This is a genomic window from Caulobacter ginsengisoli (assembly GCF_030814835.1).
GTDB lineage: Bacteria > Pseudomonadota > Alphaproteobacteria > Caulobacterales > Caulobacteraceae > Caulobacter > Caulobacter ginsengisoli.
The window spans coordinates 315,001-533,547 of sequence record NZ_JAUSVS010000001.1; the positions used below are offsets into that span (position 1 = coordinate 315,001).

Below are 218,547 nucleotides of genomic sequence, written 5' to 3' on the forward strand. Positions count from 1 at the left end.
AAGTTTGGCACCTCGATGTCGGCTCATCACATCCTGGGGCTGGAGCAGGTCCCAAGGGTTCGGCTGTTCGCCGATTAAAGTGGTACGTGAGCTGGGTTCAGAACGTCGTGAGACAGTTTGGTCCCTATCTGCCGTGGGTGTACGAAGCTTGAGAGGATCTGTCCCTAGTACGAGAGGACCGGGATGGACACACCTCTGGTGGACCTGTCGTGGCGCCAGCCGCGCAGCAGGGTAGCTAAGTGTGGAATAGATAACCGCTGAAAGCATCTAAGCGGGAAACTAACCTCAAAACAAGGCTTCGCTGAGAGCCGTGGTAGACCACCACGTTGATAGGCCAGGTGTGGAAGTGCCGCGAGGCATGCAGCTTACTGGTACTAATCGCTCGATAGGCTTGATCGTTCTTAGTTGAACTCATGCACTATGCACTGTGTATTCGCAGTCTATGATGTCTTCTCAAATTTGCATCCGTTCCGCCGACCTGGTGGCTATGTCGGAGGTTCCCCACCCGATCCCATTCCGAACTCGGTCGTTAAGTCCTCCAGAGCCAATGGTACTTCGTCTCAAGGCGCGGGAGAGTAGGTCGCCGCCAGGTCCGCCGAACGGATGCAAACGATACAGTCCAGACTGACCCTTGTTCACGATACTTCCACCGCATTGCCGCGGGATGGAGCAGCCCGGTAGCTCGTCAGGCTCATAACCTGAAGGTCGCAGGTTCAAATCCTGCTCCCGCACCCAAGATCGAAGAGCCCGCCAGGTGAAAACCCGGCGGGCTTTTTCGTGTTTGGCCCCCAGCCCTACCTGGTTCGACCGAGCTCTACTTTGCCGTCACGAAATCCCCCGTCTGCGGCGCCGCGTTGTCGATGCCGACGAACCGCGCCGGGATGGCCGCGCAGTTCAGCGGATCGGGCCCCGCGCAAACCCCGAAATGCAGGTGCGGCTCGGTGGAGTTGCCCGAGGAGCCCAGCTTGGCGATCGGCTGGCCTGCCTTGACCTTCTGGCCCACCTTCACCGCCACGCTGCCCGGCTGCAGGTGGGCGTAGAGGGAAAACTCGCCGTTGCCGTGGTCGATGACCACATAGTTGCCGACGATGCCGGGCATGCCCTTGGCCAGCCGGGCGGCCTGGTCCTGGATCAGGCGCTTCATGTAGGCGTCGGGAGGCTCGCCCGGACGCTGCATGGCGTTCAGGTCCTCCGGCTCGCCATCGAGCGCGGCGACGACAACGCCGTCGGCGGCGGCCAGCACTGGCGCGCCATAGGCGTAGTAGTCGGCAAAGGCCGTCCCGTCGCCGCGATGGGTCAGGCCGCGCGCGTCCATCTGGGCGATGTCATAGGCGAATTCCTCGAACACCGCCCAGCGGTGATGGGAATGCAGCGAGGGGCTGGCGCCGACATACCAGGTCCCGCTCAGCGGAAACCGCAGGGCGGTCCGCGCCGCCCCGGCCCGGATCGGCAGCTCGCCGATAAACTCGGCGGGCGCGCCGGCGCTCAAGCCATAGGCCAACACCCGCACGCGATCGCGCGGCCCGTTCAAGGCGAAAACCTGCTGGGTCAGCACCAGGGCCTGGCCGGGCTGGATGATCGCGCTGTCGGCCGGGGTCAGCTTGCCAAACAGGGCGCCGCCGCAATACTGGCCCGGCAGCACGGCGTTGAGGCCAACGACGCCCGGCGCCTTGGCGGCGATGGCGGCCAGGTCCGGGGCGTTCAGGACGCGGGTCTCCTTGACCACGTCATCGCTCAGCAGCTGAATCTCGACCCCGCGCAGTTCGAACGGCCCGGGCCCCGGATTGACCAGGGCCACGCTCTGCAGCAACAGGCTCTGCACGCCCCGCTGCGGCTCAAGCGGATAGGTCCAGGCCGCCGTGGCGGGACAGAACCGCAGTTGCGGCCCCTCGGCCGGCGTGGGCAGCGCGGCCAGGCCGGCGGCGGCCAGGATCGAAGCCAGCAGTGGCATGGGAACCCTCCTCGTGACGGGCCGATCATAGCGGCGGACCGGCGGGACCCTAGTGAACTCGCCGCAACCTCAGGCGGTCAGGGGGAAGCGCCGCAGCGGCGTCACCGTGCGGCCATCGAACCCGACCAGCTCAAGCGCGGCCAGGCGGCCGGCGATGGCGATGGGGCCGAGGCCGGCGGCGATGGCTTCCGCTGCCTCGAAGCTCTCGGCGGCCGCGACGGTGATGTGCGGGGCGTAGGGGATGTCGGCCCGCAGGTAGGCGGCGAGGGGCCCGCTGTAGAGGGCGACGTGCAGGCGGCGGATCTGAGCGTCTCCCGCATCCGGCGTCAGGAAGACGTGACTGCGCGGCGAGAAACGGTCGCGGACCGCGTGGGCGGCGGTGAGCCGGAAGCCGACAGGTTGCGTGGCGGCGGCGATGGTCTGGGCGTGGCCGGCGGCGCTCGCTTCGTCCAGGCCTTCGAACGGGAAGACCAGGGTGATGTGGGCGGCGACCATCCTGGCCTGCGGGTCATGGAGCGCGCGCGCGGCCTCGATCCAGGTGTGGTCTGCCGGGTCGAGCTCGGGATAGCTGATGATCGCCAGGGCCATGAGGGCAGGGATACGCCGCTTCGACAGCCCTCCCTATACCGCTCATCCCCGCTTTCGCGGGGATGAGCGGAATTGAGATCAGGATCGTTCTTCGCTCAGCAACTCCACCGCCAGGTCCCCGAGCTGATCCAGCCCCGAATTGGTCCCCGCCTCGAACCCCGCCCCGACATGCTCGACATACATCCGCCGGCTGCCGAACACGGTGTGGACGGTGACCGTCGTGCGGCCGTCGACCTCGTCGAAGGTGATGGTCGTGACCATCTTCTCTGCGCCGGCCATCTCGAAGCCGTTGTCGTAAACGATACGGCGGCCAGGGACGATCTCCAGATAGCTGCCGCCGAAAGGTGGGTTCTGGACGCCGCTGTGGCCGGTCATGGCCATGCGGAAGGTCCCGCCGACCCGGAAGTCGACCTCGCACAGCGTCACCGGCCAGCCCTCGGGCCCGAACCAGCGCATCAGCAGATCCCGCTCGGACCAGGCGCGGAACAGCAGCCGGGCCGGGGCGTCGTAGACCCGCACGATGGTCAGGTCGCGGACCTGGTCGTCATCGATACCGCTCATCAGGCGTCTCCTTGTTGCTTCAAGTCTTCCACCACTCTGTCCAGCCGCCCCAGGCGGTCCTCCCAGAGCCGGCGATAGGCGCCCAGCCACCTGTCGGCGCCGGCCAGGGCAGGGGCCTCGATCCGCACCGGACGGAACTGGGCTTCACGGCCGCGCGAGATCAGGCCGGCCCGCTCCAACACCTTGAGATGCTTGGAGATTGTCGGCTGGCTCAGATCGAATCCGGCCACCAGTTCGTTCACCGTCACCTCGCCGCGATAGGCCCGGTCTAGGATGGCCCGGCGGGTGGAATCGGCCAGGGCGCCGAAGATACGGTCGAGCTGGATGGTGGTCTGGGAGGCATTCATGCTTGTATATCGCTATATGGCTATATGCTCATATGGCGATATGTGGCCGGCATGTCAACACCCGGCATGATGACGGCGTTTGTTCGCCGCTATGTTGAGCGCCCGACTTTACACGCTCCGCGACCTGCGGCATGCAAAGGGGGCGAGACGGCCATCTCGGCCGTCTAAAGGGGGACTATCCTTATGAAGACTCTGTTTGCCGCGGCGGCCGCCGCGGCGATGCTTGTTGCTGCGCCCGCCTTCGCCGGCGAAGTCAGCACCTATGGCAACCTGACTTTCAACACGCTGAACACCGGCGGGCTGAACCTGCAGTCGCTGGGCGGCCGCTTCGGCGTGCGCGGCCAGTATCTGGGCGCCGAAGCCGAAGGCAGCTTCGGCATCAGCGAAGAAGACTACGGCGGCGCCCAGGTGAAGCTGAGCAACCAGTACGGCGTCTATGCGGTCGCCTTCCTGCCCAGCGGCGACGATGTCGACTTCTTCGTCCGCGGCGGCTACGGCCACGCCGAGGTTGACGTCAGCGCCGGCGGCGGCAGCGTCACGGCCAGCGACAGCATGTGGTCCGCCGGCGTCGGCGGCCAGTGGTTCTCGCAAGGCGGCAAGAACGGCGTGCGCTTCGACGTCACCCATTCGTGGTGGGACGCCGGCGGCGACTCCGACACCATCTCGATCGCTTACGTGCGCAAGTTCGGCGGCAAGTAGGTTTCAGCCTTCGCGGACACGGGACGGCGCGCCTTCACGGGTGCGCCGTCTTGCATTTTGGTCACTCGCTCCGGACTTCATCGGCCTCGCGATGGGACGGGAAGGTAGGCCCACACCCGGACCGCCCACGAGGTTCGACGGGAGGGGTTCCGACGGCTCAGCCGCCAAGCTATCGTTGGACCCAAGCCGTGGGGGCGTATGAACCAGATCCCGAGACCCGCCGACCTGACGCCCGATCCCGACACCGACTGGTGGGAGCGGCCGAGCCGCCTGTCGGGGGCGTTGTTCCAGGCCAAGGTGGCGGTGTTCCGGCTGCGGCGCGGGGTGATCGACACGACGAGCGGGCTGAAGCGGCTGGCCCAGGGACCGGTCCCGGCCGGCTATCGGCTGCTGGCCGAGGCGCGCAGCGACCTGTGGACCGAGGAACGCTCGCGCGAGCACCGCCACCAGCGCGGCAAGGTCGAGAACCTGCGGCGGGCGACGGCGGCGATCGGCGGCGGGCTGCTGCCGGCGGGGACGGTGTTCAGCTTCTGGAAGCAGGTCGGCAAGGCCACGCGCCGACGGGGTTTCGTCGATGGGCGGATGATCCAGGAGGGTTGCCTGGTGCCCTCGGTCGGCGGGGGGCTGTGTCAACTTTCCAACGCCCTCTATGACGTCGCCCGCCGGGCCGGCTGCGAGATCGTCGAGCGGCATGGCCATTCCAAGGTGGTGCCGGGCTCGGCCTCGACCCACGGCCAGGACGCCACCGTGGCCTGGAACTATGTCGATCTGCGCTGGCGCCATGCCCAGCCGCTGCATATCGAGACCTGGCTGACCGAGACCCAGCTGGTGGTGCGCTTCCACGGCCCTGGGGCTGCGCCGGAAGCGGAGACGCCGGCCGCCGCCGCGCCGGGCCGCATCGCCCGGGCCTGCGACAGCTGCAACGAGACCTCGTGCCATCGCCATAAACCTGGCTCGGATCAGGCCGGGACGGGGCGGCGGGTCTGGCTGGTCGACGACAACTGGCCGGAGTTCCAGGCCTGGCGGGCCGAGACAGCGGGTCCGACCGACCTGCTGGGCCTGCCGCTGGACGGCGGCCGCTGGCGGCTGGCGCGGTATGCCTGGCGGGATGCGCCGGCGGGCCGCACGCGTTCGGCGCCGCTGCAGGCCCTGGCCCGGTCGGCGGCGGTGCGGCGCGTGGCGCATCTGGGCCCGGCCCGGCGACGGGCCGAGCTGGCGGGGGCTGAAGCCATCGCCCGCGCGCTGGAGCGGCTGCTGACTCCCGACGATATCGAGGTGGTGGCAGCCCAGTCGCTGCTACCCTTCCTGTGGCGCGGCGGCCGGCTGGGCGGGCGGCGGTTCAGCGTGCTGATGACTCGCCTGCCGATGGCCCTGCTGCAGAGCCGGCTGGACGAAGCGGCCCGGGCCGGCGGCCCAGATCAGGCCAGCCTGACCGACTTCCGCGCCGACCCCGCCCTGGTGGCGGCCGAGACCGAGGCCCTGGCCCAGGCCCATCAGATCGTCACTCCACATGCTGCCGTCGCCGCCGCCTTCCCTGGCCGGGCCGTGCGGCTGCCCTGGGCGGTTCCCAGCATGACGCCCCGGACGCCCGTCGCCGGCCGCCGCATCGCCTTCCCGGGTCCGACCGCCGCCCGCAAAGGCGCCTGGGTGGTGCGCGAGGCGGCCCAGGCGCTGGGGCTGGAGGTGGCGCTGGCCGGTTCGGCGCTCGAGGGGGCCGGGTTCTGGTCCGGCGTCGAAACGCTGACGGCCGGGCCCGACTGGCTGGACGGGGTCGGCGTGGTCGTCCAGCCGGCCGTGGTCGAGGACAGCCCCCGCCGGCTGCTGGCCGCCCTGGCCGCCGGCGTCCCGGTCATCGCCACCAACGCCTGCGGCCTCGACCCGCAGCCCGGCCTGACTCTCATTCCCCCGCAGGACGCGGCGGCCCTGATAGACGCGCTCAGGGAGCATCTGTCGTGAGCCTGCACCGCGTGAACGGCCTCAATCTGTGGATCGAGCAGGCCGGTTCGGGCCCGCCGCTGCTGGCCATCATGGGTTCGGGCGGCGATCTGCGCCGCAAGCCCAATATCTTCGACGCGCCGCTGACCAAGACCAACACCGTGGCCAGCTACGACCAGCGGGGCCTGGGTCAGAGCGACAAGCCGCCCGGCCCCTACAGCATGGCCCAGTATGCCGACGACGCGGCCGGGGTGCGGGACGCGCTGGGCTGGGACCGGGCAGCCGTGATGGGCATCTCGTTCGGCGGCATGGTGGCGCTCCAGATGGCGGTCCGCCATCCGGGGCGTATCCGGCGGCTGGTGCTGTGCTGCACCTCGCCGGGCGGGGCGGGCGGGGCCAGCTATCCGCTGCACGAGGTCCAGGACCTGCCTCCGGCCGAGCGGACGCGGTTCATGACGCCGATCTCCGACACCCGCCACGACGCCGCCTGGCAGGCGGCGCACCCGCAGGTGATGGAGGGGCTGATCGCCATGGCGCAGAACGATCCCTACGCCGACGACCCCGGCCGGGCGATGGGCGCACGGCTACAGCTGGAGGCGCGGCGGCTGCACGATGTCTGGGACCGACTGGGGGAAATTTCCGCGCCGACCCTGATCTGTGGCGGGCGGTATGACGGGATCGCCTTGCCGGAGACACAGGAGCGGATGGCCGAGCGGATTCCCGGCGCCAGGCTGGAGATGTTTGAGGGCGGGCACCTCTTCATGGTGCAGGATCGGCGGGCGTACCAGGTGATCGGGGAGTTTCTGGCCTAGTCGCTCTTCGGATTCTTCAGGCCCGTCCGCAGCTTGTTGCCGACCTCACGCCGCACCCGCGCGCCCACGATGTTATCCGCCAGGAACGCCTCAACCGGCGCCGCATCCTGCCGGCCCAGCTCCCGCAGCGCCCAGGACACCGCCTTCTCGACCATGTCGTCGCGGTCGCCGGCCAGCCGCGCGCAGATGGCCAGCGTCCGGGGCGCGTCGATGCGGCCGCCCTCGGCGGGGCGGTTGAGGGCGACGGTGCTGACCAGGGCGGCCCGGCGCAGCCAGCGGTCGGGCGAACGGGACCAGGTGTCGATCAGACCGTCGGAGACCTGGCCGCGCGCCCAGGCCGGGCCGACCAGGATGCGCGCGTAGGCGTCGACCGTGTCCCAGCTGTCCAGGCCCTGGGCCAGTTCAGCGGCCAGCGTGTCGTCGAAGGCGGCGAAGGCGGGCCTGTGGAAGCGGATCAGCTCCTCGCCGACCCAGCGGCCGGCGTGGCGGGCGGCCAGGGCGCGGGCGACCTCCAGGATGAAGTCGACCGGCTGCCTGGCCCAGGCCTTGGTGCGGGCCTGGCGCACCGCGCGGATGGAGGCGGTGTCGCGGCGGGGCAGGGCGGCGATCTCGGCGACCAGGGCCGCGGCGGCTTGAAGGGGCGTCATGTCAGTCCGCCGACAAGGTCTGACGCATCGATGGCCGCGCCTTGATCCGCGCCCACCAGGCCTGCAGGCTGGGCAAGGGGGCCATCAGCCCGGCCGCTTCGGGGGTGCGCATGACGAGGTCGAACATCGGGGCGGCGTGCAGGTCGGCGAGGCTCAGGGTGGGTCCGGCCAGCCACGGGTCTTCGCCCAGCCGCTCGGCCAGGGCCCTCAGGCAGGTCGCCGCCTTGGGCAGGGCGGCGGCGATCCGGGCCTCGTCGGTCGGGCGGCCATGGGCGGGGTTGGAGATGCGCTCGACATAGATGTCCCAGACCTGGGTGCGGTAGAAATAGCTGTCCATGATCCCGATAACCTGGACCATCCGCGCCCGGCCGGCGGGGTCGGTCGGCTGCAGGGCCGGGCCGGGGAAGGCCTCGTCGACATAGCGCTCGATGGCGGCGGCCTCGTAGAGCCTGACCGCGCCGTGCTCGAAGGCTGGGATGCGGCCGAACGGGTGGCGGGCCAAGTGCTCGGGCGGCGGGCCGCCCCGGGCGAAGACATCGACCTCCTCCAGACGGTAGGCGACCTCCTTTTCGGCCAGCGCCAGCCGCACGGCGCGGACATAGACGCTGTAGGCGGCGCCGTAGAGGACAGGCTGGTCCGTCAATGCATGGTCCCGGCGACGATCTCCAGCTTGTTGCCGTCGGGGTCCAGGACCACGGCGCCGTAGTAGTCGGGGGCGATGTCGGGGTGGGGACCGGCGGCGCGGAGGGTGGTCGCGCCATTGGCGATGGCCGCGGCGTAGGATGCGTCGACGGCGGCGCGGCTGTCGGCGGTGAAGGCGAAGTGAGTCCCCAGGCCCGCCACCTGTTCGCCGTCGACTGGATAGAGGTAGAACTGCCGACTACCGTTCTGGCCATAGGCCAGCTCGGCCTCCGAGGCGAAGGCGTTGGCGCTGCCCAGTGGAGCGAAGAAGGCGTCGTAGAACCGGCGCGCGGCGGCCAGGTCGCGCACGCCCATGGACAGGTGATCGAACATCTTGGGCCTCCCTTTTGACCTCAGGGATGTGGGGGCTCGTCTGGACGAAGTCGAGGGGCCGTGCGAAAGCCGCTTCATGTCGGATGTCATCATTATCGGGGCCGGTCACAACGGCCTGGTCTGCGCCTTCTACCTCGCCCGGGCGGGGCTGAAGGTCACCGTGCTCGAGAAACGCGATGTGGTCGGCGGCGCGGCGGTAACCGAGGAGTTCTTCCCCGGTTTCCGCAACTCCATGGCCAGCTATACGGTCTCGCTGCTCAATCCCAAGGTCATCGCCGACCTGGAGTTGCCGCGTCACGGGCTGAAGGTGGTCGAGCGCAAAGCGGCCAACTTCCTGCCCATGGAAGGCGACTATCTGCTGACGGGCGAGGGGCGGACCAAGGACGCCGTGGCGCGGTTCTCCAGGAAAGACGCCGAGCGACTGGACGCCTACAACGACCGGCTCGACGCCATCGCCGACGTGCTGCGCGACCTGGTGCTGGAGACGCCGCCCAACATGGTCGAGGGCGGGCTGTTCTCGGCCATCCCGGAACTCATCAAGAGCGCGGTGCTCGGCAACAAGATCTCCAAGCTCGACACCACGGCGCGGCGCGACCTGCTGGCCCTGTTCAGCCAGTCGGCCGGCGACTGGTTGGACGGCTGGTTCGAGAGCGAGCCGATCAAGGCAGTGCTGGGCTTCGACGGCATCGTCGGCAACTTCGCCAGCCCCTACGCGGCCGGTTCAGCCTATGTGCTGCTGCACCACGTGTTCGGCGAGGTGAACGGCAAGAAGGGCGCCTGGGGCCACGCCATCGGCGGCATGGGTGCGATCACCCAGGCCATGGCGGCGGCGGCCCGCGAGAAGGGTGTGGAGATCCGCACCGGCGTCGGGGTTTCCGAGATCCTCAGCCAGAACGGCAAGGCGAACGGCGTGGTCACCGAGGCCGGCGAGCGGCTGGACGCCCGGCTGGTCATCTCCAACCTGCATCCCAAGCTGACCTTCGAAAAGCTGATTGACCCGGCCATCCTGCCGCCCGACTTCGCCGAGCGGATCGCCCGCTACCGCAGCGGCTCGGGGACCTTCCGCATGAACGTGGCGCTGTCGGAACTGCCCAGGTTCACCTGCCTGCCCGAGCCCGGCGACTATCTGACCGCCGGCATCATCATGGCCCCCAGCCTGGCCTATATGGACCGGGCCTTCATCGACGCCCATCGGGACGGCTGGTCCAAACAGCCGATCATCGAGATGCTGATCCCCTCGCTGCTCGACGACAGCCTGGCGCCGGCCGGCCAGCACGTGGCCAGCCTGTTCTGCCAGCATGTGCAGCCGGTGCTGAGCGGTGGCCGGTCCTGGGACGATCATCGCGAGACCGTGGCCGACCTGATGATCGATACGGTCGATAAATGGGCCCCGGGCTTCAAGGCCTCGGTGCTGGGCCGGGTGGCGCTCAGCCCGCTGGACCTGGAGCGCAAGTTCGGCCTGGTCGGCGGCGACATCTTCCACGGGGCGCTCAGCCTGGACCAGCTATTCTCGGCCCGGCCAGTGCTGGGGCATGGCGCCTACCGCGCGCCGCTGAAGGGGCTGTATCTGTGCGGGGCGGGAACTCACCCTGGGGGCGGGGTGACCGGCGCGCCGGGACATAACGCGGCGCGGGAAATCCTCGCCGACGTCCGCAATCGTCGTATCTGAAACGGGCCTTTTAGAAAAAGCCACGAATTGGGCGCGTCAAATCGCCTAACGGCGTTCGCCGCCCATTTTGGGTGAACCCTTTGTTTGCTATGGTGGCCAGGCAAGCGGGGGCGGGGTGCTTTGGGACTGTTCGGCAGGAACTCGAAAAAGGAAGAGTTCGAGCACGACGTGCAGACCGAACTCTCATATCTGCGGGCCTTGCACGGCGAGGCGGCCTACGACGCCGCTGTCGAGCGCGCCCGACGGCCCCGGCTGGGCGGCATCCGGCGCGCGGTGCTGGAAGAGGCGGCCAGGCGGCTGGCGCCGGATCGGCTGGACTAGCAGCCCTTAACGTCGGGTCAGTCTGGCCCCGCCGCGAACCCACGCCTAATCTCATCCCAGGCCCCGTCAGAGGGCCGCGTGGGAGGTGGTGCGATGAAGTTCACCTGGTTCAACCTGATGCCCTGGCCCGACCTGCCGGAGGACTTCCGCGAGAAGCATCGCTCGGTCTGGGTCGATATCGACCAGCGGCTGTTCGACCCCGTCAGGAGCCACGAGGTCTACAACACCTATATGGACCTGCTCGAATACGCCTCGACGGTCGGGTTCGACGGCATCGGGGTCAATGAGCATCACCAGAACGGCTACGGCATCATGCCCAGCCCCAACATCATCGCCGCCGGCCTGGCGCGGCGCACCAGCGAGGCGGCGCTCGTCGTGCTCGGCAACTCCATCGCCCTCTACAACCCGCCGGTGCGGGTGGCGGAAGAGTTCGCCATGCTGGACTGCATCAGCGGCGGGCGGCTGGTGGCGGGGTTCCCGGTCGGGACCTCGATGGACACCAACTACTGCTACGGCCAGATCCCCTCGCTGACCCGCGAGAAATACATGGAGGCCCATGAGCTGATCATCAGGGCCTGGACCGAGCGTGACCCGTTCGCCTTCAACGGCCGCTACAACAAGCTGCGCCACGTCAACATCTGGCCCCGGCCGATCCAGCAGCCCCACCCGCCGGTCCACATCCCCGGCGGCGGCTCGGTGGAGACCTACGACTTCTGCATCGACAACACCTACAGCTACTCCTACCTGAGCTTCTCCGGCTACCTGCGGGCCAAGGCGTTGATGCAGGGCTATTGGGACCGGGTGGCGCAGCGGGATGCGCCCGATACCTCGCCGTACCGGGCCGGGTTCGCCCAGACCATCTGCGTGGCCGAGACCGACGAGGAAGCCGAGCGGCTCTACTGGCCGCACATCAGCTACTTCTATAACCGCTGCCTGCACGTCTATCCGGGCTTCGCCGATGCGCCCGGCTACCGGACCATCAAGACCATCCAGTCCGGCGCCCTGTCGCAGTACGCCCCGCCGCGCGGCGGCTATGCGACGCTCACCTGGAAGGAGTTGGTCGAGCAGGGCCACATCATCGCCGGATCGCCGGAGACGGTGCGCCAGCGGATGGAGGACCTGATCAAGGGGCTCCACGTGGGTAACATCTTCTGCCTGATGCATGTGGGCGACATGCCGGCCGACAAGTGCATGTATTCGACGCGGCTGTTCGCCGAGAAGGTGATGCCCAAGCTGCGGAACATGTTCCCCGAGCATGCTGACGACGACCGGTTCTGGTGCAAGCCGCTGGCGAAACGGGTGACGCCGGGCTCGTTGCCGGCCGCACCGATGACCGCGCCGCAAACGGTGGGGGCGTAGCGATGGAACTCAAGACCGTCGAGACGCCGCATGTGCCGGTCCGCTACCTGACGGGCGGGTCGGGGCCGGCCCTGGTCTATCTGCATGGGGCGGGCGGAGTGACCGCCGCCGATCCGCTGCTGGCGGAACTGGCGAAGTCCTCCACCGTCTACGCGCCCTTCCTGCCCGGCTATGGCGACAGTCAGGAGTGCGCCGAGCTGCGCGACATGCTCGACATCACCCTGCACTACTGGGACGTGGTCGCGGCGCTGGGCCTGAAGGACCCGGTGCTGGTCGGCCATTCCATGGGTGGGATGATCGCCGCCGAGATGGCCGCCGTGGCGCCGGGCGACGTCAGCCGGCTGGGCCTGATCTGCCCGGCGGGGCTGTGGCTGGACGACCACCCCATCGCCGACCTCTTCTCGCTGCTGCCCTACGAGCTGCCCCAGGTGCTGTTCCACGACCCCGAGGCGGGCGCGAAGGCGATGAGCTCGGGGCTGAACATGGAGGACCCGGGCTTTCTGCAGACCTTCCTGGTCCAGAACGCCCGCCAGCTGGGCATGGCCGGGCGGATCCTGTTCCCCATTCCCGACCGGGGACTGTCGGGGCGGATCTATCGCGTAAAGGCGAAAACCGTCCTGGTCTGGGGCGACAGCGATCGCTTGATCCCGCCGGTGTACGCCCAGGCCTGGAAGCGGGCCCTGCCGAACGCCGAACTGGTCTCGGTGCCCGAGGCCGGACACATGATCACCATCGAGAAACCGGCCGACGTGGCCGCCGCCCTGTCGCGGCTTGGTTAGAGGAAGAGTTGATGCGCGCAGTTGTTCGCCGGGCCGGCAAGCTGGTTTGTGATGAGATCGCCGACCTGGAGCCCGGCCCTGGCCAGACCCTGGTCAAGACCCTGGCCTGCGGCATCTGCGGCTCGGACCTGCATGCGCTGCACTATCTCGACCACATGGTGGAGATGACCCGGCGGGCCGGCGGCGGCGACAGGCTCAAGCCCGACCAGGACATCGTCTTTGGCCACGAGTTCTGCGCCGAGGTGCTGGACCACGGCCCCGGCGGCGGGCGGTTCAAGGCCGGGACGCGGGTCTGTTCGATGCCGGTGGCGTTCGGGCCGGCCGGGTTTGAGGCCATTGGCTATTCCAACAGCCTGCCAGGGGGTTACGCCGAGCGGATGATCCTCAGCGAGCCGATGCTGCTGGAGGTGCCCAATGGCCTTTCCACCGAGCACGCGGCCCTGACCGAGCCGATGGCCGTCGGGGCGCACGCCGTCGCGCAGGCCTCGATCGAGAGCGGCAGCGTCTGCCTGGTGCTGGGCTGCGGGCCGGTGGGGCTGGCGGTGATCGCGGCGCTGAAGCTCAAGGGGCACAGCCCGGTCATCGCCGCCGACTTCAGCCCCCGCCGGCGCAAGATGGCGGAGGTGCTGGGCGCAGACCTGGTGGTCAACCCCGCTGACGCCTCGCCCCATACCCGCTGGGCCGATTTCGGGGTGCCGGCGACCCTGATGGAGCACGCGGTGGCCCGGATGACCGGCCAGCTGAAGGGCCGCTCGGTGGTGTTCGAATGCGTTGGCTCGCCGGGGGTGCTGCAGAGCGTCATCGAGGGCTGTCCGCCGGGGGCGCAGATCGTGGTGGCCGGGGTGTGCATGGAGGCGGACAGGATCGAGCCGTCCCTGGCCATCAACAAGCAGCTCGAGCTGAAGTTCGTGCTGGGCTACACGCCCGAGGAGTTCGCCGAGACGCTCATGGACATCGCCGAGGGACGGCTGAACGTGGCGCCGATGATCACCGGCGAGGTGGGTTTGGACGGTGTGGCCGGGGCGTTCGAGGACCTGCGCAATCCGGAAGCGCATGTGAAGGTGCTGGTGCGGCCTTAACCCTGAGCGGCCATCACCACCTCATGCCGCGCCACGATCTTCGGCCACAGGTCCGCCGCTTCCGGCAGGTCCAGCCCGAAGTCCTCGGCCAGCATCGCCACATACTCGTCCGCCGAGCCGATCAGCCGGTCCTGCGTCCCCGTCGGCGTCGCCGTCCGCAGCACCCGGCCCCGCAGCATGAGCAGGCGGTCGGGCCGATGGCGCTGGGCGACGGCGTTCTGGACGAAGCCGGACTCCGGCGAGGTCTGCAGCCAGTCGCAACGGTCGGCCAGCAGGGCTTCATCGGCCGGCGCCGAGCGGAAGTCGAAGGAGGGCGCGCCGCCGGCGGGGTGGTTGTGCAGCCGCCACCAGCCGTCTTCCTGCAGTTCGAGCCGGAAGTCGTAACCGGCGCTGGCGAATGAGGCCGCCTCCAGGGGATAGGGGTCCAGCGGCCCGTCCCCAAAGCCGGCGTCGGCGATCCAGGGGCGGTCGAGATCGACCCGCAGGACCAGGTGATTGCCCACCGCCGCCTCGCCGCGCAGCACCCGCACCGCGCCGCCGGCCATGCGGGTGACGTTGAAGCCGATCTCCCCGAGCGCCCAGCCCAGGAGGCCGTTCATCTCGTAGCACCAGCCGCCCCGTCGGCCCTCGACGATCTTGGCGTAGGCGGCGGCCGGGTCGGTGGTCAGCGGCCGGCCCAACTGGACGTCGAGGTTCTCGTACGGAATGGCCAGCAGGTGGGCGCGGTGGACGGCCCTCAGGGTGGCGAGGTCGGGACGGACAGGACCGGCATGGCCGATGCGGTCGAGGTAGGCGGCAAGTTCCATACGGTGAACTTGGGGAGCGGCGGCGCTTTTGCCAATCCTCTCCGGCCCCTGCTACTCCTTCTTGCCCAGCCCCATGGCTTCCAGGATCTCCGGCCGGATGTTCTCGGTCCCCTTGTCCTGGATGTGGGCGGCGACCCGGGCCCCGACGGCCATCATGGCTTCACCCATGAAGCGCGGGCGGTTGGTCGAGGCCCAGCCCAGGGACTCGTCGCGGTTTTCGTTGAGGCCCTGGAACTTGGGCGCGACGTAGCGGGCCAGCATTTCGTAGGACTTCTTCTTCTTGTCCCATTCGGCCCAGTTGTGGTCCATGCACAGGAAGGCGCCGAAGCCGCCCGACTGGGCCTGCAACCGCTCGACCTGGGCGATGGCGTCGTCGGGGGTGCCGATCACCGCCATGCCCGAGGCGATCAGGGCGTCGACCGGATCGGTGCCGTCGTCGGGGGCCAGCGGCAGGGCGGCGACTTCGCGGAAGTAGTACAGCCATTTGTCGAGGCCGAAGCGCACGTCCGCCCGGGCCTGTTCGCGGGTCTCGGCGATGTGGACCGGGCCGACCAGACGCCAGGCGCCGCGGTCCATGGTCTTGCCGGCTTCCTTGGCCTTATCCTCGGCGATGGCCCAGTTGGACGAGAGGGCATTGAAGCCGCCGGCATTGGTGGCGCCGATCGACAGCAGCCCCGCGCCATGCCGGCCGGCGGCATAGGCGCCGGTGGGCGAGACCTGGCTGGCGACGCAGATCTCGACCGAGGGGCGGCTGTAGGGGGTCATCTGCAGGCGGGCTTCGTTGCAGACGAACCAGTCGGTATGCTTGGTCACGGTCTCGCCGCGCAGCAGGGCGACGATGACGTCCAGCGACTCGTCCATGCGGTCGCGCTGGGCCGAGACGGGGATGCCCATCATGAAGGCGTCGGAGGGCAGGGCGCCCGGGCCGACGCCGAACATCACCCGGCCGCGGGTGATGTGGTCCAGCTGGTTGATACGGTCGGCCAGCATCAGCGGGTGGTGATAGGGCAGGGACGAGACGCCGGTGCCCAGGCGGATATTTTTCGTGCGCTCGGCGACGGTGGCGATGAACAGTTCGGGGCTGGCGATCAGCTCATAGCCGGCCGAGTGATGCTCGCCGATCCAGGCCTCTTCATAGCCGAGCCTGTCCATGTGCTGGATCAGCTCGATGTCCCGCTCCAGCGCCAGGGTGGGGTTGTCGCCCAGCGGATGGAAGGGGGCGATGAAGGCCCCGAAGCGCAGTTTGGTCCCAGCCATGTGGATCGGTCTCCCCGTCTCGTTATGTGATTGGCGATCACTTTAAACGAGCGTTTGGATGGGGGAAGGGGAAAAGCGGCTTTGCGGCCTTGCCTGGACACCACCCGTCTCGCGGCGGCCGAGTCCGCTTTAAATTGGGAAGGAAGAGAAGGGGAAGAAGAAGGGCAAGGACCCGCGCTAAACTGAGATACGCCTCAGGCCATCTTTGAACAGCACCACATTGAAGTTCATCAGGAATCCAAGACGGCGCGACGACAAACGCAGGTAGGTTCGTAGTTGCGCCTCATAGAGGCGCGAGAGCGCCTCGACTGCTTTGATCTCCAGGATCAGTTGGTCGGCGACGAGTAGATCGATACGGTAACCCCCTTCAAGGGTTATGCCTTCGTAGGAAACGGGTGCGCTTACCTGTCGCCCAACCGAGATACCTCTTAGGGTTAGCTCTTGAGCTAGGCATTGTTCATAGACAGATTCAAGAAGCCCCGGCCCCAGAGCCCGGTGAACCTTAAGCCCCGCGTCGATTACCACGCGCGCGAGGTTTTCAAGGTCAGCGCTGATCGCTTGCCCTTCTTCTTCGCCTTCTCTTCCTTTCCAGTTTAATCCCACGCTCAAACCTGCCCCTCACGTTTGACGATCAACCCGCCGCCCGGTTGTTGAGGCTCTGCACCACCCTGATGGCGTAGAAGTCCGGCTCCCGGGTGAAATGGTAGGCCGCCGTGTCCAGGGCCTTGATCGCCGCGTCCAGGATCAGGAAATCGGTTCCGAACGGGCGGTGTTTCTTGCGCATTTCCAAGAGCTTGTGGCGATATTCGCCCAGAGCTTCGAAGTGCGCCTTGGGGTCGCCCAGGCCTACGTAGTTGATCTTGACCATGATATTCTCCGTTCCCTATTTGTTCTCATTCGGGATGGGAGAGTCAAATGGATTCTAAGCCTCCTCCAGCATCCTGATCACCGCCATCTCGAACCGCCGCGTCGCGCGGGTCGGTTTCAGGTCCAGCTTGCCGGCGCTGTAGGCCTCGATCACGGTCGGGTGGACATAGGCGGCGCGGCAGACGGCGGGGGTGTTGCCGAGCAGGCCGGCGACGGCCTTGATACAGGTGGCCACCGTGCGTTTGGCGTCGGCCTCGCTCTGCGGCGGGTCCTGCAGACAGAGGGCGCGGGCGGCCGAGACCGTGCCGGCCCAGGTGCGGAAGTCCTTGGCGCTGAAGTCCTCGCCAATCGCGGCGCGGATGTAGTCGTTGATGTCGCTGGACTCCACGGGCCGCAGCGCGCCGGCCTCGTCGCGGTACTGGAAGAGCCGCTGGCCGCGCAGATCCTGGCAGGCCCGCACTACCCGGGCCAAGCGGGCGTCGCGGAAGCCCGTCCTGTGGACCTTGCCGCTCTTGCCGCGGAACTCGAAGATGGCCCCGGCCCCGACAGCGTCAGGTGACGCTTTCTGAGCGTTGTCAGGCCGAAGCTCTTGTTTGCCTTGGCGTATTCGTCGTTGCCGACCCGGATCAGGGTGATCTCCAGCAGCCGCACCACGGCGGCCAGGACCTTCTCGCGCGGCAGGCCGCGGCGGGCCAGGTCCACCTCGACCTGCCGACGCAGGCGGGGCAGGGCGCGGCCGAAGGCGGTGAGGCGGTCGTACTTGCCGACGTCGCGGACCTCCCGCCATTGCGGATGATAGCGGTACTGTTTGCGGCCTTTCTGGTCGCGACCGGCCGCCTGGATGTGGCCGCAGGCGAGGGGGCAGATCCAGACATCGGTCCAGGCCGGCGGGATGACCAGACCGCGGATGCGGTCCAGTTCGTCCGGATCGCGGAGCGGCCTGCCGTCAGTGTCGAGGTAGCTGAAGCCCTTGCCGTGGCGGAGGCGCCGGTAGCCCGGCTCGCGGTCGTCGCCATAGCAGAGGCCGGCGGCCTCGGCGGCGGCGGGGAACTCAACAGTGTCGCGCGCCATGTCCATCCGGCTCCCTGTGAGCGGGCAACGTGGACAGGGGCGGCGCGGTTCCGGTAAGCGGGCTGGGCATGAACTACCGCCACGCCTTTCACGCCGGCAACTTCGCCGACCTGGTCAAACACGCCGCCCTGACCCTGGTGCTGGCGCGGCTGACGGGCGAGCCCGGGCCCCTGACGGTCATCGACACCCATGCCGGGGCCGGGGGCTATGACCTGACCGGCGAGATGGCCCGCCGCTCGGGCGAGGCGGCGCAGGGCGTCGCCCGGCTGATGGCGGCGGATGACGCGCCGGCGGCATTCGATGGCTTGAAGGCGGCGGTGCGGGCGATGGGCGGGGCGGACCTGTATCCGGGCTCGCCCAGGCTGATCGCGGCGGCGATGCGGCCGGGCGACCGCTACATCGCCTGCGAGCTGCGCGAGGACGACAAGGCGCTGCTGGCCCAGACCCTGGCGCCGACCAAAGGCGCGGAGGCGCGGCAGGCCGACGGCTATGCGACAGCGGCGGCGGAGACGCCGGCGAAAGGGCGCGCCCTGGTGCTGATCGATCCGCCGTTCGAGCGGGGCGACGACTATCGCAATATCGTCGAGACGCTGCGGGCGGTGCTGGCCAGGAATCCCGCCGCGACGGTGGCGGTCTGGCTGCCGCTCAAGGACCTGGAGACCTTCGACGCCCTGCTGCGCGGGGTGGAGGGGACGGGGGCCAAGGCGCTGGTCGCCGAGGCGCGGCTGCGGCCGCTGATCGATCCGCTGAAGATGAACGGCTGTGCGATGCTGCTGGTCGGGGCGCCGGACAACCTGATCGGCCCGCTGGAGGATGTCTGCCGCTGGGTCGTCGAGCGCCTGGGCGACAGGGGTGGGTTGGCTAAGGTCTGGCGGCTGGGCTGACCCTTTCGCATTTGCGAAATGAAAAACCGTGCTATGTTGCATTGCACAACCGGCTCCGCTTCCTCCCCAGCCTCGGGGCCGGCCCGGAGACAGGCCATGGACAAAATCACCCTCCCCACCGCCGATGACGCGGCCAAGGCCCTGCGCCTGCCGCTGGGCGCCGCCTCGCCGCTGTGGTTCGCCTTTGCCGGCGCCGCCGCCGTGGGCGCGGCCTACTGGTGGTCGACCCGCTGGATGCGGCCGGTCAATATCGAGGCGCTGACCGCGCTGCAGGAAACGGTGGTCGAGGCCGCCGTCGAGACGGTCGAAGCCACGGTCGAGGCCGTCGAAGTGGTCGCCGACGCGGTCGTGGAAGCCGCGCCTGAGCCGGTGGCAGAAGCGGTCGCCGCCGTGATCCCCGAGCCCGTCGCGCCTGTGACCCCCGATGACCTGACCCGCCTGGTCGGCGTCGGTCCCAAGCTGGCCGCCTCGCTGGCCGAGCGTGGCGTCACCACCTTCGCCCAGATCGCGGCCTGGACGGCGGATGATCTGGCGGCGGTGGACAAGGATCTGAAGCTGCTGGGCCGCGCCGAGCGCGACGCTTGGGTGGCCCAGGCCAAGCGGTTCCTGGAAGCCTAGAGCCCGAACGCCTTCAGCAGCCGGTCGGCCGCCGCTGAGGCGGGCAGTCGGCCGGCCCGCACCTGACGCTCCAGCTGGGGCGCCAGGTCGGCCACCTCAGGGTGGGCGCGGAGGGCTGCGTCCAGCCGCTCGTGCACCATCGCCCACATCCAGCGGGCGTCCTGCTCCGCCCGGCGGGCCAGGCGTTCGCCGTTGGCGGTCATCACCTCGCGGTGGCGCTCGACGGTGGACCACAGCTTGTCGAGGCCCTGGCCCAACAGTCCGGACGCGGTCAGCACCGGCGGGGTCCAGTCGGGCGAGGCCGGCGTCAGGATGTGCAGGGCCGCGCGGTAGTGGCTGGCCGAGCGCTCGGCCAGTTTCGGATCGCTGTCGGCCTTGTTGATGACGATCAGGTCGGCGATCTCGATCAGCCCCTTCTTGATGCCCTGCAACTCATCGCCGCCGCCGGGAATGAGCAGGACCAGGAATATGTCGACCATCTCGGCGACCACTGTCTCGGACTGGCCGACCCCGACGGTCTCGACGATGATCACGTCGAACCCGGCCGCCTCGCAGAGCAGCATCGCCTCCCGCGTCTTGCGCGCCACCCCGCCCAGCGCGCCGCCGGAGGGGGAGGGGCGGATATAGGCGTTGGGATCGCCGGCCAGCCGCTCCATGCGGGTCTTGTCGCCCAGGATCGAGCCGCCGTGGCGGCCGGAGGAGGGGTCCACTGCCAGAACCGCCACGCGGTGGCCGGCGGCGGTGAGGTTGCAGCCGAGGGATTCGATGGTGGTCGACTTGCCCGCGCCCGGGACGCCGGTGATCCCGACCCGCTGGGCGCGGCCGGTGCGGGGCATGACCTGTTCGAGCAGGGCTTGCGCGGCGGCCTGATGGTCGGGGCGGCGGCTCTCGACCAGGGTGATGGCCCGCGCCAGGGCCGCGCGGTCGCCGGCGATCAGGCGGGGGTGGAGGTTGGCGAGGTCCATGGGGGCGGCCATGGGCGGCTTGTAGCAGGCGGAGGCGTTGTGGCCAGCCCGCCACAGGCAGGGAGAACGCTGTTCGCACGGCTTGCGGGCGCGGTGGAGGTCGTCTAGACGCCCGCCTCCGTGATGGCGGCGAAGGATGCGGTTGCTTCGGGACCTGGTTTGTGACGGGTTCGAGTCCCGTCAGAGGGCGACCTCTTGGCGAAAAGGCAGACGCGCCAGGTTAATGCCCGCCTCCGACAATTCCCCATCACGGACCCATTTTCTTGTTGCATAATGCAACAACACCGCCTATCTCCCCACTCCCGGCCGTCAAACGCCGGGGCGCCGGCGGCGCAGGATGCGGTTACTTCGTCTGAACCACGACCTCTCCCATGGAGGGGACTCCGCACCCGAATATTCCCCGGCAACGGTTTCCCGGACGCAAGTCCGGCCCGGCAGCGGCGTAGGTCACGAATTCATCGGTAATCCACCGGTCGCGGGTTCAAATCCCGCCAGTGAGGGGCGACCCGAACTGTAGCTCAGCTTGGTAGAGCAGTGGGTCCCGCAAGGGACGTCTTCGTGTCCGCCTGTTCCCTGCCGGGACGTCTCTAAAGGCCAGGATGGCGGCGTAGGGCGCGGTTACTTCGCTCATAACGCACGGGTCGCGGGTTCGAATCCCGCCGGACCGGGGCAACCCGGACCGTAGCTCAGATGGTAGAGCAGTGGGGCTTCCCCTCGTGGGAAGGCCAGTCCGCTTCCGCCTGTTCCCCATCCTGGCTTGGACTTCTTCGGCGGCGCAGATCCTCGGATACTTCGTCTCCAACCTGAAAGGCGGCCTGGAGCTCACAAGGCTCCGCGTGGTCCGGACGCTGACACGTTCCGGCGGAAGCGCCTCTCCGGGATCGACTTTTCCCCGAATGAAAAGGGCGGACAGCAATGTCCGCCCTTTTTTGTTGTTGCATTATGCAACAGCCCGGGTCATAAGCCCGCCGTCTCCGGGGCGTTGCCGGGGACTCTTCGACACGAAGGACAAACGCCTGATGACCCCATCCGGGTTCAACATCACCGCCCTGACCTGAGGTCCCGACAGGACCGCCGGCCGGGGTTTTTCCCCAGGGCCGCGGCTCTGCACTCAGAAAGGAGGCGCGCCATGCGTTTCAACATCTTCTCGCGTCGGGCCCCGCCCCTCACCCAGAACCCCGTCACCTATGAAGGGGCGCCCGCCGTCGTGCTGACCGCCGAGCAGGCGTTGCGCCGGTCGGTGCTGTCCTGCCTGCTCTGGGAAACCGAGTTCTATGAGGGCGGCGTGACCATCGCCGACCGCATCGAGTCCCTGGCCGGTGAGGTCGAGGTCCAGGTCCTGGCCGACCTGGCCGTCGAGGCGCGCGAGCGGTTCAAGCTGCGGCACGCCCCGCTGATCCTGCTGGTGGCCCTGTCGCGGCGCAAGGCCGGCGCCCTGACCGCCCAGACCATCGAGCGGGTCATCCAGCGGGCCGACGAACTCAGTGAGTTCCTGGTCCTCTACTGGCGGGGCGGCAAGCGGCCGCTGGCCAAGCAGGTCAAGCTGGGCCTGGGCCGGGCCCTGGCCAAGTTCGACGCCTACCAACTGGCCAAGTACGACCGGGAAGGTCCGGTGCGGCTGCGGGACGTCCTGTTCCTGACGCACCCTAAGCCGAAGGACGAGGCCCAGGCGGCCCTGTGGAAGCAGCTCGCCGAGCGCGGCCTGCCATCGCCGGACACCTGGGAGGTGGCGCTCTCGGGCGGGGCCGACAAGAAGGCCACGTTCGAGCGGCTGCTGGCCGAGAACCGGCTGGGCTACCTGGCCCTGTTGCGGAACCTGCGCAACATGGACCAGGCCGGCGTCGATCCGGAGGCGGTCAAGGCCGCCATCCTGGCCCGGCGCGGGGCCGAGCGGGTGCTGCCGTTCCGCTATGTGGCGGCGGCCCGGGCCGCGCCGCGGTTCGAGCCGTGGCTGGACCAGGCCCTGACCGAGACGGTGCTGGAAAGCCCCGTCCCGGATGGCCGGACCATCGTGCTGGTCGACGTGTCGGGCTCGATGGACTGGCAGCTGTCGCAGCGGTCGGACCTGAAGCGGATCGACGCGGCGGCGGCCCTGGCCTCCATCGTGCCGGGTGACGTGCGGGTCTTCACCTTCTCGAACGGGGTGGTGGAGGTTCCGCCGCGGCGCGGCATGGCCGGGGTCGATGCCGTGATCCGTTCGCAGCCGCATGGCGGGACGGAGCTGGGCAAGGCGGTCGCGCATGTGAACCGCCTGCCGCACGAGCGGCTGATCGTGGTCACCGACGAGCAATCGTCGGATCCCGTCCCCGATCCGGTCGCCGCGCGGGCCTACATGATCAACGTGGCCAGCGCCAAGAACGGCGTCGGCTACGGGCGTTGGACCCATATCGACGGCTTCTCGGAGTCGGTCCTTCGGTTCATCGCCGAGCATGAGGCTCAGGTCTGAGGTGACTGCCGAGGAACTCCGGCGGGCGGCGATCGCCCTCTTCGGCGAGCGGGGCTGGATGTCCCGTCTCGCCGAGGGGCTGGGGGTCGACCGCTCGTCGGTTTCCCGGTGGTTCTCGGGACTGCCCGTGCCAGGTCCGGCCGCTGCGGCGGTCCGGGCCTGGTTGCGGATCTATGAGCTGACGGGGGAGCGGCCGGGGGAGGGCGCGGACTAGATGACGACGGCCGTCCCCGACACCGACACCATCATCATCTGCCCCTGCGGCCCGACGGTGTTGTAGTCCAGGTCCATGCCGACGATGGCGTTGGCGCCGACCTTTTCGGCTTCCTTGATCAGCGACTTGATGGCGTCCTCGCGGGCCCTGGCCAGGACGCGCTCATATGACCGCGAGTGTCCGCCGATGACGTCGCGGATGGCGGCCATCAGGTCCAGGACGATGTTGGCCCCCAGGATGGCCTGGCTGTAGATGGCGCCCTTGTACTCGCGCACCGGCCGGCCCTCGATGAACGGGGTGGTGGTGATCAGCATGGTGGACGCCGGCTTCATGACCCTCGACTATTAGGGCTAATCGCGCCGGACGGCGAGGGTTCTCCTGTGACGGGAATCCTGAATGGTAAAGATGCGGCGCCTGGCGGGAATCGAGGCCCGGCGGCCTTCCGGCTGGGGTAAGGTTGTTGTTTAGTGGGGTCGGACGAGGACATTTGCGTCCCGCCGGGAGACGGTTCGCATGATCTTCGCCAAGTCGCACATCGAACTGAACAACGTCCGCAACAGCATCGAGCGGATCAAGCGGGTCAGCGACGGCCTGGTCAAGATCGGCCCGTTCGGCTTCGGCCTGGACGCGGTCCTGAGCGTCAGCCCCCAGCTGGGCGCGGCCTATAGCGGCCTGGCCGGCCTGGCGCTGCTGTATGAGGCGCTGCGGGCCCGGGCCGCGCCGATGGTGATGGTCGAGATGGCCATGATCCTGATCCTCGACACCCTGGCGCCCTATCTGGGCAAGGGCTTCGGCACCATCGTGGATTCCCTGTTCACCGGCCACAAATGGGCGGCCGACATGCTGACCAAACATATGGACGAGACCATCTATTTCGAGGGCGACCGCGGCCTGGTGATGGGCAGCGCCGAATACCGCGACCTGATGGCCCGCATCCGGGCCGGCAAGGAAAAGCGCCGGGTGGTGTTCCTGGGGGTCTAGACCCCACCCCTCGGCTGAGGGCTAGCCGGAACCGTTAACGGCGATATACGCTCCCTCCCCATGAGCAGAGAAGCGGCCCACCGAGCCTGGCGCTCGGCCGACACGATCAAGCGCCTCTCCGACCGGGTGATCGGCCTTGGGCCGTTCGGCCTGGGGCTGGACGGCATCCTGGCCTGGGTGCCGGGCGCGGGCCTGATCTATGGCGTGGGGGCCGGGCTGATGCTGCTGGGCGAAGGCGTCCGGGCCAAGGCCTCGTCCGGGACCATGACCCGGATGCTGGCCTACATCCTGGCCGACAATTTCAGCGACATGATCCCCATCCCGTTCGCCGGCAGCATCATCGACATGGCCTTCCCGGGGCACCTGATGGCGGCCAATGCGCTGCTCAAGGACATCGAGGACCGGCATGGGGCGCCCGAAGGGGTGTCGCAGAAGCGCTGGGCGCGGAAGAAGCCGAGGAAGCTGGCGGCGATGGCCGCGCGGCACTAGCGGGTGGCTTAGAATTCACGGCTCTCCTCCTCGCTTGCGAGGAGGAGGCGAGGGACACGCCGAAGGCGGCGTCCCCGGGAGGAGGAGCCTTGCGGCGGTTCAGCTTCCGGCCACGGGAGGGTGTTCCCCCGGTAGGCTTCCGCTGACTTGTCTCCTCACCCGCTCTTCGCGCCTTCGCGCTCAGAGTCGACCTCTCCTCGGAGAGGAGAGGAGCCGTGGAAGGTTGGTCAGCCCTGCGTATAGCCCAGCTGCTTGTTCAGCTTGTCGAGCAGGTCGATGGCCGCTTCGGCGATGACCGTGCCGGGCGGGAAGATGGCGGATGCGCCGGCGTCCATCAGGGCCTGGAAGTCCTGCTGCGGGATCACGCCGCCGACCACGATCATGATGTCGTCGCGGCCCTGGCTGGCTAGCTCGCCCTTCAACTCCGGCACCAGGGTCAGGTGGCCGGCCGCCAGCGAACTGGCCCCAACCACGTGGACGTCGTTCTCGACGGCCTGGCGCGCCGCTTCGGCGGGGGTCTGGAACAAGGGCCCGATGTCGACGTCGAAGCCCAGGTCGGCAAAGGCGGTGGCGATGACCTTCTGGCCGCGGTCGTGGCCGTCCTGGCCCATCTTGGCGACCAGGATGCGGGGGCGGCGGCCGTCGGCCTGTTCGAAGGCCTCGACCATGGCTCGCGCCTTCGCCACAGCGCCGTCGGAACCGCTCTCGGCCACATAGACCCCCTGGATCGACCGGATCTCGGCGCGGTGGCGGCCGAAGACCTTCTCAAGTGCAAAGCTGATCTCGCCCACCGTAGCCTTGGCCCGGGCGGCGTCGACGGCCAGGGCCAGCAGGTTGCCCTCGCCCCGCGCGCCGTCTTCCAGCGCGGTGAGGGCGGCTTCCAGGGCGGCTGGATCACGCTCGGCCTTCAGGCGGGCCAGCTTCTCGAGCTGGGCGGTGCGGACGGCGCTGTTGTCGACCTTGAGGACCGGGATGTCGTCGGCCACTTCCGGACGGTAGCGGTTGACCCCGACCACGCTCTGGCGGCCGCTGTCGATGCGGGCCTGGGTGCGGGCGGCGGCCTCCTCGATGCGCAGCTTGGGCAGGCCCTGGTCGATGGCCTTGGCCATGCCGCCCAGCGCCTCGACCTCGTCGATATGGGCCATCGCACGCCTAGCCAAATCGTAGGTCAGCCGCTCGACGTAATAGCTGCCGCCCCAGGGGTCGGCGACCTTGGTGGTGCCGCTCTCCATCTGCAGGAAGAGCTGGGTGTTGCGGCTGATGCGGGCGGAGAAATCTGTCGGCAAAGCCAGGGCTTCGTCGAGACTGTTGGTGTGCAGGCTCTGGGTCTGGCCGTTCACGGCGGCCATGGCCTCGACGCAGGTGCGGGGGACGTTGTTGAAGACGTCCTGGGCGGCCAGGGACCAGCCGCTGGTCTGGCTGTGGGTGCGCAGGGAGAGGGAGCGGGCGTCCTTGGGATCGAACTCGCGCTTCATGAGGCGGGCCCAGAGCAGGCGGGCGGCCCGCATCTTCGCCACTTCCATGAAGTAGTTCATGCCGATCGCCCAGAAGAACGACAGGCGCGGGGCGAACTGGTCCACCGTCATGCCGGCGGCCACGCCCGCGCGGACGTATTCGATGCCGTCGGCCAAGGTGTAGCCCAGCTCCAGGTCGGCGGTCGCGCCGGCCTCCTGCATGTGATAGCCGCTGATCGAGATCGAGTTGAACTTCGGCATTTCGCGCGAAGTGTATGAAAAGATGTCGGAAATGATCCGCATCGAGGGCAGGGGCGGATAGATGTAGGTGTTCCGCACCATGAACTCTTTGAGGATGTCGTTCTGGATCGTGCCGCTGAGCTGGGCCGGCTTCACTCCCTGCTCCTCGGCCGCCACGATATAGAGGGCCAGGATCGGCAGCACCGCGCCGTTCATGGTCATCGAGACGCTCATCTTCTCCAGCGGGATGCCGGAGAACAGGGTGCGCATGTCCAGGATGGAGTCGATGGCCACCCCGGCCATGCCGACATCGCCCTTCACCCGTTCGTGGTCGCTGTCATATCCGCGGTGGGTGGCCAGGTCGAAGGCCACCGACAGCCCCATCTGACCGGCCGCCAGGTTGCGGCGGTAGAAGGCGTTGCTGTCCTCGGCGGTCGAGAAGCCGGCGTACTGGCGGACCGTCCAGGGGTTGGTGACATACATGGTCGGGTAGGGACCGCGCACGAACGGGGCCAGGCCCGGATAGCCGTCGATGAAGTCCAGCCCCTCGATGTCGGCCGCGTCGTAGCCGGCTTTGACGGCGATGCCCTCGGGGGTGTTCCAGGCGACGGTGTCGGGGGCGTCGCCGGCGGGGGTGGTCGCAAAATCGATCGTCGAGAAGTCGGGGAAGCTGGCCATGGGTCAGGCCTCCAGGTCGGCGGAAAGGCGGATGGGGGTCAGCAGCGGGCAGTGGCCGTCGGGGCCGGGGAGGCGGACCGAGGGGGCCTCGACCGGGGCGCCGGGGGTCGTGTCGACCTCGACCGGCTTTTCGTCGGGGTTGCGGAAGACGGTGACGCCCAGGACCTTGCGGCCCGAGGCGAGGATGGCCTCGCGGCTCTCGGCGACCTTGCCGGCGATCAGGCCGGATGAGAGGGCCGCGACGATGCCGCCGGCCGCCTCGATGGCCTGGAACTCGGTCCAGGCGGCTTTCGCGAGCGCCTCGGTGAGTTGGTCGAGATACCAGGCGCCGCCGGCCGGGTCGGCGACCTGGCCCAGGTGCGCTTCTTCCATCAGGACGAGCTGGGTGTTGCGGGCCTGGCGGCGGGCGAACTCGGTGGGCCGGCCGATGGCGTCGGTGAAGGTTCCCAGCACGATGGACTGTGCGCCCCCGACGGCGGCGGCGAAGCCGGCGGCGGTGAGGCGCAGCAGGTTGGTCCAGGGGTCCAGCCTGGTCAGCATCCGCCGCGAGGAACGGGCCTCGATGCGGGCCGGGACGCTGACGCCGCAGGCGGCGGTGATGCGATCCCAGACGGCGCGGGCGGCGCGCAGCTTGGCGACCCCGACGAAGTATTCGCCGTCGACGGCCAGACCGATGACGATGCCCTTGAAGGCGTCTTCCATCGAGAGGCCCGCACGGACCAGGGCCTTGGCGTAGGCCAGCGCGCTGGCGGCCATGACGGCCAGTTCCTGGGCCTCGGAGGCCCCGGCCTCGTGAGCGACCTGGCCGCTGGCGAGGAACAGGCTGGCCTTGGGGTAGGTGGTCGCCAGTCGCGCCGCGACGGTGGCGGCGGAGATGATGTGGCTCTCGACGGGGCCGGGGCTGGCGCCGGTTTCCGCGAAGGCCGACAGCGGGTCGAGGTGGAAGGCCAGCGGGGCGTTCGGCGCTGACTTGGCGGCGGCGCCCAGCCAGTCGGCGGCCTTGGGGCCCAGGAAGCCGGCGTCGAGAGCGACGGGGGCCAGGTCGATGAGAACGCCTTCGAGCAGCCGGGTCAGGGCCTCGGGCGAGCCGATGGCGACGCCAGCCTGGGCGGTGGGGTCGAGGGTGATGAGGACGGAAGCCGCGCCGCCTTCCAGGTCGCGCAGAATGTCGGCATTGGCCTTGGCCAAGTCCGGCTGGACGATGTGGGTGCGCAGGTCCCAGGGGCGGTCGGGGTCGCGCTCGGAGAGGTCGCGGCCGATGGGGGCCGTGCCATCGGCGACATAGAGCGGCTGGATCGGCAGGCCGCCTTGAGTGCGGGTGACCAGAGCGGCGTCGAAGGTCTCGCCCTTCAGCGTCTTCTCGACCAGGGCCATCCAGTCGGCCCGGCTGGGGATTTCGAAGTCCTCGGCCAGGGGCAGCGGCGCGTCCAAAGCTTCACTCTCCGTTGCAGTGCGGGAGACGGTTTGAACCCCTGCCGCTAGGGCGGTCAAGCACAGCCACGCTCTCAAATCAGTTGCGCAATCCCGAACGCCCGTTTAACTTACAACGTATATTCATAACCCCACGGAACCCTGCCCATGGCCCTGCCGCCCGTCCTGCGTGACCGCCTGCATCTGCCCGTCATCGGCTCGCCGCTGTTCATCATCTCCGGGCCAGAACTGGTGATCGCCCAGTGCAAGGCGGGCGTGGTCGGCAGTTTTCCGTCGCTGAACGCCCGGCCGATCTCGATGCTGGACGAGTGGCTGCACCGGATCACCGAGGAGCTGGCGGCCTGGGACAAGGCGCACCCCGACACCCCGTCGGCGCCGTTCGCGGTCAACCAGATCGTCCACAAGACCAACAACCGGCTCGAGGAAGACCTGGAGCTGTGCGTCAAATGGAAGGCCCCCATCGTCATCACCAGCCTGGGGGCCCGCGAGGATCTCAACAACGCCATCCATTCCTACGGCGGCATCACCCTGCATGACGTCATCACCGACCGCTTCGCCCGCAAGGCCATCGAGAAGGGGGCCGATGGCCTGATTCCCGTGGCGGCCGGGGCGGGGGGACACGCCGGCACCCTGTCGCCGTTCGCCCTGATCCAGGAGATCCGCGAATGGTTCGACGGCCCCGTCGCGCTGTCGGGCTCGATCGCCAACGGGGCGGCGATCCTGGGGGCGCAGGCCATGGGGGCGGATCTGGCCTATATCGGCTCGGCCTTCATCGCCACGCAGGAGGCCAATGCCGACCCGCGCTACAAGCAGATGATCATCGACAGCAAGGCCGACGACATCCTCTATTCCAACCTGTTCACCGGGGTGCATGGCAACTATCTGCGCCCCTCGGTCGTGAACGCCGGGCTGGACCCGGAGAACCTGCCGGTCAGCGATCCGTCGAAGATGAATTTCGGGTCCGGGGGCAACACCGAGGCCAAGGCCTGGCGCGATATCTGGGGCTGCGGCCAGGGCATCGGGGCCGTCAAGTCGCTGCCGACGGCCGGCGAGATGGTGGCGCGGCTGTCCGAGGAATATGAGAACGCCAAGGCGGCGCTGGCGGTGAAGACCGGGTTCACCGCCGGGTCGAGGCTGATGGCGGCGGCGGAGTAGGGTTCCCCCGCCCCTACGACGACAGCAATTCCCCCAGCGCGGCGACGCCCAGTCCCGCGACAAGGATAACGGCCGCCCCGAACAGCAGGCGGTAGAGGCGATGGCGTTGACGTTGGCGCCGCTCGAGACGGGCCGCCTTGGAAATTCCCAATATCCTGCTCCCCCGACGAGAGTCACTTTCCCGACATTAGCAAGAAATGCCCATTTCACCAGAAGTGTCTGGAGCAGCCTCTTGGCGCGTCGCCGCGCCGGCCTAGATGGCCTTTCGGGCAACGGAGGGACCTCATCCATGCGACGCTATCTGATCGCTTACGCCGTCGCCGCGGTGGTGTTCCTGGCCCTGGACATGACCTGGCTGGGCGTCATTGCCCATGAGCTCTATCGCGACGAGATCGGGCCGCTGATCCTGGAGACGCCGCGCCTGGGCCCGGCGGCGGCCTTCTATCTGATCTATCTGGCGGGGGTCGTGATCTTCGCCATCCGACCGGCCCTGGCCTCAGGACGGCTGGCCGAAGCGGCGCTGATGGGGACGGTGTTCGGCTTCATCGCCTACGCCACCTATGACCTGACCAACCTGGCGACGCTGAAGGGGTTCTCGCTGACGGTGACGTTCGCCGATCTGGCTTGGGGCGCGTTCGTCAGCGCCGCGGCGGCCGGCGCGGGGTATTTGGCGGCCAAGCGCTGGGGCTAACCTGCCGGGCGATCTGACATTGCCAGCTCGCTAGCTTGCGGTCAGGCTAGTGTGCTGGATCAGAAGTTCGCCAGAGAATGGGTCGACCTGGGGAGCGAACTTCTGATCCAAAAAGCACACTAGAAACATAGACTTGCTAGTGTCCTTATCGATTCCGAAGTTCGTCGGCGCCTGCCACGATCTGATGCGAACTTCGGAATCGGGACACTAGGGGCAGGGGAGATCGCCATGCGCAGACGCCTTTTGATTGCCGCCGCCTTCGCCGCCCTGGCGATAACCGGAACGGCCGACGCCAAGCCCCGGCCCAGGGTCTATTCGGTGATCTTCGAGGTGACCGTCGACGAGGCCGGCAAGGTGGCGACCCTGAAGGTCTCCAAGGTCATCGAGCCGGCGACCGGGTCGCTCGATGCGGTCAAGGTCGACGTGCCGGAGGTGTTCGTCGAGGCGGTGCGGGTCGAGCTGCTCAAGCGCACCTACGAGCCCTCGCCCAAGCCGTTCTTCACCTACATGTTCTACGACCCCCGTTTTCCGGACAAGCCGAACATCACCATCCCTTAGCGCCCCTCGAACTTGGGTGGCCGCTTCTCGCGGAAGGCCTTGAGCCCCTCGCGGACATCCTGGCTGGGGTTGGCGACCATGACGGCGACCTGGGCGTCGGTCATCGACGCTTCCAGCGAGGTCTCGGCGGCCTTGTGCATCATCATCTTGACCAGGCGCACGGCCAGGGGGGCCTTGGCGGCGAGGGCGGACGCGAGGGCCAGGGCGTGGCTCTCCAGGTCCTCATCGGGGACGACCTCGGTGACCAGGCCCAGGCGGGCCGCTTCTTCGGCGGGATAGACTTCCGACAGCAGGGTCATCTTCAGGGCCCGGTCCAGGCCCATGAAGTGGGGGAAGAGCCAGGCGCCGCCCTCGTCCGGCAGCAGGCCGATCTTGCCGGAGGTGTCGCCCAGCCGAGCCGAAGCGCCGGCGATGCGCAGGTCGCAGGCGAGCGCGAGGGCCAAGCCGCCGGCCACCGCATAGCCGTGGATGGCGGCGATGCTGGGTTTGTCGAGGCGCCTGAGGCGCAGGACTACGGCCTGCATGCCCTCGCGCATCTCGCGGCCATGGCCCAGGGGTTGGGCGGCGACCTTGGCCGAGTGCTCGGGATCGTCGCCGGAGATGTCACCGCCGGCGCAGAAGGCGCGGCCGCCGGCCCCGGTGAGGATCAGGGCCCGCTTGCTGTCGTCATCGCGGAAGGCGTCCAGGGCCGCCTGCAGCTCCTGGGTCATGCGGAAGCTGTAGGCGTTGAGGTGGTCGGCGCGGTTGAGGGTGATGCGGGCGACGCCGGGGGCCGGCTCGTCGATGAGCAGGGTGGAGTACATCAGACCACCCCCGTCCAGGGCGCGAACTGGGGCGGGCGGCGTTCGACGAAGGACCTGGCGCCCTCTCTGGAGTCGGGGTGGGACAGGCTCTCGCGGGTGAGGCGGTCGGCCTCGCGCACGGCCGGGCCGACGGGTTCGGAGAGGCCGGCATAGACCTGGCCCTTGATGATGGCCAGCGAGCGGGGGGAGACGTTCGCGGCGATGTCGTCGACATACTGGGCGACGGCGTCGAGCAGCTCGGCGGCCGGGACGACGCGGTCGACCAGGCCGATGCGCAGGGCCTCGTCCGCCCCGACCTTGCGCGAACTCCAGAGCAGGTCGAGCGCGCGGCTGGGGCCGACGATGCGGGGCAGCATCCAGCTGGCCCCGTGCTCGGCGATCAGGCCGCGTTTGCTGAAGGCGGTGACGAAGGCGGCGGTGTCGCTGGCGAAGCGCAGGTCGCACATCATGGCCAGGATGAAGCCCAGGCCCGCCGCCGGGCCGTTGACGGCGGCGATCACCGGCTTGCTCACCTTAAGTAACCCGATGAACTGGGCCGGCAGGTCCTCGTCGACGCCGCGGTCGGCGAGATTGCGTTCGGCGAGGCCCGTCTCGGTGGTCTTGACCAGCTCGGCGCTGTCGAACCCGGCGCAGAACCCCCGACCGGCCCCGGTGATGACGATGGCGGTGACGGCCGGGTCGCGCTCCAGCTCGGCGACGACGTTGTTGAAGGCCCCCATCATGGCGCCGGTCAGGGCGTTGAGCGCGGCCGGGCGGTTGAGGGTGACGATCGCGAGGCGGCCTCGCTTCTCCGTGAGGATGGTGGGCTCGTCGGCCATGGTGTGCGTCTCCCTGTTCTGGTTGGCGCAATTGAACACCCGGGGGAGGGGGAGCGTCGAGGGACATGATCCGAAGGGGCGTGTCCCTCCTGAAGCCGGCCACGCCCGTGGCCAATAGGGGGACACGAACGGCGCGGGGCGCCGATCATGTCCCCATCTGATGCTTTGAAATTAAGAAAATTGATTTGTGACGCTTGAAAGTTCAAAAAAATGAATTCATATTGCTCTCATGAGCAGCCCAGACCAAATTCATGACTGGCAGGCCCTGGTCGATCTGACCGGCGGCGGCCCCCTCATCGTCGAGCGGGTGCGCATGCCGGACAAAGGCATCGCCATCGAGGGCCAGTTCCAGGCGCCGCAGCTGGCCCGGCTGTCGGCCGAGGACCAGGTGTTCGTCGCCGCCTTCGTCAAGAGCCATGGCTCGATCAAGGAGATGGAGCGGGTGTTCGGGGTCAGCTATCCGACCATCAAGGCCCGGCTGAACCGCATCGCCGGCAACCTGGAATTCATCGACATCGATACGCGGCCGCCGGCTGAACCGGCCGGCGACGCCGTGCTTGACCGGCTGGAGCGCGGCGAGATCACCGCCGGCGAGGCCATCCGCCAACTGGAGGGCGAGCGATGAACGCCATCGCCATGCCGATACAGCGCCGCACGGTGCGGCTGTGGTTGCCGGTGCTGCTGCCGGCCGTGCTGGTCCTGCCGCTGCTGCCCATCGCGGCGCTGGCCCTGATCCCCGGGTCGCCCCGGCCGTTCGCCGCCGTCTGGATGGCGTGGCGGGTGCTGCTGGCCTGCGCGGGGACGACCGTTGAGGTCGATGCGCCCCACGCCCGGGTTTCCATTCGTCTGTTCTAAAAGGAGCAACGCCATGAACGCTGATCGCCGCCGAATCCTCGACATGCTGGCCGACGGCCGCATCTCGGCCGAGGAGGCCGACCGCCTGATCGCCGCCCTGGACCGCGACGCCGGTCCGGTTACGGTACTTCCCGCCGCCAAGGCCCGGGCCAAATACCTGCGGGTGGCGGTGGAGACCACCGACCACCGGGGCGTTCCCAGCAACGTCAATGTCCGCGTGCCGATGCAGGTGCTGCGGGCCGGGGTGCGGCTGGCCGGGGTGATCCCGCCCCAGGCCCGGGACAAGGTCAACGCCGCCCTGCGCGAGCGGGGGATGGATTTCGATATCAACCAGCTCAAGCCCGAGAACCTGGACGACCTGGTCGACCAGCTCGAGGAGCTGACGGTCAATGTCGACCAGGAGGCGACGAAGGTGAGGGTTTACTGCGAGTAGGGAGCTCTACGTCTTCCCCGTCTCGTCCCGGTGCTCGACCGTCCCGCGCTCGACCTCCTCGCGGGAGAAGACCTCTTCCTGGCCGGTGTTGAGCAGTTGCTTGCCCGGCGGGTCAGGGTGGTCGGCCAGAGTCTTCTTCAGGAGCGCGGCCTGTTTGGGGTCGAGGTCGGCTTCGGCGGCGCCCAGAACTGAGTCGGGATGTATGGAGTCGGTCATGGGACCGGAACGCGCCGCCGGGCGGCTTGATCCGCTTTCGAAGAGCTCGGCGATCTCGTCGAGGAGGGCGGCGGGGACGCTCGAGCGCGTCGCCGCCTGGCCCAGATAGGCCCAGTAGAGGAAGGCGGCCCGGCCCTGGGCGCGGGCCGGTTCGACGCCGGCGGCGGTGAGCAGGCCGGCGATGTAGGCCACCCGGCTGGTGTCGACAGCATCGACCAGGGCGGCGACCGTCATGTCCTCGGCGGCCCAGGCGCGGATGGCGCGGTCCAGGCGCCGGCGCACCCCGAAGGCCCGGCGCAGCAGGGATTTCAGGCGGTCGGGGCCGGGGGTTTCGGTCTCCAGCTCCTGGATGACCTGGTCGGTGGTTCGCTCGCGCCAACTGCCAAGCAGTTGGGCGCGGAAGTCGCCGATATCCTTGAAATGCCAGTAGAAACTGCCCCGCGATACCTTCAGCCGCTGCGACATCGGCGCGACCTTCAGGGCCCCGGGGCCGTCATTGGCCAGGGTGCGCAGGCCGTGGCGGATCCAGCGGGATTTGGAAAGGCGGTCGCTCATGGGGATCCACCATACACTGGTGTATTGACGGCGGCCATGGCCGGGCGCAAGGTATGAACCATACAGGAGTGTATGGTGATGACCTTGCAGATGATGGCGCTGGTTGGCGCGGGCGTGATCGGGGCCGGGGTGGCGGTGGTCCACGGGGTTCTGGTGCAGCGGTTGATGGTCCGACCCTTCGTCGCCTCGGGCGCGGCGGCCAGACCGGCCGGACGGCTGGTCCCGCCGCTGCTGCAGTTCACAACCTACAACTGGCTGCTGGGCGGGGTGGCGCTGGTGGCGGCGGCGCTGTGGCTGGAGCCGCAGGCGCGGCTGGTGACGGCGGGGCTGGTGGGGAGTTCGTACCTGTTCGGGGCGGTGGGCAATTTCTGGGGGACGCGTGGGCGACATCCGGGATGGGTGCTGTACGCGGTGGCGTTGGGACTGATCGTCTACGCCGTGATCTGAGGTCTGCTTCATTTCACCCGGGTATTATTGACTTCCACGCGAAGCAGCGTAAACGCCTGCAACGCGTTGGAGCCGGTGATGGACGGGACGGAGCAGACCGAAGGAGCGCCATCCTTCCAAAAAGAGGGTGGGCCGGCGGTCGAGGGGCCGCTGTGGCGCGCCTATCTGCGATTCCTGGGGCCGATGGTGCTGGCCAACATTCTTCAGGCCGCGTCCGGGACCATCAACAACATCTTCCTGGGCCAGATGCTGGGGGTCAAAGCCCTGGCGGCGGTGGCCGGGTTCTTTCCGATCCAGTTCTTCTTCATCGCCTTCATCATCGGGCTGGGGGCCGGGGCCTCGGTGCTGGTCGGCCAAGCCTGGGGGGCGCGCGAGCCCGAGCGGATCAAGGCTGTGGCCGGCTCGGCGGGAACCGTAACCTTCCTGGCCGGGCTGATCGTGGCGGTGTTCGGCATCGTCTTCGCGCGCCAGCTCTTGATGTGGCTGGGGACGCCGGCCGACATCCTGGGCGACGCCATCGACTACGCCCATATCGTGCTGATCGCCCTGCCGGCCCTCTTCGTGTTTCTGCTGTGGACCTCGATGCTGCGGGGCGTGGGTGACACGGTCACCCCGCTGATCGCGCTGGGGGTGGCGACGGGGGTGGGGCTGGTGCTGACGCCGCTGCTCATCAAGGGCTGGCTGGGCCTGCCGCCGATGGGGGTGCGCTCGGGGGCCATCGCCAACATCGTCTCGACCCTGGTGACCCTGAGCTGGCTGGCCTGGCGGCTGCGTCGCCGTCATCACCCGCTGGCCCCGGACGGCGAGCTGCTGGCCCATCTGAAGATCGATCCGGGCCTGTTGAAACTGATCCTGCGCATCGGCCTGCCGGGCGGGGTGCAGATGATCGTGGTCTCGCTGTCGGAGGTGGCGGTGCTGTTCCTGGTCAACCGCTTCGGCTCGGCGGCGACGGCGGCCTATGGGGCGGTCAACCAGGTGATGAGCTATGTGCAGTTCCCGGCCATCTCGATCTCGATCACCGCCTCGATCCTGGCGGCCCAGGCCATCGGGGCGGGGCGGACCGAGCGGCTGGGGCCGATCACCCGCACCGGCTATCTGATGAACCTGTGTCTCACCGGCTCGCTGATCACTATCGCCTACCTGCTGAGCCGCCCCTTGATCGGGCTCTTCATCAAGAGCCCGGAGGTCACCGAGATGGCCCTGACCCTGCTGCACATCATCCTGTGGAGCACCATCATCTTCGGCCTGGCGGGGGTGACGGCGGCGGTGATGCGGGCCAGCGGCGAGGTCATGGTCCCGACCGGGATCTCGATCTTTTCGATCGCGGCGATCCAGGTGCCGTTGTCCTGGTGGCTGAGTCTGCGTATGGGGATCAACGGGGTATGGGTAGCCTATCCCATCGCGTTCACGGCGATGTTCGTGATGCAGGCGGCGTACTACCGGCTGGTTTGGATGCGCAAGGAAATCAAGCGGTTGATCTGAGGGGCTCAGCCCTTGAACCGCCCCCACGGCCCGGTGATCGCCAGCGTCACCCCCGGGAAATACACGTTGACGAACATCGTCGTGCCATCCGGTGAGAAGCACACCCCCGCCAGTTCGGAATTGACCCCGACATCGCCGGCGCCGGGCCGGGCGTTACGGCCCAGGGTGTAGATCTTCCCCTTGGGCGTCACCGCCTTGAGATAGTTGACCCCGCCGACCTTGTCCTCGCAGACCACCAGATGGCCCCAGGGCGAGACAGCGATGTTGTCGCACATGTTCATCACCTGCCGATCCCGCGGCTCGACGAAGAGCTGAAGTCGGCCGGGATGATCCTTTTCGCCGCCCTGGCCCTCGTGGGGTGAGGGACGGTAGCGCATGATCTGGCCCAGCCTCTGCGGCCCGCCGCTGGTGCAGGTGAAGAAGATCTCGCCGCCGCCGTGGAAGAGGCCCTCGCCCCGGGCGAACCAGGCGGCGCCGGCGGCGTGGCCGCGCAGGGCCAGATCCTCGTTCGGGTTGTCGGTCCCATCGAGGTCGATCCAGATCGTCTCGCGGCGCTGGCCCTGCGTCCAGGTCGCGCCGCTCCAGTTGCGGCTGTCGCCGCTGGGTTCGTCCTTGAAGCCCAGGGCCTGCAGCCGGCCGCCCTTGGCCAGGTCGCGGCGGTCGTTGGGCAGGAAGCGGTAGAAGAGGCCGTCCGCCTGGTCTTCGGTCAGATAGACCACGCCCGTGCGCGGATCGACGGCGGCGGCCTCGTGCTTGAACCGGCCAAGCCCGGTCAGCGGAACGGGGTCGACCAGGCCCTGGGCGCCGGCCGGAACCTCGAACACCCAGCCATGCGACTTGCCGGTCTTGTCGCCGGCGCCCTGCAGGGTTTCCTCGCAGCTCAGCCACGAGCCCCAGGGCGTCGGTCCCCCGGCGCAGTTGACCATGGTCCCGGCCAGGGCCAGGTGCTGGTCGACGATCCGGCGGGCCTTGAGGTCGTAGGTGACGCGGGTGACGCCGCCGGGGAGCAACAGGCCCTGGGGCGTGCGGTCATAGACCCGGGCGGCGTCGGTCTTGTTGGCCAGGGCCTGGCCGGTCCCGAAGGCGCCCCTGCCCAGGTCGAGATCGGTCAGCTTGAGTTCGTGGTTGCGGGTCAGGATCACCCGGTCGCCGTCCAGGCCGAAACAGGCCATGCCGTCGAACTTGTGCGGGGTGACCAGGCCATCGCTCATGGCGTCGGTCGCCGAGGAGACCACCGTGTAGGAAAAGCCCTCCGGCAGATCGAAGACGCCGGCCGGGTCGGCCTTCAGCGGGCCGTAGGCGGTGACCTCGCTGAGATAGGGGTCGGCCTGGATCTGGGCGGCGTCGAGCTTTGGTGGCGGGGTCTGGGCCTGGGCCAGGCGGGCGAGGCCGGTGAAGGCCAGGCCCACGGCGGAGGCCGAGAGCAGGGAGCGGCGGGAGAGGGACATGCGGCGGACCATGCTCTGGCCATGTGACAGGTTGCTGACGGGTAGGCCAGCCTCCCGGAGTCAGCGCGCCCGCATCCGATTGTTCTTCGGCATGTGCTCCACCTCGGCCAGCCCCAGCCGCTCCAGCACGGGCGGCACATAATGGGCGAAGCGGCCGCGCAGGCCCTTCTTCAGACCGTACCAGCCGCCCACGGGGTTCTCCGCCGAGCGGGCCCAGGCCTCGACCGTGCCCTCGGCGGCCGGCTTCTGTTCGTCGGCGCCGCCGAGCGGCATCCAGTCGCCGTGCGCGTGCAGCATGGCGGTCAGGTCCTCGATGCAGCGGAAGTCGTAGCGCAGCTGGGTCTTGCCGACCTGGACCACCAGCGTGGGCGGGGTGGAGGTCGGATCGTGCCAGGCCTGGTATTCCGACCCGCCGCTGGGGGTGGTCAGGGTCCAGGGGCTGGCTTCGTTACCGAGAGCGGCGGCGGTCATGGGCGTCTCCGTTGTCGTCCAGCTGAGACGACAGTGAACGCCGATTTGGACCGGTCCTGGTGAACTATTTGTGGCCGCTCAGAGCTTGATCACCACCTCCAGCCCGCCGTCGAAGGGCAGGGTCAGACTGCGTAGGCCATTTCCGGGGTCGGCGATGTAGTCGAAGAAGTGGCGATAGGCGTGGCGGAACTGGGCGGTGTTGTCGGCCACGACCAGGGCGCCGGGCCGCAGGTGCGGGGCGATCAGCTCCAGGGCCGGGCGGGCCATCTCGGTCCAGATGTCCATCAGCACGAAGTCGACCGGGCCCTCGATGACCTTCAGAGTTTCGCGCAGGTCGCCTTCGCGCAGGTCGATGAAGGCCTCCAGGCCGGCGGCGGCGAAGTTGGCCCGGGCCTGGGCGGCCTTGGCCGGCTCGTACTCGGTGGCGATCACCGCGCCGCCGCCGTTGGCGCGCACAGCGGCGGCCAGGTAGAGGGTCGAGACGCCGAAACTGGTGCCGACCTCGACCACCCGCCTGGCGCCCAGCGAGCGGCAGAGCAGATGGCAGAACTCGGCTTTCAAGGGTTCGAGCGCCACCAGTTTGTCGGCCATGAAGCGGTTGGCGTCGGCGTCCAGGCCGTCCCAGGAGAGATCGCCTTTCTGGGCCCGCTCGCCGAAATAGCGGAAGGTTTCGGCCTCCTGGGCCTGGCTGGCGGCATGGAGGGCGGCGATCTGGGCCTCAAGGGGCGGGTCGGCGAGGATACTCATCAGCGGTTCTCCGTTTCGACCCGGAGGCTAGGCCTTCGCGAGGCGGCGCACTTGCGCTAGTCTGACGACTTATGTCTCTCACGCGCCACATCTACCGCGACCCTGACGGCTATCCCGTGCGAGGCTTGGCGATGACCTTCCAGGACGGTCACCGGCTGGATCGTCACACCCACCCGTGGGGCCAGCTGGTCTATGCGGCCAGCGGGACGATGCGAGTCTCGACGCCGGACACTGCTTGGCTGGTCCCTCCAACCCGGGCCATCTGGGCGCCGGCGGGCACGCCGCACGAGATCGAGATGCGCGGGACGGTGGCGATGCGGACTCTGTATCTGGCGTCCGATGGCGATGGCTCCCGGCTGTCCGCCTGCCGGGCCATCGAGGTCTCGCCGCTGCTGCGCGAGCTGATCCTGCACATCGTGGCCCTGCAGAGGCTGGACCTGGACGATCCGGCCCACGTCCGGCTGGAGGGGCTGCTGCTGGACCTGCTGGCGGCCAGCCAGACCGCGCCGCTGGAACTGCCCCTGCCGGCCGATTCCCGAGCCCGGGCCTTCGCCGACCGCCTGCTGGCCGAGCCCGGGGCTCGGACCGGGTTCGCGGCCCTGGCGCGGGGCTCGGGGGCGTCGCTGCGCACGCTGCAGCGGCTGTTTTTGGCTGAGACGGGACTGTCGCTGGAGGCCTGGCGGGGCCGGGCCCGGCTGCAGCAGGCGGTCGCAGCGCTCAGCCGCGGCGCCTCGGTCACCGAGACGGCGCTGGAAGCCGGCTACCAGAGCTCCAGCGCCTTCATCGCCGCTTTCAAGCGGACGTTCGGGGAAACGCCGGCGCGGTATCGGGGGTAGGCGCCCCGCCTACTTGTCCGCGTCCGCCCCCGGCACCAGACCCCAGGCCCCCGCCCCGATGATGCAGGTCTTGGTCCCCGGCGGGCACAGGCCGGCCGAGCGCTGGGCATAGATCTGCTGCACCACTTCCGGACTGGAGCGCAGAGCCTCGCCGCGCAGGCGGATGGACTCGGCCTCCCCCTTGGCGGTGGCGATCTGGGCGTCGGCGTTGGCGGTGGCGACGGCCACCTTGGCCTCGGCGGCGACGCGGTCGGCATTGGCCTTGGTGGTGGCCTGGATCGACTGGGTGATCACCTCGGGGTAGCGGATCGGGCCGATCCAGTCGAGCTGGCTGATATGGACGCCCTGCGGCTCCCACTTGGCCTGGATGCGGGTCAGGGCCTTGCGGATCACCTCCTGGCGGCCGCCCTGGTAGAGGAACTGCACCGGCACCTTCTCGGCTTCGGCGGCGATGGCGGTGCGCACGTCGTTGCGGATAGGGGTGTCGAGCAGGTCGTCGAAGCTCAGGCGCCAGCGCTTGTAGAGGGCCGGGGCGGCGCTGGGATTGACCTGCAGCACCAGCTGCACGTCGGCGGTCATGGAGAGGGCGTTGTTGTCGGCGAAGGTGATTTCTTCGTTCTCGGTCCCGCGCGCGTCGGCCTCGCGGGTATAGGTGTAGGTGCGCTCGATGACCGGGTATTCGACGAAGTGCTCGCCCAGCCCCTTGAAGTTCCATCCCGAGGGATAGGGCTTGGGATCGACCCCGGCGGCGGTGCCCAGGGTCTTGATCTTGACCCCCACATCGCCCGGCTGGATCACCGAGCCGACCATGCCGATGCCGCAGGAGCCCAGCAGCAGGAGCAGCAGCAGGACAAGAACACCCCCGCCCCATCGGAAGGCCGATCGCATGGGATTGGAACGGCCGGGGTTTTGAGCGGTCATTGGAAGGTCTTTCGCAGGTCGCGGTAGAAGATGAGGCCAAGCCAGGCCAGCAGCGCCACGCCGGCGGCGCCGGCCAGAGGCGCGGCGATCAGGCCGAGGTCCGAGCGCGAGCCCCACAGGGCCGGCACGGCAAAACGGAAGATGATCACCGCCACGACCAGCCAGCCGATGACATAGGCCACGAACTTGGCGATGCCGATGACGGTGCGTTCGGTGTTGTCGGCCATGAGGGCCCTCGATGAGTGGGGGCCAGTGTCCGGCGATTCTGGCGTCGGCGGGAGCGGCGTTATGACGTTGCGCCGGCCCCGCACACCTCCCGCACACAGCCCCGCAGCCAGCGGTGCGCCGGGTCGGCGTCGAGGCGGGGGTGCCAGAGGAGGGAAAGGGGGATTTCCGGGGTTTCGAAGGGCAGGGGCAGGGTGATGAGGCCCTCGCGGAGGGTGGCGGTGTGGCGGCCCGGGACGGTGGCGATCAAGTCGGCGCCGCGGGCCAGCGCCAGGGCGGCGGCGTAGCCGCTGACGATGACGGCGATGTCGCGGACGGCGGGGGCCAGGGCCTCGTCGATCGGGCCGCCCTCCTGACCACTCAGCGAGACCAGCACATGGCGGCCGGCGGCATAGCGGGCGGGGTCCTGCGCCAGCGGATGGCCGGGGCGGACAGCGGCGACAAAGTGGTCGCGGAACAGCAGCTGGGCGCGGACCTCCGGGCCGGTGGCGGGGCCGACCACGCCGGTCTCCAGATCGACCTCGCCAGTGCGCAGGGGCTCGGTGCTGCGGTCGGGCTTGGCCAGGAAGCGCAGGCGAGCGCCGGGCGCCTCGCGGGCCAGGCGGGCGATGAGGGCGGGGCCGAAGGTCTCCACGAATCCCTCGCGCGCCCGGATGGTGAAGGTGCGGGTCAGGCGGGTCAGATCCAGGGCTTGGACCGGGCCGAGGGCCGCCCGCGCCGCCTCGACAAGCGGCCCGACCTCGGCCCGCAGTTCCAGCGCCCGGGGCGTGGGAACCAGGCCCCGGCCGGCCCGGACCAGTAGAGGATCGCCGGTCGCCTCGCGCAGGCGGGCCAGGGTGCGGCTCATGGCCGAGGGGCTGAGCCGCAGCCGGCGGGCGGCGCCGGCCACGCTGCCGTCGGCCAGCAGCACGTCCAGGGCGGTCAGCAGGTTGAGGTCGGTCATGGGCGCGAGGCTAGCATGGCGGATGGCGTTAGACGCACGAATACAATGCGAATGGTGCGTGTTCCGCCATATCAAGCCCGCGCCTAGCGTCTGCCTGCTCCATCCGGGAGCCGAAGGAATGGGGCCGATGTCGCTACAAGCTGTTGAATATCAGGAAAAATCACCGACCCGGTGGGCGCTGGCGGGGCTGGCGCTGTCGATGCTGACGCCGTCGCTGGACACCAGCATCGCCAATGTGGCGCTGCCCAGCCTGCAGCAGGCGTTCGGGGTGCCGTTCGCGGCGGTGCAGTGGATCGTGCTGGCCTATCTGCTGGCCATCACCAGCCTGATCGTCGGGGCCGGTCGATTGGGCGACCTGGTCGGGCGCAGGCGACTGCTGCTGGGCGGCATCGGCCTGTTCACGGCGGCCTCGCTGGCGTGCGGCCTGGCGCCGGGTTTGGGATGGCTGGTGGCCGCCCGCGCGCTGCAGGGGCTGGGGGCGGCGGTGATGCTGGCCCTGAGCATGGCCATGGCCGGGGAGACGGTTCCCAAGGCCCGGCTGGGCGCGGCCATGGGTTTGCTGGGGACGATGTCGGCGGTCGGCACGACGCTGGGGCCGGCCCTGGGTGGGATGATGATCGCGGGGCTGGGCTGGCGGTCGATCTTCCTGGTCAACCTGCCGCTGGGTTTGCTGAACCTGTGGCTGGCCTGGAAGGCCCTGCCGGCCGACCGTCCCGTGGCTGGCCGGGCGAGGTTCGACACGCTGGGCGCGGCCCTGCTGGCCCTGACCCTGGGCGCCTACGCCCTGGCGATGACCGGCGGCGGCTGGCCGATGTTGGGCGCGGCGGGCGTGGGGGCGGCGCTGTTCGTCCTCTCCCAACGCTGGAGCCGCTCGCCGCTGCTGAACCTGGCCATGCTGGGCGGGAGTGGTTCTGGCCTGATCATGAGCGCCCTGGTCTCGACGGTGATGATGGCCACGCTGGTCGTCGGCCCCTTCCATCTCTCCCAGACCCTGGGCTTGGCCCCGGCCTTGGTGGGCCTGGTGATGTCCGCCGGCCCCCTGGTCGCCGCCCTGACCGGCGCGCCGGCCGGACGCCTGGTCGACCGCTTCGGGTCCGGATGGATGATCCTGGTCGGCCTGGGCGGCATGGCCATCGGCCTGCTGGCCCTGGCCAACCTGCCGGTGGGCCTCGGTCCCGCCGGCTACGTCGCCGCCATCGCCGTGGTCACCGCCAGCTACGCCCTCTTCCAGGCGGCCAACAACGCCAGCGTCATGCGGGACGTGGCGGCGGACTGGCGCGGGGTGGTGTCGGGGATGCTCAGCCTGTCGCGCAACCTTGGCCTGATCACCGGGGCCTCGGCGATGGGGGCGGTGTTCGCGGCGGCGGGGATGGGCGCGGCCTTCACCGTCGCGGCGGGGCTGATCGGGTTGGCGCTGCTGGTGGGGTTCAGCCGTGCGCGCGGGTGAAGTAGACCGGGTCCATGACCAAGCTCTCGCTCCTCGGCGTCCCACACGACGGCAACTCCTCCTTCATGCGCGGCCCGGCGGAGGCGCCGCCGCTGATCCGGGCCGAACTTTTTTCCGACTGCTATGGCGGCTCGAGCGAGACCGGGGTCGACCTGCTGGCGGACGGGGTGATCCTCGACCATGGCGATGTGGCCTTCGACGATGGGGGCGATCCCTGGACGGCCATCGAGTTGGCGGTGGCGGCGGCCCTGGAGCCGGGGCATCCGCTGATCACGCTGGGCGGCGACCATGCGGTGACCTGGCCGATCCTTATGAGCGTGCACCGGCGGCATGGGCCGGTGAGCATCCTGCATATCGACGCCCATCCCGACCTCTACGACGCCTATCAGGACAACCCGCGCAGCCACGCCTCGCCCTTCGCGCGGATCATGGAACAGGGGCTGGCCAGCCGGCTGGTCCAGGTCGGGCTGCGGGCCATCCACCCTGATCACCGGGCCCAGTTCGAGCGCTTCGGGGTCGAGGCTATCGAGGCGCGGCATTGCTCGCCGCTGCCGAAGCTGAGGTTCGACGGCCCGGTCTACATCTCGCTCGACCTCGACGGCCTGGACCCCAGCTGCGCCCCGGGCGTCTCGCACCGCGAGCCGGGCGGGCTGACGACGCGGCAGGTGATCGAGCTGATCCAGAGCATCGATGCCCCGATCGTGGGCGCCGACATCGTCGAGTACAACCCCCGCTGTGACCTCGGCGGCATGACCGCGACGGTGGCGGCCAAGCTGGTCAAGGAGATCGGGGGGATGATGGTGAACGCCCGCCCTGCTTCCGCTGGAAGCTAGGGGGAGAATGGTGCCGCCGGACAGGATTGAACTGTCGACCTCAGCCTTACCAAGGATGCGCTCTACCACTGAGCTACGGCGGCACTGGAAGGCGGGCCTGATAGCCAATGTCGGGGCGGGGGGGAAGGGCTAAATGGAAATAAGTGACGCTTGACCGGGCTGCGCCATCGTCGCACCCCTTGGATATGCAGCCGCCCCGGCCCCGAAAACCGCATCATGTGACCGAGCCGACCCTGGCCGAGAAGGCCAGGCGCGAGGCGGAACTGGCCAAGGCGCTGCGGGCGAATCTGCGGCGGCGGAAGGCGGGGGCGAAGGCGAAGGACGAGGGTGAGGCGTCGTGATTTTCTGTGGGCTGACGCCAATTTGACAGTTCCTCTGGCGCGTCCCTCTTGCGCTGGATAGAAGCCGCGCCTCACATAGGCTTCCGCCGGGACAGGGACAGACCGGCGGATTTCCCCACACGCCCGGACCCAGAGCAAGAAGCCCCTCGAATGGACCGTATCGCCATTGTCGGCGGCGGCCGGCTGAACGGAGAAATCCCGATCAGCGGCGCCAAGAATTCCGCCATCAAGCTGATGGCCGCCAGCCTGCTGACCGACCAGCCGGTCCGTCTGACCAACATGCCGCGCCTGGCCGACACCAGGTTCCTGGGCAAGCTGCTGCAGCGGCTGGGAACCTCGGTCGTCGAAAGCGACGGGCCGGACGGGCCCGAGACCCTGTTGCACACGCCCGAGATCGTCTCGTCGATCGCCCCCTACGACCTGGTCCGCCAGATGCGGGCCAGCTTCAACGTGCTGGGGCCGCTGATCGCCCGGACCGGTCACGCCAAGGTCTCGCTGCCGGGCGGCTGCGCCATCGGCGGGCGGCCGGTCGATCTGCATCTCAAGGCGCTGGAGGCCCTGGGCGCGCGCATCGACATGCATGAGGGCTATGTCTACGCCCAGGCTCCGCGCGGGCTGAAGGGCGCGGAGATCGAGTTTCCGATGGTGTCGGTCGGCGCCACCGAGCACGCCCTGATGGCCGCCGTGCTGGCCAGGGGCGAGACGGTGCTGAAGAACGCCGCCTGCGAGCCCGAGATCGACGACCTGGCCGAGTGCCTGATCAAGATGGGGGCCAGGATCGAGGGGGCGGGAACCCCGACCATCCTCATCCAGGGCGTCAGCCGCCTGGAGGGCGTGACCCACAGCGTCATCCCCGATCGCATCGAGACCGGCACCTTCGCCGTGGCCGCGGCCATGGCCGGCGGCGAGGTCAGGCTGACCCGCACCCGCGCCCACCTGATCGACGCCCTGATCGAGAAACTGGAAGAGGCCGGGGCCGATATCGAGCGAACCAACGACGGCCTGATCGTCCGCCGCAACGGCGCGCGGCTGAAGGCGGTCGACATCGAGACCGCCCCTTATCCCGGCTTCGCCACCGACCTGCAGGCCCAGTTCATGGCGCTGATGTCGCTGGCCGAGGGTGAGAGCGTCTTCAAGGAGACCATCTTCGAGAACCGCTTCATGCACGCCGCCGAGCTGTCCAGGCTGGGAGCCGACATCACCGTCAGCGGTCGCGAGGCGCGGGTGCGCGGGGTCGAGCGGCTGGAGGGGGCGCCGGTCATGGCGACGGACCTGCGGGCCTCGGTCGGGCTGGTGATCGCCGGGCTGGTGGCGCGGGGCGAGACAACGGTCTCCAGGGTCTATCACCTGGACCGCGGCTTCGAGCGGCTGGAGGAGAAGCTCAGCGCCTGCGGCGCCGATATCCGCCGGATCCAGGGGCCGGAAGGCGTCGAAGAGACCGAGTGATGCACAAGCCTGAACCGATCCGGCTGATCGCGCTGGACGAGGACGACCTGAAGCTCATTTCCTCGATGCTGCAGGACGCGGTGACGACGATCGGCGATATCCGCTTCGAGGCGGCGGCGCGGCGGCTGACCGTCACGCTGAACCGCTACCGCTGGGAGGCGCCCGGAGAGCGGGTGCGCTGCGGGTTGCAGCTGGGCGGCGTGATGAGCGTGCAGTCGCGGCGCTTGCGGCGCGAGGCGCGGCGGGCGGTGGTGGAGCTACTCGCGCTGAGCTTTGAACCGGGCGAGGCGCCGGGGGGGACGGTGGTGTTCACCTTCGCTGGCGGCGGGGACCTGCGGGCCAGCGTGGAGTGCGTGGACGCGGTGCTGGCGGATCTGACCGCGCCCTGGCCAACGCCGCGAACGCCGGGGCATGAGGACTGATTGGGCCTCCCGCCTGACCTGGAGATGGGGCTGAACTAATAAAGTTCAAGAATTGCCCCGCCGCGAATTATTCTTAGGTTTCCGAGCCCTCAGCGACAGCCAAGGGAGCGGATATGACGGACGTCTTGATCGTGGGCGCGGGCCCGAGCGGGCTGATGCTGGCGGCCGAACTGGCCCTGGCGGGAGTGGATGTGGGCATCGTCGAGCGGCGGACCAGCCAGGCGCTGGCCGGCTCGCGGGCCGGGGGGCTGCATGCGCGGACGCTGGAGGCGTTGGACCAGCGCGGCGTCGTCGAGCGGTTCCTGGCGGAGGGACAGACGTCCCAGGCCACCGGTTTCGCTCTGATCCACCTGGACATGAGCGACTTTCCGACCCGGCACAACTACACCCTGGGCCTGTGGCAGAACCATGTGGAACGCCTGCTGGCCGAGTGGGTGGAGGAACTGGGCGTTCCGATCCATCGCGGCCAGGAGGTCATGGGCTTCACCCAGGACGACGATGGGGTCGATCTCAGCCTGGGGGATGGTCGGACGCTGCGGGCGCAGTACCTGGTTGGGTGCGACGGCGGGCGCAGCGTGGTCCGCAAGGCGGCGGGCATCGACTTCCCCGGCTGGGACCCGACCAGCAGCAGCCTGATCGCCGAGGTCGAAATGGCGGTCCAGCCGGAACTGGGCATGCGCCGGGACGCCCTGGGCGTCCACGGTCTGGGCCGGGTGGACTACCAGATCAAGGACGGCGAGATCGTCTACGCCGATACGGGGCCGGTGCGGGTCATGGTCACCGAGGCCCGGGTGGAGACCCGCGATCCCACTCTGGCCGACCTCAGCGCCGCGCTGATCGCCGTCTGGGGGACCGACTTCGGGGCCCACAGCCCGACATTCATCTCGCGGTTCAGCGACATGAGCCGGCAGGCGGCGACCTACCGCCAGGGCCGGGTGCTGCTGGCCGGCGACGCGGCGCATGTGCATTCGCCGGATGGCGGCATGGGTCTCAACACCGGGGTGCAGGATGCCGTGAACCTGGGCTGGAAGCTGGCCCAGGTGGTCAAGGGGGTCTCGCCCGACAGCCTGCTCGACACCTATCACGCCGAGCGCCACCCGGTCGGAGCCCGGGTGCTGCGCAAGACCATGGCCTCGGTGGCGTTGCGCCGGCAGGACGAACGCACGGTGGCCCTGCGCGAGACCGTGGCCGAGCTGCTGGGCCTGGACGCGGCCCGCAAGAGCATGGCCGGCACGCTGTCGGGCCTGGATATCCGCTACGACCTGGGCGAGGGGCACCCGCTGCTGGGGCGGCGGATGCCGGACCTGGCGCTGGAGGGTGGGTCGCGGGTGTACAGCCTGCTGCACGAGGCGCGGCCGGTGCTGCTGAACCTGGACGAGGGCGAGCTGGACATCGGGCCGTGGGCGGATCGGGTGCGGTCGGTGCGGGGCCGGTACGACGGAGTGTGGGAGCTGCCGGTGCTGGGGGCGGTGAGCGCGCCGGCCGCCGTGCTGATCCGGCCGGACGGGTATGTGGCCTGGGTGGGGGAGGGCGGTGACGCGGGGCTTGCCGAGGCGCTGACCACTTGGTTCGGGCCGCCGGCCTGAAACCGCCCACGCCGATTGAACACTCCGGGATGGGGTAGGCGTGGGGAGGATTCGCCTTTCGCCTGCCTGCCCGGATGCGCTAAGGCCGGGGCGACATGCGCCGGTTTCATCACGACAGCCCCGACTTCGCCGAGACCTTCGCCGCGTTCCTGGAGGAGCGGCGGGGGTCGCCCGCCGATGTGGACGCAGCCGCCGCCGAGGTGTTGGCCAATGTGAAGGCGCGGGGGCTGGAGGCGGTGCTGGAGTATACGCGCCGGTTTGATCGGGTCGAGCTGACGGAGGCGACGATCCGGGTCAGCGAAGCCGAGATCGACGCCGGCGTCGCGGCCTGTCCCGAGGATGTGCTGGCGGCCATCGACCTCGCCGCCGCTCGGATCGCCGACTACCACGCCCGCCAGCGGCCCGCCGACCAGGCGTGGACCGACAGTCTGGGCGTCAAGCTGGGCTGGCGGTGGACAGCGCTGGAGTCTGTCGGGGTCTATGTGCCGGGCGGGCGGGCGGCCTATCCGTCCACGGTGCTGATGAACTGCGTGCCGGCCAGGGCGGCGGGGGTCGAGCGGGTGGCCATGGTGACCCCGCCCGGGCGACTGGAGCCGGCGGTGCTGGCGGCGGCGCGGGCGGCCGGAGTCACTGAAATCTGGCGGATTGGCGGAGCGCAGGCTGTGGCGGCGTTGGCCTACGGGGCGGGCCCGATCCGGCCGGTCGACAAGATCGTCGGGCCGGGCAACGCCTATGTGACGGCGGCCAAGCGGCGGCTCTACGGCGTGGTCGGGATCGATGCGCTGGCGGGGCCGTCTGAGATCGCGGTGGTGGCCGACCGAGCCAACGACCCGGACTGGATTGCCGCCGATTTGCTGAGCCAGGCGGAACACGACCCTGCTGCGCAGTCGATCCTGATCACTGACGATGAGGTCTTCGCGGCGGCGGTCGAGACAGCCATCGAGGGGCAACTGAAGACTCTGGCCACCGGCGAGGATGCGGCCGCGTCCTGGCGCGATCACGGAGCTGTGGTGATCGCGCCGCTGGACGCGAGCCCGGGGCTGGTCGACCTGATCGCGCCTGAGCACGTCGAGTTCGCGGTCGACAATCCGCGGACCCTGGGCGACCGGGTGCGGCATGCCGGGGCCATCTTCCTGGGACGACACACGCCCGAGGCCATCGGCGACTACATCGCCGGCTCCAACCATGTGCTGCCGACCAGCCGGGCGGCGCGGTTCCAGTCGGGGCTGTCGCTGTTCGACTTCCTCAAGCGGACGTCGATCGTCGAGTGCGACCCGGCCTCGTTCGCCGAACTGGGCCCTGCGGTGGTGGCGCTGGCCGAGGCGGAGGGTTTGCCGGCCCATGCCCGCTCGGCGGCGATGCGGCTGAATCGATGACCGACGAGCGCTCAAGGCACCGGCTGGAGAGTGTCGTCCTCGACGAGGATTCGCTGGGGGCCATTTCGCGCGACCAGGAGCAGGAGCGGCAGACCGCCATTTTCGACCTGACCGAGCAGAACTATTTCCAGCCGGAGGGGGCCGAGAGCGGGCCGTACGCGCTGGAAATCGCCCTGATCGAGAACCGCTTGGCGCTGCACATCACCGGGCCCGGCTATGACCACACCCATCTGCTCTCGCTGTCGCCGTTCCGGACGGTGATCAAGGACTATTTCGAGATCTGCGCCAGCTATTACGAGGCTATCCGGGGCGCCACGCCCCAGAAGATCGAGACCCTGGATATGGGCCGGCGCGGCCTGCACAACGAGGGCTCGAGTCTGCTGCAGGCGCGCCTGGCCGGCAAGATCGCCACCGACCTGGAGACCGCCCGGCGCCTCTTCACCCTGATCTGCGCGCTGCACTGGCGAGGCTGAGGCGTGGCGCTTCCCGGCGCGGTGCTGTTCGCCTGCACCTTCAATCGGGTCCGATCGCCGATGGCCGAGGCGCTGATGAAGCTGACCTTCGGGACGCGGGTGTTCGTGGATTCGTGCGGGCTGCGGCGCCAGCCGGGGGAGAGCGAGATCGACCCGTTCGCCTGGGCGGCCATGGACGAACTGGGGGCGGACCTGACGGGGTTCAGGCCCAAGACCTTCGGCGACCTGGAGGATGACAGTTTCGACCTGGTGATTTCCTTGAGCCCCGAGGCGCAGCACCGAGCGGTGGAGCTGGCGCGGGGGCGGGCGGTGGATATCGAATACTGGCCGACCATGGACCCGACCCTGGTGCAGGGATCTCGAGAGCAGGTGATGGAGGCGTACCGGGCGGTGCGGGACGGGCTGGAGGCCCGGATCCGTGAGCGGTTTGGGCGGACGGAAACGTTTGGGGGGTAAAAGCCCTTCCCCCGCTGGCGGGGGAAGTGGGCCGACAGCGAAGCTGGAGGGTCGTTGGGGGCCCTTACGGCGTCGGCCGGCGCACCGGACTCTCCTGCAAGGACCCCCAACGACCTTCGATGCCGCGCCTCTCAGGCCACTTCCCCCGCCAGCGGGGGAAGGGCTAGAGTCCCGTGGCGGGCCTTGAGTCTCCGCGCCTTCCCATTCCAGCAAGGAACCTAAGTCCATGACCTCTGGACCCGCTGTCGTCGTCACCGGGGCTTCGACCGGCATCGGCAGGGCCTGCGTCGCCAAGGCGGCCGCCGCCGGGGCGCACGTGTTCGCCGGGGTGCGCAAGCAGGCGGATGCGGATTCGCTGAAGGCCGAGTTCGGGGACCGGGTGACCCCACTGCTGTTCGACGTCACCGACGCCAAGGCGGTGCAGGCGGCCGCCGACACGGTCGGTAAGGCGTTGGGTGGCAAGAAGCTGATGGGGCTGGTCAACAACGCTGGGGTCGCGACGCCCGGGCCGCTGCTCTATCTGTCGGCCGACGAGCTGCGCCAACAGTTCGAGGTCAACTTCATCGGGGTGCACACCGTCACCCAGGCCTTCACCCCGCTGCTGGGCGCCGAGCCCGACCGCACCGGGCCGCCCGGGCGGATCGTGATGATCAGCTCGGTGGGCGGCGAGAACGGCTCGCCGTTCGTAGGGGCCTATTCGGCGTCCAAGCATGCGTTGGAGGGCTACAGCCAGAGCCTGCGGCGCGAGCTGATGCTGTTCGGGATCGACGTCATCGTGGTGGCGCCGGGCGCCATCGCCACCCCGATCTGGAGCAAGGGCAGCGACGATTCCCTGCTCGAGCGCTACGCCAACACCCCCTTCCACGCCGCCGTGAGCAGGGTGCGGGACTATATGCTGTCGAGCGGGGCCAAGGGGCTCAAGCCCGAGGCGGTGGGCGAGCTGGTCTGGCACTGCCTGACCGACGGCCATCCCAAGACCCGCTATCGCATCATGCGTAACCAGCTGACCGAATGGACCCTGCCGCGGATGATCCTGGGCCATCGCGGCCTGGACCGGGTGATGGCCTCGCGGCTCGGGCTGAAGCCGGGCCAGCGATGAAGGCGCCTTTGATTCTCGCCAGCGCCAGCCCGCGCCGGCTGCAGCTGTTGGCCCAGGTCGGGGTGGTCCCCGACGCAGTCGAGCCGGCCGACATCGACGAGACGCCCGGCAAGGACGAGACGCCTCGGCTGCTGGCCCTGCGGCTAGCCAAGGGCAAGGCGGCGGTCGTGGCCGCACGGCATCCGGAGGCCTTCGTGCTGGGGGCCGACACCCTGGTGGCGGTGGGCCGGCGGATTTTGAACAAGCCGGCCGACGAAACCGAGGCGCGGGCGATGCTGTCGCTGCTGTCGGGACGCTCGCACCGGGTGCTGACCGGGGTGGCGGTGTTCGCGCCGGGCGGGCGGGTCGCGACGCGGCTCTCCGAGACGCGGCTCAAGTTCAAGCGGCTGACCGACCAGGAGCTGGACGGCTTCATCGCCTCGGAGGACTGGCGGGACGCGGCGGGGGGCTACAAAATCCATATGCGGGCCGGGGCGTTCGTCACCGACCTGTCGGGCAGTTTCACGGCGGTGGTGGGGTTGCCGCTGTATGAGACGCTGGGGTTGCTGACAGGGCTGGGGTGGCGGGCATGACCCGCAAGCTTTTCCTCGACCGGGGCATCGGCCAGACGCGCGGCGTCGTCACCCTGGATGGCCGGCCGGAATACCTGCTGATCGAGCGGGACGGGGGCGACCCGGCCACGACGCTCGGCGCGGTGGGCGTGGGGCGGGTGCGCAAGGTGGAGCGGGCCTTCGCCAGCGCCTTTGTCGAGCTGGCCGGCGGGGCCGAGGGGTTGCTGCCGCTCAAGCCCGAGATGGAGCGGATCGTCGAGGGCCAGGCCGTCACGGTGGCGATCAAGAGCGAACCGCGCGCCGGCAAGGCAGCCACGCTCAGCCTGGTTGGACCAGGGGAGGGGGCGCCGCGGGTGACCTCGCCGGCGCTGGGCATCGCCGCGGAGCTGCGGGCCATCGGCAAGACCGATACGATCACCGAGGGACCGGCGGCGCGGCGGGCGGCGGATCTGGCCGAGGCGCAGGCGCTGGAGACGGTGCATGGCCTGCCCGGCGGCGGCTCGATCGCCATCGAGACGACGCGGGCCCTGACGGCGGTCGATGTCGATCTGGGCGAGCGGCCCGGCCACGAGGCCAAGCGGGCGGCGCGGGCGGCCAATCTGGCGGCGCTCTCGGAAGCGGCGCGACTGCTGCGGCTCAAGGGCCTGGGCGGGCTGGTGGTGTTCGACCTGGTCGGGCGGGGGCATGACGGCACGGCGCTGCTCAACGCCGCCCGGGTGGCGTTCGGGCCGGACAATCCGGGCGTCGCCATCGGGGCGATCAGCCGGTTCGGGACCATGGAGCTGACCGTGCCGCGCCGGCGGGCCCCGGTGCTGGAGATTCTGCGGGAGGATTCGACCCGGGCCCTGGCGCTGGCGCGGGCCCTGGAGGCGGCCGATCCGGGGGCGCGGCTGACAGCGCGATGCTCGCCGGGCGTGGCGGCGGCGTTCAAAACCTTCGAGGCGGCGGTTGCCGATAAGCTGGGCGCGCGTTTTGTGGTGGAGGCGCGGGGAGACTACGCGCCGGAGCGGTTCGAGGTGTTTGCGTCGTGAGTGAGCCCCTGAAGGTGAAATGCCCGATCTGCGGCAAGCCGGCCGTGCAGGAATTCCGGCCGTTCTGCTCGAAGCGGTGCGCGGACGTGGACCTGCACCGGTGGCTGGGCGGGAGCTATGTGATTCCCGGCATGGAAGGGGAGGCGGAGGGGGAGGAGGAGTGAAAACTCCTTCCCCGGGGAAGGGCTTGATTGAGGCGCTGGACTTGCCCTTCGCCCTCCCTTATAGACGCGGCTCCCGCGAGCGCGGGGTTTGCGAAGCGCTTCGCCTGGGTAGCTCAGTTGGTAGAGCAGCGGATTGAAAATCCGCGTGTCGGTGGTTCGAATCCGCCCCCAGGCACCACTTCGGCGCCGCTCCTTTCAAGTCACCCCAGGTCGTCTCAGGCGCAGGCCGCCGCTTGAATCATGACCATCCGGCGCCTATTTCGAAAAGACCCCTGTTCGGCCAGGTATTGTGCACCGCACCATTCACTTTCCCCAGGGAAGGGAAAAACCTTCCAGACTTCCGCTAATTCAGATTGTGCACCGCAATATAACTGCTGATTAGCCCCTGTTTTGGGGAAGGCAGTTCGCAGCAACACCCCTTGACGATGCGAAAAGGGGTTGCCAAAGGACGCCAACCGCAAGTCTAACTTAGCGGATGGATTCAGCCTTCCTTAGGAGGGCTGAGTTCAATTGCGCCTTCAAATCGCCACCCGAGAGCCCGTTAAGGTTTTTTAGTGGCGCGTTGGGTCCCGGCGCAGCGAAAGCGGTTCTGGTGCGTTAGCCCGAAGCTCGGGCTTGCTCGCCGGGTTATTAACTGGGTGGAGACGCTCTCGCGCGACGACCCTTTCGGTCCATAAGTGCTAGACCAAGCAGGAACTGGCGACAGATGCTCGACAAACAACGAATTCCCTTCATTGCTATGCTCGGCGCGATGGCGCTGATGACTAGCGCGCCTGCGTTCGCGCAGACCCCTCCCGCCGCCGACGCCGCCGCTCCGGCCGCTGCTGGCGCTCCCGCTGCCGACGCCGCTCCCGCGGCGCCGGCCGCCGACGCTCCCGCTGCTCCCGCCGCCGACAAGGCGCCGGTCCAGCTCGACAACAAGGGCGGCAAGCTGAACCCCTGGACCATGTTCCTCGACGCCAAGGTCGTCGTGAAGGTGGTCATGGTGGGCCTGGTGCTGGCCTCGGTTTTCTCCTGGACCCTGCTGATCACCAAGATGCTCGAGTTCGGCGCGCTGAACCGCAAATCGAATGACTTCGTGGAAGCTTTCCGCGGGGCCAAGTCGATCGGCGACATGGGCCGTATCGCCATGAGCGACGAGTTCGAAGGCAACCCGCTGGCCGACATGGCCGGGGCGGCTGCCCAGGAAGTCGAGATGTCCAAGCAGGCCGGTCTGGCCGTCAGCGGCGCTCACCGCGAATCGACCATCTCCCGGGCCCAGACGGCCGTGTCGGCGGTGCAGTCCTCGCTGTCCAAGCGCCTCTCGAGCGGCATGCAGTTCCTGGCCTCGGTCGGCTCCAACGGCCCGTTCATCGGTCTGTTCGGCACCGTCTACGGCATCATGGACTCGTTCATCGGCATCGCGAACACCAACACGACCAACCTGGCCGTCGTCGCTCCCGGCATCGCCGAAGCGCTGCTGGCCACCGGTCTGGGCCTGTTCGCCGCCATCCCCGCCGTGGTGTTCTATAACTACTTCCAGACCCGCATCTCCGCCTATGGCACGCGGTCGGACGGCTTCACGGCTGAACTGATGAACGCCATTTCGCGGCAGCTCGACAAGGGGCAGTAACAAACATGGCCGCCAAAATCGCAGGGCCCGGCGGCGAAAGCAGATACCAGGTCGAACAGAACGCCGACATCAACGTTACGCCCTTCGTGGACGTCATGCTGGTGCTTCTGATCATCTTCATGGTGGCTGCGCCGTTGGCTACGGTTTCGGTCGAGCTGAAGCTGCCCGATGCGGTGGCCAAACCTCACCCGAACCCGCCCAAGCCGGTCTACATCTCTATTCAGGCCGGCGGGTCGTACTATGTCGGTGACAGGCCAACGACGCTTGCCGACATCGGCGACGATGTCAAAGCCGCCACCGGCACCCGTGACCCGTCCAAGGAGCGGATCTTCATCCGCGCCGACAAACAGGTTCGCTACGGGGACTTCATGAAGGTGATGAACGCGTTGCAGGATGCCAACTTCTACAGCGTGGCCCTGGTCGGGACCGATACCTCGGGTCCGGGAAAGGGTAAGTGACGCATGGCTGACGCTATCCAAGACGGCGCTCGTCCGCATCACAACCCCTTCGACGGGCCGCAGCAAAAGGGCCTTGGCCGAGGCTTCATCCTCGCGCTGGTGGTGATCGTTCTGTTGCACGTAGGCCTTGTGGCCTATCTGGCGACGACGAAGTTCATCATGACGGAGAAGAACTACGCCGACGAGAAGCTTGACGTGAAAACGATCAAGCCGCCGCCGCCGCCGCCTCCTCCGCCGCCGCCCCCCCCGCCGACCTCGGCGCCGCCGCCGCCGCCGGCGGTGATTCAGCCCAGGCCGCCAGTGGCGGTGCCGCCGGACCTGCCCCAGCCGCCGCCGATCCGCGTCGACCCGGTGCCGGAGCCTCGGCCCCAGCCGCCGGTCGCGCCGGTAGCCGCCCCGCCGCCCCCGCCTGAAAAGCCGCGGGCGTCGGTGATCACCAACCCCGACTGGGCTCGCCGCCCGAACGGGGACGACGTGGCCAAATACTACCCGGAGCGGGCTCAGCGCCTCAACCAGGGTGGCAAGGCGGTCCTGTCGTGCTCGGTGACCGCCAAGGGCACGCTGGAAAACTGCTCGGTGGTGTCGGAAACGCCCGCCGACGCGGAATTCGGCAGCGCGGCCCTGCGTATGGCCAAGCTGTTCCGGATGAAGCCGAAGACCCTCGACGGCTCGCCCGTCGAAGGCGGCACGGTCCGGGTGCCGATCGTGTTCCAGCCGCCGAGCGACTAGCTCGAGGCCAGGAGCCGAAGAAACCGAACGCCCCGGAGGGAAACCTCCGGGGCGTTTTGGTGTTCAGGCGCGCGCCGATCACATCCTGGCCCGGGTTCTCCCTAGCCGACCAGCCCCTTGTCCCGCAGCCACCCCTCCAGGGCCGTGTTCACCGCCTCCGGAGCCTCCTGCTGGACCCAGTGCGAAACGCCCGGGAAGCGCCGCAGCGTGAAGTCGGTGACCAGACCCTCGTAGCCCTCGGTCAATTCCAGCCCCAGCGCGGCGTCCTCCTCGCCCCAGAGCATCAGGGTGGGGGTCTCGATGACAGCGGCCTTGCCCGGGCCCCAGCGGGCCATCGTGGCGACATTGGCGCGGTAGTAGTTGATCATGGCGGTCATCGCCCCGGGGATCAGGGCGTTGCGCCGATAGTGGTCGGTGACTTCCGGCGGGAAGCGGCTCTTGTCGACGGCCATGCCGGTGAAGGCCCTGGCGACCGCCTCGGCGTTGCGGGCGGTCATGGCGGCCTCGGGGATGCCGGGCAGCTGGAAGAAGGCGATATACCAGGACTTCTTCCACTGGGCCGCGTTGCCCCGCATGGCCGCCAGGAAGACGCTGGGATGAGGGACGTTCATGATGACCAGGCCGTCCAGGGGCCGCGCCTTCTCGATGGCGAAGCCCCAGGCGATAGCCGCCCCCCAGTCATGGGCGACCAGCAGCCGGCGTTTGGCCCCCAGCGCATCGAACAGCCCAGCTGCGTCGGCGATCAGGTGCTCGATGCGATAGGCGGCCTTGTCGCGCGGGCGGCTCGACTGCCCATAGCCCCGCAGATCCGGCGCCACGGCCCGCCAGCCCAGCGATGCCAGCAGCGGCAGCTGATAGCGCCAGCTGTAGCGGCTCTCGGGGAAGCCGTGCAGGAACAGGGCGACGTCATCGCCCCCGCCGCACTCGTCGACCATGAAGCTTTGGCCATTGGCCTGGACGAGACGGCTGGTGATGGCTGGGTCGCTCATGGGGCGAAGGGTGAGACCCTGACGCAGCGGCACGCAAGCTGTTGATGACTTGATCCAAAAGCCGGGGCAGACTAAACCCTGCCCCTCGCAGCGATGCGCCGCCTTAGCTCAGTTGGTTAGAGCGCCAGATTGTGGCTCTGGAGGTCCTCAGTTCGAACCTGAGAGGTGGTACCATCGCCAAGCCCGAACGCCCGCCGCAAGGCGGGCGTTTTGCGTTGGGGGCCGGCTCCCCGTACGCGCGAAAACCGGCCCAGTTTTTTGCACTGCCGGGCCGCCGCATTTCCTGAAACTAGAAAGGCTGCACCCAGTTTGGGGCGGCGAGGATTTGCGGATGCCTTTCAACCCTTTCGACCCCTTCGGCGGGGGGCCGACCCAACCGACGTTCAGCCTGGCGGCGATCGACGGAACCAACGGCGCCAACATCACCTTCAGCGGCTCGACCAACGAGGACGCGGGGGTCAGCGTCGCCCTGGCCGGCGACCTCAACGGCGATGGCTATGCCGACTTCATCATCGGCGTTCCCGGGGCCTATGGCGTGGGCAATACCCGGCCGGGGGCGGCCTATGTGGTGTTCGGCTCGGCCAGCGGGCTGCCGGCCAACCTCAACCTGGCCAGCCTGGACGGGACCAATGGCTTCCGCATCGACGGCCAGACCGTCATCGCCAGCACCGACTACCTGGGCTTCTCGGTCGCTTCGGCGGGGGACCTGAACCATGACGGCTATGACGACCTGATCGTCGGCGCGCCGTTCGCCGACGCCACGGTCTATAACGAGGACATGGGCGCGGGCTATGTGATCTTCGGCCACGCCGGGGCGTTCGGGGCGGTGCTCAACGTCGCCGACCTGAACGGAACCAACGGTTTCCGGATGGGCGGGATCAACACCACCGACCACCTCGGCTATTCGGTGGCCGGCATCGGCGACATCAACGGCGACGGCATGGACGACGTGCTGATCAGCGCCCAGGGCCTGGATCCCCAGAGCCGGACCTATGCGGGCGGCGCCTATGTGGTGTTCGGGACGGCGGCCGGCTTTGGCGCCAACCTCTCGCTGGCCGGGCTGGACGGGACCAACGGGTTCCGGGTCGACGGGGCGGCGTCGTTCGACTTCGGCGGCTTCCGCGTCTCCGGGGCCGGCGACTTCAATAACGACGGCTATGACGACTTCCTGTTCGGGGCCCGGCTGACCGACCCGAACGGAATCACCCAGGCGGGGACCGTCTACCTGGTCTATGGCCATGGCGGCGCCTTCAACCCCAGCTTCGACCTGGCGGGCATCGACGGGACCAACGGCGTGGCCTTCGACGGGGCCAGCTCCCTGGACCAGCTGGACGTCGTCGCCGCGGCCGGGGACATCAACGGCGACGGGTTTGCCGACATCGTCATCGGCTCGAACAATGTCTATATCGGCGGGGTGCGGACGGGGGCGGCCTATGTGGTGTTCGGCTCGGCCAGCGGCCTGCCGGCCCATGTCGATGTCAGCACGCTGGACGGGACCAACGGGTTTCGGCTCAGCGAAGGCGCGGCTAACAGCCTCCTGGGCGGCGCCGTGGCCTCGGCCGGGGACTTCAACGGCGACGGGTTCGACGACCTGATCCTGGGCGACCCCTACGCCTCCGGCGGGGGCGTTACGGGCGGAGCGGTGTGGATCGTGTTCGGCAAGGCCGGCGGCTTCAGCGCCGTGCTCGACCTCAGCACGGTGCAGGGGAGCAGCGGCCAGCGCATCGACGGCAACCATGGGGGCGGCAAGGCCGGCGTCTCGGTGGCGGGCCTGGGCGACATCAACCACGACGGCTTCGACGATGTGCTGATCGGCCGGCGAGGCGACCCGACCACGGCCACCATTGTCTATGGCCACGCCACGGTGGCGGCCCCGATCACCCAGACCGGCACCAGCGGCGCCGACACCCTGACCGGCGACGCCGCCGCCGACAGCCTGTCGGGCGGCGACGGCAATGACACGCTGAACGGCATGGCCGGGGCCGACGCCCTGACCGGCGGAACGGGCGACGATACCTACTATGTCGACAATGCCGGCGACACGACGGTGGAAGCCGGCGGCGAGGGCTATGACACCGTGCGCTCGACCATCGCCTGGACGCTGGCGGGCAATGTCGAGGCGCTGGTCTTGGAGGGCTCGGCCGACATCAACGGGACCGGCAACGCCGACAACAATGTCATTACCGGCAACGGCGGCGCCAACACGCTGGACGGCGGCGACGGCGCCGACACCTTGAACGGCGGGGCGGGCATCGACAGCCTGCTGGGGGGCAACGGCGTGGACCTGCTCTATGGCGGCGACGGCGTGGACACCCTCGACGGCGGGGCCAACGGAGACCTGCTCGACGGCGGGATCGGCGCCGACGCCATGACCGGCGGCAGCGGGGACGACACCTATTATGTCGACGACCTGGGCGACACGGCGGTCGAGGCCGGCGGGCAGGGGACCGATGTCGTCCACGCCGCGCTGAGCTGGGTGCTGGGGGCCAATCTCGAGACCCTGATCCTGGATGGCTCGGCCAATATCGACGGGACCGGCAACACCGGCGCCAACACCCTGATGGGCAACGCCGGGGCCAATACCCTGAACGGGGCCGACGGCGACGACCTTGTCAAGGGTGGCGACGGCAACGACAGCCTGATCGGCGGCAACGGCAACGACATGCTGGTCGGCGGCAATGGGACCGACGACCTGGACGGGTCGGGCGACAACGACATCCTCAACGGCGGGGTGGGCGATGACACCCTCTATGGCGGCTCGGGCAATGACCAGCTGGATGGCGGGGCCGACAATGACACGCTGAACGGCGGGATCGGGGCCGACACACTGACCGGCGGGGCTGGGACCGACATCCTGAACGGCGGCGACGGCAACGACGTGCTGGACGGTGGGACGGGCGCGGACGCCATGGCCGGGGGATTGGGCGACGACAGCTTCTATGTCGACGACCTGGGCGACACCGCTACGGAGAACAGCGGCGAGGGGATCGACATCGTTCGCACGATGGTCAGCTTCACCCTGTCGGCCAATATCGAGAACCTGATCCTGGACGGGGCGGCCGACACCAGCGGGATCGGCAACGGCCTAGCCAACACCATGACCGGAAACGGCGGGGCCAACACCCTGGACGGTCTGGCTGGAGATGACATCCTCAAGGGCCTGGGCGGCAATGATGTCATCATCGGGGGGACCGGCGCCGATATCCTGGTCGGCGGGACGGGGGCGGACACCTTCGTGGTGCGCCAGGAGTCGGTGATCCAGAGCCATCTGGGCGGGATGCTTGAGGTCGACACCGTCAACGACCTGATCGCCGCCCAGAGCGACAAACTGGACCTCTCGGCCATCGACGCCGACAGCACGACGGCGGGCGACCAAGCCTTCACCCTGGTGGGTGCGTTCACCAGTCATGCCGGCGAGATGACCCTGGTGTTCGGCGGCGGGATCACGACGCTGCAGCTGGATGTCGATGGCGACGGGGCGGCGGACTATCGGATGAAGATCACCGGGGATGTGCATCTGGATAGCGGGGGGTGGTTGCTGTAGGCGGCGGGGGAAGTGCCTGGAGCTGCATCTCCGCCGCCGCCCCGAACGCCGCGCTCAGGGTGTTGGCCGCCTCCAGGCATTGCAGGTCGGCGTCATGGGCCAGGTTGCCGGCGCGTTCGGGGGAATGCGCCTGGCGGGCTGCCTCCACCAGCGAGAGGGCGTGGGTGAGTTGAGCGTGGGCCTGGGTGAGGAGCTCGCGCATCAGGCGGCCTGCTGGCGGTTGGAGGGGCCGGCGATGTGGAAGGCTCGGCCTGACAGGTTTAGCCAGCCTTGTTGGACGACGTGGCCCAGGCCGGAGAGGCAAAAGCGCCAGCCGTCGCGGCTGTAGTCGTAGCGGTATTTGGGGCCCTGGTAGTCGGTGCTGTCGGTCCAGAACACGCAGCCGTAGTCGGGGTGGGGGCGGCGGTCGCGGGTCAGGCGGTAGCCGGTCTCGTAGGGGGCGGGCTCGGCATGGGTCACCGGCCGGCCAACCGGCTGGGCCGTGGCGGGGATGGGCATGATGGGTCCTCTCGGGGCGAGAGGAATTATATACGTAATTACGTAGTATTCAAGTGGGAGTTACGGCGTTACGTGATTTTTCCTCGCGCGCTCAAACCTCCGCGATCACCAGCCGCACCCGGCCGATCACGCTCCAGTCCTCGTCGGACTTGGGAAAGATGGTTTCGAACTCTTCGGTGGATTCCGGCTCGAGCCTTGTCGGGTCGGCGCCGCCGTAGCGTTTGAAGGTGGTCTGGCCGCGGTGGTTGAAAATGTAGCGGCGGCCGCGGATCGGCTCGCGGTCGGCGCGGTTGACGATGATCAGGGCGCCGTCCTGGGCGATGCGGTTCATCGAGACGCCCCGCACCCGGGTGCCGAAATAGTCGCCAGGCTCCAGGCCGCTGATCTCGATGGTCTCGCTCTCCAGTTCGATCGGCTCGTCGGGATCCGACAGCTTGCCGGCCGCCACCCAGGAGATCACCGGAATGGCCCGCGAGGAGGCGTCCGCGCCGCCGAAGATCACCGCGGCGCTGGAACCGTAGGCGGCGGTGATCTTCTCCTCGGTCTCGCCTTTGAGGCTCTGGGTCGAGCCCTGCACGAACGAGGCGAGGGTGGTGTAGGTGACGCCGGACCGGGCCGACACCTGGGCGGTGTTGGTTCCTTGTTCGGCCATCCAGGCCTTGAAGGCCCGGGCGCGCTGGCTTGGTTGCTTGCTTCCCATGGCTCTCACAATGCCGCAATCTACGGCAATCCGTAATTACGGTGTTTCGTATTTCCGCTTGCAAATAGATACGTAATTCCGTAATCCTTGAGTCCTGCCCAGGCCGGGCGGCATCAGGGAAATCGCCATGAGTGAGTGGTCGCAGGAGCGCGTGGAGGCGCTGAAACGGGGCTTTGCGGCGGGGCTCAGCTTCGCCCGGATCGCCCGGGAAATCGGCGGTGGGGTGACCCGCAACGCCTGTATCGGCAAGGCCACGCGCATGGGCCTGGAGCGCAGCCGCGACAAGGCGGCCTTCCACCAACTGGCCAGCAAGGTCGGCACGGCCAATCACAAGGCGGTGGAGGCGGGCAGGGAACGGCTGAAGGCCCCGCCGGTAGCGCGGGCCACGGCCCAGAACAATGGCTTCAACTTCCGCGGGGCGCATGTGCAACCGGCTGGGTTGCGGGCGCTGGCGGCGTTCGACGAGCGGGCTTTTGAAGGCCTGCAGGGCGGGGTGGCTATGGCGGAGGTCGAACGCCATCACTGCCGCTGGCCGTTCGGCGATCCCGAGCGGCGGGACTTCCGCTTCTGCGGGGCCCGCAAGGCGCGGGGCTCGTACTGCTCGGCCCATGCGGCCATCGCCTTCCCGGTTCCGCCCGAACAGATCCTGGCCGAGGCCCAGGCGTTGGAGCGGCTGTTCGGGAGGGTGTCATGACGGTGGTGGTGCTGAAGGCCGGCCGGCGCGAGCCTCGCGACCTGGCGGCGCGCGATGCGGCGCTGGACGCGGTCTGCGGCCCGGTGCGCTGCGCCGGCGACAAGGTCCGGCGCGAGGCCATGGCCCGGCGGGTGCTGCGCTATGCGGCCATGGCGCTGGCGGCCCAGATCGGAGCGCGAGAGGCGGCGCGGCACCTGGACTCGCTGGCGGGGCGGATGCTGGCCCAGGCGGCCAACGAACGTCCCGGGGACTGAACTACGCGCCCAGCAGGGCTCTTCCGCGCTTGCGCGCGCTGCTTCCCAATTCAGTGAAAGGACAGCTATGTCACGGAAAAGAAAGCTGAAACCCAAGTCTCCGGCCGAGATCGCCGCCGAGCGGCTCTCGCGCAGAGCCCGGGATTTCGAGGCGGTGGGGCTGGCGGCCTCGGCCGCCGCCCTGGCCAGCAACGATGCGGTCGACGTGCGCCGCGAGGGCCGCACCCACACCCTGGGCGCCCGCCGGCTGGACGCTTTCGAGGCCCTGCGCGAGGGTATGGCGGCGGGCGCCTACGACGCCGTCCGCCGGCTGGAGCGCGACCTGACCATCCGGGCGGGCGAGCACGACCGGGGCCGGGCCATGGTCCGGGTCGACTGCGACATGGGGCTGGGGCCGGGGCGGACCGACCAGATGCTGGCGGCCGGCCAGCGGGTCGACGCGGTGCTGGGGCGGATCGGCCGGCGCGACGGCTGGCTGCTGCTCGAACTGCTGCGGCCGACGCCGGAGACCCGGATCGCGCTGCCGACCTGGCGGGCGGTGGTGGCCCATATCACCGGCGAGGAAAACGACCGGGGCCAGGCGGCTATCGTGCGGAACATCTGCGCCAACCTGGCGGAGGCCTATGCGTGGCGGGAGCGGGCGGCTTGAGCCTCACCATCGGTAGAGGCCGCCGTCCAGGCGATAGCCGTAGTCGAACTCGGTTTCGCCAACCGGCTGGCCCAGCGCCGCCAGGGCGCGGTAGGTGGTGGGCAGGCGGCCGGCGCCGGTCATGGTCCAGGTCGGGGCGCGGCACTGCTCCTGCACATGGCCGCTGAAGCCGACCACCTCGAAAGTCGGGGCGCCGCCGGCGGGGCTGAAGATGGTCTGGTAGCTGACCCTGGCCGACCAGTCGGGGCGCTCGGGTTGGCCGTCGAGGCGGCAGGTAACCCTGACGGTCACGCCAGGGGCCTGGAGGGACGCGCTCAGCCGCCCGCCCGGGCCGCGGAGCAGGCGGATGCGGGCGGGATCAGCCGGATAGCCTCTGGCCCGCATGGCGCCGGCCAGCTTCGGCTCGGAGACCCAGCTCTCCAGCGCCACCAGCCGCCCGCCCTTCAGGCGCGGATCGATGGTGGCGGCGGTCGGGGTCGCCCAGGCGTACCAGACCGCCATGATCCCATCGGCCCCATGCCGGTCCCTGACGCCGTCATAGTCCATCGGGCTGGCGATGATCTCGAAGAAACTGCGCACCCAGCCGCCCCGCTCCGGATGGGCCCGCAGGTAGGCGGCGGCCTCGGGGTCGCGCGCGGCAATCTCGTCGATCGTGCGAAACCGCACGCCCGGCGGCAGGCGGTCCTGCATTCCGGCCGGGTCGAAGATGAAAAAGAGGACGACCTCGCTGGCCGGCCCCATGCGTGAGCGGCTGATGGCGCCGTCGGGCAGTTGGGCGGCGGGCGACTGGGCGGCAGGCGACTGGGCGGCAGGCGCGGCGGCGAGCAGGGCGGCGGTAATCAGCAGTCGGTGCATGGGTGGCCTCCGGCTGGGGATACGGAGGCTCGGGGCGGGCGGATCAGGGGAGATGCTCCTCCCAGGCGGCGTCGGCGAAGACGATCTTCCGCCAGGCTCCGGATCTCGACCGCACCAGCCTCATCGCCCCCACCACGCAGACCGTGAAAAGCCCGCCCTCCAGGCTGGCGGTCAGGTCCTGAACGACCGGACCGAAGCTGGGCTCGCCGATCAGGGCGCCGAGGCGGGCGAGGTCCAGGTGGGAGGCGGGGAACTGCTGCGCCAGGAGGGCCAGGCTGCCGCCCATCAGGCGACCACCGGTGAGGGCCAGGGCCGCGCCGGCGGCCAGGCCAATGAGGGCGGCAACGGTTACCGCCAGACGCAGGCCGAGGCGGCCGGCCAGCCAGACGGCGAGGCCCACGCCGCCGCCCAGGATCAGACCCTCAGTCGCGCCGGTGATGTCGCCGGGCGAGACGCCGAACAGCAGCTCGAAGGCGTCCAGGCCCAGCAGCTTGACCACCGCCCCGATCATGAAGCCGCCCAGAGCGCCGCCGACGATGCGCCGCCAACCGGGTGGCCCCAACTGGTCGGCCGCACCGATCCCCAGGCCGACCGCCGCCCCGCCGACCGCGCCGAGCAGCGCGGTGATGGCGATGAGGACCAGCAGCACCGAGATGGCGCCCATGCCGGCCTGCGCCCCGGCCAGGCCATAGAACAGCCCGCCGAACACGCCTGCGACGGCGCCGCCCAGCGCGCCGGCCACGCCGGTGCGGACGGCCTCACGCCGGGACCGACGAGCGGGGGTGGAGGTTTCGCCCTCGGCCTCGCCGACTTCGCCAATCTCCTGAACTGCCGCGATAAAGCGATAGCCGTGCTTGGGGACGGTTTCGATGAAGCGGGGGCGGGCGGCGTCGTCGCCCAGCTGGCGGCGGATGGTGCGGATACACTGGGTCAGGGCCTCGTCGGTGACCGGGACGCCACGCCAGACCGCCTCAAGGAAGTGCTCCTTGGTGACCAGCCTGCCGTGCTCGCCGACCAGCAGGGCCAGGGCGTCGAGATAGCGTGCGTTGAGCTCGACCGGGGCGCCGTCGCGGGTGAGGCGGCGGTCGGCGGGGTCGAGGACGAAGCGGTCGAAGTGAAAGCGGCCGGGGGTCAATTTTTCAGCGGCGCCTCAGATGTTGCTCATGCCGCTCAGGGGCGGATGGGCCAGGGTGGCAGCCTCACGCATGAAGGGCGGCAAGGCAATGACGACAAAAGCGGAAATGAACGGACAGGGCAGCGGGCGAGGTTTTGGCGCAACGCCGTGGCGGGTGCTGGTCTGGGGCGCCCTGGCGGCGCTGCTGGCCTTGCCGCTGGTCGCCATGCAGTTCACCCGCGAGGTGCAGTGGACCGGGTTCGACTTCCTGGTGATGGGAGCGATGCTGGGCCTGGTCGGGGCGGGCTATGAGGCGGCGGTGCGGCTGTCGGGGAACATCGCCTATCAGGTGGGGTTCGGGCTGGCGGTCGTGGGGGCCTTCCTGCTGGTGTGGATGAACCTGGCGGCGGGCATCATCGGCTCGGAGGACAACTCGGCCAACCTGATGTTCGCCGGCGTGCTGGCCGTTGGGGCCGTCGGCGCATTGCTCGGGCGGCTGCAGGCGCGGGGCATGGCGCGGGCCATGGTCGCCATGGCGGTGGTCCAGGCGGGCGTGGCGGTGGTGGCGGTGGCGCTGGACCTGGGGGCGGGCGAGCCCGGCTGGCCGCGAAACATCATCGGGCTGACGGCGGGGTTCGTCGGGTTGTGGCTGGTGTCGGCCTGGCTGTTTTGGCGGACGGCTAAGGCGGCTTAGGCGGCTTAGGCCGGGCGATCCGGCGTCGTGGGCAGGGCCCAATGCCGCCCACAGCGGTTGGCGGTTGGCAATCGGGGGGTTAGCGTGGGCCTTCCAAGAAGGAGCTTGCCGATGGCTGGCGAGGTTTGGGGACGGGCGGCCGGGCTGGCCTGCGGGGCCCTGCTGGTCCTGGCGGGAGGCGCCCGCGCCGAGCCGGGCCCGCGGCGGTTCACGCTCGACTGCGTGAGCCGAAAATCGCCGCTGCCGCCGATCCCGCAATACCAGGTCGATATCAACCTCGATGTCGGGTCCTACTATGTCGACAGCCCCTACAGCGGCGGACTGGACCAGATCGAGTCAGACGATGGCGACAGAATCTTGCTGCGGCGGCATGGCGGGGATGCGCACGGCGTCCCGATGTTCTCGTTCGAGGCCTACTATCGCAGCAACGGCCACTACTATTATTCGCCACGGACCGGCCAGACCAAGGACGCCCCGCCCGATATCGTCTGCACGATGGGACCGCCCCGCGAGGGGTTCATGGCCGACAAGCCCTACGACGGGCCGTTGGCTGGAGGGATATCGCCGCCCGGCGCGCCGTGAGGGGCGAAGGCGGGGACTGGCACGCCTTTGGCGAGCCAGTCCCCGGTGTCAGATCCGGTTCGCCCGGGCCAGGGCGCCCAGATGCCGCGCGCTGGGCTTGAGCGTGCGTTTGAAGGTCTCGCGGTCGACCGCCACCAGGCCGAAGGGGACGCCGTAGCCGCTGGTCCATTCGAAATTGTCGAGCAGGGACCAGTAGAGGTAGCTGTGGACAGGGATGCCTTCGTCCAGGCAGGCGCGCACGCCGTCGAGGGCGGCGTCGATGAAGGCGACGCGGCGCGCATCGTCGCGGGTGGCGATGCCGCTTTCGGTGACATAGACCGGCTTGCCGATGGCGGCGTGGGCCCAGCGGATCGTGTTGGCCAGCGCCTGTGGGTAGTATTCGTAGCCTGACATCGTGAGTTCGGCGCCCGGCGGCGGGGGCTGCAGGCCGCCCTCGCCCACGATGAAGCGGGTGTAGGTCTGGACGCCGAAGAAGTCGGCATGGGTGCGGGCGACCTGGACCCAGTCGCCGTAGAGACGGTCACGGTAGCGGGCCGCCAGAGCCGGGTCGGGGGACTGGATGTCCTGGGTGGTCAGGGTGATGCCGACGGGAAGGGTCGGGCGGACGGCCTTGATGGCGTCATAGGCCTGGCGGTGGGCGGCCTGCATGAGCGGACCGGTGACCTGGGAGTCGGCGAAGGCCAGGCGCGAGAAGCGGGGGGCGTTGGTGGCTTTGGCGGCGGCGGCGATGGCGGCCTGGATGGCCGGCGGGACGGCGCTGGAGCCGCTCATCACCTCGACCAGCAGGCGGATATTGGCCTCGTTGAAGGTGGTGCAGCTGTGCATCAGCCCGCCCAGGCGCTCGGCGACCTTCTTGCAATAGCGGGCGAAGAGGGCCGGGGCGTCGGGCGCCTCGAAGCCGCCGCGCATGGCGAACCACAGGGGCGTGGTGAAGTGGTTGAGGGTGACGATGGGGGCAAGGCCGCGGGCGCGGCAGGCTTCCAGCATGCGGGCGTAGTGGTCGAGTTCGGCGTTGGAGAAGGCGCCTTCGCTGGGCTCGATGCGGGCCCATTCGACGCCCAGGCGATAGGCGTTGAGGCCCAGGGAGGCGGCGATGTCGAAGTCCTCGGCGTAGCGGTGGTAGCTGTCGCAGGCGTCGCCGGAGCGCTCCTTGAACATGGAGGGCTTGAGGTTCTCCATCAGCCAGGCGTCGGCGTTGGTGTTGTTGCCCTCGGATTGATAGGCCGAGATGGCCACGCCCCAGAGGAAGCCCTTGGGAGCGGGCTTGCGGCGGGCCGGCGTGGCGGCGGGGGCGGGGCGGGCGCCGGTAAGGGCGGTTCCGAGCGCGGCGGCGGCGAGGAGTTGGCGGCGGCCGATGGCCGGGGGCTGGCGCGACATAAGGGCTCCGGACTGGGCCGTTGGATCGGCCGACTGTCCGGTAGCGGGGGCCGGTGGTCAATACTCGTTCGTGAGTGAGTGAAAATGTTAAACGACCAGCTTCGGGCCGAGGGCTAGCGATCGAGGTCGCCGGCGGGGTGGGGCGGCGTGGTTAGCATCTCGCGGTATTTGCCGATGATCCCCCGGGCCCGGGCGAGCTGGTCCTTCAGGTCATGGCTGGCCCGTTCCGCGTCTTCCAGCGTCGGGACGGCTTCACGCTCTGTGTCGGGAACACTACGCACGGTGCGGAAATTCGGTCGTGCGGGATTGGTTCCCGGCAGAGCGCGGAAATCCGGGCGGAGGCCGGTGACGGGCCAGACTGGCAAGCCGGAGCCTTGCGCTCGTACGCGGATCACCCGACGATTCATCACTCCCGACCGTTATGGGCGGGCTTGTCCCGGCCATCCATGGCTGGCGCTTTGGCCGGCAATAACGGCTCTCAGGGGGGGGCAGGTCCCCCCAATTTCCTTGCCTCCGTACGCAAATCACCTGAGACTCTATCAAGTGCAAGATCTGCATCCAAAGCCCCGGCCCCGCCGGGGCTTTTGCGTTTTCCGTTGGAGCCGTCCTGCTGCATGGCCGACGATCCGCCCGCTCCCGACCCCGACCTGAGCCCGCTCGATTTCATGCTGCAGGTGATGCGCGATCCCACGGCCACGCGGTCGGAGCGGATCGATATGGCCAAGGCGGCGGCGCCCTATTTCCATGGGCGGATTGGCGCGCCGGGCTCCAAGGGCAAGGCGGATGAGGCGCCGCCGCCGCTGCTGGTGAGGATGATCGAGCGCCGTGTCATCGACCCTGATCCTGCCGACCCCTAGGGTGTTCATGCCCTTGCTGGCGCCGGCGCGGTACAAGGGGGCGTATGGCGGGCGGGGGTCGGGCAAGAGCCACTTCTTCGCCGAGTTGCTGATCGAGGAGTGCCTGGCGGACCGGTCGATGCGGGCGGTCTGTGTGCGGGAAACCCAGCGGTCGCTGGACCAGTCGGTCAAGCAGCTGCTGGCGAACAAGATCGCCATGCTGGGGGTGGGGGAGGCTTTCCACATCCTGGAGGGCGAGATTCATGTGCTGGACGAGGCCGGCGCGCGGCGCGGACTGATCAGCTTTCAGGGCATGCAGAACCACACGGCCGAGAGCATCAAGTCGCTGGAAGGCTATCGGATCGCCTGGGTCGAGGAGGCCCAGTCGCTGAGCCGCAAGTCGCTGGAACTGCTGACCCCGACGCTGCGGGCGCCGGGGGCGCAGATCTGGTTCTCGTGGAACCCGCGGCTTGCGAGCGATCCGGTCGATGTGTTCATGCGCTCGCCCGAGGCGGCGGATGATGACGACATCGCCTGCGTGGCGGTGAACTATCACGACAATCCCTGGTTTGGGACGACGTCGCTGAAGGCCGACATGGAGCGGGACCGGCGGCGTGAGCCCGACAAATACGCTCACGTCTGGCTGGGCGGGTATCAGCGGCGGTCGGCGGCGGCGGTGTTTTCGAACTGGCGGATCTGCGAGTTCGATGTGCCGGTTGGCTTAAGGCCGCATTTTGGGGCCGACTGGGGGTTTGCGGTCGATCCGACCGTGCTGGTGAAGGCCTATGTCGACGAGGACGCGCGGCGGATTCTGGTGGACGCCGAGGCCTGGGCGGTGGGGTGCGAGATCGACGACCTGCCGGCGCTGTTTGGGCGGCTGGGCGGGGCGAAGGACTGGCCGATCCGGGCCGACAGCGCCCGGCCCGAGACCATCGCCTATATGAACCGGCGCGGCTTCTGCGTGATCCCGGCCCGCAAGGGGGCGGGGTCGGTGGAGGAGGGTGTGGCCTTCCTGCAGAACTACGACATCTGGGTGCGGCCGGGGTGCTCGCACGCGATCGATGAGCTGAGCCTGTATTCGTATCGGGTGGACCGGCAAACCGAGGCGGTGTTGCCGGTGCTCGAGGACCGCGACAATCACGTCATCGACGCGCTGCGGTATGCGCTGGAGGACGTGCGGCGGAGCGGGGCGGTTACGGCGGCGCCGCTCAGACTTTAGAGACAAGGATGTCCTCATGCCCGACGCGGTGAACGCGCCTTCCGCCGCTGTGGCGACGATGGCGAGCCCTTGGCCGATGCTGGAGGCCCTGATGGGCGGCACGGCTCGGATGCGGGGGCTGGGGGAGCGACTTCTGCCTCGGTGGCCTGGCGAGGAGGCCGAGGGGTATCGGGCCCGGTTGGCGACGGCGACCCTGTTTCCGGCGTTGCGGCGGACGGTTTCGGCAATGGTGGGCAAGCCGTTTGCGAAACCTCTGACCCTGGGAGTTGGGACGCCGGCGCAGATCGTGAACTGGGCGGACGACATCGACCTGGAAGGGGTGTCGCTCCATGTGTTCGCCGCCGAGATGTTCGCCGAGGCCCTGACCTATGGGCTGGCGGGGATTTTGGTGGAGGTGCCGCGGCCGGTGGACGGGGCGGTGACCCAGGCCGACCAGGCGGCGGCGGGGGTGCGGCCCTATTTCGTGCGGGTGATGCACGGGCAGATCCTGGGCTGGCGCACGGCCGTGATCGGCGGGCGGCGGGTGCTCTCGCAGCTGCGGCTGAGCGAGTGCGCCAGCGAGGCGGACGGCGATTTTGGCGAGGCGAGCGTCGAGCGGGTGCGGGTGCTGGAGCCGGGCCGGTGGGCGATCTGGGAGCGGACGGATCCGCGGTCCGAGGCCTGGGTGCTGAAGGAAGAGGGGCTCAGCGGGCTGCCGGTGGTGCCGTTCGTGCCGCTGTATGGCACGCGGGTCGACTTCATGGCCGGCCAGCCGCCGCTGCTGGACCTGGCCTATCTGAACGTGAAGCACTGGCAGAGCCAGAGCGACCAGGACACCATCCTGCACGTCGCCCGGGTGCCGATCCTGGCGCTGGTCGGCGGGGACAAGACCACGGCTTTGACCGTTGGGTCGGGGACGGCGGTGAGCCTGCCGGTGGACGGGGATCTCAAGTTCGTCGAGCATTCGGGGGCGGCGATTGCGGCCGGGCAGGCGTCTTTGGATGCGCTCGAGCAGCAGATGATTCAGGCCGGCGCGGAGCTGCTGGTGCGTAAGCCCGGGCAGCGGACGGCGGCCGAGGCGCTGGGCGACGCCGAGGCCAGCAAGAGCGACCTGCAGCGGCTGGTGGAGAATTTCGAGGACAGCCTGGACCAGGCGCTGTTTCTGATGGCGCGGTATGCGGGGCTGGACGACGGCGGGTCGGTGTCGCTGTTCAAGGACTTTGGCGCGGCGAGCCTGGCGGCGGCCAGTGGGCAACTGGTGTTGGCCATGAAGGCGGCGGGGCTGATCTCGGCTGAGACGGCGGTGGCGGAGATGAAGCGGCGGGGGGAATTGGCGGTGGAGGCCCCGGCCTCCACGGCTCCAACACCCGCTCATCCCCGCGAAGGCGGGGACCCAGGGGTTTTTGAGGGCGAGCCGGCTGGCTGAGCCATGTTTCCAGGCTGTTGGAGCGGTTGAACCGCCGAAACGAAAAAAGCCTGGGTCCCCGCCTTCGCGGGGATGAGCGGATTAATGGGATCGCTCGCGCGGGAATTGATCGAATGAAACTCAAAACCGTCGAGATCGACGGCCAGATCTATGCCGAGGTGCTGGATGGCAAGCCGATGTTCGTGGCTGAAGATGGCAAAGAGGTTCCGGTCGATGCGCCGGGGGCTCTGGCGACCATTTCTCGGCTGAACGCCGAGGCCAAGGGGCATCGGGAGGGCAAGGAGGCCGCTGAGCGGGCGCTGAAGGATTTCGAGGGGCTAGAGCCGGAGCTGGCGCGCAAGGCGCTGGAGACGGTGGCCTCGCTGACGGATCGGCGGCTGGTGGATGCCGGTGAGCTGGATCGGGTGCGGGACGAGATCCGGGCCGGGTTCGAGGCGGAGTTGGCCGCGAAGGACGGGCGGATCGTGGCGTTGCAGGACAGCCTGGCCGGGGAGACCCTGGCGGCGGCGTTCGCGCGGTCGCGCGTCATTGTCGAGAAGTTCGCCGTGCCGGCCGATCTGGTGCAGGCGCGGTTCGGGACGCAGTTTCGCATCGAGGACGGCCGGGTGGTCGGGGTCGATGGCTCGGGCGGGCGGCTGTATAGCCGCACGCGGCCCGGGGAGCTGGCGTCGTTCGACGAGGCTCTGGAGCAGATCGTCGAGGCCTATCCGGACCGGGCGCGGATCCTGAAAGGGACCATCGCGGCTGGGGGCGGGGCCTCTGGCGGCGGGGCCGGCGTGTCACGGACCATGACGCTGGCGGCGTTCAATGCGCTGGATGCGCGGACGCGGGCGGCGCGGATGGCTGAGCCTGGGTTTGGGCTCACCGACTGACGAAAACACTACCTGCCACACCGCCCGGATAGGCGGCGGCGCCCGGGGTCGGAGACCCACACAACTCATCACAACCTCTTCGAGCCCCGAAAGGCGCCCTCATGTCCAATACCCTGACTTCCCTCGCCCCGACCCTGTTCAGCGCCGCCAAGGCGGTGGCCGCCGAGCCGTTCGGCGTGGTTGGCGCGATCAACACCGCTTTCGACGACCGCGGCGTCGCCAAGGGCGATACTGTCAATGTCGATGTGGCCCCCACGCGGGCGGCCAGCGACTTCACCCCCTCCAATATCGCCGCCACGGGGACGGACGCCACGGCGACCGCCATCCCGGTGGTGATCGCCAAGTCGCGCAAGGTCGACTGGCACCTGACCGGCGAGCAGCAGCGCAGCCTCGAGAACGGCGGCATCAGCCAGGACTGGGTCGGCCAACTGGTCGCCCAGGGCATGCGCACCCTGCGCAACGAGGCCGAGATCGATGCGGCCCTGGCGGCCAAGGTCGGCGCCTCGCGGGCCTTCGGCACGGCCGGGGCCACGCCGTTCGCCACCACGCTGGACGCCCTGACCAACTCGCGGAAGATCCTGGCCGACAACGGCGCGCCGATGAGCGACCTGCAGATGGTGTTCGACACCAATGCGGGGCTGAACCTGCGCAACCTCGGCGTCCTGCAGAACGCCTACCAGGCCGGCAGCGACGAGGAGCGGCGCTCGGGCGAGTTCCTGCCGCAGATGGGTTTCCGGCTGTCGGAGAGCGCCGGGATCGGGGTCCACACCAAGGGGACCGGCTCGGGCTATCTGGTCAACAACGGGGCCGGTTATGCGGTCGGTTCGACGGCCATCACGGTGGACACCGGCAGCGGCACGATCGTCGCCGGTGACGTGATCACCGTCGGCAGCGATCCGAACAAGTATGTGGTGGCCTCGGCCCTGGCCGCCAATGTGGTGACCATCGCCGCGCCCGGCCTGCGCGTCGCCGCCGCTGACAATGCGGCGGTGACCGTTGGCAACAACTACACCGCCAACCTGGCCTTCGAGCGCTCGGCGGTGGTGGGGGTAATGCGGCCGCCGTTGATGCCGGTGAACCCGACCATCAACCAGCTGCTGATCAGCGATCCGATGGGCATGACCTACCTGATGCTGGATATCGCCCAGTACGGCCAGCGGACCTGGGAGCTGCACCTGGCCTGGGGGTTCAAGTCGGTGAATGGGGAGTTCTCGGCGGTGGTGCTGGGGTAAAACCCACCCATCCACCCATTCTTACAGTCGTCATCGCCGGGCTTGTCCCGGCGACCCATGAACACGAGCGCCGACGGTTGGCCACGGGCCTGTCGTGGGCCCTTTCCCATCCCTGGTGATCATGGGTGGCCGGGACAAGCCCGGCCATGACGGATTTGGGGTGGGAGCATTTCTGGAACGGAGACATCCCATGGCCCTGATTGTCGAGGACGGAACCGGCCGGGCGGACGCTGAGGCGTTCGTTTCGGTGGCCGGGTTCAAGGCCTATTGCGACGGCCGGGGCGTGGACTGGTCGAGCCTGGCGGATGCGCAGATCGAGGCGCTGCTGCGGCAGGGGGCCGATTATCTGGGCGAGGCCTATCGCGGGCGGCTGGCCGGCTGGCGGGTTTCGACCCGGCAGGCGCTGGACTGGCCGCGGGCAGGGGCGCCCAGGCGGGATGCGGGGGGGTGTGTCTATTACGACAGCGCCAGCGTGCCCGGCGAGGTGGCGCGGGCCAATATCGAGGCGGCGCTGCGGGCCCGCAATGGCGCGCTGAGCCAGGATCTGGGCCAGGCGGTCAAGCGCAAGAAGGTCGGGGCGGTCGAGGTCGAGTACCAGGACTTCACGCGGGCCGGCGCCGGCTATCCGGTCATCGACGCGTTGATGGCGCCGTTCATGGCGGCCGATCTGCGGGTGGTCCGGGCATGAGTTTTTACGACGACATGGCGGCGACGGCGGCCGGGATGCTGGCCGAATTCGGCCAGGCGGTGACGATCTCGCGCACGGCGCCGGGGGCTTATGACACCGCGACCGGGACCAACGGGCCGCCGACCGTGCTGAGCTGGACCGTGGCGGGGCTGGAGGAGGCCTATGACAGCCGGCTGATCGACGGGACGCTGATCCTGGCGGGCGACCGGCGGCTGCTGGTCGAGCCGGGTCCGTTCGCGGTCGAAGATGCCGTGATCATGGCCGACGGGACGACGGGGACGGTCAAGGCCGTGACGCCGTTCAGCCCAGGCGGGACGGCGCTCTATGTCGAGCTGCGGGTGCGGCGATGAATTTCGGTGAGGACTTCGCCAGGACGGTCCAGGCGCGGATCGACGGCACGGTGGCGCGGACGGTCCGGGAGATCGGGGCGCGGCTGATCGCCCGCTCGCCGATGCGGACCGGGACCTTCCGGGACGCTTGGCGGCTGGTGGAAGAGGGTCGGCGGTTCGCCTGGGTCAACGACACCCCCTACGCCCTGGCGCTGGAGCGCGGCGAGGGCGGCCGGCCGCCGCTGGGCCTGCAGGGGCTGGCGGAGCTGGAATTTGTGAGCGTGGTCGAGGCGGCGGCTCAGGCTGACTGACCCTCTCGGGTGAGGAGTTTCCCATGTCCCTGATCGCCATCCGCGGGGCGCTGGAGACGGCGCTGGGCGCCATGACGCCGGCCTTGGCGACGGCGTGGGAGAACCGGGGGTTCGAGCCCTCGCCCGGGACGCCCTATCAGCGGGCGACCCTGATCATGGCCATGCCGGACGACGCCGAGATCGGCGGGCGGCATGCCGAGCGGGGGTTCCTGCAGGTTGACCTCTGTTATCCGCCAGGGGCGGGGAGCGGGGCGGCGGCGGGCCGGGCGGCGCTGATCAAGGCGGGTTTCAGGAAGGGGACCAGCCTGACGGCGTCGGGGGTTTTGGTCCTGATTACCGCGACCCCGCAGGTGTTGCCCCATCATATCGACGCCGAGCGCTACGTGCTGCCGATGCGGATCCCGTTCCGCGCGCAAGTCCAGGATTGACGGCCTGACCGTCTGAACCAGGCCGGTCTCCGGCCTTCCACCTCCCACAGATCGGAGATTATCCATGGCCAATGAGCAAGGCCTGCTCAAGCAGACCGTTTTCGCCAAGCAGTCGCAGCTTGGCATCCCCTATCCAACCACCGGCGGCAAGATCAAGCGCCGGACCAGCGCGGTGTTCACCAAGAGTGTCGATACTTATGAGTCCAACGAGATCGTCAGCCACCAGCAGTCGACGGGCGCCAATGCCGGCATCGTCAAGACCAGCGGCAAACTGGACGGGCTGATCTCGCCGGGCACCTACACCGAGCAGTTCGCTTCGTTGCTGCGCAAGGACGCGGCGGCTACGGCGGCCATCACCGGCATGTCGATTACCAACATCACCGCCTCTGGCTCGGTCTTCACGGCCACGCGCGGGTCGGGCGATTTCCTGCAGGGCGGCGTCAAGATCGGCGACATCGGCCGGTGGACGGCGGGCGGCTTCAATGGGGCGAACTCGAACAAGAATTTTCTGGTCACCGCCGTCACCGCCACCACGATCAGCTACGTGACCCTGGGCGCCGTCCCGGGCGTGACCGAGACCGGGCCGGTGACAGGCTCTACCTGGACCACCGTCGGCAAGAAGACCTGGGTTCCGACCAGCGGCCACGTCAACGACTACTGGACCGTCGAGGAATGGTATTCGGGCCTGGGCCGCTCGGAGCTGTTCAGGGACTGCAAGATCGCCAAGGCTGACGTCACCGTCCCGGCCACCGGCAACGCCACGGTCAGCTTCGATGTGCCGGGGCTGAGCCGGGTCGAAAACGGAACCCAGCAGATTGCGACGCCCGCCGCCGAGACCACGACCAACGTCCTGACCGCGGTCGGGGGGCTGATCCTGGTCAATGGCGTCGCCACCCCCATCACCGGCATCCAGTTCAGCATCGATGGCCACGTCCAGCCGGGCGAGGCCGAGGTCGGCACCAACCAGATCGGCGACCACGTCCGGGGCGAGATCAGCGTCAGTGGCCAGTTCACCGCCAAGTTCTCATCGGTGGCGCTGCAGGCGCTCTACACGGCGCAGACGCCGTTCACGATCATTGTCGTGTTGACCGATGGCTCGCTGGCCACCTCCGACTTCGTCTCGTTCGTGATCCAGCGATGCAAGGTGTTCGGCGACACGCCCGATGACGGCGAGGCCAAGGAAATCATCCGCACCTATCCCTTCACCGCCCAGATCAACGCCAGCGGCGGCCCTGCCTCCGGTGTCGGCGCCACGGCGGATCTGCAGTCGATCATCTCGATCCAGGACAGCCAGGCTCCGTAGTCGCGCGTCCGCCCCAACTCGACCTCCCTCAACTCTATGCGCCGGTCGCGCCGGCGCACTTTTTCAGGAGCCATTGCATGGCCAAGACCCCCGCCGTTTCCCTCGCCTCGCTCAACGCCCGCAAGGCCGGCGAGACGCCGTTCGCCTTCAATCTGATCGGGCCGGACGGCAAGGAGACCGACATCGTTCTGAAGGTGCTGGGCGCGCAGTCCGACGCCGTCACCCGGCTGACCAGCCAGCTGATCAACACCCGCCGGCGCGAGGAGGCCGAGCGGGCCGCCCAGGCCTCGAGCAACCGGCCGGGCGACGCCATCACCCCGGTCGAGGACGACGTGGTGTTCGGCCAGAGGCTGGCGGCCGTGCGGCTGGTCGGCTGGGAGGGCATCGAAGAGCCGTGGTCGCCGGAACTGGCCCTGCAGCTCTGCCAGATGAACAGTGACATCGCCGCCCAGGTGACGGCGCAGTCGAACAAGACCGCCAATTTTATCAGCGCCTCGCCGAAGGCCTGATAGCCTACGCCGAGGCGTATTTTTCGCTGGAGAAGCCGGTCGGAGAGGGGAAGCTGAAAGCCCCTCTCCGCGTCCACCTGGAGGCCCAGGCCCGGCAGGGGGACGCCGAGGCGATCTGGCGGCTGTACCATGGGCCCAAGCTGCCGCCGCTGGCCGCCCATATCTGGACCTGGTGGCTGGACCTGTGCGCCACGCGGCCGGTGACGGGGATGGGAGTCTCGCCGATTTCGCGTCTGGAGATCCAGGCGTGGGAGGCGGATGAGGAGATCGAGCTGACGCCTTGGGAGCGGCGGACAATCCTGAGGCTGGATGCAGTGTTTCGGACGGCGCAGGCCTCCGATGGCTGAGGATTTGCAGGAGAGATCATGACCTTCGAAATCGACGGCCTCACCAAGGCCGCGCGGCAGCCTGACGAGCAGATGACCGTTTACGAGCTGGCCGACGGGTCGCTGTTCCCCGTCGCGGGGCCGCCCAGGCTGGCGGACGCCAGCTATGCGGCCGAGACGCACGAGGCGGCGCGGATCGTGCGAGAGGCGCTGGGTCAGCTGGCCAGCGTCGAGGCGCGGCGGCGGGAGGCCAAGGCCGACCCGACCCTGAGTCCCGTCGGCCGCGCGCAGCGGGTCGAGGAGATGCGGCGGTTGGCGCGGGTGGGGCTGGAAATGGCCCGGGCCGAGCTGGCCAAGGCCCGGGACGGCGCCGTACGGCTGAAGGAGGCGGTGTTCGCCCCGCCCCGGCTGGGCGAGAGCGACCTGGCCGCCGCCCTGATCGACCAGGAGATTCGGGCCCATGTCCGCTCGCTGCGGGGCCAGGACCTGGTGCGCTACACCAGTGGGCTGGCTGACAACCCGCGCCACCTGGCGGCCATCATGCGCTCGCCGGTGCCGATCACGGGGGTTTCAGAGTATGCGCAGGGGCTGTGGCGCGACACCGCCGCCGGCCATCCCCAGGCGGCCGGCCTGATCCGCACCGAGGCGGCCATCGCCTGGGCGGAGGGCGTGCTGCCCCATATCGCCGAGCGAATCTGACGAACCGGGGACTGGCTCGCCGTGAGGCGCGCCTGTCCCCGGCTGCGGAAGGGCACCCCCCAATGCCGACCCTCGACAAACTGCGCAAAGCCCGCGCCGCCGCCGGAGCCGCCTATGCGGCGGCGGCCAGCGCCTATGTGGCGGCGGCGGTGGAACTTTCGGCCTATGATGGCGCCTGCAGCAACGCATCGATCGGCGGCGAGCCGACGCCGCGGTTCAACCGCCCGCCCGAGGTGCTGGCCCATCCCGACTTCCTGCCCCCGGCCGCAGCCGCCGCCCTGACCAGCCCCAACATCACCGGCCCGGTCGTCCAGGCGAGGCTGGATGCGCTGCTGGTCTCGGCGAAGGGGGGGCTAGGCAGGTCAATCATCCTGGGGTAGCGTTCCGGCTTTGTTCGGGGAGGCTGGGATGCGCTTACTGACGGCGGTTGTAACTCTCGCGGTGACACTGGCGGCTTGGTCGTCACCGACGTCGGCGGCGGACAAGGGTGAGATTTTCGGGGTCTGGGAGTTGCACCAGATTAAAAACCCCATGACCGATGTCATCAATGTCATGGCCAGTGTCAGGACCGGCGACGATCAAATGATGCTGGTCTGCAAGCCGTCGGAACCCAAGGGGCGACAGCTTATGATGAATCATCATCCCTTTCTCGGCAGAGGGACCGGGCGACTTACCTACAGGGTTGATGACCAGAAGGCGGTCGATATCGACGTGCTGCTCTACAATCAGTCAGGCTTCGTGTCGGGCGCGGACGCCCAGGCGTTTTTCGCAGCCCTTCCCGGCGCCAAGCGGGTGCGGCTGCTGGTTACCGATAGGATCGTCGGGCCGGTCCTGACCGAGTACGACGTGACCGGCGTCAACAGGGTGCTGGCCCGCCTGGCCGAGCTCTGCGACGGGCCAGCCAAATCCTAGGCCGCCCGGTTCACGGGTAGCCTGGCGGGGTTGGAGAGGGAGAATCTGATGCGGGTTCTGACGGCAGCGGTAATTGTGGTGGCGGCGCTCGCGGCCTGGGCGCCAGCGACATCCGCCGAGGACGCGGGCGAGACGATTGGGCTCTGGCGGCTGGTCCAGGTGAAACATCCGGTCACGGATGTCGTCAATGTCATGGCCAGCGCCCGGAGCGGCCAGGATCACATGAGGCTGGTTTGCAAGCCGTCGGAGCCGAAAGCGCGACAACTCATGATAAATCACCAGCCCTTTCTGGGCAGGGGCGGCGGGCGGCTGACCTACAGGATAGACGGCCAGCCGGCGGTCGATATCGACGTGCTGCTCTACAATCAGTCAGGCTTCGTGTCGGGCGCAGACGCCCAGGCGTTTTTCGCAGCCCTTCCCGGCGCCAAGCGGGTGCGGCTGCTGGTTACCGATAGGATCGTCGGGCCGGTCCTGGCCGAGTACGACGTGACCGGCGTCGACAAGGTGCTGGCCCGTCTCGCCGAGCTCTGCGACGGGCCGGCCAAGCCCTAGGCAAGGCCGACCGTTCCGGCGCGCCGACGGTCTGAATATTCGATCCCCGGGGCGAGCCCGGCCTTCTTCACTCACCACCATCCCCAGAGGATCGGCGGCGGATTTCCGCGCGCCGCGGCTTGGCATGGTCAGGAGGCAAGCATGACCGAAATCGCCTCGCTCAGGATCGAGATCGACGCCACGGCCGTCGATGACGCCGCCGACGCGCTGGAGCGGTTGGACCAGACCGCCGGCTGGGCCACGGACAGCCTGGCCCAACTGGCCAGGTCGGCCCGCGAGACCATGGCCACGGTCGATGTGCTGTCCGGCGGCGCCGACAGGCTGGCGAGCGCCTTTGACGACGCCATGGCCAGGTTGGACGCGCTGTCCGGCGGGGCGAACAGGCTGGGCGTGTCCCTGAAGGAGGCCAAGGGCGGTCTGGAGGATCTGTCGCAGAGCGTCGATCAACTGGACGAGGCGGCCAGACAGACCGTCAAGAGCATCACCGACGTCGATCAGGCGGAGAGCCGGCTGGCGGAGACGCACAGGAAGGCCGCCAAGGCCGCCGGCCTCAATTCGGATGAGATGATCAGCCTGAAAACCTCGTTCCTGGGCGTGGGGGCGGCGATCCTCAACGGGACCAAGCCGCTGGACGCCTTCATCGACAAGGTTCCGGATATCGCCGAGGTGTTCATGAAGGCGCAGGCCCGGGGCGAGAGCCTCAAGGACTCGCTGATCAGCGTCGGCAAGGAATTCGGTCTGCTGAAGACCAAGGGCGCCGCCGTCACCGCCACCTTCGAGGAACAGGCCGCCGCCGCCCTGGCCGCCAGCATCGCCCAGGGCGACATGGCGGTCGCGACCATGGCCGGATCGATCAGCAGCGAAGCCTCGGTGGCCGGCGCCGCGGCCGTCACGGCGGCCAACGGCGAGATCGCCGCCAGCGCCACCACCGCCGCCGCCGCCGAGGCGGTGGCCCTGGCGCCCCTGGCCCTGATCGCGGCGGGGATCGCCCTGACCATCGGCGCGATCGCCGGAGGCTTCTCGCTGGCGGCGTTCGAGATGAACCGCCACACCAAGGGGCTGAACGACAACCTGGGCCTGACCAAGGAACAGCTGGACCGCATCAAGGACAAGTCGATCACCACCGGCGATGTCATGCACGGCGTCTGGAACCTGGCGGCCAGCTCGCTGAAGAAGGCTTTCGGGCCCGCCATCGACAACATGAAGGAGAAGTTCGGCCAGTGGCTGGACGACACCATCAGCAACGCCGTCACCGGCGCTTCGGCCCTGGCCGCCGCCTTCGTCGCCGCCTTCGATGCGGTCAAGGCCGTCTGGGGCATGCTGCCCGGGGCCCTAGGGGATCTGATTATCCAGTCCGTCAACTTCATCCTGGGAGGTTTCAACAAGCTGCTGCAGCTGATGCTGCCCAAGCTCAACCCGATGATCCAGCTGGTGAAGGACGTGGCGAAGGCGGCGGGCCATCCGCTGCAGATCGAGCTGTTCGACGCCAAGACCGACTACATCAAGCTGCTGGACAACCCGTTCGCGGGCCAATTCGAGAAGGCCCAAAAGACGCTCAAGGACACCTTCGCCAGCAGCTTCTCCAAGCATCTGGCCGAGTTCCGTGGCGCGATCACCAGCGCGGCCGACGCCGCCATCGCCTCGATCCTGGAAGCTCACCGCAAGCGCATGATCGACGAGGGCGGCAAGCCGACACCGAAGCCGCCGCCGGCTCCCAAGCCGGATTCAGGTGTGAGGGCGGACGTCGACGACTCTACGCAGGATCTCGTGAACCAAACGGCTGCGTTCGACGCGAATGCCGCCGCCGCAATGGGCGCCCAAGCCGCGTTGAGTGTGTTTGCCGGCGCGGCGGCCGGCGTCAGTCAGAGCCTGTCCACGGCCGGCGACGCGCTGGCCCAGACCGATCAAGCGCTGGACGCCACCAAGGACAAACTGGCCGCGGTCGGCCGGCAGGGCCAGGAGGCCGCCAAGGGCATGGCCCAGGCGTTCGGCGATGTCGGCAAGTCGCTGGGCGACATGCTCAACATCTTCAACAGCTACGCCCAGAAGCAGGCCGAATTCGCCAGGAAGCGGGCGGAGTATTCGAACGGCGCCACGGCCGACGCCGACAAACTGGCTCAGGTCAATCGCGACGCCGCCGGCGCGCAGATGCAGTATTTCGGCGACATCGCCAAGGCGGCCGAAGGCATGGTGGACAAGAAGTCCAACGCCTATCAGGCGCTAGTGGCGGCCGAAAAGGTCTACCGCGCCTTCGAGTTCGCCATGTCGGTGAAGGCGGCGCTGCAGGCGGCCTGGGAGGCGGCGGCCAAGATTTCTGCCGACCAGGCCGGGGTCGTCTCTCACGCCGCTTCTGCGGCGGCGCACGAAACGCTGCACATGGCCGAAGCCACGACTGGCGCGGCGGCCGGGGCGGGGCGCATGTTCGGCCAGCTGGGCGTGGCGGCCTTCCCGTTCGTGGCGGCGATGATCGCGGTGATGGCCAGCCTGGGCTCGGGCTCGGCCGGTGGGTCAGTCCCCGGCGAGCACGACGCCGAGAAGCGCCAGGAAGCGCAAGGCGCCGGCTCGGTGCTGGGTGACAGCAAGGCCAAGAGTGAGAGCATCCAAAAGAGCCTGGACCTGGTGGCCGACCACACCAACAACATGCTGGAATTCTACAACCCGATGCTGGCGGCGCTGAAGTCGATCGATGGCCAGATCGGGCGGCTGGCCTCGGCCCTGGCGCGGTCGCTGGGGGTGGGCGGCATGCTGGATACGGCGGGGCTGAAGCTGGGGACCAGCGGGCGGGCGCCGTCGCTGTCGAACCTGGGCTTCGGCTCGGTGACCACCCGGACGCTGCAGGACCAGGGGCTGGCGTTCAGCGCCGGGACGCTGGGGGCCATTCTGGCGGGCGGGGTGCAGGGCAAGACCTATCAACAGATCCTGTCGGAGACCAAGAAGAGCGCCTTTGGCCTGACCTACAGCACCTCGACGTCGAAGAAGACCATCAGCGGCGCGCTGGATCCGGAGTTCGCGCGGCAGACCACCTTGCTGATCGGCTCGCTGCGGGACGGGGTGCTGTCGGCGGCCTCGGTGCTGGGCATCGAGGGCGCGGTGGCGACGCTGGACGCCTTCAAGCTGGACCTGGGCAAGATCAGCCTGAAGGACCTGAAGGGGGACGAGATCACGGCGGCCCTGGAGGCGGTGTTCGGCAAGGCGGCCGACGGCATGGCCGCCGCGGTGATGCCGGGACTGGCGCAGTTCCAGAAGGTGGGGGAGGGGGCGTTTGAGACCCTGACCCGGCTGGCGCGCGACTACCAGGTGGTGGACGTGACGCTTTCCAGTATCGGCAAGGTGTTCGGGGCGGTGGGCCTGGCCTCGGTCGAGGCCCGCGAGCGGCTGGTCGACCTGGCCGGCGGGCTGGACAGCTTCACCGACCAGACCAATTTTTATGCCGAGACCTTCCTGAGCGAGGCCGAGCGGCTGGCGCCCGTGCAGGCGGCGGTCAGCGGTGAGCTGGCGCGGCTGGGCCTGACGGGCGTGAAGACGCGTGAGCAGTTCAAGTCGCTGGTGCAGGGGCTGGATGTGTCGACCCAGGCGGGGGCCGAGCTGTTCACCGCGCTGATGACGCTGGCGCCCGCTTTCGCGGCTGTGACCGAGGAGAGCCAGGCGCTCTCCGACGCCAAGGACGCGCTGTCGGGGGCCTATGACCGCGAAAGCGGGGCGTTGGCCGACACACGCGACCGGTTCGCCGACCTGGCCAAGGGGCTGCATGATTTCGGGGCCGGGCTCTACAGCGGGCCGGCGGCGGCGCTGTCGCCAGAGGAGCAATACCGGGCCGCCCAGGCCGCCTTCCAGGAGACGGCGGGCCTGGCGGCGCAGGGCAACGAGCAGGCGCTGGGCGATCTGCAGGGGGTCAGCCAGGCCTATCTGGACGCCTCGAAGGCCTATTTCGCCTCGTCCGAAGGCTATTTCGCCGACCTGACGGCGGTGCGCGACGCGGTCTCGGCCGCCGAAGCCAGCGCCGGGACCCAGGTCGATATGGCCCAGCGACAGCTGGACACGATGACGGCCCAGGTCGGGCAGTTGATCGAGCTGAACACCCATGTGGTCAGCGTGGCCGAGGCCATCGCGGCGCTGCAGGCGCTGCTGGGCGGCGGTTCGGCGGGAGCGCCTCAGACCTTTCCAGCGGCCACGAAAGCCTCCAACGACAACACCGCCGCGGTGGTCACCGCCATCCAGGAATTGCAGACCGAGGTAGCGGGCGTGGGCGACCAGCTGACCGCCGACAAGGTGCAGCGCGGGGCCATCGCCCAGCAGCAGGACGAGCGGCTGGCGGCGCTGGAAGACCAGCTGGCGGCGCTGCGGCGCGCGGCCCAGGCCTAGATCCCAGAGTCCGGAGACATCGATGACCGCATTCGCCGCCGCCGCCCGGTTCAGCCGGGGGGAGACCTTCACCGTCGCGCTACGGATCGCCGCCGGCGACCTGGCGGGCGCCATCTGCCGCATGGCGCTCAAGCGCGCGCCCGGGGACAGCAACCCCGAGCTGGCTGTGCTGGAGACGACGTATCTGGACCATGTCGACACTGGTGACCTGACCAGCCCGCCCGGCTGGAGCGGGACCCTGGCGGCCGAGGTCTCAGAGACCCTGCCGGCCGGGCATTTCGTGATGGACGCCCGGGTGGAGAAGCTGGGCGTCGTCATCCAGACCGACCCGGTGGCCGTCGAGATCACCGAACGCGTGACGGGAGGCGCCTGATGGCTGAAGCGATCGTTCTGGAATGGGTGCTGCCGGGCGCGACGACCGCCGTGGTCACCGCCGTGGCGGGGCCGCCGGGCCAGGCGGTGTGGGGGACCTTCACCGGGGTGCTGGCCGACCAGGCGGACCTGCAGGCGGCGCTGGACGGCCGGCTGGCGGTGTCCGCCGTCGGTGTCACCGTCCAGGGCTACAGCGCCGAGCTGGCGACGGTGGCGGGGCTCGCCCCGTCCAACGACGACATCATCCAGCGCAAGGCCGGGGCCTGGACCCGCCGCACGCCGGTTCAGTTCAAGACTGACCTCGCCCTGGTCAAGGGCGACGTCGGGCTGGGCAATGTCGAGAACACGGCCCTCAGCGCCTGGGGCGGCTCGGCCAACCTGGCCACCGTGGGGACGGTGACCGCCGGAACCTGGACGGCCGGAGCCATCGCGCCGGCCTATGGCGGCACGGGCCTGACCAGCTATGCGGTCGGCGACCTGATCTATGCGTCGGGGGCCGCGACGCTGGCCCGGCTGGCCGACGTGGCCACGGGCAATGTGCTGGTCTCGGGCGGGATCGGGGCGGCGCCGGCCTGGGGCAAGGTGGGGCTGGCCAGCCATGTCAGCGGGACCCTGCCGGTCGCCAACGGCGGCACCGGCCAGACCACCGCCGGGGCGGCGCTCAACGCCCTGCTGCCTGCCCAGGCCGGGGCCGGCGGCAAGTTCCTGACCAGCGACGGGACCAACCCCGCCTGGGGCACGCCGGTCACCGGCTGGGGGACGATCACCGGAACCCTGTCGGCCCAGGCCGACCTGCAGACCGCCCTGGACGCCAAACTGGCCGTCGCGGGCGGGCTGATGACCGGCGCCCTGGGGGTGGTCGCCGGCGCAGTGGGGACGCCGGGGATCTATGCCTCGGGCGACCCCAACACCGGCCTGTGGTTCCCGGCCGCCGACACGATGGCGGCGAGCGCCGGCGGCCAGGAAGCGTGGCGCATCGACAGCCTGGCCCGCGTCGGCGTCAACATGACCACCCTGGCTGCCCAATTCTCAGTCCAATCGAACGGCGCCGCCCGGGTGGCCTCGATCATCAAGGGCGCGGGCAGCCAGTCGGCGAATATGACGGAATGGCAGGCGTCTAATGGGACGCTGTTGGCGGCGATTGATGCCGGGGGGCATATGTCGATCAACAAGGCCGTGCCGTCATCGTCTGTGATCCTCAACATCGCCGGTGCCAGCAATGAGCGGGTCGATACCACGGGGAATGCCTATGGGATCCAGGTCGGCCTGACAAACCAACTCTCGGGCAACCTCATTGCAATGCAATTCCAGGCTGAAAGCCGATACAGCGGAGCTGGGGTTACGCTGGTGGGCGTTCAAGGCATCTGCAGCGTGAATTCTGGGGCAGCATCGACTGCCAATCTAATGATTGGGTTTCAAGCCCAGTCTCCGATCCTCAATTCCGGCGCAACCGTGACTGCCGCTTACGGCGTTCGGATCGATGCGCAAAACACCACTGGGGTTGGCAGCGCCTGGGCGCTGTACGCGGGCGGAGCCAACGACAACAGCTATTTGGCCCATTCTCTCTTGATCGGTCAGACCAGCGTGCCGGCCTCGCTCAAGGGTGGGTTGGTTCTCGGCAACGCGGCGGCAATCCCGACCGGAAATGTCGCTGGCGGGACGGTTTACGTGGAGGCAGGAGCCCTGAAATATCGCGGTTCAAGTGGAACAGTAACCGTTCTGGCGGTTGCCTAAATTGAGAGAAGTTTGATGCCCAAGATCAACCTGACGGTGGCGCTGTGTGAGCGCGATGGAAGTCCGATGATGGAGGATGACAAGACAGAGTTCTCATTGAAAAGAGCACTGCTCCGCATCTTAGACACGCCGCTGCCAGACGACCAGCACGGCGTGGGCAAGCTGCGGCTGGCGCAACTTGGTCTTAAGGTGGCGGCTGGCGCTGAGGGGGTCGAACTAACCAACGCCGACACAACGCTACTCCTTGATCGCGCCGCCAAACTGGCCAACGCCCTGGTTTTTGGTCAGTTGGTCTTGGCTCTGGACCCGGGCCAGCTGGCTCAGCCCCAGTGAGCATTTTCTGCGCAGGGCCATCTCAGCTCAATGCAAGGCCGGTTTCACCGAGGATCGGGGGGAGCAGCTGGCGCGGCGGCGGGATTTCGTCGCCTACCTCAACGCCTTGCGGGCTAGGCGGCAAGGCTTCTTCCTCTACGATCCGTTCGACCCATTGTGCGGTTCGGTTGGAAAAGTCTGCACGCCCGTCCGGAACGGGCGCCTCATCTATCGCGATTCAAGCCATCTGACGGAGGAGGGCTCCGAGTTGCTGGCGCCCAGTTTCGTGGCCTTTCTGCGGGATAATGGCCTGGTTCCCGCCGAGGGCCGGAGCGGCGTTGCGGCCAGGCCCTAAGGCCAATCAGCCAACCGGTTCGGCCGGTTCGTCCCGTCCAAGGACACCCCATGATCCTCATCGAAATCACCGCGGCGGTCGACGCCGTCGGGACTCTGCGCACCTTTTATGTCTCGGACGGCCGGTTCGCCACCGCCCCTACCGACACTCCCGCCAACATCGCCTTCGACGAAACGCTGTTGGACCCGGGCAGTATCGGGATCAGCGCCTTTGGCGATGGGCGGACCGGGGGCGGGACGCGGCTGGCGCTGGGGGAGATCCGGCTGGCCAATGCCAACGGGCAGTATGACGCCTGGTTGGGCTATGGGTTCGACGGGCGCGGCGTGACGATCCGCAGCGGGGAGAGCGGGGCCTATCCGGGCGGGTTCGCGGCGACATTCGCCGGGACCATCGAGACCCTGACCGTGTCGCGGACCGAGGTGACGGTGCGGCTGCGTGACCTGCAGCTGGTCTTCGACCGGCCGGCGCTGGCGAGCCGATATGCCGGGACCAACGCGCTGCCGGCCGGGCTGGAGGGCACGGCCGACGATCTGAAGGGCCAGCCCAAGCCGCGGCTCTATGGCAAGGCGCTCAACATTCCGGTCCCCTGCGTCAACACCGCCAAGCTGACCTACCAGGTCAGCGATGGGGCGCTGGCCTCGGTCGAGAGGGTCTATGACCGGGGCGCTGAGCTGAGTTTTGCGGCCGACTACGCCACCAGCGCTTTGCTGCAGGCGGCGACGGTGAGCGGTGGGACCTACGCCACCTGCCTGGCCGAGGGCTATCTGCGGCTGGGGGCGGCGCCGGCGGGGACGGTGAGTGTGGACGCCACCCAGGGCGCTACGGCCAGCGCCCGCACCGCGGCCCAGATCCTCAGGGCCCTGGCCATCGCGGCGGGGGTGGACGGGGCCTATATCTCGGCCGCCGACGTCACCGCGCTGGAGGCCGCCAACCCGGCGACGATTGGCCTGTGGCTGTCGGGCGACGAGACCTTCGCCTCGGCGATGGACAGAGTCGCCGGCTCGGTGGGCGCCTATTACGGCTTCGACCCAGCCGGCCTGCTGCGCATGGCGCGGCTGACGGCGCCCAGCGGCCTGCCGGTCTATGACTTTCAGGATCTCGACATCCTGGACATCGAGCGGCGGCCGGCGCGGGACGGCGACCTGCCGGCCTGGTCCTATACGGTGCGGCATTCGAAGCTGTGGGCCGTGCAGGGCTCGGACCTGGCCGGCGGCGTCGCCCCGGCCCGGCGGGCCGTTCTGGCCAGCGAATATCGAGCCGAGAAGGCCGAAGACCCGGCGGTCAAGACTCAGTACCTGCTGGCCGCTGAGGAGACCACCGACACCCTGCTGACCAGCGCCGCCGACGCGGCGGTGGAGGCGGCGCGAAGGCTGGCCCTGTTCAAGGTCCATCGAGATTTCTTCGACGTGACGGTTCCGGTCGCGCTGCTGGCCACGCCGGGCCTTCGGGTCGGGGCGGTGGTCCAACTGAGCAACGCCCGGTTCGGCCTGGCCGGCGGCCGGCTCTTCGTCGTCCTGGGCGTCAAGCCCGAGCTGGCCCGCAACCGGGCCACCCTGACCCTGTGGGGGTGATATGGCGCACGCCATCCTGGCCTATGGCAACCTGGTAGACGCGGCCAGCCTGTATGGCGGGTCCTGGCTGACGGCGCTACCGCTGAACAACCTCAAGGACCGCCGGCTGGGCCGGCTGGCGCGGTCGGCTTCGACCTCGCTGGCGGACACATGGTTCGACGCCGATTTCGGCGGGACCCGGCGGTTTCGCGTGGTGGCGGTGGTCAATCACAACCTGTCGATCACGGCGCGGTACCGCATCAGCCTGTCGCTGGCGCCCGACTTCACCAGCACGGTGGCGACCAGCGGCTGGAGGAGCGTCTGGCCGAGCGTCTATCCGTTCGGGACCCTGCCCTGGGGAGCGCCCAACTGGTGGACGGGCCAGTATCCGGCTGACCAGATCGAGGCCTATACCGGCACCCTGGTCTTCATCCTGACCAGCCCGGCCAACGCCCGCTACATCCGGGTGGAGCTAGACGATACGGCCAACGCCAACGGCTTTGTCGAGGCCGGCCGGGTGTTCGCCGCCGACGGCTGGCAGCCGGTCCGCAACATGGTCTATGGCGCAAGCCTGGCCTGGGAGAGCCGCACCGAGGTGCAGGAGGCGCTGTCGGGGGCGGAGTATTTCAACGTCCGCACGCCGGTGCGGGTGGCGCGTTTCGCTCTGGACGCCCTGGGCGAGGACGAGGCCATGGCCAACGCCTTCGAAATCCAGCGCGCGATGGGGGTCGATGACGAGCTGCTGTTCGTCTGGGACCCCGACGACACCACCCATGCTCTGCGCCGGCAGTTCCTGTGCCGGATGCGTACGTTGAGCCCCATCGAAAACCCCGGGCCCGACCGCTGGAAGGCGCCCTTTGAAGTCAAGGAGCTGCTCTGATGGCCACCGTCACCTTTCCCGAGGCGCTGGGCGGCAACGGCAAGACCTATACGGACGACGCCAGCGCCACGACCGGCCTGGACGCCTATGGGTATGTCACCCGCTTCGTGCCCTGCCTGAGCCAGACCGTGATCATGGCGGGGAGCGCCGCCGCCAGCGCGGCCGGCGCCGCCGCATCGGCCGCCTCGGCGCTGAATGCGCCGGGCACAAACGCTTCCCAGGTCAGCGGGTCGGTCGCCATCGGAGCGGGCTCCAAGACCATCAATATCCAGTCCGGCAAGGCCTATGCCGTGGGCCAGACGCTGGTAGCCGCATCGCTGGCCAATCCGGCCAACTACATCGCCGGCCAGGTCACAGCTTATGACAGCGGGACCGGCGCGCTGACGCTGTCGGTTCCCGCCAATGGAGTCGGCGGAACCGGCACCAAGACCGACCTGGTCGTGTCGATGGGCGCGCTGATCAACAACACCCTGCCGACCATGACCGGCAATATCGGCAAGTTCCTGACCACCACAGACGGGGTGGCGGCGAGCTGGTCCGCCTCGCCGCTCGCCGTGGCGTTCGGGGGAACGGGCGCGGACAACCCTTCGGCGGCCCTGGCTGGCCTGGGCGCCCAGGCCAGTCACGCCAATCTGACAGCCGTCTCGGGCCTTTCCCTGACCGCCGACAAGCTGCCCTACGCCAACGGTTCGGGAACGTTGACCTTGACGTCCCTGACCACGTTCGGCCGCTCGCTGATCGACGACGGCGACGCGGCGACGGCCCGAACGACCCTGGGCCTGGTGATCGGGACCCATGTGCAGGCCCAGGACGCCGAGCTGTCGGCCATCGCCGGTCTCACTTCGACAGCCGACCGCCTGCCCTATTTCACCGGATCGGGCACGGCCGCGCTGGCTGTCTTCTCCAGCTTTGGCCGCAGCCTGGTGGACGATACGGACGCGACCGGCGCGCGGTCCACGCTGGGCGCGGCGGCCGACGCCGACGTCGCCGTCCTGCAGACCGCCGTGGGGGCGATGAGCGGCATGATCGCCGCGTTCGGCATGCCGACCGCCCCGACCGGCTGGCTGGAATGCAACGGCGCCTCGCTTCTGCGGGCCGACTATCCGGCCCTGTTCGCCGCCATCGGAACCACCTGGGGTTCGGCGGACGGGACGCACTTCACCCTGCCGGATCTGCGGGGGGAGTTCCTGCGCGGCTACGATCACGGCAAGGGGACCGACACGGGCCGGGTCTTCGCCACCGCGCAGGCCGACGATCTCAAGGCCCACACCCATACCCTGCCGACCAACCAGACCAACATGAACAGTACGGGCGGCACGACCACCGGCGGCGCCTCGGGCTCGGGCTCGGCCACCGGTTCGACGGGGGGCGGCGAAACCCGGCCCCGCAACATCGCCATCCTCTACTGCATCAGGACCTAGCCTCCCTCCCCGAAAGACCTCTCCGCCGCCTCCGGGCGGTTTTTTTACGCCTGCAAGGAGCGCCATGGACTGGCAAGCCCTTCTCATCGCCGGTCTCGGCGCCCTGGGCGGCGGCGGGATCGCCGGCGTCGCCGTGGCGCTGATCCGCCGGCCGGTCGACAGCGTCGGGGCGGCCACCGCCTTCCAGCAGGCGCTGAACAGCCAGGCCCAGGCCTTCATCGCCACCCTGACCCAGATCAATGAAGGCCTGGAACAGCAGGTCAGTCGGCTCGAGGATCGCGTCCGCGAACTGGAGGACGAGAACCAACAGTGCCGCGGCGAGAACCGCGACCTGCGCCAGCGGCTCGACAGCCTGGAGCGCGGGCTGAAGCGGCGGGGGGCGGGAGCCAAGCCATGACCAACTATCTCAAGCGCGTGCTGCACGATCTGCTGACCGCTGTCGATGGTGAGACCTTCGCCTATGGCCGGATCATGGGCCTGATCCAGCACGCGGTGGGCATGCTGCTGCTGGCCGGGGTGACCGTCTGGATCGCCGCCACCGGCCGGCCCAGCGCTGCGGAGTGGGGGGCCTATCTGGTCAGCGCCGGGGCCTATATCGCCGCCCTGGCCGCCGCCTCCTGGGCCCTGGTCAGCGGCACCGCCAGCACCGAACCCAAACCCTCGAAGGAGGACCAGCCATGACCTGGCAATGGGACCAGTCGGCCGGCGCGCTGTTCCATGACGGCGTCCTCGTCTCCCACGGCTACAGCGGCCACGATCTGGGCCGCAACAACCCGGCCATGCAGGCCGCCACGGGCGTCGGGCCCATCCCGGCCGGCCGCTGGACCATCGTGCGGCTCTATGACAGCGCCAATGTCGGGCCCTGCGCGCTGGAGTTGGCCCCAGCGCCGGGGACAGAGACCTTCGGCCGCTCGGCCTTCCGCATCCACGGCGACAGCCTCGCCCATCCGGGGACGGCCAGCCACGGCTGCATCATCCTGGCCCGCCCGATCCGCGAGGCCATCTGGAAGAGCGGTGACCGCGAGCTGGAGGTGACGCCATGAGAGACCTCTGGCGGGCCCTCAGCCCCGCCGGTTGGGCGATCGGCGCGGCCCTGGCCCTGACGATGCTGGCCGCCGGCTGGTGGCTGATCACAGAGCCTGGCCGGGCCCGGGCCCGGACCAACCTGGCCGCCGCTGAGGCGATCCAGGCTCAGGGCCAGGCCGCCGCCGGCCGCGACGCCGTCGCCATCGTCACCGCCAGCGCGGCCCGCGACGCCGCCACCGACCGCCAGACTCAGGAGAACCGCGATGCCATCCTCGCCGCCCCGGGCGCTTCGGCGCCTGTCGATCCCGCTGTTGGCGCTGCTGGCCGCCGCGCTGTCTGCCTGCGCCACGCGTCCCGTCGCCTCCCTGAATGCCAGCCCCTGCAGTCAGCTCGTCCCTGAGGGCTGGCGGGATGGCGTGGAGAGCGCGCCGCTGCCCAAGGCCGATACAGTAGGGGAGTGGGTCGCGTTCGGGGATGCGCAGACGGCGCAGTTGGACAAGGCCAATGGGCGGACGGCGGATGCGCTGAACATCGTGGCGAAGTGCGAGGCGCGGGATCGGGAAGCGGGGGAGCGCCTCAGGCCGAAGGGATGGCGGCGGCTGTGGCGTTAGCGCACGCCGCCCCAACCTTCAGTACCGCCGCCGCCATCCGCAATGGACGCACGTCCGGTGCCCCGGCTTGGCGTTGCTGTTTTTCCAGTCATGGCCGCGGCGCAGGCAATGGAGGAACTGAACGAAACTGAAGGTCATGATCCTCCTTAGACGGCCAGTCGGCCGTTGCCAATTGCGAGCCCCCCCGGTTTGGGCCGGGGGGGCTTTTTGGCGTTTCGGCCCCTTCTCAAGAAAAAGCCGCCACCCTCGCAGGGGTGGCGGCTTCCGGCCCCTTGCGGGACCTGGCGGGGGCGTTCGGTGTTGTCCGGGGGGTGGACTTAGACCGAACGAGGGCTCCCCGATCCTTTAGGTCACCCCGCTTTCGCCGGCTTGGGCGAGCCCACGGGCTTGGGCTTGCCGGCCGGAGGGGCAGGCGGGGTGGGGACGTTGGGGTTCCAGCTGGCCTTCTGCGACATCAGCCAGGAGAAGTCGCCGGTCAGCTGGCCGGACTGGGTCCCTTGCTGGGTCGTCGGATTGTAGCTGGTGTAGATACCGGCTGAGGAGTGGCAGCCCATGCAGCTCTCGGTGCCGAAGATCTGGGTTCCCGTCCCCGGCAGGCCGGGGGTGGAACTGTTGTTCTGCGGCGAGGTCCAGATCGGCGGGGCGGGATTGCCGGCCGGCGGGCAGGTAAAGTTATTGGGCGTTTCCTGAGCGTTGCAGGCCACCTGGTTGCCACCCTGGAAGTAGGTTTCCATGGTGATGTTGGTCAGGAAGACCGGGGTGGGGCTGCCGCCCGGTTTGTTGGTCACCGAACCGGCCAGGCCGGCGTTCCAGGGGGTGGGGGCGTTGGGATTTTGGATGGTGCCGGGGTTGGTCGGCCACTGGGTGTCGATCAGCTGGTAGTACTGCCAGACCGAGCCCATGGCGGCCATGGCGGCCTGGACCTGGGCGTTCAGGGCGATCTTGTCACCCGGAATGGGAATGGCGCGCCAGGCCTGGACCGGGATCTTGGGATAGACGCCGTTCACCGCCTGGGGCTGCACATTGACGGTGCAGATCGGGCAGTTGGGGTCGGTGAAATTGGGATTGAGGTTGGGGTGGGCGACCGGATCGACGTCCAGGTTGTCGACCTGCTCGAAGGTCGACCAGATCCATTGCGGGCTGCTGGTCGACTTGTGGCCGATATGCATGCCGACCATGCCCACGGTCACCGCCCGGGTGATTTCGTTGCCCTTGGAATCCTCGTCCTTGATGAAGGCGGGCTGGGTGTAGAAGCGGCTGAAGTCGTCGACGCCCTTCTTCAGCACCTTCCAGGCGATCTTGATCTCGAATGAGCCGCTCCACTGCTGGGGCTCGTCGCCCCAGGGCATGACGACCTTCTGGCCGGCGTTGGAGAAGGCCACCTGGCCGTTGATGTTGTAGAGGGCGTTGCTGCAGAGATAGCCGACCTCGTTGGGATCCATCAGGATCTCGTAGTAGACGAACTCGCCGTTTTGATCGATCAGCGGGCCGGTGAAGGCCTGCTGGATGTCGCCCAGCGTGTTGACGTTGAGGTCACCGACGGCCGAGATCACGCCTAGGAAGCGAGTGGTGCGCGGGTCGGCGGTCTTCTGCTCGGAGAAGGGCGTCAGGCCCTTGGAGACGGCCAACAGCGGCAGCGGCTTGGCCGCCGCGGGCTTCTTGGCGCCCGGCAGGACCATCGGCTTGGGGACCTGCAGCTTGGGGCAGGCGTCCGGCCGCTGACCGTCGGTGCGGTAGATCTGCGGCACGGTCTGCCAGTTGGCCCAGTGCGGGGCCAGGCCATTGCCCGTGGCGGTCAGGGTCGGGGCGGGCGCCCCGGTGGCGCTGGTCGGCCAGTTGACCGCGAAGAACATCTGCCAGCTGTAGAGATCGAATTCCCGCTGCACGAGGGGGAACAGCTGGGCCTTCTCCAGCGCCTGCTGGAAGGGGATGTTGATGTCGCCCGGCATGGCCGAGGTCGGCGAGGGGGCGAAGTTGGGGAAGTTGCTCAAATAGGCCGGCGCGCCCGGCGGCACCGGCGGCACGGTCGATTGGGCCTGCAGCGCGCCGGCGGTCAGCAGTCCCGCCCCGGCCAGACCCGCGGCGGCCCAGAGGCGCCAGCGGCGGTTCCCCATTTTGGTTGGGGGTTTCGACTCAATCTTCGACATCTTTCGCTCCCCTGTTGGCGGACCCGGCTCGCAGTTCGAGCCGGTCCGGCTGACAGCCCCGCGGGATAGCCGCCGCGGAGGGTCCGAAGCAGCCGTCTCACCCTCTAAAGTTCGCGATAAAGTTGTCGGAAGTCAAATCCTATGCGTGTATACGACATAGAATGTTGTGACCTCTGGGGGACCAAGCGTGACTACGAGCGCGGACGCCGCCGACCCAACCCGAATCGACCTGGCGGCCAAGGTCGCCGCCCTCATCGACGCCGCCGCCGGCGATAGCGACGCCGACTATGGCGGGCTGGGACGCTTCTGGCGGCTGCCGCCGGACAGGCTGGCCAAGATCCAGCTGCTGGGTATGCCGCTGATCGCTCCGGCGGGCACGGCCAAGACCTGCTGCGGCAAGGGGGAGGGCAGGGGCGAGGCCTCGCTCCTGGTCCGTGCGCTAAGAGGGTTGCCGCCCTTCGATGGCGGGCGGTTCCCGCGGCTGCCCTGGGGTGGCGCGGCGGTGGCCGAGGACGATATCGCCTTCATCGAGCGCTGGATCGACGACGGGTTGCCGGTCGCCGAAACCAGCCTGGGCGACGGCGCCGGCGGCTCGGTCGAGGCTGATCCTGCGGCGGGATTCCGGGTCGAGGGCCTGTCCCTCAACGTCGCCACCGGGGCGGTGGCCGACTATGTGCCGATGGGCAACGAGCCCAAGCAGCGAATGAACCTGGACTGCCTGTCGCCGATCCAGCTGGAGAAGCTGCGCTACGCTTTCCGCGAGCTCTACAATCTCAACCGCTGGCCGCAGGACGCCAGGAATTACAACAACCTGGCCCTGGTTCATCAGAACCACTGCCAGCACGGCTGGGAGCGGTTCCTGCCCTGGCATCGGGTCTATCTTTATGAGTTCGAACAGGCCCTGCAGGACATCCTGCCCGAAGTCACCATGCCCTACTGGGATTTCACCATGGCCCGCTACGTCCCGGCCATGCCCCAGGACGGCGAGATCATTCCCCGCGCGCTGAAGGCCTTCCTGACCGCCGACTCCCTGGTCTTCCTGGAGGACAACGGCATTCCGGCCGAGGCCCTGGCGCCGATGGTCGGCCAGCACTTCGCCACGCTCAGCGCCTTCTTCGCCCAGGTCTCGAAGCTGTGGACCGCGGCGGGGATCGATCCCACGCCCTATCTGTCAGGCCAGAACCGCAACCGCTTCATCGACGCGCTGCTGGCGACCAATTCGCTGTGGTATCCGCTGCGCTATCCGGGCCAGTTCTTTGCCCAGGACAAGCCGGGCGATCCGATGACGCCCAGCACCATCAACGCCCAGATCAACTATCACTACCCCACCGCCGACGACATCGCCCAGATCCAGTCCCTGCGGACGTTCCGGGATTACGGGGGAGGCGGCCTCTATAACGACAGCTTCGGGCTGATCGACCAGAACCCGCACAATACCCTGCATATCTGGACCGGGGGCGAGAACCCCGACTGGCCGGGCTGGGGCGTTCCCCCGCCGCCGCAGGACGCAGCCGGGACCTCCAGCGTGCCGGGCGCCCATGACCCCAGCCGGGGCGGGGCGGTCAAGGTCGCGGGCCGGCGGTTCCACCGCAAGGACGACCTCTACCAGCAGCCGCAGTTCGGCGACATGTTCTCCAACCTGACGGCGGCGTTCGATCCGATCTTCTGGCCGGTGCATTCCAATTTCGACCGGCTGTGGTGGGAGTGGCAGCAGGTCCATCCCGAGAGCAATCCGGCCGACCTGGACTCGGTGCTGACGCCGTGGAGCTACACCATCCGCGACACGCTGGAGATGCCGCGGTTCGGCTACGAATACGTCAAGTCGGCCAAGATCGTGCCGGTGGGGATGGGCACGCCGGTCGGCCGCTTCGCCATGCCGGCGGTCGATGTGCCCGAGGGCCTCAAGGGCGACTCGCGGGTCGAGGTGCGGCTGCACCGGGTGCCGCAGCTGATGCGGTCCTGCTTCGTGCGGGTCTTCCTCAATACCCCGGAAGCCGCGGCCGAGACGCCGCTCAGCGCGCCGGGCTACGCCGGCTACCTGGCCATCTTCGGCCATGGCGACTGTTTCGGCGGGCCGGGTCATTGCGATGTGCCGGGGCCAAGGTCACGGCGCTATGATCTCAGACCCCCCGACCATAACACCCCCCGCAACCACCGGGTCGACGTCACTAGAGCCGCCCAGCGGCTGATCGCGGCGGGAGCCAAAAGCCTGACGGTCAATCTGGTCGTCATCGGCGTCGATTACCGGGAGGAGCCGGAGCTTCTGAAGCTGGACGGCGTCTCCCTCAGCTACTTCGACTAGGGGGCGGGACATGACGCCGATCTATCGCATCCACCCCGCCATCGGCGTCGCCCGGCTGGGCGATTCCACCGACGAGTTCTGTCTGGCCGCCGAAGCCCCGGCCGGCATGCCCACCGAGTGCGACAAGCAGGGCAACGCCATCCTCAAGAACGGCCAGCCGGTCCCGGTCAGCCGCTTCCGCGACGACGAGGGCCGCATCAAGCGCCAGGCCGCGCGCTTCCAGCTCTATGTCTATGACGATGACAGCCCCGACGGCCGGCCGCTGAACCTGGGCGATCCGGTGCGGGGCGGGGGCAATGAGGGGACGCTGGCCGACATCCAGTGGCGGGTGCATTTGGCCAACAAGAAGGCCAGTTGGTACGCCTTCGACCAGCTGGAAGGCGAACATGGCTACGCGCCCGACCACCCGCGCCGCAACGCCGACATCACCAACGCCAACGCCCGCCAGGCTCTGATCATCGATCCAGGTCCGCAGACGGTGAACCACACCGACCGCCGGAACGCCGCCTTCAGCCGCGACGGCAACCCGGCCTACGCTCCGACCTTCCCGCCGGAAGGCCTGACGCCCAACCCGATCGACACCCTGGGCGAACTGAAGACCGACGACACCGGCGCCCTGGTCGTGCTGGGCGGCCACGGCAATAGCGGCACCATGCTGACCGGCATCGGTCAGCCGCGCATCGACACCTACGCCAACACCGACGGCTGGTTCGACGACATCGCCGACGGGCCGGTCATGGCCCGGCTGGTGATGGACTGCGAGAACGTCACCGCCACCCGCTATATCGACGTGGAGTATCCCGCCTGGGTGCTCAGCGCCTATCCGCGCTACTGCCCCGAAATCCTCGACATGGTGACGGGCGAGGACGTGGTCTTCGACCTGGCGGTGACCCAGTTCGCCTACCGCACCGATGTCTACGGCACGGCCGGGACCTTCGACGATCCGCAGCATATCGATCCGCTGGACACCGGGGCGCTGCTGCACTGGAAGGCCGGCCGGCTGACCTGGAACCCCGACTTCAAGCCGTGGTTCTGGCGCGACGTCTGGCCCATCCTCTTTCGGCCCGACGAATTCACCTATCTGGACAACGTCCTGCAGTCGTCCAACGCCCCGCACAATCAGACCCAGCGGGGCACGTTCGAACCCTGGCCGCTCAGCGTGCCGCCCTTCCTCCCGCCCGAGGCCGCCCAGCGGGGCATGGCCCGGGCCGCCGCGCTCACCTTCTCGGGGGCGGCCCTGGCCGAGGCGTTGGCTCCCTCCTTCGCCGTCTTGGCCAGGGCCGAGCCGCCGCCCGCCGCCGCCGCGTTGAGGCTGGCAGGACCGGCCCTGACCAAGGCCGCCCATGCCTTCGCCAGCGCCGTGCTGCCCGCCGGGCCGGGGCACGATCCGGCGGCCTTCGTCGAGATCTGGCGCAACCTCTATCGGGCCAACGGCGATGGGGGGAATGGCGGCGATGAGGTCTATGTCAAAGCGCTGGAAGATTTCCGGGCCCAGTTGAACGCCATAGCGGCAACGCTGGAGCCCCGCCCGGGCCCGCATGGGCTGGAGACGGCGCCAAAGCCGATCGACGCGCCCGATCCCGGCGCGGCCCTGGCGACTCCGGCCAGCCAGCTCCTGGCCGGCTATGGCGACGACTACGTCTCCGGCGCTCAGATCGACCGCATCCTTTATCGCGAGGCGCTGGGCGCCACCCTCGATCCCTATCGTGAGAAGCGCGCCTATCTCTTCGGGCTGTTGCGCCAGCCCGGCGAGGAGAACAGCTTCCAGCTCAAGGGGCGGCCCACAAACCGCTCAACCAACCTGCCGCTGATGCCGTTGCTGTCGGGCGACAACCCGATTTCCAACACCCTGCCGTCCAAGTTCCTGAAGTTGACCAACTATCAGCTGTTCGTGCTGAAACAGTGGTCCGAGGGGCTGTTCGTCAACGAGGTCGACGAGGGCTGGGTCCCGCGCGAGGCCATCCATCCCTACCAGCCGACCAAGGACTGGGTGAACCGCACGCCCCGTGATCTGGACATCGCGGTGCTTTCCAACGTCGTCGGCGGCGCCTTTTGTCCCGGCGGCGAGGTCAGCTGGATCATCCGCAACCCGGCCGCCTGGCATGCGCCCTATCGGCTCAAGGCCAGCCCGGAATTCTACACCTTCAAGCAGACGGCCGGCGAGGCCAACGCCCTCTGGAACCCGCCGCTGACGGAAGAGGACTATATCGCCTACATCGATACGGACCTCTCGCAGGACACCGATTTCGATGTCGGGCTCGAGCCAGGGGACCTGACCAAATACAGCGCTCTGCCCTGGCAGGCCGACTTCAACGAATGCTCGACCCAGGACATCGACGTCACCTACGCCGACTGGAACGTGCTCAACACGGCGGGCGACAGCCTGATGGCCCGCGAGCAGAAGATCTGGACGACGCTGTGGTGGCCGGCCCACCGGCCGATGCAGGCCCTGACCTACACCGGCGGTGGCGACGCCAACCCGACGCTCAAATGGATGAACTGGGCCGCCGGGGTGCCGCAGACCAATGCCGGCGACCTGAAGATGACGACCGAATGGGCGAGGCTGGGTTTCGTGATCCGCAACCCGTTCGTGCCGCCGGCTTCGCTGGACCAGGCCTCGCCGAACAACAAGTATGTGTGCGTGGAGAGCCAGTGGAGTCCCCTCTGAGAAGCCTCCCCTTCCGGGGCAGGACTTGATCGACGTCGCCATCATCGGCGCCGGGCCCGCCGGCAGCGCGGCGGCGTTGTCGCTGGCCGCGCATGCCCCACACCTGACGGTTGCCATCCTCGACGCCGGCTCGCTCCGCACCCGCAAGCCCGGCGAAATCCTCCCCGCCGCCGCCGCGCCCATCCTGAGGACCCTGGACGCCTGGGACGCCTTCCAGGCCGCGGGCTTCCTCGCCGACCCGGTCATCGCCTCGGCCTGGGGCGGGGCCGAGCTGATCGAGACCCACAGCCTCTACTCCGCTCGCGGGGCCGGCTGGCGGCTGGACCGCACGCGGTTCGACCGCCTGCTGGCTGGCGTCGCCAGGGCTCATGGCGCCCAGCTCCAGCTGAACTGGCGCGTCCGCACGCTCACCGGCGAGCCCGGCGACTGGCGCCTCACCGCCGCCGATGGCCGCACGCTTACCGCCCGCGCCATCATCCTCGCCACCGGCCGCTCCCCCCGCCTGCCAGCTCAGCTTGCCGCCGCCCGCCCGTCGCGAGACCGCCTGGTCGGCGCCGTCCGCTTCTGCCGGGCCGGGGACGATCCCCGCACCCTCATCGAGACCTTCGAGCACGGCTGGTGGTATTCCGCCCCCGTCGCATCAGGCCTGCGCGCCGTCGCCTGCATGACCGACGCCGACCAGGTCCGCGCCCTGGGCCTCGCCAGCCCCACCGCTTGGCGTCGCGCCGCCACCCCCGCCATCGCCGCCGCTGTCTCGCGCCTGGGCCCCCTGCGGGTCTGGCCGGCCGGCGGCAGCCGCCTGACCCCCGCCGCCGGCCCCGGCTGGGCGGCGGCGGGCGACGCGGCGGTCAGCTTCGACCCGCTGTCCTCGCAGGGCATTACCCAGGCGTTGCGCGGCGGGGCGTTCGCGGGGTTCGCGGCGGCGGACATGCTGGCGGGGGATGCGGCTGGGGCTGTGCGGCGGCTGGAGGCGCATGTGACGGCGACCTGGGCGGCCTATTCCCAGACCCACGCCGACACCTACGCCCGCGAAGACCGCTGGCCGGGCAGCCCGTTCTGGCTGCGTCGGCGGGGCAGGGCGCTCGCCGTCGCCTAACCCGGTGCGGCTACTTCTTTGGGGGTGATTTGCGAGCGCGGGGCGCCGCCTTGGCGGCTGCGGGTTTCCTCGCTCCAGCCTTCCGCTTCGACTTCACCGCCTCGACCTTCTCCACTGTCTCTTCCGACACGTTGGCCGCCTTCTCCGCCTCGGACCGCAGGGCGTCCAGTTCGTGGTCGGTCAGTTTCTCGATGCCGACATACTTGTTCTTGGCGTTCGAGCTGCGGATCAGCTCGTCGAGCTTGGTCTGCAAGGCCTCGGAATCCCGATTCTGGCTATTCTGGATCAGGAAAACCATCAGGAAGGTGATGATGGTGGTGCCGGTATTGATCACCAGCTGCCAGGTTTCCGAGAACTGGAAGAGCGGCCCGCTGACCGCCCAGACCAGCACCAAAGCGACGCAGGCAATGAAGGCTGGCGGGCTGCCGGTGATGCGGGCGGTAACCGACGCGAACTTGGCGAAGAGCCGATCCATTGAGATTTCCGAGTCCCTGTGCCGATTTGATACGACGATGTTCTCTAATGGTCAGCGCAGCGGAGCGTTCCATCAGGTTTTCGCGAGATACGAAGTCTAAACAAACCTGCGGTAGGTCTTTGCCGGATGGGCGGGAAGACAACCTCACTCTCTAGAAAGTTCCTGATCAGCGTCGGCGCCATGTCGATCGTGGTGACGGCGGTCGCCTTCGTGGCGGCCTTCATCGCCTTCGAAAAGGAGCTGGAGAAGCGCGAGATCGCCTATCTCCAGGACTATGTCACCGAGCGGGCCAACCAGGAGGAGCGGCGCTTCACCGACCTGGCCGACGCCCACCAGGCCGCCGCGGCGGCGCTGAAGACCCGCATCGCCCGCCTGAGCGACGCCAAGGCCGCCCAGCTGTTCGACCGCTACTATCCGCTGCAGGCCGATGGCACCCGCCGCAGTCGCGACAGCGCCTTCGACGGCGAAAGCGCCGACAGCGGCGACTATACCTACGGGACCGGCGCCTTCATCTCCAACGGCCGCGACGTTTCGCTCGATGAGAAGAAGCTGCTGGTCGCCGCCTACGAGACCGTGCCCCACTTCGGCGAGGCGCTGGTCAGCCGCTATGACAACTTCTACTTCTACACCCCGGGCACCCGGCTGGTGATGTTCGGCCCCAAGCGGCCCGACAGGCTGATGTTCTATCGCAGCAAGGCCCCGGCCGACCTGGACGTCTCCAAGGAGGAGATGGTCCAGATCACCTTGCCCAACCTCAATCCCGACCGCATCATCCGCTGCACCAACCTGCAGCGGCTGGTTCAGGACAAGAAGGGTGACCGGCTGGGGACGGCCTGCGTCACGCCCGTCGACCTGAACGGGCGGCATGTCGGGGCGTTCGGCTCGTCGATCGAGCTGACCGGCTATTTCCTGCGCGCCATCCGCGACACCAGCCGCGGCGCCACCAACCTGATCATCACCGACAAGGGCGAGCTGATCGCCTATCCGGGCTTCGCCGTCGCCGGCAAGGCGAGCGAGGATACCGTGGCCTCCTACGAGCGGGACATGGGCCTGAAGGACCTGGCCGGCGACATCCGCGTCAAGTCCGACCCACGCGGCGTGGTGCGTTCGCGGGATGGCCGCTACATCGTCGCCTATGGGCGACTGCGCGGGCCGGGCTGGTATTTCCTGATCCGCTATCCGGCCCAGGCCATGACCCTGGCGGCGGCCGGTTCGGCGGCCTGGATCCTGGTGCTGGGGGTGATCGCGGCGCTGATCCAGACCGCCCTGGTCATGGCCATGGCCCGCAAGACCATCGCCCTGCCGCTGCGCCAGCTGGCCGCCTATGCCGAGCGCGAGAGACAGGCCGAAGATACCGGCGAAGGCAGCGAGAGCGACGCCCTGGACCGCGCCGAGCTGGCCCGGATCGAGGCGCGGCCCGATGAGATCGGGGTGCTGGCCCGCGCCCTGCAGGCCGGCCGCGAGCGGGTGGCCACCTCGCTCGACGACCTGGAGGGCCGGGTCAAGGCGCGCACCGCCGAGCTGGAGCGGGCCAACCAGGAAAAGAGCCTGTTCCTGGCCAATATGAGCCACGAGCTGCGCACGCCGCTGAACGGGGTGGTGGCGGTGTCCGAGACCCTGGCCCGCGAGCAGACCACGCCGCGCAATCGCGAACTGGCTGAGCTGATCGTTTCCTCCGGCCGGCTGCTGGAGCAGGTGCTGACCGACATCCTCGACTTCTCCAAGATCGAGGCCGGCGAGATGCGGCTGGAGATCGGCGAGTTCGACGCCGCCGTCCTGACCGGCCGCATCGCCGAGTTGCACGCCGCCGCCGCCGAGGGCAAGAACCTCACCCTGACCTGGTTCGTGGACGAGGCGGCGCAGGGCGTCTGGCGCGGCGACAGCGTGCGCATCACCCAGATTCTTTCCAACCTGCTGTCCAACGCGGTGAAGTTCACCGAGAGCGGCGGGGCGGAACTGCGTGTCAGCCGCACGGGCGAGGGCCTGGCCTTCGCGGTGCGCGACACCGGCATCGGCTTCGACGCCGAAACCGGCGAGCGGCTGTTCAAGCGCTTCGAACAGGCCGACGCCTCGATCACCCGCCGGTTCGGCGGCACGGGCCTGGGTCTGGCCATCTGTCGGCTGCTGGCCGGGCTGATGGGCGGCGAGGTCGAGGCGGTCTCTACGCCCGGCCAGGGCTCGGTGTTCACCGTCAGCCTGCCGCTGCAGCGCCTGGGCGACAGCCGCGCCGCCGGCGAGCGTCAGCCGGCCGGCGAGGGGGTCGATGTCGGGGGCGCCCTGGTCCTGCTGGCCGAGGACCACCCCACCAATCAGCGCGTCGTGCGCCTGATCCTGGAAGCGGCCGGCGTGCGGCTGGATATCGTCGAGAACGGTCGCGCCGCGCTCGAACGCCTGGACATCACCCCCTACGACCTGGTGCTGATGGACATGCAGATGCCGGAGATGGACGGGCTGACGGCCACCAGGCTGCTGCGCGGCCGCGAAACAGCGCGGGGCGGGCGGCGGACGCCAGTGATCATGCTCACGGCCAACGCCCTGGACGAGCACGTGCGGGCCAGCCTGGAGGCGGGGGCGGACAGTCACCTGTCGAAACCGGTCCGGGCCGATACCCTGCTGGCGGCGGTCGCCGCGGCGCTGGATGCCGGTAACGAGGCGTTGGCCGCAACCGCCTGACGCTGTGCGAGAGGCCGCCCACGTCAGGTCGTATCGGCTCGTACCGCGGCGGCGTTATTTCGGTGACAGTTTACTTAATTCGCCCCTGAGCCCCTTCCGGCGATCGGGTAGCCACGGGTGTGAATTAAGTAAACTGTCACCGAAATTGCTCGCGTAAGAAAAAGGGGCCGGTTCATCACCGGCCCCCTCCGCGTTAAGCGGCTTCTTCTTCCTCCGCCGGCGCGTTCTCCACCGACAGCGGCAGGCCCAGCTTGTCGCTCATCAGCAGGGTGAGCAGGGCCTGCACCACCCCGCCGCCGCCGTCCGAGCCCTGGATCTGGACCTTGGGCACCACGTCGACGCCGCTCGTCTCCAGCGCCTCGGCGAACCGTTCGGCCACCTGCCTTGCCAGCTGGTAGCGCGGCCCGCCCGAGGCGGCGACCTGGCTTTCGATGGCCTCGGCGGTGGCCAGACCCACCTTGGTCACCCGTTCCGCCTCGGCCGCGGCCAGCACGATGACCTTCTTGGCCTCGCCCTCGCCCAGGAAGCGGATGCGGTCGCCCTCGGCCTTGGCCAGGGTCCGGGTCTGTTCGGCCTCCTGTTCCGAGCGGGCCAGGTTGGCCTTGCCCTGGTTCTGCTGGACCAGGATCGACAGCTCGGACTCGGTGATCGCTGTCTGCTGCTTGGACTTGGCCTCGGCCTCGCGCAGTTCGCGCTCCTTCTGGGCGGCCAGCTTCTGCCGCTCATAGGTGCCGACCTGCTCGTCAGCGATCTGGCGCTGGCGCAGCTGGGTCAGGATGCGCTCGATCTGGTCGTCGCCCTTGCTTGAGGGGCGGGGCGTGCCGATCAGCACCTCCTGCAGCTCGAGGTTATAGAGGGCGAACTTGGCCTTCATCTCCTCCGACGACAGCGACTGGATGCGGCTGCGGTCCTGCAGCAGCTCGATCAGGGTCCGGGTCTGGCCGATGTTCTTGAAGTAGGCCGAGACCATCGGATCCAGCGTCTGCTCGACCAGCTTCTTGATGTCGCCGAACCTCTGGATGACCAGCGGCGCCTTGCGGTAGTCGATATGCACCACAACCGAGACCGGCAGGGTCGGCTCGAAGGCGTCCCGGGTGATCAGCGACACCTCGGCCAGGTTCTCGTCGAACCGATGGCTGCCCGTCGCCGCCGTCTCCCACTTCAGGATGAAGTTGGTGGTCGGCACCAGGGTCACCCGGCCGGCATAGGTGTTGAAGGCATACTTGCCGGGCAGCAGCGGGTCGGCCCAGACGCCGCGGTTGCCGTTCTCGACCAGCTCGCCGTGGCGGTAGCCCTCGCCGGAGGTGTCGGCCCCGGCATTGCCGGTATAGCTGACGACGACGCCGACCTGGCCCACCTCGATGATGGTTTTCGGGATCCGCTCGATCGTCGCGAACAGGCGGTTGATGTAGTAGGTGCCCTCGACCAGCACCATGAGCTGGCGGCCCTTGCGGCCGCCGGCGGCCAGGAAGGCCTCCGGATCCTGGAAACTGTTGTGGAAGCTGGCCTTGTCCTGCGGGTCGTCGCCGACCGTGGGGGCGATGATGTCGCCCGCCTGCAGCCCGGGGCCGTCATGGACGGTGACCACGCCGATCTGGTCGTCGGCGTCCTTGATCACCACCGGTTCGAACCCGTCACGCTCCTCGATGACCTCGGCCATCTGGTCGAGCAGAACCATCTCGTCGCGGTCGAGCTTGAGGGCGAAGACGGCGTCCTTGGTCACCACCACGAACTGAGCCAGGTTGATGGCGTAGGCGCCCTCGCGCAGGATCTTGCGCTGCGGGCCCTTCTGGCCGCCGGCGATCAGGAAGCCGCGGGCGTCCTGGAAGTCGACGTCGCCGATATTGGCGGCCAGGGCCTGGTCGGGCCCGAGCGGTCGGCCGTCCCGGGCGAAGACATAGCCCACCCGGCCCTGAGGAATGGTCACCAGGGATTGGACGTGCAGGCGGTACTGGAACGGCACGAAGAAGTGCAGGCCGCCGCGCAGCACCTCGGGTTGATAGCCGGCCTCGCCGTTCAGCGCGATCAGGCCGGATTTGATGGAGCCCTTCAGACTCCACAGCTTCTCGACCACGGCGATGCGGTTGTTGCCGATATAGCGGATGACGCCCGAGCTCATGACGATGAGCGCAAGCACGATCACGAGCCCAAGGCCCGCAACCGCCACGATTGACGATGTCATTTGGAATGTAGCCCCATTCGCGCGTCCGGCCGGCGACTTCGCTGGCGTGATGAGGACGGCTGTGAATCTACGTATGTATTCGCCGGGCGCGGTTAAGAGGTCGGGCGTCCGATTGTTTTCACAGATTGGTGAATACTTGCGCGAGGGTTACGCGAGCCCCCCCGCCCGTTCCACGAACGCCACCACCTCCTCCACTCCGACCAGCCGTGTCAGGTCGGTCATCACCACCGGCCGCTCCCCGCGCTGCACCTTCGCATCCGCCGCCATCACCCCAAGGTCCGCTCCGACATACGGCGCCAGGTCCGTCTTGTTGATCACCAGCAGGTCCGACCGGCTGATCGCCGGCCCGCCTTTGCGCGGTATCTTCTCCCCCTGGCAAACGCTGATCACGTAGAGCGACAGGTCCGCCAGATCCGGCGAGAACGTCGCCGCCAGGTTATCCCCCCCAGACTCGATGAAGATCACGTCCAGGTCCGGATGCCGCTCGCTCATCCGCCGTACCGCCGCCAGGTTCAGCGAGGCGTCCTCGCGGATGGCGGTGTGCGGGCAGCCGCCGGTTTCCACCCCCATGATGCGGTCCTCGGGCAGAGCCTGGAGGCGGGCCAGAATCAGGGCGTCCTCCTGGGTGTAGATGTCGTTGGTGATCACCGCGACCGACCAGCGCTCGCGCATGGCCCTGCAGAGCTTTTCGGTCAGGGTGGTCTTGCCCGAACCGACCGGGCCGCCGATGCCGACGCGTAAGGGGCCGTTGGGGGAAGTCATGTTTGGCGCCTCAGCGAAGGAACAACGGAACGATAGCGACAATTGCCGTTCCCGCCCCCAGCAGCAGCGCCAGCGGGCCATAGACGGCGCGATCCAGACGGTTGAAAGTCTCGAACCCAGCGGGGCGCCGCCAAAACGGCATCCAGGCCAGGGCGCCCCTCGCCAGCAGGATCAGGGCCGCCGGGACAAGCAACAGCAGGTTCAGAGAACTGGGCTGGATGGCCTGGTCAACGACGACCAGGGCGATGCCGAGCGGCGCCAGCACGATCAGCGCCCCGGCGCGTCCGGGCAGGTTGATGGTGATTGGATGCATGCCCAGCAGATCGCCGAAGAGGGCTTCTCGGCTCCTGAATGGGAAGTCGAGCCCCATGATCCACAGGAAGACTATTGCGGCGATGGCCGTGAGTAACCCTGCGATGAGCCAGGCCAGATAGATCACGACAGGAACAGTCTCGGCTGCAGGGTTTCGTGGCGCATGGCGGCGATGTCGGAGGCGAGCGCGCAGGCGCCCAGGTCGTCGAGGGTCGAGGCGGCGGCGCGGGCGGCGGCGACCAGGATGGTGGGTTCCAACACGGCGATGGCGGCCACGCCCTCCGACTGGCCGATAGGGACGGCGCGGACGGCGACGCTGACCAGGTTGGCGGCGAAGGCGTGCAGCCAGGCGGTCAGGGTGTCTTGCAGGGGCACGCCGTGCAGGCCCGCCGTGATCCCGACGGCGACCGGGTAGGGGGCGGTACGCGGCAGGTCGGGGTGGGGCCAGGAGCGGCCGACCGCGATCAGGAAGGCCTCGCCCTGGTCGAGGGTTTCGAGCTGGCGTTCGAGGGAGGGGCTGAGGGCGGTCGCGAGGTCGCTGACGTCTTCGCCGCGATGGGCGGCGGCCAGGAGGACGGCGTCAGTCCGGCCGGAACCGTGATCGATCAGGCCGATTAGCCACTCCACCAGGGTCTCGCGGTCGGTGACCCGGCCGGTGCGAATGGCGGTTTCCAGGCCGTGGCTGTAGCCGAAAGCGCCCACTGGAAAGGCCGGGGAGAGCCAGGTCAGGAGCCGGAGGAGGCTGTTCAAAACTCCTCTCCTCGGTAGAGGAGAGGTCGAGAGACACGCGCTGAAGGCGCTGTCTCCGGGTGAGGAGATTCCCACGGTGGCGGCCGCAGGCGGCTCAGCTTGGCGAGAGCGTGGGAGGTTCGATTACCGGCAGGCTTGGGAATCTCCTCACCCGCTCCTCGCGCTGGCGCGCTCAGAGTCGACATCTCCTCTAACGAGGAGAGGAGGCGCGTTTCAGTGGTCATGGTCATGATCATGATGCACATCCCCGTACGCCCCGCCCTCCGGATCGAATGGCGCGGTCACCGCCGTCACCTTCGCCCCCAGATGCTCCAGCATGTGCCCGATCACCCGGTCGTAGCGCAGCAGGATCCGCTCCGCCTCGACCTGGGCGGTCAGGTGACGGTTGCCGATGTGCCAGGCCAGGCGCAGCAGGTGGACGCCGTCATCCCCCCGCACCTCCATCAGCGGTTCGGGCAGGGCCTCGACCACCACCACCCGGCCGTCGTCGAGCTTCAGCCCATCGCCGCCGTGCAGCAGCCGGGCCGCCGGCAGGTCGAGCAGGAAGCTCAGGCCATGGGCCCCGGTCAGCGTCATCCGCCGCCGGTGCCGGCCGTCATAGTCCAGCGCCACATGATCGGCGTGCGGTCCGGTCCAGCCGGGGAGGATTTCGACGACTTTCAGCATCAGAACAGGAAATACCGCTGGGCCATCGGGAGCACCTCGGCGGGCTCGCAGGTCAAAAGCTCGCCGTCAGCCCGCACCTCGTAGGTCTCTGGATCGACCTCGATATGCGGGGTGGCGCTGTTGTGGATCATCGAGGCCTTCGAGAGGCCGCCCCGCACATTGCTGACCCCGAGCATAGGCTTGTCGACGTCGAGCCTGTGCTGCAGCCCCACCTCCAGCGCCGCCTGCGACACGAACGTCACCGTATTGCGCGACGGCCCCTTGCCGAAGGCCGCGAACATCGGCCGGTAGTGGACCGGCTGCGGGGTCGGGATCGAGGCGTTGGGGTCGCCCATCGGGGCGGCGGCGATCACCGCGCCCAGCAGCACCAGGTCCGGCTTGACCCCGAAGAAGGCCGGGCTCCACAGCACCAGGTCCGCTCGCTTGCCCACCTCGACGCTGCCGATATGGGCGCTCATGCCCTGCGCGATGGCCGGGTTGATGGTGTATTTGGCGATGTAGCGTTTGACCCGATTGTTATCCGCCGCGCCGTCCCCGGCGAGCGGCCCGCGCTGGCGCTTCATCTTGTCGGCGGTCTGCCAGGTGCGGATGATCACCTCGCCGACCCGGCCCATGGCCTGGCTGTCGCTGCTGATGATCGAGAAGGCGCCGATGTCGTGCAGGATGTCCTCGGCGGCGATGGTCTCGCGGCGGATGCGGCTCTCGGCGAAGGCGATGTCCTCCGGGATCGACGCGTCCAGGTGATGGCAGACCATCAGCATGTCCAGGTGCTCGGCCACCGTATTGACCGTGTAGGGCCGGGTCGGGTTGGTCGAGCTGGGGATGACGTTGCTGAGGCCACAGACCTTGATGATGTCCGGCGCATGGCCGCCGCCCGCGCCCTCGGTGTGGAAGGCGTGGATGGTGCGGCCCTTGAAGGCGGCGACCGTGTCCTCGACGAAGCCGCTCTCGTTGAGCGTATCGGTGTGGATCATGGTCTGGACGTCGTAATCGTCGGCCACCGACAGGCAGCAATCGATGGCCGCCGGGGTCGTACCCCAATCCTCGTGCAGCTTGAGCGCACAGGCCCCGCCCAGCACCATCTCGACCAGGGCGGCGGGCTGGCTGGCGTTGCCCTTGCCGGAAAAGCCGATGTTCATGGGGAGGGCGTCGGCCGCCTCGATCATCCGCGCCAGATGCCAGGGCCCTGGCGTGCAGGTGGTGGCCGCCGTGCCGGTGGCCGGACCGGTGCCGCCGCCCAGCATGGTGGTGATGCCGCTATAGAGCGCCTCCTCGACCTGCTGGGGGCAGATGAAGTGGATGTGGGCGTCCATGCCGCCGGCGGTGAGGATCTTGCCCTCGCCGGCAATGATCTCGGTCCCCGGGCCGATGATGATGGTGACGCCCGGCTGGGTGTCGGGATTGCCCGCCTTGCCGATGGCGGCGATGCGGCCGTCCTTCAGACCGACATCGGCCTTGTAGATCCCCGAATGGTCGACGATCAGCGCGTTGGTGATGACGGTGTCGACGGCGCCCTGAGCCCGGCTCATCTGGCTCTGGCCCATGCCGTCGCGGATCACCTTGCCGCCGCCGAACTTGACCTCCTCGCCATAGGTGGTGAGGTCGCGCTCGACCTCGACGAAAAGCTCGGTGTCGGCGAGGCGCACGCGGTCGCCCGTGGTCGGGCCGAACATGTCGGCGTAGGTTCCGCGGCTGATGCGGGCCATGTCAGAGGTCTCCTATCACCGCCTGGCGGAACCCAAACACCCGCCGCGCGCCCCGCAGCGGGACCAGCGTCACCTCCCGCGCCTGCCCCGGTTCGAACCGCACCGCGGTCCCCGCGGCGATGTCCAGCCGCCTGCCCCTGGCCTGGTCACGGTCGAAGCTGAGCGCCGGGTTGGTCTCGAAGAAATGGTAGTGGCTGCCCACCTGGATCGGCCGGTCGCCGGTGTTGGCCACCTTCAAGGTGACGGTCGGCTGGCCGGCGTTGAGCTCGATCTCGCCGTCCATCGGGATGATTTCGCCGGGAATCATGGGCCTCACCGGATCGGATGATGAACGGTGACCAGCTTGGTCCCGTCGGGAAAGGTGGCCTCGACCTGGACGTCGTGGATCATCTCGGCAATGCCCTCCATGACCTGGGCCCGGGTGACGACATGGGCGCCCGCCTCCATTAGGTCGGCCACCGAGCGGCCGTCGCGGGCCCCCTCGACCACGAAGTCGGTGATCAGGGCGATGGCCTCGGGGTGGTTCAACCTGACCCCGCGCTCCAGCCGCTTGCGGGCCACCACGGCGGCCATGGCGATCAGCAGCTTGTCCTTTTCCCGGGGCGTCAGGTTCATTCAGCTGGTCCAGATACGGGGCAAGGGACCGCCGAGCGCTTGCAGGGCGGGGATCAGGGCCTGGCGCAGGGCGAAGCCGTCGGGGGCCAGGACGCGGGCATAGAGCCTGCCCCCCCAAGCCGAAGCGGCGCCGAGCGCGGCGCGCAGGGGTTCGAGGTAGCGTTCGGCGTCCGGCGCTATCAGCAGCAGCGAGGCGAACGCTCCCGCGCCTGCCAGCAGCGAGGGGCGGGCGGCGATCTCGCTGACCGCGCCGTCCAGGACCAGGTCGTCGGCGAACAGCAGCCGGCCGCCCCGCCGAATCCGCCAGCGGTCCTTCAACGAGGCCTGCCGCACCGTCTCGCCCATGGCGGCCCGGCCCAGGACCACCGCCTCCAGCACCAGCAGCCGGCCATCCGGGGCGACATCGGCCTCGAGGCGGCGGTGCAGTCGCGCCTCGTCGAACAGGATGGTCTCCTGCGGAATCCAGTCGAGTCGGGCGGATGGGCCGACGCTCAGCCTGCTGGTGACGTTGGCGACGCCGCCGGACGAGCGGTAGACCTTGTCACAGGCCTGGGTGGTCACCACGCCCGCGGCGCCGGCCTCGACCTCGACCGTCCAGTCCAGCATGTCCCCGCCGGTCAGCCCGCCGGCGGTATTTATCAGGATAGCCTCGGCGTGGTCGGCCCGCAGCCTTGGCAGGCGGATCTGGGCGCAGCCCTGCTGGTAGAGCCGTCCCGGACCCACCCCGGCCGCGCCCCGCACCAGGCTCAGCCGGCCGGCCCCGACCGCCCGCTGCGGGCGCTGGGCGGCGGGCGCTTCTGTCACGATCTGATCGAAGGGAGCCATCGCCGCGAGACTTGGCCGCGCCGGGGCGGAAGTCCAGGGCGCTTGGGCCGCCGGCGGGCGGATGCCGCTTTCGCGGTCATCCGCCCCAGGGACCTCACCCGGCCGGCGTGACCGGGGTGAAGTCGAGGTCCTGGTAGTCGTAGCTGAAGTCGGCCAGCGGCGAGACCGCCTTGAGCCGGATCCGGTCCACCTTCCCCTCGGGCGAGAGGCTGAAGGTCAGGTAGGCCGGCTCGATCTGCTTGTCGCGCCAGACGGCCTTGAAGGTGTTGAACTGGTAGTATTCCAGTTCGCCCACCATGCCGGGCGACTGCTTGAAGTCGATCAGCAGCCTGCCGCCCTCGACCCGCAGGCTGATCGGGCCATACCAGGGGTCGACATAGTCGCCGGCATAGGTCTCCAGGGCCAGGGGCGGCTTGGCGCCTGACAGGGTCGGGACCGTATTGGCCTTCAGGGCCTCCAGGGCGGCGTTGATCTGGATCTTCTTGTAGGCGCCCAGCCGGCTGGGCCAGTCGGCCTTGGGATAGCCCAGATAGTAGTCGAGCAGCTCGTACATCAGCCCGATGGTCGGCACCCCATCCTCGGCGTTCATCAGGATCGAGAAGCCGACATTCTTCTCGGGAATCAGCACCACCACCGCGCCGAAACCGATGTCGGCCCCGGCGTGCCAGATGATCTTGTGACCGCGCCAGTCGCGCACCTCCCAGCCCAGGGCGTAGCTGAGGAATTGCGGCCCGCTCTCGGCCAGCGAGGCCGGCCGCGGGTTGATGGGCTGCAGGGTCTGGGGCGTCCACATCTCCCGCGAGGCGTCCTCGCTGAACAGCCGGCCATCGCCCTCGGGCAGCTTGCCGTGCGCCAGCTGGATCATCAGCCAGCGGCCCATGTCGGCGGCGCTGATCGCCAGACCGCCGGCCGGGGCGGCGTTGGAGCCCAGGCCGTTGCGCTCGTCCAGCGCCACCTGCGTGCCCAGGCCCCGGATCGGCCCGTCCAGCCGGCCGTGCGGCCAGGCGCGGTTAGGATTGCGGAAGCGGTCGGCGTCGTCGCTGGTCGAGTCGAGCATGCCGGCGGGCTTGAGCACGTGCTCGCGGACATAGGTCTCCCAGGTCTGGCCAGTCACCGCCTCGATCAGCTGGCCGGCGACCATGTAAAGGACGTTGTCGTAGGCATAGCCGCTGCGGAAGCTGGTGGCCGGCTTGATATAGCGCAGCCGCCGCACGCTCTCGGCGCGGGAGAGGTTGCTCGACGGCACGAACAGCAGGTCGCCGGCCCCCAGGCCCAGCCCGCTGCGGTGGACCAGCAGGTCGCGGATGGTCATCTCCCGCGTCACCCAGGGGTCGTACATCTGGAAGCCCGGCAGGCGGTCGATCACCTTGTCGTCCCAGGCGATCTTCCCCTCGTCGACCAGGGTGGCCAGGGCCGCGACGGTGAAGGCCTTGCCGGTCGAGGCGGTGGGAAAGATGGTGTCCTTGTCGATCCGCTCGGGAAAGCCCAGGCGGCGCACGCCATAGCCCTTGGCGTGGGTGATCCTGCCGTTCTCGACGATGACCACCGCCAGGCCCGGGGTGCCGAACGTGCTCAGCAGGCCGTCGACGCGGGCGTCCAGGCCCGGCGGCGGGGCGGCGAGGGCCGGGCCGGCCAGGGCCAGGACGGCCAGGGTCAGCATCAGGGCAAGGGGGCGCGACATGGCGGTCTCCAGTAGGATCAGGCGGCGGGAGCGGCCCGCGGGCGGACGCGGCGCCAGAGCCGCCAGACCCCGAGGGTCATCAGCGGCGCGACATAGATGGCGAGAATGACGTAGGCGAGCGCCCGGTAGCCGCGGGCGATCAGGGTGACCAGGCCGAAGCGGTCGGCCAGGAAGATCGAGCCGACCAGCAGCAAGCCGGCGATGATCAGGCGGGTGCGGTTGGAGAGGCCCTCATGGCCCCTCGCCCGCGCGGCGGCGGCGGCCCGCTCGTTGATGGCGTGGACCGCGCCGGTGCCGCTTTCCAGCAGGGCGCAGAAGATCATCAACTGGAAGACCACGTGAAACAGCGGCTGGTTCAGCTTCAACAGCATCACGTCCGAGGGCAGGGTGGCCTGGCCGATGCCCGGATAGAAGGCGGCCATGCAGATAAAGAAGATCAGGGCCGGCAGCATGGCCAGCGGCCCGGCGATCAGTCCGGCCACCACCGCGTCGCGGCTGCTCAGCATGTGGCGCACCACCGGCAGGATGACCACCGCGCCAATGATGTTGTAGCCGGCATAGGTCAGCCCCCCGACCGCCCAGCCGGTCATCGGGACCGGGGCGGCGAAGCTGGCCGCCACCTGGCCGCCGAACTTCGACAGGGCCAGGACGGCGAACAGGGCATAAACGCCGTAAAGGAAGAAGGTCACCCACTTGAACAGCCGCTCGACCGAGGCGTTACCGAACGCCGCGAAGCTGGCGATGCCCGCCATCAGCAGCAGGGTCCCGGCCAGCCTGGGCCAGCCCAGCACCGCCTCGCCGATCGCCCCGGCCGCCGCCCCGAACACCGCCAGGATCACCACGATGAAGAGCAGATAGGCCAGCTCGAAGACGATCCAGAATGGCCCCAGCAGGGCCTTGAAGAAGGTGCGATAGTCCTGGGCCCCGGCCATGCGGGCGAACAGAAAGGTGGTCACGCAGACCGCGCTCCAGATCGCCATGGCCAGCAGCATGCCCATCACCCCGCCCCAGGGGCCGGCCGGCAGAAAGAACTCGGCCAGCTCGCGGCCTGTGGCGTAGCCGCCGCCGATGACCACCGCCTTGAAGGCGAAGCCCGGCAGCAGGAAGCGCTGGAACCAGCTGGGCCGGGCCGGGCTCATGGCGCCGCTTGCAGCAGGTAGAAGTCCCGCACCGAGCGGGCGATGTCGGCGATCACCCGCTCGCGGGCCGCAAAGGGCAGGTCCGATTTCTTGATGAACACCGCCACCACGATCTGGCCGCGGCCGTCGGGCAGGGTGATGACCCCGACATCGTTGACGCTGCCGCCCAGGGTGCCGGTCTTGTCGGCGACGGTGGTATCGGCCGGCATGCGAGCGCGCAGGCGGTTATCGCCGGTGCGGCAGCGGCCCATCATCTCGATCAGCAGCCGGGTGCTGGCGGGACTCAGCGCCTCGCCGCGGAAGAGGCGGGTCAGCAGCTGGCCCATGGCCGCCGGGGTGGCGGTGTCGCGGGGATCGTCGTCGAAGGCCGGGTTGATATGCGGCCCCTTGTCGTCGAGATGCGGGTCGCGCTGGCGCGCGAGGGCCAGGGCCTCGGGGAAGGGGCCCGGTCCGATTCCGAAGAATCCCCGCAACAGGTCGCCGGTGTCGCGATCGACCCGCAGGCCCTCGACACCCTGGCCGCGCACCCAGGCGGTGACCGCCGCGGGCCCGCCGGCGGCGGCGACCAGCACGTCGGTGGCGCTGTTGTCGCTCTGGGTCAGCATCAGCTCCAGCAGGTTGGCGACCGACAGGCTGACCCCGGGATGGATGAAACGGTCGGCCAGGACCTCGGACTCGATCATCTGGGCCGGCGCCACGGGCAGCATCTGCTCCAGGCTCAATTCGCCGCGGTCCACCCGGGCCAGCACGGCCCCGGCCACCGCGACCTTGAAGGTGCTGGCCATGGGAAAGCGCTCGTCGCCGCGCACCAACAGGCGCGGGCCTTTGCCGTCCAGCCGCCAGGCGGCGACGCCGACGACGCCGTCGATCGTGCCGGCCTGGCGGGCGATCTCGCGTTCGAGCTGGAGGGTCGGGGCGGCGGCGGGGACCGGCGCGGGCCGGGGCGCGGGCCAGGCCGGGCCGGCCAGCAGCAGGACGCCGGCCGTCGTGGCGGCGATCAGGAAGCGAGGAGCGATCAGGAAGCGAGACATGCGTCCACCAGCCTCTCGAATTGGGGGCCGCCGCGCATCGGGTCGGCGACCGCCAGGCCCAGTCGCTGCGACTCGCTGTCCAGCAGGGCCAGAGCCGCTGCCTCGTCCAGGGCCGAGGTGTTGAGGCTGACACCGCCGCAGCGGATGGCCGGGTTGGTCAGCCGTCCCATCTGCAGGTTGACGGCGATGATCTCGGGCAGGCTGGCCACGGGATAGTCTGGATAGCCCAGCATGGTGAGGCGTCCTGGTTCATGGCAGGCCACGATCACGTCCGGCTGGCTGCCATGCAAGAGGCCCAGCGAAACGGCCGCATAGGCGGGGTGCAGCAGGGCGCCCTGGCCCTCGATGACATCCCAGTGGTCGGGCGCGGCGTCGGGACTGAGCAGCTCGGCCGCCCCGGCCTCGAAATCGGCCACCACCGCGTCCATCGGCATGCCGCCGCCGCCGATCATGATGCCGGTCTGGCCGGTGGCCCGGAAGTCGGCCTTCAGCCCCCGTTCCCGCAGCGCCCGGGCCAGGGCCAGGGCGGTGTATTTCTTGCCCAGGGCGCAGTCGGTGCCGACGGTCAGCAGCCGCTTGCCGGGCCGCTTGCGCCCGGTGGCCAGGGCGATGCCGGCGGGCGGCTGGCGCACATCGATCAGCCGGCGGCCGTGCTTCTGGGCCGCCGCCTTCAGGGCCGGACTGTCGCCCAGCCGGGCATGCATGCCGCTGATCAGGTCCAGCCCGGCGGCCAGGGCCGCGGTCAGGTGCGGAATCCAGCTGTCATGAATGACCCCGCCGGCGTTGGCGACGCCGATGACCATGGCCCGTGCGCCCCTGGCGGCCGCCTCGGCGGGGGTCAGCCAGTCCAGGCCCAGGCTGACCGTGGCCTCCGGACAGGCATACTCGCCGACGCAGCGGTCGGCGGCCCAGTCGCGCAGGCCGAAGGCGGTCTTGGCGTAGCCCTTCTCGGTCACGTCGCCCAGGAAGAGCAGGTAGGGCTGGGGCAGATCCAGGGCGGCGGCCGGCGCAAGGGCTTGGTGAAAGGTCATGACAGACAGACGCAACGCATGAAGCTATCCGGAAAAAGGGGCCGCCCGCCGTCGGGAGACGGGGGCGGCGTGTTGAGGCGAAGCCCTAGAACCGGGCCGAGAGCGACAGGCCGATAGTGCGGGGCCGGATGACCGCGGCGGTCATGCCGAAAGCCCCGCCAGGCGTGGCGGCGGCCGCCGCGCTGCTGTTGGTGCCAAGGGCGGTGATGCCCCGCTCGTCCCCGACGTTCTTGGCGTAGACCTCCAGACTCCAGGGGCCTTGCTCCAGTCCGGCCCGCAGGTCGACGGTGCTGTAGCTGTTCAGCCGGATCTGCTCGAACTGGCTGGGCCGGGGCGAGAAGTCGGTAAAGCGCTCGCCGATATAGGACCAGCTGGCCCCGACGAAGGCGGTGGCCTCGCCCACCGACCACTCGTAGTCGCCGCCCAGGCTGGCCGTCCATTTCGGGACATAGGGCAGGGGCTCGCCGTTCAGGCCGCCGACGAGCGAGGTGGTGTCGCTGGTCAGTTCGGCGTCGGTATAGGCGCCGTTGAAGTTCAGGGTCAGGCCCTGGATGGGCCGGGCCAGGGCGGTCCACTCGAAGCCCCGGCTCTCGGCCGAGCCGCCGTTGAGGGTGATGCCGGTGGTGACGCCGCTTACCACGGCCAGGCCCACCAGCTGGATATCGTCCCACTGGATGTCGAAGATCGAGAGGTCGAGCGACAGGCGGCGGTCGAGGAAGTCGCGGCGCAGGCCCAGCTCGCCGCTGATCACCTTGTCGGCGTCGAAGTTGGGCGGACCGGAGCCGGGCGCGCCGAGCGCCACGACGTTGGGGCCGCCGGGCCGGTAGCCCGAGGCGATGCGGCCATAGACGATGGTGTTGTCATCGGGCCGCCAGCGCGGGGCCAGGGAATACAGGAAGACGTTTTCGGAGGAGTCGCCCAGCTTGGCTGGGCCGGCGAACAGGCCCGTGCCGGTCTGGTTGGTGGTCTGGTCGTTGCTGGCGAAGCGGCCCCCCAGGGCGATGTCGAACTGCGGGGTGAAGTGGTAGGTGACGGTGGCGAACACCGCCTTTTCCTTGAAGGTCGAGGCGATATGCGAGCCCGAGCCGGTCAGGTCCGCGCCGAGCGCGGTGTAGAAGCCGGTATAGTCGGTCCCCAGGTCGGCGGTCTCGCGGGTGTAGTAGACGCCCGCCACCCATTCCAGGTCACCGGGCTTGGAGGCCAGGCGGATCTCCTGGGTGAACTTGGTCTGGTCGGCCAGGGAGTGGCCCTCCACCGTGCCCAGCACGGTGATGTCGACCAGCTGGGTCTGGCGCAGGGTGCTGTAGCTGGTCACCGAGGTCAGGTCGCCGAAGCCCAGGTCCCAGCCCACCGAGCCGTTATAGATGCGGTATTTGGTGTGGGAGAACTCCGACACCCCGTGCGACAGCTGCAGGTCCCCGGTCAGTGGGCGAAGCGGGATCAGCGGGCGGCCGATGGCGTCGGTCTGGGCGTCGATGGCGTTGGAGCCGTTGAAGACGCTGTTCTGGCCCACGGCCGTCAGCCGGACGGTCAGCCGGTCGGTCGGCTCGAACAGGAAGGACAGCCGCACCGCCGACTGCACTGAGTCGTTGGTGTTCTCGAGGCTGCGCGAGGGATCGTCGATGAAGCCGGGATCGACGCTGTGCACGGCGGTCAGCCGGACCGCGGCGTTGTCGCCGAGCGGGGCGTTGAGCACGCCCTTGGCCGACCAGCCGAAGTCGCCATCGACATCCTCCACCCCAGCGACGACCCGGCCGGAAAAGCCGCTCGGATCGGGCGCGTTGGTGACGAACTTCAACAGGCCGCCCAGAGTGCTGGCCCCGTAGAGCGTGCCCTGCGGCCCTTTGAGCACCTCGACGCGCTGGACGTCGAAGGTGTTGAGGTCGCCGGTGTAGAACTGGCCGTTGCTGAGGCCGCTGCTGGAGCCGTAGGGGGTGTCATCGACATAGACCCCGACGGTGGAGCCGGCCGAGAGGCTGCTGATGCCCCGCAGGGTCAGGACAGTCTGGCCGGGCTTGGCGGAGGCCAGGCTCAGCCCGGGCACCAGCTTGGCGTAGTCCTGGAAGTCGGAGGCCTGGATGCGGTCCAGGCGATCCTCGCCGACCGCCGTGACGGCCATGGCCACGTCCTTGAGGCGCTCCTCGCGCTTGTTGGCGGTGACCACCACCTCATCGACCGTGGTCGTGTCAGTGGGTTCGGCCGCCCAGGCCGCGGAGCCGGCCAGCCACACCGCCAGGGCGGTCGATGCGGCCAGGACCGTCCGTCGTCTCATCTGCACGCGCATGTCGTCCCCTTTGGATGGCTTTCGCCTTTGATTGCGGCCCGGCCTCTTTGAGCGACGGCTGGTCGCCGGGCCGGATTCGATAGATATCATCCTATACGGCAAATTTAGTCCTGAACAGAAAATTATCAGTCCACGGCCAGGGGAATCGGCGGGGCGGCCGCCCGGGTCGCCTCCACCCGCCGGGCCGGGCCGTTCAGCAGCAGCAGCAGCAGGCCGGCGGTCGTGGCCACGGCGGCCATCAGGGCGAAGAAGACCGCCGGAGCGGTATGGCTCCAGAACGAGCCCAGGGCGCCGGCCAGCAGGTTGCCGGCGAAGGCGGCCAGGTACCAGGCCGCCACCGTTGTCGCCGCCAGCGAGGCGGGGGCCAGGCGGGCGAACAGTCCCAGGCCGATGGGCAGGATGTAGAGCTCGCCGGCGGTGAGCAGCACGAAGAAGGCGGCCAGCCATCCCCAGTGCACCGGGCCGCCCCCGGCCAGGGCGCAGACCACGGCCAGCAGGCCGTAGGCGCTCGCCACCCCGCCCGCGCCCATGGCCATCTTGACCAGGGGCGAGGGCTCACGGCCCCGCTTGGCCTGGCGGGTCCAGCGCGCCACGAAGAAGGGGGTCAGCAGGAAGACCAGCATGGGGTTGAGCGACTGGAACCAGGTCATCGGCACCGACAGGCCCGGGGTGACGACCCGGTCGACCTGGGAATCGGTCCAGACGGCGATGGTGTTGCCCACCTGCTCGTAGGCGCCGCGGAAGACCATCACCATCAGCCCCACGGCCAGCAGCAGCAGGGCGGTGGACTTCAGGTCCTGCTTGGGGACCAGGGCCGCCTCGGCCCGGGCCGCCTTGGTCCGGATCGGGCGGACCGGCTCGGGCGGCAGATAGCGCGCGCCGGCCAGATAGATGGCCAGGCCAGCGACCATGCCCAGGCCCGCCAGGGTGAAGCCCCAGTGCCAGCCATAGAGCTCGCCCACCGTGCCGCAGACCAGCGGGGCCAGGAAGGCGCCGATATTGATGCCCACATAGTAGACGTTATAGGCCGAGCCCCGCCGGGGATCGCGGTCGGCATAGAGGCTGCCGATCTGGCTGGGAAGGCTGGGCAGGAACAGGCCGTTGCCCAGCGCGATGGTGATCAGGGCCGGATAGAACAGGTCCGGGAAGGCCATCATGAAATGGCCCGCCGCCATGGTGGCCCCGCCCAGGATGACGGCGCGCTTGCGGCCCAGCCAGCGGTCGGAGATGGCCCCGCCGATGATCGGGGTGAAATAGGCCAGCGCCGCGTAGGCGCCATAGATCAGCGAGGCCTTGCCCTGGCCGATCATCAGCTGCTTGGTCATGTAGTAGACCAGCAGGGCCCGCATGCCGAAGAAGGAGAACTCCTCCCACATCTGGGTCAGGAAGAGGACGGTCAGGCCGCGGGGCTGGCCGAACCAGGTCGGGCCGGCCGGAACTTCGACGGGGGCGGCCGTGTCGGCGACGGCGGCGTTCACGCGGCCACCACGGCCGGAGCCCCCCAGACGGCTTCGCCGCACCAGACATGGCCGTCGGCATAGACGACGCCGGGCTGGCGATCCTGGGCCAGGAAGGTGGGGGCGTCCAGGTCGACCAGGTCGCAGAGCTGGCCGACCAGAAAGGCCGGGGCCATGGCCAGGCTGGAGCCGCTCATGCAGCCGACCATCACCTTCAGTCCCAGGCGGCGGGCCTCGGCGACCATCAGCAGGCCCTCGGTCAGGCCCCCGCACTTGTCGAGCTTGATATTGACCACGTCGAAGCGGCCGACCAGGCCCTCGATGTCGGCCAGGCACTGCACGCTCTCGTCGGCGGCCAGGGGGATGGGGCTGTCGAAGTCCTGCAGGTCGGCCTCGCGGCCCCGGGCCAGCGGCTGCTCCAGCAGCGAGACCCGCGCCTCGACCAGGGTCGGCAGGATCCGGTCCAGGGTGTCGAGGGTGAAGCCCTGGTTGCCGTCGACCCCGATCCAGACGTCTGGCCGGGCGGCGCGGACGGCCCGCACCCGCTCGATATCGGCCTCGGCTTCGCCCGTCAGTTTCAGTTTGAGGGCCCGGGCCTGGTCGAAGCCCAGGGCGCCCCGCGCCATCTGGGCCGGATCGTCGGCGCCCAGGGTGAAGGTGGTCAGCAGGGCCTTGGGCGGCGCCAGCCCGGCGATCTGCCAGACGGGCCGGCCGGTCTGGCGGGCCTCCAGGTCCCAGAGGACGCTGTCCAGGGCGTTGCGGGCCCCGCCGGCCGGCAACAGCCGGGCCAGCTCGGCGCGGTCGGCGCCAGCCTCGATGGCCTCGCGGACGCTCTCGATCATGGCCAGGATCGTCGCCGCGTCGTCGCCCAGATAATAGACGCCATCAGCCTCGCCGCGCCCCTCGGCCTCGCCCGCGCTCAGCGTAGCCACCACCACCTCGGCCTCGGTGAAGGTGTAGCCCGAGATCCGGAAGGGCGACTTCATCGGCAGATGGTCGACCGCGGCCGCGAGGCTGAGGCGGGAAGGGGCAGGCCGCATGGGGAACTCCGAAGCAACAAGGAAGCCGATCGGGGCGCGTCGCGCGCCGGCAAGGACAAATCATCCTGATCAGGCATGTATGAGCCTTGATAGAAAATTGTCAAACACCGATCTGCGATCCGCCGGCCCTCGGCCGCGCTCGGCCGAAGGATCAATCCGGTTGATTTTTCGCGGGTTAGGCGACAAGTCCTGCTAGAAGGAGGGAAGATTTGCCATTTCGCCGGAAGAATCTGGCAGTATCTGGCCAAAGATGGCCTGATCAGGACGATGAAGAGCATAACCTGCCGGACCGCCCTCGCGGTCCCGGCGCCGCCAAGGAGCCCGCGGGCATGAAATCTGATCAACCCACGCTCGGGCGGCTGCTGCGCGGACTGCGGGACCGCAACAACTGGACGCTCAAGGAGATGAGCGAGCGGACCGGCATTCCGATCTCCACCCTCTCCAAGGTCGAGCACGACCGCCTGACCCTGACCTATGACAAGCTCCAGCAGCTGAGCCAGCGGCTCAACATCCGCATGTCCGAGCTGTTCGCCGAACCTGGCGCGGCGGCCGAGGCGGCGGTGACCGCCCGCCGCAGCATCGGCGATGTCGACCAGTCGATCCGGGTCAACACCCGCAACTACGACTACTACTATCTCTGCCCCGAACTGCGCCGGAAGCGGATGATCCCGGTGCTGGTGCGCATCCGGGCCAAGAACGTCCAGGAGTTCGGCGAGCTGGTCCAGCACTCCGGCGAGGAGTTCATCTATGTCGTCGAAGGGCGGATCGAGATCCACACCGAGTTCTACGACCCGATCCTGCTGGAGGCCGGCCAGTCCATCTATCTCGACTCCAGCATGGGCCACGCCTACGTCGCCGCCGAGGGCTGCGAGGAGGCCACGGTGCTGGGCGTCTGCTCCAGCGCCGACGAGGGACTGATGGAGTCCCTGCTCACCTTGCACGGCGAGGAGGAGGGGGCCGAGGCGCCGCTGCTGCCGCCCAGCGTTCCCGCCCGCGAAGCGCCCCCGGCCAAGCGCGCCGGGGGGCGTCGGAGCTGAGCCCGCGCCTCAATAGGTGAGGCCGAACCCGACCAGGTGGTAGGCCATGGCCACCCAGAGCAGGGCGGCGAAGGCGCCGGCCAGGGCGACGCTCCAGGTCCTGGCGAACCAGCCGCGCTTGCCCCGCCACACCCGCCAGACATTCCACAGGCTGACCAGCAGGCCGCCGTCGAAGGCCAGCAGGCTGAGGAAGTGCGCGAAGGTGAGCCAGCCGTCGGTCTTGGCGGTCATCGGCAGGCTGGTCGCGATGAAGCCCTGGAAGGTCCAGACCCAGGCGAAAATGGCCGTGAAGACCAGCAGGGCCGCCAGCCGCACGCCGCGATAGGCCCAGGCGTCCTGGCCCGTAAGGGCAAAGCGCGCGCCATAGCGGCGGCGCACGATCGCCGCCACCGGCCAGAGCAGCACGGTCAGGACCAGCGCCCCCAGGGCCAGCTTGACGGCCAGCATGCGGATCGACGGCGCGCTCAGCCCCGGGGTCGGCAGGAACATCATGAAGGGCGACAGCTCGTCCATGCTGAACATCGCCACCTTGCCGCCCACGACCTTGGCCGCCAGACGGTCCTTGCCGTCCACGTCGCGCCAGACGAAGGGGGCGATCTCGCGCCAGCGCCGGGGCTGGTCGTTGAGGCCGGTGACGCCGGTGACGCTGATGGTGCCGTCGCCGTTGTCGACCACCTTGGTCGAGCCCAGCAGGCCCAGCACGCTGAGGAAGTTCGACTGCGATCCGCGCGAAAGGGCGTATTCGCCGGCCATCAGCCGGGCATGGGCGGCGGCGGTCTTGGGATCGACCCGGCCGTCGGGCGTGGGCCCGGGCAGGTAGCGGTCGGTGAACTGCTCGAACAGGGCTGTGCGGATGGCCCCGGCCGCGCCGTTCGCCCCGGCGCTGTTCATCGAGATGAACAGGCCCACCCCATCGTCGAGATACAGGTGCATGACACTGTGGAACAGCGGGGTGTCGCCGGCATGGGCGATGACCCGGCGGCCGTTACGGTTGGTCTCGTAGAAGCCCAGCATCATCCGATTGACCCCCGGCAGGATGGTCAGGGCGGTGGAGTGCATCATCCGGGCGGTCTCGGGCCGCAGGATCCGCCCCTCGCCATAGGCCCCGTCCTGGAGCTGGGCGATCATGAAATGGCCCATGTCCTCGCCGGTCGCCGACAGGGCGCCGGCCGGGCTGGCGCCGTAAAGCTCGAACGGCTTGGGCGGCGCCGAGGCGGTGCTGTAGCCCTTGGACATCCAGGGCTTGAGGCGCGCGGGCAGGGGCTGGCGGAAGGTCGAATTGTTCATGCCCAGCGGCTGCAGGATATGGCGCTCGACATAGACGTCGAAGGGCTCGCCCGAGACCCGCTCGACCATGTAGCCGGCCAGGGCGGTGCCATAGTTGGAATAGGCCGGAACCTCGCCGGGCGCGAACACCCGCCTGGGGATCCAGCCGTGCATGTAGCGGTCGAAGGGTGGCAGGTCCTCGGGCTTGAAGGTATAGCCGCCCTTCAGAGTCTCCTCGAAGCCGCCGGTGTGGGTCATCAGGTTGCGCAGGGTGACCGGCCGACCGTTCCAGGGCGGGATCTTGAAGTCCAGGTAGCGGTTGACGTCGGCGTCCAGGTCCAGCCGGCCCAGCTCCACCTGCTGCATGACCGCCGTCCAGGTGAACAGCTTGGAGGTCGAACCGGGCCGGAACACGGTGCGGGCCGCATCGACCGGGGTGCGGGCGGCGACATCCGACAGGCCGTAGCCCTTGGCCAGCAGCACCTTGCCGTCCTTGACCACCACTACCACCGCCCCGGCGACGTCGCCGCGCTGCAGGGCGTAGGGCAGCATGCCGTCGAGCCACGGCTCCAGGTCTTGCGCCGTCAGGGTTCGGGCGGGCGCCGGAGCCGCAGCCTTGGCCGCAGTCTTGGCTGGGGCCGGCTCGGCCCGGGATTGCGCCAGGCCCGGCAGGGCCAGCGCCAGGGCGACAAGCCCGGTGACGACGGTGATGGCACGCATGGTCGATCCTCGATTGGACTTGCCTTGTCGGACAAACTGTCCTGAACAGCAACAATCGACCTGATATGAAAATTGTCAAATGACCGAGTCGTCATGATCGGCCATGGCGCGGCGTCAGAGCGACTGGCCGTCGTCGACCGTGAACACGCTGCCCGTCACCGCCCGCGAGGCGTCGCTGACCAGCCACCCCACGATCGCGTCCAGGTCCGCCTCCTCCATCAGCCGCCGGCGGGGGAAGGTGGCGACCTGCTTCTGGCCGCCCTCCGAGGCGAACCATTCCTCGTTCAGCTCGGTGACGATGTAGCCGGGGCACAGCACATTGACGTTGATCCCCCGGTTGGCCCACTCGCGCGACAACGCCTTGCCCATCTGCGCGACCGCCGCCTTGGACGCGCAATAGGCTGTCAGCCCCGGCAGCACCGTATGGGCCCCGATGGAGGCGATCAGCAGCACCCGGCCGCGCTTCGTCTCCTTCGAACCGGCGGCGATCATCCGGCGGGCCCCCTCGCGGGCCGTCAGGAAGACGCCTTTGACGTTGGTGTCGAACATCTGGTCCCACTGGTCCTCGGGGATGTCGAGCGCCAGGGCCTCGTTGTTCATGCCGGCGTTGGCGATGACCGAATCGATGGGGCCCAGCGCCGCCTCGGCCGCGTCATAGGCGGTGATGACCGAGGCCTCCTTCTGCACGTCCATGGCCACGGCGAAGGCCTGACCGCCGCCGGCCTTGATCTCGTCGACCAACGCCGTCAGCCGGTCGGTCCGCCGCGCCGCCACCGCCACCTTGGCGCCGGCCCTGGCCAGGATCAGCGCGAACCGCCGCCCCAGGCCCGAAGAGGCCCCGGTGATCATCACCGTGCGGCCGGTCATGTCGAAATTGCTCATGGTCGTCTTCCCGTGTTCCCTCAAACCGGATAGGCGGCGAGGGCGGCCTTGTCATCGGTGACCTAACGGGAGGGGTAGTGAGCGAGCGGCGGTCTGCCTTCGAAGTCTTCAAGGTCGCCCTGACCCTGGGCCTGACCGCGTTCGGCGGGCCCATCGCCCATCTGGGCTATTACGAGCGCACCTATGTCCAGCGCCGCCAGTGGGTGAACGCTGAGGACTACGCCGCCATCCTGGCCCTGACCCAGATCCTGCCGGGTCCGGCCAGCAGCCAGACCGGCTTCCTGATCGGCTGGAAGGTCGGCGGCTGGCCGGGCGGTCTGGCGGCCTGGCTGGGGTTCACCCTGCCGTCGGCCCTCTTGATGCTGGCCTTCGCCCTGGTTCAGCCCTGGCTGGGGGCGGCCTGGGCCCAGGTCCTGTTGCACGGCCTGCAGCTGGCCGCCGTCGCCGCCGTGGGGCAGGCCGTGTGGAGCATGGGCAAGCGGTTGTGGGTCGACACGCCGACCACCGCCATCGGGCTTGCCGCCGCCGCCGTGCTGCTGGTCTTTACCGCGCCCTGGCTGCAGCTGGCTGTGATCCTGGCTGGCGGCGCCGCCGGGCTGCTGCTCAGGCTGGGCGGCGAGGCGGCCCCGCCGCTGGAACTGGGCATCGGCCGCCGCACGGGCGCCGTCGCCCTGGCCGTCTTCGCCGTGCTGATGGCCGGGTCGCTCGCCGCCCTGGCGCTCAGCCCCAACAGCGGCGCGGCCTTCGCCGGAATCTTCTACCGCGCCGGGGCCCTGGTGTTCGGCGGCGGCCATGTGGTGCTGCCGCTGCTGCGTGAGGCCCTGGTTCCGGCCGGCTGGCTGGGCGACGAACCCTTCCTAGCCGGCTATGGCGCGGCCCAGGCGCTGCCCGGTCCGCTGTTCACGTTCGCCGCCTATCTGGGCGCCGTGGCGCAGCCGGACGCGCCGGTGCTGTGGGCGGCGATCGCCCTGCTCGCCATCTTCCTGCCCGGCCTGCTGCTGGCCATGGCCGGCGCCCCCCTGATGGCCTGGATGAGCCGCCACCCCTCGGCGGGCGCGGCCCTGGCGGGAATCAACGCCGCCGTGGTCGGGCTGCTGGCGGCGGCCCTCTACAACCCGATCTGGACCAGTGCGGTGAAGAGCGGGGCGGACGTGGCCATCGCGGCGGTGGCGGTGTTCCTGCTGCAACGCTGGAGGGCGCCGCCCATCGCGGCCATCGGGGTGTGCGTGGTTGGGGCAGTCCTGGCGGGGATTTTCCGCTAACCGCCTCCCTGGCTTTCGCTGGGGATACGGGGGGTGTATGGCGCGGGAGGTAACCGGAGGACCCCCATGACCGACCGCAGCATCCTGATCACCGGCGGCTTTGGCGTCCTCGGCCGGGCGGTCGCGCACGCTGCCCACACCGCCGGCTACAGGGTCGCCCTCGTCGACCGCGCCCCCAAACCCGCCGACCTGGCCGCCGACGTCCTCGCCTTCGCCGACGTCGATCTCACCGACCCCGAAGATGCCGCCGCCACGGTCGCCAAGGTCGTTGACGCCCTGGGCGGCCTGGACGTGCTGGTCAATGTCGCCGGCGGGTTCCTGTGGCAGACGCTGGAGGACGGCCATTCCGGGGCCTGGGAACTGATGCATCGGCTGAACCTGTCGACCTGCCTCAACACCAGCCGCGCCGCCCTGCCGCATCTGAAGGCCTCGCCCGCCGGCCGCATCGTCAACATCGGGGCCAATGCGGCGGTGAAGGCCGGCGCGGGCATGGGGGCCTATGCGGCGTCGAAGGCCGGCGTGCATCGCCTGACCGAGTCCCTCGCCGAGGAGACCAAGGGCTCCGGCGTCACCGTCAACGCCGTGCTCCCGTCGATCCTCGACACCCCGGCCAACCGCGCCGACATGCCGGACGCCGACCCCAGGAAGTGGGTCGCGCCGGCGGATCTGGCCCATGTGATCCTCTTCCTGGCCTCGCCGGAGGCCCAGGCAATCACGGGCGCGCTCATCCCCGTGACCGGCCTTGTCTGACGGAAGGGAAGGGCGTCTAACCTCTGTCCGAACGCTGTAAAAGCCGGAGGACGCCCCTTGGAAACCCCCGCCGATCCCGCCGCCCTCAAGCCGGCGGTCAGCTGCATCAAGACCGATTCAGCCGGCAAGCCCTACCTCGAGGGCCACAAGTGCTCGGCCTGCGGCGAGGTGTTCATGGAAACGCGCCGCGGCTGTCCCAAGTGCTTTGCGGTCGGCACGCTCAGCCCCGTCAAGCTCTCCGACAAGGGCAAGCTCTACAACTGGACAGTGGTCTACCGGAACTTCCCCGGCGTGCCCGTCCCGTTCGTCTCGGCCATCGTCGACCTGGAGGGCGGCGGCACGCTGAAGGGCAACCTGATCGAGGTCGAGCCCGACCCCGCCAAGCTGAAATTCGACATGCCGGTCAAGGTGGTGTTCGGCGACGCCGGCCGCACCGACAAGGCCGGCAACCACTACCTCGCCTATTTCTTCGCCCCGGAGGCCGCGTGATGTCTGACGTCTACGTTGTCGGAACCGACATGATCAAATTCGGCCGTTTCCCTGACCGCAAGGTCGAGGATATCGGCGCCGAAGCCGCCCTGCTGGCCCTGGCCGACGCCGGGCTCACCATCGGCGACATGCAGGCCGTCTACAGCGGCAATCTCGGCCAGGCCGGGGCCGGGGTCGGCCAGCGCATCCTGCGCCAGATCGGCCAGACCGGCGTGCCGGTGGTCAATGTCGCCAACGCCTGCGCGACGGGCGCGACCGCCTTCCGCGAAGGCTGGATGGCCATCAAGGCCGGCGTCTATGACATGGTCCTGGCGGTCGGCTGCGAGCAGATGGGCAAGGGCCTGCTGGGCGGGGCCGGCGGCGGCGACGGCATCTCCACAGAGGGCCTGCTGGGCTCGGGGACCATGCCCTCGGTGTTCGCCCATGTGGGCCTTGAGCATGCCCGCAGCTATGGCACGACCTTCGAGCAGTTCGCCAAGGTCAGCGTCAAGAACCACCACCACTCCACCCTCAACCCCAAGGCCATGTACCAGATCGAGACCCCGCTCGAAGAGGTCATGGGGGCCGAGATGATCAGCTATCCCAACACCAAGCTGATGTGCTCGGTGAACGTCGACGGCTCGGCCGCCGCGGTGCTCTGTTCGGAGAAGAAGGCCCGTGAACTGGGCCTGCTGGGCCGCGCCGTGCGGGTTCGCGCCTCCGCCCTGGCGTCGGACCCCTACACCCAGCACAACCTGGCTGCGATGGACTTCAACGCCGTCACCAAGCTGGCCGCCAAGACGGCCTACGAGATGGCGGGCCTGGGCCCGGACGAGGTCGACCTGATCGAGCTGCACGACTGCTTCGCCACCGCCGAGATCGTCCATTACGAGAACCTGGGCCTCTGCGGCCCGGGCGGGGCGGGCCGGATGATCGACACCGGCGAGACCAACCTGGGCGGCCGCATCCCGGTCAACGTCTCCGGCGGCCTGCTCTCCAAGGGCCACCCGCTCGGCGCCACCGGCATCGCCAACATCTACGAGATCACCACCCACCTGCGCGGCGAGGCCGGCAAGCGCCAGGTCGAAGGCGCGCGGATCGGCCTGACCCATGTGGTCGGGGCGGGGAGCGCCTGCGCCGTGCATATTCTGGAGAAGGTCTGAATCACCCCGCTTCACCGGCGAAAGCTGGGGAAGCGGGGATAGCTTAACACCCGATTCACCATGTTCCCCGAGTCTGCGCGGACAGACTCCCGGAGCCCCCATGACCTTCGACATAACCGCCGCCAGCGTCGCCTTCGCGCGCGAGGCCCTGTTGGCCGGCGATGCGGTTGTGGCGGTCAATACGCTCAAACCGGTCTGCGCCAAGCATCCTGACAATTTCGGGGCCCATTACTGGCTGGCCAGCGCCCTGCTGGGGGCCGGGCGCAAGGACGAGGGCGAGGCGGTGTTGGATGCGGCCCGGCGCGGCCACGGCCTGGCGGTGGCCAGGGAGTGGGGCGCCGACGTCGAGAAGGCCAGGACGGACGGCGACTATGCCGCCAACATCGCCACCCAGCTCTACCAGGGCGACCGACCCGCGTTGTCGGCGGTGCTGTGGGACCTGGCCGTCGCCGCCGGCCACCGCAGCCTGACCGGGGCGGTGGCCCAGGGTCTGGCGCTGCAGCACACGGGCCGGGCCGAGGAGGCCATCGCCGTCTTCCGCGACGTGGTCGAGACCTGGCCTTCGTCGCGCGCCCACCAGTTCCTGCTCTACCCGCATTTCATGGTCGAGGACGGCCCGCGCCGCTACGCCGCCGAGGCGAGGGCCTGGGCCAAGATCTATGCGCCGGAGTTGGGCGAGCCGGTCTTCGACAACCCGCCGCTTGCCGGCCGGCGGCTGCGCATCGGCTATGTCGCCCCGACCCTGGCCGGCTCGCAGGTCCGCCAGTTCATCACCCCTATCCTGGAGAGCCACGACCCTGCGGCGGTCGAGGTCTTCCTCTATCCGGCCAAGGCTGAGACCGAGACCGGCTGGCCAAAGCACATCGCCATCCGTCCTATCGGCGACCTCGCGGACGTCGAGGCCGCGGCCCTGATCCGCGACGACCGCATCGATGTGCTGATCGACTGCTGGGGCCATTCGGTCGGCGGGCGCCTGGCCATGTTCGCCCATCGCGCCGCCCCGGTGCAGGCCGCCTGGATCAACTTCGTGCAGACCACGGGCCTGACCCGCATGGACTATGTCCTGCACTGCGACAGCGCCGCGGCGCCTGGCACGGCCGAGCTGTTCACCGAACAGGTCTGGCACACCGGCGAAGTCTTCATCCCCTATCGACCGCCCGAGGGCCGCCCGCCGCCGCATCCGACCCCGGCCCTGGCCAGCGGCGTGGTCACCTTTGGCTCGTTCAACCACCCGGTGAAGCTCAGCGACGCCACGGTGGCGGCCTGGGCCCGCATCCTCAAAGGGCACCCCAACGGTCGGCTGCTGCTAAAATACCGCTACTTCATCGACCCGGTCCTGCAGCGCGCCACCCAGGCCCGGTTTGCCGCCCATGGCGTGGTCCCAGAGCGCATCGTCTTTGCCGGCCACACCACCGGCCCGGACTATCTGAACGCCTTCGCCGCCGTCGACCTGGCGCTGGATCCCTCGCCGGCCCCGGGCGGCACCACCACCTGTGATGCGCTGGCCAACGGCGTGCCGGTGCTGACCCTGCGCGGGCCGGACTTCTACAGCCGCATCGGCGTTTGCGCCGCCTTGGGTGTAGGCTTACCCGAGCTGGTCGCCGAGAGCTGGGACGACTACGTGGAAAAGGCTGTGGCCATGACCGCCGATATCGCCGCCCTGAACGCGATGCGGGCCAAGGTGCGGCCGGGCTTCGAGGCCGGGCCGTTCCGTGACGAGGTCGGCTTCACCCGCGGCGCCGAGGCGGCCTTCCGCGAGATGTTCGACCGCTGGCAGGGCAGGGCCAAGGCGCGTGGAGTCGCATGACCGGTCTTGTCATCCAGCCCGACGGCTGGCGGCGGGTTGAGCCCAGCCCGAGCGCGTCGGAGCTGCGTGACTTCTACGCGGCCCAGTATTTCCAGAACTCGCACGGCACCTACGCCCAGGCCTACACCAACGACGAACTGACCCATCGCCGCCTGTTGGCCAGCCTGCTGGTCGAGGCCATCGCCCAGGGGCGGGGCGTGGCCGCCGGGCCGGGCGACGCCCTGATCGAGGTCGGCTGCGGCGAGGGCTGGTTCCTGGCGGCGGCGCACGAAGCGGGGTTCGCCGTGCGCGGCCTCGACTTCTCCGCCGACGGCCTGACCCGCTTCAATCCCCAGTTCCTGGACCACGCCCTGATCGGCGACGCCTTCGAAGGCCTGGATGGCCTGATCGCGGCCGGCGCGGCCGCCGACGCGGTGGTCATGGAGCATGTCCTTGAGCACGTCCTGGACCCCGAGGCCCTGCTGGCCCGCCTGCCCAGGCTGCTGAAGCCCCACGGCGTCGTCGCCATCACCGTTCCCAACGATTTCAGTCCCTTGCAGCTCGAAGCCAAGGCCTTAGGCGCCATCGACCGCGACTTCTGGGTCGCCCCGCCCCAGCACCTCAACTATTTCAACGCCGAGAACCTGCCGCGCTTCCTGGAGCGGATGGGGTTCGAGGTGAGGGTGGCCTATGCCAGCTTTCCCATCGACTGGTTTCTCCTGCACCCCGGCTCCAACTACGTGGCTGACAGCGCGGCGGGTAAGCCCGCCCACCGCGCCCGCATGGCCATCGACCTGTTGCTGGCGGAGCGGGGGATGGACAGGTGGCTGGAGCTCTCCAAGGCGCTGTTCGCCTGTGGGGCTGGGCGGAGTCTCACGGTCGTGGCGGGTGTCCGCCCATGAAGATCCGCTACATCGCCAACGCCTGCTTCCACATCACCCTCAGCACCGGCCAGACCCTGCTGACCGATCCCTGGTTCGACGGGCCCTGCCAGCAGACCTGGTGGAACTTTCCGCCGGTCCCGGACGCGCTGAAGGCGCAGATCTGGGCCAGCCGGCCGGACGCCATCTACATCAGCCACCTGCACCACGATCACCTGCATCCCCAGACCCTGGCGCCCTTCGATCGCGCGACGCCGGTGATCATCGGCAAGATGAACACCCCCAACCTGCGGGCGGCGCTGAACGTTCTGGGCTTCACGAACCTCATCGAAGTCCCCTTCGAGACCCGCCACGCCTGGGGCGCGGCCGAACTGGTCCTCTTCAAGGACTTCCACGGCAACACCAAGGGCGACGAGACGGCCGTCGAGTATGACCTCGACACCTCGATCTATCTCTACGACCCGGACGGCGCGCGCCTCTTCAACGCCGTCGACAACACCATCCTGCCGGCCGACGCCGCGCGGATCGCCGCCGAGTACGGCGTGCCCGACATCGCCATGCTCCCCTACGCCTCGGCCTCGCTCTATCCGATGGCCATGGGCGACTATGACGACGCCAAGAAGCTCGAGGCCATGCGGGCCATCCGGACCCGGACCACCGCCAATTTCCGTGAGAATTTCAAAGCTCTAGGACCGAAACGTGTGATCCCAGCCGGGGGCGAGTATGTGCTGGGCGGGCCGGTCGCTGAATTGTCCCGCTACCTGCCCCAGCCGCTGGAGGCCGAACTGGCGGCCGAGGTCGGCGAGGCGCTGGCCAAACTGCATCCGGGCGATGAGCTGGACAGTGAGATCCTGGCCATAACCCGCGAAAAAGACGCGCCTTTCCGCAATTTCACCGACGACCAGCGCGCCGCCTATGCGATGACGCTCGCGGACCACCACCCCAGCTACGTCACCCTCAACCTGCCCCGCGACCTGCCGTTCGACTGGACCCGGGCCCTGAAGAAATGCGCCGCCAACTACGCCGCCCGGCGCGAGAAGATGGGCCTTTCCATCCCCGCCGACATCCATCTCGACGTGCGAGATGGCGGCGGCAATCCGCTGACCACATTCAGTTTTTCAGCCGGGGACGGGGAGGGCGAACGGGCCTCGCTGACCTACCAGCTGGACCGCAACCTGCTGTTCGCCCTGATCACCGGCCTGCTCAGCTGGAACGCCATTGAGGCCAGCGCCCTGATGACCATCCGCCGCGACCCGGACGTCTATCTGCACGACCTGCATCGCGGGATCGTGCATTTCACGCTGGTGTCCTGAAGCTCAGGGATTGGGACTGATCAAGCTGCACACCGCCCCCTGCGGGTCCGTGCACTGCACCACCCACAGCCCGCCGGGCACCTGCATAGGGTCCATGATCACCTGGCCGCCGCCCGCCTTGACGCGCTCGACCGCCGCGCCGATCGCATCGACCTGGATGTAGAAGTTCCACACCGAATGCGGCATCTCGGCCGGCTTGGTCATCACCCCGCCGGTCTGCACGCCGTCGACATTGAAGATCCGATAGACGCCCATCGGCCCCATGTCGTGGGTCTCTGCCTGGGTCCAGCCATACTGGGCGCAATAGAAGTCGAGCGCCGAGGCCCCGTCGACCGCCATCAGTTCGCGCCAGCCGAAATAGCCCGGCTCCTCGGGCCCACCCGTCGGGGGAGCGTTGGGGCTGTTGCCCTTGAACACCACATAAACCGTGCCCTGCGGGTCGGTGACCCAGGACGAGGTCAGGATGCCCATGACGTCGGTCGGCTCGATCAGGATCTTGCCGCCGGCCTCATGCGCCATCAGCGCCGCCGCATTGACGTCCTGGACGCCGATATAGCCGACCCAGCCCGGGCCCAGCCCCGTGGCCGCCACTTCCGGCGGCTGGGTGGCGATGCCCGCCACGCCACCTTTGGCGGTCTTGAGCAGGGTGTAGGGCCCCATCGCCTCGACCTCCCAGCCGACCACCGCGCTGTAGAACTTCGCCGCCGCGGCGGGGTCCGGGGTCAGCAGCTCGTACCAGTGGAAGGTGTCGGCCATGGCAGGTCTCCTCTTGACGAAACGCGTTGATATCAACATAAGGCGACATGTCAATGACACCCGCCATTGGACTGAGCGAGGTCCACCGTGTCCGCGACACCTGCTTCTGCCTGCAGGCCCAGCGGACGGCCCGGGCCCTGGCCCGGCGGTTCGACGAGGCGCTGCGGCCGGTCGGGCTGACCAACGGCCAGTTCTCGCTGCTGATGACCCTGGCCCGGCCACAGCCCTGGAGCGTCACCGAGGCCGCCGCCATGCTGGCCATGGACCGCACCACCCTGACCGCGGCGCTCAAGCCCCTGGACCGCCGCAGCCTGGTCGCCATCGAGACCGACCCCAATGACCGCCGCGGCAGGCTCCTCTCACTGACCCCCCACGGCCGCGCGACCCTGGCCGTCGCCCTGCCGATTTGGGAGCGGGTCCATGCGGAACTGGACGCCGTGGCGGACGCTTCGGTCCATGCGGGGATGCGGGCCCTGGAGACGGCGTGAGTTCAATCATTCTTCCGGCTCCGGCCGGTGCGCTCTAGTCGGCCTTCATGGACCCGGCCATCCTGGTCCGATGGCTGCCGCCCGGCGAGATGCGCGGGGTCATCCACCATTTCGACGGCAGGGTCGGCGGCGGCTACGAGATGTCGCTGACCTATCCGGACGGCGACAACCGCGGCAAGACCACGGCCAATGAGGATCGGGTCCGCGTGGTCTTCACCGAACTGGACGAGCCCCACCGCATCGTCGAGGCCGTGACCTTCGTCAGCGACGACCCGGCTCTCGCCGGGGTGATGACCATCGAGATCATCCTGGAGCCCGTCTCAAGCGGCACGCGGATCGAGATGCGGTTCGAAAACCTGCCGCACGGCATCCGCCCCGAAGACAACAACGAGGGCGCGCGACAGTCGCTGGACAATCTGGCGGCGATGTTGCGCTGATCCTGCAGACCAGCAATTTCGGTGACAGTTTACTTAGTTCACCCCGAGCCTCTTTCGGGGCCGCCCTGCCACGGGAGCGAATTAAGTAAACTGTCACCGAAATAAAGCCGCCGCTTCGCCAGCCGATAGGACCTGACATGGGCGGCGGCGGGGCGGGGCGGCTGCCTAGCGGACCCCAAACGGCACGACCTTGTTGTCCGCGTCATGCCCGATGTCCGCCCGGCCCAGGTACGGAACCCCCGAGACCGCGCACCAGTGCTGGGCCACCTCCTCCTCGGTCTGGGCGAAGTCGGGGTCGTTGTCCGGGATGTCGCTGCAGCGGCCCAGACGCAGGCCGGCCAGGCCTTTCACAGCGTGGACCACGTGCCACAGGGCCCGGTCGATACGGTACATGTGCTCGCTGACCTCCTCGATCAGCAGGACATGGCCGGTCAGGTCGGGCATCCAGGGGGTGCCGATCAGGTGGCTGAGAATGGTCAGGTTGAAGGCGGCGTGGGGCAGGGCGCCCAGGCCGGGCTCGAGGCTGGCGGGGTCGCGGTCGACCAGCCAGGCCAGGGCCCGCTCGACGGCCGCCTGGCCGCCCTGGCGGTGAAGGTCGGCGGCGACCGGCCCGTGAGCCACGTGCGGGAAGCTGGCCTTGTAGAGGGCGCCCAGCATCGAGCCGGCGTCGCTGTAGCCCAGATAGGCCTTGGCGCGGGCCGCCTCGTTCAGCTTCGGCATCACCGCCTCGACGATGCGGCAGGAACCGTAGCCGCCCCGGCCGAACCACAGCGCATCCAGGCTGGGATCGTTGGCGATGTCGACGAAGGCTCTGGCCCGACTGTCGTCGGTCCCGGCGAAATGGCCCCAGTCCTCGAAGCACTGCGGATGGAAGATCAGCTCGACCCGCCCGCCGAACCGGGGCTCCATGGCCGCGCGCAGGCGATCCGGAAAGGCCTCGATCAGCCGGCTGGCCGGGGCGACGATGCCGATGCGCTTCATGCGGGACGGGGCCGTTGGTTGTTAAAGCCTCACCGCTTATAGCTTCGCCTCATGAGTCTAAGCAGGTCTTACTTCTTCTGCGGGATCGGCGGCAGCGGCATGCTGCCCCTGGCGATGATCCTGCGCGCCCAAGGCCACGCTGTCGCCGGCTCGGACCGGGCCCTGGATCAGGGCCGCACCCCGGCCAAGTTCGACTGGCTGCGCGGCCAGGGGGTCAGCCTCTATCCGCAGGACGGCAGCGGCATCACCGATCCCAGGACCCAGGTTGTCGCCTCGGCCGCCGTCGAGGAGACCGTGCCAGACGTCCAGGCCGCCCGGCGGGTCGGGGCCAGCCTGATCACCCGGGCCGAACTGCTCAGCGACCTCTTCAACGCCGCCCCCATTTCCATCGGCGTCGCCGGCACCAGCGGCAAGTCGACCACCACCGGCATGATCGGCTGGATCCTGCACCGGGCCGGCCGCGACCCGACCGTCATGAACGGGGCGGTGATGAAGAACTTCGTCACCGACGAAGCGCTGTTCGCCAGCGCCCTGGTCGGGCAGGGCGGTGTCTTTGTCAGCGAGGTCGACGAGAGCGACGGCTCCATCGCCCGGTATGATCCGCGTGTGGCGGTGGTCAACAACATCTCCCTGGACCACAAGTCGATGGACGAACTGCGGAGCCTGTTCCGCGGCTTCACCCAGAAGTCCTCGACCGCCGTCCTCAACCTCGACAACGGCGAGACGGCGCTGCTGGCCGGCGAGCTGGAAGCCGACCGGGTGGTGACCTACAGCCTGACCGACCAGGCGGCCGACCTCTGGGCCGGCGACATCGCCCCGGCGCCCGACGGCATCGCCTTCACCGCCCATCACGGCGAGGCGTCCGCGCGGGTCAAGCTGCTGACCCCCGGCCGCCACAACGTCGCCAACGCCCTGGCCGCTCTGGCCGCTGCCCAGGCGGTGGGGCTGGACCTGGCCGAGGCCGCCGCCGCCCTCGACGGCTTCGCGGGAGTCCGTCGGCGCCTCGAAACCGTGGGCACGGCGGCGGGCGTGACGGTCATCGACGACTTCGCCCACAACCCCGACAAGATTGCCGCTACCCTGGCGACGCTGCACGACTTCCCCGGGCGCCTCTTGATCCTCTTCCAGCCGCACGGCTTTGGCCCGCTGGTCAAGATGCGGGCGGAGTTCGTCGAGGGCTTCGCGCGGGACCTGGGCCCGGACGACATCCTGGTCATGCCCCAGCCGGCCTATTACGGCGGCACGACGGACCGCAGCGTCACCAGCACCGACATCGCGGGTGACCTGGTCGCCAGGGGCCGGCAGGCCGAGGCGTTCGAGACGCGGGCGGAATGCGTGGCGCGGTTGCTCGATCTCGCCCGCTCCGGAGACCGCATCGTGGTCATGGGCGCGCGGGACGACACCCTGAGCCAGGTGGCGGCCGACATGCTGAGCGCGCTGGCGGGGCGGTGAGGGCAGCCCACGCGCCTCTCCTCCTCGCTCGCGAGGAGGAGCGAGGGGCACGCCGCAGGCGGCGCCCCACGGAGGAGGAGCCTTGCGGCGGTTCGACATGCCGCGGCATTGGTCGGCTGGCCCCGCAGGGCAGGCCCTCACCCGCTCCTCGCGCTGGCGCGCTCAGAGTCGACCTCTCCCATAGGGAGAGGAGTTAGGATGCAGGCCGCCGAAAACCTCCGCTCCATCCAGTACCTGCGCGCCCTCGCCGCGCTGAGCGTGGTCTTCTACCACGCCACCCAGTGGGCCAGCGTCCCGGTCGATATCGGCAGCGCCGGGGTCGACGTCTTCTTCGTGATCAGCGGCTTCATCATGTGGCGGACCACGTCCGACGGGGCCACCGGACCCGGCCGGTTCCTCGCCAAGCGCGCCATTCGCATCGTCCCGCTCTACTGGCTGATCACCCTCGGCCTGACCATCGCCGCCGTCCTCGCCCCCACGCGCTTCACCGACCAGGACCCGCAACCCGTCCACGTCATCCTCTCCCTGGCCTTCATTCAGCACCTCAATCCCAGGGGTGAACCCTTCCCGCTGCTCGGTCTGGGCTGGACGCTGAACTACGAAGCCTTCTTCTACGTCCTGTTCGCCATCGCCCTGGCCCTGCCGCGCACGACACGGCTGCTGTTCCTGGGTTTCGTCCTGGTCACCGGGGCCATCGCCGGCCTGATGTGTCCGCCGGCCTATGTCCTGCTGCTCAACCCGATGCTGCTGGAGTTCCTCTCCGGCGTGCTGCTGGCCGCGGGCCTGGGCAAGGGACCGGGCCCCGGCCGCTCCATCGGCTGGCTGATGTTCGGCGTCGGGGTCGCCGCGTTCGGGGCCCTGGCCCTGGGCCATTCGGCCTGGGACGCCTGGCGGCCGTTCCTGTGGGGCCCGCCGGCCTTGCTGCTGGTGGCGGGCCTGGCCTGTGTCGAGGCCGATGGCGGCATGCGCAGGATGCCGCCGCTGGGCCTGATGGGCGATGCCTCCTATTCCACCTACCTGACCCATCCACTGACCCTGGGCGCCTTCGCCATGACCTTCGGGGTGCGACCGCTGTGGCTGTGGCTGCCCCTGGCTCTGATCGTCTCCCAGGCCGCCGGGATCGCCTGCTGGTTCCTCATCGAGCGTCCCATGACCCGGATGCTGAAACGCCGGTTGCTTGACGCAGGGAAGCCCTCGCATACTTCCCCCTAGAGACTCCGGGCGCAGACCCCGGAGCAGGGCGAGGAAACGGGACTATGGGCAAGCGCAACGCCGCGATCGCGGCCGTGTTGGTCATCGGTTTAGCGGCGGGCCTCACCGCCTGCGGCCCCAAGGCCAAGCCGGGCGGGCCGCCGGCCGAGCCGTCGGGGACGGCCCCCTATGTCGTCGACGGGGCGGCGATCATCAACGCCGACGCCAATCCCGGCGAATGGCTGAGCCACGGCCGCACCTACAACGAGCAGCGCTACAGCCCGCTCGACAGGATCAACGCCGGCAACGTCGCCAAGCTGGGCCTGGCCTGGAGCTTCGATCTGCCCGAGGACCGCGGCGTAGAGGCCACCCCGCTGATGAGCGAGGGTGTGCTCTACACCACCAGCTCCTGGTCGGTGGTCCGCGCCTTCGACGCCAAGAGCGGCCAGCTGCTGTGGACCTATGATCCCAAGGTGGCCAAGGCCACCGACATCAAGGCCTGTTGCGACGCGGTCAACCGGGGCGTCGCCCTCTGGCGCGGCCGGGTCTATGTCGGCACGCTGGACGGCCGGCTGGAAGCCATCGACGCCAAGAGCGGCAAGCTGGCCTGGTCGGTGGTCACCGTCGACCAGAACAAGCCCTACACCATCACCGGCGCCCCCCGGGTCGTCAAAGGCAAGGTGCTGATCGGCAACGGCGGCGCGGAGCTGGGCGTGCGCGGCTATCTCTCGGCCTATGACGCCGAGACCGGCAAGCTGGTCTGGCGCTTCTACACCGTGCCGGGCCTCAAGCCGACCGATGGCGCGGCCTCGGACAAGGCGATGGATATCGCCCGCAAGACCTGGGACACCGACGGGGAGTGGAAGAAGACCGGCGGCGGCGGCACGGTCTGGGATTCCATGGCCTACGACCCGGACCTGGACCTGCTCTATATCGGGGTCGGCAACGGCTCGCCCTGGAATCGTGAGAAGCGCTCGCCCAAGGGCGGCGACAACCTGTTCCTGTCCTCGATCGTGGCGCTCAAGCCCGACACCGGCGAATACGTCTGGCACTACCAGACCACGCCCGGCGAGAGCTGGGACTACACCGCCACCCAGCACATCATCCTGGCCGACATCTCCATCGGCGGGCAGGTGCGCAAGGTGCTGATGCAGGCGCCCAAGAACGGCTTCTTCTACGTGCTGGACCGGGCGACCGGCAGGTTCATCTCGGGCCAGAAATACGTCGCGGCGGTCAACTGGGCGACCGGCATCGACCAGGCCAGCGGCCGGCCGATCGAAACCCCCGAGGCCCGCTACAAGACGGCCATGCACCTGTCGAACCCGGGACCGCTCGGGGCCCACAACTGGCAGCCCATGGCCTTCAGCCCGCGCACGGGCCTGGTCTATATCCCGACCCAGGAAATCCCTTTCCCCTACATGCAGCCGGGCAAGGCCGGCGGGGCCGACCGCTATCGGCCGCAGGGCTGGAACGTCGGGGTCGACTTCCTGGCCGCGGGCCTGCCCGACGACAAGGCGACCCTGACGGCGATCAAGGCCTCGCTGAAGGGCCGGCTGGTCGCCTGGGATCCGGTGACCCAGACCGAGAAGTGGGCGGTCAACTATGACGGCCCGTGGAACGGCGGGGTGCTGGCCACCGGCGGCGGGCTGATCTTCCAGGGTTCGGCCACCGGCGAACTGGCGGCCTATGACGCCGCCACTGGCAAGAAGCTGTGGGCCTTCCAGGCCCAGACGGGCATCGTCGCCCCGCCGATGACCTACGAGATCGATGGCGAGCAGTATGTGGCGGTGATGGCGGGCTTTGGCGGCGGCTTCGCCACCTCGGCCGGGGCGGGGGTCAACCCGATCTCCAACGGCCAGCGGCGGCTGCTGGTCTTCAAGCTGGGGGGCAAGGGCGTGCTGCCGGTCATCCCGGCCACGGTGAAGACCTGGCCCGACCTGCCGCCGGTGACCGCGACCCAGGCCCAGATCGACTCCGGCATGGCCTACTACTCGGCCAACTGCGGCGTCTGCCACGGGGCCAGCGGCGTCTCCAACTTCTCCATCCCCGACCTGCGCTACTCGCTGGTGACCACCAATGCGGCGGTCTGGCAGGGCGTGGTCATCGGCGGCGACCGGGCCGAGGGCGGCATGGTCAGCTTTAAGGCCCTGCTGAAGCCGGCGGATGCGGAGAACATCCGGCAGTACCTGCTGAACCTGGCCCATCGCCAGAAGGACGGCACGGCCGACAGGCCCATCGTGGTGGCGGACAAGCCGGCTTCGACGGTGAAGATGAAGCCGGCTGCGAAAAAGTAACCCTTGAGAACCCTTCCTCCTCGATGGAGGAAGGGCAGGGTTGGTGGTGTTCGCTCGGTGTAGGGGGAAGCGTGAGGGGTGGCGCATGCGCCCCCCCTGCGCCTGCCCGGAAACGCCCTGCCACCACCACCATCCCCAACCCTTCCTCCATCGAGGAGGAAGGGAGCTTTTTGAGAACCTGAATGCCCCTGGACGCCCCGCCCCCCGTTGCCACCGTCACCGTCCAGGCGGCCCGCCTCCCGGCCTCGCCGACAGACGCCGCCTTCTCGGTCATCAGCCTGGACGCCGAAACCATCGCCACCGCCCCGCGCCTCGACGACGCCCTCACCGCCGTCCCGGGCGTGCAGCTCTTCCGCCGCACCTCCAGCCAGGCCGCCAACCCGACCACCCAGGGGATCAGTCTGCGCGGGATTGCAGGGTCGGGCGCGGGCCGGGCTCTGGTCACCCTCGACGGGGCGCCCCAGAACGACCCGTTCGGCGGCTGGGTGATCTGGTCGGGCCTGCCCAACGCCGGCATCGAGAGCGTGCAGATCGTGCGCGGGGCAGGGGCCGGGCCATACGGGGCCGGGGCCCTGACCGGTGTCATCCAGCTTTCCGAACGCACCCAGGTCCCCGCGAACGGCGAATACAGCCTCGAGGGGGCCGAGCGTGGCGGGGCCTTCGGCTCGGCGGCCCTGGCCTATGGCGATGTCTTCTTCGTCGCCAGCGCCCAGCGCACCGACGGCTGGACGCCGGTGCAAAAGGGCGCGGGCCTGGCCGACCAGCCGCTGGGCTTCCGCTCGGCCAGCGCCGCGATCCGCTACGCCCCCGATCTGGGTGGTCTGAAGCTCGCCCTGCGCGCCGCCGCCTACCAGGAATCCCGCGACAGCGGCCTGGCCGGCGCCGCCTCCCGCTCGGTCGGCGCCTCAGCTTCCGCGACCCTGACCGGCGGCTCGGTGGGCCTGGGCACGGACTGGCGCCTGCAGGCCTGGCTGCGTAGCTCCGACCTGGAGAACAGCAGCGTCGCCGTCGCCCCCGGGCGCAATACGACGACCCCGGCCAACGACCAGTATGGCACCCCCGCCCTGGGCTATGGCTTCAACGCCGCCCTGCGCGGCCGCACCTGGGAGATCGGCGCCGACCTGCGCGCCGCCAGCGGCGAGACCCGCGAGCATTTCCGCTTCCTGGCCGGCGCCTTCACCCGGGGCCGGGTGGCCGGGGGCGACCAGTACGTCGCCGGCCTCTATGCCGAGACCTGGCGCGACGATGGACCGTGGCTGCTCACCGGCGGCGTCCGCCTCGACCGCTGGTCCGACAGCGGCGGCAAGCGTATCGAGCGCGATCTGGCCACCAGCGCCGTCACCCTCGACAACCGGCCCGCCGACCAGGCCGGCTGGCAGCCCACCGCCCGCGCCGCCGTCCGCTACAGCCTCTCCGACAACGGCTACTGGCGCGCCGCCGCCTATGCCGGCTTCCGCCCCCCGACCCTGAACGAATTGCACCGCCCCTTCCGGGTCGGCAACGACGTCACCGAAGCCAATCCCGGCCTCGAGCCGGAAAAGCTCTACGGCGTCGAGGCGGGCCTGGGCGGGACCGACTGGACCCTCACCCTGTTCGCCAACCGCCTGGAGGGCGCGGTCACCAACGTCACCATCGGCTTTGGCCCGGGCGTCTTCCCCCTGGCCGGCTTCATCCCGGCCGGCGGCGTCTTGCGGCAACGCCAGAACGCCGGCGACATCGACGCCTGGGGCCTGGAGGGCGAGGTCCATCACGACTGGTCGGACGGCTGGCTGAGGCTGGCCGCCGGCTACACCGAGGCCAAGGTCGACGGCGGCTCATCCGCCCCCCAGCTCACCGGCCTGCGTCCCGCCCAGACCCCGCGCCTGACCGCCTCCGCCGAGGCCGGCTGGCGGCCGGCCGACGCGGTGACGCTGAGGGCCGCCGCCCGCTACGAAGCCAGCCGCTTCGACGACGACCTCAACAGCCGGGTGCTTGGGGCCGCGACGACGCTGGACCTGCGCGCCGACTGGCGGGTGACGCCCAGCGCCGCGCTCTACGCCGCCCTGGACAACGCCACCGACACGAGCGTCGAAACCGCCCAAACCGCCGACGGCATCTCCAGCTACGACGCCCCCCGCACCTTCCGCATCGGCATCGTCTGGCGGCCCTAGCGGAGGATTGTCTCCTCGCGCCTGCACGCGCATCCTCTGCCCATGAAGCGGGCGGCCATCATCACCATCACCTTCGCGGCTCTGGCCCTGGCCAGCTGCGCCAAGGTCATCCCCAAGGCCCCCGACGCCGGCTGGGATGCCTACGGCGGCGACGCCGGCGGCCAGCGCTACTCCACCGCCGCCCAGATCACCCCCGACAACGTCAAGGACCTCAAGGTCGCCTGGACCTACTCCACCGGCGAGGTCGCCCGCCGGGGCGAGGCGATGGACCGGGCCGCTTTCGAGAACACGCCCATCCTGTTCGCTGGCAGGCTGCTGATCTGCTCGCCGTTCAACGCCGTCAGCGCCCTGGACCCGGATAATGGGCAAGAGCTGTGGCGGTTCGATCCGAAGATCGACCCCGGTCTGGACTATCCCAACAGCTACAACTGCCGGGGCCTGGCCGGCTGGACCAATCCCGCCGCCCCGGCCAACGCCCCCTGCGCCAATCGCGTCTTCATGGCCACCAACGACCGGCGCCTGTTCGCTCTCGATGCCGCCACTGGCAAACCCTGCGCCGGCTTTGGGAAGAACGGCGCCATCGACGCCATGCCGGATGCGAAGCTGACCCACCCCGACGGCGCCCAGATCACCTCGCCGCCGGTGGTGGTGCGCGGCGTGGTCATCGTCGGCTCGTCCATCGACGACAACCAGAAGGTCGAGGAGACCAGCGGCGCGGTCCACGCCTTCGACGCCGTCACCGGGGCCCCGCGCTGGAGCTTCGACCCGCTGGCGGACGCCCGGCCGGCCATCAAGTCCGGGGCCGCCAATGTCTGGGCCCCGATGTCGGTCGATGAGGCGCGCGGCCTGGTCTTCCTGCCGACCAGCAGCCCCAGTCCCGACTTCTATGCCGCCGGCCGGCCGGGGACCGACGGCTACGCCAACTCGGTTGTCGCCCTGAAAGCCGAGACTGGCGCCGTGGCCTGGGCCTTCCAGACCACCCATCACGACGTCTGGGACTACGACGTCCCCGCCCAGCCGACCCTGGCTGCCATTACCTGGAAGGGCCGGATCCGTGAGGCGGTGATCCAGACCACCAAGCAGGGGCTGATCTTCACCCTGGACCGCGACACGGGCCTGCCCATCATCCCGGTCGAGGAACGCCCTGTCCCGCAGGGCGGCGCGCCCGGCGAGGTGCTCTCGCCGACCCAGCCCTTCCCACTGGCCCCGGCGCCCCTGTCGCCCAGCCGCATCAAGCCCGCCGACGCCTTCGGCCTGACCGGCATCGACCGCAAGGCCTGCCGCAAGCTGATCGCCAGCGCCCGGGCCGACGGCCTCTACACCCCGCCTAGCCTGACCGGGACCATCCTCTATCCGTTCACCGGCGGCGGTTCGAACTGGGGCGGAATCTCCTTCGATCCCAGGCGCAACATCGTCTTCGTCAACACCTCCAGCGCCCTGCACAAGGTGACCCTGATCCCCCGCAACCAACTCGCCGCCGCCAGCCGGGCCGAGCCCGACGCCGAGATCAGCCCCAACACCGGCGCCCCCTACGGCATGAAGCGCGAACTGCTGCGCTCGCCGCTGGGCCTGCCCTGCAATCCACCGCCCTGGGGGCTGCTGACCGCCATCGACATGAACACCGGCAAGGTGCTGTGGAAGACGCCGCTCGGCACGACCCGCGACCTCGCCCCCTTCTCCAACCTGATCCTGCGCGGCGTCGGCACTCCCAACTTCGGCGGCCCGATCAGCACGGGCGGCGGGTTGGTGTTCATCGGGGCGAGCCTGGACAACTACCTGCGGGCCTTCGACGAGCGGACCGGCAAGGAGCTGTGGCGCGGGCGGCTGCCGGCCGGCGGGCAGGCGACGCCGATGACCTATGTCTGGAAGGGCCGCCAGTTCGTGGTCATCGCGGCGGGCGGACATGCGAAGTCGGACACCAAACGCGGGGACAAGGTCGTGGCGTTCGCGCTCTACTGAGCCCCGCAAGCATCAGCCCTTGACCCCATCCCGTCCACGCGTTGACTGCACCCCATGCAGCGGCTGAGCGGAATCGGCGTCACCGTGGCCGGCGCCGGGGCGCTGGGCCTCTCCATCGCGGTCGAACTGGCGCGGGCCGGGGCGGAGGTCACCGTGTGCGACCCCGCACCGCTGGGTGACAACGCCTCGGGGGTGGCCGCCGGGATGCTGGCGCCGGCCTTCGAGGCGCTGCTCGACCCGGTCAGCGCCGGCCGCTTCCCGCTGTTCAAGGCCGCCCGCGACCTGTGGCCGGATTTCGCGGCCTCGCTGGACCTGAAGCTGGAACGTTCCGGCGCCATCTTGACCGGGGCGGGGGAGGGCGAGCTCGCCCGGCTCCTGGCGCTCGGCGCCCGCGGCAGCCTCGCCCCGGCGGGCCTCTACACTCCCGAGGACTGGCGTCTCGACCCGCTGGCGGCCCTGACCGCCATGTCCGGCGTCGCCATCCGCCAGGAAGCGGTCACCCAGCCCGATGGCCTCACCATCGTGGCGACCGGCGCGGAAATCGGCCTGGCTCCCGAGCTGACCAGCCTGACCCCGATCAAGGGCCACATCCTGCGCTACTCCGGAGGCCCGGCGGGGGGGCCTGTGCTGCGCGGCGCCGGCATCTATGTCTGCCCAGACCCCAACGGCGCTATCGCCGGGGCGACGATGGAGGTCGGCGTCTCGGACCGAGGTTTGAGTCCTGCCCGGGGAGCCATCCTGCAGGCCAAGGCGGAGGCGCTGGTCCCGGCGCTGGCCGGCCTGACCCCGACCCTCAGCGCCGGCGTGCGCGCCGCCACCCCCGACGGCCTGCCCCTGGTCGGCTGGAGCGCCCGCGAGGGGGTGTTCGTCGCCGCCGGCGCCCGCCGTAACGGTTGGCTGCTGGCCCCGCTTGTCGCCCGGATGACGGCGGCGTATCTGGCCGGCGAGGATCCGGGGCCCTGGGCCGACGCGATGAATCCAAGACGCTTCGAGGAGACGACATGAGCGGTTTCTGGCCCACCGAGGAACAGGCGGCGATCCGCGAGGCGGTGGGGCGAATCTGCGCCGACTTCGACGACGAATACTGGCGGCGCACCGACGAGACCGGCGACTTCCCGGAAGGCTTCGTGGCGGCCATGGCGGCCGGCGGCTGGCTGGGCGTCGCCATGCCCGAGGAATACGGCGGGGCGGGCCTGGGCCTGACCGAGGCGGCCCATGTCATGCAGACCGTCACCCAGTCGGGGGCGGGGTTCTCGGGGGCCTCGGCCATCCACCTCAACATCTTCGGCCTGATGCCGGTGGTGAAGTTCGGCACCGACGATCAGAAGGCGCGCCACCTGCCGCGCATCATCGCCGGCGAGGACAAGGCCTGTTTCGCGGTCACCGAGCCCAACAGCGGCCTGGACACCTCCAGCCTGGAGACCCGCGCCGAGCGCAAGGGCAATGGCTATGTCATCAACGGCCGCAAGATCTGGACGACCATGGCCCAGCGGGCCAACAAGATCCTGCTGATCGTCCGCACCACGCCCAAGGACCAGTGCGCCAAGCCGACCCAGGGCCTGAGCCTCTTCTACACCGACTTCGATCGCTCGAAGATCGACGCCAAGCCCATTCCGAAGATGGGCCGTAAAGCCGTTGAATGTAATATGCTTTTCATCGAGGACCTGCAGGTCCCGGCCGAGGACCTGCTGGGCGAGGAGGGCAAGGGCTTCTCCTACCTGCTGCATGGCCTAAACCCCGAGCGGGTGCTGTTCGGCGCTGAATCCGTGGGCCTGGGCCGCGCGGCGTTGGCCAAGGCCGCGAAGTATGCCGGCGAGCGGGTGGTGTTCGGCCGCCCGATCGGGAAAAACCAGGGAATCCAGCACCCTCTGGCCAAGTCCTGGGCCGAGCTGGAAGCGGCCAACCTGATGGCCTTCAAGGCGGCGGCCCTCTACGACGCCGGCCAGGACTGCGGGGCCGAGGCCAACGCGGCCAAGTATCTGGGGGCCGAGGCGGGGTTCCGGGCCTGCGAGACGGCGGTGCTGACCCACGGCGGGATGGGTTACGCCAAGGAGTACGACGTCGAGCGGTATTTCCGCGAGTCGATGCTGGCCCGGATCGCGCCGGTGAGCCGGGAGATGATCCTCAACTTCATCGCCGAGCGGGTGCTGGACCTGCCGAAGAGCTACTAGCGGTCAGGGCGCATAACTCGACCGCGCCTTGACCCCCCAGTGCCCGCTCTCGCACGTCACCACATAGATCGAGTCAAACCCGGCGATCACCGACCCGTCCTTCCGATACCGCGTGAACCGCGTATCGAAATGAACCTTGTCGGGCCCGGCGTGGATGACCTCGCGCCGCTCCCAGGCCGAGTGGTCCCATTCGCTCAGCGCCCCGCGGCTGAACATCGCCGGCTGGTGATAGCCCGGCTCGATGATGGTCAGCGCATTCGAGGCCAGCCGCACGCTCGGGAAGTTGAACGTGTCCTCCCAGGCGGCGATGTCCTGGGCGTTGAAGGCGGCCATGAAGCGGTCGAGGACGGCGTGGGCGGCGGCGATGGCGTCTTCATGCGGCATGGCGAAGTCTCCCGGCGGTGAGGTCCGCCAGATAAGCCCCTGCTGCGTCCTCTGTCACCGCGCCGGCCAGGGCGATGTAGCCGTCGGGGCGGACCAGCAGCCGCTGGCCGTCCAGCGTCAGGTCGGTGAAACCGCCATGGCGGATCAGGTCGAAGGCCCGGCCCTGGCGGCCATCCGAGCGGCTGGCCGGGCTATCTGGCAGGCGGTCTCCGGCCTGCAGGACGCTCCTGCCAAGCTGCCGGGAGAGGGCCGAGTCCCGGTAGTTCAGGGCCAGCTGGTTCACCTCTTCACCGCGCCGCATATTGCCGCCGATCCCCTCGCGGTGCAGCCGGTTGCTGAGGCCCAGCACGTCGGCGGCGATCGGGCGGCGCTCGGCTTCGTAGCTGTCGAGGAGCGTATCGGCGGCGCCGTCCAGCGCCAGGGCCAGCTTCCAGCCGAGGTTCCAGGCGTCCTGCACGCTGGTGTTTAAGCCCTGGCCGCCGGCCGCCGAATGCACATGGGCCGCGTCGCCCGCCAGCAAGATGCGACCCCGGCGGTAGCGGTCGGCGAGGCGCGCGTTGAAGCGGTAGAGCGAGATCCAGCTCATCCCGGTCAGCCGGACGCCTGGCGCCCGCGCGTCGATAATGGCCTGAAGTCCGGCGAGGCTCAGCTCGGGGGCCTCGTCGGGGGCCAGCGGGGCGCTGAACTGGAAGCGGTGGGTTCCGGGGAGGGGGCAGAGGCCCATGAGACCGTGGCTCATCCACATCGACCAAACCTCGCGGTCCAGGCCCTCCAGCGTCACGTCGGCGAACAGCACCCGCTCATCCTCGCGGGTCTCGCCCTCGAAGGCCGCGCCGATCAGCCGGCGGGTAACGCCCTTGCCGCCGTCGCAACCGACGAGCCAGGCGCAGCGGACGGTCTCCCCATTGCTAAGCGTGGCGGTGACGCCCTCGGCGTCCTGTCGCGCGTCGGTCAGGCCCAGCCCGAACTCCACCCGACCACCCAGCGCCCCCAGCCGCTCGCGCAGGATGGCCTCGGTGCGGTCCTGGGGCAGCATCAAGGTGTTGGGGTAGGGCGTGGCCGGCGTGGCGGCCAAGTGCGGATGCATGGGCTGATCGGGGACCTGTGCGTCGCGACGGCGGATCAGCGGGTAGGGCGCCGCCTCCGCCAGCACCGGAGCGATGACGCCCAGCAGGTCGAGCACCTCCAGGCTGCGCGGCTGAAGCCCCTTACCCCGCGACCCCGTCGCCGGGCCCTCCGCCCGCTCGATCAGCCGGAAAGCGACGCCGCGCCGGGCGAGGTCGCAGGCCAGGGTGAGGCCGGTGGGCCCGGCTCCGACGATGAGGATTTGAGATATGTGCGTCATACACACATATCCAGCACGGTTTCGCGTGCGTCGCAACGAAAAATGTGTAAAACGCACAGATATGATCCTCGACGACCTCCACGCCGTGCTGCTCGACCTGGCCGGCATGCTGAACCGCCCCCAGCCCGACCTGGCCCTCCTCCAGGCGGCGGGGGTGAAGCTGGACCGGGCGCTGTTTCCGCTGCTGTCGCGGGTGGCGCTGAATGAGCCGGTGGGGGTGGGGGAATTGGGCGAGCTGGTCGGCCGCGACTACTCGACCGTCAGCCGGCAGGTGGCCAAGCTGGAAAGCCTGGGCCTGGTGGAGCGCCGCAAGAGCGCCGTCGACAGCCGGGTCAACGAGGCGCGGTTGACCGAGGCGGGGAGGGCCCTGGTCGAGCGGCTGGCCGTGGCGCGGCGGACCCTGGCCGGCGAGGCCCTGGCCGACTGGAGCCAGGAGGATCTGGAAACCCTGGTGCGGCTGCTGCGGCGGTTGGCGGGGTCGGCCAATAGCGTCACTTGAAGACGGGCCTTCCCCAGCGTCCCGCTTGCCTCCCGGCCCGCACCGCGCCAGAGTAATCTAAACACTGATAACCTGTCTCGGGAGGACAGCCGTGGCCGATTGCTACGACTACATCATCATCGGCGCCGGTTCGGCCGGCTGCGTGCTGGCAAACCGGCTCACCGAGGACGGAACCACCAAGGTCCTGCTGCTGGAAGCCGGCAAGAAGGACAACAGCCTGCTGGTCCGCATGCCGGCCGGGGTGGGTCAGCTGATCAAGGACAAGGGCGACTACAATTGGGGCTTCTGGACCGAGCCGGAGCCGCATCTGAACAACCGCAAGCTCTGGTGGCCGCGCGGCCGCGGCTGGGGTGGGTCGTCCTCGATCAACGGCATGATCTACATCCGCGGCCACGCCCGCGACTATGACCAGTGGCGCCAGATGGGGCTGGACGGCTGGGGCTATGCCGACATCCTGCCCTACTTCAAGCGCTCCGAGAGCCTGGAGGGCGGCGGCGACGCCTGGCATGGCGGCGAGGGCCCGCTGCATGTTTCGAAGGCGGCGTCGAAGAACCCGATCTATTCGGCGGCCATCGAGGCCGGCGCCCAGGCCGGCTACCTGACCACCAAGGACTTCAACGGCTTCCAGCAGGAAGGCTGGGGTCCCTACCAGATGACCATCAAGGATGGCGAGCGCTGGAGCGCGGCCAAGGCCTATCTGTATCCGGCCCTCAGCCGCGCCAACCTGACCTGCCTGACCGGGGCGCGGACGACCCGCATCGTGGTCGAAAACGGCAAGGCGGTCGGCGTCGAATACGTGCTGGAAAAGGGCGCCGAGAAACAGGTGGCCTATGCCGACGCCGAGGTGCTGCTCAGCGCCGGCGCCGTGCAGTCGCCGCATATCCTGCAACTGTCGGGGATCGGCAAGGCCGATGACCTCAAGACCGCCGGCGTGGCGGTGACCCATGACCTGGCCGGGGTCGGGGCCAACCTGCAGGACCACCTGGACGTGACGCTGAGCTGGGAGTGCCCGCAGCCGATCACCATCTATTCGATGCGCAAGGGGCTGATCAAAACGGCCATGGTTGGCATCAACTATATGCTGTTCAAGAAGGGCATCGGCCGGGAGAACTTCCTGGAATCGGGGGCCTTCCTGCGCTCGCGCCCCGACCTGGACCGGCCCGACCTGCAGATCCACACCGTGCTGGCGGTGATGAAGGATCACGGCAAGGTCGTGGTCGAGAAGGACGGCTTCACCTTCCACGTCTGCCAGCTGCGGCCCGAGAGCCGGGGCAGCGTCGGCCTCAAGTCGAGCGACCCGTTCGCCGACCCGGCCATCTTCGCCAACTATCTGGCCACCGAAGAGGATCGCCGCGCCATGCGAGAGGGCCTGAAGATCGGCCGCGAGGTCGCCGCCCAGAAGGCGCTGGACCCCTATCGCTCATCCGAACTGTCGCCGGGGGCCGAAGTCAAGACCGACGCCGAGATCGACGCCTGGATCCGCGCCAACGGCGAGACCATCTACCACCCGGTCGGCACCTGCCGCATGGGCGTGGCGGGCGACGCCATGGCCGTGGTCGATGGCGAGCTGCGGGTGCAGGGGCTGAGCGGCCTGCGGGTCATCGACGCCTCGGTCATGCCGACCCTGGTGGGCGGCAACACCAACGCTCCGACCATGATGATCGCGGAAAAGGCCGCCGACATGATCCGCGGCCGCGCGGCCCCGCCCAGGGACGAAGCGCCGGTGTTCGATGGGGACGCCACCAAGGCCGCGTAAGGGTTCTCTCCTACCGCTCATCCCCGCGAAAGCGGGGACCCAGGCTTTTTGTGTTGGGGCGGTCCGGACGGACCGGGGCGGTTGAAAGACTGAAACGAAAAACACCTGGGTCCCCGCTTTCGCGGGGATGAGCGGGAGGAAAATGTGATGGAAAAGCGTGAACTCGGCCGGTCGGGCATCCACATCGCCCCCCTGATGCTGGGCGGCAACGTGTTCGGCTGGACGGCGGACGAGGCGACCTCGCACGCGGTGCTGGACGCCTTCGTGGGCGGCGGCTTCAACGCCATCGACACCGCCGACGTCTATTCGGCCTGGGTCCCCGGCCATACCGGCGGCGAGTCCGAGACGGTGATCGGGACTTGGCTGAAGGGGCGCGGCAAGCGCGACGACGTGGTCATCGCCACCAAGGTCGCCATGTGGCCCAAACACCCGGGCCTGCGCGCCGACAATATTGTCGCCGCCTGCGAAGACAGCCTGAAACGCCTGCAGACCGACTACATCGATCTCTACCAGTCCCACAGGGACGACGCCGAAGCCCCGCAGGACGAGACGGCCGAGGCCTATGGCCGCCTGGTCAAGGCCGGCAAGGTCCGCGCCATCGGGGCCTCCAACTTCGACGCCGCCCGCCTGAAGTCGGCGCTCGAGATCAGCAAGGCCAAGGGCCTGCCGCGCTATGAGACCCTGCAGCCGGCCTACAACCTGATGGACCGCGGCATCGAGGGGCCGCTGCAGCAGCTCTGCGTCGACGAGGGCGTGGGGATCATCAGCTATTACGGCCTGGCCAGCGGCTACCTGTCGGGCAAATACCGCTCCGAGGCGGACCTGGGCAAAAGCCCGCGCGGGGCCGGCATGAAGAAGCACATGGCCGGCAAGGGTCCCCAGGTGCTGGCCGCCATGGACGCCATCGCCGCGGAGACGGGGGCGAGCCTTTCGCAGATTTCCCTCGCCTGGGTCATGGCAAGGCCGGCAGTGACGGCGCCGATCGCCAGCGCGACGAGCGTCAAGCAGCTGGAAGAACTGATGGGCGCGGCGCGGCTGTCGCTCAGCCCGGCGGCCATCGCCAAGCTGGACGCGGCGAGCGCCTGAAGCCCGGTCATCCCCCCCCAAGGGGGGGGATGACTGCTCGCCATGACCGACGCCCAACGCCTCATTCTCGTCCGCGCCCTGCACACGGCGATCTACCTGGTGATGGCCTCGTCGGTGTTCATCGTCCTGCTGGCCGGGATCACCGGCGTCCACGGACCCTGGCTCTGGATCGCAGGCGCCTTGGTCGGGGTCGAGTGCGTGGTGTTCATCGCCAGCGGTCTGAAATGCCCGCTGACGGCGGTGGCGGCGCGGTATGGCGCGGGGGTGTCCGACACCTTCCTGCCCGAGCGGTTCACCCGGCACACGTTCAGGATATTCACCCCGCTGATCGTACTGGGCGTGTTGCTGGTGGCGGCGCGGGCCCTCTGGCTCGGGTGGCGCTAAGCCACCACCCGCCCGTCCAACGCGGCCAGCCGCAGTTTCGGTTCGCCCAGTTCGGCGCCCTCGATGCCGGTCATAACCAGCTGCTTGACCGGTTCGTCGTTCAGTTTCTGGATCATGCCCAGCGGCTGGTAGAGGCCGATGAAGCGGTCGGCGGTTCCGGTGCGGCTGCTGAGCGGCGCGAAGAGGACTTCCATCGACATCGACGCACCCTCGGCGGTGCGGGCCTCGGCGGTGACCACGATGGGCTGGGGACGACGGCGGACCTGTTCGAGGACCGAGCGGATCTGCAACTGATCGCGGGGCGACCACAGGGTCAGGGCGTTGACGCCGCGCAGGTCGCGGCCGTGCAGTTCGGCCACAAACCCGCCGACCAGGCGGAAGGGCAGGGCGCCGGCCTCGGTGCGGCCCAGCATGAAGACCTGCGGCAGCATCCGGGCGAAATCGGCCGGGTTGATGGCCGTGCGCGATGGCAGCCCGGAGGGGCCGGCCTGGTCACGCCAATACTCTGCTAACCGTTCCGTGTTGGGATGCAACATGGCCTGGTCTCCCGGTCCGCATCCCGATTCGACATCGAACCGGCACGCATGCGGGTTGCAGGGAAGTCCCGGGCCAGGGCCGAAATGTTCCATTCCGGGACGGTTCGGTCGCTCCAGGCGCGAATCTTGCATCCGCGTCAGGCGTATCTGAAGGGGCTGATGGCCATGTCGATCGCGGCGTTGAAGAGACTTTCCCTGGTGATGGCCGGTGGACTGCTGCTGATGTTGCTGGTCATGGGCGCGCCCCATACCGCCAAGGCGCAGGTCTGCTGCTCGCCGCCGCCCCCGCCGCCCTGCTGCACCCCGCCCGCGCCGCCGCCGTGCTGCACGCCGCCGCCGCCGCCGCCCTGCTGCACCCCCACGCCGCCCTGCTGCTCGCCGGGCAACCGCACCAACATCATCGTCAACAACACATCCGTCGCCGTGGCCGTTTCCGGGGGCGGGGCTGGAGCCGGCGCGGTCGCCTATGGCGGGGGCGGCGGTGGGGGCGGCTATGCCCCGCCCATGGCCAGCGGCCTGATCCAGGGCCTTGATGTGCAGGGCATGCAGATCAAGAAGAAGGTCAGCTATCAGGCGACCCGGACCAAGACCGTGCGGGTGGTGATCCAGGCCTTTTGCCTCGACGATCGCGACGTGCCGCACGCCGCCAGCCAGACCTTCCCCGACCGCGACGTCGAAGAGGGTTTCGAGGGCGAACTCTATCGCTGCATCGCCGGCACCCGGCTGCAGTACACCTGGTCGGAATACAGCGGCCAGATCAGCTTTTCCGGTGGCAAGACCATTGTCTGCTCCAAGGGCGAGGCCCTGTGGCGCCAGGGCGGCGCCATGGCCGGCGCCGGCCCCAATGGCGGCCCCGACCGGGCCGGCCAGCTGTTCTGCCGTCCCCAACTGGCCGCCCGCGACTGCAATGAGCGCAGCCTGCTGCGCCGCTTCGGCGCCGGCGTGAAGGTGCTGTCGATGACCTTCATCGAGACCTACACCGCCTGGCGCGAGGAAACCTCGACCGAGAGCTCGACGGCCACCATGACCATGAGCCTGGACGGCGGGGTCGGCGGGACCGTCTACTAGGGTCTCCGCTCTAGGTCGCCGTCTCGCCCTGCGGGGGTGGCTCCGGCAGGGTCGCGGCTTCGGCGATGCAGGTCTCCAGGTCGGGCCTGAAGTCGGCCAGCAGGTGGGCGGCGCGGTCAGGATCGTCCTTGTAGCGGCTGATGCGCTTGATGACCGGATCGGTGATGCGCGCTTCCACGGCGTCGGTTTGGCTGTCGTCGAGTTGGTTGCCGATGGTGTCGAACCAGGCCTTCATTCTGGGTTCGGCGGCCTTGGCTCTGGCCAGCAGGTCGCGGTCGGCGGCGGTTCCCTGCTCGTCCTCCAGCACGCCGTTATAGACGGCGAGCGCCGCCGCGCAGATTCCCCAGCGAAGCAGCTCCGCCACCCGGGCCTTGTTATCGGTCGGCGGCGTGGCCGTTCCCGGGCCGGAAAAGGCCGGACTGGAAAGCGTCAGGAGCAGTAGGGCGGCGCAGCAGACGGTCTTGCGGTTCATCGGTCCAGGCCCTTGGTTCAGGTCGAGGTCTGCCCGTCCAGGGTCGGCTCGGGCAGGCTGGCGGCGTCGGCGATGCAGGTTTCCAGGTCGGGGCGGAATTCGGCCAGGATGCGGGCCTCCCGGCCCGGCGCATCGCCGAGCTTGAGCATCCGCGCCATGGTCGGGCCGGCGACGCGGCGCATCAACTCGTCGGCCAGGGTCTGATCGAACTGGCCGGCGATGGCCTCGAAATGCGCCCGCATCCTCGGTTCGGCGGCATGGGCCCGGTCCAGCAGCTCGCGGTCGGCGCGGGGGGAGGCCTGGCTCACTGCCCCTTCATAGATGCCGATCACCGCCGCGCAGCTGCCCCAGCGGACCAGCTCGGCGATCCTGGCCTCGTCGGCCTGGACGGACGGCGCGGCCCAGGCCGACGAGGCCAGGCTCAGCAGCAGTGCCGCCACCGCGCACAGGGTCTTGCGGGTCATCGGCTTAGCCCCCTGACACCGGCGGCAAGGCCTCGACCCTGACCAGACAAGCCTGCATGTCGGGCCGGAATTCGGCCATCAGCTGGGCCCGGCCCTTGGCGTCTTCGCTATAGCGGGACATTCGGGGCATGATCCTTTGCGCGATCCTGGCCTCCAGCTCGTCGCCCTGGCGCTTGTCCATCCGGCCCACGGCGGGCCGAATATAGGCCATCATCCGCGGCTTCAACGCCATGGCGCGCGCGAGTAGGGCGCGATCGGTCGGTGAGTCGGCGGCCGGATTTTCCAGCCCGTTCTGGTACATGCCGATGATCGTTGCGCAGATCGCCAGTTCGACCAGCCTATCCGCCTCCTTGGCGTCCAACGGCTTGGCCGAAGCTGGGCCGGTCAGGGCTAAGACGACGGCGACAAGACCCGCGACGATCCGCATCTATTTGCTCCCCGGCCTGACCACGACCTTCCAGGCCCGGTCGTCGGTCAGGTATTTGCGGGCGGCCGCCTGCAGGTCGGCCGGGGTGATGCGCTGGTAACTGGCCTGCACCGAGCGGATGGCATCCAGTCGGCGCGGGTCGTTCTGGGCGCCGGACAGGAAGTAGAGCCAGTACTCGTTGGTGTTGCGGGCCTTCTGCAGGCCTTCCAGCTTGGGCTTGCGGGCCCGTTCCAACTCGTCGGCGGTGATAGGCTTGTCGCGCAGGTCGGCGACGATCTTGGCGACGTCGCGGTAGAAGCCGTCGATATTGGCCGGCGGGGCCTCGATCTGGGCCGACAGATAGCCCCAGCCCTTGAACACCAGGCTGGATTCCGTGCCGGTCTGGGGCGAGTAGGTCACGCCCTGCTTCTCGCGGATCTCATCGATCAGGCGCAGGTGCAGCACATCGCCCAGCAGGGTGACGGTGCGCGAGGTCTGCACATCGCCGAAGAAGTCGCTGGTCCTCCAGGCCACATAGGCGATGGCCTGGTCCTCGCGGCCCTTGTGGGTCAGCACCACCGGCTCGCCGCCGCCGCCCGGGAAGCCGGCGGTCAGGGCGTCGCTGCCGGGAGGGATGCCGGCGGGGCGGGAGGGCAGGGCGCCGAAGGTGGCGGCCACGGCTGCTATGGCTTTGTCGACGGTGACGTCGCCGACCACCAGCACCTCGATCTGGCCGCTGGCCAGGGCCGGGCCGAACTGGCCCTTGAAGGCGGCCAGGTCGCTGCCGGCGATGTCGGCCGGCTGGGGGAAGGTCCAGCGCTTGTCGCCGTTGTGGATCAGGCCGGGCAGGTCGCGGCCGAACACCCCGCCATCGGTGGCGACCAGCTGGTCGTTCAGCGTGGCGACATAGCTCTTCATGCGCTGGAAGGCCTCGGGCTTGAAGCCCGGGTCGCTGACATAGGCGGCCAGCACCTGCAGCTGGGTATTCAGATCGTCGCGACGGGTGGAGCCGCTGAGCGAGAAGGCGTCGTCCTCGACCCGGAAGTTGGCGCCGTAGATGTGCGAGGCCAGCACCCGGTCCATGTCCTCGGCGCTGATCTTGCCCAGTCCCCCTTCGATCAGGGACGAACTGGCCCAGATCATCGACTGGCGATCGCGGGAGAGGTCCAGCATGCCATCGCCGATCCGCACCTTCACCAGCACCTGGTCGTCGCGGAACTTGGTCGGCTTGACGGTCAGCCGCACGCCGTTGTCGAAGCGGACGAAGACGGCGTCCAGGTCCTCGATCTCATGCTGGTCGACCACCTTGCCCGGAGCGCCGAAGCTGTCATAGGGCCAGGCCATCAGGGTGGAGGCGGCCAGGGCGGTCACCGGCGTGGCGCGGCTGGCGGCGTAGGCGGCGGTGACGGCCGCCTCGCCCCCCTGGATCTCGGTGGGCGAGGCCATGAACAGCAGCGGGCCATTCCCCTCGAAGGCGGCCTTCAGGCTGGCCGAGACGGTGTCGGCCTTGAGGTCCTTCACGATCTTCTCGAACAGCTCCAGGTCCTGCTGCGGGCTGGTGATGACGTCGTCGTCGGTCAGGCTGTCCAGCATGTCGCCGGCCAGGTTCGGGGTCTTCTGGGTGGCGGCCCCGGAGACCTGGGCTTGCAGGGCCGCGCGGATCTCGGCGATCTCGCGGTCCAGTTCGTCCTGGCGCACGCCGAACTGCACGGCCCGGCGCTGTTCCTGGTCGACCGCCTGCAGGGCCGCCTGCCACTCGCCCGGGCGGGCGCTGACGGCGACATTGGTGATCTGGGCGGCGTGCAGCTGGTCGGTGCGGAAGGCCCCGGCGCTGAGGAAGGGCGGGTTGTCGCCGCGGGCGATGGTCCCCAGGCGGCGGTTCAGCACCGCGAAGCCCAGCCGCTCCAGCCATTGCCGGCGGCGCTTTTCGACGCTGTCGGGAGCCAGGTCGGGGGCGGCGGTCCAGGAAAGCTGCAGGAAGGTCGAGGAGCCCGGTTCGATCTTGACCAGGGTCTCGGGGCCACGCTGGGCCAGGGCGCCCAGGTCGGGGTCGCCGCCGTCGGGGCCGGTCGCCTTCCAGTCGCCGAAGCGGGCCTTGATCTTGGCCTCCATGGCGTCGACGTCGAAGTCGCCGACCGCCACCAGCACCGCCCGGTCGGGGCGGTAGTATTTGGCGTAGAAGTCGCGGATCTGGCTGGCCGGAGCGGTCTTCAGCACCTCCACCTGGCCGATCGGGAAGCGGGTCGAGGGCCGCTGGCCCTTGAGCAGGAAGGCCAGGCGCGACTTGTAGATGCGATAGCCGGGGCCGTCGCGGGTGCGCTCTTCGCTGAGCACGATGCCGCGCTCGCGGTCGACGGCGTCCTGGGCGATCAGCAGCTCGCTGGCCGTCTCGCGCAGGATCTGCAGCGATGAGTCGACGGTGTCGTCATCGGTCTGCGGCAGGTCCAGCTTGTAGATCGTCTCGTCGAAATCGGTAGAGGCGTTGGTGTCGGCCCCGAAGGCCAGGCCGTGGCGCTCCAGGATCTTGACCATCTCGCCTTCCGGGATGGCCTTGGAGCCGTTGAAGGCCATGTGCTCGAGGAAGTGGGCCAGGCCCTGCTGGGCGTCGGTCTCGTTCAGCGAGCCGGCGTCGATGCGCAGCCGCAGCGAGGCCTGCCCCGGCGGGGTGGCGTTCTTCATGATCGCATAGCGCATGCCGTTGGGCAGCACCCCGAACCGCACGCGCGGATCGGCCGGGACGTCGGACTTGGCCTGAGGCCATTCGGTGCGGCGCGGGGCGGCGGCTGTGGTGGGCGCGGCGGCCGCCGGCTTGCCACCCTTGAACGGCAGCTTGGGCAGGTGAGGCTGGAAGGCGCAAGCGCTCAGGGCCAACGCGGTCAGGGCGACCAGCGCCGGGCGTAGAATACGGGTCATTCAGCGAGATCTCTGGCCGCCAAGGGCAAAACGAGCCGCAACATCGCCGGGCGTTGCGGCAAGGGCAAGGCGGGAGTTTGGCGTTCAAGCCCTTCCCCCGCTGGCGGGGGAAGGGCTGAGTGCTCGACTCTATTCCAACCCGAACTTGATCGGGATGGTCACCAGCGCCCCGTCCACCGGCTTGCCGTCGACCGTGCGGGGGCTCATCACGAAGTAGCGCGACAGCTTCTGGGCCGCCCGGCCAAAGCCCTTGCCGGCCGGCGTTTCGGAGGTCACCACGCAGCCGCCGACCGAGCCGTTGGCGGCGACGGTGCAGCGCAGGTTCACCGCGCCCGACAGGCCCAGGCGAATGGCGTCTTCCGGATAGTATTTGCTGAACTCCCGCGCGCCCGGCCGCTTGATCCAGGTCGGGTTGGCGATCACGGGCGGGGTGTTGACGATGGGGTCCGAGCCGGTCCCGGTGGTGGGCGGGCCGTCCGAGATGACCGGTGGCGAGCCGGTATCGTCCTTCGTCGCAGTCTGGTCGGTGGAGGGAAGAGGGCTGGTCTCGACGTCGGTCGGTGGCGCGTCGGTGGCGCGGGTCTTGACGGTGGTCGGCGGCGGCGTGGTCTTGGTCCGCTCGACGGGCGTGGGCTTGGGCAAGGGTTTGGGCAGCCTGATTCCGACCAGCGGCCGGTCTGTGTCGGGGATCTCCATCGGCTGGCTGAACTTCTGATAGGCCAGATAGCTGACCAGGGCGACATGGACCGCCACCGATACGCCGATGGCGATCACCATCATCCGCGAAAGGCCGGGCCGCTTGATATAATCCCCCGAGCCGATCGGAGCCGCAAAACCGTTGGACTGACTGACGACCATCGGACCCTCCCTGGGCCTTGTTGTGGTTGAGATGAGGGTCACACGGGTCCGCAGTTCCGTAAACGAGAAAATGCAAACAATTCGCATTTTCAACAAACGTTCGTTTCACCCGTTTTGGGTGGGCGTCTGAGCGATGGGGCAGGGGTTAAGCGGCGCTTAACAATATTTGCCCATCAAGGGGTATGGCCGTCGATGGAATCCGGGGCGTCGTTGAGGGCGCCATTCAGAAGGCCTCCGCGGCGACGGGGGTGGACTTCTCCTTTCTGCTGGGGACGGCCAACCGCGAGTCCGGCCTGCGCCCCGGCGCCCAGGCTCCAACCTCCTCGGCCGCCGGCCTCTTCCAGTTCGTCGAGCAGACCTGGCTGGGCACGCTGAAGAAATACGGCGCCAAGCACGGCTATGCCCGCTATGCCGACCTGATCACCCAGGGATCCGACGGCCGCTATCGGGTGGCCGGGGCCGACGCCCGCAAGGCGGTGCTGGCTCTGCGGCTGGACCCCAAGGCCGCCTCGCTGATGGCCGGCGAGCTGACCAGCGACAATGCCGCCTATATTCGCGGCCGGATCGGGCGCGAGCCGACCGGCGGCGAACTCTACGCCGCCCACTTCCTGGGCCCCAAGGGTTCGGCCCAGCTGATCCAGGCCATGGCGACCAGCCCCGGCGCCACCGCCGCCAACCTGTTTCCCGACGCCGCGGCCGCCAACCGCTCGATCTTCTACCGCGCCGGGCGGGCGGTGACCGTGGCCGAGCTCTACGGTAACCTGACCCGCACCGGCGGCGGCGGCGCGGTCGCCCCGCAGGTCACCCCCGACCAGGGCTTCATCCAATACGCCCGGGGCCGCAACGCCGACCTGCAGCAACAGCAGGCCGAGCTGGTCGACTTCATCCTGCGCGGCCCCCAATCCGCCGACCGCCGGACCGGCGGGGGCCTGCCCAGCGCCATGCTGTCGGCCGAGATGCTCAAGGTGCTGTCCGACGCCCGCAAGACTGGACGCTAGCCAGCGAAGCGGCCAAGTTCGCGGCCGCCCATGGTTGCCGTCTCACCACGATACTATCGCCTCAGTCTGGAGCCGGACCTGGCCGCGCGGCGCTTCGCCGGGCGGGTGGTCATTGGCCTGAGCGGACCGGCGGATGCGGTCGAGCTGGACTGCGTCGACCTCGACATCCTGAGCGTCGAGGCGGACGGGGTTCTCGCGCCCTGGACGCTGGCCGACGGCAGGCTGACGGTGCGGGCGCGGGCCGCCGAATTGGTCATCGCCTACGCCGGCCCGATCGGCGAGACCCCGCGCGGCCTCTACAGCGACGGCGACTGGCTGCTCAGCCAGATGCAGCCGACCCATGCCCGGCGGGTATTCCCCTGTTTCGACGACCCGGCCCACCGCTGCCCCTTCGAACTGTCGGTGACGGCCGCCCCCAATCAAACGGTGGTGTCCAACGCCGCCATCGGTGGGCGAGATGGCGAGCGGGCCAGTTTCGAGCCGACGCCGCCTTTGCCGACCAACCTGCTGGCGCTGGCCATCGGGCGGTTCCAGGCGCACACCGCCCAGGTCGGTGAGATCGCCCTGACCCTGCACGGGCTGGACCTGACCGGCCTCGACTTCGCTTTCGGGACCGCCCGGTCGGCCCTGACCTTTCACCAGGGCTGGCTGGGCCTGCCGCCGCCGTTCGCCAAGCTGGACCTTGTCGCAGCCCCTCGGTTGGAAGCGGCGGGCATGGAAAATATCGGGGCGGTGTTCCTGCGGGAGGGCGACCTTCGGCCCACGGACGAGCGCCAGCGCCGCGACATCGCCGAACTGGTCGCTCACGAACTGGCCCACCAGTGGTTCGGTGGCCTGGTCAGCCCGGCCGGCTGGCGGGACCTGTGGCTCAACGAGGGCTTCGCCACCTGGATGGCGGCCAAGGCCGTCCCCAATGAGCCCGCCCGGGTGCGCGCCACCCGCGCCGCCATGGCCCTGGACGCGCGGCCGCTGCGCCGCGACGCGGTCACCGAGGCGGAGATCGCCGAGCGCTTCGACATCGCCGCCTACCGCAAGGGCGCGGCCCTCCTGACCCTGCTGGAGGCCTGGCTGGGCGAGGACGTGTTCCAGGCCGGGGTGCGCCGCTACGTGGCCAAGAGCGGAACTGTCACGGCCGACGACCTGTGGGCGGCGCTGGAGGCCCAGAGCGGCCAGCCCGTGGCCCTGGTCGCCGCGCCCCTGGCCGAACGGGCGGGCGTCCCGACCTTGCGGTTCAGCCGCGACGGCGACGACCTCGTCATCCGCCAGATCGGTGAGTCGCGGGTCATGCCGGTGTTCGTGAAGACGACGGCGGGCGTCCAGACCTTGCTGCTGAACACCGTCGAAGCCCGCCTGCCGATCGAGGGCTGGGCGTTCGGTAACGCCGGGGCCAAGGGCTATTACCGCTGCCGGCACGACTTCGAGGTCCCACTCGACGGCCTGGACGAGGCCGAGATCGTCGCCCTGCAGGAGGACGCCTGGGACGCGACCTGGAGCGGGGAGGGCGACCTGATCGCCTATCTGACCCTGGCCGACCGGCTGCTGACGGCGGGCCGGGGGCTGGACACGCTGGGGCCGCGCCTGGACGAACTGGGCGAGCTGCTGGCCAGCGGCCCGCGCCGCGAACCCTTCGACGCCTGGCGCGCCGCCGCGCCCGCGGGATCGCCGGCCGAGCTTGAGGCGCGATGGGCCGAACAGGCCGGTGAGGATGGGGCCTCCCGCGCCGCTGACCGCGCCGCCTTCCGTGGGACGCAGCAGGGCCGGTTCGACGCCTGGCTGCTGCGGCAGAGTGCGCCGCTCGGCCCGGCCATCGAGGCCCTGCGCGCCGAGCACGCCACGATCAACGCCCTGGCCGCCGCCCTGCATGGGGCCCTCTATCTGCGCTCAGCCCTCGACGCCGAGGGGCTGGCCGCCCCGCCCTGGATGCAGGCCGCCGCCGACCTGCGCGGCGTCCTGGCCGCCGTCGAGCGGGTGGCGGCCCAGCAGGCCAGGGGCCAGCCCGCGGCGCCGCCCAGCCTCACGGACCTGCTGCGGCGGATGGAGGACGACCTCACCGCCAGCGCCGCCATGGCCGACACCCTACTGGGCAAGCTGGCCGGCGCCGATCCGGCCGCTCCGCGCCTGGTCGCTCTGCTGGCGGGCCGCGAGGCCGCCGCCCGGGCGCGGGAATACGAGGGAAGCCGCACCTTCGCCGCCCTGTTCGGCGAGCCTGCGCCAGCGCCACCGCCGGACGCCGAACTGGTGCGAACCTGGCTGGACCGCACCGCCGGCAGACCCCTCTGGCGCAACGAGCGCCTGGCCCTGCGCAACGACGCCGCCCTGGCCGGCGCCGACCTCTGGGCGAGGGCCGCGCGGCTGGCCGGCAAGGACAGCCTGTGGGCGGCCTATGGCGTCTCCGATCCAGGGCCGTGGCTGGCGAGAGGGATTGGCGATCCGGTGGCGGCAGGTAGCTGGGTGTTGCGGGGGTTCAAGGCCAGCCAAGTGGTCGAAGGCGCCGATCCCCGGGCGTTGCGGGCCGCGCCGCTGGCTCCCGCCAACCCTGTGAAGCCGCTGGGGTTGACGATGCCCGACGGCAGTTTTGTCAAGGCCGAATACCCTCAGGATCCCGCTCTGCGCGCCCAGGGCCTGATGCACCGCGACCGCGTCGGCCGGGACGAGGCGATGCTGTTCGAACTGCCGGACTCTGGGCCGCATCCGTTCTTCATGCGGGGAGTGCGGGTGGCGCTGGATATCCTGTGGCTGGATGCCGAGGGACGGGTGCTGCATGTCGAGGCCCAGGCGCCGGCCTGGTCGGAGGAGGCGCTGCCGGGGAATTTGTCGCTGGCGGTGGGGCGCTGGGTGCTGGAGCTGGCAGGCGGCGAGGCGGCAAGACGCGGCCTCAGCCTGGGGGCGAAGGTCGAGGGGCTCTAGGCGACCGACCGCGCCGCTTCGGCGTCCATCCGCCCTCTGGCCGCCGCATCCGCCACGGCCCGCGCCACCCCGGCCACGGTCACCGGCTTGCGCAGCACCGCGTCCACGCCCGCATCCAGGCATTCCCGCGCCTCGTCGGCGTCGCCGCCGATCACCGCGATGATCGGGGTGTTGGCCACGGGGCCGTCCAGCGCCCGGATCGCCGCCGCCGCCGCCGGCCCGTCCAGGCCCGGCATGCGGCCGTCCAGCATCATCAGGTCGAAGTCGGCGAGCTTGGCCAGGTCCACGGCGCGGCGGCCGTTCTGGGCGTGGACGACCTTGTGGCCCAGCTGCTCGAGGATGGCCCGCAGCATGGCGGCGTTGAGGGCGTCGTCCTCGGCGACCAGCACCCGCAACTGGCGCTTGGCCGGATCGCCGGAGATGGCCGGGCCGACCTCGATCCCTTCGCAGAAGGCGCCGTCGTCGAAGGGCAGGTCGACGGTGAAGCAGCTGCCGACGCCCGGCGCGCTGCGGCAGTCCAGCCGCCCGCCCATCAGGTCGGTGAGGTGGCGCGAAAGCGACAGGCCAAGGCCCGCGCCCGGCACGCCCGCGCCGGTGCGCTCGATGCGGCGGAAGGGTTCGAAAGCCTGTTCCAGCTCTTCGGGGGTCAGGCCGGGGCCGGTGTCGGCGATCTCTATGGCGATGCGGCCATCGCCGCGCCGCTCAATACGGGCCTCGATGCGGCCGCGCACGGTGTATTTCACCGCATTGCCGATCAGGTTGGAGAGCACCTGGCGCACCCGGGTGACGTCGGCGACGACCGCGCCGCTGGTGCGGTTTTCCAGTTCGGCGTCGACATGCAGGGTCAGCTCCACACCCTTGGCGCTGGCGTGCGGGCGGCTGAGCAGCACCAGATCCCGCGTCAGGCGGACGGGGTCGAAGGGCTGGCTGTCGAGCATAAGCCGGCCCTGCTCGGCGGTCTCGGAATCCAGCGTGGCGTTGAGCACCGCCACCAGCTCGTTGGCGGCGGTCAGGGCCGCGTTGAGCTGCTCGCGCGAAGGAGCCGCTCGCCCCCCTTGCCCAGCGGCGGCGGCCAGCACGTGGGTCACGCCGTTCAGGCCGTTACGGATTTCGTGGCTGAGGGTGGCGACGATGTCGGACTTGGAGCGGGCCACCTTCTGGGCCCTTTCCAGCGATACCGCGCGCTCGGCGATCAGCGCCTCGCGCTCGGCGGCCATGGCGGCCTGGCCCCTGAGCGTGCGGTTGACCACCAGGCAGAGGGCCATCGAGAGCGCCACCGCGCCAAAGGCCAGGACGCCGGCGTCGGAGGTCTGCGGCCGAGAGAACAGCGCCCAGAGCGGACCGGCGCAGGCGATTGGCCCGACGATCAGCAGGCCGGTGAGATTGGGGGCGGTGAAGAAGGTGACGGCCACGGCGGCGGCGGTGCTGAGCATCAGCAACGGCTCGCGCACCACGCCCGCGCCGTCGGCGAAGGCGGCGATCTGGGCCACGGCTCCAGCCCAGAGCAGGGCGCCCAGAATCTGCACCCGGGCGCGCAGGGCGGGGTCCTGGGCCTGCGGGCGGCGCAGCCAGCCGGTCACCGCATAGAAGGCCCCCCAGTTGATGGCGAACACCGCGAAGGTCGCCGCCATCCAGGTGGCGTCCTCGGCGAACGAGCCGGCCCAGACATAGATCGGCAGGCTGACCCCGAAGAAGATCAGGGCATAAGGGAGCAGGGCGCGCTGCGCCTCGAGGGCCTGGATAGCCATCGTCGGGCCGCCGCGGGCCGGCGCGGCGGCGCCTGGAAACAGCAGTCTAAGCACAGGGTCACCCCGACATCAGAGGCGTGCACAGTAGCCGGTCAGGGTTGTTGAGACGTTACGTCGCAGCCTTAATTTGCGGGTCACAGAACAGCGATCTGGGGAGAACTCATAATCGATCGTTAAGCCTAACGACTCATGATCCTAGGCATCGCCGCAGAACCGAGGGCGGGCGAGGGGACTCATGGGCACGACGCGGGCCGCGCTGACCGACACCGACATTCGCACCCTGATCAAGGGCGCGACCCCCGACGAGCGCGCCATCGCCGCCCACAAGCTGTGCCGGGTCATCGACCGGGGTGAGCTGACCGACGAGGACCGCGCCAAGGCCGGCGATATCCTGCGGGTCATGGCCAATGACGCCGCCGAACTGGTGCGCCGGGCCCTGGCCGTGACGCTCAAGCAGTCCGACGTCCTGCCGCATGACGTGGCCATGAAGCTGGCCAGGGATGTCGAGAGCGTCTGCCTGCCGGTGCTGAACTTCTCGCCGGTGTTCACCGACGACGACCTGGCCGAGATCGTCCGGCTGGGCGGCCCGGTCCGCCAGACGGCCATCGCCAAGCGCCCGATCCTTTCGGAAAAGGTCACCGCCGCCATCGTCGAGCACGGCGCCGAAACGGCGGTGAAGACCGCCTGCGCCAACGACAACGCCACCTTCTCCGAGCGCACCCTCTCCAAGGCTATCCAGCGGTTCGAGAAGTCCGAACAGGTTCTGGCCGCCGTCGCCTATCGCAACGCCCTGCCGCTCTCGATCACCGAGCGGCTGATCGAACTGGTCGGCGACCAGGTCCGCGAGCACCTGATCAACCACCACGCCGTCTCGGCCGAGGTGGCGCTGCAGCTGACCATCGACACCAAGGAACGCGCCGTCGTCGACCTGGTCGACCAGGCCGGCCGCGCCGCCGACCCCAAGGCCTTCGCCGCCCACCTGCGCAAGGCCGAGCGCCTGACGCCCTCGCTGCTGCTGCGCTGCCTGGCGCATGGCCACATGACCTTCTTCGAGTGCGCCGTCGCCGAGCTGGCGGGGGTGCCGCATCACCGCACCTGGCTGATGATCCACGACGCCGGGCCGCTGGGCCTGCGGGCCATCTACGAGCGGGCCGGGCTGCCGGCCCGGCTCTACGCCGCCTTCCGGGCCGGGGTCGACACCTTCCATTCGGTGGAATTCGACGGCGAGTTGCGCGACCGGGAGCGCTTCCAGGAGCGCATGCTGCAGCGCTTCCTGACCCAGCCGCAAACCGCCGCCCGCGACGATGTCGACTATCTGCTCGACAAGATGGACCGCATCACCCGCGAGGCCGCGTCGAAGGTTGCCGCTGGGTGAGGCTTGCCCGCTGGCCGCGACGCGCGCCAAGCTAAGGCATGTCTGAAGAGAAGCCTGCGGTTCCGATCCGCCCCGCCGCCACCGTCCTGCTCGTCCGCGACGCGCCCGAGTTCCAGGTGCTGATGGTCAAGCGCCATCACCAGATCGACTTCGCCTCCGGCGCCCTGGTCTTCCCGGGCGGCAAGACCCACCAGGGCGATCACGACAGCGCCTGGGAAGGCCACACCACCGGCTGGCACGATGTCGATCCCGATGAGCGGCCTCTGCGCATAGCCGCCATTCGCGAGTCCTATGAGGAAGCCGGCATCATCGTCGCCCGCCACCCGGACGGCTCGGTCTATCACGGCAACCCGCGCGCCGACGCCGCGAGGGCCGACATCGAGGCCGACCGGCGCAGCTTCCTGGATCTGATCGTCGAGCTGGATATCCGGCTGGAGCTGACGGCGCTCACCGTCTTTGCCCGCTGGATCACCCCGGACATGATGCCGAAAAGGTTCGACACCTGGTTCTACGTGGTCAGCGCCGACAGCACCCAGCTGGCCGCCCATGACGGCCGCGAAACGGTCGACGCCGAATGGATCGCGCCGGGCGAGGCGCTGCGCCTGGCGGCGGCGGGCGAGCGGACGGTGATCTTCCCCACCCGCATGAACCTGCAACTGCTGGCGGAGAGTTCGAGCGTGACCGAGGCGGTGGAGAAGTCGCGGGCGCGGACGCTGGTGACGGTGCTGCCGAAGGTGGAGCGCCGTGAGGGCGGCGCGGTCCTGGTCATCCCGCCGGACGCCGGTTATGGCGCGGTCGAGGAGTCGATGTCGGCGATACGATAAGAGAGAAGAGAGCGGGGACAGGCACGGTTCCGCGAACCGAGCCAGTCCCCAGCCTCGATGGCTTAAGCCGCCAGCTGCGCGACCTGGCTTTCCAGCGCTTCGGCCAGCATCCGGCCCGTGGGATGGGTATCGGTCTTGATCCCGTCACGCACCGCCGCCTTGATGGCGTCGATGTGGGCGTCGACCAGGAACATCGGGGCCTGCTCGCGGGTCTCGGGATCGTCGATCAGGCGGCAGAGCGAGCCGGCGATGCGGGTGACCAGCGGAAACTCATAGGTCGCGCCCAGACCCTTGAGGTCGTGGGCCCGCATGTAGAGGGCCTCGGTGGTGTCGCGGTTGACACCCTCGGCGCGGATGCGGGACTGGGCCTTCTCCAGCTTGGAGACCTCGTCGTTCAGCCACTCGGCGAAGTTGCCCGACAGGCTTTTCAGGGCCGCTTCGGCCTTGGCGATGGCGCTGGCGTCGATGCCGCCCAACCTGCCGCCGACCTTCAGGCGCAGCATGTTCGGGCTTTGGATGACCTGGACCGTCGGGTTGTCGCTCACGCGGGTCGCCTCCTCATGGCGTTGCACAGCCTCACGGTAGAGCGGAGCGGTTAATAAGGGGTGAGACAGGGGTTTCTGCGCGACGTTCAGCCACAGGGGGAAGCGTTGTCATCCACACGCTGGCAGCGACGATTGTTCAATCGCCTCCGTGACTTGGGGCGCGAGGCGGCTAAGCTGCCCCCCGATCGCTCCACAGGACCCCGGCCATGATCCTCTACCACTGCGCCGACGCCCGCTCGTTCCGGCCGCTCTGGGCGCTGGAGGAGCTGGGGCTGCCCTATGAGTTGCGCATGCTGCCCTTCCCGCCGCGGGTGTTTGCAAAGGACTATCTGGCCGAAAACCCGCTGGGCACCATTCCTTTGTTCGTCGAGGGCGAGACGCGGATGACCGAGTCCGCCGCCATCGTCGAATACCTCTGCAGCCGCCACAGCCCCGGCAATCTGGCGGTCGGGACCGACGAGGCGGGTTACGGCGCCTATCTCAACGCCCTGCATTTCGGCGAGGCGACCCTGACCTTCCCCCAGACCCTGGTGCTGCGCTACCTCCGGCTGGAGCCCAGGGAGCGCCGCCAGCCGCAGGTGGCCGACGACTATGCCAAGTGGTTCCTGTCGCGGTTGCGGGGCCTGGCCCGGATGCTGGAGACATCCGGGTTCGTAGCGGCCGGGCGGTTCACCGGCGGGGACATCTCGGTAAGCTATGCGCTGCTGCTGGCGCAGACCCTGGGCCTGGCGGAGGAGTTCCCGCCGGTCGTGACCGCCTACTGGGAGCGCATGCAGGCGCGGCCGGGGTTCAAGGCGGCCAAGGCGGCCCAGGCGGCGGCCAGCGCCGGGCAGGGGGTCGAGGCGCTGGACGTGGCTAAACTGTAGAACGGCGTTATCCTGACCGCGATGTGAGTCGCCGTGTCGGGCTCCGACTCACTGCCGCCTTCAAGTCGGAGCCCGTCCGCATGGCCAGTCGTCGCTTCCTGCTGCTGCTTGTTCTGCTCTCCGCCCTGATCGCCGCGCTCAGCGCCGTCAGCATGGCCTTCTTCCGCGATTCCGAGATCGTGGTGTCGTTCTGGCCAGCCAACGCCCTGATCCTGGCCTTCCTGCTGCGCGGCTTCCGCGGACGGACCGAGGCGGCCGCCGCCCTGGCGGTCAGTTTCGGGGTGCTGGTGGCCACCACCGTGCTGTTCGACCGGCCGGCCGCCATCTCGGTGGGCTTCGCGGCCGCCAACATGGTCGAGGTGGCCATAGCCGCCTGGGTGATGCGGGGCCAGGCCATGCCGCTGCGCGACGAGCGCGCGCTGCTGCGGCTGATCGGCGGCGGGGTGATCGCCGGGCCGCTGGCTTCCTGCGCCGTCGCCGGCCTGGCCAGCGGGCTGAGTAGCGGAACCCTGTTCTACCCGGCCGCCTCGCTGCAGTGGCTGGTGGCCGACATGCTGGGCATGGCGGTCTTCGCCCCGGCCTTCCTGTCGGTCCGCTGGCGCCCGCTGCCCGAGCAGGTCGCCACCCGCGACCTGGTCCGCAATCTCGGCGTGCAGGCCCTGGTCGCCGCGGCCACCGTGCTGGCCTTCCTGCGCACCGACCTGCCGCTGCTGTTCGCCATCACCCCCTGCGTAATGCTGGCGGTGTGGACCGGCCGCGCCGCCGGCGGGACCACGGCCGTGGCCATCGCCACCGCCATCGCCGCCTTGATGTCGGCCCTGGGCTTTGGCCCCATCGCCGCCATGGATCACAGTGGTCCGCAGGTCACCGTGCTGGTGCTGCAGGCCTTCGTCGCTGGCCAGATCCTGGCCGTGCATCCGCTGGCCATGGCCCTGTCGCGCCTGGACGCCTACGCCCGCGAGGCGGAGCGCCGCGCCGAGATGCGCGAGCGGCTGCTGGCCCATGTCAGTCACGAAATCCGCTCGCCGTTGGGCGGGGTGCTGGGCCTGACCGAACTGATGCAGAAGGGGGCGCTGGGCGAGCTGACCGCGGGCCAGCGCGAGGGCCTGGCCAACATCGCCCTCTGCGCCGCCGAGGTCGAGGGACTGGCCGGCGACCTGCTGGACGAGGCGGCGATCAACGCCGGGCGGCTGAGCCTCAAGCCCCGGCCCACCAACCTGGCCGACATCGTGACCCAGGCCCATACGGCGGCCCTGTTCCGCACCCGCGACTTCAAGCCGGAATACCGCATCGCCCCCATCGTCCCGGGCCTGGCGGTGCTGGCCGACCCGGCCCGGTTCAAGCAGATCCTGGTCAACCTGCTGGTCAACGCCGCCAAATACGGCGGCCGACCGCCGCGTGTGGAGGTCAGTGTCGAGGTGCTGGGCGCGCGGATCCGGGTGCTGGTCGCCGACAATGGCGCGGGCGTGCCGGCCGCCCAGCGGGACCGCCTGTTCCAGCCTTTCGAACGCCTGGGCGCCGTCGACACCGACGTCCAGGGCCACGGCATCGGCTTGGCGGTGGCCCGCCAACTGGCGCGGCTGCAGGACGGGGATGTCGGGCTGCAGGACGGACCGCTGGGCGGGGCGTGCTTCTATGTGGACCTGCCGCTGGCGACGGGGGCGGTGGCGGCTTAGGCCGAAAACTGCTCCGCCAGCACCCGTTCTTCCAGGCTGCGCCCGGCGTCGAACAGCATGGTCAGGCTGATGCCGCGGTCCTCGCCGACATGAACCTCGACCACGTCGCGGACCTCGAAATTGTCGGCCACGGCGCTGACAGGGCGCTTATCCGCCTCTAGCACTTCCAGGGTCACCCGCGCCGTATGCGACAGCAGCGCCCCCCGCCATCTGCGCGGCCGGAAGGCGCTGATCGGAGTCAGGGCCAGCACTCTTGAGTCCATCGGAATGATCGGCCCGTGCGCCGACAGGTTATAGGCCGTCGACCCGGCCGGGGTCGCCACCATCAGCCCGTCGCAGATCAGCTCGCCCATCCGCACCTTGCCGTCGATGGAGACTCGCACCTTGGCGGTCTGGCGGGTCTGGCGCAGCAGTGAGACCTCGTTGATGGCCAGGGCCCGGTGCTGGCGGCGGTGGCTGTCGATGGCGACCATGGCCAGGGGGTGGATGACGGCGCGCTCGGCCCCGTTGATCCGCTCCAGCAGGCCGTCCTCGGCGTATTCGTTCATCAGGAAGCCGACCGAGCCGCGGTTCATGCCGTAGATCGGTTTGCTGGCCCCCAGGTTCTCGTGCAGCGTCTCCAGCATGAAGCCGTCGCCGCCCAGGGCGACCACCACCTGGGCGTCGCTGTCGCCGGCGTCGCCATAGCGGGCCATCAGCCGCACCCGGGCCTCCTGGGCCTCGGGGCGGTCGCTGGCCTTGAAGGTCAGGCGGGTGATCGACGTTCGCTGCATGGCCTGAGAAAGGCCCTACGCCGCCGGCCTTGTCTAGAAGGAACTGGCCGTCTGTCTGAACGCGGCCCCGGCGATGTCGGGCGCATAGGGACCGAAGGCGTTGGCGGCCTTGCGGGCGCCTTCGTCACCGCCGCCGGGATGGCCGCCGTTCAGCTCGCGGACGGTGTCCAGGATGGCCGGGAAGACGCTGCGGTCGATGCCGACGGCGGCGCAGGCCAGGGCCAGCAGCTCTGGCCGGTCGCTGTCGATAGCCCGCTGGATATGGTCGACCTCGAATTTGCCCAGGGTGGCCAGGGCAAAGACGAACAGCGGCAGGCGGCGCTCGCGCAGGGCCCGCAGCAGATAGCCGGGGCGCAGCTGGCCGGCCTCGGCCAGCTTGCCGATCAGCCGGCGCTCCTGTTCCAGCTGCTCGGCGTCGGTGTCCAGGCGGATCTCGCCGCCCTCGACGGCGGCATGGGCGTCGCGCACGGCGCTGGCCAGGGCCGCGTCCAACTCCATGGGGTCCAGGCGGAAGCGCGAGATCAGGGCGGCGCGCAGGGACTGGCCGACCCAGACATAAAGCCGCTGGGCCAGATCGGAGGAGAGGCGCGGGTGACGGGCCAGCGGCGAGCGCAGGGCGGCCTGGCGGCGGGCGGTCTCGACCAGCCGGACCATGCCGCTCTGGGAAATCTCGGCGGTGTCGTTGCAGGCCAGCGCGGTCAGCACCGCCGGTTCGTCCTGCTGCAGGATGGCTTCAACCACGGTGGCCGACAGGCTGCCCCGGCGTGCGACGGCGATCTGGTGTTCCAGGGTGGATTCGACCAGCAGGCGGATCAGGTCGTGGTCCTTGAGCACCGGGCTTTCGGCGATGACCGGGCCGGCGATCTCGATCTCGTCCAGGGCCAACACATTGACCAGGCCCGCGGGGGCCCAGGCGACGGGGGCGATCTTCTCAGCCAGGCGGCGGCGGATATCGCGCTCGGCCTCGGCGACCAGGCTCATGAAGACGGCTTGCAGCAGCGCCTGGATCTGCGGCGCGCCGGTCAACTCGGCGGGGTCGGCGTTGGCGCAGAGGTCGACCAGGGCATCCAGCAGATGCTCACGGTCCTCCGGGGCCCTACTGCGGGCCAGGGCTTCCAGCCTGATGGCTTCGGCAGCAATGCTCACAAACGTCTGGTCCGAATCCCTATCGCCCGATGATGATCCTGACCTAGTCTCGTGAAAACATACTTAAGGCGGGTAGCCGCTGTTGAGGGAGTTGAAACCCATGGCCGAGCCGCTGATCCTCTCGCTTGACCAGGGCACCACCAGCACCCGGGCCATCGTTTTCGACGCCCATGGCCGCGAGCTGGCCAGCGCCAGTCGCCCCCTGCGCCAGGCCTATCCCAACGACGGCTGGGTCGAGCACGATGGCGAGGAGATCTGGAGCGCCTGCCAGGCCGTGCTGCGCGAGGCGGTGGCCAAGGCCGGGGAGGGGGCCATCGAGCGGGTGGCGGCCCTGGGCATCACCAACCAGCGCGAGACGGTGGTCATCTGGGACAAGGCCACGGGCCGGCCCATCCATCCGGCCATCGTCTGGCAGGATCGCCGCACCGCCAAGACCTGCGAGCGGCTGGCCAAGGCCGGCCATGAGAAGCGTGTGACCGAGCTGACCGGCCTGCTGCTCGACCCCTATTTCTCCGGCACCAAGATCGCCTGGCTGCTCGACAATGTGCCGGGGGCCCGCGCGCGCGCCGAGGCCGGCGAGCTGCTCTGCGGCACCATGGACACCTGGGTGATCTGGAAACTGACCGGCGGCGCCGTCCACGCCACCGACGCCACCAACGCCAGCCGCACCCTGCTGTTCGACATCGGCAAACAGGCCTGGTCGCCCGAGCTGCTGGACCTGATCGAGGTCCCGGCCGCGCTGCTCCCCGAAGTGAAGGACTGCGCCGACGACTACGGCGTGATCGCCGCCGCCTTGCTGGGCCGCGAGATCCCGATCCGCGGCGTGGCCGGCGACCAGCAGGCCGCCCTGATGGGCCAGGGCTGCATCCATCCCGGCGAGATGAAGGCCACCTACGGCACCGGCTGCTTCATGCTGCTCAACACCGGCGAAATCCAACCGCTGTCGAAGGCGCGACTCCTCACGACCGTCGCCGCGCGGCTTGGGGGCAAGACCACCTATGCCCTGGAAGGCTCGATCTTCGTGGCCGGCGCCGCCATCCAGTGGCTCGGCGAGGGCCTGGGCCTGCACGGCGGCCCGCGCGGGGCCGAGGCCCTGGCCAAGACCGCCAAGCCCGACAGCGGCGTGGTCGTGGTCCCGGCCTTCACGGGACTGGGGGCGCCCTGGTGGGACGCCAATGCGCGGGGCGGCATCTTCGGGCTGACCCGGGACGCGGGCCTGGCGGAGATCGCCGCCGCCACCTTCGATTCCTGCGCGCTGCAGACCCGCGACCTCATCGAAGCCATGCGGGCCGACGCCCCCGATGCGTTCGGCGCGGCGGCCGAGCTGCGCATCGACGGCGGCATGTCGCAGAGCCAGTGGTTCAGCCAGCGGCTGGCCGACCTGACGGGGATTCCAGTGTGCCGGGCCAGCTATCAGGAAACCACGGCGCTGGGAGCGGCGCTGTTCGCCGGACTCGGGGCCGGCGTCTACGCCAGCGCCGAGGAAGCCGCCGGCGCCCGGCCGGAGAGCGAGCTGCTGACGCCCAGCGATGACAAGCATGGGCGCGAGCGGGCTTATGCGCGCTGGCTGGATGCGGTGCCGAGGGTACGGGGGTAACCACCACTCCGCATCCCAGCTTTCGCTGGGGAGACGAAGTTTGGTAGATTGAAAAGAACCGCCTCCCTGAGGAGGCGGCCAGTTCTACCTGAACAACCCTAACAGCGAAGACGTCGACGCATTGGCGATCGACAGCGCCTGCACCCCCAACTGACGCTTGGTCTGCAAGGCCTGTAATTTCGCGCTCTCGCTGGCCAGGTCCGCGTCGACCAGGTTGCCGACGCCGGCGTCCAGAGCGTCCTGCAGCTTGCCGACGAAGTTGAGGTGCGAGTCCAGCGCCTTGGTTCCCGTGCCCAGCTTGGCGAGCGCGGCGCCGACGTTGGCGATCGAGGTGGTGACGGTGGCGATCATCGCCGTGGCCGTGGTCACCGTGCCGATGGTGCCGGTGGCCGAGACGGTGACGTTGGCCCCGCCCAGGGCCAGCGACTGGGCCGCCACGGTGATCCGCGAGGTGCCGTCGGCGTTGCCCAGGGCCACGACGGTCGCGCCGCCGGCCTTGATCATGTTGCTGCCGTTGAAGTCGGCGTTGGCGACGGCCTTGGCGACCTGGTCGCGCAGGGCCTTGAAGTCCTCGTTGAGAGCCGTGCGGCTGGTGGAGTCCAGCGAGGCGTCCGAGGCGGCCAACGCCTTTTCCTTCATGTTGACCAGCAGGTCCGAGATCGACTCGCCCGCCGCGACGGCCACGTCGATGGTCGACTGCCCGCGCAGGATCGAGTCCTTGACCGCGTTCAGCGACTGCGAGGTGCCCCGTTGCGACTGGGCGATGGCCCAGATCGCGCCGTTGTCCTTGGCGCTCGAGATCTTCTTGCCGGTGTTGATCCGGGCCTGCACCGTCTCCAGTTGTTTGGAGGTGGTGTTCAGGTTCTGCAGCGCGGTCATCGCGCCGGTATTGGTATTGATGCTGTTGATGGCCACGAGAGCCCCCGTTCTCAGGTTACACCCGTCGTTTTGACGGGCGAATTAATCATCAGGTAAGTTACGCCATCGATTGCGACAATCTAACGCAAGGACGTTATCAAACGGTGTTCGAATAGTTCTGTTATAGTTAAACTGTCGGACGATTTACTTTGGATTCAGATTCCTGTTCCAAATCGAGACTCTTCCAACGCTTCCAGAGGCGAGCCAAGCTCGAAACTTGACGCCCCCGCCCTCAGGCGCGACCCTAGGAGAACGGCGTCGGACGCCGAGGGACGGGAAGGAAATCACCATGGCCGACGGCAATATGGCAGGCGTGGGCTCGCTCAAGGGCAAGGTCAGCGCCGAGGAGTGGCAGGCGCGGGTCGATCTGGCGGCGCTCTACCGGCTGGTGGCGCTGCACGGCTGGGACGACATGATCTTCACCCACATCTCGGCCCGCATCCCGGGGCCCGAGCACCACTTCCTGATCAATCCCTACGGCCAGTTCTTCGGCGAGATCACCGCCAGTTCGCTGGTCAAGATCGACCTCGACGGCAAGATTCTCCAGGAGACGCCCTATTTCATCAATCCGGCGGGCTTCACCATCCACTCGGCCGTCCACGCCGCGCGGGAAGACGCCAAGTTCGTCATGCACCTGCACTCGGACCAGGGGGTTGCGGTCGCCGCCCAGAAGGACGGCCTGCTGCCGCTCAGCCAGCATGCGCTGATCGTCCTGCCGCAGCTGGCCTATCACGACTATGAGGGCATCGCCCTGAACCTGGACGAGCGCGAGCGGCTGGTCGCCGACCTGGGCGACAAGACCCTGATGCTGCTGAAGAACCACGGCACCCTGTCGGTGGGTTCCAGCGCCGCGGCCTGCTGGATCGGCATGTTCTACCTGGAGCGCGCCTGCAAGCAGCAGGTCATGGCCCTGTCGGCCGGCCGCGACGGCGTGCTGCATGCGCCGGACTCGGCCCAGGCGGAGGTGCGCGGCCAGATGGGCGGCGGCATGGGCATGATCGGCGGCCTGGCCTGGCCGGGCTGCCTGCGCTCGCTGGATCGGGCGCTGCCGGGCTACGACGCGTAAAACGCGGCGGAGGGTGTGACGCCTGGGCGAAAACGCCCGGGCCGTCCACATTTCCCCCTCGAAACACAGCGTCTTCTTTCCGTCACTGGACGGCGGCAATTCGTCGCGGCATATGGTCAGTAAACCCTGTTCATGCGCCAGCTCCCGCGGCGCCCGGAGCCGCTTGTGATCCGCCGGCATTTCTTCCTGGTGGCAGCCGCCGCCTTCCTCCTGCTGCTGTTCGTCGTCGGGGGCATCAAGCTGGCGACCGCCGGCGGCAAGAAGCCCGGGGCCGCTGGCGGCGGGGCCGGTGGCCGCGCCGCCGTGGTCAGCGTGGTGGTCGCCACACCGCGCCCCTTCGCCGACCGCATCGAGGTGCTGGGGGTGGCCAAGGGCCGCCAGTCGGTGACCATCACCTCCGACCAGACCGAGCTGGTCACCGCCGTGCATTTCCGCGACGGCCAGGCCGTCCGGGCCGGCCAGATCCTGGTCGACCTCAAGGCCACCGAGCAGGACGCAGGGGTCGCCCAGGCCGCCGCCCTGGAGGCCCAGGCCCAGCGCGACTATGACCGCTGGAAGACCCTGGCCGACCGCGGCGTCGCCCCCAGAGCCTCCGCCGAGCAGTATCTGGCCGCCCTGCAGTCGGCCAAGGCCGCCACCGCCGCCGCCCGCTCGCGCAAGCTGGACCGGGTGATCCGCGCGCCCTTCGCCGGGGTGGTGGGCCTGTCGGACATCTCGCCGGGCAGCCTGGTCAACCCGGGCTCGGCCATCGTCTCGCTGGACGACCTGGCGGTGATCCGGGTCGATTTCGACGTGCCCGACCGTTACCTGCCGGTGCTCAACGTCGGCAGCGCCATCACCGCCTCGCCCGACTCGCTGCCGGGCCAGAGGTTCGCGGGCCGCATCGCCCAGATCGACACCCGGGTGAACACCCAGACCAGAGCCATCAAGGCCCGGGCCGAATTCCCCAACCCGTCCGGCGCCATCCGGCCCGGCATGCTGGTCAAGGTCGCCATCGACCATGGCGCGCGCCAGGCGGTGTCGATCCCGGAATCGGCCATCGCCTATGAGGGCGACGCCGCCTACGTCTTCCTGCTGGTGACCCAGGGCGGCAAAACCAAGGCCCAGCGCCGCACCGTCACGATCGGGGCCAGCCAGGGCGGCTATGTCGAGATCCAGCAGGGCCTTTCGCCCGGCGACAAGGTGGTCGGCGACGGGCTGAACCGCGTCCAGGACGGCCAGGCGGTGAAACCGGCCGGTGGGAAACCGGTGGGCGCTGCCCCCTCCCGCGCGGCCAAGCGCGGCGCCTGATGCTTTCCGACATCTCCGTAAAGCGTCCCGTCTTCGCCGCCGTCGCGGCGATCATCCTCTGCGTCATAGGCCTGGCGGCCTTCTTCAGCCTGCCGATCCGCGAGCTGCCCAATGTCGACCCGCCCGTGGTCTCGGTCTCGACCAACTATCGCGGGGCCTCGGCCGAGGTGATCGAGGAGCGCATCACCCAGGTGATCGAGCGCCAGGTCTCGGGCATCCAGGGCATCGACCGGGTCAATTCCTCCAGCCGCGACGGGGTCTCGCGGATCAACATCACCTTCCGCCTGGACCGCGACCTGGACGCCGCCGCCAATGACGTGCGCGACGCCGTCAGCCGGGTGACCGCCCAGCTGCCCGACCAGGCCGACCCGCCGCAGATCGCCAAGGCGACGGCCGATTCCTCGCCCATCCTGTTCCTGAACCTGACCTCCACGACGTTGAACCAGCTGGAGCTGGCCGACTATGCCGACCGCTATCTGGTCGAGCGGCTATCGACCATCGACGGGGTGGCGACGGTGGGCCTGGCCGGGGCGCCGCTCTATTCGATGCGCATCTGGCTGGATTCCGACGCCATGGCGGCGCGCGGCCTGACGGTCGATGACGTCGAGACCGCGCTGAACAACCAGAACCTGGAACTGCCGGCCGGGGCGCTGGAAGGGGTCAGCAAGGACTTCACCATCCGCGTCAAGCGTGGCTACGCCAAGCCCGAAGACTTCGCCCAGCTGCCGGTGCGGCCGGCCGCGACCACCAGCACCGCCGTCCCCACCGCCGCCCAGGTGACCTCGGCAGGTTCGACCATCACCGCCTCGGGCAACACCGCCGCCACCGCCACCGGCGCGGCCGGGGCCGACAGCTACATCACCCGGCTGGGCGACATCGCCCGTATCGAGGAGGGACCGGACGAATACCGCCGCACCTTCCGTTCCAACGGCCAGCAGCAGGTCGGCCTGGCCCTGACCCGCCAGTCCCAGGCCAACGACCTGGCCATCGCCAAGGCGGTGCGCAAGGAGGTCGACATCGTCAACCAGACGCTGCCGCCGGGCACCAAGCTGGTGGTGGCGGTCGACTATTCGATCTTCACCGCCCAGGCGATCCGCGAGGTGTGGATCACCATGGCTATGTCGATCTTCCTGGTCGCCATGGTGAACTTCGTCTTCCTAGGCAGCTGGCGCAGCGCCATGATCCCCTCGATCGTCGCGCCGATCTGCATCCTGTCGACCTTCATCATCATGGCCCCGTTCGGCTTCTCGCTGAACCTGCTGACCCTGCTGGCCCTGGTGCTGGCCGTGGGGCTGGTCGTCGATGACGCCATCGTGGTGGTCGAGAACATCCAGCGACGGGTGGACGAGGGCGAGCCCGCCCCCGTCGCCGCCATGCGGGGAGCCCGGCAGGTGTTCTTCGCCGTGGTGGCGACCACCATCGTGCTGATCGCGGTGTTCGCGCCGCTGATGTTCCTGCCCGGCTATATCGGCCGGCTGTTCGTCGAGCTGGCCGTGGCCATCGCCGCCGCCGTCGGCTTCTCGGCGCTCCTCGCGCTCAGCCTCTCCCCTATGCTGGCCTCCAAGCTGCTGCGCCCGGCGGCCGGCGAGGGCTGGCTGGCGCGCAATGTCGACAACGCCGTCCACAAGCTGCGCAACAGCTATCGCAATTCGCTGGAGATGCTGCTGGGCAGCCAGTTCTGGACCCTGGTCACCGGCGCGGTGGTGGTGGGGTTGGCCCTGGTTGCGGTCGGCCTCTTCGCGGCGCTGCCGCATGAACTGGTGCCGCAGGAGGATCGCGGCCGGGTCGACATCTCGATCAACGGACCCGAGGGCGGCGGCTATCAGCAGACCCTGAAATCGGCCCTGCAGGTCGAGCAGCAGGAGGCCCGCTACTACAAGGAAGGCCAGGCCGACCGCTACATCCTGGGCGTCCCGCGCTTTGGCCAGAGCCAGTTCAACACCGGCAACGGCGTGCTGGTGCTCAAGGACTGGGGCAAGCGGACCAAGACCGCCGACCAGATCGCCGACGAACTCAACAAGAGCCTTTCGAAGATCACCGGCGTCCGCGCCATCGCCAGCGTGCGCGGCGCCTTCCAGCGCGGCGGTGGCGGCGGTGGGGGCGGGGGCACCAATGTCGACATGATCGCCCTGGGCAACGACTACGCCGAGATCGCCAGCTTCCTGCAGCCGATCCTGGACGACGCCCAGAACAATCCCGGCTTCTCGCGTCCGCGTCTGGACTATGAGCCCACCGCGCCGCGCCTGTCGGTCGACATCGACCGCGACAAGGCCGCCACCCTCGGCATCTCGGCCCAGGCCGTGGGCCGGGCGCTGGAGACCATGTTCGGCTCGCGCAAGGTCACCACCTACATCAAGAACGGCCAGGAGTACGACGTCATCCTGCAGACCGAGCTGGACAAGCGCCGCACGGTCGATGACCTCAACGGCCTCTATGTCCGCACCGGCACCGGCCAGCTGGTGCCGCTCTCGGCGGTGGTCACCACCCAGTTGCGCGGCGACACCCCCGACCGGCCGCGTGTCGACCGATTGCGGGCCGTCACCCTGACCACCCAGCTCTCGCCCGGCTACACCGTGGCCGACGCGGTGAAGTTCCTGCGGGCCGAGATCGCCAAGAACCCCAGCTCGGCGGTCTCCATCGAATGGGGCGGCCAGGCCAAGGACTATCTGGAAGCTTCCGGGGCCGTCGGCCTGGCGTTCGGCCTGGCCCTGCTGCTGGTCTTCCTGGTGCTGGCCGCGCAGTTCGAGAGCTGGATCCATCCGGCGGTGATCATGCTGACCGTGCCCCTGGCGGCGCTGGGGGGACTGTTCGGCATCCTCATCGGCGGCTCGACCATCAACACCTACAGCCAGATCGGCCTGGTCATCCTGATCGGGGTGGCGGCCAAGAACGGCATCCTGATCGTCGAGTTCGCCAACCAGCTGCGCGACCAGGGCCGCTCGATCCATGACGCGGTAATCGAGGCGGCGGCGCTCCGCCTGCGCCCGATCATCATGACCTCGATCTCGGCGGCCATGGGCTCGCTGCCCCTGATCCTCTGGGAAGGCGCCGGCTCGGCCAGCCGCAAGACCATCGGCGACGTGATCTTCTTCGGGGCGATCTTCTCGACCCTGCTGACCCTGTTCGTGGTGCCGGTCTTCTACAATCTGCTGGCCCGCTTCACGAAGTCGCCCGAATGGACGGCGAACCGGATCCGGGAGTTCGAGAAGAACGAGGCCGAGGGCGAGGCGAAGCCGGCGTAGGGCGCGGTGGGATGGAGGGGTGGGGCGCCCGCTCCTTACTGTCCGTAAATCCCGTGCTTGCGCTCTCAGAAACCCCTGTTCGCGGACCCAAATTGGGTTAACAATCCCCCATATTGGGGACAAGGGATCAGGGGCTGATCATGGCGAACATTTCGGGCGACAACGGCGACAACGTCCTCATCGGCGATATCACCGACGACAAGATCTTCGGCAACGGCGGCGATGACGAGCTGTACGGCGACGATGGCGCCGACACCCTCGTGGGCGGTGACGGCGACGACTACATCGAAGGCGAGAGCGGCGACGATATCATGCAGGGCGGGGCCGGGAACGACATCCTGGTCTCCTGCGGCTGCGGCGCCGACAAGATGGATGGCGGCGACGGCGACGACATCGTCGTGGCGGCCGGGGCGCCCGCCCTGCTGCGCGGCGGCGCGGGCACGGACATCCTGATCATCGACGGGCCGGTCATGCTGACCAGCTTCAGCGCCGGCAACGGCTTCGAGCAGGTCAACATGCTGCTGGGCCTGGTCTATGGCGACAACAACGCCAATGGCCTGGATTTCAGCGGCCTGACGACCTACCAGACCGGCAATATCGGGGTCTATCTCGACGGTCAGGGCGGCGATGACCGCCTGACCGGCACCGCCAAGGACGATCTGCTGGTCGGCGACGACGGCGCCGACATCATCCACGGCGGCGCGGGCCTGGACCAGATTTTCGGCGACGACGACAACGACAAGCTCTATGGCGGCGACGCCACCGACTATATCGACGGCGGGGCCAAGGACGACATCATCTACGGGGAGTTGGGCAACGACGTCCTCTACGGCTGGACCGGCAACGACACCATCGACGGCGGCGACGGCACCGACCAGCTCTATGGTGAGGACGGCGACGACAAGCTGTTCGGCGGGGCCGGCAACGACAAGCTCTACGGCGACGACGGGAATGACACCCTGATGGGCGGCGGCGGCATCGACACCCTGCAGGGCGGGGCCGGCAACGACTACATCGTCGGCGGCGACGACAAGGACACCATCACCGGCGACGACGGCGACGATATCGTCGATGCGGCGGCGGGTGACGACACGGTGAAGGGGCTGGACGGCAATGACTTCGTCTATGGCCGGGCCGGCAACGACATCGTCCAGGGCAATAATGGCGACGACAACCTGGTCGGCGGGGCCGGCAAGGACACCCTGACCGGCGGGGCCGGGGCCGACACCTTCACCTTCTATCTCGGCGACCTTTCGGCCAACCTCGCCAACACCGACACGGTCACCGACTTCAAGGCCCAGACCGGCGATCGCCTGGACTTCTCCAACATCGACGCCAACACCCTGCTGGCCGGCGACCAGGCCTTCGTGCGGGTCGGCGCTTTCAGCGGAGCGGCCGGCCAGATGACGGCGATCTTCGCCGGCAACACCACCACATTCCTGTTCGACACCAACGGCGACAGCACGGCGGACTTCGGGTTGCTGGTGACGGGGAACGTGACGACGGGGTGGGTGCTGTAGCTACTCCGCCCCCGTAGGGGGCGGACGGCCCGCCCGAGGCGCGCCTGCTGCGCGCCCGTGGCCGGCCAGGTGGGGGTGTTTGGGCAGGGGCTGTGGGGTCTGCCGGCTTCGCTCGGGCGGGCTGCAAGGCGCCCGTAGACAGTCACAGGGGGGCCGCCGCCCCTGCCCAAACACCCCCTCCGGACCGCGCTTTGGCGCGGTCGTCCTCCCCCTCCGGGTGAGGAGTGGGGTCACCCCTCGTCGATGCTGATCACCCGGCGGATGTCGTCCCCCAGCAGGCCGACAGCCGACGGATTGCGCACGCCGGGCAGGGCGACGACGTCGAACAGCTCTTTCACCACGCCCTCGATCCGCACCCACTCGACCGTGTCGCCGCTGACCGTGTCGATGACCAGCAGGCCGCAGCGGGCGGTGGCGTCGCGGCTGGCCAGGGCGGCGTCGAGCGGCAGGCCCTGGAAGGTGCGGTTCTCGCGGGCCATGGAGAGGCCGACGATGGCGAAGCGGCCGATGAAGGCCAGGCCGCGGGCATAGCCGGGGCAGAAGGCCACCGGCTGGAACTTGCCGTCCTCGACGAAGCCCAGCTCGCCGGCCCCGGAGTTCAGCACCCACAGCTTGCCGCCGTGCAGGCGCGGCGAATGGGGCATCGAGAGCCCCTCGACCACCCTCTCGTCGGTGGTCACGTCCATGATCATGCCGCCATCGGTGCGCCGGTCGCGCCAGCCGTCGGCGACGTCGGAGCGCGAGACCATGGTGACGTAGCGCGGCTGGCCGTTCTCCATGGCCATGCCGTTCATGTGGCAGCGGTCTTCCGGCGCCAGCTTGGAGATGAAGGGCGGCTTCCACAGCGGCTTGAAGCTGTGGTTGTCGCTGACCGTGGCCAGGCAGGAGAACAGGGTGTTGACGAAGACGATCCGCCCATCGGCGTCGAAGGCCACGTCATGGGCGTCGACATCGCCGGTGAACCAGGAGACGCGCGGCGCATAGATGGTGTCGTTGGGCCCGCCGGACTGGCCGGGCGGGATGACATTGTCGAAGCGGTAGATCTGGTAGTGGGTGGCGAGCGCCAGGGTGCGGGCGTCCGGCGTCGCGGCCAGGCCCATGCAGCGGGCGAAGGTCCGCTCGAAGACGGCCAGCCGACCGGCCTCCTTCAGGCCGATGAAGAACAACTTTCCGGCCTGATACGTGGTGAAGGCCAGGCTGGAGCCGGTTCCGGCCAGCCAGTCGGGAAAGCCCCGCGACGTGGTCAGGGCGAAGGCTTCAGTCGGGACGGCGGCGGGGCCTTGGGCGTCGCCGGGGGCGGCTTCGGTGTCACTCATGAGCGTGTTCTGGCACGGGTCCAGCCGGCTGGCGAGACCCTGTGTGGCTCAAATCAGGGACCGGTCTCGCCGGCCGGGGTCATCGTGTCGGCCAGCCGCCGCACGGCCTCCTTGATCACCTCGCGCCGCCGCGCGGAAATATAGCTGCGCGCGGCCCGCTCGATGCCCCGGGGCAGGGCCTCATCGCCGAACGCTTCGCGCAGGTAGAGCAACTCGTCCGCCACGGCGGTCTCGAACCGCTGACGCTTGCGGCTCAGGAAGGGCGCCAGTCTGGACAGTGGGAACCTGAACATGCCTCTCCTCTGGCCGAAGATTATGACGCCACGCCGACCCCCCTTTGGGCGCCGCTCCCGGCGTGGCTGCGGCGAGGCAGACCTTGCCCGGATTGGGTAGGGGCGGGGAGTGGACTTTTTTGACTGCATTTTTACGGGTGGGCGGCGCTGGCGCCCGTTTAGCGGCCAGGGAAGCCGGGTTGGCGTTCCAACCCCTCTGGCCTAGAAGACCCCTTGCCTGAAAGACGGGACAGCTTTGCCCCGATTACGCTGAGAGACGCATATGGATGACGCCGGTTTCGCCGTTCAGGGCAACGACATCGCGCTGCTGCGGCGATTGGAGGAACGCATCCTCTGGCTGGCCAGTTGGACCATTCACAACGCCAACCATCTGCGCGACAGCCGCGACGGCCTGAAGGTCGGGGGGCATCAGGCGTCCTGCGCTTCGATGACCACCCTGATGACCGCCCTCTATTTCCGCGCCCTGCGGCCCCAGGACCGGGTGGCGGTCAAGCCGCACGCCAGCCCGGTGTTCCACGCCATCCAGCACCTGTTCGGCCGCCAGGACCTGGACCAGCTGCGCAGATTCCGGGCGCTGGGCGGGGCGCAGTCCTATCCCTCGCGCACCAAGGACAGGGACGACGTCGACTTCTCGACCGGTTCGGTGGGGCTGGGGGTCGCCATGACCGCCTTCGCCAGCCTGGCCCAGGACTATCTGGCCGCGCGCGGGGCGGTAAAGCCCGACGCCATGGGCCGGATGATCTCGCTGCTGGGCGACGCGGAGCTGGACGAGGGCAACATCTACGAATGCCTGATCGAGGCCTGCAAGCACGACCTGCGCAACACCTGGTGGATCGTCGACTACAACCGCCAGAGCCTGGACGCGACCACCTCGGACCGCATGTTCACCCGCTATGGCGAGATCTTCGAGGCCGCTGGCTGGAACGTCGAGACGCTGAAATGGTCCAAGCGCCAGCTGGCCGCCTTCGCCAGGCCCGGCGGCGAGGCCCTGCGGACCTGGATCGAGACCGCCCCCAACGACCTCTACTCGGCCCTGACCTATCAGGGCGGCAAGGCCTGGCGCGAGCGGCTGACCGCGGACCTGGTCAAGGACAAGGCGGCGCTGAAACTCATCGCCGGTCTCACCGACGACGACCTGGCCCTGACCATGACCGAGTTGGGCGGCCACTGCCTGGAGACCATCCTGGAGGCCTTCGAGCGGGCCGCCGAGGATGACGCCCCGCGCCTCTTCATCGCCTACACGGTCAAGGGCTGGCGCCTGCCGTTTCAGGGCCACAAGGACAACCATTCGGGCCTGATGACCCCTACCCAGATCGCCGAGCTGCGCAGCCGGCTGGGCGTGGTCGAGGGCGAGGAGTGGGACGTCTTCTCCGGGATCGGCGACAACGAACGCGCCGCCCTGCGCCACACCGTCGACACCGCCCCGTTCGCCGCTCGCACGGACGGCCATCGCGCCTCTGAAACGATTGCCACCCCGGACGCCGACACCCTGCTGAAAGCCGTCGAGGGCGGCGGCGAGCAGTCGACCCAGGCGGCGTTCGGCAAGGTGATGTTCGAGATCGCCAAGACCGCTGACGACTTCTCCGGCCGGGTGGTGACCACCTCGCCGGACGTCACCGTCTCGACCAACCTGGGGGGCTTCGTGAACCGCCGCGGCGTCTTCCATCGCCGCGCCCATGAGGACGTCTTCAAGAACCGCCGCATCCCCTCGGCCCAGGTCTGGGCGATGGCCGAGACCGGCCAGCATATCGAGCTGGGCATCGCCGAGAACAACCTGTTCATCGCGCTCGCCGCCCTTGGCCTGACCGCCCCGCTGTTCGGCGAGCGGCTGTTCCCGGTCGGCACCCTCTATGACCCCTTCATCGCCCGGGGTTTGGATGCGCTGAACTACGCCTGCTACCAGGACGCCCGCTTCCTATTGGTCGCCACCCCGTCCGGTCTGACCCTGGCCCCCGAGGGCGGGGCGCACCAGTCGATCGGCACCCCGTTGATCGGCATGGCCCAGCCCGGCCTGGACAGCTACGAGCCCGCCTTCGCCGACGAGACCGCCGTCCTGATGGCGCACGCTTTCGCCAGGATGCAGGGGGAGGGGGGCGGCTCGACCTATCTGCGCCTCTCCACCCGGGTCATCGACCAGCCGCAGCGCGCCGACGAGGCTTGGCGCCAGGGCGTCATCGACGGCGGCTACTGGCTGAAGCCGCCCGCCCCCGACGCTCGGCTGGCCCTGATCTACAGCGGCGCCATCGCCCCCGAGGCCCTGGCCGCCTTCGAGGCCCTGCTCGAGGACGAGCCGGGCGCTGGCCTGCTGGCCGTCACCTCGCCCGACGTCCTGCACGGCGGCTGGACCGCCGCCGGTCGCTCCCGCTGGACCGGCGGGGCCGGGGCGGTGTCGCCGGCCGAGCGGTTGCTGGAAGCCCTGCCGCTCCAGGCGGCCCTGGTCACGGTGATCGACGGCTCCCCGGCGGCGCTGTCCTGGCTAGGCGCGGTGCGCGGCCAACGCGTCCGGGCTCTGGGGCTGGAGACGTTCGGGCAGTCGGGGGACTTGCCGGACCTGTATGCCAAATACCGGCTGGACGCCGAGGCCATCCTCGACGCCTGCGCCGATCTGCTGGTCTAATCCGACTTAGTGCGTCGCCACCGCCAGATAGGCGATCAGGTCGGTGCGGTCCTTGTCGTTGGCGACGCCCGCGAAGGTCATCTTGGTGCCCGGCAGGTCGGTGCGCGGGCTCTTCAGCCAGCGGTCGAGTTGGCCCGCGTCCCAGGTCCAGCCGGCGGCCTTCATGGCGTCCGAATAGCTATAGCCGGCCAGGGTCCCGGCCTTGCGGCCGAACACGCCGTGCAGGTTGGGCCCGGTGACGTTGGGCCCGCCGGCCGCCAGCGTGTGACAGGACTGGCAGAAGGCGAACTTGGACTGGCCGTTGGCGAGGTCCGCCGTGGCGTAGGCCGGGCCGAGGTCGGCCAGGATCTTGGCCTTGTCGGCGTCGCTGAGCGGCGCCGCGGCCGGCGCGGCGGTCGGCGCCGAGGCGTCGCTGCTGCTGGCGGTGTCGGCCGGCTTGCTACAGGCGGTCAGCAGGGCGGCGGCGCCCAGGGTCAGGATCAGGGTCTGGACGCGCATCGAAGTCTCCGCAAGTCGTGTTCCCACAAGCTCTAGCGCATGGGTTCGGCCTTGCAAGCGCCTGCTCGCATCGGGGCTTGACGCGATATAACCCCAAGGTTACATGTCACCCATAGGTTACTCATCTGCCCGAGAGGCGAAACCATGGCCGACCCCAGCAAACCGACCCCGACTCCCGGTCAGATCGCCGAGCGGCTGCAACGCCGCCGCATCCGGATCATCTGGGCGCAGGCCATCCTGTTTCTGATCATGCAGACGACCTACTACACCAACATGCCCAGCTTCGACGCGCCGTTGCGGCTGGTCGATCAGGTCAAGCTGTCGGCCTTCGCGGTCTGGGCCGTGGCCTTGATGGTGCTGCTGGCCGTCAGCGGCGGCGTCTTCCGCAGCAAGGCCGTGCGGGCTCTGATGGATGACGAATTGACCCGCGCCCACCGCGCCTCGGCCCTGGCCTTGGGCTACTACGCGGCCATGCTGGCGGCGATCGTGCTCTATGTGGTCTCGCAGTACGTGCGGATGAGCGCCCCGGAGGCCATCCACCTGATCGTCAGCGCCGGGGTCCTGGCGCCGATGCTGCGGTTCGTGTTCCTGGAGCGGCGGGCTGAGCGAAGCTAGTCTTCCAATCCCGGCCGCCCACGCCCGCCCTTGATCGTCGCCCGTCGGCTCTTGCCGTCCAGCCGCTTCTGCTTGGCCGCCTTGCTGGGCTTGGTCGGGCGGCGGGGCGGGGGCGGGGGCTGCGCGGCCTTGCGGATCAATTCGGCCAGGCGGTCCAGGGCGTCGGCCTTGTTGCGCTCCTGGGTGCGGAAGCGGTTGGCGGTCAGGACGATGACGCCGTCATTGGTCAGCCGCGAGCCGGCCAGCTTCTGCAGCCGCACGCTGATGTCGTTGGTCAGCGCTGGCGACAGCCGGGCGTCGAAGCGCAGCTGCACCGCCGTCGCCACCTTGTTGACGTTCTGACCGCCCGGCCCCGAGGCGCGGATGAAGGAGAGCTCCACCTCGCTGTCGTCCAGGCTGATCTGATCGGTGATCTCGATCATCGGCCCAGCTTCCGCCGACGGGTTTCCTTCTGCACTGCCTCGTCCAGGGCCTGCAGGAAGCGCGAGCGGGCGGTGCGGTCGAAGGGCGGCGGGCCGCCGGTGATCTCGCCGGTCGAGCGGATGTGCTCCATGATCGCCCGCTGGGCCAGGGCCGAGCCGATGCTGTCGGGCGTGAACGGCCGGCCATCGGGCCGCAGCGCCGCGCCGCCGGCCTTCAGCACCCGGTCGGCCAGGGGGATGTCGTTGGTGATGGCGATATCGCCCTTCAGGATGTTCTCGGCGATCCAGTCGTCGGCGACGTCGGGACCGGCCTCGACCACCACCCGCTCGATCAGCGGGTGGGCGGGAACCATCATGAAACTGTTGGAGACCACGAAGGTCTTCAGGCCATAGCGTTGGGCCACGCGATAGGTCTCGTCCTTCACCGGGCAGGCGTCGGCGTCGATGAACACCCGGATCGGAACGTTCTCGGTCACGGCAGCAGAATCTTCAGCTGCGCCCCGGCGTCGGCGACGGCGTCGCGGGCCTGGGCCGACAGGTGGGTCAGGTTGATAAAGCCGTGCGGCAGGGCGTCGTGGCGGCGGACGATGACGGAAACGCCGGCGGCGGTCAGGGCCTGGCCATAGCGTTCGACGTCGGGCCGCACGGGATCCAGCGGGCCGCCGATCAGCAGCAGGGTGGGCGGCGTGCCCGGGCCGACCGTCTCCATCAGGCTGGGGGCGTCGCAGGTCAGAGCGGTGCGGATATAAGCCACCGCCAGGCGCCCGACGATGCGGCCGTCCCGGAACAGGGTCTCGGCCCAGGCCTCGTCGTCCATGTCGACCAGCGGATAGACCAGGGCCTGGGCGGCGATGGCGCCCGGCCGCCCAGCACTGATTTCGGCGGCGTTGATCTGGGCAGCCGCGGTGGCGGCCAGCCAGCCGCCGGCCGAATCCCCGCCGACCACCACCTTGCCGGCCCCGAAATAGTGGGCGTTGCCCCGCGCCCACTCCATGACCTTCAGGGCGTCGTCGAGCTGGGCCGGGAAGGGGGCGTCGGGGGCCAGGCGGTACGAGGCCGAGATGATCCGCCAGCCGCTGGCGGCGGCCAGCCGGATGCAGAAGGCCTCGTGGGTCATCGGCCCGCCCAGCACGAAGCCGCCGCCATGGAAGAACACCATCAGCGGTCCGCCCGGCTTGGCGTCGTGGGGTAGGTAGAACCGCCCCTTCAGTCCGCCGGCCGCGCCGGGCAGCCGCATCTCGTCGATCCGGGCCAGCCCCGGCAGGCTCTTGTCGCGGCCGGTCAGCAGGTGATTGACCGCCTGGCGCACACGCTCCAGGCCCAGGCCGTGCAGACGGGCGGGCAGGGTGGCGAGGTCTTCCTGGTTCATGAGTCCCCCATGGTGCCGGCTGCAGGAATCGAACCCGCGACCTTCGGTTTACAAAACCGCTGCTCTACCATCTGAGCTAAGCCGGCCTATCGCTTGGGAAACCGCTTATGCCGCAGGCCGGGCGGCCTGGAAAGGCTTGGCCTGCTTCCGTTTTCCCCCGCGCCCCTCTATATGCGCAGCCCCATGGCTCGCATCCTGATCACCTCCGCCCTCCCGTACATCAACGGCGTCAAGCACCTGGGCAACCTGGTGGGCTCGATGCTGCCGGCGGACGTGTTCGCGCGCTTCCAGCGCTCGCGGGGCCATGAGGTGCTCTATATCTGCGCCACCGACGAGCACGGCACCCCGGCCGAGCTGGCCGCCGCCGCGGCCGGCCAGGACGTGCGCACCTATTGCGACGAGCAGCACACCATCCAGCATGACCTGTCGCGCGGGTTCGGCCTGTCGTTCGACTGGTTCGGCCGCAGCTCCAATCCGCCCAATCACCGCCTGACCCAGCATTTCGCCGAAGTCCTGGAGGCCAAGGGGCTGATCGAGGAGCGGACCGACAAGATGGTCTACTCGCTCACCGATAGGCGCTTCCTGCCCGACCGTTACGTCGAGGGAACCTGCCCCAGGTGCGGCTTCGAAAAGGCGCGCGGCGATCAGTGCGACAATTGCGGATCGCTCCTGGACCCGATCGACCTGATCAACCCCTACTCGGCCATCTCCGGCTCGCGCGACATCGAGGTGCGCGACACCCGCCATCTCTATCTCCTGCAGAGCAAACTGCAGGACCGCATCAGGGCCTGGGTCGACTCCAAGGCCGCCGACTGGCCTCTGCTGACCAAGTCCATCGCCTACAAGCACCTGGACGAGGGGCTGATCGACCGGGGCATCACCCGCGACCTGGAATGGGGCATTCCGGTCATCAAGGATGGCCTGCCGCGCGCCGGGTTCGAGGACAAGGTCTTCTATGTCTGGTTCGACGCTCCGATCGAGTACATCGCCGCCACCGAGGAGTGGGCTGAGGCGACCGGGGGGAACTGGGAGCGCTGGTGGCGCACCGACAAGGGCGCGGGCGACGTCGAATACGTCCAGTTCATGGGCAAGGACAACGTCGCCTTCCACACCGTCAGCTTTCCGGTGACCCTGCTGGGCTCGGAGGAGCCGTGGAAGTCGGTCGACCGGCTCAAGGCCTTCAACTGGCTGAACTGGTACGGCGGCAAGTTCTCGACCAGCGGCAAGCGCGGGGTGTTCATGGACACCGCCCTGGAACTGCTGCCGGCCGACCTGTGGCGCTGGTACCTGTTGTCCAACGCCCCGGAAGGGTCCGACACCGCCTTCACCTGGGAGCAGTTCCAGGGCGCGGTGAACAAGGACCTGGCCGACGTGCTGGGCAATTTCGTCAACCGCATCGCCAAGTTCTGCGAGAGCAAGTTCGAGGGCGTCGTGCCCGAGGGCGGCGAGCCGGGACCGCGCGAGCAGCAACTCTACGCCGACATCGGCGCCGGCCTGACCCAGCTCGACGAGGCCCTGCAGGGCATCGAGATCCGCAAGGCCGCCCAGGCGCTGCGGGCCTTGTGGGTGCTGGGCAACGAGTATCTGCAGGAAGCCGCCCCCTGGACGGCCATCAAGACCGACCGCGACCGGGCGGCCGTGGTGGTGCGCACGGGACTGAACCTGGCGGCCTTCTACGCGCGGGTGTCGGCGCCCTTCATCCCCTGGGCTTCGGAAGCCGTCTGCGACGCCCTGGGCCAGCCCTGGCCGCCGCAATGGCCCTCGCAGGACATCGCCGCCGAACTCAACAGGCTGACCCCCGGGGCGGCGATGCGCGCGCCCGACGTGCTGTTCAAGAAGATCGAGGACGAGCAGGTCGCCGAGTGGACCGAGCGGTTCAAGGGCGAGGAAGGGTAGGGGGCGGCGCCCCTACCTCTTCTCGAACTCGCGCTGTTCCCCAGGCCCGATGTCGCCGATGTCGGGCATGTACTGGTTGTAGACCGCGGTCCTGTCCATGCGGACCACCACCTCGCGGTGACCTTCCCAGATCATCCGGACGGCGATGATGAATACGAACAGCAGGCCCAGATAGCCCAGCCAGCGCCAGCGGTGCAGCAGCTTGGCGATGGCATGGGCGGCCAGGCCCATCAGGGTCACCGAGGCCAGCAGGCCGATCAGCAGCACCCACGGATACTGCCGGGCCGCCCCGGCCACGGCCAGGACGTTGTCCAGCGACATCGAGACGTCGGCGACCAGGATCTGGATCAGGGCCTGGCGCAGGGTCTTGGTCGGGGCGGTGATGGCCACGCCCTCGGCGTCGACATTGGCGGGCTCGTGCATGTCCCGCCACATCTTCCAGCAGACCCAGAGCAGCAACACGCCGCCGGCCAGCAACAGGCCGATGATCTTCAAAAGCTGCACGGCCACCATGGCGAAGCCGATCAGCAGCACCACCGCCCCGGCCAGGCCGTAGACGATGGCCTGGCGCCGCTGCTTGGGCGGCAGGCCGGCCGCGGCCATGCCCACGGCCACGGCGTTGTCGCCGGCCAGGGTCAGGTCGATCAGCAGGACGGTGAAAAGCGCGGAGAGCGGCCCGGCCCAGGTTCCGGCGTGGGCGTTGAGGAATTCGATCATGGTTTCACATGCGCGAGCCGCCGGCCCTGTTCAAGGGGCCGGCGGCCGCTGCGGTCAGGAAACACGCGCGATCCCTGCGGATCAGGCGTGTTCGTGCTCGTGGTGATCCTTGTGGGCGTGGTCGTCATGCCCATGGTGATCGTCGTGGCCATGATGGTCATGGCCGTCGGTGGTCTCGGCCAGCGGGGCCGCGGCGGCATGATCGTCATGACCATGGTGACCGTGATCGTCGTGACCATCCGTGACCGCTGCGACCGAGTGGTCGTCGTGGCCGGAGTCGGGCGTCGTGGTGGCATACATGCCTAGCGGGGCAGGATCGGAGCCGTGATCGCCCTGGGCGTGGTGGTCGTCGCGCCCATGCGCATCGTGGCTGTGGTCGCCGGTCTCGGCCAGGGGGGCGGCGACGCCATGGTTGTCATGGCCGTGATCGTCGTGATGGCCGTGGTCGTCGTGGCCATGCGCATCATGCCCATGATCATCATGACCAGCCTCGGCCAGCGGCGCGACGGCGCTGTGGTCGTCATGGCCGTGGTTGTCGTGGCTGTGGTCGTCATGATGGCCATGATCGTCTTGGCCATGAGCGTCGGAGCCATGAGCGTCGTCATGATGCTCGTCATGGGCATGGGCGGCGGCGGCGCCCAAGGCGGCCCCGCCGGCGGCGGCGATCATCGGGTTGACGTAGCCATGGTTGTCGTCGTGGTGATCGTCCTTGGCCGCGAGGGCCGGTTCCGGCTCCATCTCGTTGCGGCCGTAGTCGGTCATGGTGCGGTATTTGCGGCGGCGCTCGGCGCGGGCGCGGCTGGCGCCGGCTCCCCGGGCGACCATCCACAGCACGATGAGGGCGATGAGACCGATCAGGGCGGCCGTGACGTTGCTGGTCTTGGCCTTGATCCCGCCCAGGTCGAGGGTGGGCATACCCGGCCAGCTGAGGCCGTCCAGGCTGAAGCGGGGCATCTTGAAGCCCTTGGCCTTCGCCTTGGCGTCGTCGACGGCCCCGGCCACGGCCTGTTCCAGGCTGGCCAGCGAGAAGGTCACGGGCGCGCCCTTGCCCTTCAGGGTCCCGTCGACATCGGCCCGCAGGGGCGACTTCTCGCCGGTCCCCGGCTTGACCTGCCAGTCGAAGCTGGTGGCCTGGCCGGCGGCGAGCGGCTTGGTCTGCTTGCCGGGCGGGTCGATGACATAGCCCTGGCCCGAGAGGGTGGCGCTGACCTCGGCCTTCCTGGCCTGCTTGGTCAGGCCCAGCTTGGCGGCCTCACGCTGGATGATGCCCAGCAGGTCTTGCGGCAGGGTCAGGGTGACCTTGGACGGCTGGCCCTTGGAGAGGGCGTCCGGCACGGTCAGGGTCGCACCCTTGGTGGCCTCGCCCTTGACGGCCGCCGACAGCTTGTCGGCCGGGGTCATCGGGGCGGCGGGCGGCGGGGCGGGCGTGACGGCCGGCGCGGGCGGGGCCACGGCGGCGGGCGCCGGCGTATAGGTGGGCTTGGGCGCGGGGGCCGGGGCGACCGGCGCAGCCGGCTTATAGGCCACGGTCGGCGCGGGCTTGGGCGCTGGCCGAACGACGGGCGCGGCACCGTAGGAAGGCGCGCCGTAATAGCTGCGGCGGCGGGCCGGGGCTGTGGCGGCCCGGGCGGCGTAGCGGGTCGGATAGACGCGGCGGCGCTCGGCCGGGCTCATATCCTCGGGATTGGCGATGGGGTCCATGGCCACGACGGTCATGCCGTCAGGCCGCGTCCAGGTCCGGAAGCCCTTGCCCTTCTTGGTCGCGACGCCCTTGCAGCGGTCGCCGTAGATCTTGAGGCACTGCTCCAGCGGCATCTGGTTCGGATTGGCGATGGGCGCCATGCCGGCATAGTCGGCGCCGGCGGTCGGGCCGCCGGCCAGGCCGCTGTCCTCGGCGCGGCGACGGGCCGGCGGGGTGGGGCCACCCGACAGGGTCGCCTGCGGGGCCGATCCATAGGAAGAAGGCGGCGGCGTGCTGTAGCCGTCGTCGGGCTGCGCTCCACAACCGTTCAACACCATGAAGGCCGCGCTGGACACCACACAAGCGGCCAGCCTTGCCCAACTCCTCGCCATCGGAACCCCCGAACCCATGTCGACAAAACGGCGGAGCACTGTCTCCGCCGCCTATCCGACGGAACCAAATCACGCATCTGCGACAGTTGGAACCGTAATTTTCAGATTTCAGTAACCACTTCGCCTGTGGGGCGAGCGCTGGGGAGGTTTCAGTCGCGATTTCGGGCAGTTGGGGTCAGAACGTGCACTGAGCTTTGGTTAGGCCGAACCGCTCTTTCAGGATTTCCGGCCTATTCCGGGCCGGCTGGCCTCATAGAGTGCGATGGCGGCGGCGTTGGAGACGTTCAGGCTCTCGAAGCCACCCGGCATGGGGATGCGCGCCAGAATGTCGCAGTGCTCGGCGACCAGCCGGCGGATGCCTTCGCCTTCCGATCCGAGCACCAGCACGGTGGCGCTGCCTTCGAGGGCATCGGCCAGGTCCGTGTCGGCCGCGCCGTCCAGCCCCACCACCTTCCAGCCCAGCTCGGAGAGCCGCTCCAGGGCGCGGGAGAGGTTGACGACCGAGGCGTGGTCGATCTGGTCGACGGCGCCGGCGGCGGCCTTGGCGAGGGCGCCGGTCAGGGGCGGGGCGTTGCGGTCCTGCAGAATGATTCCCTTGGCCCCGAAGGCGGCGGCCGAGCGGAAGATGGCCCCGACATTCTGCGGGTCGGTGATCTGGTCCAGCATGACCAGCACCCCCTTGGCGGGCGAGCCGATGGCGTCGATGTCGGACCCCTCCAGCGGCTCGGGCTTCATGGCCAGGCCCTGGTGCACCGCGCCCTGGGGCAGGTAGCGGGCGATCTCCTGGGCCTCCAGGATCTCCAAATTCTTGTGGCCGCTCAGCTTTTTGGCCCGGTCGGCCGTCGCCACCAGGCGGCGCGGCTCGCCCCGTTTGGGGTTGGCGAGCGCCGCTTCGACCGCGTGCACGCCCCACAGCCAGTCCTTGCCGTCGCCATGGGCGGCCTTTCCCCGAGGGGCATTCGGCCCCCGGTCGAGCCTCGGTTTGAAGCCTTTTTTCCGGTCGTTGCGTTCATGGGGGGACGACACTATAAGACGCGCTCCGATTTGGGGCCCCGGCCTTTTCCGCACCTGCGGAGGGCCTGGACGCCAAGGATGGAATGCCTGAAAGCGCGCTTGGGGGAATGTCCCGAGCGGCAAAGGGGGCGGACTGTAAATCCGCTGCGTAAGCTTCGAAGGTTCGAGTCCTTCTTCCCCCACCACGCGTGCTTTCAAGGTCTTCCGTTTTTGGCAGTTCCGAACGAACGAACGGGAGATTCTTTGATCCCTGCCCGCTCAGGCAGGCGGGTATAGCACAGTGGTAGTGCAGCAGCCTTCCAAGCTGAGGATGCGGGTTCGATTCCCGCTACCCGCTCCAAAGCCCACTCTCTATATACACGCCCCAATTCACCCTCGCTGACACCTCAAGGTTCCAAGAACGATGGCCAAGGAAAAATTCGAACGCACCAAGCCGCATTGCAACATCGGCACGATCGGTCACGTTGACCATGGCAAGACGACGCTGACGGCGGCGATCACCATGATCCTGGCCAAGACGGGTGGTGCGACGGCGAAGAAGTATGAGGACATCGACGCCGCGCCTGAGGAGAAGGCGCGCGGGATCACCATCAACACCGCGCACGTGGAATATGAGACGGCCAACCGTCACTACGCCCACGTCGACTGCCCCGGGCACGCCGACTATGTGAAGAACATGATCACGGGCGCGGCGCAGATGGACGGCGCGATCCTGGTGGTGTCGGCGGCCGACGGCCCCATGCCCCAGACCCGCGAGCACATCCTGCTGGCCCGTCAGGTCGGCGTGCCGGCCCTGGTGGTCTACATGAACAAGGTGGACCTGGTCGACGACGAGGAGCTCCTCGAGCTCGTTGAGATGGAAGTCCGCGAGCTGCTCAGCAGCTACAACTTCCCGGGCGACGACATTCCGATCGTCAAGGGTTCGGCCAAGGTCGCCATCGACGGCGGCGACGCCAAGATCGGCGAAGACTCGATCCTGGAGCTGATGACCCAGGTCGACGCCTACATCCCGCAGCCGGAACGTCCGCTGGACATGCCGTTCCTGATGCCGGTGGAAGACGTCTTCTCGATCTCGGGCCGCGGCACGGTGGTGACCGGCCGGGTCGAAAAGGGCATCGTCAAGGTCGGCGAGGAAGTCGAGATCGTCGGCATCCGCCCCGTCCAGAAGACGGTCTGCACCGGCGTGGAAATGTTCCGCAAGCTGCTGGACCAAGGGCAAGCCGGCGACAACGTCGGGGTGCTGCTGCGCGGCACCAAGCGTGAAGACGTCGAACGTGGCCAGGTGCTCTGCAAGCCGGGTTCGATCACCCCGCACACCGAGTTCACCGCCGAGGCCTACATCCTGACCAAGGAAGAGGGCGGCCGTCACACGCCGTTCTTCACCAACTACCGTCCGCAGTTCTACTTCCGCACCACGGACGTGACCGGCATCATCCACCTGAAGGAAGGTGTCGAGATGATCATGCCCGGCGACAACGCCGAGCTGAACGTCGAGCTGATCACCCCGATCGCCATGGACCAGGGCCTGCGCTTCGCCATCCGCGAAGGCGGCCGCACCGTCGGCGCCGGCGTCGTGGCCAAGATCATCAAGTAGGGTTCTTCACCCCGCTGAACGAACAGAACCCCGGCGGGCAACCGCCGGGGTTTTTGATTCTCCGGGTCCCAGGCTAGGCTGCGCCCCCAGCCAGGAGACTCCCATGCAACGGATGCTGACCGCGGCGCTGCTGGCCCTGGCCATGCCGGCGATGGCCCAGGCCGCCGGGGCCGCGGCGACGTTCAAGCTGTTCGAAACCGTCTGTCTCGCCCATCAGACCAGCCTGGCCGACGCCGCCGCCGAAGCGCGGAGCAGGGGGTTCAAGTCGACGTCGCTCGACGACGAGGCCCTGCTGGCCAGGGGCGGCATGGTCCAGCTGGATGGCAAGCTCGGAAGCGAGCCGATCAGTGTCCTGCTCGGGCGGGACGACTTCGATCTGCTGGGCGGCAAGGTGCGCAATATCGTCTGCCTGGTCCGGCAGGACCGGTTGCTGCGGGCCGACCTGTTTTTCGCTGTCCGCCGATGGGTCGGCTTCGAGCCCAGCGAGCGCTCCGAAACCCAGGACGTCTATGGCTATCGCCAGGCCGCCAAGACCCGCACAGCCCTGGCCAGCGAACCCGCCGCCATGCGGTCGGCCATCGACGCGGGTGAATATCGCCAGCTCTCCGTCTTCGTCGAGGAGGAGGCGACCGTGCTGATGATCACCAGCTCGGCCTGGCTGACCACCCCGCCAGACCCATAGCAGTGTGGCCTGCCTCCCATGCGAAATCCGCGAGGGCGATGACATCGTCGGCTCCAGCCTGCCGCCTAGCGGCCCAGGCCGGGTAGCGCGATGTTGACACCATAAGTGTCGTAAGGTTGTGTTTCTCTCCTATCAAAGGGAGGGGGACATGGGCAACCAACTGATCTGCGCGCACCGGGGGCAGCCGGGCGACGAGACCTTGTACTGGGCTACGAACGCCGGCAACGGCTGGAGCCGCGACACGGCCTTCTCCAACGGCGCGCGGAGCGATGCCGGACCGGCCTTGGTCAACTTCAACGGCACGCTCTACTGCGTGCATCGCGGCGAGCAGGGCGACGCCAGCCTGTGGTGGTCCACCTTCGACCCCGGCTCGGGTCAGTGGAGCCCCGACCAGCAGTTCACCAACGGCAACCAGACCAACGCCGGCCCCGCCCTGTGCGTCTTCCAGGGCGTGCTCTACTGCGTCCACAAGGGCAACAACGACAACTGGATGTGGTTCTGCACCTTCGATCCCGGCTCGCAGACCTGGAGCGAGGACCAGCCCTTCACCAACAACAACCAGACCAGCTGCCAGCCGGCGCTGTTCAACATCGCCGACCAGGCCTTCTACTGCGTCCATAAGGGCAACAACGACAATAACCTCTGGTGGTGCCAGTGGACCGGCGGCGACTGGACGGCGGACAACCAGTTCAGTGGGGGCAACCAGACCTGTTCGGCGCCGGCCGTGACGACGTTCGGCGGCACGGCCGTCTGCGTGCACCGCGGCGGCGCCGACGAGAATCTTTGGTGGTGTCAATGGACCGGCACGGGTTGGACCGACGACGTCCAGGTGCAGGGCGGCGCGGTCAGCAGCGCCGGCCCAGGCATCGCGGCCTATGGCGGCTATCTGGCCTGCGTCCATGTGCTGGGGCTGAACCGGGATTCAAGCGCCGATCCCAACGCGTCCAACGTCTATCTGGGTCAGGTCGACGGGGCGCTGGGGGGCGCCGGGGCGATCACGATGGTGTTGCCGCTGATCGGCCAGACGATCGGCGCCGCCATGCTGGCCAACGCCCAGGAGGCGACCGATTCCAACCTGGCCTTCACCACGGTGGACAGCCTCGGAGGGACCTGGAACCAGGACTGTCTGCTCGGCAAGAGCAACATGACCAGCGACACCCCGGCGCTGGCGGTGGTCAACTTCCCTTAGCGCCTTGTCGGGAACATCCACAGATACTGGCTGACCCGTGGCCGGGCCGCGCGGTTGGGGCTGCCGCCGTGGGGCAGGGCGCCGTGCCAGATGATCAGGTCGCCGGCCTTGCCGGGAATGGGGCGGGCGCCGAGGGCCTGCAGATCCTGGACCTGCGGATCGACGCCCGGCGGCAGGCTGGCCAGCCAGGCGTCGATGCGGTGGTGAAAGCCGGGGACGCAGGTGAAGGCGCCCTGATCGGCAGCCGTGTCGGTCAGATAGAGCACGGCCTGGGTCGTGAAGGCGACGGGGCTCTTCAGTGCGCAGTCCCAGTGCAGGCCGGGGCCTGGAAAGGGCTGGCCGGGCCGTTCGGGCGGATTGAAACCGATGCGGTCCGTCGTCATCCACAGGTCAGCCGTCCCCCAGAGCTGGGCAAAGGCCTTGTGGATGCGGGGTGAGCGGCGGGCGGCCTCGAAGCTGGGATGCTGGAAGGCCTGCAGCATGGCGCCGTGGGTGCGCACGGGCCGCTCGGCGGCGCGATACCAGCTGGCCGGGTCGTCAGGTTCGGCCCGGGCGAAGTCGTGCACGGCCTGGGCGGCGGCGGCGCAGGCGTCGTCGTCGATGGCCTGGTTCAGGATGAGATAGCCATGCTCGTCCCAGTGGGCGAGGTCGGTCGCCGACAGCACGTCAGGCGCGGCCTCGAGGGCGGCCAGCCGGGGGGCGGCAGCCGGCGGGATCGGCTGGCCGCGGACGGCGGCGTTGATTCGCTGGATGTCATCGGACGAGCGGGGGCCAGCGGTTTCCAGGATCCAGGCCTCCAGCGCCTCGAAGCTGGGCCGGGTCCCCAGAAACCCCGCCATCGGCTCCAGGCCGACGCCCAGCGCATGGCTGATCAGGAAGTCGCGATGCCGCTCCTCGGGGTCGACCGGATAGACCTCACCCACCATGCGGCCGAGCGCGCGGGCCCACAGCCGCTGGAGTTGGAAGACGCCCAGCGCCCCGACCGCGTCGATCGGGGGCAGGGTGGCGGTCTCCATGACCATCCTGTCATGACCTCGAATTAAGCTGTGTTTCCCGGCGGCCGGGCCTAGCGTCCCCATAGCAGATCGCATTCAGGGGAGAACTTCGATGCGCGCACTCATGACTCTTGGCGCAGTCGCCGCCGCGCTTCTCGCCGCCGGCGCGGCCCAGGCCGCCCCCTCCGTCCAGGTCAAGGACGCCGTCGCCCGGGTGGTGGTCATCCCCGAGGCGCGCTCCGACATCCTGGTTGAATTCCAGACCAAGAACGCCAGCCTGCCGCTCACGGTCAGGACCGAGGGCGACAAGACCATCGTCGACGGCGGCCTGGGCTGGAACAGGGTCAACAGCTGCAACACCATCAACGGCGTCACCAGCGTGCATGTCACGGGCGTGGGCAACGTCGCCTGGGCCGACATGCCGCAGATCATCATCCACACCCCGATGGACGTCGATCTCGGCGCCGGCGGGGCGGTGTTCGGCAGCATTGGCCGGGCCAGTTCCGTCGGCCTGAATAACGCCGGCTGCGGCGATTGGACGGTGGCCAATGTCGACGGTCTGCTCAAGATCAACGAAGCCGGTTCGGGCGACGTCAAGGCCGGGACCGCCGGCGCGACCAGGATCAATATCGCCGGCAGTGGCGATGTCGACACCCAGGGTGTCGGCGGCAACGCCGATGTCGCCATCGCCGGCTCGGGCGACGTCAAGATTGCCTGGCTGACCGGCAACCTGTCCGCCAAGATCGCCGGCTCGGGCGACGTCACCGTCAACGGCGGCGCGGCCAAGGCCGTCTCGGCCTCCATTCTTGGCTCGGGCGATGTGAAGTTCAACGGCGACGCTGGCGCGGTCTCGGCCAAGATCGCCGGCTCGGGCGACGTGCGCCTGCTGCGGGTCTCCGGCCCGATCAGCAAGTCGGTGGCCGGCTCTGGCTCGGTCTATGTCGGCGACAAGAATGTCTCCGACAAGGACGATGACGACGACGACAACTAGTCGTCCTTTTACCGCTCTGACCAGCTTAATGGCCGGGCTCGTCCCGGCCATTTTGCGTTCGGGCTGAACAACCAGGCTTGCACCATACCAACTAGTCGGTATGGTGGATCGTCATGGCGAAACCCGACTCCAAGACCCGGCTCCTGGACGCGACCCTCAAGCTGGTCCGCGCCAAGGGTTACGCCGCCACCCGGGTCGAGGACGTCTGCGCCGAGGCCGGGCTGACCAAGGGCAGCTTCTTCCACCACTTCAAGAGCAAGGACGACCTGGCCCAGGCCGCCGTCGCCCACTGGGAGGCGCACACCACCGGCTTCTTCGCCGAAGCGCCCTATCACGCCGGGGCAGGGCCGCTGGAGCGGCTGTTGGGTTATGTCGATTTCCGCAAGGCGATCCTGACCGGCGACCTGACCGAGTTCACCTGCTTTGCTGGCAATATCGTCCAGGAAGCCTGGCGCAGCCATCCGCAGATCAGCGGGCCCTTGGCTGACAACATCGTCAGCCACGGCAAGACCCTGCAGGCCGATATCGAGGCGGCGATGATCCAGTACGGCGTCAAGGCCGACTGGACCGCCGAGAGTCTGGCCCTGCACATTCAGGCGGTCGTGCAGGGCGGCTTCATCATGGCCAAGGCGACGGGCGGGGCGGCGGCCGCGGCGCAGAGCCTCGATCACCTGCGCCGCTATCTCGAACTGACGTTCAAAGGGGAGTGACCATGCAGATCTACTGGATCAAGGCCCAGGCGCCGCGCCGCGTGCTGGCGCTCGTCAAGCATCTGGGGCTGGCGGCCGACTTTATAGAGGTGGACCTAATGGGCGGGGGCCTGAAGGCCCCGGCCTATGCCGCCCTCAATCCCAACCTGAAGGCGCCCACCCTGGTCGATGGCGACATGGTGCTGTGGGAGTCCTCGGCGATCATGGCGTATCTCTGCATCAAGGCCGGCTCGGACATGTGGCCCGCCCATAATCCGGCCGAGCAGGTCCAGGTGCTGCAATGGCTCTCCTGGTGCGACCACCACTGGAGCCCGGCCGTGGGGCCCTTCTATTTCGAGCATGTGGTCAAGGCGACCTTCAGGTTCGCCGAGACCGACCGCTCGGCCCTGGTCGGCAAGGACAAGGAACTGCAGAAGCTGGCCAAGGTGCTGGACGACCATCTGGCCGGCCGCGACTATCTCGCCTGCGGCCGGCTGACCATCGCCGACTTCCAGGTCGCCTCCATGGCCAACTACTGGCGGGAGTCGGAGATGCCGTTCGACGGCTTCCCCAACCTGACGGCCTGGCTCGAGCGCCTCAAACAGATCCCCGCCTGGGCCGACCCCTGGCCGGCGGACGGACAGGTCGCCGCCTGACCTGGCGCGATCCTGGCCTTGATCCTGGAGGCCATGCGCCTCATGTCTCGCCGGACATGAGCAAGACTGTCATCCTGCGCCCATGAAGGCCAAGTGGTTCATCCTGGTGCTGGGCGTCAGCCTGTTCGCTCTGGCCTGGGGCGGGGTAGGGGCCACGTTGCTGCTGGGGGCGGGCCTGAAGGCCAAGGCCCTGGCCCTGGTCATCGCCGGCTTCGCCACCAAGGGGCTGTTGTGGTCCCTGGTCATCTCGCTGGGCCTCAGCGTCGCCGAGATGCGCGGCCGGATCGCCGACTGGTGGCGAAAGACCTTCCGCAAGCCCTGAAGCGACTTGGCCTTGACGCAAACGGAATCGCGACGTAGAAGCGCGCCTCTGTTGGACCGGCTGTATCCCTCGTGGATAGACGCGGGCCGCGGAACGACCCCAGAAAACAGTCATTTATGACTGGATTTTGGAGCAAGGCCCTCGCGGGCATCCGCGCGGGCCGTTTCGTTTTTTGCGGACGTTAGCGTGTCCGGGCGCCTCGTAGGGGTGGCCGGGTTGGTCTTTGAAATGGTTCGGATACACGCGGGCGCCGCCCTTATGGCAGCCTTTTGGGAATAACGAGCGATATGGATCGTCAGAACATCCGCATTCGGCTCAAGGCCTTCGATCACCGCGTGTTGGACCATTCCACACGCGAGATCGTCAATACGGCCAAGAGAACCGGCGCAACCGTGCGGGGACCGATTCCCCTGCCCACGCTGATCGAAAAATTCACCGTCAACCGTTCGCCGCACGTCGACAAGAAGTCGCGCGAGCAGTTCGAAATCCGCACGCACAAGCGCGTGCTCGACATCGTCGACCCCACCCCGCAGACCGTGGACGCGCTCATGAAGCTCGACCTGTCCGCCGGCGTGGACGTCGAGATCAAGCTCTAAGGGGAACGCCATGCGTACCGGCGTAATCGCCAAAAAGCTGGGCATGACGCGCTTCTTCGACGAAGCGGGCCAACATGTCCCGGTTACCGTGCTCAGCCTCGAAGGCTGTCAGGTGACCGCCCAGCGCACCCAGGAGAAGGACGGCTACGTCGCGCTCCAGCTCGGTGCGGGTTTCAAGAAGCCCAAAAACACCTCGCAGGCCATGCGCGGCCACTTCGCCAAGGCTCAGGTCGAACCCAAGCGGGTCCTGGCCGAGTTCCGGGTTGAAGAAGACGGCCTGGTCGATGTGGGTTCCGAGTTTTCGGCCGACCACTTCGTCGCCGGCCAGAAGGTCGACATCCAGGGCCTCACCGTCGGTAAGGGTTTCGCCGGCGCCATGAAGCGATGGAACTTCGGCGGCATGCGGGCCACCCACGGCGTCTCGGTCTCGCACCGGGCCCACGGCTCCACCGGTCAGCGCCAGGATCCTGGCAAGACCTTCGCCGGCAAGAAGATGGCCGGCCACCTCGGTCAAGAGACCGTCACCACCCTCAACATCACCGTCTGGAAGGTCGACGCCGAGCGCGGCCTGATCCTGGTGAAGGGCGCCGTCCCCGGCACCGAAGGCACGTTCGTCAAGATCCGCGACGCCATCAAGGGCTCGCTGCCTGCCGAAGCGCCCAAGCCCGCCGGCCTCAAGAAGGCCGCCAAGGACAATGGGGCTGCCGCCCCGGCTCCCGTCGAAACCGAAGTTGAAGCCGCGCCCGCGGTTGAAGCCACGACCGAAGGGGCGGAATAGATGAAACTCGACGCCATCAACCTGGACGGCTCCAAGGCCGGCTCCGTGACCCTCGATGACGCCGTCTTCGGCATCACCGACATTCGCGGCGACATCCTGCAGCGGATGATCACCTGGCAACTGGCCAAGCGCCGCGCCGGGACCCACAAGATCCAGGTCCGCAACGAAGTCTCGCGGACCGGCAAGAAGATGTACAAGCAAAAGGGCACCGGCGGCGCCCGTCACGGCTCGCGCCGGGCGGCTCAGTTCGTCGGCGGCGCCAAGGCCCACGGCCCGGTCGTGCGCAGCCACGCTTTCGACCTGCCCAAGAAGTTCCGCGCCCTGGCCCTGCGCCATGCGCTGTCTTCCAAGGCCAAGGACGGCAGCCTGATTGTCCTGGACAACGTGACCCTGACCGAGCCCAAGACGGCCGCCCTGCGCGCCACCCTGGGCAATCTGGGCCTGGTCAACGCGCTGATCATCGCCGGCCCCGAGGTGGACGCCAACTTCAAGCTGGCGGCCCGCAACATCCCCAATCTGGATGTGCTGCCGAACGCCGGCCTGAACGTCTATGACGTGCTGCGCCGCAAGACGCTGGTCCTCACCAAGGCCGCCGTCGAAGCGATCGCCGAGCGCTTCTCCGAGAAGGAAGCCGCCTGATGCCCGCTACCGCCCGCCATTACGACACCATCCTGTCGCCGGTGATCACCGAGAAGGCCACGGTTCTGTCCGAACAGAACAAGGTCGTCTTCCGCGTGGCCCAGGACGCCTCCAAGGATGAAATCGCCGCCGCCGTCGAAGAGCTGTTCAAGGTCAAGGTGACCAAGGTCAACACCCTGAACGTCAAGGGTAAGACCAAGCGCTTCCGCGGTCGCGTCGGACGCCGGTCCGACGTCAAGAAAGCCATCGTGACGCTGGCCGAAGGCCAGTCGATCGACATCACCACGGGGCTCTAAGCGTATGGCTCTGAAAACCTTCAATCCGACCTCGCCGGGCCGTCGTAGCCTGGTCCTGGTCGACCGCAGCGACCTGCACAAGGGCCGTCCGGAAAAGTCCCTCGTCGAGGGCCTGACCAAGTCCGGCGGCCGTGGCGGCAGCGGCCGCATCGCCGTCCGCTTCCGCGGCGGCGGCGCCAAGCGCCTCTATCGCCTGGTCGACTTCAAGCGTCGCAAGTTCGACGTTCCGGCCACCGTCGAGCGGCTGGAATACGATCCGAACCGCACCGCCTTCATCGCCCTCATCAAGTATGAAGACGGCGAACTGGCCTACATCCTGGCCCCGCAGCGCCTCAAGGCCGGCGACCAGGTCCTGGCCAGCGAGAAGGTCGACGTGAAGCCGGGCAACGCGGCTCCGCTGCGTGGTCTGCCGATCGGCACGATCATCCACAACATCGAGCTGAAGCCTCTCAAGGGCGGCCAGATCGCCCGCTCGGCCGGGGCCTACGCCCAGCTGGTCGGCCGTGACGCCGGCTATGCCCAGATCCGCCTCAACTCGGGCGAGCTGCGCATGGTGCAGGACACCTGCATGGCCACCGTCGGCGCCGTCTCCAACCAGGACCATATGAACGAGTCCCTGGGCAAGGCCGGCCGCAGCCGTCACAAGGGCCGTCGCCCGCACGTCCGCGGCGTCGCCATGAACCCGATCGATCACCCGCACGGCGGCGGCGAAGGCCGCACCTCGGGCGGCCGCCACCCGGTCACGCCGTGGGGCAAGCCGACCAAGGGCAGCAAGACCCGCGTCAACAAGGCTACGGATAAGTTCATCATCCGCAGTCGCCATAAAGCCAAGAAGGCCCGCTAGAGATGACCCGTTCCGTCTGGAAAGGTCCGTTCGTCGACGGCTACCTGCTGAAGAAGGCCGAAGGGCTGCAAGCCTCAGGCCGTAAGGACGTGATCAAGACCTGGTCGCGCCGCTCGACGATCATGCCGCAATTCGTCGGCCTGACGTTTGGCGTGCACAACGGCCAAAAACATGTGCCGGTCCTCGTCTCCGAGGACATGGTTGGCCACAAGCTGGGTGAGTTTTCGCCGACGCGGAACTTCCCCGGCCACGCGGCCGACAAGAAGGCCAAGAGGAAGTAGCCATGAGCAAGCCCAAGACCCAGCGGCGCCTGCCCGGGACCGAGGCCATGGCCAAGGTCCGCAGCCTCCGCACCAGCGCCTACAAGCTGAACCTGGTCGCCCAGTCGATCCGCGGCCTTCGGGTGCAGCGGGCGCTGAATGAGCTGGAATTCAGCCGCAAGCGCATCGCCAAGGATGTCCGCAAGGCCCTGCAATCGGCGATCTCCAACGCCGAGAACAACCACAACCTCGACATCGACGCTCTGGTCGTCGCCGAGGCCTTCGTGGGCAAGAACCTGATCATGAAGCGGTTCTCCGCCCGTGCCCGCGGCCGCTCGTCGCGTATCGAAAAGCCGTTCAGCGAGATCACCATCGTGGTCCGCGAGCTGGGTGAGGCCGCCTGATGGGTCAGAAAGTCAATCCGATCGGGCTGCGGCTCGGCATCAACCGCACCTGGGACAGCCGCTGGTTCGCCGACGGCAAGGAGTACGGGCAGCTTCTGCACGAGGACATCAAGGTCCGCCGTGAGCTGAAGAAGCGCCTGTATCAGGCCGGCGTGTCGCGCATCATCATCGAGCGCCCGCACAAGAAGTGCCGGGTGACCATCTATGCCGCGCGCCCTGGCGTGATCATCGGCAAGAAGGGCGCCGACATCGACAAGCTCCGCAAGGACCTGTCGGCCCTGACCTCGGCCGAGGTTCACCTGAACATCGTCGAGATCCGCAAGCCGGAAACCGACGCCCAGCTGGTGGCCGAGAACATCGCCCAGCAGCTCGAGCGCCGGGTCGCTTTCCGCCGCGCCATGAAGCGCACCATGCAGTCGACCATGCGTCTGGGCGCCAAGGGCGTTCGGATCAACGTGTCGGGCCGCCTGGGCGGCGCTGAAATCGCCCGGATGGAATGGTATCGCGAAGGCCGCGTGCCGCTGCACACCCTGCGCGCCGACATCGACTACGGTTTCGCGGAAGCCAAGACCACCTACGGCATCATCGGCGTGAAGACCTGGATCTTCAAAGGCGAGGTGCTGGACCACGACCCGATGGCCCTGGACAAGCGCCTGGCCACCGAATCCGGCCCGGCCGGCGAAGGCGGCGGCGGTCGTGAAGACCGTGGCCCGCGTCCGCCCCGTGGCCCGCGTCGCGACCGCGGCTCTGAAGGCTAGTTGTCATGCTGTCACCGAAGAAAACCAAATACCGCAAGGCCTTCAAGGGCCGGATTCACGGGACCGCCAAGGGCGGCACCCTGCTGAACTTCGGTTCGCACGGCCTGAAGTCGACCGAGCCGGAGCGGATCACCGCCCGTCAGATCGAAGCCTGCCGCCGCGCCATCACCCGCCACATGAAGCGGCAAGGCCGCGTGTGGATCCGGATCTTCCCGGATCTGCCCGTGACCGATAAGCCGGCCGAAGTGCGGATGGGCAAGGGCAAGGGCGCCGTTGAGTACTGGGCCGCCCGGGTTCACCCCGGCCGGATCATGTTCGAGATCGACGGCGTCGCCGACGACATCGCCCGTGAAGCCCTCAAGCTCGGCGCCGCCAAGCTGCCGATCAAGACCCGCATCGTCACCCGGCTCGACGCCGGTGTCGCGGAGCACGCATAATGAAGATCGCCGACATCCGGGGCATGACCCCCGACCAACTGTCCGACGCCCTGCTGAACCTGAAGAAGGAGCAGTTCAACCTGCGCTTCCAAGGCGCCACCGGCCAGGTCGAAAAGACCCACCGCGTGGACGAAATCCGCAAGGACATCGCTCGCATCAAGACCGTGCTGCGCGCGAAGAAAGCGGCCTAGGAGACTGTTATGCCGAAACGAATTCTCGAAGGTGTGGTGGTTTCCGACAAGGGCGACAAGACCATCGTCGTCAAGGTCGAGCGCACCATTCTCCACCCGGTGCTGAAGAAGACCGTGCGCCGGTCCAAGAAGTACCACGCCCACGACGAGGCCAACGCTCACAAAGAAGGTGAGAAGGTCAAGATCGTCGAGTGCGCGCCGAAGTCCAAGCTGAAGACCTGGGAAGTCCTTCCCAAGTCCGCCAGCTGATCCGTTTTCTGGAAGGTTTGAACCATGATCCAGATGCAAACTAACCTGGACGTCGCCGATAATTCGGGCGCCCGCCGGGTCATGTGCATCAAGGTGCTGGGCGGCGCCAAGCGCCGCTACGCCCACGTCGGGGACAAGATCGTTGTCTCCGTGAAGGAAGCCATTCCGCGCGGCCGCGTGAAGAAGGGCGATGTGCTGCAGGCCATCGTCGTTCGCACGTCCTCGGCCATCAAGCGCAAGGACGGCTCGGTGATCCGCTTCGACAAGAACGCGGCCGTCATCGTCAACAAGTCCGCCGAACCGATCGGCACCCGGATCTTCGGACCGGTTCCGCGCGAGCTCCGCGCCAAGAACCACATGAAGATCATCAGCCTGGCGCCGGAGGTGCTGTAATGGCGGCGAAGATCAAAAAAGGGGACCGCGTCGTCCTCCTGGCCGGCAAGGACAAGGGCAAGACGGGCAACGTCACCCGGGTTTGGCCCAAGGATGAGCGCGTGCTCGTCGGCGGGATCAACATCGTCCAGCGCCACACCAAGCCTTCCCAGGGCGACCCCCAGGGCGGCATCAAGAACAAGGAAGCGCCGGTGCACGTCTCGAACGTGGCCATTGTCGACTCCAAGGGCAAACCCACTCGCGTCGGCTTCCGCATGGACGGCGACAAGAAGGTTCGTTTCGCCAAGTCGACCGGCGAGGTGATCTAATGACCGAACAAGCCTACGAACCCCGGATGAAGACCATTTATCGTGAGCGCATCCGCGCCACGATGAAGGAGCAGTTCGGCTATTCGAACGAGATGCAGGTCCCCAAGCTGGACAAGATCGTCCTGAACATGGGCATCGGCGAAGCGGTGGCCGACTCCAAGAAGGCTGTTGCGGCGATGAAGGATCTGGCGGCGATCGCCGGCCAGAAGCCCCTGCCCACCAAGGCCCGCCTGTCGGTCGCGCAGTTCAAGATCCGCGAAGGCATGACCATCGGCGCCAAGGTGACGCTCCGCAAGGACCGCATGTATGAGTTCCTCGACCGTCTGATCACCATCGCTCTGCCGCGGGTGAAGGACTTCCGAGGCCTCAAGCCGACGTCTTTCGACGGCCGCGGCAACTACGCCATGGGTCTGAAGGAGCACCTCGTGTTCCCCGAGATCAACTATGACCAGATCGACCAGGTCTGGGGCATGGACATCATCGTCTGCACCACTGCGAAGACCGACGACGAAGCGCGCGCGCTTCTGAAGGAATTCCAGTTCCCGTTCACCACTGCTTAGGACGGGGGAGAAAAAGCACCATGGCCAAGAAGAGCGCCGTAAACCGCAACGAGATGGTGAAAGCCCTCGTCAAGAAGTTCGCCGCCAAGCGTGAAGCTTTGATGGCGATCGCCAACAACGAGAGCCTTCCGCTGGAAGAGCGTTTCGAAGCCCGCCTGAAGCTGGCGGCCCTTCCGCGCAACTCCGCGAAGAACCGCATTCGTAACCGCTGCGAGATCACGGGCCGTCCGCGCGCCTACTATCGCAAACTGAAAATGAGCCGGATCGCCCTGCGCGAACTGGGCTCGGCCGGGCTGATCCCCGGTCTCGTCAAGTCGAGCTGGTGAGGAGGGATCGATGGCTGTGAACGACCCCATCGGTGACATGCTCACCCGCATCCGCAACGCCGCCGAGCGCAAGCGCTCGAAGGTCCTGACGCCGGCTTCGAAGATGCGCGCCCGCGTGCTCGACGTGCTGGCCGACGAGGGCTACATCCGCGGCTACTCGCTGGTCCAGAAGCCGGGCGCTTTCCCGGAATTCGAGATCGAGCTGAAATACTTCGACGGCCAGCCGGTCATCGCGGAAATCGCTCGCGTCTCGAAGCCTGGCCGCCGGGTCTATTCCTCGATCAAGGATCTCAAGCCGATCAAGAACGGCCTGGGCATCTCGATCCTCTCGACGCCCAAGGGCGTCATGTCGGACAGCGCGGCGCGCACTGCCAATGTTGGCGGTGAAGTCCTGTGCCGGGTGTACTAAGATGTCGCGTATCGGAAAGAAGATCATCGCCGTTCCGGCTGCCGCCACCGTCACCATCGACGGCCAGACGGTGACCGTGAAGGGCCCCAAGGGTCAGCTGTCCTGGACCGTGATCGACCTGATCTCGGTCAAGCTGGAGAACGGCGAAATCACGCTGGCTCCGGTGGACGAGTCGACCCGAGCCAAGTCGATGTGGGGTCTGTCGCGCACGCTGATCGCCAACATGGTGCACGGCGTGACCGAAGGCTTCGAGCAGGTCCTGGAACTGGTGGGCGTGGGTTACCGCGCCGCCCTGAAGGGTAACGACCTGTCCCTGCAGCTCGGCTTCAGTCACGAAATCGACGTGGTCCCGCCGGCTGGCGTGACCTTCGCCGTGCCCAAGCAGACCGAAATCCGCATCAGCGGCTCGGACAAGCAGGCCGTTGGCGAAATCGCCGCCAAGATCCGGCGCATCCGTCCCCCCGAGCCCTACAAGGGCAAGGGCGTGCGCTATGCCGGCGAGAAGGTTCGCCGCAAAGAAGGCAAGAAGAAGTAGTCATGGCCCTCACACCTCGCCAAGCCGCGGACCGCCGCGCGCAACGCAACCGGACCCGGCTCAAGAAGCTGTCGAACGGCCGTCCGCGTCTGTCGGTCTTCCGCTCGTCCAAGAACATCTACGCCCAGGTCATCGACGACGCCCGGGGCGTCACCCTGGCCGCGGCCTCTTCGCTGGAAGGCGAAAAGGGCTCGGACAAGGACGCCGCCGCCCTGGTCGGCAAGCTGGTCGCCGAACGTGCTCTGGAGAAGGGCGTCAAAGACGTCGTCTTCGATCGCGGCGGCTATATCTATCACGGTCGGGTCAAGGCGCTGGCTGACGCCGCGCGTGAAGCCGGCCTGAGCTTCTAAGGAAAACACCCATGGCACGCAGAGACGACAATCGAGGCGGCGGCCGGGGTCGCGACAACGCTGAAGAGCGTGACAGCGAAATCGTCGAGAAGCTGGTCCACATCAACCGCGTCGCCGCCACCGTGAAGGGTGGCCGCCGGTTCTCGTTCGCCGCCCTGATGGTGGTGGGCGACCAGAAGGGCCGCGTTGGCTTTGGTCACGGCAAGGCGCGCGAAGTGCCCGAAGCCATCCGCAAGGCGACCGAAGAAGCCAAGAAGTCGATGATCCGCGTTCCCCTGCGCGAATCCCGCACCCTGCACCACGACGGCCAAGGCCGTTGGGGCGCTGGCAAGATCATGGTCCGCGCGGCGCCTCCGGGCACCGGCGTCATCGCCGGCGGTCCGATGCGGGCGGTGCTCGAAACCCTGGGCGTCCAGGACGTGGTCGGCAAGTCGACCGGGTCTTCGAACCCCTACAACATGGTTCGCGCCACGTTCGAAGCGCTGAAGGTCCAGGCTTCGCCTCGCCAGATCGCCGCCAAGCGCGGCAAGAAGGTCAGCGACATCCAGGGCAAGCGCCCGGCTGACGCCCAGACCCCCGAAAGCGTCGAGGGCTAAGATGGCTGAATCGAAGAAAACCGTGACGGTCCGCCAGACCGCCAGCCCGATCCGTCGTACGAAGGATCAGCGCGCGACCCTGGCCGGCCTGAAGCTCAACCGGGTTGGCCGCGTCGCCACTCTGGAAGACACCCCCTCGGTCCGTGGCATGATCGCCAAGGTCCACCACATGGTCGAGGTGATCGACTAAACTGCGCTGCTCCCCCTCTGGGGGAGCTGTCGCGGAGCGACTGAGGGGGCTACATCCGCGGACCCCGTGGATGCAGCCCCCTTCGGCCTTTCAGGCCACTTCCCCCAGAGGGGGAAGACCTAGTGACAACAAGCCGAGTCGGCTTTCAGCCGGCGCAGATCTCCAAGGAGAGGCACATGACCAAGCTGAACGAACTGTCGCCCGCCGAGGGCTCCAACAAGTCGCGCATGCGCGTCGGCCGTGGCCCGGGCTCGGGCAAGGGCAAGACCGCCGGCCGCGGCGTCAAGGGTCAGAAGGCCCGCTCGGGCGTCGCCCTGGCCGGCTTCGAGGGCGGCCAGATGCCGCTGCACATGCGCATGCCCAAGCGCGGCTTCAACAACCCCTTCGCCAAGAAGCTGGTGGAAGTGAACTTCTGGCGCATCGAGCAGGCGGTCGCCGCCGGCAAGCTGGACGCCAAGAAGGCGATCGGCGTTGAGGAACTGCTGGCCTCCGGCGTGATCCGCCGGGCTCATGACGGCGTCAAGCTGCTGGGCAAGGGCGAGCTGAAGACCAAGCTGAACATCACCGTCTACGCCGCCTCGGCCTCGGCCCAGGCCGCCGTGGAAGCGGCCGGCGGCAAGCTGACCGTGACCAAGAAGCCCAAGCCCGAAGCCGAAGCCAAGGCCTAAGAGGCTTTTCACCGCGACCCCGGTGACCCACCGGGGCGCGTTCTCTGACATGGCGGGTGACAAGGGGCCTTAGCGCCCCTATCTCTCACCTTCCTTCAGTCGTGGGGATAGTTGATGGCTTCGGCCGCCGAGCAGCTCGCAGCAAATATGAACTTCGGCGCCTTCGCGAAGGCGACCGATCTTCACAAGCGTATCTGGTTCACCCTGATCGCCATGATCGTCTTCCGGCTGGGTTGCTACATCCCCATCCCCGGCATCGACGCGGCGGAATTCGCCCGGCAGTTCGAGACCCAGCAACAGGGCATCCTTGGGATGTTCAACGTCTTCTCGGGCGGGGCCGTGCAGCGCATGGCGATCCTGACCCTGAATGTGATGCCCTACATCTCGGCCTCGATCATCGTTCAGCTGCTGGGCACGGTCTATCCGCCCTGGGAAAAGCTGAAGAAGGAAGGCGGCGAAGCGGGCCGCAAGCAGCTCAACCAGTACACCCGCTACCTGACCGTGCTGCTGGCGCTGTTCCAGGCCAGCGGCATCGCCTTTGGCCTGCAGGGCAATGCCCAGCTGGTCCATACCCCCGGCATCGGCTTCGTGGTCTCCACGGTCGCCACCCTGGTCGGCGGCACCATGTTCCTGATGTGGCTGGGCGAACAGGTCACGGCCCGGGGCGTGGGCAACGGCGTTTCGCTGATCATCTTCGCGGGCATCGTCGCCCGCCTGCCGGTGGCGGTCTACCAGCTGTTCACCCAGGCCCAGACCGGCAAGTTGAACGGCTTCACCCTGATCCTGATGATGGTCGGGGCGATCGGCATCATCGCCTTCATCGTGTTCATGGAGCGCTCGCAGCGCCGCCTGGTCATCCAGTACCCGAAGGGGCAGGGGAACCAGGGCATGGTCGGCCGTGACCAGAGCTTCCTGCCGCTGAAGATCAACACCTCGGGCGTCATCCCGCCGATCTTCGCCTCCTCGCTGCTGTTCCTGCCGCAGACCATCGTCGGCTTCCTGGCCAGCAAGAGCGACCTGCCGGCCTGGGCCAGCTTCCTGCCGCAGCTGGCGGCGGACCTGGGCCACGGCAAGCCGGCCTATATTGCCCTCTACGGCCTGCTGATCGTGTTCTTCTGCTTCTTCTACACCTCGGTGGTGTTCAATCCGCAGGACACGGCCGAGAACCTGCGCAAATACGGCGGCTTCATTCCGGGCATCCGGCCAGGCGCGCGCACGGCCGAGTATCTGGAATATGTCCTGACCCGGCTGACCGTGATCGGCGCGGCCTATATCGCCGCCGTCTGTCTGCTGCCCGAAGCCCTGATGGCCAACGGCACGATGAGCAGCTTCTATTTCGGCGGCACCTCGATCCTGATCGTGGTCTCGGTCACCATGGACACCGTATCCCAGATCCAGTCCCACCTGCTGGCGCACCAGTATGAGGGGCTGATCAAGAAGAACCGCCTGCGCGGCGGTCGGGGACGCGGCGGGCAGTAGGCGACCTGGGCCATCAGAGCCCAGGCGAGGGGAGCGCGATGAACCTGATCCTTTTCGGCCCGCCCGGCTGCGGCAAGGGCACCCAGGCCAAGCGACTGGTCGAGGAGCGGGGCATGGTCCAGCTCTCGACCGGCGACATGCTGCGCGCCGCCATCGCCTCCGGCTCGGAACTGGGCCAGCGGGTGTCGGGCATCATGCAGCGCGGCGACCTGGTTCCCGACGATGTGGTCATCGCCCTGATCGAGGCGCGGCTCCCCGAGGCCGAGGCGGCCGGCGGCGCGGTGTTCGACGGCTTTCCCCGCACCGTGGCCCAGGCCGAGGCCCTGGACAAGATGCTGGCCGGGCGCGGCGCCAGGATCGACAAGGTCCTGCGCCTGCTGGTCGACGAGGAGGCGCTGCTCAAGCGCATCGCCGGCCGTTTCGCCGAGCAGGGCCGTCCCGACGACAACCCCGAATCGTTCAAGGTCCGCCTGGTCGCCTACAACACCCAGACCGCCCCGCTGCTCGACTACTACCAGGCCCAGGGCAAGGTGACCGAGGTGGATGGCATGGGCAGCATGGATGCCGTGGCGGCCGGGATCTCCGCCCAACTTTAAAACTGTTCATCCCCGCGAATGCGGGGACCCAGGCTTTTTTCGTTTCGGTATCCCAGCCGATCCAGCGTTCTGGAAACAGGCGCCGTCAGCTCAGGCGCCCTCAAAAACCCCTGGGTCCCCGCATTCGCGGGAATGATCGGGTATTGTGTCACGGGAACTTTGCAGACAATCCGCCAAAACTCCGGCATCCTGGGCCTACGTTTCTGATCGTCCGGGGCCGCGTCGCGACCGCCGATCCCATTTTCACTGCCGAAAAGTCTTTATCCGGCATTGACGAGTCGGACCCGTTCCCTATAAACGACCGCTTCCGCGAAAGGCGCGACTCCGTGGGCCCTTGGTATTTCTGAGGGCGCAAGCAGGGGTGGCGTCGTTTGCGCGTGGCGCCGGATTGGCGTGTCAGGAGATTCTACGCGTGGCCCGTATCGCAGGCGTCAACATTCCGACCAACAAGCGCGTCGTCATCGCGCTGCAGTACATCCATGGCATTGGCCCCAAGAGCGCCAAGGAGATCGTCAGCAAGGTGGGCATCGATGAAGCCCGCCGCGTCAACGAGCTGACCGACCAGGAAGTGCTGCACATCCGTGAAGCCATCGACAAGGACTTCACCGTCGAGGGCGACCTGCGCCGCGAGACCAGCGTCAACATCAAGCGTCTGATGGACCTGGCCTGCTACCGCGGCCTGCGTCACCGTAAGGGCCTGCCGGTCCGCGGTCAGCGCACCCACACCAATGCTCGGACCCGCAAGGGCCCGGCCAAGCCGATCGCCGGCAAGAAGAAGTAAGAGAGCCCAGTCCGATGGCCAAGGAACCGGCGCGCGTCAAACGTCGCGAGCGCAAGAATATCACTTCGGGCGTGGCGCACGTGAACGCCTCGTTCAACAACACCATGATCACCATCACCGACGCTCAGGGGAACACCATCTCCTGGTCCAGCGCCGGCACCATGGGCTTCAAGGGTTCGCGCAAATCGACCCCCTATGCCGCCCAGATGGCCGCCGAAGATGCTGGCCGCAAGGCCGCTGAGCACGGCGTGAAAACCCTCGAAGTCAACGTTTCGGGCCCCGGTTCGGGCCGCGAGTCGGCTCTGCGCGCGCTGCAGTCGGTCGGCATGACCATCACCACCATCCGTGATGTGACGCCGATTCCGCATAACGGCTGCCGCCCGCCCAAACGCCGGCGCGTCTGAGTTTTAAAATTCGAATTCCCCCTCCGCCGGCCGCGCGTATCGCGGCCGGCGTATCCGCGTTCCAAGGAACTTGCCCGTGATCGAAAGAAACTGGAACGAGCTGACCAAGCCGGAAAAGCCGCTGATCGAGACCGGTTCCGACGCGACCCGCAAGGCTCGCATCGTTGCCGAGCCGCTCGAACGCGGCTTCGGCGTCACGCTCGGTAACGCGCTCCGTCGCGTCCTGCTCTCCTCGCTGCAAGGCGCCGCCGTCACCGCCGTCCAGATCGACGGCGTGGTGCATGAGTTCTCCTCGATGGAAGGCGTGCGTGAAGACGTCGTCGACATCGTCCTGAACATCAAGCAACTGGCCGTGCGCATGCATGCCGAAGGCCCCAAGCGCATGACCCTGCGCGCGGTCGGCCCCGGCCCCGTCACCGCCTCGCAGATCGACGCGCCGGCGGACATCGAAATCCTCAACGGCGACCATGTGCTCTGCACCCTGGACGACGGCGCCTCCGTGCGCATGGAGTTCACCGTGCAGACCGGCAAGGGCTATGTCCCGGCCGAGAAGAACCGTCCGGAAGATGCGCCCATCGGCCTGATCTCGGTCGACGCCCTCTATTCGCCGGTCAAGCGCGTCGCCTATCGCGTCGAGCCCACCCGCCAGGGCCAGAGCCTCGACTACGACAAGCTGATCCTGGAAGTCGAAACCAACGGCGCGGTCGGTCCCGTGGACGCGGTGGCCTACGCCGCCCGCATCCTGCAGGACCAGCTGCAGATCTTCATCACCTTCGAAGAGCCCAAGGCCAAGTCGGACGGCGAAGCCAAGCCGGACCTGCCCTTCAACCCGGCCCTGCTGAAGAAGGTGGACGAGCTGGAACTGTCGGTCCGTTCGGCCAACTGCCTGAAGAACGACAACATCGTCTACATCGGCGACCTGATCCAGAAGACCGAAGCCGAGATGCTCCGCACCCCGAACTTCGGCCGCAAGTCCCTGAACGAGATCAAGGAAGTGCTGGCGGGCATGGGTCTGCACCTGGGCATGGACGTGCCCAACTGGCCGCCGGAAAACATCGACGACCTGGCCAAGAAGTTCGAAGACCAGATCTAGACCGACTACCGCGCTATCTCCCGGGCCATCCATCAGGGTGGCCTGGGGTCTGCAGACGCCGCCAAGCGGCCGAGGACCCCGGCGCTTCGTTTTGACCCGGCTGGGAAACAGGCTGGGATGGGTGACAACACTGCGGGCTGAGGCCCAGGAGAGACCACAATGCGTCACGGTAAAGCACACCGTAAACTGGGCCGCACGAGCGCGCACCGCACCGCCATGTTCGCCAACATGTCGGCGAGCCTGATCAAGCACGAGCAGATTGTCACCACCCTGCCCAAGGCCAAGGAACTGCGGCCGATCGTCGAGAAGCTGGTGACCTTGGCCAAGCGCGGCGGCCTGCACGCCCGCCGTCAGGCCATCAGCCACGTGCGTGACGTCGAACAGGTCGGCAAGCTCTTCGCCGTTCTGGGCCCGCGCTATAAGGAACGCCCGGGTGGCTACATCCGCGTTCTGAAGGCCGGCTACCGCCATGGCGACAACGCCCCGATGGCCGTGATCGAGTTCGTCGACCGCGACGTCAACGAAAAGGGCAAGGACTCGGGCCCGGTCTACGCCGGCGGCGAGGACTGATCCTTCCGACATTTCAGAAAAGGCCCCGGAGCGATCCGGGGCCTTTTTTGGTTCTGGGCCGCCCTTTGGTTGCGCCGGGGCGGAAAGCCGCGTGGAATGGCGCCATGACGCCTGCCTTCATCGGATACGGCTTCGCAAACCCCACCCTGGCCAAGCTGGCGGCCTCGGCCTGGGGCCAGTCCTATGTGGGTTCGACCGGCATGCTGCCGGGCCTCATCGCGCCCGACGCCCATGTCGAGGTGATCCTGCAGCTGGGCGCGCCCTGCTCCGTGGTTTCCGGCGAACGGGTGATCGCGCCGCCGCGGGCCATGGTTTACGCCCTGCGTCACGGGGCGGTGCGGCTCAAGCCGACGGGCGACAACACGATGGTGGCCTTTCGGCTGGCGCCGGTCGTCGCCTCGGCGGTGCTGCGGGCCAATCTCGCCGATTGCTGGGACCGTCCCGTCGCCCTGGCGGATCTCATCGGCCCGGAGGCCGACCGCCTGATGGACCGCATCGCCGATGCGCCTCTCGAGTGGGCGGGCGAGGTGCTGGAAGCCTGGCTGCTGGCGCGGCTGGCCGACTGGAGTTCAGACGACGAGCGGCAGGCGGACCTGCAGCAGGTCCTGCTCTGGGACGTCGCCGACCAGCCGGTTGCGGTCCTGGCCGATCAACTGGGCTTCACCGCCCGGACCCTGCGCCGCCATTGCCAGGCCTATGCGGGGCTCTCGCCCAAGCAGTTGACGATGTCCGGCCGGATGCTGCGGGCGTGCGACCTGCTGCTGGGCTCGCCAGGCCTGCCGCTGGCGGAGGCGGCGCTGCGGCTGGGCTTCAACGACCAGTCGGCCTTCGCCAACGCCTTCCGCCACTATCTGGGCCTGACACCGACCCAGCTGAGGGCCCAGCCTCTGGTCTTCTACGAACGTCGCCGCTGAACCTGGCCGTTTTTTGCAAGACGGCCCGGCCCGGTCGCGCGAAGCTCGGTGTCTGGGAGGCTCTCCATGAAGCAGATTTGTCGCGTTCTCATCCTAATGCTGGCCCTGGCCGGTGGCTCTGCGGTGTTCGCCAGCGAGGCAGACCTGGACGGCTTGGCGGCCATCCAACCGCTGGTCGGCGATTGGACTGGGGTGGGGGAGGGCGATCCAGGGACCTCCGCTGCCGCCCGCCATGCCGAGCGAGCGCAAGACGGCCGCTACATCATGGTGGCGGGCCGCTCGGTCTATCCCAAGCAGGACAAGAATCCGAAGGGCGAGGTCCATACCAGCCTGGACGTCTGGAGCTTCGACAAGGCGCGGCGGCTGATCGTCATGCGCCAGTTCGACAACCTGGGCTTCGTCTCCACCTATGTGCAGGACCGGGCGGCGAGCCGCGAAGGCCATGTCGTCATGGTCTCGGAGAGTATGGAGAACGTACCGGCCGGCTGGCGAGCCCGTTACACCTACGACTTCATCGGCGCCGACGAGTATCGGGAGCTTTTTGAACTCGACCCGGACGGCAAGGGGTTCCAGACCTATGTGACGGGCCGCTATCTGCGGGACCGGCCCTAGGACTACTCCCGCGTCAGATCCTGCCGCTGGAACAGCGCCAGGGCCGCCCCGCCCAGCCCCAGCAGCCACACCGCCACGCAAACTCCCGCCACCCCCACGCCCACGGCCTGTTCGCCGCCCGGTCCCAGCACCGTGCCGCGCAGGACGTCGACCGACAGCGAGGGCAGGGTGATCAGATACTTCAGCGGTGGCTGAATGCGGTCCGCGCCGTGGATCTGGCTGACCACGAAGGCCTGTACGCAGAACAGGCCGAACGGGACCATGATGGCGGCAATGTTGGAGCGGGTCACGACCGCGGTCAGCAGGGCCAGTTCGCCCAGCAGCATAAGGTCCAGCCAGGCGGTGGCCAGGCTCAGCCCCAGCTGGCCGAAGAAGGCGGCCGAGAAATCCGGCAGGGCGATGCGCGAGCCGTCGATGGCCGCGCCCAGCACCGTCTGCAGCACGCCCGACAGTCCTAGCAGCAGAAGACCGGCCAGGCAGGCCAGGGCGTAGACGATCAGCTTGCCGCCCAGCAGGGTCAGGCGGCTGTTGCGCGGTGTGAGCAGCCGCCAGGTCTCCCAGCGATAGTCTCCCGCGAACAGGGCGGCGGCCGCCAGCAGCACGAACAGCTGGTCGGGCGGGGCGCTGGCGTAGTGGATGTTGCGCAGCACGCTCTCGGCCACCGAGGCGGCGCCCGGCATCTCCTTGTGCACGTGGGTGCGCACGAAAAAGGCCACGGCCAGCGTGATCAGCAGCATCGCCGCCGGAAAGAAGCCGAACCCCCAGATCAGGGCGCCGCGCTGGCGCAGGAATCGGGCTCCCTCGGCCCTGAAGGCGTCAGCCAGCATTGACGGTCCCTCCGGTATGGAAGCGAAAGGCCGTCTCCAGTTCGCCGCCGACCCAGCGGGCCTCGGTGAGGTCGACGCCGGCGGCGGCCAGGGCGCGGATCAGGGCCGGGGCTTCCGCGCGGGTGACGGTGGCCAGCACCGCGTCCCGGCCATCGGGCTGGCCGCGCTCGCCCAGGATGTCCAGCACCTTGGCGACCGGCGAGGCTTCGATGCGCAGCTTGCGGCTGGCGGCGGTCAGGGCGTCGACGGCGCCCTCGGCGGCCAGCCGGCCCTTGTCCAGGATGGCGACCCGGTCGCAGAGCCGCTGCACCTCGTCCAGCTGGTGGCTGGCCAGGATGATGGTCACCCCGTCCTTGTCGGCCAGCTCGCGGATCAGCTTGCGCATGTCGGCGATGCCGACCGGGTCCATGCCGCTGGTGGGCTCGTCCAGGATCACCGCCTGTGGGCCGGTCATCAGGGCGGCGGCCAGGCCCAGCCGCTGCTTCATGCCGACCGAATAGCCCTTCACCACCCGGTCGGCGGCCTCGGACAGCTCGACCCTGTCCAGCCAGGCCTGGAAGTCGACGGTCCTGGCGCCGCTGGCCGCCGCCAGGAACTGCAGGGCCTGGCGGCCGGTCAGATAGGGCGGGAAATGCGGGTTC

230 protein-coding genes, 7 tRNA genes and 2 rRNA genes (2 of these 239 cut by a window edge) are annotated in these 218,547 nt (G+C 68.8%); 156 read left to right on the forward strand and 83 right to left on the reverse strand.

Translation table 11 applies throughout. The features are described from left to right. From QO010_RS01465 to QO010_RS01475, 3 genes are all read left to right on the forward strand, one after another. Positions 1-399: ribosomal RNA gene (locus QO010_RS01465) — 23S ribosomal RNA — on the forward strand (it extends 2,394 nt beyond the left edge of the window). A gap of 78 nt (positions 400-477) precedes the next feature. Next, positions 478-592, forward strand: a 5S ribosomal RNA gene (gene rrf, locus QO010_RS01470). Between the two features lie 66 nt (positions 593-658). Further along, positions 659-735, forward strand: a tRNA-Met gene (locus QO010_RS01475). Between the two features lie 79 nt (positions 736-814). On the opposite strand, the gene QO010_RS01480 is transcribed toward QO010_RS01475, so the two are convergent. The 4 genes from QO010_RS01480 to QO010_RS01495 all read right to left on the reverse strand — a co-directional run bounded on the left by QO010_RS01480 (position 815) and on the right by QO010_RS01495 (position 3,447). After that, positions 815-1,951 (reverse strand): M23 family metallopeptidase, encoded by a 1,137-nt coding sequence (locus QO010_RS01480; RefSeq protein ID WP_307344971.1) that lies wholly within the window; start codon positions 1,949-1,951, stop codon positions 815-817. A gap of 69 nt (positions 1,952-2,020) precedes the next feature. Further along, positions 2,021-2,539 (reverse strand): 2'-5' RNA ligase family protein, encoded by a 519-nt coding sequence (locus QO010_RS01485; RefSeq protein WP_307344974.1) that lies wholly within the window; start codon positions 2,537-2,539, stop codon positions 2,021-2,023. Positions 2,540-2,617: 78 nt separating this feature from the next. After that, a complete protein-coding gene (locus QO010_RS01490) occupies positions 2,618-3,100 on the reverse strand; it encodes an SRPBCC domain-containing protein (protein ID WP_307344977.1) in 483 nt (160 codons plus the stop codon). Then, positions 3,100-3,447, reverse strand: a complete 348-nt coding sequence (locus QO010_RS01495) for an ArsR/SmtB family transcription factor (RefSeq protein WP_307344980.1) — start codon at positions 3,445-3,447, stop codon at positions 3,100-3,102. Before QO010_RS01495 ends, QO010_RS01490 begins: the two co-directional genes overlap by 1 nt. A gap of 183 nt (positions 3,448-3,630) precedes the next feature. Between QO010_RS01495 and QO010_RS01500 the strand changes: the two genes are divergently transcribed. The 3 genes from QO010_RS01500 to QO010_RS01510 all read left to right on the forward strand — a co-directional run bounded on the left by QO010_RS01500 (position 3,631) and on the right by QO010_RS01510 (position 6,893). After that, a complete protein-coding gene (locus QO010_RS01500; RefSeq protein WP_307344982.1) occupies positions 3,631-4,146 on the forward strand; it encodes an outer membrane beta-barrel protein in 516 nt (171 codons plus the stop codon). 198 nt (positions 4,147-4,344) lie between these two features. Further along, positions 4,345-6,102, forward strand: a complete 1,758-nt coding sequence (locus tag QO010_RS01505; protein ID WP_307344985.1) for a VanW family protein — start codon at positions 4,345-4,347, stop codon at positions 6,100-6,102. Further along, positions 6,099-6,893, forward strand: a complete 795-nt coding sequence (locus QO010_RS01510; protein ID WP_307344988.1) for an alpha/beta fold hydrolase — start codon at positions 6,099-6,101, stop codon at positions 6,891-6,893. The genes QO010_RS01505 and QO010_RS01510 overlap by 4 nt, the downstream gene beginning before the upstream one ends. Here the strand turns inward: QO010_RS01510 and QO010_RS01515 are convergent. The 3 genes from QO010_RS01515 to QO010_RS01525 are packed head-to-tail and all read right to left on the reverse strand — an operon-like array spanning position 6,890 to position 8,554. Beyond that, on the reverse strand, positions 6,890-7,540 hold the full coding sequence (locus QO010_RS01515) for a DNA alkylation repair protein (RefSeq protein WP_307344991.1): 651 nt from the start codon (positions 7,538-7,540) through the stop codon (positions 6,890-6,892). The genes QO010_RS01510 and QO010_RS01515 overlap by 4 nt on opposite strands. Before the next feature lies 1 nt (position 7,541). Continuing rightward, positions 7,542-8,183 (reverse strand): glutathione S-transferase family protein, encoded by a 642-nt coding sequence (locus tag QO010_RS01520; protein ID WP_307344994.1) that lies wholly within the window; start codon positions 8,181-8,183, stop codon positions 7,542-7,544. Then, positions 8,180-8,554 (reverse strand): VOC family protein, encoded by a 375-nt coding sequence (locus QO010_RS01525; protein WP_307344997.1) that lies wholly within the window; start codon positions 8,552-8,554, stop codon positions 8,180-8,182. Before QO010_RS01525 ends, QO010_RS01520 begins: the two co-directional genes overlap by 4 nt. Before the next feature lie 76 nt (positions 8,555-8,630). Here QO010_RS01525 and QO010_RS01530 point away from each other — a divergent pair, with 76 nt between their 5' ends. The 5 genes from QO010_RS01530 to QO010_RS01550 all read left to right on the forward strand — a co-directional run bounded on the left by QO010_RS01530 (position 8,631) and on the right by QO010_RS01550 (position 13,761). Then, a complete protein-coding gene (locus QO010_RS01530) occupies positions 8,631-10,223 on the forward strand; it encodes a phytoene desaturase family protein (RefSeq protein ID WP_307345000.1) in 1,593 nt (530 codons plus the stop codon). Between the two features lie 120 nt (positions 10,224-10,343). After that, positions 10,344-10,544 (forward strand): hypothetical protein, encoded by a 201-nt coding sequence (locus tag QO010_RS01535; RefSeq protein WP_307345005.1) that lies wholly within the window; start codon positions 10,344-10,346, stop codon positions 10,542-10,544. 93 nt (positions 10,545-10,637) lie between these two features. Further along, positions 10,638-11,903 (forward strand): LLM class flavin-dependent oxidoreductase, encoded by a 1,266-nt coding sequence (locus QO010_RS01540; RefSeq protein WP_307345009.1) that lies wholly within the window; start codon positions 10,638-10,640, stop codon positions 11,901-11,903. A gap of 2 nt (positions 11,904-11,905) precedes the next feature. Beyond that, complete coding sequence (locus QO010_RS01545; protein ID WP_307345012.1) at positions 11,906-12,682, forward strand: alpha/beta fold hydrolase; 777 nt, start codon at positions 11,906-11,908, stop codon at positions 12,680-12,682. An 11-nt stretch (positions 12,683-12,693) separates the two neighbouring features. Then, positions 12,694-13,761 (forward strand): zinc-binding dehydrogenase, encoded by a 1,068-nt coding sequence (locus QO010_RS01550; RefSeq protein ID WP_307345015.1) that lies wholly within the window; start codon positions 12,694-12,696, stop codon positions 13,759-13,761. On the opposite strand, the gene QO010_RS01555 is transcribed toward QO010_RS01550, so the two are convergent. The 6 genes from QO010_RS01555 to QO010_RS01580 form a co-directional block, all read right to left on the reverse strand. Then, positions 13,758-14,567 carry an arylamine N-acetyltransferase family protein gene (locus QO010_RS01555; protein WP_307345018.1) on the reverse strand — a complete coding sequence of 270 codons (810 nt, stop codon included), beginning with the start codon at positions 14,565-14,567 and terminating at the stop codon, positions 13,758-13,760. The genes QO010_RS01550 and QO010_RS01555 overlap by 4 nt on opposite strands. Before the next feature lie 51 nt (positions 14,568-14,618). Further along, positions 14,619-15,824, reverse strand: coding sequence for an LLM class flavin-dependent oxidoreductase (locus tag QO010_RS01560; protein WP_307345021.1), 1,206 nt, complete (start codon positions 15,822-15,824; stop codon positions 14,619-14,621). Between the two features lie 177 nt (positions 15,825-16,001). Next, positions 16,002-16,427, reverse strand: coding sequence for a GxxExxY protein (locus QO010_RS01565; protein ID WP_307345024.1), 426 nt, complete (start codon positions 16,425-16,427; stop codon positions 16,002-16,004). A 28-nt stretch (positions 16,428-16,455) separates the two neighbouring features. Beyond that, positions 16,456-16,692, reverse strand: a complete 237-nt coding sequence (locus QO010_RS01570; RefSeq protein WP_307345028.1) for a hypothetical protein — start codon at positions 16,690-16,692, stop codon at positions 16,456-16,458. A 54-nt stretch (positions 16,693-16,746) separates the two neighbouring features. Further along, positions 16,747-17,163, reverse strand: coding sequence for a hypothetical protein (locus tag QO010_RS01575; protein ID WP_307345029.1), 417 nt, complete (start codon positions 17,161-17,163; stop codon positions 16,747-16,749). Continuing rightward, positions 17,151-17,762 (reverse strand): DNA topoisomerase IB, encoded by a 612-nt coding sequence (locus tag QO010_RS01580; RefSeq protein ID WP_307345032.1) that lies wholly within the window; start codon positions 17,760-17,762, stop codon positions 17,151-17,153. The genes QO010_RS01575 and QO010_RS01580 overlap by 13 nt, the downstream gene beginning before the upstream one ends. Before the next feature lie 68 nt (positions 17,763-17,830). Here QO010_RS01580 and rlmJ point away from each other — a divergent pair, with 68 nt between their 5' ends. Then, complete coding sequence (rlmJ, locus tag QO010_RS01585; RefSeq protein WP_307345034.1) at positions 17,831-18,646, forward strand: 23S rRNA (adenine(2030)-N(6))-methyltransferase RlmJ; 816 nt, start codon at positions 17,831-17,833, stop codon at positions 18,644-18,646. A gap of 96 nt (positions 18,647-18,742) precedes the next feature. Beyond that, a complete protein-coding gene (locus tag QO010_RS01590; RefSeq protein ID WP_307345037.1) occupies positions 18,743-19,264 on the forward strand; it encodes a helix-hairpin-helix domain-containing protein in 522 nt (173 codons plus the stop codon). Here the strand turns inward: QO010_RS01590 and meaB are convergent. Continuing rightward, entirely contained in the window at positions 19,261-20,241 is a 981-nt protein-coding gene (gene meaB / locus QO010_RS01595; RefSeq protein ID WP_307345040.1) for a methylmalonyl Co-A mutase-associated GTPase MeaB, read from the reverse strand. The genes QO010_RS01590 and meaB overlap by 4 nt on opposite strands. A 1,117-nt stretch (positions 20,242-21,358) precedes the next feature. Here meaB and QO010_RS01600 point away from each other — a divergent pair. Then, positions 21,359-22,675 (forward strand): vWA domain-containing protein, encoded by a 1,317-nt coding sequence (locus QO010_RS01600; protein ID WP_307345043.1) that lies wholly within the window; start codon positions 21,359-21,361, stop codon positions 22,673-22,675. Continuing rightward, complete coding sequence (locus QO010_RS01605) at positions 22,659-22,889, forward strand: heme oxygenase-like domain-containing protein (RefSeq protein WP_307345047.1); 231 nt, start codon at positions 22,659-22,661, stop codon at positions 22,887-22,889. The genes QO010_RS01600 and QO010_RS01605 overlap by 17 nt, the downstream gene beginning before the upstream one ends. Here QO010_RS01605 and QO010_RS01610 read toward each other — a convergent pair. Next, positions 22,886-23,203, reverse strand: coding sequence for a heavy metal-binding domain-containing protein (locus QO010_RS01610; protein WP_307347034.1), 318 nt, complete (start codon positions 23,201-23,203; stop codon positions 22,886-22,888). The genes QO010_RS01605 and QO010_RS01610 overlap by 4 nt on opposite strands. Positions 23,204-23,402: 199 nt before the next feature. Here QO010_RS01610 and QO010_RS01615 point away from each other — a divergent pair, with 199 nt between their 5' ends. Together QO010_RS01615 and QO010_RS01620 are read left to right on the forward strand one after the other, a co-directional pair. After that, positions 23,403-23,870: a DUF4112 domain-containing protein gene (locus tag QO010_RS01615; protein WP_307345050.1), complete on the forward strand. Its 468-nt coding sequence runs from the start codon at positions 23,403-23,405 to the stop codon at positions 23,868-23,870. 60 nt (positions 23,871-23,930) lie between these two features. Further along, complete coding sequence (locus tag QO010_RS01620) at positions 23,931-24,359, forward strand: DUF4112 domain-containing protein (protein ID WP_307345052.1); 429 nt, start codon at positions 23,931-23,933, stop codon at positions 24,357-24,359. Between the two features lie 227 nt (positions 24,360-24,586). On the opposite strand, the gene scpA is transcribed toward QO010_RS01620, so the two are convergent. Beyond that, entirely contained in the window at positions 24,587-26,731 is a 2,145-nt protein-coding gene (gene scpA, locus QO010_RS01625; protein WP_307345055.1) for a methylmalonyl-CoA mutase, read from the reverse strand. 3 nt (positions 26,732-26,734) lie between these two features. Continuing rightward, a complete protein-coding gene (locus QO010_RS01630; RefSeq protein WP_307347037.1) occupies positions 26,735-28,105 on the reverse strand; it encodes a methylmalonyl-CoA mutase family protein in 1,371 nt (456 codons plus the stop codon). Positions 28,106-28,309: 204 nt separating this feature from the next. Between QO010_RS01630 and QO010_RS01635 the strand changes: the two genes are divergently transcribed. The 3 genes from QO010_RS01635 (at position 28,310) to QO010_RS01645 (ending at position 30,566) form a co-directional block, all read left to right on the forward strand. Continuing rightward, positions 28,310-29,317: an NAD(P)H-dependent flavin oxidoreductase gene (locus tag QO010_RS01635; protein ID WP_307345060.1), complete on the forward strand. Its 1,008-nt coding sequence runs from the start codon at positions 28,310-28,312 to the stop codon at positions 29,315-29,317. 289 nt (positions 29,318-29,606) lie between these two features. Then, positions 29,607-30,008 (forward strand): DUF2177 family protein, encoded by a 402-nt coding sequence (locus QO010_RS01640; protein ID WP_307345063.1) that lies wholly within the window; start codon positions 29,607-29,609, stop codon positions 30,006-30,008. A 228-nt stretch (positions 30,009-30,236) separates the two neighbouring features. After that, positions 30,237-30,566, forward strand: a complete 330-nt coding sequence (locus tag QO010_RS01645) for a hypothetical protein (RefSeq protein WP_307345066.1) — start codon at positions 30,237-30,239, stop codon at positions 30,564-30,566. On the opposite strand, the gene QO010_RS01650 is transcribed toward QO010_RS01645, so the two are convergent. Further along, a complete protein-coding gene (locus QO010_RS01650; RefSeq protein ID WP_307345068.1) occupies positions 30,563-31,369 on the reverse strand; it encodes an enoyl-CoA hydratase/isomerase family protein in 807 nt (268 codons plus the stop codon). The genes QO010_RS01645 and QO010_RS01650 overlap by 4 nt on opposite strands. Then, positions 31,369-32,187, reverse strand: coding sequence for an enoyl-CoA hydratase-related protein (locus tag QO010_RS01655; protein WP_307345071.1), 819 nt, complete (start codon positions 32,185-32,187; stop codon positions 31,369-31,371). Before QO010_RS01655 ends, QO010_RS01650 begins: the two co-directional genes overlap by 1 nt. Positions 32,188-32,416: 229 nt before the next feature. On the opposite strand from QO010_RS01655, the gene QO010_RS01660 reads away from it, so the two are divergent. Genes QO010_RS01660 through QO010_RS01670 form a run of 3 tightly spaced genes read left to right on the forward strand, consistent with a single transcriptional unit; the run spans position 32,417 to position 33,475 of the window. Continuing rightward, positions 32,417-32,812, forward strand: a complete 396-nt coding sequence (locus tag QO010_RS01660; RefSeq protein ID WP_307345074.1) for a DUF2089 domain-containing protein — start codon at positions 32,417-32,419, stop codon at positions 32,810-32,812. Then, positions 32,809-33,042, forward strand: coding sequence for a hypothetical protein (locus tag QO010_RS01665; RefSeq protein WP_307345076.1), 234 nt, complete (start codon positions 32,809-32,811; stop codon positions 33,040-33,042). Before QO010_RS01660 ends, QO010_RS01665 begins: the two co-directional genes overlap by 4 nt. A gap of 13 nt (positions 33,043-33,055) precedes the next feature. Then, the gene (locus QO010_RS01670) at positions 33,056-33,475 is read left to right on the forward strand and encodes an SHOCT-like domain-containing protein (RefSeq protein ID WP_307345078.1); all 420 of its coding nucleotides are present in this window, start codon (positions 33,056-33,058) and stop codon (positions 33,473-33,475) included. Between the two features lie 6 nt (positions 33,476-33,481). Here QO010_RS01670 and QO010_RS01675 read toward each other — a convergent pair whose 3' ends face one another. Further along, positions 33,482-34,246 carry a TetR/AcrR family transcriptional regulator gene (locus QO010_RS01675; protein ID WP_307345079.1) on the reverse strand — a complete coding sequence of 255 codons (765 nt, stop codon included), beginning with the start codon at positions 34,244-34,246 and terminating at the stop codon, positions 33,482-33,484. Positions 34,247-34,324: 78 nt separating this feature from the next. Here QO010_RS01675 and QO010_RS01680 point away from each other — a divergent pair, with 78 nt between their 5' ends. Together QO010_RS01680 and QO010_RS01685 are read left to right on the forward strand one after the other, a co-directional pair. After that, on the forward strand, positions 34,325-34,693 hold the full coding sequence (locus QO010_RS01680) for a hypothetical protein (protein WP_307345081.1): 369 nt from the start codon (positions 34,325-34,327) through the stop codon (positions 34,691-34,693). Positions 34,694-34,771: 78 nt separating this feature from the next. After that, positions 34,772-36,175 carry an MATE family efflux transporter gene (locus tag QO010_RS01685; RefSeq protein ID WP_307345084.1) on the forward strand — a complete coding sequence of 468 codons (1,404 nt, stop codon included), beginning with the start codon at positions 34,772-34,774 and terminating at the stop codon, positions 36,173-36,175. Positions 36,176-36,180: 5 nt separating this feature from the next. Here QO010_RS01685 and QO010_RS01690 read toward each other — a convergent pair whose 3' ends face one another. The 3 genes from QO010_RS01690 to QO010_RS01700 form a co-directional block, all read right to left on the reverse strand. Further along, entirely contained in the window at positions 36,181-37,623 is a 1,443-nt protein-coding gene (locus tag QO010_RS01690; protein WP_307345085.1) for an alkaline phosphatase PhoX, read from the reverse strand. Positions 37,624-37,683: 60 nt separating this feature from the next. After that, the gene (locus QO010_RS01695) at positions 37,684-38,094 is read right to left on the reverse strand and encodes a DUF6855 family protein (protein ID WP_307345088.1); all 411 of its coding nucleotides are present in this window, start codon (positions 38,092-38,094) and stop codon (positions 37,684-37,686) included. Positions 38,095-38,172: 78 nt separating this feature from the next. Further along, the gene (locus QO010_RS01700) at positions 38,173-38,841 is read right to left on the reverse strand and encodes an O-methyltransferase (RefSeq protein ID WP_307345090.1); all 669 of its coding nucleotides are present in this window, start codon (positions 38,839-38,841) and stop codon (positions 38,173-38,175) included. Between the two features lie 71 nt (positions 38,842-38,912). Here QO010_RS01700 and QO010_RS01705 point away from each other — a divergent pair, with 71 nt between their 5' ends. Beyond that, positions 38,913-39,677: an AraC family transcriptional regulator gene (locus QO010_RS01705; protein ID WP_307345093.1), complete on the forward strand. Its 765-nt coding sequence runs from the start codon at positions 38,913-38,915 to the stop codon at positions 39,675-39,677. 9 nt (positions 39,678-39,686) lie between these two features. Here the strand turns inward: QO010_RS01705 and QO010_RS01710 are convergent, their stop codons facing one another. Genes QO010_RS01710 through QO010_RS01720 form a run of 3 tightly spaced genes read right to left on the reverse strand, consistent with a single transcriptional unit; the run spans position 39,687 to position 41,766 of the window. Next, positions 39,687-40,598, reverse strand: coding sequence for an SPFH domain-containing protein (locus tag QO010_RS01710; protein ID WP_307345096.1), 912 nt, complete (start codon positions 40,596-40,598; stop codon positions 39,687-39,689). Beyond that, on the reverse strand, positions 40,595-40,825 hold the full coding sequence (locus tag QO010_RS01715) for a hypothetical protein (protein ID WP_307345098.1): 231 nt from the start codon (positions 40,823-40,825) through the stop codon (positions 40,595-40,597). Before QO010_RS01715 ends, QO010_RS01710 begins: the two co-directional genes overlap by 4 nt. Positions 40,826-40,884: 59 nt before the next feature. After that, a complete protein-coding gene (locus QO010_RS01720) occupies positions 40,885-41,766 on the reverse strand; it encodes a LysR family transcriptional regulator (RefSeq protein ID WP_307345102.1) in 882 nt (293 codons plus the stop codon). 127 nt (positions 41,767-41,893) lie between these two features. On the opposite strand from QO010_RS01720, the gene QO010_RS01725 reads away from it, so the two are divergent. Then, entirely contained in the window at positions 41,894-43,213 is a 1,320-nt protein-coding gene (locus QO010_RS01725) for an MFS transporter (RefSeq protein WP_307345105.1), read from the forward strand. A 14-nt stretch (positions 43,214-43,227) separates the two neighbouring features. Next, positions 43,228-44,046, forward strand: a complete 819-nt coding sequence (locus tag QO010_RS01730; protein WP_307345108.1) for an agmatinase family protein — start codon at positions 43,228-43,230, stop codon at positions 44,044-44,046. A gap of 8 nt (positions 44,047-44,054) precedes the next feature. On the opposite strand, the gene QO010_RS01735 is transcribed toward QO010_RS01730, so the two are convergent. After that, a tRNA-Thr gene (locus tag QO010_RS01735) sits at positions 44,055-44,129 on the reverse strand. 135 nt (positions 44,130-44,264) lie between these two features. Between QO010_RS01735 and QO010_RS01740 the strand changes: the two genes are divergently transcribed. The 15 genes from QO010_RS01740 (at position 44,265) to QO010_RS01810 (ending at position 55,790) form a co-directional block, all read left to right on the forward strand. Further along, positions 44,265-44,387, forward strand: coding sequence for a hypothetical protein (locus QO010_RS01740; protein ID WP_307345111.1), 123 nt, complete (start codon positions 44,265-44,267; stop codon positions 44,385-44,387). 150 nt (positions 44,388-44,537) lie between these two features. After that, positions 44,538-45,833 carry a UDP-N-acetylglucosamine 1-carboxyvinyltransferase gene (gene murA, locus QO010_RS01745; RefSeq protein ID WP_307345114.1) on the forward strand — a complete coding sequence of 432 codons (1,296 nt, stop codon included), beginning with the start codon at positions 44,538-44,540 and terminating at the stop codon, positions 45,831-45,833. Next, the gene (locus QO010_RS01750) at positions 45,833-46,255 is read left to right on the forward strand and encodes a DUF2948 family protein (RefSeq protein WP_307345117.1); all 423 of its coding nucleotides are present in this window, start codon (positions 45,833-45,835) and stop codon (positions 46,253-46,255) included. The genes murA and QO010_RS01750 overlap by 1 nt, the downstream gene beginning before the upstream one ends. A gap of 113 nt (positions 46,256-46,368) precedes the next feature. Further along, positions 46,369-47,841, forward strand: coding sequence for an FAD-dependent monooxygenase (locus QO010_RS01755; RefSeq protein WP_307345120.1), 1,473 nt, complete (start codon positions 46,369-46,371; stop codon positions 47,839-47,841). 95 nt (positions 47,842-47,936) lie between these two features. Continuing rightward, a complete protein-coding gene (hisD, locus tag QO010_RS01760) occupies positions 47,937-49,217 on the forward strand; it encodes a histidinol dehydrogenase (RefSeq protein ID WP_307345123.1) in 1,281 nt (426 codons plus the stop codon). Then, a complete protein-coding gene (locus QO010_RS01765) occupies positions 49,214-49,690 on the forward strand; it encodes a UPF0262 family protein (protein WP_307345126.1) in 477 nt (158 codons plus the stop codon). Before hisD ends, QO010_RS01765 begins: the two co-directional genes overlap by 4 nt. Before the next feature lie 3 nt (positions 49,691-49,693). Next, positions 49,694-50,146 (forward strand): arsenate-mycothiol transferase ArsC, encoded by a 453-nt coding sequence (locus QO010_RS01770; RefSeq protein ID WP_307345129.1) that lies wholly within the window; start codon positions 49,694-49,696, stop codon positions 50,144-50,146. A gap of 226 nt (positions 50,147-50,372) precedes the next feature. Further along, positions 50,373-51,245, forward strand: coding sequence for an SDR family NAD(P)-dependent oxidoreductase (locus QO010_RS01775; protein WP_307345132.1), 873 nt, complete (start codon positions 50,373-50,375; stop codon positions 51,243-51,245). Then, a complete protein-coding gene (locus QO010_RS01780; protein ID WP_307345135.1) occupies positions 51,242-51,817 on the forward strand; it encodes a Maf family protein in 576 nt (191 codons plus the stop codon). Before QO010_RS01775 ends, QO010_RS01780 begins: the two co-directional genes overlap by 4 nt. After that, positions 51,814-52,827, forward strand: a complete 1,014-nt coding sequence (locus tag QO010_RS01785; RefSeq protein ID WP_307345138.1) for a ribonuclease E/G — start codon at positions 51,814-51,816, stop codon at positions 52,825-52,827. Before QO010_RS01780 ends, QO010_RS01785 begins: the two co-directional genes overlap by 4 nt. An 8-nt stretch (positions 52,828-52,835) precedes the next feature. Continuing rightward, positions 52,836-52,991: a DNA gyrase inhibitor YacG gene (yacG, locus tag QO010_RS01790; RefSeq protein WP_307347040.1), complete on the forward strand. Its 156-nt coding sequence runs from the start codon at positions 52,836-52,838 to the stop codon at positions 52,989-52,991. Positions 52,992-53,093: 102 nt separating this feature from the next. Next, positions 53,094-53,169, forward strand: a tRNA-Phe gene (locus QO010_RS01795). Between the two features lie 528 nt (positions 53,170-53,697). Then, positions 53,698-54,603, forward strand: a complete 906-nt coding sequence (gene exbB, locus QO010_RS01800; protein ID WP_307345141.1) for a tonB-system energizer ExbB — start codon at positions 53,698-53,700, stop codon at positions 54,601-54,603. Positions 54,604-54,608: 5 nt separating this feature from the next. Beyond that, positions 54,609-55,061 carry a biopolymer transporter ExbD gene (locus tag QO010_RS01805; protein ID WP_307345144.1) on the forward strand — a complete coding sequence of 151 codons (453 nt, stop codon included), beginning with the start codon at positions 54,609-54,611 and terminating at the stop codon, positions 55,059-55,061. 3 nt (positions 55,062-55,064) lie between these two features. Then, positions 55,065-55,790 (forward strand): energy transducer TonB, encoded by a 726-nt coding sequence (locus QO010_RS01810; RefSeq protein WP_307345146.1) that lies wholly within the window; start codon positions 55,065-55,067, stop codon positions 55,788-55,790. Between the two features lie 101 nt (positions 55,791-55,891). On the opposite strand, the gene QO010_RS01815 is transcribed toward QO010_RS01810, so the two are convergent. Next, entirely contained in the window at positions 55,892-56,779 is an 888-nt protein-coding gene (locus QO010_RS01815; RefSeq protein ID WP_307345150.1) for an alpha/beta fold hydrolase, read from the reverse strand. 97 nt (positions 56,780-56,876) lie between these two features. Between QO010_RS01815 and QO010_RS01820 the strand changes: the two genes are divergently transcribed. Then, a tRNA-His gene (locus QO010_RS01820) sits at positions 56,877-56,953 on the forward strand. 157 nt (positions 56,954-57,110) lie between these two features. Next, a complete protein-coding gene (locus QO010_RS01825) occupies positions 57,111-60,323 on the forward strand; it encodes a hypothetical protein (RefSeq protein WP_307345152.1) in 3,213 nt (1,070 codons plus the stop codon). On the opposite strand, the gene QO010_RS01830 is transcribed toward QO010_RS01825, so the two are convergent. The 3 genes from QO010_RS01830 to QO010_RS01840 all read right to left on the reverse strand — a co-directional run bounded on the left by QO010_RS01830 (position 60,280) and on the right by QO010_RS01840 (position 61,521). Further along, entirely contained in the window at positions 60,280-60,525 is a 246-nt protein-coding gene (locus tag QO010_RS01830; RefSeq protein WP_307345154.1) for a hypothetical protein, read from the reverse strand. The genes QO010_RS01825 and QO010_RS01830 overlap by 44 nt on opposite strands. Beyond that, positions 60,525-60,821: a hypothetical protein gene (locus tag QO010_RS01835; RefSeq protein WP_307345157.1), complete on the reverse strand. Its 297-nt coding sequence runs from the start codon at positions 60,819-60,821 to the stop codon at positions 60,525-60,527. The genes QO010_RS01830 and QO010_RS01835 overlap by 1 nt, the downstream gene beginning before the upstream one ends. A 91-nt stretch (positions 60,822-60,912) precedes the next feature. Then, a complete protein-coding gene (locus QO010_RS01840) occupies positions 60,913-61,521 on the reverse strand; it encodes a S24 family peptidase (protein ID WP_307345159.1) in 609 nt (202 codons plus the stop codon). 127 nt (positions 61,522-61,648) lie between these two features. On the opposite strand from QO010_RS01840, the gene QO010_RS01845 reads away from it, so the two are divergent. The 3 genes from QO010_RS01845 to QO010_RS01855 all read left to right on the forward strand — a co-directional run bounded on the left by QO010_RS01845 (position 61,649) and on the right by QO010_RS01855 (position 63,118). Next, positions 61,649-62,215, forward strand: coding sequence for a GcrA family cell cycle regulator (locus tag QO010_RS01845; protein ID WP_307345162.1), 567 nt, complete (start codon positions 61,649-61,651; stop codon positions 62,213-62,215). Further along, entirely contained in the window at positions 62,212-62,469 is a 258-nt protein-coding gene (locus QO010_RS01850) for a hypothetical protein (RefSeq protein WP_307345164.1), read from the forward strand. The genes QO010_RS01845 and QO010_RS01850 overlap by 4 nt, the downstream gene beginning before the upstream one ends. Before the next feature lie 67 nt (positions 62,470-62,536). Then, positions 62,537-63,118, forward strand: coding sequence for a hypothetical protein (locus QO010_RS01855; RefSeq protein WP_307345166.1), 582 nt, complete (start codon positions 62,537-62,539; stop codon positions 63,116-63,118). Between the two features lie 3 nt (positions 63,119-63,121). Here QO010_RS01855 and QO010_RS01860 read toward each other — a convergent pair whose 3' ends face one another. Together QO010_RS01860 and QO010_RS01865 are read right to left on the reverse strand one after the other, a co-directional pair. After that, complete coding sequence (locus tag QO010_RS01860) at positions 63,122-63,973, reverse strand: hypothetical protein (RefSeq protein WP_307345168.1); 852 nt, start codon at positions 63,971-63,973, stop codon at positions 63,122-63,124. Between the two features lie 43 nt (positions 63,974-64,016). Further along, positions 64,017-65,108, reverse strand: coding sequence for a winged helix-turn-helix domain-containing protein (locus tag QO010_RS01865; protein WP_307345172.1), 1,092 nt, complete (start codon positions 65,106-65,108; stop codon positions 64,017-64,019). Positions 65,109-65,214: 106 nt separating this feature from the next. On the opposite strand from QO010_RS01865, the gene QO010_RS01870 reads away from it, so the two are divergent. Continuing rightward, positions 65,215-65,781, forward strand: coding sequence for a hypothetical protein (locus QO010_RS01870; RefSeq protein WP_307345175.1), 567 nt, complete (start codon positions 65,215-65,217; stop codon positions 65,779-65,781). Positions 65,782-65,892: 111 nt separating this feature from the next. Next, complete coding sequence (locus tag QO010_RS01875) at positions 65,893-66,363, forward strand: hypothetical protein (protein WP_307345179.1); 471 nt, start codon at positions 65,893-65,895, stop codon at positions 66,361-66,363. Between the two features lie 48 nt (positions 66,364-66,411). On the opposite strand, the gene QO010_RS01880 is transcribed toward QO010_RS01875, so the two are convergent. Then, positions 66,412-67,740, reverse strand: a complete 1,329-nt coding sequence (locus tag QO010_RS01880) for a glycoside hydrolase family 1 protein (protein ID WP_307345182.1) — start codon at positions 67,738-67,740, stop codon at positions 66,412-66,414. 113 nt (positions 67,741-67,853) lie between these two features. Next, the gene (locus tag QO010_RS01885) at positions 67,854-68,021 is read right to left on the reverse strand and encodes a hypothetical protein (protein WP_307345184.1); all 168 of its coding nucleotides are present in this window, start codon (positions 68,019-68,021) and stop codon (positions 67,854-67,856) included. A gap of 333 nt (positions 68,022-68,354) precedes the next feature. On the opposite strand from QO010_RS01885, the gene QO010_RS01890 reads away from it, so the two are divergent. From QO010_RS01890 to QO010_RS02015, 28 genes are all read left to right on the forward strand, one after another. Further along, positions 68,355-68,597: a hypothetical protein gene (locus QO010_RS01890; RefSeq protein ID WP_307345186.1), complete on the forward strand. Its 243-nt coding sequence runs from the start codon at positions 68,355-68,357 to the stop codon at positions 68,595-68,597. After that, positions 68,566-69,795: a PBSX family phage terminase large subunit gene (locus QO010_RS01895; protein WP_307345188.1), complete on the forward strand. Its 1,230-nt coding sequence runs from the start codon at positions 68,566-68,568 to the stop codon at positions 69,793-69,795. The genes QO010_RS01890 and QO010_RS01895 overlap by 32 nt, the downstream gene beginning before the upstream one ends. 16 nt (positions 69,796-69,811) lie before the next feature. Beyond that, entirely contained in the window at positions 69,812-71,200 is a 1,389-nt protein-coding gene (locus tag QO010_RS01900) for a DUF4055 domain-containing protein (RefSeq protein WP_307345191.1), read from the forward strand. Positions 71,201-71,313: 113 nt separating this feature from the next. After that, entirely contained in the window at positions 71,314-72,072 is a 759-nt protein-coding gene (locus tag QO010_RS01905; RefSeq protein ID WP_307345194.1) for a DUF6651 domain-containing protein, read from the forward strand. A 101-nt stretch (positions 72,073-72,173) separates the two neighbouring features. Further along, positions 72,174-73,304: a major capsid protein gene (locus tag QO010_RS01910; RefSeq protein ID WP_307345196.1), complete on the forward strand. Its 1,131-nt coding sequence runs from the start codon at positions 72,174-72,176 to the stop codon at positions 73,302-73,304. A 190-nt stretch (positions 73,305-73,494) separates the two neighbouring features. Continuing rightward, positions 73,495-73,992: a DnaT-like ssDNA-binding protein gene (locus QO010_RS01915; RefSeq protein WP_307345197.1), complete on the forward strand. Its 498-nt coding sequence runs from the start codon at positions 73,495-73,497 to the stop codon at positions 73,990-73,992. Beyond that, on the forward strand, positions 73,989-74,342 hold the full coding sequence (locus QO010_RS01920; protein WP_307345199.1) for a hypothetical protein: 354 nt from the start codon (positions 73,989-73,991) through the stop codon (positions 74,340-74,342). The genes QO010_RS01915 and QO010_RS01920 overlap by 4 nt, the downstream gene beginning before the upstream one ends. After that, on the forward strand, positions 74,339-74,632 hold the full coding sequence (locus tag QO010_RS01925; protein ID WP_307345201.1) for a hypothetical protein: 294 nt from the start codon (positions 74,339-74,341) through the stop codon (positions 74,630-74,632). The genes QO010_RS01920 and QO010_RS01925 overlap by 4 nt, the downstream gene beginning before the upstream one ends. Positions 74,633-74,655: 23 nt before the next feature. After that, positions 74,656-75,060, forward strand: a complete 405-nt coding sequence (locus QO010_RS01930) for a phage tail terminator-like protein (protein WP_307345203.1) — start codon at positions 74,656-74,658, stop codon at positions 75,058-75,060. A 64-nt stretch (positions 75,061-75,124) separates the two neighbouring features. Then, positions 75,125-76,363, forward strand: coding sequence for a phage tail tube protein (locus QO010_RS01935; RefSeq protein WP_307345205.1), 1,239 nt, complete (start codon positions 75,125-75,127; stop codon positions 76,361-76,363). Between the two features lie 77 nt (positions 76,364-76,440). Continuing rightward, positions 76,441-76,872: a phage-derived protein YdaY family protein gene (locus tag QO010_RS01940; RefSeq protein WP_307345208.1), complete on the forward strand. Its 432-nt coding sequence runs from the start codon at positions 76,441-76,443 to the stop codon at positions 76,870-76,872. A gap of 140 nt (positions 76,873-77,012) precedes the next feature. Beyond that, positions 77,013-77,219 carry a phage tail assembly chaperone gene (locus tag QO010_RS24045; protein WP_503128607.1) on the forward strand — a complete coding sequence of 69 codons (207 nt, stop codon included), beginning with the start codon at positions 77,013-77,015 and terminating at the stop codon, positions 77,217-77,219. Between the two features lie 18 nt (positions 77,220-77,237). After that, the gene (locus tag QO010_RS01945; protein WP_307345211.1) at positions 77,238-77,897 is read left to right on the forward strand and encodes a hypothetical protein; all 660 of its coding nucleotides are present in this window, start codon (positions 77,238-77,240) and stop codon (positions 77,895-77,897) included. 62 nt (positions 77,898-77,959) lie between these two features. Beyond that, positions 77,960-78,277, forward strand: a complete 318-nt coding sequence (locus tag QO010_RS01950; RefSeq protein ID WP_307345214.1) for a hypothetical protein — start codon at positions 77,960-77,962, stop codon at positions 78,275-78,277. A gap of 28 nt (positions 78,278-78,305) precedes the next feature. Then, positions 78,306-78,809 carry a hypothetical protein gene (locus tag QO010_RS01955; protein WP_307345217.1) on the forward strand — a complete coding sequence of 168 codons (504 nt, stop codon included), beginning with the start codon at positions 78,306-78,308 and terminating at the stop codon, positions 78,807-78,809. A 48-nt stretch (positions 78,810-78,857) separates the two neighbouring features. Continuing rightward, positions 78,858-79,361 (forward strand): hypothetical protein, encoded by a 504-nt coding sequence (locus QO010_RS01960; RefSeq protein WP_307345219.1) that lies wholly within the window; start codon positions 78,858-78,860, stop codon positions 79,359-79,361. A gap of 141 nt (positions 79,362-79,502) precedes the next feature. After that, positions 79,503-83,723, forward strand: a complete 4,221-nt coding sequence (locus QO010_RS01965; RefSeq protein WP_307345222.1) for a hypothetical protein — start codon at positions 79,503-79,505, stop codon at positions 83,721-83,723. A 22-nt stretch (positions 83,724-83,745) separates the two neighbouring features. Continuing rightward, positions 83,746-84,096, forward strand: a complete 351-nt coding sequence (locus tag QO010_RS01970; protein ID WP_307345225.1) for a hypothetical protein — start codon at positions 83,746-83,748, stop codon at positions 84,094-84,096. After that, positions 84,096-85,829 (forward strand): hypothetical protein, encoded by a 1,734-nt coding sequence (locus QO010_RS01975; RefSeq protein ID WP_307345228.1) that lies wholly within the window; start codon positions 84,096-84,098, stop codon positions 85,827-85,829. The genes QO010_RS01970 and QO010_RS01975 overlap by 1 nt, the downstream gene beginning before the upstream one ends. 15 nt (positions 85,830-85,844) lie before the next feature. After that, the gene (locus QO010_RS01980; protein ID WP_307345231.1) at positions 85,845-86,162 is read left to right on the forward strand and encodes a hypothetical protein; all 318 of its coding nucleotides are present in this window, start codon (positions 85,845-85,847) and stop codon (positions 86,160-86,162) included. Further along, complete coding sequence (locus QO010_RS23960; protein WP_370873718.1) at positions 86,110-86,496, forward strand: SGNH hydrolase domain-containing protein; 387 nt, start codon at positions 86,110-86,112, stop codon at positions 86,494-86,496. The genes QO010_RS01980 and QO010_RS23960 overlap by 53 nt, the downstream gene beginning before the upstream one ends. Positions 86,497-86,546: 50 nt before the next feature. Continuing rightward, on the forward strand, positions 86,547-88,067 hold the full coding sequence (locus tag QO010_RS01985; protein ID WP_307345234.1) for a hypothetical protein: 1,521 nt from the start codon (positions 86,547-86,549) through the stop codon (positions 88,065-88,067). A 1-nt stretch (position 88,068) separates the two neighbouring features. Further along, the gene (locus QO010_RS01990) at positions 88,069-88,926 is read left to right on the forward strand and encodes a hypothetical protein (protein ID WP_307345237.1); all 858 of its coding nucleotides are present in this window, start codon (positions 88,069-88,071) and stop codon (positions 88,924-88,926) included. Continuing rightward, on the forward strand, positions 88,926-90,347 hold the full coding sequence (locus QO010_RS01995; RefSeq protein WP_307345240.1) for a phage tail protein: 1,422 nt from the start codon (positions 88,926-88,928) through the stop codon (positions 90,345-90,347). Before QO010_RS01990 ends, QO010_RS01995 begins: the two co-directional genes overlap by 1 nt. A 64-nt stretch (positions 90,348-90,411) precedes the next feature. Beyond that, positions 90,412-90,744 carry a hypothetical protein gene (locus QO010_RS02000; RefSeq protein WP_307345243.1) on the forward strand — a complete coding sequence of 111 codons (333 nt, stop codon included), beginning with the start codon at positions 90,412-90,414 and terminating at the stop codon, positions 90,742-90,744. Continuing rightward, on the forward strand, positions 90,741-91,028 hold the full coding sequence (locus QO010_RS02005) for a hypothetical protein (RefSeq protein WP_307345246.1): 288 nt from the start codon (positions 90,741-90,743) through the stop codon (positions 91,026-91,028). The genes QO010_RS02000 and QO010_RS02005 overlap by 4 nt, the downstream gene beginning before the upstream one ends. Beyond that, positions 91,025-91,390, forward strand: a complete 366-nt coding sequence (locus QO010_RS02010; protein ID WP_307345249.1) for a tlde1 domain-containing protein — start codon at positions 91,025-91,027, stop codon at positions 91,388-91,390. Before QO010_RS02005 ends, QO010_RS02010 begins: the two co-directional genes overlap by 4 nt. Next, the gene (locus tag QO010_RS02015) at positions 91,387-91,773 is read left to right on the forward strand and encodes a hypothetical protein (RefSeq protein WP_307345252.1); all 387 of its coding nucleotides are present in this window, start codon (positions 91,387-91,389) and stop codon (positions 91,771-91,773) included. The genes QO010_RS02010 and QO010_RS02015 overlap by 4 nt, the downstream gene beginning before the upstream one ends. Before the next feature lie 561 nt (positions 91,774-92,334). Here the strand turns inward: QO010_RS02015 and QO010_RS02020 are convergent. Continuing rightward, positions 92,335-94,098, reverse strand: coding sequence for a hypothetical protein (locus tag QO010_RS02020; protein WP_307345256.1), 1,764 nt, complete (start codon positions 94,096-94,098; stop codon positions 92,335-92,337). A gap of 220 nt (positions 94,099-94,318) precedes the next feature. On the opposite strand from QO010_RS02020, the gene QO010_RS02025 reads away from it, so the two are divergent. Genes QO010_RS02025 through QO010_RS02035 form a run of 3 tightly spaced genes read left to right on the forward strand, consistent with a single transcriptional unit; the run spans position 94,319 to position 100,197 of the window. Further along, positions 94,319-96,433: a tyrosinase family protein gene (locus QO010_RS02025; RefSeq protein ID WP_307345258.1), complete on the forward strand. Its 2,115-nt coding sequence runs from the start codon at positions 94,319-94,321 to the stop codon at positions 96,431-96,433. A gap of 10 nt (positions 96,434-96,443) precedes the next feature. Further along, positions 96,444-99,101 (forward strand): LodA/GoxA family CTQ-dependent oxidase, encoded by a 2,658-nt coding sequence (locus QO010_RS02030; protein WP_307345261.1) that lies wholly within the window; start codon positions 96,444-96,446, stop codon positions 99,099-99,101. 25 nt (positions 99,102-99,126) lie between these two features. Further along, a complete protein-coding gene (locus QO010_RS02035; protein WP_307345264.1) occupies positions 99,127-100,197 on the forward strand; it encodes an FAD-dependent oxidoreductase in 1,071 nt (356 codons plus the stop codon). Positions 100,198-100,207: 10 nt separating this feature from the next. Here the strand turns inward: QO010_RS02035 and QO010_RS02040 are convergent, their stop codons facing one another. Continuing rightward, entirely contained in the window at positions 100,208-100,672 is a 465-nt protein-coding gene (locus QO010_RS02040; RefSeq protein ID WP_307345267.1) for a low affinity iron permease family protein, read from the reverse strand. Between the two features lie 126 nt (positions 100,673-100,798). Here QO010_RS02040 and QO010_RS02045 point away from each other — a divergent pair, with 126 nt between their 5' ends. After that, positions 100,799-103,345 (forward strand): ATP-binding protein, encoded by a 2,547-nt coding sequence (locus tag QO010_RS02045; RefSeq protein ID WP_307345270.1) that lies wholly within the window; start codon positions 100,799-100,801, stop codon positions 103,343-103,345. Between the two features lie 193 nt (positions 103,346-103,538). On the opposite strand, the gene QO010_RS02050 is transcribed toward QO010_RS02045, so the two are convergent. The 16 genes from QO010_RS02050 to QO010_RS02125 form a co-directional block, all read right to left on the reverse strand. After that, the gene (locus QO010_RS02050) at positions 103,539-105,488 is read right to left on the reverse strand and encodes an SPFH domain-containing protein (protein WP_307345272.1); all 1,950 of its coding nucleotides are present in this window, start codon (positions 105,486-105,488) and stop codon (positions 103,539-103,541) included. A 186-nt stretch (positions 105,489-105,674) separates the two neighbouring features. Continuing rightward, positions 105,675-106,289, reverse strand: a complete 615-nt coding sequence (ureG, locus tag QO010_RS02055) for an urease accessory protein UreG (RefSeq protein ID WP_307345275.1) — start codon at positions 106,287-106,289, stop codon at positions 105,675-105,677. A gap of 10 nt (positions 106,290-106,299) precedes the next feature. Beyond that, positions 106,300-106,728: a hypothetical protein gene (locus tag QO010_RS02060; protein ID WP_307345278.1), complete on the reverse strand. Its 429-nt coding sequence runs from the start codon at positions 106,726-106,728 to the stop codon at positions 106,300-106,302. Beyond that, positions 106,725-107,351, reverse strand: a complete 627-nt coding sequence (locus tag QO010_RS02065; protein ID WP_307345281.1) for an urease accessory protein UreF — start codon at positions 107,349-107,351, stop codon at positions 106,725-106,727. The genes QO010_RS02060 and QO010_RS02065 overlap by 4 nt, the downstream gene beginning before the upstream one ends. A 213-nt stretch (positions 107,352-107,564) precedes the next feature. Further along, positions 107,565-108,017 (reverse strand): urease accessory protein UreE, encoded by a 453-nt coding sequence (locus tag QO010_RS02070; RefSeq protein WP_307345283.1) that lies wholly within the window; start codon positions 108,015-108,017, stop codon positions 107,565-107,567. After that, a complete protein-coding gene (ureC, locus tag QO010_RS02075) occupies positions 108,017-109,723 on the reverse strand; it encodes an urease subunit alpha (RefSeq protein ID WP_307345286.1) in 1,707 nt (568 codons plus the stop codon). Before ureC ends, QO010_RS02070 begins: the two co-directional genes overlap by 1 nt. A gap of 1 nt (position 109,724) precedes the next feature. Further along, on the reverse strand, positions 109,725-110,030 hold the full coding sequence (locus tag QO010_RS02080; RefSeq protein WP_370873699.1) for an urease subunit beta: 306 nt from the start codon (positions 110,028-110,030) through the stop codon (positions 109,725-109,727). A 5-nt stretch (positions 110,031-110,035) separates the two neighbouring features. Then, positions 110,036-110,338, reverse strand: coding sequence for an urease subunit gamma (locus QO010_RS02085; protein ID WP_307345288.1), 303 nt, complete (start codon positions 110,336-110,338; stop codon positions 110,036-110,038). Continuing rightward, positions 110,339-111,163: an urease accessory protein UreD gene (locus QO010_RS02090; protein ID WP_307345291.1), complete on the reverse strand. Its 825-nt coding sequence runs from the start codon at positions 111,161-111,163 to the stop codon at positions 110,339-110,341. Between the two features lie 94 nt (positions 111,164-111,257). Next, positions 111,258-112,844, reverse strand: coding sequence for a serine hydrolase (locus QO010_RS02095; RefSeq protein ID WP_307345293.1), 1,587 nt, complete (start codon positions 112,842-112,844; stop codon positions 111,258-111,260). 17 nt (positions 112,845-112,861) lie between these two features. Continuing rightward, positions 112,862-113,983: a YkvI family membrane protein gene (locus QO010_RS02100; RefSeq protein WP_307345295.1), complete on the reverse strand. Its 1,122-nt coding sequence runs from the start codon at positions 113,981-113,983 to the stop codon at positions 112,862-112,864. Next, entirely contained in the window at positions 113,980-115,014 is a 1,035-nt protein-coding gene (gene bla / locus QO010_RS02105) for a class A beta-lactamase (protein WP_307345298.1), read from the reverse strand. The genes QO010_RS02100 and bla overlap by 4 nt, the downstream gene beginning before the upstream one ends. Next, positions 114,999-116,045 carry an N-acetyltransferase DgcN family protein gene (locus tag QO010_RS02110; protein ID WP_307345300.1) on the reverse strand — a complete coding sequence of 349 codons (1,047 nt, stop codon included), beginning with the start codon at positions 116,043-116,045 and terminating at the stop codon, positions 114,999-115,001. Before QO010_RS02110 ends, bla begins: the two co-directional genes overlap by 16 nt. 85 nt (positions 116,046-116,130) lie before the next feature. After that, positions 116,131-118,329 (reverse strand): TonB-dependent receptor, encoded by a 2,199-nt coding sequence (locus tag QO010_RS02115; protein ID WP_307345302.1) that lies wholly within the window; start codon positions 118,327-118,329, stop codon positions 116,131-116,133. Positions 118,330-118,454: 125 nt separating this feature from the next. After that, positions 118,455-119,807, reverse strand: coding sequence for a peptide MFS transporter (locus tag QO010_RS02120; protein WP_307345304.1), 1,353 nt, complete (start codon positions 119,805-119,807; stop codon positions 118,455-118,457). Then, complete coding sequence (locus QO010_RS02125; protein WP_307345306.1) at positions 119,804-120,826, reverse strand: dipeptide epimerase; 1,023 nt, start codon at positions 120,824-120,826, stop codon at positions 119,804-119,806. The genes QO010_RS02120 and QO010_RS02125 overlap by 4 nt, the downstream gene beginning before the upstream one ends. Before the next feature lie 329 nt (positions 120,827-121,155). On the opposite strand from QO010_RS02125, the gene QO010_RS02130 reads away from it, so the two are divergent. After that, positions 121,156-121,863, forward strand: a complete 708-nt coding sequence (locus tag QO010_RS02130; protein ID WP_307345308.1) for a helix-turn-helix domain-containing protein — start codon at positions 121,156-121,158, stop codon at positions 121,861-121,863. Between the two features lie 9 nt (positions 121,864-121,872). On the opposite strand, the gene QO010_RS02135 is transcribed toward QO010_RS02130, so the two are convergent. Beyond that, a complete protein-coding gene (locus QO010_RS02135; RefSeq protein ID WP_307345311.1) occupies positions 121,873-123,849 on the reverse strand; it encodes a serine hydrolase domain-containing protein in 1,977 nt (658 codons plus the stop codon). A 114-nt stretch (positions 123,850-123,963) separates the two neighbouring features. Further along, positions 123,964-124,731: an SDR family NAD(P)-dependent oxidoreductase gene (locus tag QO010_RS02140; protein ID WP_307345313.1), complete on the reverse strand. Its 768-nt coding sequence runs from the start codon at positions 124,729-124,731 to the stop codon at positions 123,964-123,966. A 77-nt stretch (positions 124,732-124,808) separates the two neighbouring features. Between QO010_RS02140 and chrA the strand changes: the two genes are divergently transcribed. From chrA to QO010_RS02175, 7 genes are all read left to right on the forward strand, one after another. After that, the gene (chrA, locus tag QO010_RS02145; RefSeq protein ID WP_307345315.1) at positions 124,809-125,993 is read left to right on the forward strand and encodes a chromate efflux transporter; all 1,185 of its coding nucleotides are present in this window, start codon (positions 124,809-124,811) and stop codon (positions 125,991-125,993) included. A gap of 66 nt (positions 125,994-126,059) precedes the next feature. After that, a complete protein-coding gene (locus tag QO010_RS02150; RefSeq protein WP_307345319.1) occupies positions 126,060-126,743 on the forward strand; it encodes an SDR family NAD(P)-dependent oxidoreductase in 684 nt (227 codons plus the stop codon). Between the two features lie 57 nt (positions 126,744-126,800). Next, the gene (locus QO010_RS02155) at positions 126,801-127,232 is read left to right on the forward strand and encodes a Zn-ribbon domain-containing OB-fold protein (protein ID WP_307345321.1); all 432 of its coding nucleotides are present in this window, start codon (positions 126,801-126,803) and stop codon (positions 127,230-127,232) included. Then, positions 127,232-128,374, forward strand: coding sequence for a thiolase family protein (locus QO010_RS02160; RefSeq protein WP_307345324.1), 1,143 nt, complete (start codon positions 127,232-127,234; stop codon positions 128,372-128,374). The genes QO010_RS02155 and QO010_RS02160 overlap by 1 nt, the downstream gene beginning before the upstream one ends. Positions 128,375-128,474: 100 nt before the next feature. Further along, positions 128,475-130,181, forward strand: coding sequence for an O-linked N-acetylglucosamine transferase, SPINDLY family protein (locus tag QO010_RS02165; RefSeq protein ID WP_307345326.1), 1,707 nt, complete (start codon positions 128,475-128,477; stop codon positions 130,179-130,181). After that, on the forward strand, positions 130,178-131,062 hold the full coding sequence (locus QO010_RS02170) for a methyltransferase domain-containing protein (RefSeq protein ID WP_307345328.1): 885 nt from the start codon (positions 130,178-130,180) through the stop codon (positions 131,060-131,062). The genes QO010_RS02165 and QO010_RS02170 overlap by 4 nt, the downstream gene beginning before the upstream one ends. Beyond that, on the forward strand, positions 131,059-132,354 hold the full coding sequence (locus QO010_RS02175) for an MBL fold metallo-hydrolase (protein WP_307345330.1): 1,296 nt from the start codon (positions 131,059-131,061) through the stop codon (positions 132,352-132,354). The genes QO010_RS02170 and QO010_RS02175 overlap by 4 nt, the downstream gene beginning before the upstream one ends. A gap of 3 nt (positions 132,355-132,357) precedes the next feature. Here the strand turns inward: QO010_RS02175 and QO010_RS02180 are convergent, their stop codons facing one another. Then, positions 132,358-133,110, reverse strand: a complete 753-nt coding sequence (locus QO010_RS02180) for a VOC family protein (protein WP_307345332.1) — start codon at positions 133,108-133,110, stop codon at positions 132,358-132,360. 53 nt (positions 133,111-133,163) lie between these two features. Between QO010_RS02180 and QO010_RS02185 the strand changes: the two genes are divergently transcribed. Beyond that, positions 133,164-133,598 (forward strand): MarR family winged helix-turn-helix transcriptional regulator, encoded by a 435-nt coding sequence (locus QO010_RS02185; protein WP_307345334.1) that lies wholly within the window; start codon positions 133,164-133,166, stop codon positions 133,596-133,598. Between the two features lie 47 nt (positions 133,599-133,645). Continuing rightward, the gene (locus tag QO010_RS02190) at positions 133,646-134,035 is read left to right on the forward strand and encodes an SRPBCC domain-containing protein (RefSeq protein WP_307345336.1); all 390 of its coding nucleotides are present in this window, start codon (positions 133,646-133,648) and stop codon (positions 134,033-134,035) included. 165 nt (positions 134,036-134,200) lie between these two features. On the opposite strand, the gene QO010_RS02195 is transcribed toward QO010_RS02190, so the two are convergent. Continuing rightward, positions 134,201-135,016: an LD-carboxypeptidase gene (locus tag QO010_RS02195; RefSeq protein WP_307345338.1), complete on the reverse strand. Its 816-nt coding sequence runs from the start codon at positions 135,014-135,016 to the stop codon at positions 134,201-134,203. A 51-nt stretch (positions 135,017-135,067) separates the two neighbouring features. Here QO010_RS02195 and QO010_RS02200 point away from each other — a divergent pair, with 51 nt between their 5' ends. From QO010_RS02200 to QO010_RS02230, 7 genes are all read left to right on the forward strand, one after another. After that, entirely contained in the window at positions 135,068-136,468 is a 1,401-nt protein-coding gene (locus QO010_RS02200; RefSeq protein WP_307345340.1) for a Mur ligase family protein, read from the forward strand. A gap of 198 nt (positions 136,469-136,666) precedes the next feature. Continuing rightward, on the forward strand, positions 136,667-137,680 hold the full coding sequence (locus QO010_RS02205; RefSeq protein ID WP_307345342.1) for an acyltransferase family protein: 1,014 nt from the start codon (positions 136,667-136,669) through the stop codon (positions 137,678-137,680). A gap of 44 nt (positions 137,681-137,724) precedes the next feature. Beyond that, positions 137,725-139,953 carry a PQQ-dependent dehydrogenase, methanol/ethanol family gene (locus tag QO010_RS02210; RefSeq protein WP_307345345.1) on the forward strand — a complete coding sequence of 743 codons (2,229 nt, stop codon included), beginning with the start codon at positions 137,725-137,727 and terminating at the stop codon, positions 139,951-139,953. A gap of 182 nt (positions 139,954-140,135) precedes the next feature. Further along, on the forward strand, positions 140,136-142,103 hold the full coding sequence (locus tag QO010_RS02215) for a TonB-dependent receptor plug domain-containing protein (RefSeq protein WP_307345347.1): 1,968 nt from the start codon (positions 140,136-140,138) through the stop codon (positions 142,101-142,103). 42 nt (positions 142,104-142,145) lie between these two features. Then, complete coding sequence (locus QO010_RS02220; RefSeq protein ID WP_307345350.1) at positions 142,146-144,062, forward strand: pyrroloquinoline quinone-dependent dehydrogenase; 1,917 nt, start codon at positions 142,146-142,148, stop codon at positions 144,060-144,062. 54 nt (positions 144,063-144,116) lie between these two features. Continuing rightward, positions 144,117-145,067 carry an NAD(P)/FAD-dependent oxidoreductase gene (locus QO010_RS02225; protein ID WP_307345353.1) on the forward strand — a complete coding sequence of 317 codons (951 nt, stop codon included), beginning with the start codon at positions 144,117-144,119 and terminating at the stop codon, positions 145,065-145,067. Next, complete coding sequence (locus tag QO010_RS02230) at positions 145,064-146,233, forward strand: acyl-CoA dehydrogenase family protein (RefSeq protein ID WP_307345356.1); 1,170 nt, start codon at positions 145,064-145,066, stop codon at positions 146,231-146,233. Before QO010_RS02225 ends, QO010_RS02230 begins: the two co-directional genes overlap by 4 nt. A 3-nt stretch (positions 146,234-146,236) precedes the next feature. Here the strand turns inward: QO010_RS02230 and QO010_RS02235 are convergent, their stop codons facing one another. Then, positions 146,237-146,617, reverse strand: a complete 381-nt coding sequence (locus tag QO010_RS02235) for a DUF6841 family protein (RefSeq protein WP_307345358.1) — start codon at positions 146,615-146,617, stop codon at positions 146,237-146,239. Beyond that, on the reverse strand, positions 146,607-147,962 hold the full coding sequence (locus QO010_RS02240; RefSeq protein ID WP_307345361.1) for an FAD-dependent monooxygenase: 1,356 nt from the start codon (positions 147,960-147,962) through the stop codon (positions 146,607-146,609). Before QO010_RS02240 ends, QO010_RS02235 begins: the two co-directional genes overlap by 11 nt. Positions 147,963-148,023: 61 nt before the next feature. Between QO010_RS02240 and QO010_RS02245 the strand changes: the two genes are divergently transcribed. The 4 genes from QO010_RS02245 to QO010_RS02260 all read left to right on the forward strand — a co-directional run bounded on the left by QO010_RS02245 (position 148,024) and on the right by QO010_RS02260 (position 151,687). Beyond that, positions 148,024-148,461, forward strand: a complete 438-nt coding sequence (locus QO010_RS02245; protein ID WP_307345364.1) for a MarR family winged helix-turn-helix transcriptional regulator — start codon at positions 148,024-148,026, stop codon at positions 148,459-148,461. Between the two features lie 91 nt (positions 148,462-148,552). Continuing rightward, complete coding sequence (locus tag QO010_RS02250) at positions 148,553-150,217, forward strand: choline dehydrogenase (RefSeq protein ID WP_307345366.1); 1,665 nt, start codon at positions 148,553-148,555, stop codon at positions 150,215-150,217. Positions 150,218-150,364: 147 nt separating this feature from the next. Further along, a complete protein-coding gene (locus QO010_RS02255) occupies positions 150,365-151,303 on the forward strand; it encodes an aldo/keto reductase (RefSeq protein WP_307345369.1) in 939 nt (312 codons plus the stop codon). A 42-nt stretch (positions 151,304-151,345) separates the two neighbouring features. Beyond that, positions 151,346-151,687: a hypothetical protein gene (locus QO010_RS02260; protein WP_307345372.1), complete on the forward strand. Its 342-nt coding sequence runs from the start codon at positions 151,346-151,348 to the stop codon at positions 151,685-151,687. On the opposite strand, the gene QO010_RS02265 is transcribed toward QO010_RS02260, so the two are convergent. Beyond that, positions 151,684-152,223, reverse strand: coding sequence for a PAS domain-containing protein (locus QO010_RS02265; protein WP_307345374.1), 540 nt, complete (start codon positions 152,221-152,223; stop codon positions 151,684-151,686). The two genes, QO010_RS02260 and QO010_RS02265, sit on opposite strands and share 4 nt — an antisense overlap. Positions 152,224-152,382: 159 nt before the next feature. Here QO010_RS02265 and QO010_RS02270 point away from each other — a divergent pair, with 159 nt between their 5' ends. Continuing rightward, positions 152,383-153,291 carry a hypothetical protein gene (locus tag QO010_RS02270; protein WP_307345376.1) on the forward strand — a complete coding sequence of 303 codons (909 nt, stop codon included), beginning with the start codon at positions 152,383-152,385 and terminating at the stop codon, positions 153,289-153,291. A 10-nt stretch (positions 153,292-153,301) separates the two neighbouring features. On the opposite strand, the gene QO010_RS02275 is transcribed toward QO010_RS02270, so the two are convergent. From QO010_RS02275 to QO010_RS02295, 5 genes are all read right to left on the reverse strand, one after another. After that, on the reverse strand, positions 153,302-153,763 hold the full coding sequence (locus QO010_RS02275; RefSeq protein WP_307345377.1) for a hypothetical protein: 462 nt from the start codon (positions 153,761-153,763) through the stop codon (positions 153,302-153,304). 17 nt (positions 153,764-153,780) lie between these two features. Further along, positions 153,781-154,227, reverse strand: a complete 447-nt coding sequence (locus tag QO010_RS02280) for a hypothetical protein (protein ID WP_307345379.1) — start codon at positions 154,225-154,227, stop codon at positions 153,781-153,783. A gap of 4 nt (positions 154,228-154,231) precedes the next feature. Beyond that, positions 154,232-154,654, reverse strand: coding sequence for a hypothetical protein (locus QO010_RS02285; RefSeq protein ID WP_307345381.1), 423 nt, complete (start codon positions 154,652-154,654; stop codon positions 154,232-154,234). Beyond that, positions 154,655-157,546, reverse strand: coding sequence for a M16 family metallopeptidase (locus tag QO010_RS02290; RefSeq protein ID WP_307345383.1), 2,892 nt, complete (start codon positions 157,544-157,546; stop codon positions 154,655-154,657). Positions 157,547-157,675: 129 nt separating this feature from the next. Beyond that, on the reverse strand, positions 157,676-158,404 hold the full coding sequence (locus tag QO010_RS02295; RefSeq protein WP_307345385.1) for a TonB family protein: 729 nt from the start codon (positions 158,402-158,404) through the stop codon (positions 157,676-157,678). Between the two features lie 182 nt (positions 158,405-158,586). Here QO010_RS02295 and QO010_RS02300 point away from each other — a divergent pair, with 182 nt between their 5' ends. Together QO010_RS02300 and QO010_RS02305 are read left to right on the forward strand one after the other, a co-directional pair. Continuing rightward, positions 158,587-159,402: a transglycosylase SLT domain-containing protein gene (locus QO010_RS02300; RefSeq protein ID WP_307345387.1), complete on the forward strand. Its 816-nt coding sequence runs from the start codon at positions 158,587-158,589 to the stop codon at positions 159,400-159,402. Positions 159,403-159,432: 30 nt separating this feature from the next. Beyond that, complete coding sequence (locus QO010_RS02305) at positions 159,433-162,309, forward strand: M1 family aminopeptidase (protein ID WP_307345388.1); 2,877 nt, start codon at positions 159,433-159,435, stop codon at positions 162,307-162,309. Here the strand turns inward: QO010_RS02305 and QO010_RS02310 are convergent. Next, entirely contained in the window at positions 162,306-164,057 is a 1,752-nt protein-coding gene (locus QO010_RS02310; RefSeq protein WP_307347043.1) for a hybrid sensor histidine kinase/response regulator, read from the reverse strand. The two genes, QO010_RS02305 and QO010_RS02310, sit on opposite strands and share 4 nt — an antisense overlap. Before the next feature lie 235 nt (positions 164,058-164,292). On the opposite strand from QO010_RS02310, the gene spbR reads away from it, so the two are divergent. Next, positions 164,293-165,432, forward strand: a complete 1,140-nt coding sequence (gene spbR / locus QO010_RS02315; protein ID WP_307345390.1) for a pole-localized protein SpbR — start codon at positions 164,293-164,295, stop codon at positions 165,430-165,432. A 38-nt stretch (positions 165,433-165,470) separates the two neighbouring features. Further along, positions 165,471-166,256: an NUDIX hydrolase gene (locus QO010_RS02320; RefSeq protein WP_307345393.1), complete on the forward strand. Its 786-nt coding sequence runs from the start codon at positions 165,471-165,473 to the stop codon at positions 166,254-166,256. Positions 166,257-166,318: 62 nt separating this feature from the next. Here the strand turns inward: QO010_RS02320 and QO010_RS02325 are convergent, their stop codons facing one another. Continuing rightward, positions 166,319-166,801 (reverse strand): Hpt domain-containing protein, encoded by a 483-nt coding sequence (locus QO010_RS02325; protein WP_370873701.1) that lies wholly within the window; start codon positions 166,799-166,801, stop codon positions 166,319-166,321. A gap of 206 nt (positions 166,802-167,007) precedes the next feature. On the opposite strand from QO010_RS02325, the gene QO010_RS02330 reads away from it, so the two are divergent. Then, complete coding sequence (locus QO010_RS02330; protein WP_307345396.1) at positions 167,008-167,667, forward strand: glutathione S-transferase family protein; 660 nt, start codon at positions 167,008-167,010, stop codon at positions 167,665-167,667. 80 nt (positions 167,668-167,747) lie between these two features. Continuing rightward, complete coding sequence (locus QO010_RS02335; RefSeq protein WP_307345399.1) at positions 167,748-169,343, forward strand: sensor histidine kinase; 1,596 nt, start codon at positions 167,748-167,750, stop codon at positions 169,341-169,343. Here the strand turns inward: QO010_RS02335 and QO010_RS02340 are convergent. Together QO010_RS02340 and QO010_RS02345 are read right to left on the reverse strand one after the other, a co-directional pair. Further along, positions 169,340-170,116, reverse strand: a complete 777-nt coding sequence (locus QO010_RS02340) for an NAD kinase (protein ID WP_307345400.1) — start codon at positions 170,114-170,116, stop codon at positions 169,340-169,342. The two genes, QO010_RS02335 and QO010_RS02340, sit on opposite strands and share 4 nt — an antisense overlap. Before the next feature lie 33 nt (positions 170,117-170,149). Beyond that, entirely contained in the window at positions 170,150-171,262 is a 1,113-nt protein-coding gene (locus QO010_RS02345) for a DUF2336 domain-containing protein (protein ID WP_307345403.1), read from the reverse strand. A 100-nt stretch (positions 171,263-171,362) separates the two neighbouring features. Here QO010_RS02345 and glpK point away from each other — a divergent pair, with 100 nt between their 5' ends. Continuing rightward, entirely contained in the window at positions 171,363-172,859 is a 1,497-nt protein-coding gene (gene glpK, locus QO010_RS02350) for a glycerol kinase GlpK (RefSeq protein ID WP_307345405.1), read from the forward strand. A gap of 84 nt (positions 172,860-172,943) precedes the next feature. On the opposite strand, the gene QO010_RS02355 is transcribed toward glpK, so the two are convergent. Beyond that, positions 172,944-173,774, reverse strand: a complete 831-nt coding sequence (locus QO010_RS02355; protein WP_307345408.1) for a flagellin — start codon at positions 173,772-173,774, stop codon at positions 172,944-172,946. A gap of 292 nt (positions 173,775-174,066) precedes the next feature. Between QO010_RS02355 and QO010_RS02360 the strand changes: the two genes are divergently transcribed. From QO010_RS02360 to QO010_RS02375, 4 genes are all read left to right on the forward strand, one after another. Continuing rightward, positions 174,067-174,843: a class II aldolase/adducin family protein gene (locus QO010_RS02360; protein ID WP_307345410.1), complete on the forward strand. Its 777-nt coding sequence runs from the start codon at positions 174,067-174,069 to the stop codon at positions 174,841-174,843. A 165-nt stretch (positions 174,844-175,008) separates the two neighbouring features. Beyond that, positions 175,009-176,133 carry an efflux RND transporter periplasmic adaptor subunit gene (locus tag QO010_RS02365; RefSeq protein ID WP_307345413.1) on the forward strand — a complete coding sequence of 375 codons (1,125 nt, stop codon included), beginning with the start codon at positions 175,009-175,011 and terminating at the stop codon, positions 176,131-176,133. Continuing rightward, positions 176,133-179,375: an efflux RND transporter permease subunit gene (locus QO010_RS02370; protein WP_307345416.1), complete on the forward strand. Its 3,243-nt coding sequence runs from the start codon at positions 176,133-176,135 to the stop codon at positions 179,373-179,375. The genes QO010_RS02365 and QO010_RS02370 overlap by 1 nt, the downstream gene beginning before the upstream one ends. A gap of 140 nt (positions 179,376-179,515) precedes the next feature. After that, positions 179,516-180,895, forward strand: a complete 1,380-nt coding sequence (locus tag QO010_RS02375) for a calcium-binding protein (RefSeq protein ID WP_307345419.1) — start codon at positions 179,516-179,518, stop codon at positions 180,893-180,895. A 230-nt stretch (positions 180,896-181,125) separates the two neighbouring features. Here the strand turns inward: QO010_RS02375 and QO010_RS02380 are convergent, their stop codons facing one another. Next, complete coding sequence (locus QO010_RS02380) at positions 181,126-182,211, reverse strand: TIGR03032 family protein (protein ID WP_307345422.1); 1,086 nt, start codon at positions 182,209-182,211, stop codon at positions 181,126-181,128. A 53-nt stretch (positions 182,212-182,264) separates the two neighbouring features. Next, complete coding sequence (locus QO010_RS02385) at positions 182,265-182,504, reverse strand: hypothetical protein (RefSeq protein ID WP_307345424.1); 240 nt, start codon at positions 182,502-182,504, stop codon at positions 182,265-182,267. A gap of 262 nt (positions 182,505-182,766) precedes the next feature. Between QO010_RS02385 and QO010_RS02390 the strand changes: the two genes are divergently transcribed. After that, positions 182,767-185,121, forward strand: a complete 2,355-nt coding sequence (locus QO010_RS02390) for a thiamine pyrophosphate-binding protein (RefSeq protein WP_307345426.1) — start codon at positions 182,767-182,769, stop codon at positions 185,119-185,121. Between the two features lie 6 nt (positions 185,122-185,127). Here QO010_RS02390 and QO010_RS02395 read toward each other — a convergent pair whose 3' ends face one another. Beyond that, on the reverse strand, positions 185,128-185,619 hold the full coding sequence (locus QO010_RS02395) for a c-type cytochrome (RefSeq protein WP_307345429.1): 492 nt from the start codon (positions 185,617-185,619) through the stop codon (positions 185,128-185,130). Between the two features lie 144 nt (positions 185,620-185,763). Here QO010_RS02395 and QO010_RS02400 point away from each other — a divergent pair, with 144 nt between their 5' ends. Continuing rightward, entirely contained in the window at positions 185,764-186,234 is a 471-nt protein-coding gene (locus tag QO010_RS02400) for a hypothetical protein (protein ID WP_307345432.1), read from the forward strand. On the opposite strand, the gene arfB is transcribed toward QO010_RS02400, so the two are convergent. The 4 genes from arfB to QO010_RS02420 form a co-directional block, all read right to left on the reverse strand. Continuing rightward, positions 186,231-186,656 (reverse strand): alternative ribosome rescue aminoacyl-tRNA hydrolase ArfB, encoded by a 426-nt coding sequence (arfB, locus tag QO010_RS02405; protein WP_307345435.1) that lies wholly within the window; start codon positions 186,654-186,656, stop codon positions 186,231-186,233. The two genes, QO010_RS02400 and arfB, sit on opposite strands and share 4 nt — an antisense overlap. After that, positions 186,653-187,114 carry a YaiI/YqxD family protein gene (locus QO010_RS02410; protein ID WP_370873719.1) on the reverse strand — a complete coding sequence of 154 codons (462 nt, stop codon included), beginning with the start codon at positions 187,112-187,114 and terminating at the stop codon, positions 186,653-186,655. Before QO010_RS02410 ends, arfB begins: the two co-directional genes overlap by 4 nt. 14 nt (positions 187,115-187,128) lie before the next feature. Next, positions 187,129-188,025 carry an alpha/beta hydrolase gene (locus tag QO010_RS02415; RefSeq protein ID WP_307345439.1) on the reverse strand — a complete coding sequence of 299 codons (897 nt, stop codon included), beginning with the start codon at positions 188,023-188,025 and terminating at the stop codon, positions 187,129-187,131. Between the two features lie 10 nt (positions 188,026-188,035). After that, a tRNA-Thr gene (locus tag QO010_RS02420) sits at positions 188,036-188,111 on the reverse strand. Between the two features lie 97 nt (positions 188,112-188,208). On the opposite strand from QO010_RS02420, the gene metG reads away from it, so the two are divergent. Continuing rightward, complete coding sequence (metG, locus tag QO010_RS02425; protein WP_307345442.1) at positions 188,209-189,921, forward strand: methionine--tRNA ligase; 1,713 nt, start codon at positions 188,209-188,211, stop codon at positions 189,919-189,921. A 12-nt stretch (positions 189,922-189,933) separates the two neighbouring features. On the opposite strand, the gene QO010_RS02430 is transcribed toward metG, so the two are convergent. The 3 genes from QO010_RS02430 to rlmB form a co-directional block, all read right to left on the reverse strand. Next, complete coding sequence (locus QO010_RS02430; protein WP_307345445.1) at positions 189,934-190,638, reverse strand: YjbE family putative metal transport protein; 705 nt, start codon at positions 190,636-190,638, stop codon at positions 189,934-189,936. Positions 190,639-190,719: 81 nt separating this feature from the next. After that, complete coding sequence (locus tag QO010_RS02435) at positions 190,720-192,675, reverse strand: stalk-specific protein X (RefSeq protein ID WP_307345448.1); 1,956 nt, start codon at positions 192,673-192,675, stop codon at positions 190,720-190,722. Between the two features lie 252 nt (positions 192,676-192,927). Then, positions 192,928-193,737: a 23S rRNA (guanosine(2251)-2'-O)-methyltransferase RlmB gene (gene rlmB, locus QO010_RS02440; protein WP_370873704.1), complete on the reverse strand. Its 810-nt coding sequence runs from the start codon at positions 193,735-193,737 to the stop codon at positions 192,928-192,930. A gap of 89 nt (positions 193,738-193,826) precedes the next feature. Between rlmB and QO010_RS02445 the strand changes: the two genes are divergently transcribed. The 5 genes from QO010_RS02445 (at position 193,827) to QO010_RS02465 (ending at position 197,190) form a co-directional block, all read left to right on the forward strand. Next, positions 193,827-193,910 (forward strand) — tRNA-Tyr (locus QO010_RS02445). A gap of 81 nt (positions 193,911-193,991) precedes the next feature. Continuing rightward, positions 193,992-194,065 (forward strand) — tRNA-Gly (locus QO010_RS02450). Between the two features lie 63 nt (positions 194,066-194,128). After that, complete coding sequence (tuf, locus tag QO010_RS02455; RefSeq protein WP_307345450.1) at positions 194,129-195,319, forward strand: elongation factor Tu; 1,191 nt, start codon at positions 194,129-194,131, stop codon at positions 195,317-195,319. Between the two features lie 103 nt (positions 195,320-195,422). Next, the gene (locus QO010_RS02460) at positions 195,423-196,001 is read left to right on the forward strand and encodes a hypothetical protein (RefSeq protein WP_307345453.1); all 579 of its coding nucleotides are present in this window, start codon (positions 195,423-195,425) and stop codon (positions 195,999-196,001) included. A gap of 148 nt (positions 196,002-196,149) precedes the next feature. Continuing rightward, positions 196,150-197,190: a hypothetical protein gene (locus QO010_RS02465; protein ID WP_307345455.1), complete on the forward strand. Its 1,041-nt coding sequence runs from the start codon at positions 196,150-196,152 to the stop codon at positions 197,188-197,190. Here the strand turns inward: QO010_RS02465 and QO010_RS02470 are convergent. After that, on the reverse strand, positions 197,187-198,206 hold the full coding sequence (locus QO010_RS02470; RefSeq protein WP_307345456.1) for a phytanoyl-CoA dioxygenase family protein: 1,020 nt from the start codon (positions 198,204-198,206) through the stop codon (positions 197,187-197,189). The genes QO010_RS02465 and QO010_RS02470 overlap by 4 nt on opposite strands. 103 nt (positions 198,207-198,309) lie before the next feature. On the opposite strand from QO010_RS02470, the gene QO010_RS02475 reads away from it, so the two are divergent. The 33 genes from QO010_RS02475 to QO010_RS02635 all read left to right on the forward strand — a co-directional run bounded on the left by QO010_RS02475 (position 198,310) and on the right by QO010_RS02635 (position 217,079). Continuing rightward, positions 198,310-199,176, forward strand: a complete 867-nt coding sequence (locus tag QO010_RS02475; RefSeq protein WP_307345458.1) for a GIN domain-containing protein — start codon at positions 198,310-198,312, stop codon at positions 199,174-199,176. Between the two features lie 113 nt (positions 199,177-199,289). Next, the gene (locus QO010_RS02480; RefSeq protein WP_307345460.1) at positions 199,290-199,886 is read left to right on the forward strand and encodes a TetR/AcrR family transcriptional regulator; all 597 of its coding nucleotides are present in this window, start codon (positions 199,290-199,292) and stop codon (positions 199,884-199,886) included. Positions 199,887-199,888: 2 nt separating this feature from the next. Then, positions 199,889-200,521, forward strand: coding sequence for a glutathione S-transferase family protein (locus tag QO010_RS02485; protein WP_307345462.1), 633 nt, complete (start codon positions 199,889-199,891; stop codon positions 200,519-200,521). Between the two features lie 82 nt (positions 200,522-200,603). Further along, entirely contained in the window at positions 200,604-200,843 is a 240-nt protein-coding gene (locus QO010_RS02490) for a hypothetical protein (protein WP_307345464.1), read from the forward strand. Between the two features lie 287 nt (positions 200,844-201,130). Further along, positions 201,131-201,439 (forward strand): 30S ribosomal protein S10, encoded by a 309-nt coding sequence (rpsJ, locus tag QO010_RS02495; RefSeq protein ID WP_004616952.1) that lies wholly within the window; start codon positions 201,131-201,133, stop codon positions 201,437-201,439. A 10-nt stretch (positions 201,440-201,449) separates the two neighbouring features. Further along, positions 201,450-202,217: a 50S ribosomal protein L3 gene (gene rplC, locus QO010_RS02500; protein ID WP_307345501.1), complete on the forward strand. Its 768-nt coding sequence runs from the start codon at positions 201,450-201,452 to the stop codon at positions 202,215-202,217. Further along, a complete protein-coding gene (rplD, locus tag QO010_RS02505; RefSeq protein ID WP_307345504.1) occupies positions 202,218-202,856 on the forward strand; it encodes a 50S ribosomal protein L4 in 639 nt (212 codons plus the stop codon). Further along, complete coding sequence (locus tag QO010_RS02510; RefSeq protein WP_307345506.1) at positions 202,856-203,152, forward strand: 50S ribosomal protein L23; 297 nt, start codon at positions 202,856-202,858, stop codon at positions 203,150-203,152. The genes rplD and QO010_RS02510 overlap by 1 nt, the downstream gene beginning before the upstream one ends. Positions 203,153-203,156: 4 nt before the next feature. Then, a complete protein-coding gene (gene rplB, locus QO010_RS02515; RefSeq protein ID WP_307345509.1) occupies positions 203,157-203,996 on the forward strand; it encodes a 50S ribosomal protein L2 in 840 nt (279 codons plus the stop codon). 2 nt (positions 203,997-203,998) lie between these two features. After that, a complete protein-coding gene (gene rpsS / locus QO010_RS02520) occupies positions 203,999-204,277 on the forward strand; it encodes a 30S ribosomal protein S19 (protein WP_307345511.1) in 279 nt (92 codons plus the stop codon). A gap of 2 nt (positions 204,278-204,279) precedes the next feature. Continuing rightward, positions 204,280-204,660, forward strand: coding sequence for a 50S ribosomal protein L22 (gene rplV, locus QO010_RS02525; protein ID WP_307345513.1), 381 nt, complete (start codon positions 204,280-204,282; stop codon positions 204,658-204,660). Beyond that, the gene (rpsC, locus tag QO010_RS02530) at positions 204,660-205,418 is read left to right on the forward strand and encodes a 30S ribosomal protein S3 (protein WP_307345515.1); all 759 of its coding nucleotides are present in this window, start codon (positions 204,660-204,662) and stop codon (positions 205,416-205,418) included. The genes rplV and rpsC overlap by 1 nt, the downstream gene beginning before the upstream one ends. A 5-nt stretch (positions 205,419-205,423) precedes the next feature. Next, complete coding sequence (gene rplP / locus QO010_RS02535) at positions 205,424-205,855, forward strand: 50S ribosomal protein L16 (protein ID WP_307345518.1); 432 nt, start codon at positions 205,424-205,426, stop codon at positions 205,853-205,855. Beyond that, positions 205,855-206,046: a 50S ribosomal protein L29 gene (gene rpmC, locus QO010_RS02540; protein WP_307345521.1), complete on the forward strand. Its 192-nt coding sequence runs from the start codon at positions 205,855-205,857 to the stop codon at positions 206,044-206,046. The genes rplP and rpmC overlap by 1 nt, the downstream gene beginning before the upstream one ends. Positions 206,047-206,055: 9 nt before the next feature. Continuing rightward, positions 206,056-206,295, forward strand: a complete 240-nt coding sequence (gene rpsQ, locus QO010_RS02545) for a 30S ribosomal protein S17 (RefSeq protein WP_307345524.1) — start codon at positions 206,056-206,058, stop codon at positions 206,293-206,295. 24 nt (positions 206,296-206,319) lie between these two features. Further along, on the forward strand, positions 206,320-206,688 hold the full coding sequence (gene rplN, locus QO010_RS02550) for a 50S ribosomal protein L14 (RefSeq protein ID WP_307345528.1): 369 nt from the start codon (positions 206,320-206,322) through the stop codon (positions 206,686-206,688). Beyond that, positions 206,688-206,996 (forward strand): 50S ribosomal protein L24, encoded by a 309-nt coding sequence (gene rplX, locus QO010_RS02555; protein ID WP_307345529.1) that lies wholly within the window; start codon positions 206,688-206,690, stop codon positions 206,994-206,996. The genes rplN and rplX overlap by 1 nt, the downstream gene beginning before the upstream one ends. Continuing rightward, positions 206,996-207,556 carry a 50S ribosomal protein L5 gene (gene rplE / locus QO010_RS02560; protein WP_307345532.1) on the forward strand — a complete coding sequence of 187 codons (561 nt, stop codon included), beginning with the start codon at positions 206,996-206,998 and terminating at the stop codon, positions 207,554-207,556. Before rplX ends, rplE begins: the two co-directional genes overlap by 1 nt. A 20-nt stretch (positions 207,557-207,576) precedes the next feature. Then, positions 207,577-207,882, forward strand: a complete 306-nt coding sequence (rpsN, locus tag QO010_RS02565; protein ID WP_307345535.1) for a 30S ribosomal protein S14 — start codon at positions 207,577-207,579, stop codon at positions 207,880-207,882. A 10-nt stretch (positions 207,883-207,892) separates the two neighbouring features. Continuing rightward, positions 207,893-208,291 carry a 30S ribosomal protein S8 gene (rpsH, locus tag QO010_RS02570; RefSeq protein WP_307345537.1) on the forward strand — a complete coding sequence of 133 codons (399 nt, stop codon included), beginning with the start codon at positions 207,893-207,895 and terminating at the stop codon, positions 208,289-208,291. Between the two features lies 1 nt (position 208,292). After that, positions 208,293-208,826, forward strand: a complete 534-nt coding sequence (rplF, locus tag QO010_RS02575) for a 50S ribosomal protein L6 (protein WP_307345540.1) — start codon at positions 208,293-208,295, stop codon at positions 208,824-208,826. 2 nt (positions 208,827-208,828) lie between these two features. Then, positions 208,829-209,176, forward strand: coding sequence for a 50S ribosomal protein L18 (gene rplR, locus QO010_RS02580; protein WP_307345543.1), 348 nt, complete (start codon positions 208,829-208,831; stop codon positions 209,174-209,176). Between the two features lie 11 nt (positions 209,177-209,187). Next, a complete protein-coding gene (rpsE, locus tag QO010_RS02585; protein ID WP_307345545.1) occupies positions 209,188-209,772 on the forward strand; it encodes a 30S ribosomal protein S5 in 585 nt (194 codons plus the stop codon). Position 209,773: 1 nt separating this feature from the next. Further along, complete coding sequence (rpmD, locus tag QO010_RS02590) at positions 209,774-209,962, forward strand: 50S ribosomal protein L30 (protein WP_307345548.1); 189 nt, start codon at positions 209,774-209,776, stop codon at positions 209,960-209,962. A gap of 176 nt (positions 209,963-210,138) precedes the next feature. Beyond that, positions 210,139-210,630 carry a 50S ribosomal protein L15 gene (rplO, locus tag QO010_RS02595; RefSeq protein ID WP_307345551.1) on the forward strand — a complete coding sequence of 164 codons (492 nt, stop codon included), beginning with the start codon at positions 210,139-210,141 and terminating at the stop codon, positions 210,628-210,630. Between the two features lie 114 nt (positions 210,631-210,744). Next, positions 210,745-212,109 carry a preprotein translocase subunit SecY gene (gene secY, locus QO010_RS02600; RefSeq protein WP_307345554.1) on the forward strand — a complete coding sequence of 455 codons (1,365 nt, stop codon included), beginning with the start codon at positions 210,745-210,747 and terminating at the stop codon, positions 212,107-212,109. A gap of 38 nt (positions 212,110-212,147) precedes the next feature. Continuing rightward, complete coding sequence (locus QO010_RS02605) at positions 212,148-212,705, forward strand: adenylate kinase (RefSeq protein WP_307345557.1); 558 nt, start codon at positions 212,148-212,150, stop codon at positions 212,703-212,705. 412 nt (positions 212,706-213,117) lie between these two features. Beyond that, positions 213,118-213,486, forward strand: coding sequence for a 30S ribosomal protein S13 (gene rpsM / locus QO010_RS02610; protein WP_307345560.1), 369 nt, complete (start codon positions 213,118-213,120; stop codon positions 213,484-213,486). Between the two features lie 14 nt (positions 213,487-213,500). Further along, positions 213,501-213,890, forward strand: a complete 390-nt coding sequence (gene rpsK, locus QO010_RS02615; protein WP_307345562.1) for a 30S ribosomal protein S11 — start codon at positions 213,501-213,503, stop codon at positions 213,888-213,890. Positions 213,891-213,966: 76 nt separating this feature from the next. Continuing rightward, positions 213,967-214,983 carry a DNA-directed RNA polymerase subunit alpha gene (locus QO010_RS02620; protein WP_307345564.1) on the forward strand — a complete coding sequence of 339 codons (1,017 nt, stop codon included), beginning with the start codon at positions 213,967-213,969 and terminating at the stop codon, positions 214,981-214,983. A gap of 159 nt (positions 214,984-215,142) precedes the next feature. Further along, the gene (rplQ, locus tag QO010_RS02625; protein WP_307345567.1) at positions 215,143-215,553 is read left to right on the forward strand and encodes a 50S ribosomal protein L17; all 411 of its coding nucleotides are present in this window, start codon (positions 215,143-215,145) and stop codon (positions 215,551-215,553) included. Between the two features lie 104 nt (positions 215,554-215,657). Continuing rightward, entirely contained in the window at positions 215,658-216,467 is an 810-nt protein-coding gene (locus tag QO010_RS02630; RefSeq protein ID WP_307345569.1) for an AraC family transcriptional regulator, read from the forward strand. Positions 216,468-216,533: 66 nt separating this feature from the next. Further along, positions 216,534-217,079, forward strand: coding sequence for a hypothetical protein (locus QO010_RS02635; RefSeq protein ID WP_307345571.1), 546 nt, complete (start codon positions 216,534-216,536; stop codon positions 217,077-217,079). 2 nt (positions 217,080-217,081) lie between these two features. Here the strand turns inward: QO010_RS02635 and QO010_RS02640 are convergent, their stop codons facing one another. Further along, positions 217,082-217,906: an ABC transporter permease subunit gene (locus QO010_RS02640; protein ID WP_307345574.1), complete on the reverse strand. Its 825-nt coding sequence runs from the start codon at positions 217,904-217,906 to the stop codon at positions 217,082-217,084. Then, positions 217,896-218,547, reverse strand: partial view of an ABC transporter ATP-binding protein gene (locus tag QO010_RS02645; RefSeq protein WP_307345577.1) — the 3' portion only. It continues 245 nt past the right edge of the window; 652 of the gene's 897 nt are visible here — the last part of the coding sequence; its start codon lies off the right edge, out of view; it ends in the stop codon at positions 217,896-217,898. The genes QO010_RS02640 and QO010_RS02645 overlap by 11 nt, the downstream gene beginning before the upstream one ends.

What these genes read in the sequence shown, in the direction of transcription:
- QO010_RS02480 (WP_307345460.1), top strand. Translation starts at nt 199,290, where the DNA reads ATGGCGAAACCCGACTCCAAGACCCGGCTCCTGGACGCGACCCTCAAG.
- tuf (WP_307345450.1), top strand. Translation starts at nt 194,129, where the DNA reads ATGGCCAAGGAAAAATTCGAACGCACCAAGCCGCATTGCAACATCGGC.
- rlmJ (WP_307345034.1), top strand. Translation starts at nt 17,831, where the DNA reads ATGAACTACCGCCACGCCTTTCACGCCGGCAACTTCGCCGACCTGGTC.
- QO010_RS02375 (WP_307345419.1), top strand. Translation starts at nt 179,516, where the DNA reads ATGGCGAACATTTCGGGCGACAACGGCGACAACGTCCTCATCGGCGAT.
- exbB (WP_307345141.1), top strand. Translation starts at nt 53,698, where the DNA reads ATGCTCGACAAACAACGAATTCCCTTCATTGCTATGCTCGGCGCGATG.
- QO010_RS01730 (WP_307345108.1), top strand. Translation starts at nt 43,228, where the DNA reads ATGACCAAGCTCTCGCTCCTCGGCGTCCCACACGACGGCAACTCCTCC.
- QO010_RS01570 (WP_307345028.1), bottom strand. Translation starts at nt 16,692, where the DNA reads ATGGTCAAGATCAACTACGTAGGCCTGGGCGACCCCAAGGCGCACTTC.
- QO010_RS02630 (WP_307345569.1), top strand. Translation starts at nt 215,658, where the DNA reads ATGACGCCTGCCTTCATCGGATACGGCTTCGCAAACCCCACCCTGGCC.
- QO010_RS01690 (WP_307345085.1), bottom strand. Translation starts at nt 37,623, where the DNA reads ATGTCCCTCTCCCGCCGCTCCCTGCTCTCGGCCTCCGCCGTGGGCCTG.
- QO010_RS01555 (WP_307345018.1), bottom strand. Translation starts at nt 14,567, where the DNA reads ATGGAACTTGCCGCCTACCTCGACCGCATCGGCCATGCCGGTCCTGTC.
- QO010_RS01765 (WP_307345126.1), top strand. Translation starts at nt 49,214, where the DNA reads ATGACCGACGAGCGCTCAAGGCACCGGCTGGAGAGTGTCGTCCTCGAC.
- QO010_RS01935 (WP_307345205.1), top strand. Translation starts at nt 75,125, where the DNA reads ATGGCCAATGAGCAAGGCCTGCTCAAGCAGACCGTTTTCGCCAAGCAG.
- rplP (WP_307345518.1), top strand. Translation starts at nt 205,424, where the DNA reads ATGCTGTCACCGAAGAAAACCAAATACCGCAAGGCCTTCAAGGGCCGG.
- QO010_RS02295 (WP_307345385.1), bottom strand. Translation starts at nt 158,404, where the DNA reads ATGGTCGTCAGTCAGTCCAACGGTTTTGCGGCTCCGATCGGCTCGGGG.
- glpK (WP_307345405.1), top strand. Translation starts at nt 171,363, where the DNA reads ATGGCCGAGCCGCTGATCCTCTCGCTTGACCAGGGCACCACCAGCACC.
- murA (WP_307345114.1), top strand. Translation starts at nt 44,538, where the DNA reads ATGGACCGTATCGCCATTGTCGGCGGCGGCCGGCTGAACGGAGAAATC.
- QO010_RS01600 (WP_307345043.1), top strand. Translation starts at nt 21,359, where the DNA reads ATGCGTTTCAACATCTTCTCGCGTCGGGCCCCGCCCCTCACCCAGAAC.
- QO010_RS01495 (WP_307344980.1), bottom strand. Translation starts at nt 3,447, where the DNA reads ATGAATGCCTCCCAGACCACCATCCAGCTCGACCGTATCTTCGGCGCC.
- QO010_RS01925 (WP_307345201.1), top strand. Translation starts at nt 74,339, where the DNA reads ATGAATTTCGGTGAGGACTTCGCCAGGACGGTCCAGGCGCGGATCGAC.
- QO010_RS02240 (WP_307345361.1), bottom strand. Translation starts at nt 147,962, where the DNA reads ATGACGCACATATCTCAAATCCTCATCGTCGGAGCCGGGCCCACCGGC.
- QO010_RS01850 (WP_307345164.1), top strand. Translation starts at nt 62,212, where the DNA reads ATGACGGTGGTGGTGCTGAAGGCCGGCCGGCGCGAGCCTCGCGACCTG.
- rpsK (WP_307345562.1), top strand. Translation starts at nt 213,501, where the DNA reads ATGGCCAAGGAACCGGCGCGCGTCAAACGTCGCGAGCGCAAGAATATC.
- QO010_RS02220 (WP_307345350.1), top strand. Translation starts at nt 142,146, where the DNA reads ATGAAGCGGGCGGCCATCATCACCATCACCTTCGCGGCTCTGGCCCTG.
- rpsN (WP_307345535.1), top strand. Translation starts at nt 207,577, where the DNA reads ATGGCCAAGAAGAGCGCCGTAAACCGCAACGAGATGGTGAAAGCCCTC.
- QO010_RS01835 (WP_307345157.1), bottom strand. Translation starts at nt 60,821, where the DNA reads ATGCCCATCCCCGCCACGGCCCAGCCGGTTGGCCGGCCGGTGACCCAT.
- QO010_RS02080 (WP_370873699.1), bottom strand. Translation starts at nt 110,030, where the DNA reads ATGATTCCCGGCGAAATCATCCCGATGGACGGCGAGATCGAGCTCAAC.
- QO010_RS01845 (WP_307345162.1), top strand. Translation starts at nt 61,649, where the DNA reads ATGAGTGAGTGGTCGCAGGAGCGCGTGGAGGCGCTGAAACGGGGCTTT.
- QO010_RS02200 (WP_307345340.1), top strand. Translation starts at nt 135,068, where the DNA reads ATGAGTCTAAGCAGGTCTTACTTCTTCTGCGGGATCGGCGGCAGCGGC.
- QO010_RS01500 (WP_307344982.1), top strand. Translation starts at nt 3,631, where the DNA reads ATGAAGACTCTGTTTGCCGCGGCGGCCGCCGCGGCGATGCTTGTTGCT.
- QO010_RS01635 (WP_307345060.1), top strand. Translation starts at nt 28,310, where the DNA reads ATGGCCCTGCCGCCCGTCCTGCGTGACCGCCTGCATCTGCCCGTCATC.
- QO010_RS02605 (WP_307345557.1), top strand. Translation starts at nt 212,148, where the DNA reads ATGAACCTGATCCTTTTCGGCCCGCCCGGCTGCGGCAAGGGCACCCAG.
- QO010_RS02320 (WP_307345393.1), top strand. Translation starts at nt 165,471, where the DNA reads ATGTCTGAAGAGAAGCCTGCGGTTCCGATCCGCCCCGCCGCCACCGTC.
- QO010_RS01480 (WP_307344971.1), bottom strand. Translation starts at nt 1,951, where the DNA reads ATGCCACTGCTGGCTTCGATCCTGGCCGCCGCCGGCCTGGCCGCGCTG.
- QO010_RS02370 (WP_307345416.1), top strand. Translation starts at nt 176,133, where the DNA reads ATGCTTTCCGACATCTCCGTAAAGCGTCCCGTCTTCGCCGCCGTCGCG.
- QO010_RS01700 (WP_307345090.1), bottom strand. Translation starts at nt 38,841, where the DNA reads ATGAGTATCCTCGCCGACCCGCCCCTTGAGGCCCAGATCGCCGCCCTC.
- QO010_RS02110 (WP_307345300.1), bottom strand. Translation starts at nt 116,045, where the DNA reads ATGACCTTTCACCAAGCCCTTGCGCCGGCCGCCGCCCTGGATCTGCCC.
- QO010_RS01550 (WP_307345015.1), top strand. Translation starts at nt 12,694, where the DNA reads ATGCGCGCAGTTGTTCGCCGGGCCGGCAAGCTGGTTTGTGATGAGATC.
- QO010_RS01910 (WP_307345196.1), top strand. Translation starts at nt 72,174, where the DNA reads ATGTCCAATACCCTGACTTCCCTCGCCCCGACCCTGTTCAGCGCCGCC.
- QO010_RS01525 (WP_307344997.1), bottom strand. Translation starts at nt 8,554, where the DNA reads ATGTTCGATCACCTGTCCATGGGCGTGCGCGACCTGGCCGCCGCGCGC.
- QO010_RS02490 (WP_307345464.1), top strand. Translation starts at nt 200,604, where the DNA reads ATGAAGGCCAAGTGGTTCATCCTGGTGCTGGGCGTCAGCCTGTTCGCT.
- hisD (WP_307345123.1), top strand. Translation starts at nt 47,937, where the DNA reads ATGCGCCGGTTTCATCACGACAGCCCCGACTTCGCCGAGACCTTCGCC.
- QO010_RS01630 (WP_307347037.1), bottom strand. Translation starts at nt 28,105, where the DNA reads ATGGCCCTGGTCGAGAAGACGCTGAAGGGCGAGACCTTCGACGCCGCT.
- QO010_RS02485 (WP_307345462.1), top strand. Translation starts at nt 199,889, where the DNA reads ATGCAGATCTACTGGATCAAGGCCCAGGCGCCGCGCCGCGTGCTGGCG.
- QO010_RS02090 (WP_307345291.1), bottom strand. Translation starts at nt 111,163, where the DNA reads ATGGCTCCCTTCGATCAGATCGTGACAGAAGCGCCCGCCGCCCAGCGC.
- QO010_RS02270 (WP_307345376.1), top strand. Translation starts at nt 152,383, where the DNA reads ATGGCCATGTCGATCGCGGCGTTGAAGAGACTTTCCCTGGTGATGGCC.
- QO010_RS01890 (WP_307345186.1), top strand. Translation starts at nt 68,355, where the DNA reads ATGGCCGACGATCCGCCCGCTCCCGACCCCGACCTGAGCCCGCTCGAT.
- QO010_RS01620 (WP_307345052.1), top strand. Translation starts at nt 23,931, where the DNA reads ATGAGCAGAGAAGCGGCCCACCGAGCCTGGCGCTCGGCCGACACGATC.
- QO010_RS02330 (WP_307345396.1), top strand. Translation starts at nt 167,008, where the DNA reads ATGATCCTCTACCACTGCGCCGACGCCCGCTCGTTCCGGCCGCTCTGG.
- QO010_RS02175 (WP_307345330.1), top strand. Translation starts at nt 131,059, where the DNA reads ATGAAGATCCGCTACATCGCCAACGCCTGCTTCCACATCACCCTCAGC.
- QO010_RS02225 (WP_307345353.1), top strand. Translation starts at nt 144,117, where the DNA reads ATGCAGCGGCTGAGCGGAATCGGCGTCACCGTGGCCGGCGCCGGGGCG.
- QO010_RS01750 (WP_307345117.1), top strand. Translation starts at nt 45,833, where the DNA reads ATGCACAAGCCTGAACCGATCCGGCTGATCGCGCTGGACGAGGACGAC.
- QO010_RS02305 (WP_307345388.1), top strand. Translation starts at nt 159,433, where the DNA reads ATGGTTGCCGTCTCACCACGATACTATCGCCTCAGTCTGGAGCCGGAC.
- QO010_RS01610 (WP_307347034.1), bottom strand. Translation starts at nt 23,203, where the DNA reads ATGCTGATCACCACCACCCCGTTCATCGAGGGCCGGCCGGTGCGCGAG.
- QO010_RS01815 (WP_307345150.1), bottom strand. Translation starts at nt 56,779, where the DNA reads ATGAGCGACCCAGCCATCACCAGCCGTCTCGTCCAGGCCAATGGCCAA.
- rpmC (WP_307345521.1), top strand. Translation starts at nt 205,855, where the DNA reads ATGAAGATCGCCGACATCCGGGGCATGACCCCCGACCAACTGTCCGAC.
- QO010_RS01995 (WP_307345240.1), top strand. Translation starts at nt 88,926, where the DNA reads ATGGCCACCGTCACCTTTCCCGAGGCGCTGGGCGGCAACGGCAAGACC.
- QO010_RS01665 (WP_307345076.1), top strand. Translation starts at nt 32,809, where the DNA reads ATGAACGCCATCGCCATGCCGATACAGCGCCGCACGGTGCGGCTGTGG.
- QO010_RS02190 (WP_307345336.1), top strand. Translation starts at nt 133,646, where the DNA reads ATGGACCCGGCCATCCTGGTCCGATGGCTGCCGCCCGGCGAGATGCGC.
- QO010_RS02005 (WP_307345246.1), top strand. Translation starts at nt 90,741, where the DNA reads ATGACCAACTATCTCAAGCGCGTGCTGCACGATCTGCTGACCGCTGTC.
- rpsJ (WP_004616952.1), top strand. Translation starts at nt 201,131, where the DNA reads ATGGATCGTCAGAACATCCGCATTCGGCTCAAGGCCTTCGATCACCGC.
- QO010_RS02275 (WP_307345377.1), bottom strand. Translation starts at nt 153,763, where the DNA reads ATGAACCGCAAGACCGTCTGCTGCGCCGCCCTACTGCTCCTGACGCTT.
- rplR (WP_307345543.1), top strand. Translation starts at nt 208,829, where the DNA reads ATGGCCCTCACACCTCGCCAAGCCGCGGACCGCCGCGCGCAACGCAAC.
- QO010_RS02255 (WP_307345369.1), top strand. Translation starts at nt 150,365, where the DNA reads ATGGAAAAGCGTGAACTCGGCCGGTCGGGCATCCACATCGCCCCCCTG.
- QO010_RS01580 (WP_307345032.1), bottom strand. Translation starts at nt 17,762, where the DNA reads ATGGCGCGCGACACTGTTGAGTTCCCCGCCGCCGCCGAGGCCGCCGGC.
- QO010_RS02235 (WP_307345358.1), bottom strand. Translation starts at nt 146,617, where the DNA reads ATGCCGCATGAAGACGCCATCGCCGCCGCCCACGCCGTCCTCGACCGC.
- QO010_RS02170 (WP_307345328.1), top strand. Translation starts at nt 130,178, where the DNA reads ATGACCGGTCTTGTCATCCAGCCCGACGGCTGGCGGCGGGTTGAGCCC.
- rplO (WP_307345551.1), top strand. Translation starts at nt 210,139, where the DNA reads ATGACCAAGCTGAACGAACTGTCGCCCGCCGAGGGCTCCAACAAGTCG.
- QO010_RS02470 (WP_307345456.1), bottom strand. Translation starts at nt 198,206, where the DNA reads ATGGAGACCGCCACCCTGCCCCCGATCGACGCGGTCGGGGCGCTGGGC.
- QO010_RS01505 (WP_307344985.1), top strand. Translation starts at nt 4,345, where the DNA reads ATGAACCAGATCCCGAGACCCGCCGACCTGACGCCCGATCCCGACACC.
- QO010_RS02095 (WP_307345293.1), bottom strand. Translation starts at nt 112,844, where the DNA reads ATGTCGCGCCCCCTTGCCCTGATGCTGACCCTGGCCGTCCTGGCCCTG.
- rplQ (WP_307345567.1), top strand. Translation starts at nt 215,143, where the DNA reads ATGCGTCACGGTAAAGCACACCGTAAACTGGGCCGCACGAGCGCGCAC.
- QO010_RS02195 (WP_307345338.1), bottom strand. Translation starts at nt 135,016, where the DNA reads ATGAAGCGCATCGGCATCGTCGCCCCGGCCAGCCGGCTGATCGAGGCC.
- QO010_RS01755 (WP_307345120.1), top strand. Translation starts at nt 46,369, where the DNA reads ATGACGGACGTCTTGATCGTGGGCGCGGGCCCGAGCGGGCTGATGCTG.
- QO010_RS01880 (WP_307345182.1), bottom strand. Translation starts at nt 67,740, where the DNA reads ATGTCGCGCCAGCCCCCGGCCATCGGCCGCCGCCAACTCCTCGCCGCC.
- meaB (WP_307345040.1), bottom strand. Translation starts at nt 20,241, where the DNA reads ATGGCCGCCCCCATGGACCTCGCCAACCTCCACCCCCGCCTGATCGCC.
- QO010_RS01960 (WP_307345219.1), top strand. Translation starts at nt 78,858, where the DNA reads ATGCGGGTTCTGACGGCAGCGGTAATTGTGGTGGCGGCGCTCGCGGCC.
- rpmD (WP_307345548.1), top strand. Translation starts at nt 209,774, where the DNA reads ATGGCTGAATCGAAGAAAACCGTGACGGTCCGCCAGACCGCCAGCCCG.
- QO010_RS02390 (WP_307345426.1), top strand. Translation starts at nt 182,767, where the DNA reads ATGGATGACGCCGGTTTCGCCGTTCAGGGCAACGACATCGCGCTGCTG.
- QO010_RS01810 (WP_307345146.1), top strand. Translation starts at nt 55,065, where the DNA reads ATGGCTGACGCTATCCAAGACGGCGCTCGTCCGCATCACAACCCCTTC.
- QO010_RS02460 (WP_307345453.1), top strand. Translation starts at nt 195,423, where the DNA reads ATGCAACGGATGCTGACCGCGGCGCTGCTGGCCCTGGCCATGCCGGCG.
- QO010_RS02015 (WP_307345252.1), top strand. Translation starts at nt 91,387, where the DNA reads ATGAGAGACCTCTGGCGGGCCCTCAGCCCCGCCGGTTGGGCGATCGGC.
- rplX (WP_307345529.1), top strand. Translation starts at nt 206,688, where the DNA reads ATGGCGGCGAAGATCAAAAAAGGGGACCGCGTCGTCCTCCTGGCCGGC.
- QO010_RS01490 (WP_307344977.1), bottom strand. Translation starts at nt 3,100, where the DNA reads ATGAGCGGTATCGATGACGACCAGGTCCGCGACCTGACCATCGTGCGG.
- QO010_RS02000 (WP_307345243.1), top strand. Translation starts at nt 90,412, where the DNA reads ATGGACTGGCAAGCCCTTCTCATCGCCGGTCTCGGCGCCCTGGGCGGC.
- rplV (WP_307345513.1), top strand. Translation starts at nt 204,280, where the DNA reads ATGAGCAAGCCCAAGACCCAGCGGCGCCTGCCCGGGACCGAGGCCATG.
- QO010_RS01545 (WP_307345012.1), top strand. Translation starts at nt 11,906, where the DNA reads ATGGAACTCAAGACCGTCGAGACGCCGCATGTGCCGGTCCGCTACCTG.
- QO010_RS01915 (WP_307345197.1), top strand. Translation starts at nt 73,495, where the DNA reads ATGGCCCTGATTGTCGAGGACGGAACCGGCCGGGCGGACGCTGAGGCG.
- QO010_RS01840 (WP_307345159.1), bottom strand. Translation starts at nt 61,521, where the DNA reads ATGGGAAGCAAGCAACCAAGCCAGCGCGCCCGGGCCTTCAAGGCCTGG.
- rplF (WP_307345540.1), top strand. Translation starts at nt 208,293, where the DNA reads ATGTCGCGTATCGGAAAGAAGATCATCGCCGTTCCGGCTGCCGCCACC.
- QO010_RS01980 (WP_307345231.1), top strand. Translation starts at nt 85,845, where the DNA reads ATGCCCAAGATCAACCTGACGGTGGCGCTGTGTGAGCGCGATGGAAGT.
- QO010_RS01645 (WP_307345066.1), top strand. Translation starts at nt 30,237, where the DNA reads ATGCGCAGACGCCTTTTGATTGCCGCCGCCTTCGCCGCCCTGGCGATA.
- QO010_RS02150 (WP_307345319.1), top strand. Translation starts at nt 126,060, where the DNA reads ATGACCGACCGCAGCATCCTGATCACCGGCGGCTTTGGCGTCCTCGGC.
- spbR (WP_307345390.1), top strand. Translation starts at nt 164,293, where the DNA reads ATGGGCACGACGCGGGCCGCGCTGACCGACACCGACATTCGCACCCTG.
- QO010_RS01775 (WP_307345132.1), top strand. Translation starts at nt 50,373, where the DNA reads ATGACCTCTGGACCCGCTGTCGTCGTCACCGGGGCTTCGACCGGCATC.
- rplC (WP_307345501.1), top strand. Translation starts at nt 201,450, where the DNA reads ATGCGTACCGGCGTAATCGCCAAAAAGCTGGGCATGACGCGCTTCTTC.
- QO010_RS02285 (WP_307345381.1), bottom strand. Translation starts at nt 154,654, where the DNA reads ATGCGGATCGTCGCGGGTCTTGTCGCCGTCGTCTTAGCCCTGACCGGC.
- QO010_RS01590 (WP_307345037.1), top strand. Translation starts at nt 18,743, where the DNA reads ATGGACAAAATCACCCTCCCCACCGCCGATGACGCGGCCAAGGCCCTG.
- rpsS (WP_307345511.1), top strand. Translation starts at nt 203,999, where the DNA reads ATGACCCGTTCCGTCTGGAAAGGTCCGTTCGTCGACGGCTACCTGCTG.
- QO010_RS02020 (WP_307345256.1), bottom strand. Translation starts at nt 94,098, where the DNA reads ATGGGGAACCGCCGCTGGCGCCTCTGGGCCGCCGCGGGTCTGGCCGGG.
- QO010_RS01860 (WP_307345168.1), bottom strand. Translation starts at nt 63,973, where the DNA reads ATGCACCGACTGCTGATTACCGCCGCCCTGCTCGCCGCCGCGCCTGCC.
- QO010_RS02205 (WP_307345342.1), top strand. Translation starts at nt 136,667, where the DNA reads ATGCAGGCCGCCGAAAACCTCCGCTCCATCCAGTACCTGCGCGCCCTC.
- QO010_RS01875 (WP_307345179.1), top strand. Translation starts at nt 65,893, where the DNA reads ATGGCTGGCGAGGTTTGGGGACGGGCGGCCGGGCTGGCCTGCGGGGCC.
- QO010_RS02430 (WP_307345445.1), bottom strand. Translation starts at nt 190,638, where the DNA reads ATGATCGAATTCCTCAACGCCCACGCCGGAACCTGGGCCGGGCCGCTC.
- QO010_RS02140 (WP_307345313.1), bottom strand. Translation starts at nt 124,731, where the DNA reads ATGAGCAATTTCGACATGACCGGCCGCACGGTGATGATCACCGGGGCC.
- QO010_RS02280 (WP_307345379.1), bottom strand. Translation starts at nt 154,227, where the DNA reads ATGACCCGCAAGACCCTGTGCGCGGTGGCGGCACTGCTGCTGAGCCTG.
- QO010_RS02230 (WP_307345356.1), top strand. Translation starts at nt 145,064, where the DNA reads ATGAGCGGTTTCTGGCCCACCGAGGAACAGGCGGCGATCCGCGAGGCG.
- QO010_RS01640 (WP_307345063.1), top strand. Translation starts at nt 29,607, where the DNA reads ATGCGACGCTATCTGATCGCTTACGCCGTCGCCGCGGTGGTGTTCCTG.
- QO010_RS02385 (WP_307345424.1), bottom strand. Translation starts at nt 182,504, where the DNA reads ATGTTCAGGTTCCCACTGTCCAGACTGGCGCCCTTCCTGAGCCGCAAG.
- QO010_RS01905 (WP_307345194.1), top strand. Translation starts at nt 71,314, where the DNA reads ATGAAACTCAAAACCGTCGAGATCGACGGCCAGATCTATGCCGAGGTG.
- QO010_RS01870 (WP_307345175.1), top strand. Translation starts at nt 65,215, where the DNA reads ATGAACGGACAGGGCAGCGGGCGAGGTTTTGGCGCAACGCCGTGGCGG.
- QO010_RS01780 (WP_307345135.1), top strand. Translation starts at nt 51,242, where the DNA reads ATGAAGGCGCCTTTGATTCTCGCCAGCGCCAGCCCGCGCCGGCTGCAG.
- rplE (WP_307345532.1), top strand. Translation starts at nt 206,996, where the DNA reads ATGACCGAACAAGCCTACGAACCCCGGATGAAGACCATTTATCGTGAG.
- QO010_RS02260 (WP_307345372.1), top strand. Translation starts at nt 151,346, where the DNA reads ATGACCGACGCCCAACGCCTCATTCTCGTCCGCGCCCTGCACACGGCG.
- QO010_RS01940 (WP_307345208.1), top strand. Translation starts at nt 76,441, where the DNA reads ATGGCCAAGACCCCCGCCGTTTCCCTCGCCTCGCTCAACGCCCGCAAG.
- QO010_RS02085 (WP_307345288.1), bottom strand. Translation starts at nt 110,338, where the DNA reads ATGAACCTGACGCCCCGGGAAAAGGACAAGCTGCTGATCGCCATGGCC.
- QO010_RS01675 (WP_307345079.1), bottom strand. Translation starts at nt 34,246, where the DNA reads ATGAGCGACCGCCTTTCCAAATCCCGCTGGATCCGCCACGGCCTGCGC.
- QO010_RS02400 (WP_307345432.1), top strand. Translation starts at nt 185,764, where the DNA reads ATGGCCGACCCCAGCAAACCGACCCCGACTCCCGGTCAGATCGCCGAG.
- QO010_RS02380 (WP_307345422.1), bottom strand. Translation starts at nt 182,211, where the DNA reads ATGAGTGACACCGAAGCCGCCCCCGGCGACGCCCAAGGCCCCGCCGCC.
- scpA (WP_307345055.1), bottom strand. Translation starts at nt 26,731, where the DNA reads ATGGCCAGCTTCCCCGACTTCTCGACGATCGATTTTGCGACCACCCCC.
- rplD (WP_307345504.1), top strand. Translation starts at nt 202,218, where the DNA reads ATGAAACTCGACGCCATCAACCTGGACGGCTCCAAGGCCGGCTCCGTG.
- QO010_RS02640 (WP_307345574.1), bottom strand. Translation starts at nt 217,906, where the DNA reads ATGCTGGCTGACGCCTTCAGGGCCGAGGGAGCCCGATTCCTGCGCCAG.
- QO010_RS01985 (WP_307345234.1), top strand. Translation starts at nt 86,547, where the DNA reads ATGATCCTCATCGAAATCACCGCGGCGGTCGACGCCGTCGGGACTCTG.
- QO010_RS01825 (WP_307345152.1), top strand. Translation starts at nt 57,111, where the DNA reads ATGCCTTTCAACCCTTTCGACCCCTTCGGCGGGGGGCCGACCCAACCG.
- QO010_RS02040 (WP_307345267.1), bottom strand. Translation starts at nt 100,672, where the DNA reads ATGGATCGGCTCTTCGCCAAGTTCGCGTCGGTTACCGCCCGCATCACC.
- QO010_RS02395 (WP_307345429.1), bottom strand. Translation starts at nt 185,619, where the DNA reads ATGCGCGTCCAGACCCTGATCCTGACCCTGGGCGCCGCCGCCCTGCTG.
- QO010_RS02010 (WP_307345249.1), top strand. Translation starts at nt 91,025, where the DNA reads ATGACCTGGCAATGGGACCAGTCGGCCGGCGCGCTGTTCCATGACGGC.
- QO010_RS02070 (WP_307345283.1), bottom strand. Translation starts at nt 108,017, where the DNA reads ATGCTGAAAGTCGTCGAAATCCTCCCCGGCTGGACCGGACCGCACGCC.
- QO010_RS01715 (WP_307345098.1), bottom strand. Translation starts at nt 40,825, where the DNA reads ATGGCCGACAACACCGAACGCACCGTCATCGGCATCGCCAAGTTCGTG.
- QO010_RS01975 (WP_307345228.1), top strand. Translation starts at nt 84,096, where the DNA reads ATGGCTGAAGCGATCGTTCTGGAATGGGTGCTGCCGGGCGCGACGACC.
- QO010_RS02415 (WP_307345439.1), bottom strand. Translation starts at nt 188,025, where the DNA reads ATGAACCAGGAAGACCTCGCCACCCTGCCCGCCCGTCTGCACGGCCTG.
- secY (WP_307345554.1), top strand. Translation starts at nt 210,745, where the DNA reads ATGGCTTCGGCCGCCGAGCAGCTCGCAGCAAATATGAACTTCGGCGCC.
- QO010_RS01660 (WP_307345074.1), top strand. Translation starts at nt 32,417, where the DNA reads ATGAGCAGCCCAGACCAAATTCATGACTGGCAGGCCCTGGTCGATCTG.
- QO010_RS02185 (WP_307345334.1), top strand. Translation starts at nt 133,164, where the DNA reads ATGACACCCGCCATTGGACTGAGCGAGGTCCACCGTGTCCGCGACACC.
- ureC (WP_307345286.1), bottom strand. Translation starts at nt 109,723, where the DNA reads ATGGCCCGCATCAGCCGCGGAACCTACGCCGACATGTTCGGCCCGACC.
- QO010_RS02180 (WP_307345332.1), bottom strand. Translation starts at nt 133,110, where the DNA reads ATGGCCGACACCTTCCACTGGTACGAGCTGCTGACCCCGGACCCCGCC.
- QO010_RS01695 (WP_307345088.1), bottom strand. Translation starts at nt 38,094, where the DNA reads ATGACCGCCGCCGCTCTCGGTAACGAAGCCAGCCCCTGGACCCTGACC.
- QO010_RS01950 (WP_307345214.1), top strand. Translation starts at nt 77,960, where the DNA reads ATGCCGACCCTCGACAAACTGCGCAAAGCCCGCGCCGCCGCCGGAGCC.
- QO010_RS02635 (WP_307345571.1), top strand. Translation starts at nt 216,534, where the DNA reads ATGAAGCAGATTTGTCGCGTTCTCATCCTAATGCTGGCCCTGGCCGGT.
- rpsC (WP_307345515.1), top strand. Translation starts at nt 204,660, where the DNA reads ATGGGTCAGAAAGTCAATCCGATCGGGCTGCGGCTCGGCATCAACCGC.
- QO010_RS01705 (WP_307345093.1), top strand. Translation starts at nt 38,913, where the DNA reads ATGTCTCTCACGCGCCACATCTACCGCGACCCTGACGGCTATCCCGTG.
- QO010_RS02475 (WP_307345458.1), top strand. Translation starts at nt 198,310, where the DNA reads ATGACTCTTGGCGCAGTCGCCGCCGCGCTTCTCGCCGCCGGCGCGGCC.
- QO010_RS01965 (WP_307345222.1), top strand. Translation starts at nt 79,503, where the DNA reads ATGACCGAAATCGCCTCGCTCAGGATCGAGATCGACGCCACGGCCGTC.
- QO010_RS01680 (WP_307345081.1), top strand. Translation starts at nt 34,325, where the DNA reads ATGACCTTGCAGATGATGGCGCTGGTTGGCGCGGGCGTGATCGGGGCC.
- QO010_RS01720 (WP_307345102.1), bottom strand. Translation starts at nt 41,766, where the DNA reads ATGACCGACCTCAACCTGCTGACCGCCCTGGACGTGCTGCTGGCCGAC.
- QO010_RS02030 (WP_307345261.1), top strand. Translation starts at nt 96,444, where the DNA reads ATGACGCCGATCTATCGCATCCACCCCGCCATCGGCGTCGCCCGGCTG.
- QO010_RS01900 (WP_307345191.1), top strand. Translation starts at nt 69,812, where the DNA reads ATGCCCGACGCGGTGAACGCGCCTTCCGCCGCTGTGGCGACGATGGCG.
- QO010_RS01955 (WP_307345217.1), top strand. Translation starts at nt 78,306, where the DNA reads ATGCGCTTACTGACGGCGGTTGTAACTCTCGCGGTGACACTGGCGGCT.
- rpsQ (WP_307345524.1), top strand. Translation starts at nt 206,056, where the DNA reads ATGCCGAAACGAATTCTCGAAGGTGTGGTGGTTTCCGACAAGGGCGAC.
- QO010_RS01785 (WP_307345138.1), top strand. Translation starts at nt 51,814, where the DNA reads ATGACCCGCAAGCTTTTCCTCGACCGGGGCATCGGCCAGACGCGCGGC.
- QO010_RS02215 (WP_307345347.1), top strand. Translation starts at nt 140,136, where the DNA reads ATGCCCCTGGACGCCCCGCCCCCCGTTGCCACCGTCACCGTCCAGGCG.
- rplB (WP_307345509.1), top strand. Translation starts at nt 203,157, where the DNA reads ATGGCTCTGAAAACCTTCAATCCGACCTCGCCGGGCCGTCGTAGCCTG.
- QO010_RS02335 (WP_307345399.1), top strand. Translation starts at nt 167,748, where the DNA reads ATGGCCAGTCGTCGCTTCCTGCTGCTGCTTGTTCTGCTCTCCGCCCTG.
- arfB (WP_307345435.1), bottom strand. Translation starts at nt 186,656, where the DNA reads ATGATCGAGATCACCGATCAGATCAGCCTGGACGACAGCGAGGTGGAG.
- QO010_RS01990 (WP_307345237.1), top strand. Translation starts at nt 88,069, where the DNA reads ATGGCGCACGCCATCCTGGCCTATGGCAACCTGGTAGACGCGGCCAGC.
- QO010_RS02130 (WP_307345308.1), top strand. Translation starts at nt 121,156, where the DNA reads ATGAAATCTGATCAACCCACGCTCGGGCGGCTGCTGCGCGGACTGCGG.
- bla (WP_307345298.1), bottom strand. Translation starts at nt 115,014, where the DNA reads ATGTCTCGCTTCCTGATCGCTCCTCGCTTCCTGATCGCCGCCACGACG.
- QO010_RS01855 (WP_307345166.1), top strand. Translation starts at nt 62,537, where the DNA reads ATGTCACGGAAAAGAAAGCTGAAACCCAAGTCTCCGGCCGAGATCGCC.
- QO010_RS02165 (WP_307345326.1), top strand. Translation starts at nt 128,475, where the DNA reads ATGACCTTCGACATAACCGCCGCCAGCGTCGCCTTCGCGCGCGAGGCC.
- QO010_RS01970 (WP_307345225.1), top strand. Translation starts at nt 83,746, where the DNA reads ATGACCGCATTCGCCGCCGCCGCCCGGTTCAGCCGGGGGGAGACCTTC.
- QO010_RS02360 (WP_307345410.1), top strand. Translation starts at nt 174,067, where the DNA reads ATGGCCGACGGCAATATGGCAGGCGTGGGCTCGCTCAAGGGCAAGGTC.
- QO010_RS01805 (WP_307345144.1), top strand. Translation starts at nt 54,609, where the DNA reads ATGGCCGCCAAAATCGCAGGGCCCGGCGGCGAAAGCAGATACCAGGTC.
- QO010_RS02265 (WP_307345374.1), bottom strand. Translation starts at nt 152,223, where the DNA reads ATGTTGCATCCCAACACGGAACGGTTAGCAGAGTATTGGCGTGACCAG.
- QO010_RS02115 (WP_307345302.1), bottom strand. Translation starts at nt 118,329, where the DNA reads ATGCGCGTGCAGATGAGACGACGGACGGTCCTGGCCGCATCGACCGCC.
- QO010_RS02465 (WP_307345455.1), top strand. Translation starts at nt 196,150, where the DNA reads ATGGGCAACCAACTGATCTGCGCGCACCGGGGGCAGCCGGGCGACGAG.
- QO010_RS01485 (WP_307344974.1), bottom strand. Translation starts at nt 2,539, where the DNA reads ATGGCCCTGGCGATCATCAGCTATCCCGAGCTCGACCCGGCAGACCAC.
- QO010_RS02100 (WP_307345295.1), bottom strand. Translation starts at nt 113,983, where the DNA reads ATGAGCCCGGCCCGGCCCAGCTGGTTCCAGCGCTTCCTGCTGCCGGGC.
- QO010_RS02510 (WP_307345506.1), top strand. Translation starts at nt 202,856, where the DNA reads ATGCCCGCTACCGCCCGCCATTACGACACCATCCTGTCGCCGGTGATC.
- QO010_RS01560 (WP_307345021.1), bottom strand. Translation starts at nt 15,824, where the DNA reads ATGGCTGGGACCAAACTGCGCTTCGGGGCCTTCATCGCCCCCTTCCAT.
- QO010_RS02310 (WP_307347043.1), bottom strand. Translation starts at nt 164,057, where the DNA reads ATGGCTATCCAGGCCCTCGAGGCGCAGCGCGCCCTGCTCCCTTATGCC.
- QO010_RS02160 (WP_307345324.1), top strand. Translation starts at nt 127,232, where the DNA reads ATGTCTGACGTCTACGTTGTCGGAACCGACATGATCAAATTCGGCCGT.
- QO010_RS02245 (WP_307345364.1), top strand. Translation starts at nt 148,024, where the DNA reads ATGATCCTCGACGACCTCCACGCCGTGCTGCTCGACCTGGCCGGCATG.
- QO010_RS02135 (WP_307345311.1), bottom strand. Translation starts at nt 123,849, where the DNA reads ATGCGTGCCATCACCGTCGTCACCGGGCTTGTCGCCCTGGCGCTGGCC.
- QO010_RS01920 (WP_307345199.1), top strand. Translation starts at nt 73,989, where the DNA reads ATGAGTTTTTACGACGACATGGCGGCGACGGCGGCCGGGATGCTGGCC.
- QO010_RS02210 (WP_307345345.1), top strand. Translation starts at nt 137,725, where the DNA reads ATGGGCAAGCGCAACGCCGCGATCGCGGCCGTGTTGGTCATCGGTTTA.
- rplN (WP_307345528.1), top strand. Translation starts at nt 206,320, where the DNA reads ATGATCCAGATGCAAACTAACCTGGACGTCGCCGATAATTCGGGCGCC.
- QO010_RS01830 (WP_307345154.1), bottom strand. Translation starts at nt 60,525, where the DNA reads ATGCGCGAGCTCCTCACCCAGGCCCACGCTCAACTCACCCACGCCCTC.
- rpsH (WP_307345537.1), top strand. Translation starts at nt 207,893, where the DNA reads ATGGCTGTGAACGACCCCATCGGTGACATGCTCACCCGCATCCGCAAC.
- QO010_RS01930 (WP_307345203.1), top strand. Translation starts at nt 74,656, where the DNA reads ATGTCCCTGATCGCCATCCGCGGGGCGCTGGAGACGGCGCTGGGCGCC.
- rpsE (WP_307345545.1), top strand. Translation starts at nt 209,188, where the DNA reads ATGGCACGCAGAGACGACAATCGAGGCGGCGGCCGGGGTCGCGACAAC.
- QO010_RS01670 (WP_307345078.1), top strand. Translation starts at nt 33,056, where the DNA reads ATGAACGCTGATCGCCGCCGAATCCTCGACATGCTGGCCGACGGCCGC.
- QO010_RS01540 (WP_307345009.1), top strand. Translation starts at nt 10,638, where the DNA reads ATGAAGTTCACCTGGTTCAACCTGATGCCCTGGCCCGACCTGCCGGAG.
- QO010_RS01515 (WP_307344991.1), bottom strand. Translation starts at nt 7,540, where the DNA reads ATGACGCCCCTTCAAGCCGCCGCGGCCCTGGTCGCCGAGATCGCCGCC.
- QO010_RS01710 (WP_307345096.1), bottom strand. Translation starts at nt 40,598, where the DNA reads ATGACCGCTCAAAACCCCGGCCGTTCCAATCCCATGCGATCGGCCTTC.
- QO010_RS01655 (WP_307345071.1), bottom strand. Translation starts at nt 32,187, where the DNA reads ATGGCCGACGAGCCCACCATCCTCACGGAGAAGCGAGGCCGCCTCGCG.
- QO010_RS02125 (WP_307345306.1), bottom strand. Translation starts at nt 120,826, where the DNA reads ATGCGGCCTGCCCCTTCCCGCCTCAGCCTCGCGGCCGCGGTCGACCAT.
- QO010_RS02300 (WP_307345387.1), top strand. Translation starts at nt 158,587, where the DNA reads ATGGCCGTCGATGGAATCCGGGGCGTCGTTGAGGGCGCCATTCAGAAG.
- QO010_RS01650 (WP_307345068.1), bottom strand. Translation starts at nt 31,369, where the DNA reads ATGTACTCCACCCTGCTCATCGACGAGCCGGCCCCCGGCGTCGCCCGC.
- QO010_RS02290 (WP_307345383.1), bottom strand. Translation starts at nt 157,546, where the DNA reads ATGACCCGTATTCTACGCCCGGCGCTGGTCGCCCTGACCGCGTTGGCC.
- ureG (WP_307345275.1), bottom strand. Translation starts at nt 106,289, where the DNA reads ATGACTTCCCCCAACGGCCCCTTACGCGTCGGCATCGGCGGCCCGGTC.
- QO010_RS01615 (WP_307345050.1), top strand. Translation starts at nt 23,403, where the DNA reads ATGATCTTCGCCAAGTCGCACATCGAACTGAACAACGTCCGCAACAGC.
- QO010_RS01685 (WP_307345084.1), top strand. Translation starts at nt 34,772, where the DNA reads ATGGACGGGACGGAGCAGACCGAAGGAGCGCCATCCTTCCAAAAAGAG.
- QO010_RS02340 (WP_307345400.1), bottom strand. Translation starts at nt 170,116, where the DNA reads ATGCAGCGAACGTCGATCACCCGCCTGACCTTCAAGGCCAGCGACCGC.
- QO010_RS01725 (WP_307345105.1), top strand. Translation starts at nt 41,894, where the DNA reads ATGTCGCTACAAGCTGTTGAATATCAGGAAAAATCACCGACCCGGTGG.
- QO010_RS02045 (WP_307345270.1), top strand. Translation starts at nt 100,799, where the DNA reads ATGGGCGGGAAGACAACCTCACTCTCTAGAAAGTTCCTGATCAGCGTC.
- QO010_RS01605 (WP_307345047.1), top strand. Translation starts at nt 22,659, where the DNA reads ATGAGGCTCAGGTCTGAGGTGACTGCCGAGGAACTCCGGCGGGCGGCG.
- QO010_RS01530 (WP_307345000.1), top strand. Translation starts at nt 8,631, where the DNA reads ATGTCGGATGTCATCATTATCGGGGCCGGTCACAACGGCCTGGTCTGC.
- QO010_RS01945 (WP_307345211.1), top strand. Translation starts at nt 77,238, where the DNA reads ATGACCTTCGAAATCGACGGCCTCACCAAGGCCGCGCGGCAGCCTGAC.
- metG (WP_307345442.1), top strand. Translation starts at nt 188,209, where the DNA reads ATGGCTCGCATCCTGATCACCTCCGCCCTCCCGTACATCAACGGCGTC.